General features: G+C 61.8%; 201 protein-coding genes, 1 tRNA gene and 6 pseudogenes (2 of these 208 running past the window's edge). 121 read left to right on the top strand and 87 right to left on the bottom strand.

Annotation, left to right across the window (positions count from 1 at the left end; genetic code table 11):
- Positions 1-393, top strand: the 3' end of a protein-coding gene (gene rodA, locus ACJ2A4_RS04555; protein ID WP_408873789.1) for a rod shape-determining protein RodA. It extends 798 nt beyond the left edge of the window; 393 of the gene's 1,191 nt are visible here — the last part of the coding sequence; the start codon falls outside the window, past its left edge; the stop codon is at positions 391-393.
- Here the strand turns inward: rodA and ACJ2A4_RS04550 are convergent.
- Genes ACJ2A4_RS04550 through ACJ2A4_RS04540 form a run of 3 tightly spaced genes read right to left on the bottom strand, consistent with a single transcriptional unit; the run spans position 390 to position 5,353 of the window.
- A complete protein-coding gene (locus tag ACJ2A4_RS04550) occupies positions 390-2,423 on the bottom strand; it encodes a DUF2075 domain-containing protein (protein WP_408873788.1) in 2,034 nt (677 codons plus the stop codon). The genes rodA and ACJ2A4_RS04550 overlap by 4 nt on opposite strands.
- A 4-nt stretch (positions 2,424-2,427) precedes the next feature.
- Positions 2,428-4,482, bottom strand: a complete 2,055-nt coding sequence (glyS, locus tag ACJ2A4_RS04545) for a glycine--tRNA ligase subunit beta (RefSeq protein WP_408873787.1) — start codon at positions 4,480-4,482, stop codon at positions 2,428-2,430.
- The gene (locus ACJ2A4_RS04540) at positions 4,475-5,353 is read right to left on the bottom strand and encodes a glycine--tRNA ligase subunit alpha (RefSeq protein WP_408873786.1); all 879 of its coding nucleotides are present in this window, start codon (positions 5,351-5,353) and stop codon (positions 4,475-4,477) included. Before ACJ2A4_RS04540 ends, glyS begins: the two co-directional genes overlap by 8 nt.
- 154 nt (positions 5,354-5,507) lie before the next feature.
- Here ACJ2A4_RS04540 and ACJ2A4_RS04535 point away from each other — a divergent pair, with 154 nt between their 5' ends.
- From ACJ2A4_RS04535 to ACJ2A4_RS04515, 5 genes are all read left to right on the top strand, one after another.
- Positions 5,508-6,284 (top strand): DUF2076 domain-containing protein, encoded by a 777-nt coding sequence (locus ACJ2A4_RS04535; RefSeq protein ID WP_408873785.1) that lies wholly within the window; start codon positions 5,508-5,510, stop codon positions 6,282-6,284.
- 143 nt (positions 6,285-6,427) lie between these two features.
- Complete coding sequence (locus ACJ2A4_RS04530) at positions 6,428-7,900, top strand: FAD-dependent oxidoreductase (RefSeq protein WP_408873784.1); 1,473 nt, start codon at positions 6,428-6,430, stop codon at positions 7,898-7,900.
- 191 nt (positions 7,901-8,091) lie between these two features.
- Positions 8,092-9,888 (top strand): aspartate--tRNA ligase, encoded by a 1,797-nt coding sequence (gene aspS, locus ACJ2A4_RS04525; RefSeq protein WP_408873783.1) that lies wholly within the window; start codon positions 8,092-8,094, stop codon positions 9,886-9,888.
- Positions 9,889-10,017: 129 nt separating this feature from the next.
- Positions 10,018-10,581, top strand: a complete 564-nt coding sequence (locus ACJ2A4_RS04520) for a bacterioferritin (protein ID WP_062502168.1) — start codon at positions 10,018-10,020, stop codon at positions 10,579-10,581.
- A gap of 199 nt (positions 10,582-10,780) precedes the next feature.
- Positions 10,781-11,053, top strand: coding sequence for a YXWGXW repeat-containing protein (locus tag ACJ2A4_RS04515; protein WP_062508622.1), 273 nt, complete (start codon positions 10,781-10,783; stop codon positions 11,051-11,053).
- A gap of 40 nt (positions 11,054-11,093) precedes the next feature.
- On the opposite strand, the gene xth is transcribed toward ACJ2A4_RS04515, so the two are convergent.
- Together xth and ACJ2A4_RS04505 are read right to left on the bottom strand one after the other, a co-directional pair.
- The gene (xth, locus tag ACJ2A4_RS04510; RefSeq protein WP_408873782.1) at positions 11,094-11,870 is read right to left on the bottom strand and encodes an exodeoxyribonuclease III; all 777 of its coding nucleotides are present in this window, start codon (positions 11,868-11,870) and stop codon (positions 11,094-11,096) included.
- A 4-nt stretch (positions 11,871-11,874) separates the two neighbouring features.
- A complete protein-coding gene (locus ACJ2A4_RS04505; RefSeq protein ID WP_408873781.1) occupies positions 11,875-12,219 on the bottom strand; it encodes a HesB/IscA family protein in 345 nt (114 codons plus the stop codon).
- Positions 12,220-12,452: 233 nt separating this feature from the next.
- Between ACJ2A4_RS04505 and ACJ2A4_RS04500 the strand changes: the two genes are divergently transcribed.
- From ACJ2A4_RS04500 to ACJ2A4_RS04455, 10 genes are all read left to right on the top strand, one after another.
- Positions 12,453-13,616 (top strand): deoxyguanosinetriphosphate triphosphohydrolase, encoded by a 1,164-nt coding sequence (locus ACJ2A4_RS04500; protein WP_408873780.1) that lies wholly within the window; start codon positions 12,453-12,455, stop codon positions 13,614-13,616.
- Between the two features lie 43 nt (positions 13,617-13,659).
- The gene (gene argS, locus ACJ2A4_RS04495; RefSeq protein WP_408873779.1) at positions 13,660-15,468 is read left to right on the top strand and encodes an arginine--tRNA ligase; all 1,809 of its coding nucleotides are present in this window, start codon (positions 13,660-13,662) and stop codon (positions 15,466-15,468) included.
- A complete protein-coding gene (locus tag ACJ2A4_RS04490; protein ID WP_408873778.1) occupies positions 15,465-16,586 on the top strand; it encodes an SPOR domain-containing protein in 1,122 nt (373 codons plus the stop codon). The genes argS and ACJ2A4_RS04490 overlap by 4 nt, the downstream gene beginning before the upstream one ends.
- Positions 16,587-16,596: 10 nt before the next feature.
- A complete protein-coding gene (locus ACJ2A4_RS04485; RefSeq protein ID WP_408873777.1) occupies positions 16,597-17,358 on the top strand; it encodes a segregation and condensation protein A in 762 nt (253 codons plus the stop codon).
- Positions 17,355-17,945: an SMC-Scp complex subunit ScpB gene (gene scpB, locus ACJ2A4_RS04480; protein WP_408873776.1), complete on the top strand. Its 591-nt coding sequence runs from the start codon at positions 17,355-17,357 to the stop codon at positions 17,943-17,945. The genes ACJ2A4_RS04485 and scpB overlap by 4 nt, the downstream gene beginning before the upstream one ends.
- 9 nt (positions 17,946-17,954) lie before the next feature.
- On the top strand, positions 17,955-18,557 hold the full coding sequence (locus tag ACJ2A4_RS04475) for a twin-arginine translocase TatA/TatE family subunit (protein ID WP_408873775.1): 603 nt from the start codon (positions 17,955-17,957) through the stop codon (positions 18,555-18,557).
- Positions 18,554-19,339, top strand: coding sequence for a twin-arginine translocase subunit TatC (tatC, locus tag ACJ2A4_RS04470; protein ID WP_408873774.1), 786 nt, complete (start codon positions 18,554-18,556; stop codon positions 19,337-19,339). Before ACJ2A4_RS04475 ends, tatC begins: the two co-directional genes overlap by 4 nt.
- Before the next feature lie 27 nt (positions 19,340-19,366).
- A complete protein-coding gene (gene serS / locus ACJ2A4_RS04465) occupies positions 19,367-20,629 on the top strand; it encodes a serine--tRNA ligase (RefSeq protein WP_408873773.1) in 1,263 nt (420 codons plus the stop codon).
- Between the two features lie 12 nt (positions 20,630-20,641).
- Positions 20,642-21,382, top strand: a complete 741-nt coding sequence (locus ACJ2A4_RS04460) for an META domain-containing protein (protein WP_408873772.1) — start codon at positions 20,642-20,644, stop codon at positions 21,380-21,382.
- A gap of 438 nt (positions 21,383-21,820) precedes the next feature.
- Positions 21,821-22,225 carry a helix-turn-helix domain-containing protein gene (locus ACJ2A4_RS04455; RefSeq protein ID WP_408873771.1) on the top strand — a complete coding sequence of 135 codons (405 nt, stop codon included), beginning with the start codon at positions 21,821-21,823 and terminating at the stop codon, positions 22,223-22,225.
- Between the two features lie 36 nt (positions 22,226-22,261).
- On the opposite strand, the gene ACJ2A4_RS04450 is transcribed toward ACJ2A4_RS04455, so the two are convergent.
- Complete coding sequence (locus tag ACJ2A4_RS04450; protein WP_408873770.1) at positions 22,262-24,772, bottom strand: helicase-related protein; 2,511 nt, start codon at positions 24,770-24,772, stop codon at positions 22,262-22,264.
- Positions 24,773-24,906: 134 nt separating this feature from the next.
- Between ACJ2A4_RS04450 and ACJ2A4_RS04445 the strand changes: the two genes are divergently transcribed.
- The 3 genes from ACJ2A4_RS04445 (at position 24,907) to ACJ2A4_RS04435 (ending at position 29,333) form a co-directional block, all read left to right on the top strand.
- On the top strand, positions 24,907-25,794 hold the full coding sequence (locus ACJ2A4_RS04445) for a ferredoxin--NADP reductase (protein WP_408873769.1): 888 nt from the start codon (positions 24,907-24,909) through the stop codon (positions 25,792-25,794).
- A gap of 25 nt (positions 25,795-25,819) precedes the next feature.
- Positions 25,820-27,214, top strand: a complete 1,395-nt coding sequence (gorA, locus tag ACJ2A4_RS04440; protein ID WP_408873768.1) for a glutathione-disulfide reductase — start codon at positions 25,820-25,822, stop codon at positions 27,212-27,214.
- A gap of 79 nt (positions 27,215-27,293) precedes the next feature.
- Positions 27,294-29,333 carry an FUSC family protein gene (locus tag ACJ2A4_RS04435; RefSeq protein ID WP_408873767.1) on the top strand — a complete coding sequence of 680 codons (2,040 nt, stop codon included), beginning with the start codon at positions 27,294-27,296 and terminating at the stop codon, positions 29,331-29,333.
- A 6-nt stretch (positions 29,334-29,339) separates the two neighbouring features.
- Here ACJ2A4_RS04435 and ACJ2A4_RS04430 read toward each other — a convergent pair whose 3' ends face one another.
- Both ACJ2A4_RS04430 and ACJ2A4_RS04425 read right to left on the bottom strand, forming a co-directional pair.
- The gene (locus ACJ2A4_RS04430; RefSeq protein WP_408873766.1) at positions 29,340-30,164 is read right to left on the bottom strand and encodes an alpha/beta fold hydrolase; all 825 of its coding nucleotides are present in this window, start codon (positions 30,162-30,164) and stop codon (positions 29,340-29,342) included.
- A 64-nt stretch (positions 30,165-30,228) separates the two neighbouring features.
- Positions 30,229-30,636, bottom strand: a complete 408-nt coding sequence (locus tag ACJ2A4_RS04425) for a hypothetical protein (RefSeq protein ID WP_408873765.1) — start codon at positions 30,634-30,636, stop codon at positions 30,229-30,231.
- Positions 30,637-30,855: 219 nt separating this feature from the next.
- Between ACJ2A4_RS04425 and alkB the strand changes: the two genes are divergently transcribed.
- From alkB to gltX, 5 genes are all read left to right on the top strand, one after another.
- Entirely contained in the window at positions 30,856-31,509 is a 654-nt protein-coding gene (alkB, locus tag ACJ2A4_RS04420) for a DNA oxidative demethylase AlkB (RefSeq protein ID WP_011253288.1), read from the top strand.
- Positions 31,510-31,556: 47 nt separating this feature from the next.
- Positions 31,557-32,948: a class II 3-deoxy-7-phosphoheptulonate synthase gene (locus ACJ2A4_RS04415; protein WP_408874098.1), complete on the top strand. Its 1,392-nt coding sequence runs from the start codon at positions 31,557-31,559 to the stop codon at positions 32,946-32,948.
- The gene (locus ACJ2A4_RS04410; RefSeq protein WP_011253290.1) at positions 32,945-34,147 is read left to right on the top strand and encodes a nicotinate phosphoribosyltransferase; all 1,203 of its coding nucleotides are present in this window, start codon (positions 32,945-32,947) and stop codon (positions 34,145-34,147) included. The genes ACJ2A4_RS04415 and ACJ2A4_RS04410 overlap by 4 nt, the downstream gene beginning before the upstream one ends.
- Complete coding sequence (locus ACJ2A4_RS04405) at positions 34,144-34,605, top strand: hypothetical protein (protein ID WP_408873764.1); 462 nt, start codon at positions 34,144-34,146, stop codon at positions 34,603-34,605. Before ACJ2A4_RS04410 ends, ACJ2A4_RS04405 begins: the two co-directional genes overlap by 4 nt.
- Before the next feature lie 99 nt (positions 34,606-34,704).
- Positions 34,705-36,039: a glutamate--tRNA ligase gene (gltX, locus tag ACJ2A4_RS04400; RefSeq protein ID WP_408873763.1), complete on the top strand. Its 1,335-nt coding sequence runs from the start codon at positions 34,705-34,707 to the stop codon at positions 36,037-36,039.
- 42 nt (positions 36,040-36,081) lie between these two features.
- Here gltX and ACJ2A4_RS04395 read toward each other — a convergent pair whose 3' ends face one another.
- Genes ACJ2A4_RS04395 through cysS form a run of 4 tightly spaced genes read right to left on the bottom strand, consistent with a single transcriptional unit; the run spans position 36,082 to position 40,102 of the window.
- A complete protein-coding gene (locus ACJ2A4_RS04395) occupies positions 36,082-36,966 on the bottom strand; it encodes an aldose 1-epimerase family protein (RefSeq protein ID WP_408873762.1) in 885 nt (294 codons plus the stop codon).
- Positions 36,959-37,960: an ion channel gene (locus ACJ2A4_RS04390; RefSeq protein ID WP_408873761.1), complete on the bottom strand. Its 1,002-nt coding sequence runs from the start codon at positions 37,958-37,960 to the stop codon at positions 36,959-36,961. Before ACJ2A4_RS04390 ends, ACJ2A4_RS04395 begins: the two co-directional genes overlap by 8 nt.
- A 4-nt stretch (positions 37,961-37,964) precedes the next feature.
- Complete coding sequence (locus tag ACJ2A4_RS04385; RefSeq protein WP_408873760.1) at positions 37,965-38,741, bottom strand: RNA methyltransferase; 777 nt, start codon at positions 38,739-38,741, stop codon at positions 37,965-37,967.
- A 2-nt stretch (positions 38,742-38,743) separates the two neighbouring features.
- Positions 38,744-40,102 (bottom strand): cysteine--tRNA ligase, encoded by a 1,359-nt coding sequence (gene cysS / locus ACJ2A4_RS04380; protein ID WP_408873759.1) that lies wholly within the window; start codon positions 40,100-40,102, stop codon positions 38,744-38,746.
- Between the two features lie 86 nt (positions 40,103-40,188).
- Between cysS and ACJ2A4_RS04375 the strand changes: the two genes are divergently transcribed.
- Positions 40,189-41,583 carry an MATE family efflux transporter gene (locus tag ACJ2A4_RS04375; RefSeq protein ID WP_408873758.1) on the top strand — a complete coding sequence of 465 codons (1,395 nt, stop codon included), beginning with the start codon at positions 40,189-40,191 and terminating at the stop codon, positions 41,581-41,583.
- Here the strand turns inward: ACJ2A4_RS04375 and ACJ2A4_RS04370 are convergent.
- Both ACJ2A4_RS04370 and ACJ2A4_RS04365 read right to left on the bottom strand, forming a co-directional pair.
- Positions 41,537-42,751 (bottom strand): MFS transporter, encoded by a 1,215-nt coding sequence (locus ACJ2A4_RS04370; protein ID WP_408873757.1) that lies wholly within the window; start codon positions 42,749-42,751, stop codon positions 41,537-41,539. The two genes, ACJ2A4_RS04375 and ACJ2A4_RS04370, sit on opposite strands and share 47 nt — an antisense overlap.
- A gap of 102 nt (positions 42,752-42,853) precedes the next feature.
- Positions 42,854-43,324 carry a BON domain-containing protein gene (locus ACJ2A4_RS04365; RefSeq protein WP_062508662.1) on the bottom strand — a complete coding sequence of 157 codons (471 nt, stop codon included), beginning with the start codon at positions 43,322-43,324 and terminating at the stop codon, positions 42,854-42,856.
- A gap of 365 nt (positions 43,325-43,689) precedes the next feature.
- On the opposite strand from ACJ2A4_RS04365, the gene rpsD reads away from it, so the two are divergent.
- Together rpsD and ACJ2A4_RS04355 are read left to right on the top strand one after the other, a co-directional pair.
- Positions 43,690-44,307 carry a 30S ribosomal protein S4 gene (gene rpsD, locus ACJ2A4_RS04360; protein ID WP_062508664.1) on the top strand — a complete coding sequence of 206 codons (618 nt, stop codon included), beginning with the start codon at positions 43,690-43,692 and terminating at the stop codon, positions 44,305-44,307.
- Positions 44,308-44,473: 166 nt separating this feature from the next.
- A complete protein-coding gene (locus tag ACJ2A4_RS04355; RefSeq protein ID WP_408873756.1) occupies positions 44,474-46,021 on the top strand; it encodes a peptide chain release factor 3 in 1,548 nt (515 codons plus the stop codon).
- A gap of 39 nt (positions 46,022-46,060) precedes the next feature.
- Here ACJ2A4_RS04355 and mtnK read toward each other — a convergent pair whose 3' ends face one another.
- The 8 genes from mtnK to aroB all read right to left on the bottom strand — a co-directional run bounded on the left by mtnK (position 46,061) and on the right by aroB (position 56,275).
- On the bottom strand, positions 46,061-47,248 hold the full coding sequence (mtnK, locus tag ACJ2A4_RS04350; RefSeq protein WP_408873755.1) for an S-methyl-5-thioribose kinase: 1,188 nt from the start codon (positions 47,246-47,248) through the stop codon (positions 46,061-46,063).
- The gene (locus tag ACJ2A4_RS04345) at positions 47,245-47,943 is read right to left on the bottom strand and encodes a hypothetical protein (protein ID WP_408873754.1); all 699 of its coding nucleotides are present in this window, start codon (positions 47,941-47,943) and stop codon (positions 47,245-47,247) included. Before ACJ2A4_RS04345 ends, mtnK begins: the two co-directional genes overlap by 4 nt.
- Positions 47,944-48,015: 72 nt before the next feature.
- On the bottom strand, positions 48,016-48,858 hold the full coding sequence (locus tag ACJ2A4_RS04340; protein WP_408873753.1) for an endonuclease/exonuclease/phosphatase family protein: 843 nt from the start codon (positions 48,856-48,858) through the stop codon (positions 48,016-48,018).
- Positions 48,859-48,875: 17 nt separating this feature from the next.
- Entirely contained in the window at positions 48,876-49,559 is a 684-nt protein-coding gene (locus tag ACJ2A4_RS04335) for a carbonic anhydrase (protein WP_062508670.1), read from the bottom strand.
- Between the two features lie 116 nt (positions 49,560-49,675).
- Positions 49,676-52,315, bottom strand: coding sequence for an alanine--tRNA ligase (alaS, locus tag ACJ2A4_RS04330; protein WP_408873752.1), 2,640 nt, complete (start codon positions 52,313-52,315; stop codon positions 49,676-49,678).
- 81 nt (positions 52,316-52,396) lie between these two features.
- Positions 52,397-52,960, bottom strand: a complete 564-nt coding sequence (locus ACJ2A4_RS04325; RefSeq protein WP_408873751.1) for a GtrA family protein — start codon at positions 52,958-52,960, stop codon at positions 52,397-52,399.
- Between the two features lie 167 nt (positions 52,961-53,127).
- Positions 53,128-54,267, bottom strand: a complete 1,140-nt coding sequence (locus ACJ2A4_RS04320) for an OmpA family protein (protein WP_194258539.1) — start codon at positions 54,265-54,267, stop codon at positions 53,128-53,130.
- A gap of 316 nt (positions 54,268-54,583) precedes the next feature.
- Positions 54,584-56,275 carry a 3-dehydroquinate synthase gene (gene aroB, locus ACJ2A4_RS04315; RefSeq protein ID WP_408873750.1) on the bottom strand — a complete coding sequence of 564 codons (1,692 nt, stop codon included), beginning with the start codon at positions 56,273-56,275 and terminating at the stop codon, positions 54,584-54,586.
- Positions 56,276-56,335: 60 nt separating this feature from the next.
- On the opposite strand from aroB, the gene ACJ2A4_RS04310 reads away from it, so the two are divergent.
- The 3 genes from ACJ2A4_RS04310 (at position 56,336) to ACJ2A4_RS04300 (ending at position 58,727) form a co-directional block, all read left to right on the top strand.
- The gene (locus ACJ2A4_RS04310) at positions 56,336-56,743 is read left to right on the top strand and encodes a hypothetical protein (protein ID WP_408873749.1); all 408 of its coding nucleotides are present in this window, start codon (positions 56,336-56,338) and stop codon (positions 56,741-56,743) included.
- Between the two features lie 10 nt (positions 56,744-56,753).
- On the top strand, positions 56,754-57,689 hold the full coding sequence (locus tag ACJ2A4_RS04305; protein ID WP_408873748.1) for a tyrosine recombinase: 936 nt from the start codon (positions 56,754-56,756) through the stop codon (positions 57,687-57,689).
- A 63-nt stretch (positions 57,690-57,752) separates the two neighbouring features.
- Positions 57,753-58,727 carry an acetyl-CoA carboxylase carboxyltransferase subunit alpha gene (locus ACJ2A4_RS04300; RefSeq protein ID WP_408873747.1) on the top strand — a complete coding sequence of 325 codons (975 nt, stop codon included), beginning with the start codon at positions 57,753-57,755 and terminating at the stop codon, positions 58,725-58,727.
- Between the two features lie 45 nt (positions 58,728-58,772).
- On the opposite strand, the gene ACJ2A4_RS04295 is transcribed toward ACJ2A4_RS04300, so the two are convergent.
- Positions 58,773-59,543: a competence/damage-inducible protein A gene (locus tag ACJ2A4_RS04295; protein WP_408873746.1), complete on the bottom strand. Its 771-nt coding sequence runs from the start codon at positions 59,541-59,543 to the stop codon at positions 58,773-58,775.
- Positions 59,544-59,642: 99 nt separating this feature from the next.
- On the opposite strand from ACJ2A4_RS04295, the gene ACJ2A4_RS04290 reads away from it, so the two are divergent.
- The gene (locus tag ACJ2A4_RS04290; RefSeq protein ID WP_408873745.1) at positions 59,643-60,536 is read left to right on the top strand and encodes an SMP-30/gluconolactonase/LRE family protein; all 894 of its coding nucleotides are present in this window, start codon (positions 59,643-59,645) and stop codon (positions 60,534-60,536) included.
- Between the two features lies 1 nt (position 60,537).
- On the opposite strand, the gene ACJ2A4_RS04285 is transcribed toward ACJ2A4_RS04290, so the two are convergent.
- Both ACJ2A4_RS04285 and ACJ2A4_RS04280 read right to left on the bottom strand, forming a co-directional pair.
- Entirely contained in the window at positions 60,538-61,545 is a 1,008-nt protein-coding gene (locus ACJ2A4_RS04285; RefSeq protein WP_408873744.1) for a bifunctional GNAT family N-acetyltransferase/(deoxy)nucleoside triphosphate pyrophosphohydrolase, read from the bottom strand.
- Position 61,546: 1 nt separating this feature from the next.
- Positions 61,547-62,707, bottom strand: coding sequence for a Rieske 2Fe-2S domain-containing protein (locus ACJ2A4_RS04280; RefSeq protein WP_408873743.1), 1,161 nt, complete (start codon positions 62,705-62,707; stop codon positions 61,547-61,549).
- Positions 62,708-62,961: 254 nt separating this feature from the next.
- On the opposite strand from ACJ2A4_RS04280, the gene ACJ2A4_RS04275 reads away from it, so the two are divergent.
- Positions 62,962-65,361, top strand: coding sequence for a TonB-dependent receptor (locus ACJ2A4_RS04275; RefSeq protein ID WP_408873742.1), 2,400 nt, complete (start codon positions 62,962-62,964; stop codon positions 65,359-65,361).
- Between the two features lie 64 nt (positions 65,362-65,425).
- Here the strand turns inward: ACJ2A4_RS04275 and ACJ2A4_RS04270 are convergent, their stop codons facing one another.
- Positions 65,426-66,295: an ATP-binding protein gene (locus ACJ2A4_RS04270; protein WP_408873741.1), complete on the bottom strand. Its 870-nt coding sequence runs from the start codon at positions 66,293-66,295 to the stop codon at positions 65,426-65,428.
- 119 nt (positions 66,296-66,414) lie between these two features.
- Here ACJ2A4_RS04270 and yajC point away from each other — a divergent pair, with 119 nt between their 5' ends.
- Positions 66,415-66,759 (top strand): preprotein translocase subunit YajC, encoded by a 345-nt coding sequence (gene yajC, locus ACJ2A4_RS04265; RefSeq protein ID WP_024716829.1) that lies wholly within the window; start codon positions 66,415-66,417, stop codon positions 66,757-66,759.
- Between the two features lie 89 nt (positions 66,760-66,848).
- Here the strand turns inward: yajC and ACJ2A4_RS04260 are convergent.
- A pseudogene (locus ACJ2A4_RS04260) lies at positions 66,849-67,456 on the bottom strand (superoxide dismutase).
- Positions 67,457-67,524: 68 nt separating this feature from the next.
- On the bottom strand, positions 67,525-68,397 hold the full coding sequence (locus ACJ2A4_RS04255; protein WP_408873740.1) for an NAD(P)-dependent oxidoreductase: 873 nt from the start codon (positions 68,395-68,397) through the stop codon (positions 67,525-67,527).
- Positions 68,398-68,477: 80 nt separating this feature from the next.
- On the opposite strand from ACJ2A4_RS04255, the gene msrP reads away from it, so the two are divergent.
- Positions 68,478-69,416: a protein-methionine-sulfoxide reductase catalytic subunit MsrP gene (msrP, locus tag ACJ2A4_RS04250; RefSeq protein ID WP_408873739.1), complete on the top strand. Its 939-nt coding sequence runs from the start codon at positions 68,478-68,480 to the stop codon at positions 69,414-69,416.
- Complete coding sequence (gene msrQ / locus ACJ2A4_RS04245) at positions 69,416-70,042, top strand: protein-methionine-sulfoxide reductase heme-binding subunit MsrQ (protein ID WP_408873738.1); 627 nt, start codon at positions 69,416-69,418, stop codon at positions 70,040-70,042. Before msrP ends, msrQ begins: the two co-directional genes overlap by 1 nt.
- Positions 70,043-70,066: 24 nt before the next feature.
- Here msrQ and ACJ2A4_RS04240 read toward each other — a convergent pair whose 3' ends face one another.
- Complete coding sequence (locus tag ACJ2A4_RS04240; protein ID WP_408873737.1) at positions 70,067-70,318, bottom strand: hypothetical protein; 252 nt, start codon at positions 70,316-70,318, stop codon at positions 70,067-70,069.
- Between the two features lie 307 nt (positions 70,319-70,625).
- Complete coding sequence (locus tag ACJ2A4_RS04235; protein ID WP_408873736.1) at positions 70,626-71,234, bottom strand: NYN domain-containing protein; 609 nt, start codon at positions 71,232-71,234, stop codon at positions 70,626-70,628.
- Positions 71,235-71,433: 199 nt separating this feature from the next.
- On the opposite strand from ACJ2A4_RS04235, the gene rpoZ reads away from it, so the two are divergent.
- The 19 genes from rpoZ (at position 71,434) to gloA (ending at position 89,865) form a co-directional block, all read left to right on the top strand.
- A complete protein-coding gene (rpoZ, locus tag ACJ2A4_RS04230; protein WP_408873735.1) occupies positions 71,434-71,829 on the top strand; it encodes a DNA-directed RNA polymerase subunit omega in 396 nt (131 codons plus the stop codon).
- Between the two features lie 36 nt (positions 71,830-71,865).
- Positions 71,866-74,163: a bifunctional (p)ppGpp synthetase/guanosine-3',5'-bis(diphosphate) 3'-pyrophosphohydrolase gene (locus ACJ2A4_RS04225; RefSeq protein ID WP_062508702.1), complete on the top strand. Its 2,298-nt coding sequence runs from the start codon at positions 71,866-71,868 to the stop codon at positions 74,161-74,163.
- Positions 74,164-74,167: 4 nt separating this feature from the next.
- Positions 74,168-74,620, top strand: a complete 453-nt coding sequence (acpS, locus tag ACJ2A4_RS04220; protein WP_408873734.1) for a holo-ACP synthase — start codon at positions 74,168-74,170, stop codon at positions 74,618-74,620.
- 30 nt (positions 74,621-74,650) lie between these two features.
- Positions 74,651-75,445, top strand: coding sequence for a signal peptidase I (gene lepB, locus ACJ2A4_RS04215; RefSeq protein ID WP_194258710.1), 795 nt, complete (start codon positions 74,651-74,653; stop codon positions 75,443-75,445).
- Complete coding sequence (gene rnc, locus ACJ2A4_RS04210) at positions 75,442-76,176, top strand: ribonuclease III (RefSeq protein ID WP_408873733.1); 735 nt, start codon at positions 75,442-75,444, stop codon at positions 76,174-76,176. Before lepB ends, rnc begins: the two co-directional genes overlap by 4 nt.
- Positions 76,177-76,201: 25 nt before the next feature.
- Complete coding sequence (gene era, locus ACJ2A4_RS04205) at positions 76,202-77,089, top strand: GTPase Era (protein ID WP_408873732.1); 888 nt, start codon at positions 76,202-76,204, stop codon at positions 77,087-77,089.
- 111 nt (positions 77,090-77,200) lie between these two features.
- The gene (pyrH, locus tag ACJ2A4_RS04200; RefSeq protein WP_408873731.1) at positions 77,201-77,941 is read left to right on the top strand and encodes a UMP kinase; all 741 of its coding nucleotides are present in this window, start codon (positions 77,201-77,203) and stop codon (positions 77,939-77,941) included.
- Positions 77,942-78,009: 68 nt separating this feature from the next.
- Positions 78,010-78,576 carry a ribosome recycling factor gene (gene frr / locus ACJ2A4_RS04195; protein WP_011253333.1) on the top strand — a complete coding sequence of 189 codons (567 nt, stop codon included), beginning with the start codon at positions 78,010-78,012 and terminating at the stop codon, positions 78,574-78,576.
- A gap of 95 nt (positions 78,577-78,671) precedes the next feature.
- Positions 78,672-79,352 (top strand): polyprenyl diphosphate synthase, encoded by a 681-nt coding sequence (gene uppS / locus ACJ2A4_RS04190; protein ID WP_407646336.1) that lies wholly within the window; start codon positions 78,672-78,674, stop codon positions 79,350-79,352.
- Positions 79,349-80,200: a phosphatidate cytidylyltransferase gene (locus ACJ2A4_RS04185; protein WP_408873730.1), complete on the top strand. Its 852-nt coding sequence runs from the start codon at positions 79,349-79,351 to the stop codon at positions 80,198-80,200. Before uppS ends, ACJ2A4_RS04185 begins: the two co-directional genes overlap by 4 nt.
- Complete coding sequence (gene dxr, locus ACJ2A4_RS04180) at positions 80,193-81,410, top strand: 1-deoxy-D-xylulose-5-phosphate reductoisomerase (protein WP_408873729.1); 1,218 nt, start codon at positions 80,193-80,195, stop codon at positions 81,408-81,410. Before ACJ2A4_RS04185 ends, dxr begins: the two co-directional genes overlap by 8 nt.
- The gene (rseP, locus tag ACJ2A4_RS04175) at positions 81,403-82,503 is read left to right on the top strand and encodes an RIP metalloprotease RseP (RefSeq protein WP_408873728.1); all 1,101 of its coding nucleotides are present in this window, start codon (positions 81,403-81,405) and stop codon (positions 82,501-82,503) included. The genes dxr and rseP overlap by 8 nt, the downstream gene beginning before the upstream one ends.
- A 171-nt stretch (positions 82,504-82,674) precedes the next feature.
- Entirely contained in the window at positions 82,675-85,119 is a 2,445-nt protein-coding gene (gene bamA / locus ACJ2A4_RS04170) for an outer membrane protein assembly factor BamA (RefSeq protein WP_408873727.1), read from the top strand.
- Between the two features lie 52 nt (positions 85,120-85,171).
- Positions 85,172-86,074, top strand: coding sequence for an OmpH family outer membrane protein (locus tag ACJ2A4_RS04165; protein WP_408873726.1), 903 nt, complete (start codon positions 85,172-85,174; stop codon positions 86,072-86,074).
- An 11-nt stretch (positions 86,075-86,085) separates the two neighbouring features.
- Positions 86,086-87,144 carry a UDP-3-O-(3-hydroxymyristoyl)glucosamine N-acyltransferase gene (gene lpxD, locus ACJ2A4_RS04160; RefSeq protein WP_408873725.1) on the top strand — a complete coding sequence of 353 codons (1,059 nt, stop codon included), beginning with the start codon at positions 86,086-86,088 and terminating at the stop codon, positions 87,142-87,144.
- Positions 87,145-87,288: 144 nt separating this feature from the next.
- On the top strand, positions 87,289-87,768 hold the full coding sequence (gene fabZ, locus ACJ2A4_RS04155) for a 3-hydroxyacyl-ACP dehydratase FabZ (RefSeq protein ID WP_141306749.1): 480 nt from the start codon (positions 87,289-87,291) through the stop codon (positions 87,766-87,768).
- 5 nt (positions 87,769-87,773) lie between these two features.
- Positions 87,774-88,631: an acyl-ACP--UDP-N-acetylglucosamine O-acyltransferase gene (gene lpxA, locus ACJ2A4_RS04150; RefSeq protein WP_194258711.1), complete on the top strand. Its 858-nt coding sequence runs from the start codon at positions 87,774-87,776 to the stop codon at positions 88,629-88,631.
- Between the two features lie 2 nt (positions 88,632-88,633).
- Positions 88,634-89,476 (top strand): LpxI family protein, encoded by an 843-nt coding sequence (locus ACJ2A4_RS04145; protein WP_408873724.1) that lies wholly within the window; start codon positions 88,634-88,636, stop codon positions 89,474-89,476.
- Complete coding sequence (gene gloA, locus ACJ2A4_RS04140; RefSeq protein ID WP_153431175.1) at positions 89,476-89,865, top strand: lactoylglutathione lyase; 390 nt, start codon at positions 89,476-89,478, stop codon at positions 89,863-89,865. The genes ACJ2A4_RS04145 and gloA overlap by 1 nt, the downstream gene beginning before the upstream one ends.
- Here the strand turns inward: gloA and ACJ2A4_RS04135 are convergent.
- Positions 89,849-90,085, bottom strand: a complete 237-nt coding sequence (locus ACJ2A4_RS04135) for a hypothetical protein (RefSeq protein WP_408873723.1) — start codon at positions 90,083-90,085, stop codon at positions 89,849-89,851. The two genes, gloA and ACJ2A4_RS04135, sit on opposite strands and share 17 nt — an antisense overlap.
- 145 nt (positions 90,086-90,230) lie before the next feature.
- Between ACJ2A4_RS04135 and rpmH the strand changes: the two genes are divergently transcribed.
- The 6 genes from rpmH to argB all read left to right on the top strand — a co-directional run bounded on the left by rpmH (position 90,231) and on the right by argB (position 94,462).
- Positions 90,231-90,365 carry a 50S ribosomal protein L34 gene (gene rpmH / locus ACJ2A4_RS04130; RefSeq protein WP_011253345.1) on the top strand — a complete coding sequence of 45 codons (135 nt, stop codon included), beginning with the start codon at positions 90,231-90,233 and terminating at the stop codon, positions 90,363-90,365.
- Positions 90,366-90,403: 38 nt separating this feature from the next.
- Positions 90,404-90,766, top strand: coding sequence for a ribonuclease P protein component (gene rnpA / locus ACJ2A4_RS04125; protein ID WP_408873722.1), 363 nt, complete (start codon positions 90,404-90,406; stop codon positions 90,764-90,766).
- Positions 90,763-91,014, top strand: a complete 252-nt coding sequence (gene yidD, locus ACJ2A4_RS04120) for a membrane protein insertion efficiency factor YidD (protein WP_408873721.1) — start codon at positions 90,763-90,765, stop codon at positions 91,012-91,014. Before rnpA ends, yidD begins: the two co-directional genes overlap by 4 nt.
- A 90-nt stretch (positions 91,015-91,104) precedes the next feature.
- Positions 91,105-92,832 (top strand): membrane protein insertase YidC, encoded by a 1,728-nt coding sequence (yidC, locus tag ACJ2A4_RS04115; RefSeq protein ID WP_408874097.1) that lies wholly within the window; start codon positions 91,105-91,107, stop codon positions 92,830-92,832.
- A 17-nt stretch (positions 92,833-92,849) separates the two neighbouring features.
- Positions 92,850-93,530, top strand: coding sequence for a ribosome biogenesis GTP-binding protein YihA/YsxC (yihA, locus tag ACJ2A4_RS04110; RefSeq protein WP_024716842.1), 681 nt, complete (start codon positions 92,850-92,852; stop codon positions 93,528-93,530).
- Entirely contained in the window at positions 93,527-94,462 is a 936-nt protein-coding gene (argB, locus tag ACJ2A4_RS04105; RefSeq protein ID WP_062508744.1) for an acetylglutamate kinase, read from the top strand. Before yihA ends, argB begins: the two co-directional genes overlap by 4 nt.
- Positions 94,463-94,492: 30 nt before the next feature.
- On the opposite strand, the gene ACJ2A4_RS04100 is transcribed toward argB, so the two are convergent.
- The gene (locus tag ACJ2A4_RS04100; RefSeq protein ID WP_408874096.1) at positions 94,493-95,860 is read right to left on the bottom strand and encodes a diguanylate cyclase domain-containing protein; all 1,368 of its coding nucleotides are present in this window, start codon (positions 95,858-95,860) and stop codon (positions 94,493-94,495) included.
- 209 nt (positions 95,861-96,069) lie between these two features.
- Between ACJ2A4_RS04100 and dapD the strand changes: the two genes are divergently transcribed.
- Genes dapD through ACJ2A4_RS04085 form a run of 3 tightly spaced genes read left to right on the top strand, consistent with a single transcriptional unit; the run spans position 96,070 to position 98,670 of the window.
- Complete coding sequence (gene dapD / locus ACJ2A4_RS04095; RefSeq protein ID WP_408874095.1) at positions 96,070-96,900, top strand: 2,3,4,5-tetrahydropyridine-2,6-dicarboxylate N-succinyltransferase; 831 nt, start codon at positions 96,070-96,072, stop codon at positions 96,898-96,900.
- 4 nt (positions 96,901-96,904) lie between these two features.
- Positions 96,905-98,050: a succinyl-diaminopimelate desuccinylase gene (gene dapE / locus ACJ2A4_RS04090; protein WP_408873720.1), complete on the top strand. Its 1,146-nt coding sequence runs from the start codon at positions 96,905-96,907 to the stop codon at positions 98,048-98,050.
- A 38-nt stretch (positions 98,051-98,088) separates the two neighbouring features.
- Positions 98,089-98,670 carry a hypothetical protein gene (locus ACJ2A4_RS04085; RefSeq protein ID WP_408873719.1) on the top strand — a complete coding sequence of 194 codons (582 nt, stop codon included), beginning with the start codon at positions 98,089-98,091 and terminating at the stop codon, positions 98,668-98,670.
- Here the strand turns inward: ACJ2A4_RS04085 and truA are convergent.
- The 3 genes from truA to def are packed head-to-tail and all read right to left on the bottom strand — an operon-like array spanning position 98,667 to position 100,962.
- Positions 98,667-99,437, bottom strand: coding sequence for a tRNA pseudouridine(38-40) synthase TruA (gene truA / locus ACJ2A4_RS04080; RefSeq protein WP_408874094.1), 771 nt, complete (start codon positions 99,435-99,437; stop codon positions 98,667-98,669). The two genes, ACJ2A4_RS04085 and truA, sit on opposite strands and share 4 nt — an antisense overlap.
- Positions 99,438-99,486: 49 nt before the next feature.
- Entirely contained in the window at positions 99,487-100,401 is a 915-nt protein-coding gene (gene fmt, locus ACJ2A4_RS04075) for a methionyl-tRNA formyltransferase (protein ID WP_408873718.1), read from the bottom strand.
- Between the two features lie 6 nt (positions 100,402-100,407).
- Positions 100,408-100,962 carry a peptide deformylase gene (gene def, locus ACJ2A4_RS04070; protein WP_194264134.1) on the bottom strand — a complete coding sequence of 185 codons (555 nt, stop codon included), beginning with the start codon at positions 100,960-100,962 and terminating at the stop codon, positions 100,408-100,410.
- A gap of 191 nt (positions 100,963-101,153) precedes the next feature.
- On the opposite strand from def, the gene ACJ2A4_RS04065 reads away from it, so the two are divergent.
- The 3 genes from ACJ2A4_RS04065 to ACJ2A4_RS04055 all read left to right on the top strand — a co-directional run bounded on the left by ACJ2A4_RS04065 (position 101,154) and on the right by ACJ2A4_RS04055 (position 102,396).
- A complete protein-coding gene (locus ACJ2A4_RS04065) occupies positions 101,154-101,666 on the top strand; it encodes an Hsp20 family protein (RefSeq protein ID WP_408873717.1) in 513 nt (170 codons plus the stop codon).
- 92 nt (positions 101,667-101,758) lie between these two features.
- The gene (locus ACJ2A4_RS04060; RefSeq protein ID WP_194688144.1) at positions 101,759-102,010 is read left to right on the top strand and encodes a DUF1150 family protein; all 252 of its coding nucleotides are present in this window, start codon (positions 101,759-101,761) and stop codon (positions 102,008-102,010) included.
- A gap of 23 nt (positions 102,011-102,033) precedes the next feature.
- Positions 102,034-102,396: a RidA family protein gene (locus ACJ2A4_RS04055; RefSeq protein WP_408873716.1), complete on the top strand. Its 363-nt coding sequence runs from the start codon at positions 102,034-102,036 to the stop codon at positions 102,394-102,396.
- 104 nt (positions 102,397-102,500) lie between these two features.
- On the opposite strand, the gene ACJ2A4_RS04050 is transcribed toward ACJ2A4_RS04055, so the two are convergent.
- From ACJ2A4_RS04050 to ACJ2A4_RS04005, 10 genes are all read right to left on the bottom strand, one after another.
- Positions 102,501-103,148: a hypothetical protein gene (locus tag ACJ2A4_RS04050; RefSeq protein ID WP_408873715.1), complete on the bottom strand. Its 648-nt coding sequence runs from the start codon at positions 103,146-103,148 to the stop codon at positions 102,501-102,503.
- Positions 103,149-103,210: 62 nt separating this feature from the next.
- Positions 103,211-103,369: a hypothetical protein gene (locus tag ACJ2A4_RS04045; protein WP_167494560.1), complete on the bottom strand. Its 159-nt coding sequence runs from the start codon at positions 103,367-103,369 to the stop codon at positions 103,211-103,213.
- A 4-nt stretch (positions 103,370-103,373) separates the two neighbouring features.
- Positions 103,374-103,616: a hypothetical protein gene (locus tag ACJ2A4_RS04040; RefSeq protein ID WP_408873714.1), complete on the bottom strand. Its 243-nt coding sequence runs from the start codon at positions 103,614-103,616 to the stop codon at positions 103,374-103,376.
- Positions 103,617-103,782: 166 nt separating this feature from the next.
- Positions 103,783-105,099, bottom strand: coding sequence for an RNA polymerase factor sigma-54 (gene rpoN / locus ACJ2A4_RS04035; RefSeq protein WP_408873713.1), 1,317 nt, complete (start codon positions 105,097-105,099; stop codon positions 103,783-103,785).
- A gap of 9 nt (positions 105,100-105,108) precedes the next feature.
- Complete coding sequence (gene lptB, locus ACJ2A4_RS04030; protein ID WP_062508763.1) at positions 105,109-105,864, bottom strand: LPS export ABC transporter ATP-binding protein; 756 nt, start codon at positions 105,862-105,864, stop codon at positions 105,109-105,111.
- Positions 105,861-106,736, bottom strand: a complete 876-nt coding sequence (locus ACJ2A4_RS04025) for an LptA/OstA family protein (RefSeq protein ID WP_408873712.1) — start codon at positions 106,734-106,736, stop codon at positions 105,861-105,863. Before ACJ2A4_RS04025 ends, lptB begins: the two co-directional genes overlap by 4 nt.
- An 85-nt stretch (positions 106,737-106,821) precedes the next feature.
- Positions 106,822-107,592, bottom strand: coding sequence for an LPS export ABC transporter periplasmic protein LptC (lptC, locus tag ACJ2A4_RS04020; protein ID WP_408873711.1), 771 nt, complete (start codon positions 107,590-107,592; stop codon positions 106,822-106,824).
- Positions 107,589-108,587: an SIS domain-containing protein gene (locus ACJ2A4_RS04015; RefSeq protein WP_408873710.1), complete on the bottom strand. Its 999-nt coding sequence runs from the start codon at positions 108,585-108,587 to the stop codon at positions 107,589-107,591. The genes lptC and ACJ2A4_RS04015 overlap by 4 nt, the downstream gene beginning before the upstream one ends.
- 22 nt (positions 108,588-108,609) lie before the next feature.
- On the bottom strand, positions 108,610-109,254 hold the full coding sequence (locus ACJ2A4_RS04010) for a ribonuclease D (RefSeq protein ID WP_408873709.1): 645 nt from the start codon (positions 109,252-109,254) through the stop codon (positions 108,610-108,612).
- Between the two features lie 63 nt (positions 109,255-109,317).
- Positions 109,318-109,404 (bottom strand) — tRNA-Leu (locus ACJ2A4_RS04005).
- A 109-nt stretch (positions 109,405-109,513) separates the two neighbouring features.
- Between ACJ2A4_RS04005 and ACJ2A4_RS04000 the strand changes: the two genes are divergently transcribed.
- The 3 genes from ACJ2A4_RS04000 (at position 109,514) to gltB (ending at position 117,272) form a co-directional block, all read left to right on the top strand.
- Entirely contained in the window at positions 109,514-110,524 is a 1,011-nt protein-coding gene (locus tag ACJ2A4_RS04000; protein ID WP_408873708.1) for a complex I NDUFA9 subunit family protein, read from the top strand.
- 791 nt (positions 110,525-111,315) lie between these two features.
- Entirely contained in the window at positions 111,316-112,755 is a 1,440-nt protein-coding gene (locus ACJ2A4_RS03995) for an NAD(P)-dependent oxidoreductase (protein WP_408873707.1), read from the top strand.
- Complete coding sequence (gene gltB / locus ACJ2A4_RS03990; RefSeq protein ID WP_408873706.1) at positions 112,752-117,272, top strand: glutamate synthase large subunit; 4,521 nt, start codon at positions 112,752-112,754, stop codon at positions 117,270-117,272. Before ACJ2A4_RS03995 ends, gltB begins: the two co-directional genes overlap by 4 nt.
- Before the next feature lie 6 nt (positions 117,273-117,278).
- Here the strand turns inward: gltB and ACJ2A4_RS03985 are convergent.
- A pseudogene (locus ACJ2A4_RS03985) lies at positions 117,279-118,412 on the bottom strand (acyltransferase family protein).
- Positions 118,413-118,522: 110 nt separating this feature from the next.
- On the opposite strand from ACJ2A4_RS03985, the gene ACJ2A4_RS03980 reads away from it, so the two are divergent.
- The gene (locus ACJ2A4_RS03980) at positions 118,523-120,343 is read left to right on the top strand and encodes a M3 family oligoendopeptidase (RefSeq protein WP_408873705.1); all 1,821 of its coding nucleotides are present in this window, start codon (positions 118,523-118,525) and stop codon (positions 120,341-120,343) included.
- Between the two features lie 8 nt (positions 120,344-120,351).
- Positions 120,352-121,713 (top strand): ABC1 kinase family protein, encoded by a 1,362-nt coding sequence (locus ACJ2A4_RS03975; RefSeq protein WP_408873704.1) that lies wholly within the window; start codon positions 120,352-120,354, stop codon positions 121,711-121,713.
- A 66-nt stretch (positions 121,714-121,779) separates the two neighbouring features.
- Here ACJ2A4_RS03975 and ACJ2A4_RS03970 read toward each other — a convergent pair whose 3' ends face one another.
- The 3 genes from ACJ2A4_RS03970 to ACJ2A4_RS03960 all read right to left on the bottom strand — a co-directional run bounded on the left by ACJ2A4_RS03970 (position 121,780) and on the right by ACJ2A4_RS03960 (position 127,745).
- On the bottom strand, positions 121,780-124,143 hold the full coding sequence (locus ACJ2A4_RS03970) for a glucose/quinate/shikimate family membrane-bound PQQ-dependent dehydrogenase (protein WP_408873703.1): 2,364 nt from the start codon (positions 124,141-124,143) through the stop codon (positions 121,780-121,782).
- A 278-nt stretch (positions 124,144-124,421) separates the two neighbouring features.
- Positions 124,422-126,641, bottom strand: coding sequence for a TonB-dependent receptor domain-containing protein (locus tag ACJ2A4_RS03965; RefSeq protein ID WP_228124094.1), 2,220 nt, complete (start codon positions 126,639-126,641; stop codon positions 124,422-124,424).
- Between the two features lie 690 nt (positions 126,642-127,331).
- Positions 127,332-127,745: a hypothetical protein gene (locus ACJ2A4_RS03960; protein ID WP_408873702.1), complete on the bottom strand. Its 414-nt coding sequence runs from the start codon at positions 127,743-127,745 to the stop codon at positions 127,332-127,334.
- A gap of 169 nt (positions 127,746-127,914) precedes the next feature.
- Between ACJ2A4_RS03960 and uvrB the strand changes: the two genes are divergently transcribed.
- From uvrB to ACJ2A4_RS03925, 7 genes are all read left to right on the top strand, one after another.
- Positions 127,915-130,125, top strand: coding sequence for an excinuclease ABC subunit UvrB (uvrB, locus tag ACJ2A4_RS03955; protein WP_408874093.1), 2,211 nt, complete (start codon positions 127,915-127,917; stop codon positions 130,123-130,125).
- A gap of 109 nt (positions 130,126-130,234) precedes the next feature.
- Positions 130,235-131,152, top strand: a complete 918-nt coding sequence (locus ACJ2A4_RS03950; protein ID WP_408873701.1) for an aldose 1-epimerase — start codon at positions 130,235-130,237, stop codon at positions 131,150-131,152.
- Entirely contained in the window at positions 131,145-131,651 is a 507-nt protein-coding gene (gene greB, locus ACJ2A4_RS03945; RefSeq protein WP_408873700.1) for a transcription elongation factor GreB, read from the top strand. Before ACJ2A4_RS03950 ends, greB begins: the two co-directional genes overlap by 8 nt.
- A 187-nt stretch (positions 131,652-131,838) precedes the next feature.
- Positions 131,839-132,816, top strand: a complete 978-nt coding sequence (gene gshB, locus ACJ2A4_RS03940) for a glutathione synthase (protein WP_408873699.1) — start codon at positions 131,839-131,841, stop codon at positions 132,814-132,816.
- Positions 132,817-133,268: 452 nt separating this feature from the next.
- On the top strand, positions 133,269-133,949 hold the full coding sequence (locus ACJ2A4_RS03935) for a class I SAM-dependent methyltransferase (protein WP_408873698.1): 681 nt from the start codon (positions 133,269-133,271) through the stop codon (positions 133,947-133,949).
- 86 nt (positions 133,950-134,035) lie between these two features.
- Complete coding sequence (locus tag ACJ2A4_RS03930) at positions 134,036-135,202, top strand: hypothetical protein (protein ID WP_408873697.1); 1,167 nt, start codon at positions 134,036-134,038, stop codon at positions 135,200-135,202.
- Entirely contained in the window at positions 135,199-136,149 is a 951-nt protein-coding gene (locus tag ACJ2A4_RS03925) for a heme o synthase (protein ID WP_041112112.1), read from the top strand. The genes ACJ2A4_RS03930 and ACJ2A4_RS03925 overlap by 4 nt, the downstream gene beginning before the upstream one ends.
- 198 nt (positions 136,150-136,347) lie before the next feature.
- On the opposite strand, the gene ACJ2A4_RS03920 is transcribed toward ACJ2A4_RS03925, so the two are convergent.
- The 6 genes from ACJ2A4_RS03920 to ACJ2A4_RS03895 are packed head-to-tail and all read right to left on the bottom strand — an operon-like array spanning position 136,348 to position 142,694.
- A complete protein-coding gene (locus ACJ2A4_RS03920; RefSeq protein ID WP_408873696.1) occupies positions 136,348-137,295 on the bottom strand; it encodes a Tim44 domain-containing protein in 948 nt (315 codons plus the stop codon).
- Positions 137,295-138,629 carry a TldD/PmbA family protein gene (locus tag ACJ2A4_RS03915; RefSeq protein WP_408873695.1) on the bottom strand — a complete coding sequence of 445 codons (1,335 nt, stop codon included), beginning with the start codon at positions 138,627-138,629 and terminating at the stop codon, positions 137,295-137,297. Before ACJ2A4_RS03915 ends, ACJ2A4_RS03920 begins: the two co-directional genes overlap by 1 nt.
- Entirely contained in the window at positions 138,626-139,891 is a 1,266-nt protein-coding gene (locus tag ACJ2A4_RS03910) for a M16 family metallopeptidase (RefSeq protein WP_408873694.1), read from the bottom strand. The genes ACJ2A4_RS03915 and ACJ2A4_RS03910 overlap by 4 nt, the downstream gene beginning before the upstream one ends.
- A 59-nt stretch (positions 139,892-139,950) precedes the next feature.
- Positions 139,951-141,351: a threonine synthase gene (gene thrC, locus ACJ2A4_RS03905; protein WP_408873693.1), complete on the bottom strand. Its 1,401-nt coding sequence runs from the start codon at positions 141,349-141,351 to the stop codon at positions 139,951-139,953.
- A 23-nt stretch (positions 141,352-141,374) separates the two neighbouring features.
- Entirely contained in the window at positions 141,375-142,358 is a 984-nt protein-coding gene (locus ACJ2A4_RS03900) for a hypothetical protein (protein ID WP_408873692.1), read from the bottom strand.
- A gap of 48 nt (positions 142,359-142,406) precedes the next feature.
- Positions 142,407-142,694: a hypothetical protein gene (locus ACJ2A4_RS03895; protein WP_408873691.1), complete on the bottom strand. Its 288-nt coding sequence runs from the start codon at positions 142,692-142,694 to the stop codon at positions 142,407-142,409.
- Between the two features lie 178 nt (positions 142,695-142,872).
- On the opposite strand from ACJ2A4_RS03895, the gene ACJ2A4_RS03890 reads away from it, so the two are divergent.
- Positions 142,873-144,054 carry a tetratricopeptide repeat protein gene (locus tag ACJ2A4_RS03890; RefSeq protein ID WP_408873690.1) on the top strand — a complete coding sequence of 394 codons (1,182 nt, stop codon included), beginning with the start codon at positions 142,873-142,875 and terminating at the stop codon, positions 144,052-144,054.
- Entirely contained in the window at positions 144,051-144,554 is a 504-nt protein-coding gene (locus tag ACJ2A4_RS03885; protein ID WP_408873689.1) for a hypothetical protein, read from the top strand. Before ACJ2A4_RS03890 ends, ACJ2A4_RS03885 begins: the two co-directional genes overlap by 4 nt.
- On the opposite strand, the gene ACJ2A4_RS03880 is transcribed toward ACJ2A4_RS03885, so the two are convergent.
- The 4 genes and pseudogenes from ACJ2A4_RS03880 to ACJ2A4_RS03865 form a co-directional block, all read right to left on the bottom strand.
- Positions 144,535-147,219, bottom strand: coding sequence for a [protein-PII] uridylyltransferase (locus ACJ2A4_RS03880; protein ID WP_408873688.1), 2,685 nt, complete (start codon positions 147,217-147,219; stop codon positions 144,535-144,537). The genes ACJ2A4_RS03885 and ACJ2A4_RS03880 overlap by 20 nt on opposite strands.
- Before the next feature lie 160 nt (positions 147,220-147,379).
- Positions 147,380-150,029, bottom strand: a pseudogene (mutS, locus tag ACJ2A4_RS03875) (DNA mismatch repair protein MutS).
- 95 nt (positions 150,030-150,124) lie between these two features.
- A complete protein-coding gene (gene murJ, locus ACJ2A4_RS03870) occupies positions 150,125-151,681 on the bottom strand; it encodes a murein biosynthesis integral membrane protein MurJ (protein WP_408873687.1) in 1,557 nt (518 codons plus the stop codon).
- A gap of 76 nt (positions 151,682-151,757) precedes the next feature.
- Positions 151,758-152,003 carry a hypothetical protein gene (locus tag ACJ2A4_RS03865; protein WP_408873686.1) on the bottom strand — a complete coding sequence of 82 codons (246 nt, stop codon included), beginning with the start codon at positions 152,001-152,003 and terminating at the stop codon, positions 151,758-151,760.
- A 106-nt stretch (positions 152,004-152,109) separates the two neighbouring features.
- Between ACJ2A4_RS03865 and ACJ2A4_RS03860 the strand changes: the two genes are divergently transcribed.
- Positions 152,110-152,499 carry a DUF4112 domain-containing protein gene (locus ACJ2A4_RS03860; protein ID WP_062507588.1) on the top strand — a complete coding sequence of 130 codons (390 nt, stop codon included), beginning with the start codon at positions 152,110-152,112 and terminating at the stop codon, positions 152,497-152,499.
- Here the strand turns inward: ACJ2A4_RS03860 and ACJ2A4_RS03855 are convergent.
- The gene (locus ACJ2A4_RS03855) at positions 152,493-152,987 is read right to left on the bottom strand and encodes a glutathione peroxidase (protein WP_408873685.1); all 495 of its coding nucleotides are present in this window, start codon (positions 152,985-152,987) and stop codon (positions 152,493-152,495) included. The genes ACJ2A4_RS03860 and ACJ2A4_RS03855 overlap by 7 nt on opposite strands.
- Before the next feature lie 157 nt (positions 152,988-153,144).
- Between ACJ2A4_RS03855 and ACJ2A4_RS03850 the strand changes: the two genes are divergently transcribed.
- Positions 153,145-154,350: a NupC/NupG family nucleoside CNT transporter gene (locus ACJ2A4_RS03850; protein ID WP_408873684.1), complete on the top strand. Its 1,206-nt coding sequence runs from the start codon at positions 153,145-153,147 to the stop codon at positions 154,348-154,350.
- Between the two features lie 116 nt (positions 154,351-154,466).
- Entirely contained in the window at positions 154,467-154,973 is a 507-nt protein-coding gene (gene sodC / locus ACJ2A4_RS03845; protein ID WP_408874092.1) for a superoxide dismutase[Cu-Zn], read from the top strand.
- 15 nt (positions 154,974-154,988) lie between these two features.
- Here the strand turns inward: sodC and ACJ2A4_RS03840 are convergent, their stop codons facing one another.
- The 4 genes from ACJ2A4_RS03840 to tsaD are packed head-to-tail and all read right to left on the bottom strand — an operon-like array spanning position 154,989 to position 158,614.
- The gene (locus ACJ2A4_RS03840) at positions 154,989-155,690 is read right to left on the bottom strand and encodes a TylF/MycF/NovP-related O-methyltransferase (RefSeq protein WP_408873683.1); all 702 of its coding nucleotides are present in this window, start codon (positions 155,688-155,690) and stop codon (positions 154,989-154,991) included.
- Positions 155,691-155,706: 16 nt separating this feature from the next.
- On the bottom strand, positions 155,707-156,678 hold the full coding sequence (locus tag ACJ2A4_RS03835) for an NAD(P)H-dependent glycerol-3-phosphate dehydrogenase (RefSeq protein ID WP_408873682.1): 972 nt from the start codon (positions 156,676-156,678) through the stop codon (positions 155,707-155,709).
- A 2-nt stretch (positions 156,679-156,680) separates the two neighbouring features.
- The gene (locus ACJ2A4_RS03830) at positions 156,681-157,520 is read right to left on the bottom strand and encodes a 23S rRNA (adenine(2030)-N(6))-methyltransferase RlmJ (RefSeq protein ID WP_408873681.1); all 840 of its coding nucleotides are present in this window, start codon (positions 157,518-157,520) and stop codon (positions 156,681-156,683) included.
- A complete protein-coding gene (gene tsaD / locus ACJ2A4_RS03825) occupies positions 157,517-158,614 on the bottom strand; it encodes a tRNA (adenosine(37)-N6)-threonylcarbamoyltransferase complex transferase subunit TsaD (RefSeq protein ID WP_408873680.1) in 1,098 nt (365 codons plus the stop codon). Before tsaD ends, ACJ2A4_RS03830 begins: the two co-directional genes overlap by 4 nt.
- Before the next feature lie 67 nt (positions 158,615-158,681).
- Between tsaD and hemC the strand changes: the two genes are divergently transcribed.
- Both hemC and ACJ2A4_RS03815 read left to right on the top strand, forming a co-directional pair.
- Positions 158,682-159,731 (top strand): hydroxymethylbilane synthase, encoded by a 1,050-nt coding sequence (gene hemC / locus ACJ2A4_RS03820; protein ID WP_408873679.1) that lies wholly within the window; start codon positions 158,682-158,684, stop codon positions 159,729-159,731.
- A 35-nt stretch (positions 159,732-159,766) separates the two neighbouring features.
- A complete protein-coding gene (locus ACJ2A4_RS03815) occupies positions 159,767-160,414 on the top strand; it encodes a uroporphyrinogen-III synthase (RefSeq protein WP_408873678.1) in 648 nt (215 codons plus the stop codon).
- Here ACJ2A4_RS03815 and secB read toward each other — a convergent pair whose 3' ends face one another.
- Positions 160,415-160,936: a protein-export chaperone SecB gene (gene secB, locus ACJ2A4_RS03810; RefSeq protein WP_062507511.1), complete on the bottom strand. Its 522-nt coding sequence runs from the start codon at positions 160,934-160,936 to the stop codon at positions 160,415-160,417. It abuts the gene before it with no gap.
- A 193-nt stretch (positions 160,937-161,129) separates the two neighbouring features.
- Between secB and ACJ2A4_RS03805 the strand changes: the two genes are divergently transcribed.
- The 4 genes from ACJ2A4_RS03805 to ACJ2A4_RS03790 all read left to right on the top strand — a co-directional run bounded on the left by ACJ2A4_RS03805 (position 161,130) and on the right by ACJ2A4_RS03790 (position 165,485).
- Complete coding sequence (locus ACJ2A4_RS03805) at positions 161,130-161,933, top strand: Tim44/TimA family putative adaptor protein (protein ID WP_408873677.1); 804 nt, start codon at positions 161,130-161,132, stop codon at positions 161,931-161,933.
- Positions 161,934-161,970: 37 nt separating this feature from the next.
- Complete coding sequence (locus tag ACJ2A4_RS03800; RefSeq protein WP_408873676.1) at positions 161,971-163,113, top strand: murein transglycosylase A; 1,143 nt, start codon at positions 161,971-161,973, stop codon at positions 163,111-163,113.
- Positions 163,110-163,928 (top strand): DNA-methyltransferase, encoded by an 819-nt coding sequence (locus tag ACJ2A4_RS03795; RefSeq protein WP_408873675.1) that lies wholly within the window; start codon positions 163,110-163,112, stop codon positions 163,926-163,928. The genes ACJ2A4_RS03800 and ACJ2A4_RS03795 overlap by 4 nt, the downstream gene beginning before the upstream one ends.
- Positions 163,929-164,009: 81 nt before the next feature.
- Positions 164,010-165,485, top strand: a complete 1,476-nt coding sequence (locus ACJ2A4_RS03790; RefSeq protein WP_371857371.1) for a cytochrome-c peroxidase — start codon at positions 164,010-164,012, stop codon at positions 165,483-165,485.
- An 81-nt stretch (positions 165,486-165,566) separates the two neighbouring features.
- On the opposite strand, the gene ACJ2A4_RS03785 is transcribed toward ACJ2A4_RS03790, so the two are convergent.
- Both ACJ2A4_RS03785 and ACJ2A4_RS03780 read right to left on the bottom strand, forming a co-directional pair.
- On the bottom strand, positions 165,567-166,757 hold the full coding sequence (locus tag ACJ2A4_RS03785; protein WP_408873674.1) for an alpha/beta hydrolase: 1,191 nt from the start codon (positions 166,755-166,757) through the stop codon (positions 165,567-165,569).
- Between the two features lie 126 nt (positions 166,758-166,883).
- On the bottom strand, positions 166,884-167,093 hold the full coding sequence (locus tag ACJ2A4_RS03780) for a hypothetical protein (protein WP_062507503.1): 210 nt from the start codon (positions 167,091-167,093) through the stop codon (positions 166,884-166,886).
- Positions 167,094-167,257: 164 nt separating this feature from the next.
- Here ACJ2A4_RS03780 and ACJ2A4_RS03775 point away from each other — a divergent pair, with 164 nt between their 5' ends.
- Positions 167,258-167,821 (top strand): Smr/MutS family protein, encoded by a 564-nt coding sequence (locus tag ACJ2A4_RS03775; RefSeq protein WP_408873673.1) that lies wholly within the window; start codon positions 167,258-167,260, stop codon positions 167,819-167,821.
- Between the two features lie 5 nt (positions 167,822-167,826).
- Here ACJ2A4_RS03775 and ACJ2A4_RS03770 read toward each other — a convergent pair whose 3' ends face one another.
- Together ACJ2A4_RS03770 and hemF are read right to left on the bottom strand one after the other, a co-directional pair.
- Positions 167,827-168,909, bottom strand: a complete 1,083-nt coding sequence (locus ACJ2A4_RS03770; protein ID WP_408873672.1) for a hypothetical protein — start codon at positions 168,907-168,909, stop codon at positions 167,827-167,829.
- A pseudogene (gene hemF, locus ACJ2A4_RS03765) lies at positions 168,906-169,822 on the bottom strand (oxygen-dependent coproporphyrinogen oxidase). The gene ACJ2A4_RS03770 and the pseudogene hemF overlap by 4 nt, the downstream one beginning before the upstream one ends.
- 287 nt (positions 169,823-170,109) lie before the next feature.
- Between hemF and ACJ2A4_RS03760 the strand changes: the two are divergent.
- The gene (locus tag ACJ2A4_RS03760; protein ID WP_062501957.1) at positions 170,110-171,000 is read left to right on the top strand and encodes an S-methyl-5'-thioadenosine phosphorylase; all 891 of its coding nucleotides are present in this window, start codon (positions 170,110-170,112) and stop codon (positions 170,998-171,000) included.
- Positions 171,001-171,063: 63 nt separating this feature from the next.
- Here ACJ2A4_RS03760 and ACJ2A4_RS03755 read toward each other — a convergent pair whose 3' ends face one another.
- The 3 genes from ACJ2A4_RS03755 to ACJ2A4_RS03745 are packed head-to-tail and all read right to left on the bottom strand — an operon-like array spanning position 171,064 to position 172,809.
- Positions 171,064-171,327 carry a hypothetical protein gene (locus ACJ2A4_RS03755; protein WP_408873671.1) on the bottom strand — a complete coding sequence of 88 codons (264 nt, stop codon included), beginning with the start codon at positions 171,325-171,327 and terminating at the stop codon, positions 171,064-171,066.
- A 1-nt stretch (position 171,328) separates the two neighbouring features.
- Positions 171,329-172,075, bottom strand: coding sequence for an SDR family oxidoreductase (locus ACJ2A4_RS03750; protein ID WP_408873670.1), 747 nt, complete (start codon positions 172,073-172,075; stop codon positions 171,329-171,331).
- Between the two features lie 8 nt (positions 172,076-172,083).
- Complete coding sequence (locus tag ACJ2A4_RS03745; protein ID WP_408873669.1) at positions 172,084-172,809, bottom strand: dienelactone hydrolase family protein; 726 nt, start codon at positions 172,807-172,809, stop codon at positions 172,084-172,086.
- 42 nt (positions 172,810-172,851) lie between these two features.
- Here ACJ2A4_RS03745 and ACJ2A4_RS03740 point away from each other — a divergent pair, with 42 nt between their 5' ends.
- From ACJ2A4_RS03740 to ACJ2A4_RS03725, 4 genes are all read left to right on the top strand, one after another.
- A complete protein-coding gene (locus tag ACJ2A4_RS03740; RefSeq protein WP_408873668.1) occupies positions 172,852-173,058 on the top strand; it encodes a DUF4169 family protein in 207 nt (68 codons plus the stop codon).
- Between the two features lie 130 nt (positions 173,059-173,188).
- A complete protein-coding gene (gene groES / locus ACJ2A4_RS03735; protein ID WP_024717078.1) occupies positions 173,189-173,479 on the top strand; it encodes a co-chaperone GroES in 291 nt (96 codons plus the stop codon).
- Positions 173,480-173,529: 50 nt separating this feature from the next.
- The gene (groL, locus tag ACJ2A4_RS03730; RefSeq protein WP_408873667.1) at positions 173,530-175,170 is read left to right on the top strand and encodes a chaperonin GroEL; all 1,641 of its coding nucleotides are present in this window, start codon (positions 173,530-173,532) and stop codon (positions 175,168-175,170) included.
- Between the two features lie 277 nt (positions 175,171-175,447).
- A complete protein-coding gene (locus ACJ2A4_RS03725; RefSeq protein WP_408873666.1) occupies positions 175,448-178,429 on the top strand; it encodes a TonB-dependent receptor domain-containing protein in 2,982 nt (993 codons plus the stop codon).
- Positions 178,430-178,558: 129 nt separating this feature from the next.
- Here the strand turns inward: ACJ2A4_RS03725 and ACJ2A4_RS03720 are convergent, their stop codons facing one another.
- Positions 178,559-181,492, bottom strand: a complete 2,934-nt coding sequence (locus ACJ2A4_RS03720; RefSeq protein WP_408873665.1) for an ATP-dependent DNA helicase — start codon at positions 181,490-181,492, stop codon at positions 178,559-178,561.
- Positions 181,493-181,702: 210 nt separating this feature from the next.
- Here ACJ2A4_RS03720 and ACJ2A4_RS03715 point away from each other — a divergent pair, with 210 nt between their 5' ends.
- From ACJ2A4_RS03715 to ACJ2A4_RS03705, 3 genes are all read left to right on the top strand, one after another.
- On the top strand, positions 181,703-183,334 hold the full coding sequence (locus tag ACJ2A4_RS03715; protein ID WP_408873664.1) for a lysine--tRNA ligase: 1,632 nt from the start codon (positions 181,703-181,705) through the stop codon (positions 183,332-183,334).
- 156 nt (positions 183,335-183,490) lie between these two features.
- Positions 183,491-185,482: a lysylphosphatidylglycerol synthase domain-containing protein gene (locus tag ACJ2A4_RS03710; RefSeq protein ID WP_408874091.1), complete on the top strand. Its 1,992-nt coding sequence runs from the start codon at positions 183,491-183,493 to the stop codon at positions 185,480-185,482.
- The gene (locus ACJ2A4_RS03705) at positions 185,479-186,180 is read left to right on the top strand and encodes a MarC family protein (protein ID WP_408873663.1); all 702 of its coding nucleotides are present in this window, start codon (positions 185,479-185,481) and stop codon (positions 186,178-186,180) included. The genes ACJ2A4_RS03710 and ACJ2A4_RS03705 overlap by 4 nt, the downstream gene beginning before the upstream one ends.
- Here ACJ2A4_RS03705 and ACJ2A4_RS03700 read toward each other — a convergent pair whose 3' ends face one another.
- Positions 186,181-186,786, bottom strand: coding sequence for a uracil-DNA glycosylase family protein (locus ACJ2A4_RS03700; RefSeq protein WP_408873662.1), 606 nt, complete (start codon positions 186,784-186,786; stop codon positions 186,181-186,183).
- Complete coding sequence (thpR, locus tag ACJ2A4_RS03695; protein WP_408873661.1) at positions 186,783-187,346, bottom strand: RNA 2',3'-cyclic phosphodiesterase; 564 nt, start codon at positions 187,344-187,346, stop codon at positions 186,783-186,785. The genes ACJ2A4_RS03700 and thpR overlap by 4 nt, the downstream gene beginning before the upstream one ends.
- Positions 187,347-187,497: 151 nt before the next feature.
- Between thpR and ACJ2A4_RS03690 the strand changes: the two are divergent.
- The 5 genes and pseudogenes from ACJ2A4_RS03690 to cyoD all read left to right on the top strand — a co-directional run bounded on the left by ACJ2A4_RS03690 (position 187,498) and on the right by cyoD (position 192,624).
- Positions 187,498-188,269, top strand: a pseudogene (locus tag ACJ2A4_RS03690) (Bax inhibitor-1/YccA family protein).
- 449 nt (positions 188,270-188,718) lie between these two features.
- Positions 188,719-189,657, top strand: coding sequence for a ubiquinol oxidase subunit II (gene cyoA / locus ACJ2A4_RS03685; protein WP_408873660.1), 939 nt, complete (start codon positions 188,719-188,721; stop codon positions 189,655-189,657).
- Positions 189,658-189,664: 7 nt separating this feature from the next.
- Positions 189,665-191,653, top strand: a complete 1,989-nt coding sequence (cyoB, locus tag ACJ2A4_RS03680) for a cytochrome o ubiquinol oxidase subunit I (protein WP_408873659.1) — start codon at positions 189,665-189,667, stop codon at positions 191,651-191,653.
- An 18-nt stretch (positions 191,654-191,671) separates the two neighbouring features.
- On the top strand, positions 191,672-192,289 hold the full coding sequence (gene cyoC / locus ACJ2A4_RS03675; RefSeq protein ID WP_408873658.1) for a cytochrome o ubiquinol oxidase subunit III: 618 nt from the start codon (positions 191,672-191,674) through the stop codon (positions 192,287-192,289).
- Entirely contained in the window at positions 192,289-192,624 is a 336-nt protein-coding gene (cyoD, locus tag ACJ2A4_RS03670) for a cytochrome o ubiquinol oxidase subunit IV (RefSeq protein ID WP_062449178.1), read from the top strand. The genes cyoC and cyoD overlap by 1 nt, the downstream gene beginning before the upstream one ends.
- Before the next feature lie 176 nt (positions 192,625-192,800).
- Here cyoD and fdxA read toward each other — a convergent pair whose 3' ends face one another.
- The 3 genes from fdxA to ACJ2A4_RS03655 form a co-directional block, all read right to left on the bottom strand.
- On the bottom strand, positions 192,801-193,133 hold the full coding sequence (fdxA, locus tag ACJ2A4_RS03665; RefSeq protein ID WP_011253433.1) for a ferredoxin FdxA: 333 nt from the start codon (positions 193,131-193,133) through the stop codon (positions 192,801-192,803).
- Positions 193,134-193,225: 92 nt separating this feature from the next.
- A complete protein-coding gene (locus tag ACJ2A4_RS03660; RefSeq protein WP_408873657.1) occupies positions 193,226-193,504 on the bottom strand; it encodes an RNA-binding S4 domain-containing protein in 279 nt (92 codons plus the stop codon).
- Entirely contained in the window at positions 193,501-196,059 is a 2,559-nt protein-coding gene (locus tag ACJ2A4_RS03655; RefSeq protein ID WP_408874090.1) for a helicase-related protein, read from the bottom strand. The genes ACJ2A4_RS03660 and ACJ2A4_RS03655 overlap by 4 nt, the downstream gene beginning before the upstream one ends.
- A 98-nt stretch (positions 196,060-196,157) precedes the next feature.
- Here ACJ2A4_RS03655 and ACJ2A4_RS03650 point away from each other — a divergent pair, with 98 nt between their 5' ends.
- Entirely contained in the window at positions 196,158-197,549 is a 1,392-nt protein-coding gene (locus tag ACJ2A4_RS03650; protein WP_408873656.1) for a leucyl aminopeptidase family protein, read from the top strand.
- Between the two features lie 302 nt (positions 197,550-197,851).
- The gene (locus ACJ2A4_RS03645) at positions 197,852-198,253 is read left to right on the top strand and encodes a MarR family transcriptional regulator (protein WP_024717011.1); all 402 of its coding nucleotides are present in this window, start codon (positions 197,852-197,854) and stop codon (positions 198,251-198,253) included.
- A 14-nt stretch (positions 198,254-198,267) separates the two neighbouring features.
- Here ACJ2A4_RS03645 and ACJ2A4_RS03640 read toward each other — a convergent pair whose 3' ends face one another.
- Entirely contained in the window at positions 198,268-199,239 is a 972-nt protein-coding gene (locus ACJ2A4_RS03640) for a glycosyltransferase family 4 protein (RefSeq protein ID WP_408873655.1), read from the bottom strand.
- An 87-nt stretch (positions 199,240-199,326) separates the two neighbouring features.
- Between ACJ2A4_RS03640 and ACJ2A4_RS03635 the strand changes: the two are divergent.
- From ACJ2A4_RS03635 to ACJ2A4_RS03625, 3 genes and pseudogenes are all read left to right on the top strand, one after another.
- Positions 199,327-201,286: pseudogene (locus ACJ2A4_RS03635) on the top strand (polysaccharide biosynthesis protein).
- Positions 201,283-202,425 carry a DegT/DnrJ/EryC1/StrS family aminotransferase gene (locus ACJ2A4_RS03630; protein ID WP_408873654.1) on the top strand — a complete coding sequence of 381 codons (1,143 nt, stop codon included), beginning with the start codon at positions 201,283-201,285 and terminating at the stop codon, positions 202,423-202,425. Before ACJ2A4_RS03635 ends, ACJ2A4_RS03630 begins: the two are co-directional and overlap by 4 nt.
- Positions 202,422-202,850 carry a hypothetical protein gene (locus ACJ2A4_RS03625; RefSeq protein ID WP_408873653.1) on the top strand — a complete coding sequence of 143 codons (429 nt, stop codon included), beginning with the start codon at positions 202,422-202,424 and terminating at the stop codon, positions 202,848-202,850. The genes ACJ2A4_RS03630 and ACJ2A4_RS03625 overlap by 4 nt, the downstream gene beginning before the upstream one ends.
- 80 nt (positions 202,851-202,930) lie before the next feature.
- Here ACJ2A4_RS03625 and ACJ2A4_RS03620 read toward each other — a convergent pair whose 3' ends face one another.
- From ACJ2A4_RS03620 to ACJ2A4_RS03610, 3 genes are all read right to left on the bottom strand, one after another.
- Entirely contained in the window at positions 202,931-204,076 is a 1,146-nt protein-coding gene (locus tag ACJ2A4_RS03620) for an AI-2E family transporter (RefSeq protein ID WP_408873652.1), read from the bottom strand.
- Between the two features lie 161 nt (positions 204,077-204,237).
- Complete coding sequence (locus ACJ2A4_RS03615; RefSeq protein WP_408873651.1) at positions 204,238-206,016, bottom strand: Hint domain-containing protein; 1,779 nt, start codon at positions 206,014-206,016, stop codon at positions 204,238-204,240.
- A 240-nt stretch (positions 206,017-206,256) separates the two neighbouring features.
- Positions 206,257-208,164, bottom strand: coding sequence for an ABC-F family ATP-binding cassette domain-containing protein (locus tag ACJ2A4_RS03610; RefSeq protein WP_408873650.1), 1,908 nt, complete (start codon positions 208,162-208,164; stop codon positions 206,257-206,259).
- Between the two features lie 146 nt (positions 208,165-208,310).
- On the opposite strand from ACJ2A4_RS03610, the gene ndk reads away from it, so the two are divergent.
- Complete coding sequence (gene ndk / locus ACJ2A4_RS03605) at positions 208,311-208,733, top strand: nucleoside-diphosphate kinase (protein WP_011253445.1); 423 nt, start codon at positions 208,311-208,313, stop codon at positions 208,731-208,733.
- Positions 208,734-208,883: 150 nt separating this feature from the next.
- Positions 208,884-209,963, top strand: coding sequence for an IS5 family transposase (locus tag ACJ2A4_RS03600; RefSeq protein ID WP_408872988.1), 1,080 nt, complete (start codon positions 208,884-208,886; stop codon positions 209,961-209,963).
- A gap of 344 nt (positions 209,964-210,307) precedes the next feature.
- Here the strand turns inward: ACJ2A4_RS03600 and ACJ2A4_RS03595 are convergent, their stop codons facing one another.
- Positions 210,308-211,354 (bottom strand): phytanoyl-CoA dioxygenase family protein, encoded by a 1,047-nt coding sequence (locus ACJ2A4_RS03595; RefSeq protein ID WP_408873649.1) that lies wholly within the window; start codon positions 211,352-211,354, stop codon positions 210,308-210,310.
- Between the two features lie 397 nt (positions 211,355-211,751).
- On the opposite strand from ACJ2A4_RS03595, the gene ACJ2A4_RS03590 reads away from it, so the two are divergent.
- Entirely contained in the window at positions 211,752-212,423 is a 672-nt protein-coding gene (locus tag ACJ2A4_RS03590) for a glutathione S-transferase (protein ID WP_408873648.1), read from the top strand.
- A 24-nt stretch (positions 212,424-212,447) separates the two neighbouring features.
- Here the strand turns inward: ACJ2A4_RS03590 and purN are convergent, their stop codons facing one another.
- Together purN and purM are read right to left on the bottom strand one after the other, a co-directional pair.
- Positions 212,448-213,080: a phosphoribosylglycinamide formyltransferase gene (gene purN, locus ACJ2A4_RS03585; RefSeq protein WP_408873647.1), complete on the bottom strand. Its 633-nt coding sequence runs from the start codon at positions 213,078-213,080 to the stop codon at positions 212,448-212,450.
- Positions 213,077-214,162, bottom strand: a complete 1,086-nt coding sequence (purM, locus tag ACJ2A4_RS03580) for a phosphoribosylformylglycinamidine cyclo-ligase (RefSeq protein ID WP_408873646.1) — start codon at positions 214,160-214,162, stop codon at positions 213,077-213,079. Before purM ends, purN begins: the two co-directional genes overlap by 4 nt.
- Before the next feature lie 102 nt (positions 214,163-214,264).
- On the opposite strand from purM, the gene ACJ2A4_RS03575 reads away from it, so the two are divergent.
- The 7 genes from ACJ2A4_RS03575 to ACJ2A4_RS03545 all read left to right on the top strand — a co-directional run bounded on the left by ACJ2A4_RS03575 (position 214,265) and on the right by ACJ2A4_RS03545 (position 222,488).
- Positions 214,265-214,978 (top strand): DnaA ATPase domain-containing protein, encoded by a 714-nt coding sequence (locus ACJ2A4_RS03575; protein ID WP_408873645.1) that lies wholly within the window; start codon positions 214,265-214,267, stop codon positions 214,976-214,978.
- A 231-nt stretch (positions 214,979-215,209) separates the two neighbouring features.
- Complete coding sequence (locus ACJ2A4_RS03570) at positions 215,210-217,369, top strand: RNA degradosome polyphosphate kinase (protein WP_408874089.1); 2,160 nt, start codon at positions 215,210-215,212, stop codon at positions 217,367-217,369.
- A gap of 5 nt (positions 217,370-217,374) precedes the next feature.
- A complete protein-coding gene (locus ACJ2A4_RS03565; RefSeq protein ID WP_062509347.1) occupies positions 217,375-218,853 on the top strand; it encodes a Ppx/GppA family phosphatase in 1,479 nt (492 codons plus the stop codon).
- Positions 218,850-219,614 (top strand): CDP-diacylglycerol diphosphatase, encoded by a 765-nt coding sequence (locus tag ACJ2A4_RS03560; protein ID WP_408873644.1) that lies wholly within the window; start codon positions 218,850-218,852, stop codon positions 219,612-219,614. Before ACJ2A4_RS03565 ends, ACJ2A4_RS03560 begins: the two co-directional genes overlap by 4 nt.
- An 81-nt stretch (positions 219,615-219,695) precedes the next feature.
- The gene (locus ACJ2A4_RS03555) at positions 219,696-220,862 is read left to right on the top strand and encodes an MFS transporter (protein ID WP_408873643.1); all 1,167 of its coding nucleotides are present in this window, start codon (positions 219,696-219,698) and stop codon (positions 220,860-220,862) included.
- Positions 220,859-221,545, top strand: a complete 687-nt coding sequence (locus ACJ2A4_RS03550) for an HAD family acid phosphatase (protein ID WP_408873642.1) — start codon at positions 220,859-220,861, stop codon at positions 221,543-221,545. The genes ACJ2A4_RS03555 and ACJ2A4_RS03550 overlap by 4 nt, the downstream gene beginning before the upstream one ends.
- 31 nt (positions 221,546-221,576) lie before the next feature.
- Positions 221,577-222,488, top strand: coding sequence for a hypothetical protein (locus ACJ2A4_RS03545; protein ID WP_408873641.1), 912 nt, complete (start codon positions 221,577-221,579; stop codon positions 222,486-222,488).
- 52 nt (positions 222,489-222,540) lie between these two features.
- Here ACJ2A4_RS03545 and ACJ2A4_RS03540 read toward each other — a convergent pair whose 3' ends face one another.
- Together ACJ2A4_RS03540 and lysA are read right to left on the bottom strand one after the other, a co-directional pair.
- Positions 222,541-225,213 (bottom strand): DUF4175 domain-containing protein, encoded by a 2,673-nt coding sequence (locus ACJ2A4_RS03540; protein WP_408873640.1) that lies wholly within the window; start codon positions 225,211-225,213, stop codon positions 222,541-222,543.
- Positions 225,206-226,558 carry a diaminopimelate decarboxylase gene (lysA, locus tag ACJ2A4_RS03535; protein WP_408873639.1) on the bottom strand — a complete coding sequence of 451 codons (1,353 nt, stop codon included), beginning with the start codon at positions 226,556-226,558 and terminating at the stop codon, positions 225,206-225,208. Before lysA ends, ACJ2A4_RS03540 begins: the two co-directional genes overlap by 8 nt.
- A 68-nt stretch (positions 226,559-226,626) precedes the next feature.
- Here lysA and ACJ2A4_RS03530 point away from each other — a divergent pair, with 68 nt between their 5' ends.
- The 3 genes from ACJ2A4_RS03530 to ACJ2A4_RS03520 all read left to right on the top strand — a co-directional run.
- A complete protein-coding gene (locus ACJ2A4_RS03530; RefSeq protein ID WP_408873638.1) occupies positions 226,627-227,016 on the top strand; it encodes a cytidine deaminase in 390 nt (129 codons plus the stop codon).
- Positions 227,013-227,708: a trypsin-like serine peptidase gene (locus tag ACJ2A4_RS03525; RefSeq protein ID WP_408873637.1), complete on the top strand. Its 696-nt coding sequence runs from the start codon at positions 227,013-227,015 to the stop codon at positions 227,706-227,708. Before ACJ2A4_RS03530 ends, ACJ2A4_RS03525 begins: the two co-directional genes overlap by 4 nt.
- Before the next feature lie 146 nt (positions 227,709-227,854).
- Positions 227,855-228,153: the 5' portion of a response regulator gene (locus tag ACJ2A4_RS03520; RefSeq protein ID WP_408874088.1), read on the top strand. It continues 136 nt past the right edge of the window; 299 of the gene's 435 nt are visible here — the first part of the coding sequence; it begins with the start codon at positions 227,855-227,857; the stop codon falls past the right edge of the window.

The raw sequence follows: 228,153 nt of genomic DNA, 5'->3' as shown, positions 1-228,153 counted from the left end.
CATGGCAGTCAGGGACAACTGAACTTCCTGCCGGAAAAACAGACGGACTTCATCTTCACCATGATCGGCGAAGAATGGGGCTTCGTCGGCGGGATCGCCGTCATCACGCTGCTGGGCACGCTCGTTATGGGCGGTATGCTCATTGCCATCCGCAGCCGCAACCAGTTCGGGCGGCTGCTGGGACTGGGCATTGCGATGGATTTCTTCCTGTACTGCGCTGTGAACCTGTCGATGGTCATGGGCGCCATCCCGGTGGGCGGCGTGCCGCTGCCGCTCATTTCCTACGGCGGTTCGGCCATGCTGACGATGATGTTCGGCTTTGGCCTGCTCATGTCGGCCTGGGTGCATCGCAATGAGCGTGATCCCGGCACGGAAGACGATGACGACGACTAGTCCTGAAGCAGGTCTGCCAGGTCGTTCTGCAAAGTGAAGGGCTGGGCAGCGGCCGCAGGTTCCAGAAGAGGCACGCCGCATGTCATCAGAAAATCCGCAATCCGGTCCAGTGTTTCCGGATCGCGCGTTGGATCATCCGCGCTGCCCTGAGGCACCCAGATCAGCGTCTCGTAACGCGCCCGCGTCAGCAGGACGCGATAGGTGTTCAGCCGCCATAGCGTTGCTTCTGCTGAGCTGACATTGGCCCATTTCGTGCCTGAAAAGCGGCGAGGCTGCCAGCGATCGCCTGATGGTGCACGGATCAGATCGCCGTCCCAGCACAGCCCCACAAAATCCAGTTCCAGTCCCTGAATGGCAAATTCCGTTGCGCAGGTTTCCAGCGCATCGGAGGCCCGGATATCCCGATCTGGAACCCAGCGGTTCAGGAACCATTGGGAGACAGCCTTGTCGTCCATATGTGGAACTTCACAGCCCAGCCCTTCGGCCCGCAGCCGCTTGGCCTTCGAACTTGCCACCAGTCCACAACGATAGGTCAGGCGCGAACGGTGTCGCAGCCCCGCACGCAGATCGTCCAGACTGCGTGTGAGACGGAACGGCAGATCCGTCTGCGCGGCCAGACGCCGGGCCGTCTCGACGTCTCCATTCAGAACGGCATTGACCCAGCGCGGTGCGGTTTCTTCGCGCAGGGAGCGGATGGCCACACCGAGATGCAGAAAACGCTGCCGCCCGGCTTCAAGTGTTGCGGGCAGATGCGTCAGATCCCCGGTTCCGATCACATCCGGAGCGGCTTCAACGCGCCATGCCGGGCGGCTCAGAAGAGCTTCGCCCCAGCAGGCCAGACCGCCTTCACCGTCATTGATTTCCTGCCCATGCCCGATCAGGCACAGAATGGCCGCGAACCCGTCATGCCGTCCCATGATGTCCAGCAGATGCGCAGGCTCGGATTCCGTCAGCTTCACATGCCGCGCCGCACTTTTGCGGACAGCCTGAGCCTGCGTCCAGCATCGCTGGGCTTCATCAATGACCATGACCTGTTCAGGCGGACATTCCGCTGGCCGCCCGACATAGTGATCGCGGAATTTCGTCAGGGACTGGATGGTGGACTCCATCTGCTGCTCCACGAGAGCACGCTTCTGCCCACGACTGACCGTATCGCGCGTCAGAGCTTCCCGCAGCACCGAAACAAGAGTGGGATTCCCAGTCAGGAATGTTGCACCCGTCCCGTCGCCCCCATCCGCAAAAGCCGCCTTCAGGCCACACAACGTCTTGCCCGCGCCGGGAATACCCGAGACGAAGACAATCACCTTGCGCCCTCCCGTCCAGGCTTTTTCCAGAATGCTGGCGATGCAGGCAGAGGTCTGCGTCAGGTTTGTCGCATCCGTACGGGCGGTGTGAATATCGGCAACGCTATGTGTGGCGTAAATCTGCCGAGCCGCTTCCACAATGCTTGGGACCGGATCGTAGGGAGCATGTTCCCATTGCGCAGGAACGAGTAGATTTTCGGTATGAGCCGTCTGCAGCGCCAGCGTGGTCAGGAGCGTTTTCAGCCCGGTTGCATTGACGCGCTGAACTTCTGTGACGCCCAAAGGCAGCAGAAGTGGCGTTGTCTGGGCGCGGGGCGGCGCATCCGTGGCAACCAGAACGGGAATGAGGGGATGAGCTCGGCTGGCGGCATGAAAATCCAGCAGGTCGAGCGCATAACCTTCCGTCTGGGAGAGGGCTGACGCATCGAAACTGGATGCGCCGATCTTGAATTCCAGAACGTAAATCGCGCCAGGCGACACCAGAACCGTGTCGATCCGTCCGCCAAGCCGCGGGATCGGGAACTCGAACAGAACCTGCCAGTCCTGTGCGTTGGGAATTGTAGGAAGGATATCGCGCAGAAGATCAATCTGCGCTTGCCAGGCACGAGCCTGCTGCGGCTCGCCCTGAAAGCGGTTCTGCACCACCTTGTGGGACAGGGCGGCGCAGAGCTGGTCCGGGGGAATGTGAAGGAACGTGGTGACGGATCCGGACCACCACGCTCCCATGGCTTCAGCCCTCGATCTGGCCGAAATCGGCGATCAGAGCCGTTGTCTCGCGGAAGCGGGACAGCAGCTTGAGGCGGTTGGCCCGCACTTCCGGTTCCGGTGCATTGACCGTCACGGCTTCGAAAAACCGGTCCAGTGTCGGGCGCAGGGCTGCAATGGCCTGCATCGCATCGGTGAAGCGCTCTTCCTTCAGGGCCGTCTCGATGGCAGGCACGGCCTGATCCAGACCTGCGGCCAAAGCGCGTTCTTCGTCCTGCGTATAGAGAGCCGGATCGGGCGCACCGGTATGCGGGCCGTCCTTCTTGTCCTCGATGCGCAGGATGTTGGCAGCGCGCTTGGCGGCGGCGAGCAGATTGCGCCCGTCTTCCGTCTGGATCATCTCCGACAGTGCCGAAGTCCGGGCCAGAAGCCGCACCAGATCGCCATCAAGACCACCGGCCAGCGTTGCGGCCAGCACGTCATGCCGCTCACCTTCGCTGCGAAGCTGCACGCGCAGACGTTCTGCAATGAAGTCCGGCAGCTTGGCCAGCTCGCCACCCGTCCGGCCGTTGGCGGCCTGTGCGAACAGTTCTGTCAGGTCCAGACGCAGCCCGTTGTCCCGGATCGTGCGGATGATGCCAAGTGCCGCGCGACGCAGCGCATACGGATCGCCCGAACCGCTCGGCAGTTCGCCAATGGCAAAGAACCCGGCCAGCAGGTCCAGACGGTCCGCAAGGGCAACCGCGACCGAAACCGGTGCCTTCGCGGTGTCGTCGGACTGACCGCGCGGCAGATAATGCTCCGTTACGGCGCGGGAGACGGCCTCCTCCTCGCCATCATGCGCCGCATAATAGCCGCCCATGATGCCTTGGAGTTCCGGGAACTCGCCGACCATCCCGGTCGTCAGATCTGCCTTTGCCAGCAGACCTGCGCGCTCGGCCTGAGTGATCTGTGCGCCATCAAATCCCATGGCCTGCGCCACGGTGCCAGCAAGCTTCGAGATCCGCTCGGCGCGTTCGGCCTGCGTGCCGAGCTTTGCATGGAACGTCACCGCCGCCAGCGCCGGAACGCGGTCGGCCAGTTTCGTCTTGCGGTCCAGATCCCAGAAATGTCGCGCATCGGCAAAACGGGCGCGGAGCACACGCTCATTGCCCGCCGTGGTCAGCTTGCCGCCATCCTTGAACGGCAGATTTCCGACAAATGCGAAATAGGGCGCGGCCTTGCCGTCCGGATTGCGCAGGGCGAAATAGCGCTGGTTGATCCGCATGGAGACCTGCATCACTTCGGCAGGCAGATCCATGAATGCCGCGTCGATCTTACCCAGAAGCGGGACGGGATATTCGACCAGTCCGCAGACTTCATCGACCAGCCCATCATCCTGCACGACCGTAATCCCATGCTGGTCCGCCAGACGCGTCACACCAGTGCGCACCATGTCGCGGCGGCTGTCCATGTCCACGATGACCGAGCGCGTCTCAAGCTCTTCCTGCCACTGTTGCCCGGACAGGATCTCGAACGGACCCGGTGCCAGAAAGCGATGGCCTTCGGAGAGGTTGGACGCCTTCAGTCCATGTGCGTCGTCCCCTTCGCGGGCGAGGGCGAACGGCACGACATGCCCGTCCAGCAGGCAGACAATCCGGCGCAGCGGCCGCACCCAGGTGAAGTTCGAGCCCGCACCCCAGCGCATGGATTTCGGCCAGGGGAACTTCCACAGAAGCTCGGGCAAGGCCTCGGCCACGCGGCTTTCCGCGCTCACCGGATCGAGCGATTTGTTCAGAACCCAGAAACCGTTTTCCAGCGTCAGCTCATCGGGTGTCACACCATGCTTACGCGTAAATCCGGCCAGAGCCTTCTCGGGCGCACCTTCACGCGGGCCACGCTCGGACACGCTGCGGGCCGGGATTTCGGCATCGACGGTCAGGATCGTCGCAATGCGACGGGCACCGAAGAACGTGCGCAGATCACGCGGGTTCAGGCCGTCCAGTGCCTTCGTCAGCAGCGAACCCAGATCATCGGCCGCGCGGGCCTGCATGCCGGAGGGGATTTCCTCGCTGAACAGTTCGATAAAGAGTTCAGCCATGGGACGTCTCCTCCTCACCGGCGAGCCAGGCTTCGCAGGCGGCTTTGGCAAGCGCTCGGACGCGCCCGATATAGGATGCGCGCTCGGACACGGAGATCACGCCCCGCGCATCCAGCAGATTGAACAGATGCGAGGCCTTGAGGCACTGGTCATAGGCGGGCTGGGCCACGCCGGCCTCGGCGAGGCGCATGGACTCACGCTCGGCATCGTTGAAATGGGTCAGCAGCATCTGCGTGTTGGCGAGCTCAAAATTATGGCGCGAATAGTCCCGCTCGGCGCGCAGGAAAACGTCGCCATAGGTCAGGCCCTTGCCGTTGAAATCGAGGTCGTAGACATTCTCGACGCCTTGGACATACATCGCCAGACGCTCGAGCCCGTAGGTCAGCTCCGTGGACGGCATGACGGTCGGAATGCCGCCAACCTGCTGGAAGTAGGTGAACTGCGAAACTTCCATCCCGTCACACCAGACTTCCCAGCCCAGTCCCCAAGCGCCGATGGTCGGGTTTTCCCAGTCATCCTCGACGAATTGGATATCGTGCAGTTCCGGATCGATCCCAATGGCGCGGTAGCTGTCGAGCAGCAACTGCTGGCTGTCTTCCGGCGTTGGCTTGAGCAGCACCTGATACTGGTAATAGTGCTGAAGGCGGTTCGGGTTTTCACCGTAACGGCCATCAGACGGCCGGCGGCAGGGCTGCACATAGGCGGCGGCCCAGGGCTTGGGGCCGAGCGCGCGGAGCGTGGTGTGAGGGGAGAGCGTGCCTGCTCCGAGTTCGGTATCGTAAGGCTGCAGGATGGCGCAGCCCTTCTCGGACCAGAATTGATGAAGGCGCAGGATCAGGTCCTGAAAGCAGAGCGGCCGGGTCGCAGACAATTCGATAGGCTCCGGTTGGCAGAAATCGGGCGCCACCTTACAGGCACAGGCCCTTAACCGGAAGGGAGCGTCATTTCGCCGATCTTGTAGACTGGGCGCGAGTGCATCATATGATTGACGCTCTGCAATTTCTTCATCTGGAAGGATGATGACGATGAACAACGAAGAACGCGATCTGATCGCCCGTTTCGTCGCCCGTGTCGGGGGAGGGCCGCAGGTCACGGGGCCTGGACAGCCACCGGCCGCGCCCCTGCCGCCGATCGACCCTGAAGCGGACCGCTTCATCGCCGAGAACTTCCAGAAATATCCGGAAGCCCGCTATCGCATCACCCAGATGGCCGTAGTGCAGGAAGCCGCGCTCGCGCAGGCGCAGAACCGCATCCGCCAGCTCGAGTTCCAGCTCCAGCAGGCCCAGCAGCAGCTTGCACAGGTGCAGCAGTCGGGCGGCTCCAAGCCGGGACTGTTCGGTGGCCTGTTTGGCGGCGGCAACCGTCCGCAGCAGTCGGCACCGCCGCCGGGCTGGGGTTCGCAGGCCGCTCCCCCGCCGAACTTCATGCCGCAGCAGCAATATGCCTATCCGCCGGGTTATCAGCCGGGCATGTTCCAGCGTGGCGGTTCGGGCTTCCTTGGCTCGGCCCTGACGACGGCCGCAGGTGTGGCTGGTGGTATGATGGCCGCCAATGCGCTTGAGGGCCTGTTCTCCGATCATCACGGTGCTGGTGGTGATGCTGCTGGTGGCTGGGGTGCAGGTGGCGACACCATCATCAACAACTATGGCGGTGATGCCTCGGCTTCCGATCCGTTCGGCGGTGCCGGGACCGATGCCGGCAGCTTCTCCGATTCCGATTTTGGCGGCGGCGGTGATGCCGGCGGCGGCGGAGATTTCGGTGGTGGCGATGGCGGTGGCGGCGGATTCGACGACATGTTCTGATCCCGCCTTCGTCAGACAGGCACTTTTCAAAGCCCGTCCGGACCCTATGTCCGGGCGGGTTTTTTGATGTTTGCCAACCTAGCGGCCTATGCTGCGTTCGCTTTCATGACTGTCCCCATTTCCCAGCCGGGAGGCCATATCCGATGTCCCAATCCGCCCCGACCGCCGATTTCCGCGACCTCTCCGCTTTCGACGCGCTCGAAGATGGGAAGATCACGCCCTTTTCCCTGGATGGGACACCGGTGGTCGTCATCCGGGATGGCGACAGCGTGCATGCCCTTGCCGGCAAATGCCCGCACAAGGAAGCGCCGCTGGAACAGGGAGCGTTCTGCCGGACGGAGAAGGGGAGCGTGTTGGTCTGCCCCTGGCACAAGGCCGTTTTCGATGCGGTGGATGGCAGTCTTGTCGAGCCGCTGGCGCTCGATCCCCTGCCGCAATATCCCGTTCAGGTTGTTGATGGCCGCGTGCTGGTCGGACTCAGGCCGATGCAGCGTGAGACACCGGAAAAGCGACAGGAAAACGAGAGCGTCCTGCTCCTCGGCGCCGGGGCTGCGGCGGTCAGTGCGGCGGTGACGCTCCGGGCGGAAGGATTTGCGGGCACCATTACGATGGTGAGCGAGGAAAAGGATCTTCCTTATGACCGCACGGCTCTGAGCAAGACTGTTCTCGTCAGCGAATCCGAAAAGGCCCATGCGCCGCCGGTGCGGGACGAGGAGTTCTACAGTGAACGCGGCATTACCCGTGTCCGCGGGCATGTGGCGCAGTTCGATCCGCAGACGCGCAAGGCTAAATTACAGGACGGAACGGAGCTGACGGCCGACCATGTCCTGATCGCCACGGGTGCTGTTACCAGAAAGCCGGATATTCCCGGTGTGGACATGAAGGGCGTTTATACGCTGCACCGGGAAGCGGATGCCGAGCGTATTGCCGCCATTCTGGACCCCAACCTGGCCGTCACGATCGTGGGCTCAGGCTTTATAGGGCTTGAAGCGGCCTCCTCCCTGCGCCAGCGCGGGGTCGGGGTAACCATCATTTCCGATACCGAAATCCCGATGGAAAAGCAGTTCGGTCGCGAAATCGGGATCCGTCTGCGCCAGTTGCATGAAGAAAACGGCGTGGCGTTCGTCTCGGATGCGCGGGTCACGAAAATCTATGCCGATGACGGCAAGGACGGAACGGCATCCGGCGTGGAACTGGATGACGGGACGCGCCTGCCTGCCGCGTTCGTGCTTCTGGGCGTGGGTGTCACCCCGGCCACGGATTACGTCTCAGGTCTGGAGCGCGACAAGAGCGGTGCGATTGTCGTGAATTCCCAGATGCGCGTGACCAGAGACGGCGATACGGGCGGTTATCCGGGCGTGTATGCGGCCGGGGATGCTTCGGCCGTTTTCCATGATGGCGCCCCACGGCGAATCGAGCACTGGCGCCATGCCGAGGTGCAGGGACGGATCGCGGCCCTCGCCATGATGGGACATGACACGCCCAATGTGCCGATGCCGTGGTTCTGGACGCAGCAGTTCGGCAAGAAGATCGAGCTTCTGGGCTGGGGGAAAACTTCGATAACGTGGCGCTGGAAGGCGATATCCGCGGTTTCAAGTTCCTTGCCACATACATGAAGGATGGCAGCCCCATCGCACTGGCCGGGGCAGGGCATGCCGCCGATATGGCGCGGGCTGCGGTCGATTTCGATGGTTTCCTGAAGGAAAAGGCCGGAAGCGGGCTCTGAAGTCGCAGAAAACTTGACATGAGAGGGCCGTCCCGGCTTCCTGCGCCCACTTATCCGCACAGGACGTTGAAGAGGCCCGACATGCATCCATACCGCACCCATGACTGTAGCGCCCTGCGCGAGGAAAACGCCGGGCAGATTGTCCGCCTTTCCGGCTGGGTGCACAGCAAGCGCGATCATGGCGGCCTGCTGTTCATCGACCTGCGCGACCATTACGGTGTGACGCAGATCGTCATTCCCGCTGGCACGGACCTGCTGGAAAAGGCCGAGCGTCTGCGCGTCGAGAGCGTCATCACTGTGACCGGCAAGGTCGTGGTCCGTCATGGCTCCCAGCGCAACCCGAACCTGCCGACCGGTGATGTCGAAGTTCTGGCTGACGCTCTTGAGGTCCGCTCCAGCGCCGAAGTCCTGCCGTTCCAGGTGGCGGGCAACGAGAACTATCCCGAAGACCTGCGTCTGAAGTACCGCTACATCGACCTGCGCCGCGACAAGATGCACCAGAACATCATGCTCCGCAGCAAGGTCATCACGAGCCTGCGCCAGCGCATGATCGAGCAGGGCTTCACCGAGTTCCAGACCCCGATCCTGACGGCCTCGTCCCCCGAAGGTGCGCGTGACTTCCTCGTCCCGGCGCGTCTGCATCCGGGCAAGTTCTACGCCCTGCCGCAGGCCCCGCAGCAGTTCAAGCAGCTCGCCATGGTCGCCGGTTTCGACCGCTACTTCCAGATCGCACCCTGCTTCCGTGACGAAGCCTCCCGTGCCGACCGCAGCCCGGGCGAGTTCTATCAGCTCGATTTCGAGATGTCCTTCGTCACGCAGGAAGACGTCTTCACCGTGCTCGAGCCCGTCCTCGCCGGCGTGTTCAACGAGTTCACGCCCGAAGGCTGGAAGATCACGGATGGCGCATTCCCGCGCATTCCCTATGCCGACGCCATGCGCGACTACGGCTCCGACAAGCCGGACCTGCGTAATCCGCTGATCATCAAGGACGTCACGGACGCATTCCGCGATTCCGGTTTCGGCCTGTTCGCCAAGATCGCAGCCTCCGGTGGCCAGATCCGTGCCATCCCGGCTCCGGGTGCGGGTGATCGTCCGCGTGGTTTCTTCGACAAGCTGAACAGCTGGGCCCGTGAAAACGGTGCCGGTGGTCTGGGCTACATCATCTTCGAGGAAGAGGGCGGCAAGGGCCCGATTGCCAAGAACCTCGAAGCCGATCGCGTCGAGAGCATCCGTGAAATCTGCGGCCTCAAGGCCGGGGATGCCGTGTTCTTCGCCGCAGGCAAGGGTGATGAAGTCGCCAAGTTCTCCGGCGTTGTCCGCACCAAGGTCGCAACCGAGCTGGACCTGATCGAGAAGAACGCCTTCCGTTTCTGCTGGGTCGTGGACTTCCCGATGTATGAGCTGAACGAGGAAACCGGGAAGGTCGATTTCTCGCACAACCCGTTCTCCATGCCGCAGGGTGGCCTTGAAGCGCTGAACACGCAGGATCCGCTGACGATCAACGCCTATCAGTACGACATCGTCTGCAATGGCGTGGAGCTGTCCTCGGGCGCCATCCGGAACCATCTGCCGGATGTCATGCTGCGCGCCTTCGAGATCGCAGGCTACGGCCCCGAGGTCGTCGAAGAGCGTTTCGGCGGCATGCTGAATGCCTTCCGTTACGGCGCCCCGCCGCATGGTGGTGCAGCGCCGGGCGTGGACCGTATCGTGATGCTGCTGGCCGATGAGCCAAATATCCGCGAAGTCATTCTCTTCCCGCTCAACCAGAGCGGCGAGGACCTGATGATGGAAGCACCGGCACCGGTCGAACCGGCCCGTCTGAAAGAGCTACATTTGGCTCTGGACCTGCCGAAGCCCAAGCCGACCGCCAGCAAGTAATTCCTTTCATTTCCCTGCCAGACCGGCGTCTTCAATTCCGAAGACGCCGGTTTTTTTTGTCCGGTACTGAAACACTTCGTCATTCCTGCGTTGTGAGGGAAAGTTCTCTAGCAAGCGGGTAGACCCATCATGGCCGAAGATACGAAAAATGCCTTCCTGACAGACGTCCAGACGCTGCGTGAAAACGCAAAGAAGTCTCTGGACGATGGCGCTGTAACCCCCACCTACAAGGGCGACGTCAAGAAGACGATCGACATCTTGCAGGCTGTTGTCGCGACCGAACTGGTCTGCGTCCTGCGCTACACGATGCACGCCATTTCCGTTGAAGGCCTGACCAGCGAAAGCGTTGGCAACGAGTTCAACGAACACGCAGCTTCCGAGCGCAAGCACATGCTGGCCGCGGCAAACCGCATCGACCAGCTCGGCGGCGTGCCGAACTTCAACCCTGAAGGTCTGGCCACGCGTTCCGCGACCGAATACGGCAATGGCGGCAATCTCGTTGAGATGGTGAAGCAGGACCTGATCGCCGAGCGCGTCGTGATCGAGCACTATCAGGAACTGATCCGCTATTTCGGCGACAACGACCCCACGACCCGCATCATGCTCGAAGGCTTCCTGGCCGACGAGGAAGATCACGCCACCGACCTGCATGACCTGCTCGTCGCTCACGAAGGCAAGCCCTTCCTGAACTGATCCGGCTTAATCGGGCATTTTAGAAGGGGCGCTTCCTGCCACTGGAAGCGCCCCTTTTTTGTGCTCACGTCCGAAGCACTAAATCCGGAAACATAAAATCATGCACTGCCCGGATTCCGCCACAGATGCGCCGCAGCTGCGCCAATAGAATTGGGTCATCATCTTTCCGTGACAATGCGTCATGGAAAGGAGAGCATTGATGCTGAAACATCTGTCAGGGATCTTGGCTGTTTCCGCCCTGTTTGCAGGTACGATGGCGATTGCGCCAATGACGGGAACAGCCCATGCACAGTTCGTGCCCTATAGCGGCCCCTACCGCCAGCCACCCCCGCCACCCCATGTCCTGCCCGAGCCCATCCCGCCGCATGGAGGCGACATGCGCTGGGTTCCGGGGCACTGGCGCTGGAGCGGAAACGGCTATCAGTGGCAACCCGGCCATCTGACGCGAAGACCTGGTCTGCGTCACGCCTGACCGGGCGAGGGGCCGGGAAACACTCCCGGCCCCTTTGGTCTCAGACCGTGACGAGAACCGGAACGTGATCGGAGGCCTTTTCCTTGGCCCGCTCGTCCTTGTCGATCTCAAAGGATTTCAGCCGCTCCGTCAGGCGCGGAGAGAGCAGCGCATGGTCGATCCGCAGCCCCGAGTTCCGGTGGAAAGCCGCAGCCTGATAGTCCCAGAACGTGTAATACCGGCCCGTAGGATACAGGGCCCGCAGCGCATCCGTCAGGCCCATCCATTCCAGACGTCGGAAGGCCGCACGGCTTTCGGGACGGATCAGCGCATCATCCGGCGGCAGACTGGTTGACGCCAGATCCTCAGCTGTCGGACAGACATTGAAGTCCCCGATGAACGCGAACGGCTTTTCCGCATCAAGCAGAACCCGCGCCCGCGCCGCCAGCGCGTCGAAGAAGGCGAGCTTGGTCGCGTAACCATCCTCACCGCCGGAATTGCCGTTGGGCAGATAGAGATTGCCGATCGTGACGCCATCAAGTTCCGCCTCGATGTAGCGGGCGGACGGATGATCAAAACCCGGAAGCGTGTGATGCGTGACCGTGAAAGGCCGACGCCCGATCAGGGCTACACCATTATAGGCTTTCTGCCCCGAGGTCGCGACATGCAGCCCGGCTTCAGCGAACACGGCCGGAAACTGGCTGTCCTCGCATTTGATTTCCTGAAGGCACAGCAGGTCACATTCCGGATGGCGCTCCAGCCAGTCCTGAACGTGATGGGCGCGGGCGCGGATGGAATTGATGTTCCAGCTTGCGAAAGTGAAGGGCGTAGCACTCATCGGATCAGGTCAGCGAGAAGCTGGTGCCGCAGCCACAGGACGAGGCGGCGTTGGGGTTCGTGACCGTGAAATGCGCCCCCATCAGCTTGTCCACGAATTCCAGTTCGGCGTTCTCCAGCAGGTCGAGACTGGTCGTATCAACGAACACTTTCGCACCATCGCGCTCAATGACGACATCATCCGCAGCCTGATCCCGCTCCAGCCGGAACTGGTACTGAAACCCGTTGCAGCCACCCGCCAGAACCGCAACGCGCAGTGCAAGCCCATCGGGCTCGGGCTGGGCTGCGATGATCTCGTTGATGCGGGCGGCGGCGCTGGCGGAGATGCTGAAAGGCACGGTGTCGGACATGGGCGTGTGTTCCCGGAATCTGAAAAGGCGGCTGGACCCTGCTGGACCCAGCAAGACGGCTGCGGTCCTGATTATATGGTCAGAGCGGTGTTAAGGGCAAAGGCCGTGTGGTTGCACGCGCGCCGGGCTGGCGTAGAATGAAACCGTGATCCGGCCGGAAACGGCGCTCTACCGGCCATGAGGCTTCGGGGCAGGGGTTACAGCCAGACGGCTCACACACAGGACATGTCTTGATGGTAGCGATCTACGCGGTACAGGACTCCGGCTCCCGGGGACGGCTCTATCCCGAAGTGGAAAGTCCCGTCCGCTCCCCCTGGCAGCGGGACCGTGACCGCGTGCTCCATTCCGCCGGGTTTCGTACTCTGCAATACAAGACGCAGGTCTTCATCAACCACGAAGGCGATTTCTTCCGCACGCGTCTGACGCATTCGCTCGAAGTTGCGCAGATTGCCCGGTCCATTGCCCGTAGTCTGGACTTGAACGAGGACCTGACGGAAACCGTCTCGCTCGCCCATGACCTCGGTCACACTCCGTTCGGGCATGCTGGTGAGGACGCACTTGCGCTTGCCATGAAGGACTGGGGCGGTTTTGACCACAACACCCAGTCCCTGCGTCTCGTGACCGCGCTTGAAGCCCGTTACCATGCCTTCGACGGGCTGAACCTGACCTGGGAAGCGCTGGAAGGGCTGGCCAAGCATAACGGCCCGGTCAAACGTCCGACGCCCTATTTCGTGGAATACGACGCCAAGCACCATCTGGACCTGCAAAGCCATGCCTCGGCCGAAGCGCAGGTCGCCGCCATGTCGGATGATATCGCCTATCACGGCCATGATCTCGATGACGGTCTGCGCGCCGGGCTGCTGTCCTTCGAGGATATCGAAGGCCTGCCGCTGGTTGGCGAAGCCCTGCGCCGCTCCCGCGAGATGGAGCGTCAGATCGGGCGCGAAGCGTCCGATCAGGCCCAGCGCGTGCGTCACGAAACCATCCGCGTCGTCATCAACCAGCTCGCCACCGACCTGACGAACCAGACGCGCCGGAACCTCGAAGCGCTCAACCCGCAATCGGCTGATGACATCCGTCATGCCGGATACCCGGTCGTGGCGTTCAGTCCGGAAATGCGTGAGGCCAACAAGGCCATCCGCAAGTTCCTCTATGCCCGCATGTACCGGCACTGGCGCGTCAACCGCATGGCGCGGAAAGCCAAGATCGCAGTGCGGGAAATCTTCGACATTCTCTCCGAAGATCCCGGCCTTCTGCCCGATCCGCTGCGCGGGCGTGCCAAAGCCGCCGATGACGTGCAGCGCAGGCGTCTGGTGGCCGATTATATTGCCGGAATGACCGATCGTTTCGCGATGGAAGAACATCGACGGTTGACGGACCTCTCCGTGCTGGGCTGATAGAGCCTCTGATCTGACGACGCGTTACAGGAATCGAGCTGAAATGGCCGCTGACACCACGACCCTTACGACTGACTGTCTCTTTGCCCGCACCCGGGTTCAGGTGTGCGACGCTCTGCGATCAGTCGTCCCCGGCCTGCCGGAAGAGGTGGTGCAGCGCGTCGATCTGACCCCTACGCGCGACCCGTCTCACGGTGACATGGCGACGAACGCCGCCATGCTCGCCGCCAAGCCCGCGCGCCGCAAACCCGCCGAAATCGCTGCCGAACTGGTCGAGAAGCTCTCCGTTCTGCCGGAAGTCGCCAAGGCCGAAGCCGCAGGCCCGGGCTTCGTGAACCTGACGCTCAAGCCTGAAGTCCTGCAGGGCGTTGCCGTCTCGATCCTCAAGGCTGGTGACCGCTATGGCCGTTCCACGATGGGGCAGGGGACGCGCGTGAACGTGGAATACGTCTCCGCCAACCCGACCGGCCCGATGCATGTCGGCCATTGCCGCGGTGCCGTGGTCGGTGATGCGCTGGCCAATCTGCTCGAAGCAGCTGGCAACACCGTCACGCGCGAATACTATATCAACGATGCCGGAACACAGGTCGTCGCGCTGACCTGGGCCACATACTGGCGCTATCTTCAGGTCATCGGCACGGAGATTTCCGCCGACGATTTCAGCCCGCTCACTCCGAACGGCCTGCAATATCAGGGCGAGTACCTGATCCCTGTCGCCCAGAGCATCGCTGACAAGCACGGCCGCACACTCGCCAATGCAGAGGGTGGCCCCGCCGATCCGTCCGTCTGGTTCGAGACGGTCCGTCGTGAAGCCCTGACGCAGATGATGGCGGCCATCCGCGAAGATCTGGAAGCGCTGGGCATTTCGCACGAAGTCTTCGCCAGCGAAGCCGAAACGCTGGCCAGTGGTCGCGTGGATGCCGCGATCGCAAAGCTCGACAGCAAGGGCCTGCTTTATGAAGGCGTGCTCGAGCCGCCCAAGGGCAAGATGCCGGAAGACTGGGAAACCCGCCCGCAGACGCTTTTCCGCTCCACCGAGTTCGGAGACGATCAGGACCGCGCGCTCCGCAAGTCCGATGGCACCAACACCTATTTCGCGAACGACATCGGCTATCACGCACAGAAGGCCGAGAATGCCGACGTCCTGATCGACGTTCTTGGTGCCGATCATGGCGGCTACGTCTCTCGCATGCGCGCCGCGATTTCCGCTCTGACGGATGGCAAGACCGGCTTTGAAGTCGTGATGTGCCAGATCGTCCGCGTCGTAAAGAACGGCGAGCCCGTCCGTATGTCCAAGCGCGCCGGCACGTTCGTCACCCTGCGCGATCTGCTGGACGAAGTGGGCCGGGACGCCGTGCGCTTCACGATGCTGACCCGCAAGGCCGACGCGCAGATGGAGTTCGATCTGGACGCTGTCGTCGCCCAGACGCGCGACAATCCGGTATTCTACGTCCAGTACGCCCATGCCCGCTGCCGCTCGGTCCTGCGTTCGGCCGAGACGATGTTCGGCGCGGACGCCGTAACACCGGAACCCCTGTGCAGCGCCGATCTGTCCAACCTGTCTTCGGACGTGGAACTGGCCGTCCTGCGCCGTCTGGCCGCGTTCCCGCGCAGTGTCGAAGCTGCCGCCACGGCCCGTGAGCCGCACCGGATCGCGACCTATTGCATTGATCTGGCGTCCGACTTCCATGCCCTGTGGAACCGGGGCCGCGAAGACACCACCCTGCGCTTCCTGCATGAGAACGACCGCGCCACCAGCCTCGCCAAGCTGGCGCTGGTTTCGGCCATCGCGGGAACGCTGCGCTGTGCCCTCACCATTCTCGGCGTCGTGCCGGTAGAGGAAATGCGATGACCCCGGAAAACGATCAGGATCGCAACCGCCCCGATCCGGGCGATTACGCCCGTACCCCGAAACAGCCTGCGGGTCCGGTTCCGGGAGCGCGTCCGCAGGCGCGTTTCGATCGCGAGCGCCTGAGCAACGATTATGACGACGAACCCCCGCCGCGTCGCCGCCCGGCTGCCGCCGGCGGTGCGTCCGGGGCAGGGCGTCTGACGTCCGTGCTGGGCAATGATCCCGCCACGCGCAAGCTGGTTGGTGGCGCGGTCGGTATCGGCGTCGTGCTTCTGCTGGCAGTTGGCGGCTGGTCCCTCATGGGCAGCCATCACGGCGGTATTCCCATCATTGGTCCGCCGCCTGGCCCCGTGAAGGACCGTCCGGCCGATCCGGGCGGGATGCAGATCATGGGCGGCGATGACGGCGACACCGACATGACCGGCAACGGTGAGGCACATCTCGCCCCGGGTCCGGAGCAGCCGGATACGAAGGCGCTTGCCCGTCAGTATGGCGTCCCGCCCGGAACGCCTGCGCCGGAAACTTCCAAGACCGACGCCCCCAAGGCAGACGGAGCAGCACCGGATAACGCGCCGGCAGCCCAGACGCCTGCGATCCCACCGGAAGCAGCCGCGCCTGCGGATACGGGACAGATGTCTCCGGGCACCGCTCTGCCTGCTACGGTTCCGGAAAAGCCGCAGGATCAGACCGCCGCCCCTGCCGAGGCCCCGAAGGCTGCACCGCCCAAGGAAGCGCCGAAGAAGGAAGAGGCGCCTGTCCATCATGCCGCGCGACCGGCCGAGAAGCCGCTGCCCGCGCCGGTTCCGGAGCCTGAGAATGTTGGACCGCCGAAAGCCGCCGCTCCGGCTGCGGAGAAGGCGGAAACATCCGGGGGAACACATGAAGTCCAGCTCGGCGCGCTCGACAGCGAAGCCGCAGCCCGCAAGGAATGGGACAGCCTGCGCCGTCAGGCGCCGGCCCTGTTCGCAGGTCATACGCCGCTGTTTGAGAAGACCACACATGGTGACCATACCTTCGTGCGTCTGCGGATCGGCGGCTTTGCAGATCTCAAATCTGCGCGCGCTTACTGTGTGAAGCTGCACGCGCAGTCCGTCGCCTGTACGCCGGCCCAGTTCTGAGAGCTGGCGTTTGAGCGAGACACTTCATCTGACGCTTGACGGGTTCGAGGGGCCGCTGGATCTGCTCCTCGATCTGGCCCGCAGGCAGAAGGTGGATCTGGCGAAAATCTCCATCCTGCAACTGGTGGAGCAGTATCTGGCCGTCGTGGACAAGGCTCGTGCGGAAGCGCGGAGCCTGCGGCTGGAACTGGCGGCGGACTGGCTGGTCATGGCTGCCTGGCTCGCCTGGCTGAAATCCAAACTGCTCCTGCCCGCCGAGAATGAAGACCCGGACGCCGAAGACGCGATCGAACTGCTTCAGGAACGCCTGATCGAACTGGAACGGATGCGCGCCGCCGCCCGATGGCTGGCCGAACAGCCCCGCCTGGGCATCGACGTGTTCCGGCGCGGGGAAGGGGAAGACCATACCGAAATCGACCGCTCCGGCCTGCGCGTGGATATGCCCGCGCTGATCACGGCCTATCTTTCCGCACGTCGCCGCACGGGCCGCAGACGCATCTATGCCCCCCGTGCCCGTCGCTACTGGAGCGTGCAGGATGCGCTGTCCCGCCTCAAACGCCTGCTCGGGACAGACAGGGTCGTCGGCTGGCACACCCTGACCTCCCTGCTGCCTGATCCTGAAGAGCTGGATGGCGAAGAGGGGCCTTATGGTCGCAATGCTGCTCTGGCGGGAACGCTGCTTGCGGGGCTCGAAATGGCGAAGGGCGGGGCGCTCGAACTACGCCAGCCTGAAGCATTCGGGGAGATCGAGTGGCGGGCTGCGGCATCATGACGGATCCATCCGCGCTCGACCACGCCTGCCTTCTTGTGGAGGCACTGGTTTTTGCCAGCCCCGAACCCGTCAAACCCAGCGCCATCGCCGAACTTCTGAAAGCGCAGGCGGTCCCTGTTGCCGTTGATGAGGCGCTTGCAGCCGTGCAGACGCGCTATGCTGATCACGCGGTCGAAATGGTGATGGTCGCAGGCGGCTGGCAGTTCCGCACCCGGCCGGAATTCGCGTCCGCCCTGACGAAGGTCGTGGAAAAGCCTCGCCGTCTCAGCCGTGGCGCGATGGAGACGCTGGCCATCATCGCCTATCACCAGCCCTGCACCCGTGCGGAAATCGAAGCGATCCGTGGTGTTTCGCTCGGGCAGGCCATTCTTGACGCCTTGCTGGAAGACAGCCTGATCGCCCCCAAGGGCCGCAAGGAAGTCCCCGGACGTCCGGTTCTGTGGGGCACCACGGCGAATTTTCTGGAAAGTTTCGGCCTGCCAGATCTCGGAGGGTTGCCGCGCAGGGAGGATTTCCTGCTGGATCGCGCCCCCACGGAAGCAGAAGACAATGCATCTGCCGTAGGCGGAACGGAGCAGACAGGCTAGGAATGACGCATGTTTGACTTCAGCTTCTCGGAAATCGCGCTGTTCGTGATGGTGGCGATGGTCTTCATCCGCCCAAAGGACCTGCCGGTTGCCATCCGCACCCTGTCGAACGGGCTGAAGGCGATGCGGCGCATGGCGGCTGAATTCCAGTCCCATGTGGACGAGATGGTCCGTGAAGCCGACCTTTCCGAAGCGCGCGACCAGTTCCGGGATCTGAAAAATTTCAATCTGCGCGACCGTGTCACGAAGGCCATCGACGGCGACAATTCCATCCGCCGCAGTCTGGAACTCGACACGCCCGCAAAAGCGTTCGCTGCCGATCTTCCAAAAGTACCTCCCGCGCCACCGCTTCCTCCGCCGCCCCTGACCAATCTGGAAACGGTGCCCTACAATGCTCGTCCGCAGTTCGAGCCGGCCGTGGATCTGCCTGTCGAACCGGAACCCCAGCCCAACGACGATGTCGTGGACGCTCCGTCCATTCTGCCGCCCAGCACGGCAAGACGGCTTCTGCATGAGCGCTCCCGCTGGCGGGCGCCTGACATCCTGCCGCCTGTCCGTGCCATCCATGCCGGCCGGCGCGTTCCTATTGCGAGCGGAAAGGACGGCGAATGACCGATACCGACAGCATCAACAACACGCCGATGCCGCTCCTCGAGCACCTCGTGGAGCTGCGCAAGCGGCTGATCTGGTCCATCGTGACCTTCGTGATCGCGTTTGCCATCTGCTATCATCATTCGGGCGAGATCTACCGGTTCCTTGCGGCCCCGCTCGGCAACATCATGCGCAAGAACGGCGAGCAGCCGCACCTGATCTATACCGCGCTGTATGAGGCCTTCTTCACCTATATCCGCGTGGCCGTTTTCGGGGCGACCTGCCTGTCCTTTCCCATGATCGCTATCCAGGCCTGGATCTTCATCGCGCCCGGCCTGTATCGCAGCGAGAAACGTGCTTTTGCCCCGTTCCTGATCGCCACCCCGATCATGTTCCTGATCGGCGCAGCACTCGCCTATTACGTGGTCTTTCCGTACGCATGGCAGTTCTTCCTGTCGTTCCAGACGCCGCAGAGCACCAATGGTGGCATGCAGATTGAGCTTCAGGCCAAGGTCTCGGAATATCTGACGCTGGTCACGAAAATGATCCTGGCCTTCGGAGTCTGTTTTGAGCTGCCCGTCGTGCTGACCCTGCTTGTGCGCGTCGGCCTGCTGAGCGTGGCGCAGCTCAAGCGTTTCCGCCGCTATGCCGTTGTTGCGTCCTTCGCCGTGGCCGCCGTAATCGCCCCTCCCGATGCGATTACGATGCTGAGCCTCGCCATTCCCCTCGTCGCCCTGTACGAGGTATCCATCCTCACGGCCCGGTTCGTCGAACCGAAACCCATGGCCGCTGATGAAGACTGATGACCAGACCTGCCGGAGCCCTGAACCATGCATGACCTGAAAGCCCTGCGCGCCGACCCGGCCGCTTTTGACGCTGCTCTCGCACGTCGGGGCCTGTCACCCGTGGGACAGCAGCTTGTCAGTGACGACGAAGAACGCCGCGCTGCACTCGCCGCTCTTCAGGAAGCACAGGGCGCACGTAAGGCACTGGCCAAGGAAATCGGTCTGCTCAAGCGCCAGAAGCTCGATACCGCCGAGATCGAAGCGAAGGCCGTGGCCCTGCGTGACCAGATTGCGGGTCTGGAAGAGCGTGCCAACACGATCCAGACCCGCATCGACGATGTGCTGAAATCCCTGCCTAACCGCCTCAATGCCTCCGTGCCGGACGGAAAGAGCGAAGACGAAAACGTCGTCGTCCATGTCCGCGGCGAAAAGCGCGCATTTGCTTTCGAGGCAAAGCAGCATTTTGAACTCGGTGAAGCTCTGGGTCTGATGGACTTCCCGACCGCCGCCAAGCTGTCCGGCACACGCTTCGTCGTCCTGCGTGGCGCGCTTGCCCGTCTGGAACGTGCGCTGGGCCAGTTCATGCTCGACACCCACACGACCGAGTTCGGCTACAGCGAAACCAGCGTGCCGCTTCTGGTCAACGATGACGCCATGTACGGCACGGACAAGCTCCCCAAGTTTGCCGAGGACTCGTTCCGGACCGAAGATGGCCGCTGGCTGATTCCGACTGCCGAAGTCCCGCTGACGGCCTCCGTCATGGGTGACATTCTCCCGGCCGACGCCCTGCCGATCCGCATGACCGCGCTGTCCCAGTGTTTCCGCTCCGAAGCCGGTTCGGCCGGGCGCGACGTCCGCGGTATGCTGCGTCAGCACCAGTTCACGAAGTGCGAACTGGTCTCCGTCGTAAAGCCCGAGGATAGCGAAGCCGAGCACGAGCGCATGACGCAGGCTGCCGAAACGGTTCTGGAGCGTCTGGGCATCACCTTCCGCCGGATGCTGCTTTGCGCGGGTGATACGGGCTTCGGTGCGGCGAAGACGTTCGATCTAGAAGCCTGGCTTCCGGGGCAGAAGGCCTGGCGCGAAATTTCTTCATGCTCGAATACGCGCGATTTTCAGGCACGCCGCATGAATGCGCGCTATCGTGCCGAGAATGGACCGGCCTTCGTCAACACACTCAATGGTTCCGGTCTCGCTGTCGGTCGGACGATGATCGCTGTTATGGAAACATATCAGAACGAAGACGGCAGCATCGATATCCCCGAGGTTCTGCGTCCTTACATGGGCGGGCTGAACCGCATCGGCTGAGGAATGCAAGGCATGATCACGATCCGCCGTTTCGCCCTGGCCCTGCTGGCCGCAGGCTCCGTTCTCGCTTCATGCCCCGCCGAGGCGGACAGCATGCAGACACTTCACGGTCAGGCCATGTACCGTGAACGCATGGCCCTCCCACCGGGTGCTGTGCTCAGTGTCTGGATTGAGGATACGGGCGCGACGCATGGTGCCCCACTGGTCATGGCCGAACAGCGCGAAGACATTCATCGTGGTGTTCCGATTCCCTATACGCTGACCTATCCGGTGCTGCCGCCGGGCGGCCATTACGTGCTGAATGCGGAAATTACGGTCGAGGGTCGTCGGATCTTTGCGACCCCGGATGGCGGCATGCCTCTCGATCATCCCCAGCTCCTGCTCCGACATGTCGCAGGTACCCCCGTCAGTGCACCTTACGGCGCATGGCGGATCCAGACTGTCGGCGACCTGCGTTTCGACAGCACGGCGGATGCGCCAGGCCTGACGCTGCAACAGGACGGAACCGTTTACGGGACGGATGGCTGCAACCGCCTGATGGGACATTTCAGGCTGGAAGGGCAGACGCTTCGCTTCCTACCCTTCGCCATGACCCGCAAGGCATGCCTGCCGGCCCTCATGGCACAGGAACGGCAGATCGGCGCATTTCTTCCCACCGTGACATCATGGTCACGTGACGGCGAAAACCATCTCGTGCTGCACGCAGGTGCGTCATCTGGCACAATGGTGCTCGTGCCGCAGGACGCCCAGTAGTCACATCAGAGCCAATTTCTAAAAAACTTTTAGTTTTGCACGTCTTTTTTCAAAGGGGCGGGGGGTATCATCCCTCTTTCCCTGAAATGGCAAACAGGACTAAAACGATCCGGCTATCGCTATCTTTTAAATAGAGTGATCAGACAGGACCTCTCCCGCTCCAGAAGGGAGAACTCTGACCGGCAGAGAGTTTTGTTGCATGGCGTGGCGCGCCACTGTTAGCAGGCCGGAGGCTTACTGATGAAAACGACGATCCGGCTCGGGCTGGGACAAAAATGGACTTCCCCGCCAGTCGCGGGAGAGAATTCCGGTGAAGTAAGGGAAATCATTACCCTGGGGGCAGGCAGGGTTGGTTTCAGAAGAGAGGGCCAGTCACTTGCGCCGACGCATGTTTCCGAAGTGGCGTTCATGGCATGGATCAGAGAGACGGAGGCCAGATTGACCAGAAATGCCATTCCCCCCGCGCAACTTTCCCCGGGGCTTGAGCTCGGGCGCCGCATCCGGCTTCTGCGGGAAATGGCAGGGCTGAGCCAGCAGCAACTGGCCGAGAAGGTCGGGATTTCGCGCTCGGCCGTGGCGTTCTGGGAGACGGGTCGCTCGGGCCATGTCGGCAAGCATCTGGGAAGCCTGGCGCAGGTGCTGGGTGTCGAGCCCGAAGTCCTGCTCACCGGGATGGCTTACAAGGCCATTCAGGAAACGCTCACGCCTGACGAAAACACGATGCTCACGCTCTACAGGCAGCTCGATCCGCTCATCAAGCTTCAGGCCCAGAAGTGGATCGAACGGCGTGTCCGTCACAAGGCCGACGAAGCAAAAACACCCGATCAGCCCAAAAGCGCCTGAAATCCGGGCCTGTCTTTTATCAGGCCCGGAACTCCGTCAGGACGGACGCCGACGATTGCTCCCCGGACGCTTTCCGCCCTTTGCAGGGTAGGTCTTGCCTCCGGTTTTTTTTGGTCCCGAAAAAGATGATCTGCCTGCCGATCTGTCCGGCCCGCCGCGACCGGGACGGCCTCCAGGACGACCGCCGATGCGCTGCTGTTTCTGGCTCTCACGCATCCGGCTCTGCGTCCGCAGGACCTGTTCAATCCAGTCATTGAGAATGGACGTGTTGATTTCCGCGTCCTGACGCGCCGGATAGGAATCCGGGAAGCGCAGGGCCAGCCACCGCCAGGCTACCAGCCGCTTGTGCCGCTTCTCAGCCCGCTCCAGCTCCTCGCGCCCCGCCTGTTCCGGATGCGGCAGACGCCCCGTACCCGGCGGCGGCACAGAGCGTCCGGCCGCATGATCAGCCGCCCATTGAACAAGCCGCTGGATGCCATTATCCCGCTCGTCAATCGGGCACATGGCGTAGGTCCAGCGTGTCGAAAGATCGAGGTTTTCCACGCCTTCGAGAGCAGCCGCAATTTCCAGCGCCTGCTCCATATCGGCCAGACGGTAATTCGGATCATCCGCCCGCAGCACGGCGTGTTTGATGCGGGTCAGGACACCGTAGAGACTGTCGCTGTCGATCTCTTCGGCCACAGCCCGGACAATATCCGAATCCGGTTGCACGAGGGGGCGCAGTTCCTTGATTTCTTCGGGCGGGGCGCTGAGCATTTTTCTGACAAAACTCGGGCTGCCAGCGCCAGCCAGCACGCAGACCAGCCCGCTCTCATGCTTGCCGTAACGTCCCGCGCGGCCGCCGATCTGCTTGACTTCCTGCGAGACCAGATCGCGCGTCTGGCGACCGTCGAACTTGCGCAGCGCGCTGAACACGACACGCCGGATGGAGAGGTTCAGCCCCATGCCGATCGCGTCCGTTGCGATCAGGATATCGGCCTCGCCACTATTGAAGCGGGCGGCTTCCGCACGACGGACTTCCGGGCTCAAAGCACCATAAACCACGGCAACCCGACGCCCGCGCGCCATAAGCTCGGCCCGCAGATCCAGCACTTCGCGGCGGGAGAAGGCAATGACGGCATCGCTGGGTTTCAGCTCATCGAGATGCAGCGTCTCACCCGCCTTGAGCGGGCTTTTGCGTTCGAGATGGATCTCGTCCACCGGGTCGTCGCAGAGCTCGGCAATACGCTTGACCAGCGGGATGCAGTCCGGCGCGCCGAGGATGAAGACATGCCGGGCCGGGACACCCATGATGGCAGCCGTCCAGGCAGCGCCCCGGTCCGGATCGGCCAGCATCTGCGCTTCATCAATGATCGCTACATCCACCGGATTGTGGAACGGGCACATCTCGACCGTCGCCGCCAGATGGCGCGCGCCCGGCATTTCGATCCGCTCTTCACCCGTGGACAGCGATGCCGGAACGCCGCGTGAGAGCAGGGACTCGCGGAATTCGTGGGCCAGAAGACGCAGGGGCGCCAGCGCCAGACCGCTCTCGGCATTCGCCAGCGCATTGAGCGCCGTATAGGACTTTCCGGAGTTCGTCGGACCCGTCACCAGCGTGATGCGGCGTTTCAGGGCACGCGCCGTGCGGAAATGGCCGGCAAACCGGTCCAGCGCGGCGACGCGGGCAATGGCGGCATTGCCCGCCTTGTTGCCCAGATCCAGAACTTCCGGCCGGTCCTTGGTTCCGCTGCGCCATTGCGGCAGGAAGGTCCGGAGCCGCTTGAGTTCCGACGGGTCGAAGAAGAACAGCTCGATCCCGTCCGGACGGGTTTCGCGTCGGGCAATGGGAATCCGGTTTTCGGCGATCCAGCGCAGGGCTTCGCGACGCGAACAGTGCAGGACATTCGGCAGCTCGTCGAAGCTGACCAGCCCTTCTTCCCACTGGCGCAGACGCTCAAGCTCACGCGCCCTGCGTTCTTCTGCACGGGCCTGAATATCGGCCTGTTCGCGGGCACGGCGTTCTTCCGCAATCCGCAGATCGTCTTCGAAGCCGAGATCGACGCTGCCGAAGGCTGCCGCGATGCTCTGGGACAGTTTTTCAAGCTGGCCGCTCGACAGGATCACGCCGGTATCCGCGAGATCAGCGCGGATATCTTCCAGCACGGCACGCGGGGAGTCGCCCATTTCCTGCCAGCGCGCCATCAGGACATCGTCGAGCGTCCGGCGCAGGGCTGGCATGTCGGCACGCGGATCATGGATGCGGGCCGCGGCTTCCTGCGTATCCGGCTTTCCGACCCAGACCTCGCCGGCCCTGCGGCACACATTCATGAGCTGGGAGGCCCAGGTCTTGCGACGCACGACGCACAGCGCCTCGATCAGTCCATCATGGGAAAGGGTCGCTTCCGGCCCTTCAAGCCTGCGCGCAACCTGACGCAGCAGGGCAGGGCGCTCGCGCGGCGTAATGTCGAGCGGGGTCCCGAATTCGGCCTCGGCCCGCTGAAGGGCGCGTTCGGCCGGGGAAAAAGAGTCGGAAAGAGTGGCGTCCGGCATGGAGTCGTCTGTCATAAAGTCTTGTGCGTCATTCCGGCATGCGCTTCAACGCGCATGGGTTTCCCGAGCGGCAACGATTGGGCTAAAAGACCCGACCATTATCAGGTCCGTGACCTGTTATCCGTTCCGAACCGGAGACAGAACCAGACATGTCCACCCCGACTTTTGCCGCCCCGACTCCGACCATTGACGAGCCCCTGACCGGCCTGGTGCCGTTTGAAGGCCATCCGAAGCAGTACCGCCTTGCCGAACCGAGCAAGGAATACGCCCATCTGTATCCGGCGAAGGTGCTGACGGTCCATCACTGGACGGACCGCCTGTTCAGCTTCACCACAACGCGTGATCCCGGCCTGCGTTTCGAGAACGGCCAGTTCGCGATGATCGGCATCGAAGTCGAAGGCAAGCCGCTTCTGCGCGCCTATTCGATCGCGTCCGCCAACTATGAAGACCACATGGAGTTCCTCTCCATCGCGGTTCCCGATGGCCCGCTGACCTCGCGTCTGCGCCATGTGAAGGTTGGCGATACGGTTCTGATCGGCCGCAAGCCGGTTGGCACGCTGCTGCTCGACAACCTCAAGCCGGGCCGCAACCTGTATTTCCTGTCCACGGGCACGGGTCTGGCGCCGTTCATGAGCCTCATCAAGGATCCCGAGGCTTACGAGCGTTATGAGAACGTGATCCTCAGCCACACCGTCCGCATCTCGGGGGAGCTGGCCTACGAGAACCACATCCGCCACGAACTGCCGGAGCACGAGTTCCTGGGCGAGTTCGTCAAGGACAAGCTGCGCTACTACCCGGCCGTGACCCGCGAAGACTATGCCGTGACCGATCGCATCACCAAGCTGATCGAGACGGGCAAGATCTTCGAGGATCTGGGCATCGACAAGCTCGATCCCGAGCATGACCGCGTCATGATCTGCGGTTCGCCGGCAATGCTGGCCGACACCGAAGCCCTTCTCGAGCGTATGGGTTTCGTGGAAGGCAATATGAGCCATCAGGGTTCGTATGTCGTTGAAAAGGCCTTTGCCGAGCGCTGAGGTCTCAAAGGCACGAAAGGCCGGGATGATGCAGGATTTTGATCTGTTCGTTATTGGTGCCGGTTCGGGCGGCGTGCGCTGTGCGCGCATTGCCGCCCAGAACGGAGCGCGCGTCGCGATTGCGGAGCGCCGACACTGGGGCGGAACCTGCGTCAATCTCGGTTGCGTGCCCAAGAAACTGATGGTCTATGCGGCCGAATATGGCCGCGAGATCGCCGATGCCCCGTCCTATGGCTGGGACGTCAAACCGGTTGCGCATGACTGGTCCACGCTGGTCAGCGCCAAGGACCGCGAGATCGAGCGCCTGAACCGCATCTATGTCTCGATGCTGGAAAAGGCAGGGGTGACGCTGTTTACGGGCGATGCCAGCTTCGTGGACGCCCATACGGTTGAGATTGGCCCGTCCGAACTGGCGCTGGATGCGTCTGTCCAGCGTGTCCGGGCGAAGAACATCGTCATCGCCACCGGCTCCACGCCTACGCGCCTGAACATTCCCGGCGCCGAACATGCGATCGTTTCGGATGATGCCTTCCATCTGGCTGACCGCCCCGAGCGCGTCGCCGTGATCGGCAGCGGCTATATCGGTATCGAATTTGCCGGGATTTTCGCGGGGCTCGGTTCGAAGGTCGATCTGGTTTTCCGCCAGCAGCTTCCCCTGCGCGGCTTCGATCATGAAATGCGCGCCCATCTGTCCGAACTGCTGCCACTGAACGGCATCAAGGCGCATCCCGGCCGTTCCCCGGAGCGGATTGAGAAGGTTGCGGACGGTTATTGTCTGCATCTTGAAGGCGGTGATGTCATTGAGACGGACTGCGTGTTCATGGCGACGGGCCGTCACCCCAATCTGGCACCGCTCAAACTCGAGAACGCTGGTGTCGCGACATGGAGCGGCCGTATTCCCGCAACGGCGGAAGATGCCAGCACCAATGTTCCGGGCATCTACGCCATCGGTGATGTGACGGACACCTACAATCTTACCCCCACGGCCATTGCCGAAGGGCATCTTCTGGCCGAGCGTCTGTTCGGCGAAACCGGTCGCGACTGGTCGTTCGCCACGACGCCCAAGGCCGTGTTCTTCTCCCAGCCGCTCGCCACGGTCGGCCTGAGCGAAGAAGAGGCTGCCCAGAGCCATGATCTGGACATCTACACATCCAGCTTCACGCCGATGCGCCAGACGCTTTCGGGCCGCAAGGGCAAGACCCTGATGAAGCTGGTTGTGGATGCAAAGAGCAAGGTTGTGCTCGGTGCGCACATGATTGGTCCCGATGCGCCCGAGATCATTCAGGGCCTCGCCATTGCGATCACGGCAAAGCTGACCAAGCGGGATTTCGATCGCACGATCGGCCTGCACCCCACCAGTGCGGAAGAGTTCGTGACCATGCGGAGCCTCACACGTCACGTTCCCCGAAAAGCAGGCTGAACCCTATGGCGGCGCGTAACGGTCTTACGGAGGCTCCGCAGGCGGGCCGCCACATATTTTCTGAAGGGCAATACCGGGCATGAAGTTTGGCTGGCTGTTTGCCCCGTCGATTACCTCCGTCATGTTTGCCCTCCGCACCACGATCGCAGCCCTTCTGGCACTGGCGATTGCGCTGTGGATGGAGCTCGGTGAACCCCAATGGGCCGCCATGACCGTCTGGATCGTCGCCCAGAACTCCCGTGGCGAAAGTATTTCCAAAGGGCGCTGGCGTCTGGTCGGAACGGTTGTCGGCATGGTGGCCGCCATCGCGCTCATGGCGGCGTTTCCGCAATATCCCTGGCTGTTTCTGCCGGCACTTGCCCTCTGGGTCGGGCTGTGCGCTGGCCTTGCGACCCTGACGCACAATTTCCGCGGCTATGCTCTCGTGCTGGCGGGCTATACCTGCACCATTATCGCGCTGGGTGCGGTCAAGGAGCCTGATCACGTCTTCAACGTGGCGATGGCGCGTGGCACCTATATTTTTCTTGGCGTGATCTGCGAAACGGCCATGGGCATGATTGCCCTGCCGAACGTCGCGGGCCGTGCGCGTGAGGAACTGCGCAAGCGCCTTCAGGCCATCCTGACCCGTGCCATTCCAGCCCTGACGGATGTTCTGCGTCAGAAAAGGGGAGCGACGGACGACCTTTCGACTCTTCTGGGCTCGCTTCAGGCCTCCAGCGACCAGATCGAATTCAGCCGCATCGAGATCCGCAGCGAAGGCAACGAGGTCGAGCACGCCTATGTCACGCTCGGTCTGGTCGCGCGCGTCCTGTCGCGCGGACTGGGCCTGCGCACGCGTATGACGGCCGTAACGCATCAACCCGAAGCCCTGCGGCCTTTCCTTGAAGACATGGCCAGTGCTTTGGACGGAATGCCGGAGCGTCTGGTGACTGACCGTCGCGGCATCGCGGCACTGGTTCAGGCCGAGGCCCTTCTGGCCGAGTGCCGGGGCCGGATGCAGACCATCCTGCCGCGTGACGACGAAGACTCCCTGAATGAGGGGATCATCCTGACCGGCGTGGAAGTCATGCTGTCGGATCTGTGCGAAACGCTGCGCTCCTATCGCGCCAGCGTGGATGGCGCACCGGTCTCCGAACGCCATCGCCTGACCCGCAATCCCGACTGGCGCGCCTCCATGCGCAACGGCGTGCGCACGACCGCGGCCCTGCTGTTCGGGGCCTATGTCTGGGAGGTCACGGCCTGGCCACAAGGCAGCGTGTTCCTGACGTTCATCGCCGTGGTCTGCGCGCGTTTCGCGACTTTCGAGAACACCGTCCTGCTGAGTGCCGCGTTCTTTTACGGCGCTGTCTGGGCTGCCGTGGCGAGCGTCATCCCTGTCTTCATCGTCATGCCGGTAACAGCAAATTATCCGTTCTTCTGTCTGGTCGCCGGGTTCTTCATGATGCTGGGCGGCCTGGCGTCCCGCAATCCGTCCACAGCCGTTATGGCCGCGTCTTACGGCACGTTCTTTCCGTTCCTGCTCGGCATGGACAACCAGGGACGCATCAACGAGATCGGCTGGTTCAACACCACGATCGCCCTGCTGCTGGGGCTTGGCGCCGGTGTGATCATCTTCCGCGCCGTCCTGCCATTTACGCCAGCACGTGCCGGCGAGGTTCTGCGTTACCAGCTCAAGCGCAGCCTGCGCCGACTGGCGTTGCCGGGCGTGGTCATGGACGAATATGTCTGGATCAACGAAGGCACGCAGAGCATGGAGCGTGCCGTGCGATTTGCCGGTTCGCTCTCCAGCGAGCGGGCGGAAGCGATGCTGCGCGGCACGCTCTCGGTTCTGACCGTTGGGCGAAACGTGCTGATGCTGCGCAAGCTCGCCCAGCATGGGAGCCTGCCGGACACGGCGGTTGCGGCGGTTGACGGGATGGTGCGGAATCTGCTGCGTCGCAAGCTGCCCCTGACGCACACCTCCGCCACGATCGACCCCACACTAGACGAACTCTACGCTCTGGAGCGCCAGTCACAGGACCCGTCCATTCGTCATGATCTGGTTCTGGCGATCGGGTCCCTGCTGATCGTGCGCACCGAAATGCCGGTCAGCAGGGCCTTTCTCAAGGGCGCGTTCTGATGCGCCTCAGGGTGTAGCGAGGAACCGCAGCAGGTCTTCGTTCACCCGCTCGGCATGGGTCATGAACAGCCCGTGCGGCGCGCCTTCATAGGAAATCCAGGTGGAACCCGGAATGGCTGCCGCGGCTTTCTGGCCCGCAATATCGGCGGGGACGGCAGAATCGCCCGTGCCGTGGATCACCAGCGTCGGAACGGTAAAGGCCTGCAAGTCCGGGCGGAAATCCGTCGTGCCCCAGGCATCCACACAGTCCAGCGTCGCCATCGGGCTTGCCATGCAGGCCAGAACAAACGTCCAGTCCAGCACACCCTGACTGACGGGGTGATGGATCATGCTGACGCCGTAGAAATCGGGAATAAAGTCCTTCAGGAAGCCGAAGCGGTCCTGACGGATCTTCTGCTTGATCCCGTCAAAGATGGAAATATCGACGCCCTTGGGATTGTCGGCTGTCTTGAGCAGGAAGGGGACGACCGACGACAGCAGCACCGTCTTGGAAATACGCGACCGGCCATGACGGCTCAGATAGCGGGCAATTTCACCGCCACCCATGGAGAAGCCGACCAGCGTTGCATCCCACAGATCAAGCTGTTCGAGAATGGCCGCCAGATCATCGGCCAGCGTGTCGTAATCGTAGCAGTTGATCGGATGGCCGGACTGGCCAAACCCGCGGCGGTCATAGGTGATGACGCGGTAACCCGCCTCGACCAGTGCCAGCGTCTGCTTTTCCCACATGTCCCCGGTGAGGGGCCATCCATGGATCAGGACGACGGGCTTTCCGGCCCCCATGTCCTTGACGTGAAGGCTCGTTCCATCAGTAGCGGTGATATACGGCATGGTTCTGATCCTCGAAGGCGTTTACCTGAGGACCAGAACTTGTTGCCGCGACTTTGGTTGCGTCTTACCAGCCGTTTCCGCGCGGTGCGGTCCAGCCATTGCCCGATGCATCGCCGAGCTGTCCGGACTGCGTGTTGTTGCTGCCCTGATAGGACGATCCGAATTTGGAGATGTTCGCACCCGTCACGGAATCGCGCTCCACACCGGCTTCGTGGTCCGGATCGGGGCCATGCTCGAAATCGGTGGACGGCGTGTCGGAATAACCCGGCGGCGGCTTGCGATGGCCGCGGGCACGGAAATGCTCACCGCCAGTCGTGGTCTGGGACTGGGCATCGCTCTGACCTGGCTGCGTCGGAAGCGTCGTACCAGCCGCGTAGGGCTGACCGAAGGATGCGGTCTGGGCCTGTGCCGCCCCTCCCAGCAGAGCGGTCGCCAGCAGGGCGTGGCAGAAGAAACGGGAAGAGGACAACATGTGATCCGGTCCTTGGCCGATCATGACAACAAGGCTGCCTTCCGGAGGAAACGCGACGTCAGGCTCTGACATCCCCGGCAAGGCGGCATATCAGTCTATAATCGGCCCGCTTTCCCCCGTGTTCAAGACTTCTTTTCCTCTGGAACCGTTTCAGAGCCGCCCCATATCAGAAGACATGACGATATCAGTACGGGTTTTTCCGGTTCGGGGCGGTGACTGATGGATGATCTTCTGACGTCCATCCGTCCGCGAACCGTCCTGGCCGAGGGGGCCGTATGGCTGCCCGGCTTTGCCCTGTCCGAAGCACCAGCGCTCCATCAGGCCATTGTGGAGGTCTCTGCACAGGCGCCTTTCCGCCATTTCCGCACCCGGATGGGCCCGATGTCGGCTGCGATGACATCCTGCGGGGCCTGTGGATGGATCGCCGATCCGTCCGGCTACCGCTATTCCCGAACCGATCCGCAGAGTGGCCAGCCCTGGCCTGCCATGCCAGACGCACTTCGTCACCTTGCCGTCCGCGCGGCAGCCGAAGCGGGGTATGCGAGCTTTGACCCTGCGTCCTGCCTCATCAACCGCTACGGGCCCGGAGCGAAAATGGGCCTGCATCAGGACAGGGACGAGGGGATGCCAGAGGCCCCGGTCGTGTCGGTTTCCCTTGGCGTACCCGCCCGTTTTTCGTTCGGTGGTTTGCGCCGGACTGACCCGAAACGCATCATCGAACTGCTCGATGGCGATGTGGTGGTGTGGGGTGGGGTATCGCGCTTTGCGTGGCATGGGGTTTCGCCCATCCGCGAAACATTCCATCAGCAGACAGGTGCCATGCGATACAATCTGACGTTTCGCGCTATCAACGCCGCGCTTTTTCGGCCATAATCAGCGCCCCGCAACTTCTGCATTCACACTCATCCGGAGGGCATTTGATGCACCCCTCGAGCCAGACCCCGACGTCCACCAACACGATGTCCTGGTCTCCTGCAAGCTGGCGTTCCCGTCCCATCATCCAGGCTCCATCCTATGCGGATGAAGCGGCGCTTGCTGCTGTCGAAGCTCGTCTGCATCGATACCCCCCGCTGGTTTTTGCGGGTGAAGCCCGCCGTCTCAAGACGCGCCTGGCCGCCGCATCGCGCGGAGAAGCCTTCGTCCTGCAGGGCGGCGCCTGTGCCGAGAGCTTCGACGAATTCACCGCCGATATCGTGCGTGACACGTTCCGCGTTCTGCTCCAGATGGCCGTGGTCCTGACCTTTGCCGCCAAGGTGCCGGTCGTGAAGATCGGCCGTATGGCCGGCCAGTACGCCAAGCCGCGCTCGTCCAATACCGAGACGATCGATGGCGTGACGCTGCCTTGCTACCGTGGTGACATCATCAACGGTCCCGAGTTCACGCCCGAGGCCCGTATCCCCGATCCCGCCCGCATGGAAACCGGATATTTCCAGTCCGCCGGCGTGATGAACCTGCTGCGCGCCTTTGCGCATGGCGGTTATGCGAATCTGCATCAGGTCCATCGCTGGAACCTCGGATTCGTCGAGCGCTCCCCGCTGGCCGCCCGTTATCAGGATCTGGCTCATCGCATTGACGAGACGCTCTCGTTCCTGCGCGCCTGCGGTTTTGACGGTTCGGCTTCGCAGATCGACGAGACGGAGTTCTACACGTCCCACGAAGCCCTGCTGCTGCCTTATGAGCAGGCCCTGACCCGCGTGGACAGCACGAGCGGCGACTACTACGACTGCTCGGCCCATTTCCTGTGGATTGGTGACCGTACCCGCCAGCCGGACGGTGCGCATGTCGAATTCCTGCGCGGTGTGCAGAATCCGATCGGCATCAAGGTCGGCCCGACAACCACAGTCGCTGACCTCGAAAAGCTGCTCGAAATCCTGAACCCGAAGGACGAGGCCGGCCGCATTACGCTGATTTCGCGCATGGGCAAGGACAAGGTCCGCGATCATCTGCCGCCGCTGCTTGATGCCGTGAACCGCACCGGCCGCACCGTGACCTGGCTGTGCGATCCCATGCACGGCAACACCACGACCACGGCCAGCAAGATCAAGACCCGCTCCTTCGACAACATCCTGGGCGAGGTTCTCGGCTTCTTCGACGTGTTCGAGGCCATTGGCCGCCGTCCGGGCGGCATCCATCTGGAAATGACGGGGCAGGACGTCACGGAATGCATCGGCGGTGCGCAGTGCCTGACCGAGGCCGATCTGGGCGGCCGCTATGAAACATTCTGTGATCCGCGCCTTAATGCGGAACAGTCACTTGAAATGGCCTTCCTTCTTGCTCAGGAATTGACGGGACGAGCAGGAAAGAAAGAATGACCGCTTCCGATCCCCAGAATTCTCCTCAGGCCGCGCTCCGGCGTGCGCTTGGAACACTCGGTCCGCTGGACGAGAAAACCATCGAAGCGCGGACGGATGCCTATTTCGGGCGAACGCGGCACATCGTGGAGCATTTCGGGGATTCCCGCGTCACCTATGCGGTGTTCATCCGCCGCCCGGTGATCGCGGCCTGCGGGCTGGTTGTCCAGTGGCTGAAGAACGTGGCGAAGGCCCAGGGCTTCGCGCTGGACTGCCGGGAAATGTATGCCGAGGGCGAATGGGTCGGCGCGGGCGAGCCGCTGCTGTACCTGACGGGCAGCTTTATCCGTCTGGCCCCGCTGGAAACGCTGGTGCTCCAGCGGATCGGCTCCACCTGCGTGGCCGCCCATAACGCCTATCAGATGGCCATGGCCCTGCCGACCATCCCGTTTCTTGCCATGGATGCCCGGCACTGCGCGGGTTTCGAAATGCAGGAACAGATGGCCTATGCCGCAGGTGTTGGCTCCCGCGCAGCGCAAAAAGAAGGGGCCCGTGGCTTCATTGGCAACGCCAATGACGCCACGGCCGGTTTCTTCGGCCTCGATGCCGGTCTGGGCACGATGCCTCATGCCCTGATCGGCTATGCCGGCTCCACGCTGCGCGCGGCGGAGATGTATGACGAGGTCTATCCGCATGATCCGCTGACGGTTCTGGTGGATTACTTCGGGCAGGAAATCACGGACGCGCTTGCCGTCTGCCGCCGCTTCCCCGAGCGTGCTGCAAAGGGCCATCTGAGCGTCCGTCTCGATACGCATGGCGGTCGCTTCCTTGAAGGACTGGACCCCCAGACCTCATATGGTGTGCTTGAGCGTCATACACCCGGCACCATCCGCCGCTACCGTTCCGATCAGGAACTGCGCGACCTGGTGGGAACGGGTGTGTCGGCCGCAGCCATCTGGCGGATGCGCGAAGCTCTGGATCATGCCGGTTTCCACCATGTGAAAATCGTCGCATCCTCCGGCTTCAACGTCGCCAAATGCTCGACGATGCGGGACGCTCATGCCCCGATCGACGTGATCGGCAGCGGGTCTTTCATTCCCGACCGCTGGTCCGAAACCTATGCAACGGCTGACATCGTGGCCTATGACGGGCAGCCCCGCGTCAAACTCGGACGCGAGTTCCTGCTCCAGAAGGCCCGGGACAGCCAGGAGACATCATGACCGACGATACGATTGACCCTGTCGAAGGCGCACCCGAGACCGGCACACAGCCGGGTTCGTGGAGCGTCCGCATCATCGACCTGTCCGGCGCGTCGGAAGACGAGGACGACACGGTCGAGGTCGTGAAAGACTTCATCGACCTGATGCACGCCAACGCCTATGCCCGTGCCTATGTCCGCGACAGCATCGAGCGCTGCCGCACGCCGGGCGCGAGCAGCAAGGAAGTGCTCGAAAACTGGTTCGCCTTTGGTGAGAACGCCGAAGTCGTGGATGCCGGCGAAGATGGCTGGAAGTCCTCCACGGAACTTGAAGACTTCGCGGCCACGCCCGCCACGCCGATGGAGCGTGACTGGCGCGCCATTGATCCGCGTCGCCTTGTCGATGACGAGGAAATCGCCGGTCCGCCGGATGATGACGACGAGGACGACGAAAACCGTCACGAAGTGATCCGTCACTGAACACCCGGTGCAGGGAAGGGGCATGCTCCCCTTCTTTTGCGCGGCGCTTCATAAAAACCCGCTCTGGCAACGCGGCGCATCATGCGGCATTAAGGCGTCATGAAACTGCGCTTCGCTCCGTCCCCGACCGGTTACCTGCATGTTGGCAATGCGCGCCTTGCCGTCGCCAACTTCCTTTTCGCGCGCCATAACGGCGCCAAGTTCCTGCTGCGGATCGACGATACCGATACCACCCGCGGCAAGCCCGAATATGAAGAAGCCATCGGCAAGGACCTGTCATGGCTGGGGCTGAAATGGGACGAGTATGTGCGCCAGTCCGAGCGCCTCGATCGCTATGCCGAAGTCATCGAAAAGCTGAAGGCATCCGGCCGTCTCTATCCGTGCTTCGAGACGGAATATGAGTTGAACGCCAAGCGCGAAGCCCGTATCCGCGCCGGTAAGGCGCCGATCTATGATCGTGCCATGCTCAAGCTTACGGCCGACCAGCGCGCCCGCGCCGAAGCCAACGGTAAGACGCCGCACTGGCGCTTCCGCCTCAGCGATGGCAGCCGCAAGTGGCAGGATCTCGTCATGGATGAGTGCTCGGTCAAGCTGACGGCTATTTCCGATCCGGTTCTGGTGCGTGGGGATGGGACGATCCTCTACACCCTGGCCTCCGTCATCGACGATCTGGACATGGGCATCACCCATATCGTCCGCGGCGAAGACCATGTGACCAATACCGGCGTGCAGATCGACATCGCCGAAGCCCTTGGCGCCAAGCCCGACCATTTCACCTTCGCGCATCTGCCGCTTCTGCTGGATTCCGATGGGGGCAAGCTGTCCAAGCGGTTTGACTCGCTGGCGCTGAAATCCCTGCGTCAGGACGGACTGGAGCCGATGTCGATCGTCTCCTATCTCGCCCGCGTCGGCTCCTCCGACGATCCGCAGGTCATGACGATGGACGAGGCCATTGCGGCCTATGACATTTCGCATGTGTCCAAGTCGGCCGCCCGCTTCGACATGACGCAGCTTCTCGCCCTGAACCGGCGTGCATTGCACAACCTGCCGTTCGAAGCCGCGAAGATCCATCTTCCGCCCGAAGCAGACGAGACGTTCTGGCACGCAGTGCGGGGCAATGTGGATCTGTCGGCTGAAATCCCGCACTGGTGGGACGTGGTGCATGGCACGATCATTCCGCCGTCACAGCCGGAAGACCGCGCCTTCCTTCAGCAGGCCCTCGACACTCTCCCGGCCGAGCCGTGGGGCGAGGAGACGTGGAAGGACTGGACAAACGCGCTCAAGGAACAGTCCGGCCGCAAGGGCCGCAGCCTGTTCATGCCGCTGCGTCTGGCCCTGACGGGTGAAGATGCAGGACCGGAACTGCATGTTCTGCTCGGCCTGATGGGCCGTGAGCGGACGGTCGCCCGTCTGCGGGACGCCATTCAGGCCTGAAATCATGTCCGTCGTGCCAAGTGCGGCACGACGGACCATTTTTCAGATGGCCTTGACGGACCAGAATGCCGTCCATTTCTCGCCGGGCTTCAGATGAAGCAGGCCCGGCTTGTGTGAAAAATCACCCGTAAAGCCAGTTGGTGTTGTGTAGCCGTACCAGGGCTCGATACACAGGAACTCCGCGCCCGGCTTGGCCCACAGGCCCAGTTCGCGAAATCCGCCCCAGGCCACACGGATGCCGTGCCCGTCCGGTCCGGTCATGTCCAGCGATCGGCTCTCCGGCCGGTCCATGATGATCGCATCTTTCTCGAAAAGCGCATCGCGCAGTTCAAGGACATTCTCCCGGACAGGGGTGCGGAACTTCTCATGCAGAAGCATCCCGTCAGCGTCGATCCGGCGTATGGGCAGCGGCTCGTCATATTCGAAGAGCAGTCTGTAGCTGTCCTTCGCCACACCGTCTTTCAACGGCCAGCGAAAGGCCGGATGGGCCCCGAGCGAGGCATGAAGGGTCGCGGTATCGGACGGATTGTGCAGGTGATACGAGACACGCAGCGTCTCATTCTCGATGAGATAGACGATCCTCAGCCGGAAAGCGGCCGGAAAGGCAGCACGGGTTTCCGCATCGTCCACCAGTTCAAGCGTGCAGCCATCCACGTCCTGCGCAATCCAGCGGAAACTGCGGTTGCGGGCAAATCCATGCCGCCTGAGATGGACGGGCCTGCCATCCAGTGTGGAAGCATCGTCCGGCAGTGTTCCCACGATCGGGAACAGGATCGGGGAGTGCTTCGGCCAGGCCGGTCCGCCTTCCCAGAGCAGCACATCATCACCCCGGCTGAGTGCGACCAGTTCGGCGCCGTGGCTTTTGACCGAAGCCTTCAGCAGGCCGGTGCCGAAATCATGTCTGTCATCCGTCATGTGGTCAGTCATGGGATGTCTCCTGTTCAGGTGCCACGGGCATATCGCCCGGCTCGGTCGTATGGAAGCGACGGAAATCGACCTCCACCCGACCATCCGGACGATTCTGGATCATATCCGAAAAACGGTAGCCGTGTTTGACATGTCCGATCTCATAGGCGTGACGGGCGAAAACGGTCTGGGAAGAAATCTCGTCCGTGCCGTCCATCGTGATGATGATTTCCGCGTTCTGACCGATCAGCGTCTCTGCAGTGAGGCCGTAAAGCGGGCTGTGATCGTCGATCAGATGGGTTGCGTTCAGGCTGATCCGGAAGATCGGCATATGCGACTGCACCAGCGTCAGCCGGTCAAAGCGGCGCACCAGACGTCCGCGCTCATCGGACATCAGCCGCGTCAGGGTCATTTCGATATTGGCCGAAAGGATCAGCGTGCGGCGCTGGTTGGCCAGACGGATCGTCAGTGTCGGGATCACGTCGTCATAGGAGACGACCGCCACATGGCTGAACAGCACCCGTGCGCGGGGACGGGAGAAGCGGGCAAAGACCAGCCCCGTCGCCAGGGCATTGAGCATCATGCCGGCCAGAACTTCGAAAGAGACGATCGTGTTCGTCAGTCGCCCGACGGGGGCCATGGTGCCGTAACCGACGGTCGAAATGGTTTGCACGCTAAAGAAAACATCATCGAGGAAATCGCCGTGCGGAACACCGCTCACACTGTGCGGGATGACGTAATACATCAGCGCAAAGGCGACATTGATGACCAGATACAGACCCATGGATGCCCAGAAGAAGGCAAACCAGCTCATGGTCATCAGGGTATGGTAGAGATCGCCGAAAACCCCGGCATCCAGACCGGTCCGGATGATGTCGCTCCGGCCGTTCTCTTCGAGAACATGGGCGCGGATCTTGTTGGCGGTCTCGACGACCGTTGCATGCGTTTCAGAGTGGACTGGCACTCCAGGATCAGGTCGGGGTTCCATCCGTTTCCTGTGGCGCCAGTGGATCATGGGATCAGCTCCTGTTCCTGCGGGCGTTGCTCAGTTCACTGACCACGCCGTGAAGGGTGCGAAGCTCCTGTTCCGTCACTTCGCCTCGGGTGAAGAAATGACGCAGGTTCCGCACCATGCCGGGGCGTTTCTGCTCATTTCGAAGGAAATTCGTCTCGTCCAGATCGCGGATGAGATGGGACATGAAATTCTCCATCTCGCCCTTCGTCGCCACATGCGTCTCATTGGTCATGAGTTCGCGCGGCGGCGTCATGTCCTCGGTCAGGAACCACTCATAGGCCATGATCAGCACGGCCTGTGCGAGGTTTAGGGACATGAATTTCGGGTTGAGCGGATAGCGGACCAGCGTATCGGCGCGGGCCATGTCCTCGTTATCCAGCCCGGCGCGCTCGGGTCCGAACAGGATACCGGTGCGCAGGCCGCGATTGGACGCAACCCGCAGTTCGGCCGCGGCTCCGCGCGCGGTCATGACCGGCTTGACCACATGGCGCGGGCGCGGGCAGGTTGCGAAAATGCGGTGCAGATCGGCGACCGCATCGTCCACGGTCTCAAACACCTGGGCTGCATCCAGAATCCGGTCCGCGCCCGACGACGCATACCAGGCGCGTTCCTGCGGCCAGCCGTCACGCGGGGCCACGATGCGCAGATGGAACAGGCCGCCGTTTGCCATGGCGCGCGCGGTCGTGCCGATATTCTCGGCAAGTTGCGGGCGCACCAGGATCACGACCGGATCAAAATCACCGATAGGGCCGATATTCGCCCCGCCGTCACGTCCGGTCATGGTTACGCCTTCCGCCATGTTGTGCCACCAGGGCCGTCTTCGAGGGTGATGCCATCGGCTGCAAGCTGCGCACGAATGGCATCGGCACGGGCGAAATCGCGGGCTTTACGGGCTGCAAGGCGTTCTTCAATCAGCTTTTCGATCGCACCTGCGTCCACACCGGACTGGAACCACTCGGCAGGTGTGACATTGAACAGACCCAGCAGCTTTCCTGCTGCCAGCAGGCTGGAGGCCGCGTCCTGATCGCCCTGCATGGCGGCATCCGCCAGCGGGTGCAAGGCGGCAATGGCCAGCGGCGTGTTCAGATCATCGCACAGGGCGTCCATGACCGCAGCGGGGACGGCAGCGCCGGGCTGTGCGTTTCCGCGTTCCAGCGCCCGGTACAGCCGGTCCAGAACCCGGCGCGCTTCCTCAAGCTTCTCCCAGCTGAAATCCAGCGTGGAGCGGTAATGCGCGCCCAGATAGAGCAGGCGCAGCGGTTCGGCCGGCGAGCGGTCCAGCACTTCGCGGATCGTGAAGAAATTGCCGAGCGATTTCGACATTTTCTCGCCGTTCGACAGCAGCATCCCGTTATGGACCCAGTGCGTGGCGAACTTGCCGTGCGGATAGCAGCACATGGACTGCGCGCGTTCGTTCTCATGATGCGGGAACAGCAGATCGTCGCCGCCGCCATGGATGTCGAAGCTCTCGCCCAGATAACGGTGCGACATGGCCGAGCATTCAATATGCCAGCCCGGACGACCTCGCCCATATGGGCTGTCCCAGCCCGGCAGATCCGGCTCGGAGGGCTTCCACAGCACGAAATCGCCCGGATCACGTTTGTAGGGCGCGACTTCAACACGTGCACCCGCGATCATATCATCCAGCGAACGCCCGGAAAGCGCACCATAGGACGGGAAGTTGCGCACCGCGAACAGGACATGCCCTTCGGCTTCATAGGCATGTCCGTTCTCGATCAGGCGCGCGATCATTTTCAGCATATCCTCGATATGATGGGTGGCGCGCGGTTCGATATCGGGCGGCAGGATGAAGAGTGACGCGAGATCTTCATGAAAGGCCTGCGTCGTACGCTCGGTCAGGGCGGAAATGTCTTCTCCGTTTTCCTTTGCGCGCGCGTTGATCTTGTCGTCCACGTCGGTCACGTTGCGGACATAGGTCACGCGCAGATACATCGTGCGCAGCAGGCGGATGAGGACATCCGCGCACATCATGGCGCGCAGATTGCCCAGATGCGCGCGGTCATAGACGGTCGGTCCACAGAAATAGACGCGCACATTCTCAGGATCGAGGGGCGTGAACGGTCGCTTGTCGCGAAGATGGGTATCGTGCAGGCGGAGCACGTTTGCAGCAGGATCGGCCATACGCCGATCAATGCGCCAGCCTTGGTTCAGGTGCAACAGGCTTTGTTACTCTTGTCGGAAGGTTTGGCCCCTGTAATAGGGGGCGCATGAGCAGTGCCCTTTCCAGTCCGCCGACCGATCCGACAACCCCGCGCAGTCATGCGCTGGCCCTGCTGCGCGTTGCCCTGCCGCTGGCCCTGTCGCAGCTTTCCGAAATGGCCATGGGGGTGACGGATACGATCCTGCTCGGTGGCCTTGGTGTAACAGAGGTCGCGATTGGTGGCCTGTCGAGCACGTTCTTCTTCACGACGATGGTGACCTTCCAGGCCATTCTCGGCGGGGCAGGGGTGCTTCTGTCGCATGGCCGGGGTGCGGAAGAACATGGCCGGACGTCCCATGATGGCCGCAGCGTCATGAGTGCGACGCTGATGCTGGCCATTGCGGTCTTCATCCCCTGCGCGCTGCTTCTTGCTTTCTCCAAGACGATCTTCGGTGCGATTGGCGAGCCTGCCGAGGTGGTCACGCATGGCAGCCGTTTCATCGACATCCTGCTGCTGTCGCTGCTGCCTGATCTTGCGGTCATCGGTGTTCTGCGTGTCGCGCTGCCAGCGCTCGGGGCGGAAACGCTGCTGCTCTGGATCATGCCGGCCATGGCGGTCTGTAATGGTCTGACCAATGCTGCTCTCATTCATGGCTGGGCAGGTCTCCCGGCCATGGGGCTTTACGGTTCTGCAACCGCCACGACGCTGACCGGGTGGGTCGTCAGTTTTGCGCTGCTCGGATTGTGCCTGACCCATCCGCGCGTTCGGGCGGTGCTGAAGCCCGCCGCCGTGCAGTGGCCGGTCGTAAAGGAACTGCTGAAGCTTGGCGGTCCGATGATGATGGGAGCGGCCGCCGAGATCCTGATGTTCCAGATCACCAGTCTGCGGGCCGGCGAGCTTGGAACGCATAGTCTGGCCGCGCATCAGGTCGCGCTGAATGTTAGTTCGCTGCTGTTCATGGTGTGTCTGGCGATCGGGCAGGCGACCAATGTCCGGGTAGCCTACTGGCGCGGTGCCGGCCGCATGGAGCAGAGCCGTCGTGCGGCCCTGACCGGTACGGGCATCGTCCTGATGTGGAGCCTCGCCACATCCTCGCTGCTGCTGATCTGGCCGGAAAAGATCCTGCCGCTGTACTTTTCGAATCGCGCACCCGATCCCGAGACCACGGCGCTCGTTGTCATCCTGCTTCGGACCGCCGGGCTCTATCAGATCGTGGATGGGCTGCAATGCGTGTTCAGCGGCGCCCTGCGCGGCTGCGGCGACGCCGTGACACCCATGCTGATCGCCGTGGTGAGCTACGGTGTGATCGGTCTGGTTTTCGGGGGATGGCTGGCCTTCCACCAGCATGTCGGTGTGGAAGGCCTGTGGATCGGCATGGCGCTGGCGCTGGCCACGACCTGCGTGGCCTTCGGGATCAGGCTGCTGCGTGTGATGCGCAAGCCCGTCCCTGCCACATCGTGATGAAATAGATCAGCAGACCCAGAGCCGAGAACACGGCTCCGCCCCAGCCAACCGATCCCAGTCCAAGCCCGGAGCTAACCAGTACGGCGCCGAGCCAGGCGCCAAAGGCATTGGCCAGATTGAAGGCTGAATGATTGAGCGAGGCCGCCAGAGCCCGTGCGTCTCCGGCAACTTCCATCAGCCGTGTCTGAAGGGCCGGGGAGAGCATAATGATCCCGGCCGGGACAAGGAACGTGACCGGCAGCATGGCATAGGGCGAGGGCAGCAGCAGCCAGAACCCCAGCATGAAGATGATGCTTGCCGTCAGCGAGACGATCACTGTCCGGTCAATGCTGCGATCCGCCATGGTTCCCCCAAGCGCATTACCCGCGACCATGCCCAGACCCCACACGACCTGATAGACCGCGACCAGCCAGCCCGACAGATGCGTCACCTGCGTCAGTCCGGTCGTCAGGAAGGTGTAGATCCCGAACAGGCCACCAAACCCGACTGCACTGGTCAGTAGCGTCAGCAGAACCTGCGGTCGCTTGAATGCACCGAGTTCTGACAATGCCGTTGCGCCCGGATGTGGTCTGTCACGCGGTGCGAAGAACCAGATGCCTGCGAAGCATAATACGCCCAGTGCGACGATGCTTCCGTAAGCCACGCGCCAGCCCACATGATTGGCGGCATAGGTGGAAAGCGGCGATCCGATCACAGTCGAAATCATGATGCCGGACAGCACCTGCCCGACGGCCCGTCCGCGCCGGGCCCGCTCGACCATCGATGCACCAATTAGCGCCGAAACACCGAAGAAGGCCCCGTGAGGCAGGCCCGTGATGAAACGCATGAGTTCGATACCGGCAAAGCCCGGCATGAGAATGCTGCCGATATTGCCCGCGATGAACAGGCACAGCAGGCAGAGGAGGAGCGTGCGGCGGGGTAGACGGGCGCCAAGGATCGCAATCAGCGGTGCGCCGATGACAACGCCCATTGCATAGGCAGAGATCGCCCAGCTTGCCTGCGAAATGGTGATGTTCAGGGAATGGGAGAATTCCGGCAGCAGACCCATCATGGCGAATTCGCCGGTTCCGATGGTGAAAGTCGCCAGCATGAGGGACAGCATGGCCGGTCCGACACCGTAGGGTGGGCGCACCCGCTCGACGTCGAGAGGTTCGATGGAGTCCATAAAAAAACTAGATCCGGAAATGGAGGTCAGGACCGTGCTGCCATTGCCGGATAATGAAAAACGGTAACGGCTCCCCGACAGGGAGGAGCCGTTGAGTACAGATCAGTTCTCGGTTGGCAGACGGATGGTCTGACCCGGATAAATGTCATCCTTGGATGTGACAAGCGGTTGATTTGCATCAAGGAGTTCATCGCCCGTGACATCCTGGGGCAGCTTGTCGGCCACTTCGTCCAGCGTTTTGCTGGTCTTGATTTCCAGGAATTCGGGGTCGGGCGTTCCGGCCGGAACGGCGATTTCGGCCTCGACCGCGGAGACACCGGCAACGTTACCGGCGGCCAGGATCATCTGGTCACGTTCCTTGGCACTGTTGGCCTTGCCGCGCAGATAGATCGTGCGGTCGTCGATCACCAGATGGGACATATGCATCTGGGCGAGGCCAAATTTTTTGAAGGCACGCTTGATGACGCTTTCCCCGGGCTTGGGGGGCAGGGGCGCATCAAGGGACTGCACCAGTCCTTCGAGGGAGCCTTCGCCGATACGACCGGCCTTGGGATTGAAGCGATAGATTTTCATACAGGAAACTCGAAAAAGCGTGTTGCTCCCCCCAGGGAAACCTTCGGAAAGGCGAAAGGGGAGTTCCGGACCGTTAGCGCAACCAGACGTGAAGTGGTTGCGCATTTTCCGCGCCCCCACTGCAAGAAAATGACAGGGCTGGCAAGCAGGTTTTGATTGACCCGGCGTGGGGACTCCTGTAGGCGCGACGGCACAGCCGGAAACGTGGACGTACCGGCCGGACCATCAGCGCGGGATTCTGCATCCCGCCGGCCCGGCATCTGGGTGCGCGCCCGTCCTTCCCAATCCGGGGAGGGGCCTACCGGCACAACAAAACGGGCCGCCATGCAGCATGGGGCGGTTCTGATGAGTACAGGGGTCAACCCATGTCAAAGCGTCTTGAGAGCAAGTACAAGATCAATCGCCGCCTCGGCGTCAACCTGTGGGGCCGTGCCAAGTCCCCGGTCAACCGTCGCGAATACGGCCCCGGCCAGCACGGTCAGCGCCGCAAGCAGAAGCCGTCCGACTTCTCCATCCAGCTGATGGCCAAGCAGAAGCTCAAGGGCTACTACGGCAACATCAGCGAGAAGCAGTTCCGCAAGTATTATGACGAAGCCGTCCGTCGCAAGGGCGATACGTCCGAGAACCTGATCGGTCTGCTCGAGCGTCGTCTGGACGCCGTCGTGTACCGCCTGAAGTTCGCGATCACGCCGTTCGCGGCCCGTCAGTTCATCAGCCACGGCCATGTCACGGTCAATGGCAAGAAGGTGAACATCCCGTCCTACCTCGTGAAGGAAGGCGACGTCATCGAGGTTCGTGACTCCTCCAAGCAGCTCGCCATTGTGCTCGACGCTGTCCAGACGGGTGAGCGCGACACGCCGGAATACGTGGACGTCGATCACCGCCAGATGAAGGGCACGTTCCTGCGTACCCCGGTTCTCTCCGACGTGCCGTACCCGGTGCAGATGGAACCGAACCTGGTCGTCGAGTTCTACTCCCGCTAATCCGATCCCGGGCCCTGCGGCCCGGATCAGAAAGCGACCGGAAAGCGCCGGGCGGGTCTCCCGTCCGGCGCTTTCTGTTTTCAGGCTCACCGCCCGGATGCGCGGCCAGTGCCGCTTTGCGGCGTTCTGGCACGGCTCCGGGCATCCCGTTCCTATCGGAGTTCATATGTCCGAAGCCCTCAGCGCGGAAATCACCCGCGAGATCGCTCGCCGGCGTACGTTTGCAATCATTTCCCATCCGGATGCCGGTAAGACGACCCTGACCGAGCGTATCCTGCGTGCCGGTGGTGCCATTCAGATGGCGGGCAATGTCCGTGCCAAGGGCGAGCGTCGCCGCACCAAGTCCGACTGGATGGGGATCGAGCGCGACCGTGGCATTTCTGTCGTGACCTCGGTCATGACCTTTGAATATGGCGACTGCGTCTTCAACCTGCTCGACACGCCGGGCCATGAAGACTTCTCCGAAGACACCTACCGCACCCTGACAGCCGTGGATTGCGCGGTCATGGTTATCGACGCCGCGAAGGGCATCGAGGACCGGACCCGCAAGCTGTTCGAGATCTGCCGTCTGCGCGACATCCCCATCGTCACTTTCATCAACAAGATGGACCGTGAAGCACAGGACTGCTTCGCGCTGCTTGACGAGATCGCCAACACGCTGGCTCTCGATACGTCTCCGGCGACCTGGCCGATCGGGCGTGCCGCAAAGTTCATCGGTACTTACGACCTGCGCACGAAGGAAGTGCACACCAAGGAGCCGGTCGGCGAGGACGATCCCCGCATCATCCAGATGCGCGAAGAAGTCGAACTGGCCGAAGCGGCTCTGCCGGAATTCGATCGTGAGTCCTTCGATGCGGGTCATCTGTCCCCGGTCTTCTTCGGCTCGGCCATGAAGGAAATCGGCGTCACGGATCTGCTCGACGCGCTCGTCGCCTACGGTCCGGCTCCGCGTGCCCAGCAGACCGAGACGCGGGAAGTGAAGGCCAGCGAAGATCAGGTCACGGCTCTGGTCTTCAAAATTCAGGCCAACATGGACCCCAACCATCGTGACCGCATGGCCTTCGCCCGCGTGTGCTCCGGTCGTCTGACCCGCGGGATGCGTCTCAAGCATGTCCGCACTGGCAAGCAGTTTGCCCTGCACACGCCCCAGTTCTTCTTTGCCCGTGACCGTCAGCTTGCCGAAGAAGCATTCGGTGGCGACGTCGTTGGCATCCCGAACCACGGCACCTTGCGGATCGGCGATACGCTGAGCGAGAGCGAAGACCTGCGTTTCACCGGCGTGCCGCACTTCGCGCCCGAAATCCTGCGTCGTGTCCGCCTTGATGATGCGATGAAGGCCAAGAAGCTGCGGCAGGCTCTGGTGGAGCTGGCTGAGGAAGGCGTCGTCCAGCTTTTCCGCCCGCAGGATGGCCTGTCGCCGATCGTGGGCGTGGTCGGAACGCTTCAGCTCGACGTGCTCCAGTCTCGTCTCCAGGGCGAATACGGCGTGGCCATCGGTTTCGAAAGCACGCCTTACACGCTGGCCCGCTGGATCACTGGCGACCGTGCCAAGATCGAAGCCTTCCAGGACCTGAACCGGTCCGCCATGGCGGATGATCTGGATGGAGACCCGGTCTTCCTCGCCACATCATCCTTCATGATGCGCCGGACTATCGAGATGAACCCCGATCTTGCATTCCACGACATCAAACAGATCGGCATGTCAGCCGCCTGAAAAGAAAAAGCCCCGCTCTGCAAGGAGTGGGGCTTTTTCTTACAGTCCCATCAGGGACAGAAGGCTGTCGAAGGATCGCAGCGACGTACCTTCCACGATCAGTGTCCGCCCGATCTGCAACGCCTTCTGTCGCGCCAGCAGACGGTCTTTTTCCGTGCTGCACAGGCTGTAATCCGCAACCTGTGCAAACCCGACGGTGCGACGGATCATCTCCAGTCCGCAGAATCCGGCCGTATCGCGCAGGATGTCTTTGAGGAACGACTCAATGAGGTCCTGCCGCCCGGCAGATCCCGACAGCGCCCACATATCCCCACTTCCATTCTGAAGACCGGACCGAAGCTCTTCGGAGAAAATCTGCCAGAAGGCCACCATTTCCGCTCTGAGTGCCGCTGCCTTCTTTGGAGCCGCGCAGAGATGCAGCGCCAGATTGCCCAGATAAAGCCCGCAATCGAATCCGATCGGCCCCATCGTCGCAAACTCGCCATCGATGACCCGCACATCCGTGCCATCCAGCATGATGGATCCTGTATGCAGATCTCCGTGCAACAGCGCCTGTCGCGCCGTCAGGAACCGGTCCTGAAGCTGCCCCACGGCACGGTGCAGGATCTGGTCAGTCTGGAGCGCTTTTACATCATCCAGCAGACCCGCTTCCGGTTCCGGGTTGCGGTCACAGATGCGGTACGGGTCCGTCAGGATCAGATCGACCGTAATGCGGGTGAGGGCGGTATTGCCGGAAAACTGTTCCAGCAGGCGCGCACCGGTCTCGAACGGCTGGTTCACCCAGCCTGTCGCCTGCACCGTCTTGGCAACATAGGCGCCGATTACGGCGGAAAACCCCGGCTCGGCCCGATCCTCGATCAGTGCCGAACGCAGGACTTCATGCTTCGTGAGGCATTCCATAACGAGCAAGAACAGATCCGCGTCATAAGCAAAAAGCTCCGGCATCAACCCTGTAACGGCCGATGCCACGGCCCGCATATAGCGGGCCTCATACAGCGCCCGCTCCAGCGGCATGGGCCAGTCCGGCGCAACCCGCACATGAGGAAGAGCGTGTTTGCAGCACAGCGCACCGGCAGGACCGTCCACCAGAAACACCGTATTGAGATTACCGTCGCTGACTTCACGGATGGACCAGTCCAAAGCCACACCGCCCAGACGCTTTGACAGTTCCGGCTGTTCTGCAAGCCAGTCCCGCAGCGCGGCATCATCCAGAATACGATAGGTCATTGCTGTTGCTCCAGCATGGCAGACAGTGTGGGGACGAGACGTTCCGGAAGCGTAGTTTCGGGCTGAACCAGCATCAGCGCCCGATATTCCGCATTGCCCAGACGGTGGCAGCGTTCCTGAAGGGTCTTAAAATCCAGCGGAACGGTGATCTCCATCCCGACATCGACGATATGCGTCTGCGAGTGCTCGCAGGCCAGCAGACACCTCCCGACGCCACATTCCGCATCGGTCAGGCCAAGTTCTTCCCGACATTCCGCCATGAGCTGTGCCGCGAGATCAATGTCCGCTTCTCCATCGCGGCTTTCCACATTCCCGGCCGGTGTACCCTGCCAGTACCCCGGCAGGTAAATGGATTTTTCCGACCGCTGGCCGATCACAATCCCATCCGTCGTTCGCAGCAGACCAACCACGGCCAGGGGACGCAGAACATCCGGGCCGTAAAGACCAGGCTCCTGCATCTGGGCCAGCACGCGCCGGTATTCCGACCAGTGCCCGGTGATGATTTCTGATCCGATCGTATCCGCACAAAAAACCCGCCCGTTATAAAGCGCCGGATGTTGTCGCAGCGCTTCATCCCAGTGCCGGGTGACACGGGCTTCGAGCTCCGATGAAAGCTCTGGCATGGAACGTCCGATCCGGACGGCAACCGCAGAAGCCAGAGGTGTCACGGGCCAGTCTGATCGGGAAAAGGACATAGGGCGCTCCAGACAGGGATGGCGGAAAGGCCGTCTTTCATGGACCGGAATAGCCGGACCGGCAACGCACCCTCAGGGCATCTCAAGTCGGACCGAAACCGGACAATGATCCGAAAGCCCGGCAGGTACCGTATCGTTCTTATAGGTCATGACCCGCAGGCTGTCCGGCACGAGCCAGTCCCGCGCGGCATTTCCCAGAAGGATGTGATCGATGAAATATTCGCCGCCCCAGCAGGGACTGGCCTTGCCTGCTGTCGTGAGGGTAACGGGCGTTTCGGCCTCGATCTGCTGCATCAGCGGATCATGTAGCGTCAGCCGCCGGTTGAAATCCCCCAGCACGGCATAGGCCTCGCCCTCATCCTGCCGCTCCAGCATCCAGTCCTGCATGATGCGGACCTGCTGGTACAGGGTCGGGCAGGAATGCTGGCGCTGGTTCAGCGGCTGGTCCCAGCATCCCGTCTTGAGATGCACGACCAGAAGCCGCAGGTTTGCGACACCATCGCTGATGGTGACATCCAGGCCGCCCCGCAACTGATGCTGCGCTTCAGGTCCGGCCACATTGAGAGCCGACAGTTCATCATTGACCGTCACATGCAGATCGCGCCGCACAGCCACGCCAACCCGCTGCACGACAGGATCGGGCGTGAGGATGATCTGATAGGTTTTGGGACTGAAAACACGGGACGCGGCGATCGGGTCGTCTACTTCCTCAAATGCCACGACATCCGGGTTCAGATGCCGGGCATAGGCCGCGAGTTTCGAAAAATCCCGGTGCTCGCCGCCTGGAACATCATCCGGCAAAGCCGGATCTCCGGACGGGCGCAGTGTCAGCCAGTCCATGTTCCAGGTCGAGAGTTTGATCGTATGGGCAGAAACAGGTCCCATGCTGCCGACCAGAAAAAAGCCGGCCAGCATGGAAGCAACGGCCTGCCTCAGGCTGCCTGTCCTTCGGTGGTGCCGATTTCCTCAAGCACACTTTCAACCGTGCGCGTCTTGCGCGTTCCCTCGTCGAGAATGAGGATCTCGCCCTTGGGAATATCGTAGAACCAGCCCTGAAGCTTCAGTTCACCCTGCGCCAGTGCGCGGACAACCGTGGGGTGCGTCCGTAGATGCACGAGCTGAAGCAGCACGTTGTATTCGGCGAGCGAGCGGATATCTTCCGGTCCGGCATCTTCGGCCTTCAGATCGCCCAAGGCCGCGCGGGCTGCTTCGCCATGGCGCATCCAGCTTTTGACCGTCGGCAGACTGTCCAGCTTAGGCGAGTTCAGATCCATCAGCGCGCCCATGGCGCCACAGTTGGAGTGACCGCAGATGATGACGTTCTTCACCTTGAGCGCGCCCACAGCGTATTCGATCGCGGACGACACCCCACCCAGCATCTCGCCATAGGCCGGCACGATGTTGCCGACATTGCGCACGATGAAGAGCTCGCCCGGTTCCGTCTGGGTAATGAGACTGGGGCTGATCCGGCTGTCGGCGCAGGTAATGAACAGGGTGGACGGAGACTGGCTGGAGGCCAGGCTCTCGAACAGTTCCGCATTCTCCGGATAGACGTCCGTCTCGAACTTGCGGACACCGCCCAGCAGTTTCGCCAGAGTATCACGACCACAGGCCATGGTGTTCTCCTTAATCTTGCACTGCCGGGCAGTTAGAAGGCTTTGTCAGGACAGGTAAAGCATGATTCCGGTCAACCCATGCTTTGTTACTGCCCTGACATACCATGACGCGTTTCTTACGCGGCTTCCAGTGTCTTGCGCAGCATTGCAAATACTGCGTCCGAGTCTGCGTTTGGACCACCGGCCTGCGCCATGTCCGGACGGCCACCACCGCCCTTGCCACCCATCAGGGCCGAGGCTTCACGAACCAGCTTCACGGCATCCAGACGGTCCGTCAGGTCTTTGGTTACGGCAATCACGATGCTGCCGCGGCCATCAGCATTGGACATCAGCGCCACAACACCGGACCCGATCTGCTTGGAAATGCTTTCCGCCAGCCCCTTGAGTTCCTTGGGACTGACATCGCCCAGATCACGCGCCGAAAGCGTGATGCCGTTGATGCTTTCCGTGGCACTCGTACCTTCGCCGGTCGCAAGCTTGCGCTGCAGGTCGGAGACCTGCGCCGTCAGGGATTTGCGCTCTTCCAGAAGCGCTGCCACGCGGGACGCGGCATCAGCAACCGGAACCTTGAGCAGGTCTGCAATCTGCTTCAGGCGGTCTTCGGTTTCCAGCGCCATGGCTTCCGCAGCGAGACCGCAGACGGCCTCAATCCGGCGCACGCCAGCCGAGACACCGCTTTCCGAGACGATCCGGAACGGTCCAATCTCACCGACGCGCCCCACATGCGTGCCACCGCACAACTCGATGGAATAGGCGGCGCGATCGTCGTCGCCCTTGCCCATCGAGACCACGCGGACTTCGTCGCCGTACTTCTCGCCAAACAGCGCCATGGCGCCTTCCGCCACGGCTTCGTCCTGCGCCATCAGGCGCGTTTCGACCGGGGCATTCTCGCGGATGCGGGCATTGACCTCGGCCTCGACGGCTGCCAGCTCCTCATCCGTCAGCGGACGCGGCTGACTGATATCGAAGCGCAGACGCTCCGGCGCATTCAGGCTGCCCTTCTGCGTGACATGCGTGCCGATCTGCCGACGCAGGGCCTCATGCAGCAGATGGGTTGCGGAGTGATGGCCACGCACCGCCGTGCGACGCGCATGGTCGATTTCGGCATGAACCGCCATGCCCGGTTTCAGCGTGCCTTCGACGACCTTGCCGTAATGCACGATCAGATCGCCGTTGCGCTTCTGCGTATCGGTGATCTCGACGCGCACGCCCGGAGCTGTCAGCGTTCCGTGATCGCCAACCTGACCGCCGCTTTCGCCATAGAACGGCGTCTGGTTCAGCAGGATCGCAACCGTGTCGTCACCAGCCGGCGCCTCGGCCAGTTCATCATTGCCTCGGAAGATCCCCTGGACTTCGGCATCGGCCTTTTCGGACACATAACCGAGGAACTCGCTCGGACCGTGCTTGTCACGTGCGTCGAACCACACCGTTTCAGCTGCAGCATCTCCCGATCCGACCCAGGCCGCACGCGCACGCTTGCGCTGCTCGGCCATCGCCGTCTCGAAACCGGCCTCATCAACCGTGCGGCCTTTTTCACGCAGCGCATCCTGCGTCAGATCCAGCGGAAATCCGAACGTGTCATAGAGCTTGAACGCCACGTCACCCGGAAGAGCATCCTTGTCGCCCAGACGGTCCAGTTCGTCGGAGAGCAGCGTCAGGCCACGTTCCAGAAGGGCGGTGAAGCGCTCTTCTTCGCCCTTCATTGTCTGCGCAATCAGGGCCTGATGCTGGACGAGTTCCGGATAGGCTGCGCCCATCTGCTGGATCAGCGCCGGAAGCAGGCGATAGAATACCGGCTCCTTCGCGCCCATGATGTGCAGATGGCGCATGGCGCGGCGCATGATGCGACGCAGAACATAGCCGCGGCCTTCCTTGGACGGCAGCACGCCATCGGCGATCAGGAATGCGGTAGAGCGCAGATGATCGGCCACAACGCGATGACTGGCCTTGAACGGACCATCAGCGTCCTGGTGCATGATTTCGGCCGAGGCCTCGATCAGTGCGCGCATCGTGTCGGTGTCGTAGTTGTCGCGCTTGCCCTGCATGATCGCGGCAAAACGCTCCAGACCCATACCCGTGTCGATTGACGGCCGGGGCAGGGCGTCGCGCGAGCCATCCGGCTGGTCGAGGAACTGCATGAACACAAGGTTCCAGATCTCGACGAAGCGGTCGCCGTCCTCATCCGGGCTTCCCGGAGGGCCGCCGAACACGCTGTCGCCGTGGTCGTAGAAGATCTCTGAGCACGGTCCGCACGGTCCCGTGTCACCCATGCGCCAGAAATTGTCAGACGTTCCAATGCGGATGATCCGGTCATCGGACAGGCCGGCGATCTTCTTCCACAGATCGGCCGCATCCTCGTCTTCCGCATAGACAGTAGCGAGCAGCTTGTCTTTCGGAAGACCGAAATCGCGTGTCAGCAGCGTCCAGGCGAATTCGATGGCTTCAGGCTTGAAGTAATCGCCAAAGCTGAAATTGCCCATCATTTCGAAGAACGTATGGTGGCGCGCTGTGTAGCCGACATTGTCGAGATCGTTATGCTTGCCACCTGCACGCACGACCTTCTGCGCCGTGGTGGCGCGGGAGTAGGGGCGTGTTTCCTGGCCGGTGAAGACGTTCTTGAACGGCACCATGCCAGCATTGGTGAACAGCAGTGTCGGGTCGTTCTGCGGCACCAGGGATGCCGATGGAACGATGCGGTGGCCCTGCGAACCGAAGTATTCGAGAAAGGCCGATCTGATATCGTTGGTGCTGGTCATGATGAGGGAGTGTCAGTTCCAGGAAGACAGGGAATAATATGCCTGTCCTAGACTATTGTCGCCGCCTTGGAAATGCAGCCCTCAGTCATTGCGGCCATGCGTCCTGATGCCGTTGTCGGGAAGGGCGGACAGATCCGGTTCAGGTTCGGGTGCCGTCAGACCCGCCGCAGGGATCTCCACAGCCATCTGAACCAGTTCAAGCGGTGTTTCAGGGGTCTGTGCCCGGAAAACAAGACGACGGGAAAGATTGAAGTTCGCAACCATTCCACACAGGGCACCTGCCGCCAGCGCAAGCTCGGGATAATGCACAGTCAGTGGAACCGTCGCGTAAAGCAGGAACACCATGCTGCGATTGAGCAGAAAGCCGAATGAATTGGCCAGCAGGAACCGCAGCCATTGCAGAACCATGTGCTGGTTTTCCGCCGCAGACAGCCGGAATGTCCAGACGCGGTTAAGGCACCAGTTTCCTGTTGCGGCCACAAAATAGGCAATCAATGTGGCTGCGATCAGACCCGCAGGAACGCGCAGCAGGGAGACCGTTCCCCAGTCCACCAGGAAACCGAAGGCACCGACGGTTCCAAAGCGCAGGAACTGATCAATGATTTCCGGTCGGCTGCGCGGATAGAAAATACGGCTGCGTCGCAAGGAACATGTCTCCGGAATATCGGGATGTGCTGGCTCTAGCGTGCCGGGAAAGGCAATCGCAAGCGGAGTTTCGTCCTGAACGTCGCATTCGCCCAAAGAAAAAGGCGCCCCGAAGGACGCCTTTCTCAATACCGAAGTCGAAGACCCGGCGTCAGATCATGTCTGAATTACTTCAGGATGATCTCGACGCGACGGTTCTGCGGCTCGCGGGTGTTCGGGCCGGTCGGCACCAGCGGCTTGGACTCGCCATAACCGTGGATGTCGATGGCAGCAGCCGGGACACCGTCACGGATCAGTTCAGCCTTCACGCTGGAAGCGCGACGGTTGGACAGACCCAGGTTGTAACGCTCGCCGCGCGGACCCGGGTGAGCAGCGGAGTTATCCGTGTAGCCGTTGACTTCGATGCGCGTCGTCTGGACGTGCGTGGAAGCCTGGGCTGCCTGGGCAACGATCTCACGGGCGCGGCCCGTCAGGTCAGACTTGTCCCAGTCGAAGAACACGAGATACGTGCGGGCCGGGGTCGGAGCCGGCGGAACAACAACCGGAGCCGGCGGCGGCGGCGGCGGAGCCGTGTCGAAGGCATAGCGCAGGCCCAGGATGAACTGGTGCGAGAAGCGCTGGTCGAAGTTCACGTTGCCCTTGTGAACGCCGGAAGCGTTGTAGGCCGTGGAACGATACGGACCGTTGACGAAGTCCTGACCGATGAAACGGTATTCGGTCGTGACGGCCAGACCCGGAACGTTCGGGATGTCGTAGGCTGCACCGACGATGCCCTGGTACGCGAAGCTGCCCTGCGTGCCGCCCATGCGGTCAACAGCGCCGTTCACGTAGTTGGTCGTGGTCGGGTTGTAGTGCTGCCACAGGTAGCCAGCGCCAACACCGACGAACGGCGTGACAGGAACATTCAGACCGAAGTTGGCGAGGTCGATGTCATACAGCACGTTGACGAGGCCACCATAAGCCTGGTCGGACCCGTGGGTCATGCCGTTAACAGCCGTCGGACGACGGTGGTTGATCTGGGAGTAGTTGTACAGACCCTCAACCTCAACGCGCAGGCCGTTACCGAAGCCCCAGCCGAATGCACCGAAACCGGTGAAGCCGTCGTGGTGGCGGTAGCGGGAGCTCGAAGCAGCGTTGCTGCTCGTGCCATCAGCCTGCGTCGTCGGCGCGAAAGTGCCGTGCTGCTGCTGAACCAGGTTGTAACCACCGCCGATGTTGACATAGGGGCCGGTGATCGTGCTGGCCATGGCAAGCGACGGTGCGGCGACCATCGACGTCATGGCAAGGAGTGCCGTGCGGAGACGCATGTTTTCGTCCTCTTAGTGACTAACGTTCGAGCCGTTGGAGAATGCTTTCACCAACGGACCCAGCGCGATGCATAAGCGCATATAGAGCGCAGAGTTCCCCGCGACAAAGCCAGTCAGGGTCTTCCAGCTCTACTCGGGGAAGGGGAGTGACATAAAAGCCACAATCCATTTCGCCCGCTTTACGATCTACGCCTCGCGTCTACGTTGCCTTAGCCCAAGGTTTCACGAGAAGCCAGCGCTTCCGGAAGAAAGCAGCTATGCAAAAACAGAGGCAAAACAGATATTTAGCTCACATGTGACGGAATTTTAACATTCCTTACGAGCGACAGCCTTCACTGATCAGAAGATTACGCACTGTTTTTGAGGGGATTTCGCGGGTTGTGAACGCCTTGCCGATCCCGTGCAACAGAACGAACGCAATCTTCCCGTCCTGCATTTTCTTGTCCCGAGTCATGTGGTGCAGAAGCACGTCCGCGGAGAACGACTCCCGGAACCAGTCGAAACTGACAGGCATGTCCAGACTTCGCAGATGACGGTCCAGTCGATGCAGGTCCTCGACCGGGGCGTAACCAAGCTCCACGGAAAGAGCCATGGCCAGGTGAATTCCGATCGAGACAGCCTCGCCGTGAAGCAGACGGCCATCATATCCCAGTTCTGCTTCCAGGGCGTGCCCGAACGTATGCCCCAGATTGAGCAGCGCACGCCCGCCAACAGAAGCCTGCTCCTTCTCGTCAGCCGCAACGACCGCTGCCTTGAAGGCACAGGCCCGCTTCACGGCATCCGCCAGGGCTTCGGGATCACCATCCAGAACATCGCGTCCATGGGTTTCGCACCAGGCGAAGAGTTCCGGATCAGCAATCAGGCCGGATTTGACGATCTCGGCATAGCCCGCAACGCGCTGGCGCCGCGGCAGTGTTGCTAGGGCGGAACTGTCCGCAAGGACCGCAATGGGCTGATGAAAGGCGCCGATCAGGTTCTTTCCGGCTGGAGCGTTGATGCCGGTCTTGCCGCCCACGCTGCTGTCCACCTGTGACAGAAGCGTGGTGGGGATCTGTACGAATGGCAGTCCGCGCAGTGCCGTTGCGGCAACAAACCCGGCCAGATCGCCTACGACTCCGCCTCCCAGCGCCACGATGGTCGTTTTGCGCTCGATTCCGGTGGACAGGAGGCGGTTCATGACGTCCCCGTAGCAGGCAAGGGACTTGCTCTCCTCGCCGCCGGGAACCGCAATCACATCCGCACGGATGCCGGTTTCCTCGAACGAGGCGAGAAGCCGGGGCAGATGCAGTTCGGCAACCGTCTCATCCGTAATGACGACTACGCGCTTCTGGGGCAGGTGAGGCGCGAGCAGGGCGCCTGCGCGCGAAATCAGGTCCGGTCCGATCAGCACATCATAGCTGTGGTGGCTGAGCGAGACATGAACCGATTCCGGCCTGCGATATTCTCCCAGAACTTCCCGTACGCGCTGCACGCCCTGTTCCACCGTGTCATCTCCACAATCGATAATGATGTCTGCCTCGGCGTAGAAGGGGTATCGCTGTCCGACAAGACGCCCCAGAACCTCGTCCGGCCGTCCCTGGGCCAGCAATGGCCGCCCCGTTCGTCCGGCAACCCGCTTTACCAGCACATGCACTGGTGCCCGGAGCCAGATCGAGACTGCATGCCTGCGGACCAGACGACGGGTCTGGGCGTCCATCCAAGCGCCTCCGCCCGTGGCAAGGATGCAGGGTGGTCCATCGAGGAGTCGCTGGATGACGCGGCGTTCACCATCCCGGAACGATGCTTCGCCATGTCGGGCAAAGATTTCGGGAATCGAACAGCCAGCGGCCCGTTCGATCTCGATATCGGCGTCCACGAAAGGGAGTCCGCAGATCTGGGCGAGGCGCCGTCCGATGGTGGTTTTGCCGGCACCCATCATTCCGACGAGTACAACCGTACGCGACGGTGTGCCATCGGAAGAGAAAAAGGGTTGCGGCGTGGCTGAAGGGGGAAAAGGCAGGCGTGACATGCCCTGCTACGTATCATAGGAGAGGGAACACGTCCTGCCCTCACTTCGAGACCCTGTCCCATGGCCATTACCGATCGTTCCTTTTCCCGCCTGCCGCTAATTGGCGGGGCCGTTGCCGTCCTTCTTGTCCTGGGTGTGGGCGGAGCGTTCCTGCGTCTGGGTATGACCGCCACGCCACCGGCACAGACCATGGTTCACAAGGACCTTTCGGGCGGCGCTTTTGCCACGTCCACAGCACCACAGGCCGCCCTCCCGGCCATGCCGCCCGTGCCTGCGGCCCAGCCTGCTCAGGCTCCTGCCGTGACACCGATGCCTGCGCCCGCTCCGGCCCCTGCCGCAGCAGCTCCGGCTGCCCCGGGCGCTGCACCACTGACGCCGTCGACACCGCTGCCGACGATGCCGGTCCCGAAGGCCGCTCCCGCTCAGCCCATGCCTGCTGCACCTGCGGCCCCGGCTCCCGCTCACTGACCGAGCGGCAATGGCGCGTACCAGTGACGACCGGGGAGGCGACAGGCATGTCGAGGCCTTTCTTGAAATGCTCGCCGCAGAGCGTGGCGCGGCACTGAAAACCCGGCAGGCCTACGCCTCGGACCTTGCCGATTTTGCCGCCCACTGCGCACCGGTTCCTCTCGCCGATGCGCAGGGCAGTCAGGTCCAGTCCTATCTCGCGGAACTGTCCCGCGCCGGGCTGGCGGCCCGGACCGCCGCACGACGCCTGTCCTGCCTGCGGCAGTTCTATCAATTCCTGATGCTCGAGTCGGTACGTGAGGACGATCCGACCGAGCGTCAGCAGGCTCCCAAAATCGCATCGTCCCTTCCCAGACCGCTGGATGAGGACGAAATCCGTCGCCTGCTGGAAAGCGGGACGCGCGGTCATGAAAACGAACGCCGGGACATCGTCTCCCGTGCTGCGCTGGAACTCCTCTACACGACCGGCCTGCGCATTTCCGAGCTGCTGGCCCTGCCGGCATCCTGTGTGCATGTCCGTGGTCCGATGCTTCTTGTGCGCGGCAAGGGCGGCCGGGAGCGGCTGGTGCCTTTATCCCAGAGTGCGCGGGATGCTGCGGACCAGCTCGTACATTTCGATCGCGATCTCGGCAGCCCCTGGCTCTTTCCGGGACGCAACCCGCAGAAGCACCTGACGCGGCAGGGATTCGACAAGATCCTGCTCGCCTGTGCCCTGAAAGCTGGACTGGACCCCGACCGTGTCAGCCCGCACGTTCTGAGGCATTCGTTCGCCAGCCATCTTCTGGCGCATGGTGCCGATCTGCGGGCACTTCAGATGCTGCTGGGTCACGCCGATATCGCGACCACCCAGATCTATACACAGGTCATGTCCGAACGCCTGAGACAGGCCGTGGCGGCGCATCATCCGCTGGCACGCAACGGCGCGGCCCCGGGCGACATGGACTGAACAGATCATTCCGCCTGTCGCAGGGACTGTTTCCGGACGCGCAGGCGTGCTATCGGGCTGCCCATGCGCCAATTCCTAGATTTCGAGAAGTCGGTCGCCGAACTCGAGACCAAGATCGACGAACTCCGCCAGATGGGCAGCCAGGGCAAGGACTCCGGCACCAGCGGCATCAATATCGATGACGAGATTGCCCGTCTGTCCGAGAAGGCTGACAAGCAGCTCCGCACGACCTATGCCAAGCTGACACCGCTGCAGAAAGTGCAGGTGGCCCGTCACGCCCAGCGCCCGAAGGGTCTGGATTACGTGCATCAGCTGGTAACGGATTATACGCCGCTGGCCGGTGACCGTGCTTTCGGCGACGACGACGCCATGATCGGCGGTCTGGCCCGTTTCCGTGGAGAGCCGGTCGTTGTCGTCGGGACCGAGCGTGGTCACGACACCGAAACGCGCCTGAAGCACAATTTTGGCATGGCCCGCCCCGAAGGCTATCGCAAGGCGCAGCGTCTGGTCGAAATGGCCGGTCGTTTTGGTCTGCCGATCCTGAGCTTCATCGACACCGCCGGTGCCTGGCCCGGAATTGACGCCGAAGCGCGCGGACAGGCCCAGGCCATCGCAAAATCGATCGATGTCTGCCTCAAGGCCCCCGTACCTCTGATCGTGACCGTGATCGGTGAGGGTGGTTCGGGTGGCGCCATCGCCATTGGTGCGGGCGACCGCATCCTGATGCTCGAACACTCGATCTATTCCGTCATTTCGCCGGAAGCTGCCGCATCCATCCTGTGGCGCGACTCGAAGCTGGCACCGGCCGCAGCCGAGGCGCTGAAGCTTACCGCGCAGGACCTCCAGTCCCTTGGCGTGATCGACCGGATCATCCCCGAGCCGGTCGGTGGTGCACAGCGCGCACCAGACGAGGCCGTCAAGGCCGTCGGCAACGCGATTGCGGAAGAGCTGGCCTCGCTCAAGGATCTTACGGGTCCGGCGCTGATCCAGAAGCGCCGGGACAAGTTCCTGTCCATGACCCGCACGCCTCTGCACTGAGACGTTTTCAAAAGCCGCTGCCCCTCCGCAGCGGCTTTTGTTTTTTCAGGCTGTCTGCTTGTGCGCGGGCTCGCCTGAGAGCGGTTCACGCCCATGCGCCATGATCAGATCATGCAGCGCCAGCGCGGCCTTCCCGACGGTTTCGCTATCATATCCCTTCGCCACCAGCGCTACGCCGCTGGCGCCTTCCGGAAGGTGATAGGGGTAAGACCCCAGATCAATTGTCGGAAAATTTTTCTGCAGCGTCGCCAGATCGGCCGCGAAATCGCCTTCCTTCAGCCCGGCCGCATGCCAGCTTGCGGAAACGAGCGGCGCACCTTTCTCAAACTGCGGCACCAGCCATGCGACCATCGATGCAAAGATGGATGGAACACCGGCCATGACATGCACATTGCCAATGCTGAATCCGGGTGCCACCGAAACCGTATTGAGGATCGGCGTAGATCCTTCAGGCAGATAGGCCATGCGCTGGCGGGCGGCATTGAACCGGTCTGCCCCTAGAGCGGCTTCCAGCAGGCGGAAACTCTCCTCATGCCGGACCAGAGGTGCGTTCATGGCCTTTGCAACGCATTCAGCCGTGATGTCGTCATGCGTCGGCCCGATGCCGCCGGACGTGAAAACGATGTCGAAGTCAGCACTGCAGTCACGAACGGTGCGGATGATGCGCTCTTCGATGTCGGGAATGACCCGGACTTCCATGAGCCGGATGCCCTGTTCATTCAGGGCCTGGGCCAGAACCCGTGTGTTGGCATCCTGTGTGCGTCCCGAGAGGATCTCGTTGCCAATAACAAGAAAACAGGCAGTTTTTTGAAGCATGTGTCCGCTCCTGATAGTCTTCGCCACAGAACGTAACGGGTCGCCCCGCGTTGTCGAGGAGAAACCCGGCCTGAAATTCTGTTTTCGTCAGGAGCACACATGACCAGCACCACGCTTCACCAGCCCGAATGCATCCTTGATCTGCGTGCAACGCTGGGGGAAGGGCCTGTCTGGATTGCTGGCGAGAAATCCCTGTATTTCGTCGATATCCTGGAAGCGAAAATTCACCGCTTCACGCCCTCCAGCCGTGCCCATCAGACATGGTCCGCCCCGGATCGTGTGGCGTTCCTTCTTCCTGTCGCTGACGGCACGTTCCTTGCTGGCATGCCGGACGGTCTGCGCCGTTTTGATCCGCGTACAGGCAGCTTTTCTGATCACACGATCGTGGAGGCCGAAAAGCCCCGGAACCGTCTCAATGACGGCTGTGTCGATCCGCAGGGCCATGTCTGGTTTGGCACCATGGACGATGGCGAAGAGAACCCGTCCGGCTCGATCTACAGGGTCGTGCATGACGAAAGTGGCCTGCATATCACCCATCACGACGAAGGCTATACCGTCTCCAACGGTCCCGCCGTTTCGCCGTGCGGCAAGGTGCTTTATGTCTGTGACAGCCCGGAACAGACGATCTACGCTTTTGACATCAAAGAAGATGGCGATCTCGCCAATGAGCGTGTCTTTGCCCGTCTGGATCACGGCTATCCTGACGGGATCGTGACCGACAGCGAAGGGACTGTCTGGTGTGGAACCTGGGGCGGTGGTCGTGTGGCTCGCTTCAAACCGGATGGTACGGAACTGCCACCGATTCCCATGCCCGTCACGAATGTCACGAAAGTCGCTTTCGGTGGCGATGATCTGAAAACGGTTTTCGTGACGACAGCGCGCAAGGGACTGGAAGCCGAGACGCTCGAAAAGGAACCGCAGGCCGGCTCCCTGTTCGCTTTCCGCACGGATGTTCCCGGCGTTCCGCAGCAGGTCTTCCGCCTGAACGGCTGATCTAGCCCAGAAGCTCCTGCAGAAGCGGGATCAGCGGAAGGTCAGGATCAGGCATGGTGTAGCGGCCCAGATCAGAAGCCGCGACCCATTCCAGAGCCTGGCCTTCCCGCGGGGTTGGCACACCCCGCCAGCGGCGCACCACATATAGCGGCATCAGCAGATGGAATGGCCCGGCGTTTTCGCTGACGAATGTGAACGGCGCCAGACAGGCTCCGGACAGATCAAGTCCGAGTTCCTCATGCATTTCCCGGACCAGCGCCTGTTCGGGTGTTTCGTCCCGTTCGACCTTGCCGCCCGGAAACTCCCACAGCCCTGCAAGACGCTTTCCTTCCGGCCGGCGCGCCAGAAGGATCCGTCCCTGCGCATCCAGAAGAGCCGCTGCCACAACCAGAAGTGTGCGGGGCTTTGTCTGCGGAACCACAGGAGCCGCGACGGCCGGAGCAGGGGCGGGCTCCGCATCCGGACTGTCCTGCACTCCCGCAAGAAACGTGATCCGCGTGAGTCCATACAGATCAACGGGGCATTCCTGCCCGCGGGAGACGAACCGGCGGCTCGATGTTCCGGTTTTCTGAAAGCCGAGTTTCTTCAGAACAGCGGCAGAGGCCGGATTATCCTGCGCTGCCGCCGCCGTGAGTTTTTCCAGTTTGAGGACCGTCAGGCCCCATTCCACCACCCGCTGTCCTGCCAGCGTTGTGATGCCCTGTCCCCACGCCGAGGGCGCCAGCCAGTACCCCAGAGACCCTGCGCGCCGGTCATCAGACAGCACGAGCCCCATGGCCCCGAGCAGGGTACCTTCCCGGGTGATGGCAAAATGATGGGCATTTCCCTGTGCGCTGTCCCTGCGCGTGGACTCGATCCACTCCGCCGCCAGTTCCCGTGGGTAGGGAAAAGGCAGGCTGCTGAGCATCCGCACGACGCTCCAGTCATTGACCAGACGGTGAATGGCTGGTGCGTCTTCCGGCTGCAGGGCGCGGAGAACGAGCGTCCCTGCCTTGAGGTCTGGAGTCATGTCAGGGCGTGGAACCCTGCGGCTTGTCGGACGGCTCCATCGGCACGCCACACCGTGCCAGCAGGCGACGCAGCATGTTGATGACCGGGAAGACTTCCTGGTTGTGGTCGCCGCCGAGTTCGTTCCACGCGGCCTGCTCCAGTTCCACGATGTCCCGGTCTTCCTTGAAGATCCGCTCGGTGAACGCAATCAGGAACGGCCAGGCGATGTCCAGAACCAGCTTCGCCTTCGGACGACGGATCGACAGCAGCCCGAACACGCGGCACGTCTTTTCCTCCAAGTCCTGCGGCACATAGACGATCCACAGATCCATGACCGGCGGCTCATCGCCCGTTGCGATGCGCAGCGTCTGGTACGGATATTCCGTCCGGATCGTCATGACGTCCTTGTGGGCATATTTCTCGCTGGCGTCGCGGCGCTCACCGAAAATGAATGTCTCGCCCCAGGGCTGCTTGCCACTGGTCCGCGCAAAGCTGTAGCGCGCCTCGACCAGCGTGGGCTCGTCCTTGCCACCGAGGAAGCGCGGCTTCATCTGGCCCATCTGCTTCATGTGCATGAACTGATGGTTCATATCCATCAGGTTTTCATGCATGAAACTGTAATGGCAGCCGACCGTCTCGCCAAAGCGGCGCGTCTTGTATTCGGGATTGCCCACCGATCCCAGCTGCGGAAACGGCGTGCTCTCGGCCTTTGCCGGATCGCCCGGGAAGATGAAGATCAGGCCGCCTTCCTCACGGCACGGATAGGTCCGCACACCGTTCGGAAGCTTGCCCTTGCCCAGATAGGGTACATCGATGCAGCGGCCCGACCGGCCATAGGCCCAGCCGTGATAGCAGCACTGGACCGCTTCACCGCTCACCTTGCCGAGGCTGAGCGGAACCTGCCGGTGCGCACAGCGGTCTTCCAGTGCGAAGACCGTTCCGTCCATCGGGCGGACCAGCGCGATCGGCTGCCCGGCATAGCGTGTTCCGATGGTCTTGCCGCGCTTGAGTTCGCGCGACCAGGCGACGGGATACCAGTAATCGGGATTGGAGCGGATGCGCCGCAGATCCCCGGTCTTCCGAACCACCTCTTCTACCGGGGAGAACTCACCGATATTCGGGTCGATGACGTGGTCGGCGCCCTGTGTGGCGTCAGAGGAGGCAGAGACGGTCTGCGACATGAGTATCCTGATCCAAGATGAAACCGCGACATTTTCAAATGCGCACAGAACCTAACAGGCAAAGCCCTAGTTCAGGAAGAGATCATTCGCATCATTCAGATCGCGTCTTTCCCGCAACATGCAGCAGAAAAACCACCCTTTTCGTGTCATTGAAACATCATCTTGCAGGACTGGCGCTTTTCCGGGCGGGCAGGCACGTTTAGGAGACCGCTTCCCACAGATCATAAATCCCCCATTTCGGAGTTTCGGCCACGGTGCGAACCAGATCCCTGCTTCTTTCCTCCATCGCACTGTTTGCAGTCCGTCAGTCGGCTCTGGCTGCCGATCCTCATGTCGTTCACCATCATCCGGCATCAAAGGAGAAGGCTCCCGTCACCGCATCTGCGCCGGCCGCGCAGGGTCGGAAGACTGCCGCACCAGCCTGCCACCGCATGACGGAGCTGGATGCCCATGCGACGGAAAGCGTTGCCGTTACCGGACGTCAGCTGACCGGACGTGACGCCGAGCAGGCTGTCTCGAAAGCCATCATGCGCCAGTATGTTCCGGGAACCAGCGCCTACAAGATGCTGGACCGCACGCCGGGCGTGAGCTTCACCTCCACCGATCCGTTCGGAATCGACAGCTTCGGCGCCAATCTTTACGTCCGCGGCTTCTTCATGAACCAGATGGGCGTCACGGTGGATGGCGTTCCCCTGAACGATCAGACCTACCAGTCCGTCAGTGGCATGAGCCTTGCCTCCGCCATCATTCCCGACGACATCCAATCCATGCGCATGTCGCAGGGCGCGGGTTCGGTCGAACTGCCCTCGACCAACACGCTGGGCGGTACGATCCAGATTGGCTCCTCGGACCCCGAGGACAAGCGCGGTGGCAAGGTCAGCCAGTCCTTTGGCAGCTATGGCTCCTACCGCACCTATGTCCGTCTGGACTCCGGCAAGCTGAATCCGACTGGCACGAAGTTCTACACATCGTATGCCCGCACCGATGAAGGCATGTGGATGGGGGGCGGTGACCAGTTCATGCAGCAGGTCGATGCCAAGCTTGTCCAGCCGATCAACGAACGCAGCCGCATGTCGGCCTTCTTCAACTGGTCCAGCCTGGCCCAGTGGAATTATCCGGACACGTCTATCGGCATTCTGAAGAATCTCGGCTGGCGCACGCCGCATCTCTATCCGAATTACGGTCTGGCCTACGGGATCGCCAACGGGACGAGCGCGCTGCCGGCCGGTTACGGGAATGTGCCGGGCATCGATGGCTCCAACATCGCCATGTATGACGGTGGCCAGTCCGAAACCAACTATATGGGCGGCCTGCATTTTGACCTCGCCCTGACCGATCATCTGACCTGGAACACCACGATCTACGGTCACAGCCAGACCGGCTATTACAGCTATACGGACTCGGACGATCCCTCGCCGAACGGCGCGCCGTTCTCTGAAGAAGTCTGGCAGAACCGTCAGGAGCGTTACGGCCTCGACACCAGCCTGCGCTACAAATGGGGCCGTCACACTTTCGAGGGCGGCGTCTGGTACGAGAACAACAACCAGCAGGCAGGGCTGTTTAATTACCAGCAACCACTTCTGGGACAGGGCGCACCGCTCAAGGCCGTGGGCCCCTATGATGTTTATGGCCCGGCCTTCCTCGAAGGCTACAATTTCCAGTGGACCACGAACGTCATGCAGTTTCACCTGCAGGACAGCATCCAGCTCGCCCAGGGCCTGACGCTGCATGCCGGCTTCAAGTCCATGACTGCCACCACGTCCGGCGGGGCGCAGTACAACAATGCCGACTGGACAGGCGCCGATGCCTTGCCGAACGGTTCCCTGACGGCCTCACAGGCCTTCCTGCCGCACGTCAATCTGGACTGGCACATCAACCGCCACCACGAGATCTATGTGGACGTGGCCGAGAACATGCGCGCCTATGAAGTCTCGGCTTATGGCGTGGCGAACTCGGTCTATTCCGTGCAGGATCAGGCCACGTTTCAGGCCCAGAAGAAGTCTCTCGAGCCGTCCAAGGCCTGGGTCTATCTCGGGGGCTACCGCTATACGTCGAAATACCTTCAGGCGAACGCCACCGTCTATCACGCTAGCTTGATCCATCCGATCCTGGCGGCCGCGGTCGGCTCCCTGACCAATCCAGTCTCGCAGGTCATCGATTTCGGCCACATCTCCATGACGGGTGCCAATGGTGACATCACTATCACCCCGATCGACGGCCTGAGCATCAGCAACAACCTGAGCTACAACAAGGGCACCTACGACCGGAATGTTGATACGGTCGGCGGCTATTACGCGCTGGCGGGCAAGAATATCGTCAACTATCCGGCGTGGATGTACAAAACATCCGTGGCCTATAGCTGGAAGGGCATGACGGCGCATTTCGATGCGAATTACTACAGCCGCCGCTACTACAGCTTCATGAATGACACCTCGATCGGCGGCTACTGGCTCGCCAATGCGGGGGCGCAGTACCGTTTTGGCAAGCTGAGCGTCCTCAAGGACGTCACGGCAAGTTTCAACGTCTATAACTTGTTCAACACCAAATACATCTCCATGATGGGTGAGAACGACAACCCTGCTGTTGGTGACTACCAGTCCATGGAACGCGGTCCCGTCCGCGAATTCTTCGGCACCATCAGCGCCTCGTTCTGAAGGCACACAATAAAAAACGGCGGGGACTGTGCCCCGCCGTTTTTTGATTCAAACCAACTGTTTTTCAGCCCTGCGGGATACCAATTTCGGCGCTCAGATCGCTGATGAACTGCGAGGCCACACGGCCGGACCGGCTGCCGCGCGCCATCGCCCATTGCAGGGCTTTCCGGCGGAGTTCATCGCGCGGAACCGGCAGCCTGTAATAAGCCGCATACGCTTCGACGATCGCCAGATAATCGTCCTGCGTTGCGCCATACAGCCCGATCCACAGACCGAACCGGTCCGAAAGCGAGACTTTTTCTTCAATGGCTTCCGACGGGTTAATCGCGCTGCCTGTTTCATTCTCGATCATGTCCCGCGGCATCAGGTGACGCCGGTTCGATGTCGCATAGATCAGGACGTTCTCGGGACGCCCAGCGATTCCGCCATCAAGCACGGATTTGAGCGACTTGTAGTCCGCATCCTGGCTCTCGAATGACAGGTCATCGCAGAACAGGATGCAGCGACGCTTCGTGGTGCGCAGGACGGCCAGCAGCTTTGGCAGCGAAGACAGCTCGTCACGCTGGATCTCGATCAGCGCGAGCGTACCCCCGCCCTTTGCCCGCTGCTCCTCGTTCACGGCCGCAACGGACGCCTTCACCAGTGAGGATTTGCCCATCCCGCGCGCGCCCCAGAGCATAACATTGTTGGCGCTGAAGCCTTCCGCGAAATGCCGGGTATTGGTCATGACCTGATCCATCTGCCGCTTCACGCCCTGAAGCAGTGACAGCGGTACCCCCGAAACCTTCTCCACCGGGGTCAGAACGCCCAGAGCGGCCTGCCACAGAAAGGCATCGTGCCTGTGCAAGATGTCCGCACTCGGCGGGGGCGGGCTCATCCGCTCCAGACTGTCGGCAATACGTTCGAGAACACTGAGCAGGGCATGGTCGGTCATGGAAAACGGTCCCGGAACGAAAGGGGTTGAGATCAAAAGACATCGGCGCCGTGCTTGACGGGCAGCCCCCGGACGATATGGTCCCCGCCAGCTTCACTCAAGACTGGACCCTTACATCCATGAGCAGTCTGTTCATTTCTTCCGCCCAGGCCGCCGATGGTGGTGGCCTGCTGTCCAATCCGCAGGTGCTTCAGTTCGCCCCGATGATTTTCATCTTCGTGGTGTTCTATTTCCTGCTCATCCGCCCCCAGCAGCAGCGCGCCCGCAAGCTGCGTGACGAGCAGGGCTCCTTGCGTCGCGGTGACCGGATCGTAACGGCAGGCGGTATCGTCGGCGTTGTGCAGGCCACCCGTGATGACAGCGACGAAGTGGATGTTGAGATCGCCCAGGGCGTGCGCGTGAAGATTGTCCGGAGCACGATCACGAACATCATGCCGCGCGACAAGCCCGCCAACGATTCCTGATCCGCTCTTCCAAAAGGCCCGTTCATGCAAAACGCCCCGCCCGGAAACCCGGACGGGGCGTTTTTTTATTCTGATGAACCCGGAAGGGATCAGGCAGACTTCAGCTCGGCTTCTGCGAACTCGTAGTTGGCGAGCTTGTCCAGATAGTTCGTGATGTAGTCCGGACGACGGTTGCGGAAATCGAGGTAATAGGCGTGCTCCCACACGTCGAGGCCCAGCAGCGCCTTGCCCTGACCTTCGGCCAGCGGGTTGGAGCCGTTTGCCGTCTTCGTGACAGCCAGCTTGCCGGACTTGTCCAGCACCAGCCAGGCCCAGCCCGAACCGAACTGCGTCGTAGCAGCCTGCTTGAAGAGCTTCTTGAACTCTTCGACGGAGCCGAAGTCTTCAGCGATCTTCTTTTCCAGACCGGTCGGGATCTGACCACCCTTGGGGGACAGGTTCTTCCAGAACAGGATGTGGTTCCAGTGCTGGCCTGCATTGTTGAAGACCGGAGCGATCTCGGGCTTGCCGTAGGAGAATGCGATGATCTCCTCAAGCGTCTTGCCAGCCAGTTCCGGCTTGCTCTCAACAAAACCGTTCAGCGCCGTGACATAGGCCTGATGGTGCTTGTCGTGATGCAGTTCCAGCGTTTCCTGGCACATGCCGGCACCGGCGAGAGCGTTTTCTGCGTAGGGCAGGGGGGAAGTTCAAAAGCCATGATGTCACTCCTTGGCAGAATAAGACGAGGAGACCGCCCTCAGGGACGGTCGCTCCTGCATATCGTTCTCATTTATGGGGAAGATTGGCAACGCTGTGTTCCATCGCACCGATGAGGGCCGAATAATCCTCATTTGCGTGCTGACGGTTCGAAAGGGCCAGCGCCTGATCGGCCACCGCCATGCCCGGCATGAATGCGCCGACCTTGCGTCCGGCATCGAGCAGCAGGCCCATATCCTTGGACATGAGGCGGGTCGGGAACTGGGACGGGAACTCGCGGTTCTGGCCCATCTTCAGCTTGCGCTTGTGATGCGGACTGACGACGGCGACCTGCTGTAGCGTATCGAACACGACATCGCGATCCAGCCCTGCGGCAAGTCCGTAGGTCACACCTTCCGCGATGATGTTGAGCGTCGCACCCATCACACCGTTCACGACCAGCTTCAGTCTCGCCGCCGAACCGGCAGGACCGGCATGGATCGTCAGTTTTCCGATCACGTCCAGGACCGGCTGGGCGCGCTTGACCACGGCATCATCGCCGCCGACCAGCATGACCAGATCACCCGTCTCGGCTTCAGGCGTGCTACCGGACATGGGAGCGTCTAGCAGTGAAAACCCATGTTCGGCAGCAAGCCTTGCAAAAGCGTCGGCCTGATCGGGGGAGACGGTAGACGTATCAAGGACGAGCTTGTCGGGTGTCAGTCCGGCAAGGGCACCGTTTTCACCATGAAGCGACTGGTTTTCCGCAGCATCGTTCGGCACACAGAAAATGATGACATCCGCAGCTTCCGCGATAGCGCGGGGCGAAGGCAGCATTTCCGTCTCGTCTTTGCCGCCCGACGGGGCGAACGCCACAACCGGATAACCGGCTTTCCGAAGATTGGCCCCCATCCGCTGGGCCATGGCACCGTAACCAATAAAACCGATCTTTGGACTGGACATGGAAACTGGCTCCTTGTGATGCGTTGCAACAGACTCACGCATCATGGGTGCCAGAGTTTCGCAAAATCCGGAAATTGATCATGGTGCTTTTTCACTATCCCCGTCCTCTGCCATCCGAGATCACTCCAAAGGAGATGTATCTCTCCCGGCGCAGTCTCATCGGCGGGGCTGCAGCCCTGGGTGCGCTGACGACTGCGGCGCGTGCCGCCGCGCTTCAGACGCATCCCGGACCCTATTCGGGGAGCCTCACGCCAACGCCTCACGATGACGTGACCCACTACAACAACTTCTATGAATTTGGCATGGACAAGGGCGACCCGGCTGCACATTCGCAGGACTTTCATCCCCTTCCATGGACGCTCGAAATCACCGGGCTGGTCCGAAAGCCTATTCGGCTGGATATCGACCAGCTTTTGCATTCTCCGGCGATTGAAGAACGCATCTACCGCATGCGCTGCGTGGAAGCCTGGTCCATGGTGATCCCCTGGGATGGCATTCCGCTTGCGTCCCTTCTGAAGGACGCGGATCCGGACCCCAAGGCCACACATGTCGCTTTCGAGAGCGTCCTGCGACCATCAGAAATGCCCGGCCAGAACGAAGGTCTTTCAGGCATTCAGTGGCCCTATGTCGAGGGATTGCGGCTGGACGAAGCCATGAACCCGCTGACCCTGCTGGCGCTCGGAATCTATGGGGAAACCCTACCCAATCAGAACGGTGCCCCCATCCGCCTTGTTGTTCCGTGGAAATACGGCTTCAAGGGCATCAAGTCGATCCAGCGCATCCGTCTGCTGGACCATGAGCCACCAACGACGTGGAACAGACTTGCTGCGGATGAATATGGCTTCTACGCCAACGTCAATCCACAGGTCGATCATCCCCGCTGGAGCCAGGCGACGGAGCGCGTTATCGGGTCACACTCCCTGTTCGGTGCCACGCGACAGCCGACCATGATGTTCAATGGTTACGGTGAGCAGGTCGCAGATCTGTATCGCGGCATGGATCTGCGGAAAAACTTCTGATGCCGGCTGACGGAGCGCACGTCATTTCTCTCGCTGGCGCAAAGCTGAAGAAGCACTGGCGTGTGGTTTTTTATCCGCTTGGCATGACGCCGGCGGTCTGGCTTGTCTGGCAGGGTCAGCACGGCGCACTGGGCGCGGATCCGGTCAATGTTTTTGAGCGGTCACTGGGCCTGTGGGCTTTCCGTTTTCTGCTTGTCTGTCTGGCTCTCGCACCACTAAGGCGTTTGACTAGCCTGAACCTGCTCCGTTACCGGCGCCTGACCGGCCTGCTGGCCTTTTTCTATGCCAGCCTGCATCTGCTGGCCTATGCCGGACTGGACCATGGATTTGACTGGGCCGTGCTGTGGACGGATGTCACGCATCGCTATTTCATTATTTTCGGAATGAGCGCGCTCGTCATGCTCATCCCGCTGGCGCTGACATCCAACATGTTCTCCATGCGTCTGCTAAAGCGACGCTGGAAGCTCCTGCACAGTCTGATCTTTCCCGCCGCTGTTCTGGCCGGAATACATTTCTTCCTGTCCTTCAAGACGTTGAACAGCGTCTCAGCACCATATCTCGCCGCCTTGGCTGTCATCCTGCTGAGCCGTTTTCTGCCACGTTTACAGGCAGGAAACAGACCCTAGGCAACAGGTTATTCAGCAAAGAGTTCAGGCTGTTGGACGTAATGCCGCGCGGATCTTGGGGGAGAGTTCCGTCAGCGCCGAACGACGCTGGGCCAGAATGTCGGACGGGAAGGGCTTTGTCGGGAAATGACACCCATCTGCCAGAAGCAGTCCATCGGGCAGGTGGGTGATTTCGCCGGGCCGGAAATCAAGTCGCGAAAGCGGAATTCCACAAGCGCCCAGAACGGCAATATGGGCGCTGATCCCGAGTGTCAGGACCAGCTTGAGTTTGTGCATGTTCTGCAGCTCTTTACAGAGCGCAGTGCTGCAGGTTTCCAGCTCGGAAGGCAGTGCCAGGGGCTGGGGGAGAGCGGCTGCATGACGGTTGTAATCCGCCCGATGATGGAGTCCGGCCCGGCGTTCGCAGCATCAAAAACGATCTGGTTGGCTTTAAGGAAGGACCCCAGGGTGCTCGTGGCTTCTTCCGGATCAAGACAGACGATCAGCAGTTCTGCCGATAGTGGCCCGATGCCCGGCCGTACACCTTCCGGCGCGGCAGGAGGTGGAGGCGGGGCGGTGATCGTTCCGGTAGAAGCCCGAGGTGTCATGAATCGCTGGTCTCGTCACTGTTGATATCGGCCGGATGACGAACAGGCCTCTGCCGCGAGGAACTGCGCGGTTCTGCCTGACGACGTGTGAACGACGGTGCAATATCAGCCAGTTCAACGAACTGGTCTGCCTGACGGCGCAGGTCGTCCCCGATCATCGGGGGCGTCGAGCGCATCGAGGAAATGACCGTAACCCGGACCCCGCGCGCCTGTACCGCTTCCACGGCGCGCCGCAGGTCGGAGTCACCACTCACGATCACGGCGTGATCGAGGCGGCCGGCCTGCTCCAGAAGATCCACTGTCAGTTCGACATCCATGTTCCCCTTGATACGCCGTCTTCCTGAATGATCCGTAAACTCCCGCGCATTTTTCAGCACGAGATGATAGCCGTTATAGGCCAGCCAGTCGGTCAGGGGACGGAGCGGGGAATAATCGTCCGTCTCGGGCATGGCAGCGTAATAAAAGGCACGCTGGAAAAGACATTCGGATTCAAACAGTTTGCGCAGGCTGCGGAAATCGACTTCGAAACCCAGATTGCGGGCTGCGTGGTGGAGGCTGGCGCCGTCGATGAAAAGGGCTGTGCGTTCGTTCTGGCGCAGAAGCATAATGGTAATCCTGGTATGTAAAATGTTTTCCCTGTGCGACAGGGGCAAAAGCTGCCTTCCAGCTGCGAACGAGCTTGGATGCACTCAGGTTCAATTCCGGAGGTGAGGCAGGTGCGGATTGCAATCGCATGAACTGCATGTTATTGCCAGCATTCTCTCTTATTTTATTCCTTAGTCTTACCCGAAGGGGGCCTGTCGCATGGCGCGCGTAACCGTCGAAGATTGCATCGAGAAGGTTCCTAACCGTTTTGAACTGGTTCTGCTCGCTGCCCAGCGTGCACGCGGCCTGTCGCGCGGTGAGGAAATCCGTCTGGATCGTGAAAACGACAAGAACACGGTCGTCGCCCTGCGCGAAATCGCCGAAGACAAGGTGAGCCTGCCCGTCCTTCGCGAAGGTATCATCCGCTCTCTGGCCCGTGCGCCGGAGCCGGAGCCTGTTGACGAAGAAGTGCTGGATATTATCCCGACGGACCAGAATATTTTCGGCCTGCAGGATGTCTCCACTGAAGAAGAACATGCCCATATGGCCGAGAACATGTCCGCTGACGAAGCGGCAGCCATCGAAGCCGAACTGGGTGGCCGGGGTCGCCGCTGATTTCTGCCAGGGTTCATTGAAAGGAGGACATGCTTCATGCCTGATGCATCTCCTCCAAATGCGCTCTCGCCCGTAGCATCCGGCGATTTCAAACCGTCCATTGCCGGACTGCTCCGACGGATCGAAAGCTATGATCCGTCCGCCGATCTGTCCCGGATCGAAGCCGCCTATGATGTTGCGGCCAATGCTCACAATGAGCAGCGTCGCGACAATGGCGATGCCTACATTACCCATCCCATCGCTGTCGCCAATATCCTTGCCGGTTTCCGTATGGATGCGACGTCCATCATGGTGGGTCTGCTTCACGATACCGTTGAAGATACCGGCGTCTCTTGTGACTCCCTGAAAGCCCGTTTTGGCGAGGATGTCGCGGCTCTGGTTGATGGCGTGACGAAGCTCACCCGTCTCGAACTCCAGTCCGATCGTACCAAGCAGGCCGAGAATTTCCGCAAGCTCGTTCTCGCCATGTCGCGGGATATCCGCGTCCTGATCGTCAAGCTAGCCGATCGTCTGCATAATATGCGCACACTGCATTACGTGCAGCGCACGGACCGCCGGCAGCGTATCGCCCGCGAGACAATGGATATCTATGCGCCTCTGGCCGAGCGCATCGGTATGGATCGCGTCAAGACGGAGCTTCAGAACCTTTCTTTCGCCCAGCTAGAGCCCGAAGCCGATGCAACAATCCGTGCACGCCTGAACTTTCTGCGGGGGCAGGGGGCGGACGTTATCGAGCAGGTTCGTCAGGAACTGATGGCCCTGTGTGCCGAAACCGGCATCGACAAGGTCGAAGTGACCGGGCGCGAGAAATCGCCCTATTCGATCTGGGAAAAGATGCAGCGCCGGAACGTGGCATTCGAGCAGCTCTCGGACATCATGGCATTCCGTCTGCTTGTTCCCACACGCGACGCCTGCTACATGGCGCTTGGAGCGATCCACGGCGCCTATCCAATGATCGCCGGGCGCTTCAAGGATTACATTTCCACGCCCAAGGCCAACGGATACCAGAGCCTTCATACCGGCGTGACCCTGCGTCATCCGCGCAACCAGAAGATCGAGGTCCAGATCCGGACCGCCGAAATGCACGATCTGGCTGAAAACGGCGTGGCGTCGCACTGGGCCTACAAGGAACACGCGACACCGAGTGAGCGTGAAGCTGCGGCCCTGTCTTCGGCCTTCGGTGCGCCGACCCGCAAGCTGCGCTGGGTTCAGGATCTGCTGGAAATCCTCGAGGATAGTCAGGCTCCTGACGAGTTTCTGGAAAACACCAAGCTCGAACTCTATCAGGACCAGGTTTTCTGCTTTACCCCCAAGGGGCAACTGATTTCCCTGCCGCGTGGCGCAACGCCCGTCGATTTCGCCTACGCCGTGCACAGTCAGGTCGGCGATACCTGCGTGGGTGCGAAGGTCAATGGCCGCCTGATGCCGCTGCGGCACGAACTGCAAAACGGCGATCAGGTCGAGATCATGACGGCCCGTGGCGGCACGCCGTCACCGTCCTGGGAGAGGTTCGTCGCAACCGGTAAGGCCCGCGCCCGTATCCGGCGTTTCGTGGCGCAGCAGCAGCGTCAGGTTCATCTGGACAATGGCCGCGCCGCCATTGCCAAGGCGTTCCGTCAGGAAGGCGTGGACGGCTCCGAAAAAGTCCTCGACGGGATTCTCAAGGAGTTGCGTCAGGCTTCGGTGGAAGATCTGTACGTCTCGGTGGGAAATGGTCAGCTTGGCCCCAAAGATGTGGTCAATACGGCCTATCCGGAACTGCGCCAGAGCGTTCGCGCGCCGAGAATGGTGCCGGGCCTGTCTCCGCGTTTCGGTCAGTCCCTTATGCTCGGCGCAGGGCATGCCGGCTCCAAGAATACGGCGGCCCATTCTGGAAGCACGATCAAGGGAATCGGTTCGGGCATCGCCGTCAGCTTTGCGGGATGCTGCCGTCCGCTGCCGGGTGATCCGATCGTCGGGATCATCGCGCAGGGCAAGGGCGTGACCATCCATCGCCGCGGATGCCAGAACCTGTCCAGTTTTGCCGATACGCCCGAACGCTTTCTGGAAGTGGACTGGGATTACGAAGCCCTTGGCCGCCGTCAGGGTGCCGAGCCCTACACGGCCCGCCTGTCCGTCGTAGCCGCCAACGAGCCTGAAGTCCTTGCGACGCTGACCAATGTTGCGGCCAAGCACAATGGCAGCGTCATCAACCTCAAGATCGTGAACCGCCAGCTCGATTTCATGGAAATCCTCGTCGATCTTGAAGTGAAGGATCTGCGTCATCTGTCGTCTCTGATCGCAGCGTTCCGCACGGCTGTGGGGGTCATGCAGGTGGAGCGCGCCAAGGGATGAGCACGTGATCCTCGGCATGGGAACGGACCTGTGCATGATCTCGCGTATTGAACAGAGCGTCGAACGTTTTGGTGACCGCTTCCTCAAACGTGTTTTCACCGAGGCTGAGCGGACCCACGCTGATCGCCTTTCGGGCGCTGCGCGGATGGGCAGCTATGCCAAGCGCTGGGCTGCAAAGGAAGCCTGTGCAAAAGCGCTGGGAACCGGTTTCGCAGATGGCGTTCAGCTTCAGGACATCGGGATCTGCAATGGTCCGAGCGGCGCCCCGGAACTGCGCCTTTCGGGAGGTGCGCAGGAGGTTCTTCAGCGACTGACGCCAGCAGGGCAGGACGCACAGCTTCTTGTCAGCCTGACCGACGATCCTCCCTTCGCTCTTGCGCAGGTCATCATCCAATCCGTTCCTCCGGGATCGACTGTACCGATTGAAGCGCTCGCCAACGCCGTCAAGCTGCGTTAAGAGCGTCTCATGATCAAGGAGAACAGGCCCGTGCAGGGTTCAGAAAGTGCTGGCGACAAGCCCGCACGCCGCGAAGAGACGCTGGGTGAGAGCATCCGCTATTTCTGCGTGCTGCTTCTGGCTGTCTTTGCCGTCCGTTCCCTCGTGGTGGAGCCTTTCAATATCCCGTCCGGCTCGATGATCCCAACGCTTCAGATCGGCGATTTCGTGCTGGTTTCGAAGTTCAGCTACGGCTATTCGCGCTTTTCGTTCCCGTTCTCCCCAAATGTCTTCAGCGGCCGGATTCTGGGTTCCGAGCCTCATCGCGGTGATGTTGCGGTCTTCCGTTTTACGCGTGATACGTCCGTGGATTACATCAAGCGCATCATCGGCCTGCCTGGCGATCATATTCAGGTCACGGGCGGCAAGCTGATCCTCAATGGTATTGAAGTCCCCCGCACGTCGCTGGGTCACTACGAAGTTCTGGACGAGAACAACCGTCTTCTCAGCGGCGACCGCTACCGCGAAAGCCTTCCCGGAAGCGCCGGACGTCCGACCGTCGAGCATGATATCCTCAAGCTGACGGATGAGGGCTTTGCCAATGACACGCCTGAATATGTCGTGCCGGAGGGCTCCTTCTTCGCCATGGGCGATGACCGTGACGACAGTGCCGACAGTCGTTTCCAGGGCGATGGTCCGGAAGATCTGGGTTTTGTCCCCATGCAGAATCTCGTTGGTCGCGCGCCTATCGTCCTGTTTTCCATGGATATGCGGCATCCCGCCTGGCAGTTCTGGTACTGGCCGACCGAGATCCGCTGGAACCGTTTTCTGCACTCCGTCACATGAAACTCACCTCCTCAGAAGCCCTCGTCTCCATGCAGACGGCGCTTGGGCATAAGTTCTCAAAACCCGAACTGCTGCACGAAGCCCTCACGCATCGTTCTGCCGTTTCCGGGCGTGATCCCCGTCGCTCGCGTCGGAACCAGCGGCCCAAGGGCAGCGGCTCAAACGAGCGTCTTGAATTCATCGGGGACCGGGTTCTCGGTCTGCTGATGGCCGAATGGCTGCTGGAACGCTATCCCGATGAACAGGAGGGGGCTCTCGGTCCCCGTCACGCCCATCTGGTATCGCGGACCGTGCTGGCTGAAATTGCGGACCAGGTTGGTCTCTCGGCTTCGCTCCAGATTTCCCCGCATGAGGAAGATGCCGGCATCCGGCGCCTATCCAGCATCCGTGCGGATGCGATGGAAGCCCTTCTTGGCGCGCTCTATCTGGATGGTGGTCTGGAGCCGGCCCGCCATGTAGTGCGTCAGTACTGGCAGTCCCGAATTGACAGTGCCGACCGGCCTCACAAGGAACCCAAGACCCTGCTGCAGGAATATATGCTCTCGCAGGGTCTGCCACTTCCGAACTACGAACTTCTGTCTTCGGAAGGCCCATCCCATGCGCCGGTATTCCGTGTCAGCGTCACGACGATGGGGCATACGGGGACGGGAGAGGCCGGCAGCAAAAGACTGGCGGAAAGTGCTGCGGCGACTGCGCTATTGAAACTCCTCGGTCAGAATGTGGCATCCTGAAATGTCATCAACAAAGGATCAGAACATGACCACGCGCTGCGGTTTCGTGGCTCTCGTCGGCGCCCCGAATGCGGGGAAGTCCACCCTGCTCAACCGGATTGCCGGAGCCAAGCTGTCCATCGTCAGCCCCAAGGCCCAGACGACCCGTTTCAGGACGCTTGGCATCGTCATGCAGGACAATGCCCAGATCATCCTCGTGGACCTGCCAGGCATTTTCAAGCCGCGCCGTCGCCTCGACCGCGCCATGGTCAACGCGGCCTGGTCGGGTTCGCAGGATGCGGATCTGACCCTGCTGCTGGTGGATGCAAAATCCGGTCTGCGCGAAGATGTCCGCGAGATCATCGCCAAGCTGTCTGAAAGCAAGGGTCGCATCTGGCTTGTGCTGAACAAGACGGATCTGGTGGAACGTGGTGAACTGCTGCCCCTGACACAGGAAATCAGCGGCCTCATCAAGGTCGAGCATGTCTTTATGCTGAGTGCCCGTTCGGGTGAGGGCGTCAGCGACCTGATGGGGCGTCTGGCGACCGAGTTGCCTGAAGGTCCGTTCCTTTACCCTGAAGATGATCTGACGGATCTGCCGGACCGTTTGCTCGCTGCCGAGCTGGTCCGTGAGCAGATCTTCATGCAGACGCATGAGGAAATCCCCTATCAGGCTACGGTCGAGACCGAGAGCTTCAAGGAGCGTCCGGATGGTTCGGTCCGGATCGAGGTGACGATTTACGTCTCCCGTCCCGGCCACAAGGCGATCCTGATCGGCGAGGGCGGCCACAAGATCAAGTCCCTCGGCGCCCGTGCCCGCATGGAGCTTCAGGAGCTTCTGGACCGCAAGTGCCACCTGTTCCTGAACGTCAAGGAACGGGCAGGCTGGGACGAGGAAAAGGCCCGTCTGCGCGCCATCGGCCTCGACGACTGAAAAAGACAGGTGCCGGAGCGTTCGAAATCCGGCATCCTGACATCGCTTGTTCCAATCCCGCCACGTCTGTATGACAGGCGCACGTCAAGACACATCCAGCCAGAGACGGGCATGATGACCGAAAATCGAGAACAGAGCCCCTCCTACAAACGCGTCCTGCTCAAGGTGTCCGGTGAGGCACTTATGGGCGACGGACCGTCAGGGGTAGACCCCGTAATGGTGGACATGGTTGCCGCCGACATCGCCGAAGTGGTGGCTTCCGGAGTGGAAGTCTGCCTCGTCGTCGGTGGTGGCAACATCTTCCGCGGCCTTGCAGCCGCAGCTAAGGGTATGGACCGTGCGCAGGGCGATTATGCCGGCATGCTGGCGACCGTCATCAACGCACTGATGCTGCAGAACGCGCTTGAGCGTCGCGGCATGGAGACGCGCGTGATGACGGCCATCCAGATGGCCGCCATCGCGGAGCCCTATATCCGCCGCCGTGCCGTGCGCCACATGGAAAAGGGCCGCGTCGTCATTTTCGCAGCAGGCACCGGCAATCCGTTCTTCACGACGGATACGGCCGCCGCCCTGCGCGCCAACGAGATGGAGTGCGATGCGCTCTTCAAGGGCACGCAGGTGGACGGCGTCTATTCCGCCGACCCGCGCCGCAACCCGGGCGCCGAGCGCTATGACCAGCTGACCTATCTCGAAGTCCTGGCTCGCGACCTGAACGTCATGGATGCCGCGGCCATCAGCCTGGCGCGTGAAAACAAATTGCCCATCGTGGTCTTCAACATGCATGCTCCCGGCTCCTTTGGGGCCGTGATGCGTGGGGAAGGGCTCTTCACCAAGATCATCGAAGCGGACTGATCTCCGCATTTTCAACGAAATCTTCAGGCTCTCTCCTGAAAACCACGTCGAACTGAAAGGAACAGCTCATGTCCGCTGCCCTGAATGACCTTCTCGCCGATCTGACCCGCCGTATGGACGGTGCGATCGAAAGCCTGCGTCGGGACCTTTCCGGTCTGCGTTCGGGCCGGGCCAGCCCGAACCTTCTGGAGCCGGTGCGCGTCGAAGCCTATGGCTCGGAAGTTCCGCTGTCGCAGGTCGGGTCCATCGCCGTTCCCGAAGCCCGTATGCTGACGGTGTCCGTCTGGGACCGTACGGTTGTCGGTGCCGTCGAGCGTGCCATCCGGGACAGCGGCCTTGGCCTCAATCCGTCCACGGACGGTCAGACGGTCCGTGTTCCCATTCCGGCCCTGACCGAAGAGCGCCGCAACGAACTGGCCCGCGCTGCCAGCCGTTATGCCGAGAATGGCAAGATTTCCGTGCGTGGCGTGCGTCGTGACGGCATGGAGCAGACCAAGGCCCTGGAAAAGAAGAGCGAGATCAGCCAGGACGATATGAAGACCTGGACCGACGCCATCCAGAAGCTGACGGACCAGTACATCAAGAAGGTCGACGATATTTTCGCGGACAAAGAACGCGAGATCAAACAGGTCTGATTGCGCATTTGTCTGCAGGATCTCTTCCCCGTCACGACCGTGTCGTCTCCTCTTCATCCGGGGGCGGCGTGAGCGTCGTTCCCGTCCATATCGCCATGATCATGGACGGGAACGGCCGCTGGGCCCGCGCGCGCAAACTCCCTGTGGCCGCAGGGCACCGTCAGGGTGCGGAATCCGTACAGCAATGCGTCCGCACGGCCATCCGGCAGGGCGTGCGATACCTGACGCTCTATGCGTTCTCTTCGGAAAACTGGCGTCGTTCGGCCGAGGAAGTCGGGGATCTCACATCCCTGCTGCGGTTCTATCTGCGGCACAAAATCAACGAACTGCATGCCCAGGGCGTACGGCTGCGGATCATTGGTGAGCCGGAGCGGTTTGAAAGCTCCCTGCGCGAGGAACTGCGTCGCGCCGAAGCCCTGACCCTGCACAACACGACCCTGACACTGACGCTTGCCCTGTCTTATGGCGGGCGTGCGGACATCGTTCAGGCCGCCCGCCGTCTGGCTGAAGACGCCGTTGCCGGAAAGATCACGGCCGACAGTATCAGTGAGACCATGCTCGACGACGCTCTCCAGACCGGTGACATGCCCGATCCGGATCTTGTCATCCGCACCAGCGGCGAGTGCCGTCTTTCCAATTTCCTGCTCTGGCAGAGCGCCTATGCCGAACTGGTCTTCATGGACGTGCTCTGGCCCGATTTTGGCGAAGCCGAATTTCTTGACGCCCTTGCGCGCTTTGCAAGCCGTCAGCGCCGGTTCGGCGGACGTCCGGCATGAGCGCCGCCTCCGCCAGATGGTCGGACCTGCGTCTGCGTCTGCTCTCCGCCGCGGTGCTGATCCCGGTCGCAGCCTTCTGCATCTGGAAAGGCGGCCCGGTCTATGATGGCCTGATCCTGCTGGCGATGTTCGGTCTGGTCTGGGAAGGTGAAACCCTTATCCGCCAGCCGCTGAAAACATGGCGCGGCATCCTTCTGCTGGCCTGGCCTGTCATCGCCGGCCTTGCTGCCCTGAAAGGGGAGTGGAGCGCTGCATTCTGGATGATCTGGCCCACACTGATCTTCGGTTTCCCGGCCAGCGTTCCTGTCGTTATTGCCATTATCGGTGGCCTGTCGCTCCTGTGGCTGCGTCACCTGCCGTTCGGAATGGCCTCTGTCCTTTTCGTCCTGTCTGTCGTCATCGCGAGTGACAGCTTCGCCTATCTGACGGGACGCATTTTCGGTGGGCCCAAACTGGCTCCCTCCATCTCTCCCGGGAAAACGCGCTCCGGTGCGATTGGCGGTCTTTTTGGGGCGGCGCTGGCTGGTGGGCTGGTCGCCTGGCTGACTGCACCCGGGACCCAGTGGGGCGGCCTGATCTGCGGTGCCGTCCTTGGTATTTTCTCCCAAAGCGGCGACCTGCTGGAAAGTGCCGCCAAACGGCGCCTTGGCGTCAAGGATTCCGGGCGTCTTATTCCCGGGCATGGCGGTCTTCTGGACCGTTTTGATGGCCTTCTCGCCGCGGCGCCTGCCGCAGCCCTGCTGTCGCTTCTGGTGGCGGCACAACCTTTCTGGTCCATTCTTCCTGCAGATCTGACTGGCGGCTCTGCACATCCATCCATTTCTCAGGGGAGCTTTTCTCATGACTGACGGTTCTGCACGTCGTCGCATCACGGTGCTCGGCAGCACCGGCAGCATTGGAACGTCCACGGTCGATCTGCTCGCCCGTATTCCGGACCAGATTGAGGTGCGCGCGCTGGTTGGTGGCTGTAACGCTGCGCTGCTTGCCGAACAGGCCAGGCGTCTGAATGCCGAAGTGGCTGTCATTCATGATGAACGCCGCCATGAAGAGCTGAAATCCTGCCTCGCCGGCACTGGTATCCGGACCGCCGCAGGCCGTCAGGCCGTCATTGAGGCCGGCGCCATGGAAGCCGACTGGACCATGGCGGCCATTACCGGTGCCGCAGGTCTGGAGCCAACGCTCGCTGCTGCCCGCAACGGTCATGCCGTGGCTCTCGCCAACAAGGAGGCCCTTGTCTGCGCCGGTGACGTCATGCTGCGCGCCGTCGCCGAAGCCGGTGCCACGCTTCTGCCGGTCGATTCGGAGCACAACGCCATCGCCCAGTCCCTTGGTGGCTGTGACATGGACAGCGTCGAGAAGATCATCCTGACGGCTTCAGGCGGCCCGTTCCGCAAATCCTCCATCGAGGAAATGCGCGCCGCCACGCCAGAAAAGGCCCTGAAGCATCCGACCTGGTCGATGGGTGCCAAGATCACGATCGACTCTGCCTCCATGGCGAACAAGGGACTTGAAGTCATCGAAGCAGCCCGTCTCTTTGGCCTGACCGAGGATCGGATCGACGTTCTGGTCCATCCCCAGTCCGTCGTGCATGGTCTGGTGCAGTTCCGCGATGGCAGCCTCGTCTCCCAGATGGGTTCGGCGGACATGCGCATCCCCATCGCTCACACCCTTGCCTGGCCAAAGCGCATGGCCACGCCCTGCGACCGTCTCGATCTGGCCGCTTATGGCCGTCTGGAGTTCGAGGCGCCTGATGAGGTCCGCTTTGCCCCTCTGCGTCTTGCGCGTCAGGTGCTCAGGGCAGGGGGCGCTGCACCGGCTGTCTTCTCGGCTGCAAACGAAGTCGCGGTGGACGCCTTCCTGAACCGCCGTATCGGTTTCCTCGGTATTGGTGAGACCATCGATGCAGCCCTTCAGGCCATGGACGAAAATCCCGAGCTCACCACCCTTGATGAGGTGCTACATTGGGACGCGAAGGGCCGGGCTCTTGCGGAAGCACATATCCTTTGGGCGAGCGGTCACCTGCGAAACGATGTGAGCGAGACCGCCCTGAATGCATGATCTTTTACGCACCATTCTGGCCTACGTCCTGATTCTGGGCATTCTCGTTTTCATTCATGAACTCGGGCATTATCTTGCTGCGCGCTGGCGTGGCGTGAAGGTTGAAACCTTCTCCATCGGCTTTGGTCCGGCCATCCATCGCTGGCACGACAAATCCGGTACCGAATGGCGGATCAGTGCCATTCCGCTTGGAGGGTTCGTCAAGCCGCACGGCTTTGAGGGTCCCGAAGATGCGACCGATGAACAGAAGGCCGCCTGGATTCCGGGCCGAACGTTCCATGACAAGCCGGTTGGCTCGCGGGCACTCGTCATCGTCATGGGGCCGGTCTTCAATTTCATTTTCGCGATCCTGGCTTTCACCGTGCTGTTCGCGGTCGTCGGCAAACCGGAAATCCATGGTGACATTTCCCAGGTCACTGCTGGAAGTCCGGCGGAACATGCAGGCGTAAAGCCCGGCGACGTCATCACCAGTATCGGCAACACGCATATTTTTGGCGCCGAAGACGTCATGTCCACCGTTGCAGCCCATCCCGGCCAGCATACGACCCTTGGTATCCACCGGGGCGCCGAGGATCTGACCCTGCCGGTGACGCTGGATACCCTGAAGAACAACGGTCACGAGATGGGAAGCCTGGGCGTTGCTTTCGCGATTTCGCGTGGCCGACCTGTCTCACTGCCTTCCGCTTTCATCATGGGAATGCAGGAAACCTGGGACAAATCGGTCATGACGCTTGAAGGCGTGTGGCAGATCATCAGCGGTCAGCGAAGCGCGAAGGAACTGGGCGGTACGATTCGCATCGCGCAGCTCTCCGGACAGGTCGCAAGCTATGGTCTGGCGAGCATCATTTCCTTCATGGCGCTGCTTTCCATCAATCTTGGCCTGATCAATCTTTTCCCAATTCCCGTGCTCGATGGTGGCCGTCTCGTGTTCTATGTCTGCGAGGCGATCCGCGGCCGACCGGTCTCCCGGCGGGTTCAGGAAGTGAGCATGCAGGTCGGAATGGCCCTGATCGGCGCCCTTTTCCTCTTTTCAACGGTCAATGATCTGACCAACATCGGACTGTTTCACTGGCTCTTTCACGCGGTACGCTAAATATTCTGAAAAGACTTGTGATACAGTTGAACACGTCAGGGCATCTTGCGCGGGGTGGGGGTTATCGGATACCTCCGCCAATGGCATGACGTGTCAGTCGCCTGCAAAAAATATGTTACAAGGAAAGCCGGTTTGTCAGGATCACGGTCAAGAGGTTCCCGGTCTTCGAACATGCGCCTGATGCTTCTTGCATCAGCCTGTCTGCTGCCGACGGCCCTCGGAGTAGCCGAGGCGCGCTCCGTTCGTCATCAGGCGCCGACAGGGGCCTCTGCTCCGGGTGGAAACATCATTCAGGCCATCTCGGTAAAGGGTAACACCCGTATCGAGACGAGCACGGTGCTGTCCTACATGGTCGCCCAGCCGGGTGATACGTTCAATCAGGACGATCTCGACCGCTCGCTGAAGACACTTTACGCCACCGGCCTTTTCAAGGACGTGACGCTGCACCGCGACGGCAACACGCTTCTCGTGGACCTCGTCGAAAACCCGATCGTCAACCGTATCGTGTTCGAGGGGAACCATGCGCTGAAGGACGAGGATCTCCGTAAGGAAATCAGCCTGCGTCCCCGCGCCGTGTTCTCATCCCAGACGACAGCCGCTGACCGTCAGAAGATCCTGAACCAGTATGCCGGCAAGGCCCGCTTCGGCGCGACCGTTACGCCCCAGATCGTCAAGCTGTCCCATAACCGCGTGGACGTGGTTTTCAACATCAACGAAGCCCAGCAGACGCTCATCAAGAAGATCGTCTTCGTCGGCAACCATGCCTTCAGCGAAGCACGTCTCGCGCAGGTCATCTCCTCCAAGGAGACGATCTGGTACCGCTTCTTCTCGTCCTCGGATGAATATAACCCGGAGCGCGTGAAATACGACGCCGAACTGTTGCGTCGCTTCTATCTGCATAACGGCTTCGTCGACTTCCACATGGTCGATGCGACCGGCGAACTCGCGCCGGATCATAAATCCTTCTATGTGACCTTCACGCTTCATGAGGGCGACCGCTACCGTCTGGGCAAGATGGATGTGCGCTCCAGCGTCCGTCATGTGACGCCGGAAATGCTTCGTCCGCATGTCGAGCTTTTCCCGCACCAGTGGTATGATGGTACGGCGATCCAGAACAACACCAAGAACATGCAGGAATGGCTGCAGGCCACGGGACACCCATTCGCCATGGTGCGTTCGGAAATTGCCCGTAACCCTGAAAAGCACCTCGTCAACCTGCTGTTCGACGTGACCGAGGGGCCGCATGTCTATGTCGAGCGTATCGACATCAACGGCAACACCATCACCCATGATGACGTGATCCGCCGGAACCTGCCGATGGCGGAAGGGGACCCGTACACCCCGTTCGACCGGAAATATTCCAAGCTTGGTCTGCAGGATCTCGGATATTTCAGTTCCGTCTCCGTGGATCAGACACAGGGCTCCGCTCCTGACCGTGTCAATGTTTCCGCAAACGTGGTCGAGAAGCCGACAGGCGAATTCTCCCTTGGTGGCGGTTACTCGACGGACGTTGGTATTCTCGGTAATGCCGCGATCAAGCAGCACAACCTGCTCGGAACGGGCGTGGATGCCGGTATTTCCGGGACGGTCGCCTATTATGAAAAGCAGGCTGACATCTCGATTACTGACCCGTACTTCCTGAACCGGAATCTCGTGGCCGGTGCGGATTTCTACTTCATCCAGAACAACTACCAGACATATCAGAGCTATAAGGAATCCCAGTACGGCATGAGCCTGCGTCTGGGTTATGCCTATAACCGCTATCTGTCGCAGTCTTGGAACTACACCCTCGTTGATCGTCAGGTCGGCAACTTCTATGACGCTGCCGCTGTGGCGCAGGATCCCAGCCTGATCCAGTGGGTTCCGTCGATCTATGTGCAGCAGTCGGCCGGCTGGTCATTGCTGTCCCAGCTTAGCACCTCCATCACCTATGACCGCCGCGATCGCCGCATGAACCCCCATACCGGTTACATGTTCAAGATCGGCGGTGACTTTGCCGGCATTGGCGGAAACTCCAAATACGGCCGTGTAAAAGCAGATGGTGCCTACTATCTTCCGCTTGACGATCTGACCGGCAACCATGACTGGACGTTCCAGTTCAAGGGTGGCGTCGGTTACATGGGTGACTGGAGTTCCAGCGGTAACCGTAACATCATCGATAACTTCTATCTCGGTGGTGAAAACCTGCGTGGCTTCCTCCAGGGTGGTGTCGGTCCGCGGTCGGGTCACATCAAGATCAACGGCCAGTATGTTCCAACTCAGGGACAGGAAGATCTTCTGGGTGGCCGTTTCATGTATACGGCGTCTGCACAGCTCAACTTCCCGCTGCCTATGGGTGATGATCTGGGTATTTCGGGACGTGGCTTCATTGATGCCGGTAGTCTTGCCGGTATCCGTGTCAAGCATAATTACCGGGATTTCGCCCGTTACGGCCAGCCGAATTACTACTTCACCCCGATTACCGGCGATGACCTGGTGCCGCGTGTGTCGGGTGGTCTCGGCGTGTCATGGAAGAGCCCGTTCGGTCTCGTCAACATTGATGGCGCTGTGCCGATCCGCAAGGAACATGGTGACCGTCTGTATCCGCTGCGTTTCGGTTTTGGCCAGCAGTTCTGAACTGTTCGAGACCTTGCCGTCCTGTTCTTCAACCCCTTCCCAAGAGGTGGTCATGACCCTTACTTCCCTGATGCGCACGGCCTCGGCCGGCGCGCTTCTGGCTGCGACAATTCTTGTCTCCACATCGGGCGCCCATGCCCAGGCCGCTGGTGGCAATGGCGGCTGGTTTGTTCCCAAGGCCGCCCATCCCGATGCTCCGGCGCCGCGCCCCGTGCAGCGCCGTGTTCCTGTTTCGGTTCCTGAGGAAGAAAACGACTCTGCTCCGGTTGAGCAGCAGCAGGCGCCTCCGGTCCTTCCGCTGCCTCCGATCCCGGCACCTCCGACCATTGCCAAGGCCTCGCCTCCGCCGGCTGCCGTCATCGGTGTGATCAATGTTCAGGCCGTCATGCAGATTTCCAGCGCCTGGCAGGAAATCCAGCAGGTTCTGGGTGCGCGTCGTGACCGTCTGGCACAGGCTGTCCAGCGTGAGGAAGCCGCATGGCGTGGCGAGCAGCAGAAACTGCAGGCACAGGCCCGTACCCTGACATCGGATCAGATCCAGCTGCGCGAGCGTCATCTTCAGGAGCGCCGCGCCAAGGATCAGCATGATTTCGGCAATCAGGCCCGCCTTATCCAGGAAGCTGCCCAGGTTGCCATGCATCAGATCGAGCGTGAACTGGAAGAGCCCAACGGCATCATCGCCGCGGTTGCTGCTGCCCACAACATGAACCTGATCCTGCATGCAGAGCAGGTCGTGCTGCATGTCGGTGGTCAGGACATCACGGAGGAAGTTGGCACGCAGCTTAACAAGACGCTGCCGCATGTCTTCATTCCCGATGATGGCGTTGATCCCGAGCAGCTTGCCCGTTCCGGCAAGATGCCCACCACAGCCGATGAACAGCGACAGGCCCAGGGGCCCCAGCAGGAACCTCCGGCCGCCGCGCCGAACGAGTCCGTTCTTCGCCAGCATCACTGAGGCGACAGGTCGTGTCTGATATTTCAGCGAAGGAAAGCCGCCCGGGTGACAGCCGTTTCTTCCAGCGCTCCGGGCCCTTCGGTCTGGAGCGTCTGGCAGAGGTGTCGGGCAGCACGATCGTTCCGGCAGCATCAGGGAAGGGGCTCTCCGAGTTCCGTGGCGTAGCGCCCCTGCATGTTGCTGGCCCGGATGAGGTCAGCTTTCTCGACAACCGCCGCTATCTGCCGCTTCTGGCCGAAACAAAAGCCGGGGCTGTCATCCTGTCACCGGCTTTTTCCGACAAACTTCCGCCTGATACGGCTGGGCTGGTCTGCAAGGCGCCCTATCTTGCCTGGGCCCGCATTGCCACGCTGTTTCATCCGGCGCCCTCATCCACGGGCGTCCGTCATCCGACGGCCTGGATTGCAGAAGACGCCGAGATCGGCGAAAATGTCGAGATCGGTCCTTTCGCGGTTATCGGCAGCGGTGTCCGCATTGGTCGTGACAGTATCGTCGCAAGCCATGCCAGCATCGGCCAGAGCGTTGAAATCGGTACCCGGTGCCGCATCGGTGCTCACACCGCCATTTCCCATGCCCGGATTGGTGATCGCGTAACGCTCTATCCTGGCGTTCGTATCGGTCAGGATGGCTTTGGTTTTGCAGTCGGTCCCGAAGGGTTCGAGACTGTTCCGCAGCTTGGTCTGGTCGTGCTGGAGGATGGCGTGGAAGTCGGCGCCAATTCGACCATCGACCGTGGCTCCATGCGTGATACCCTGATCGGGGCTGGCACCCGCATCAATAATCTCGTGCAGATTGGCCACAATGCGCGCCTGGGACGCTGCTGCATTGTCGTTTCTCAGGCCGGGATTTCCGGCTCCACGGAACTGGGTGATTTCGTCACCATCGCAGCGCAGGCTGGCCTGATCGGACATATCAAGATCGGCTCGAAAGCCCGGATTGGCGCCCAGTGCGGTGTCATGTCGGATGTTGATGCCGGAGCTGATGTCATCGGCAGCCCCGCGATGCCGTTCCGCGAGTTTTTCCGGAATGTCGCTACACTGCGCAAACTTTCCCGCAAAAGCGGCGACTAGCCCTTCTGCGGCGCGGATGGTAACTCCCCCCCAGGTTTGCTAAGGGAAGCCATTCGCGCTGCCACAAGGCTGCTACTGACACAGACAACACCGCTTGAAGGGCATGGTGAAACGATGGACCGAGTGGACGCTCCAGCTGAACAGATGACTCCCGCGACAGACGCCGCTGCAGAAGGCCATCAGCTTCCCGAGAGCATCGACATCCTGCAGATCATGCAGTCGATCCCGCATCGTTATCCGTTCCTGCTGATCGACAAGATGGTCGAGATCCATGCCGGGCAGTCTGCGATCGGCATCAAGAACGTCACGGTAAACGAGCCGTTCTTTCAGGGACATTTCCCCTCTCACCCTGTCATGCCGGGTGTGCTGATCGTGGAAGCCATGGCCCAGACCGCAGCCACGCTGGTGGTCATGACGCTGGGCAAGGCCTTTGAAGGCAAGCTGGTCTATTTCATGACGATCGAAAACGCCAAGTTCCGTCGCCCCGTTGGCCCCGGTGACCAGCTCCGGATCCATGTGGACAAGGAACGGTCCCGCGCAAATGTCTGGAAGTTCAAGGGCGTGGCCCGTGTTGACGGGGTAGCCGTGGCCGAAGCGACCTTCAGTGCGATGATTATGGGTTGAGCCTGATGCAGATGGCAGGGAAACGTCCCGAAACCGCCGAAATCCATGCGACCGCAATCGTCGATCCGCGTGCGCGGATCGGCGAAAACGTGCGCATCGGGCCATGGTGCCTGGTGGGACCCAACGTCACGATCGGTGACGGTGTGTGCCTCCACGCTTCTGTTCTTGTGGATGGATACACGACCCTGCGTGAAGATGTGGAGGTTTATCCGTTCGTGACGATCGGTCTGGCCCCGCAGGATCTCAAATATGCCGGCGAACCCACGCTGTGCGAAATCGGCGCCAATACGGTCATCCGGGAAAACGTCACGATCCACCGTGGGACCGCGCAGGGACATGCGCTGACGCGCATCGGTGCGAACTGCCTGATCATGGCCAATGCGCATGTCGCCCATGACTGCGTGATCGGTGACCGCGTCATCATCGTGAACAATGTCGTCATGGGCGGCCATGTCGAAATTGACGATGATGCGAAGATCATGGGCTCGGCTGCGCTGCACCAGTTTGTCCGGATCGGACGCGGAGCCGTGGTCGGTGGCGTCTGTGGCGTGGAAATGGACGTTATTCCTTACGGAAGCGTTCTGGGAAACCGCGCGCGTCTGGTCGGACTGAACTGGATCGGGCTCAAGCGTTCCGGCGTTGGTCCGGAAGAAATGCAGGCCATGCGCCGTGCTTTCCGCACGCTGTATCCCCGTCACGGTGCCAGCGATTCCGTTCTGGAGAGTCGTATCGCCGAAGTCCGCAGAGAATATGGTCATCTTCCCCGCATCGCTGAAATGCTGGACTTCATGGAGGCTCCAAGCCGTCGTGGCCTGACCCGCGTTGCGCGTCAGGAAGGGCAATCCGAAACCGAAGGCGCCTGATCGTGGGCGATCGTGGCTGCATCGGCATTCTGGCAGGCTCGGGGCCGCTCCCCGCGCAGGTCGCTGCCGCAGCCATCGCCAAAGGCCGAAAGATCTTTATCGTCGGGTTCCGCGATTTCGCTGACCGTGCGCTTCTCGAACCCTACCCGCATGAAATCATTCGCCTTGCCGCTGCCGGTGACATTCTCGGGGCTCTCAAACGGCACAACTGTCGCGAACTGGTCCTGATCGGTCCAGTGCGGCGTCCCGCCTGGCGCGATCTCCGCCCGGATGCAGAAGGCGCGCGCATCCTCGCACGTCTGGGCCGCGCCATTTTCTCCGGCGATGACGGACTGCTCGGCGCTGTCGTCCGTGTCCTCGGTGAGGAAGGCTTCCATGTCCGGGGCGCTCACGAATTCCTCGAACATGCCACCGGCCGCTCCGGAACCCTAGGTCGTGTCCTTCCCGACGCCCAGGCCAAACAGGATATCGCCCGCGGGGTCGAGGTCCTGAAGGTGATGGCAACCCTAGATATCGGTCAGGGTTGCGTTGTCCAGAACGGTCTCGTGCTGGCGGTCGAGGCTCTGGAGGGGACGGACGCCATGCTGGGGCGCTGCGGGCGGCTCATGCAGGCCGGAAGTGGCGGCGTTCTGGTGAAGATGCCCAAGACGGGGCAGGACCTGCGGGCGGACATGCCGACGATCGGGCCGGAGACGCTGGAGAATGCAGCCCGGAACGGATTGCGGGGCGTTGCGTTCCAGCCCGGAGTGACTCTCATGACGGACCCTGCAGGCTGTGTGAAGCTGGCAGATCGTTATGGGCTGTTCCTGTATGGGCTGACGCCGGAAGATCTGAAGGACAAGTGATGAGTACGTTTCTGCATACGATGGTGAGAATCCGGGACATCGACCGGAGTCTGGCATTCTACAAGCTGCTCGGAATGAAGGAACTTCGCCGCAAGGAAGTGCGCGAGGGACGTTATACGCTGGTTTTCATCGGATTCGATGATAATGAACATGGGCAGGCCGAGATCGAACTGACCTATAACTGGGACCAGGAAACCGACTACGAAGTCGGCACCGGTTTCGGGCATTTTGCGATCGGCGTGCCGGATGTGGCGGCACTCGTGGAGACCGTCCGCACGGGTGGTGGCAAGGTGACGCGCGAAGCCGGTCCGCTGAAGTTCGGGACGATCATCATCGCGTTTGTAGAAGACCCGGACGGCTACAAGATCGAGCTTATCGAGAAGAAGTAGAGTTCTTCAGCAGTTTCAGGGCGTTTTCCAGCGCGTCGATAATGGTCTGGGCGTTCTGCTGAACGGCTTCGTCACTGTGAGTGCTGAGAATATCGGCGCAGAGCAGGGCCGGGGCCAGGGCGTTTCGCAGGTCGTGGCGGAAGTTGCCGTTGTCCTGGGGGCGTCTGCGGGCGGGAGCTGTGGCTGAAACTGCTGTGGGGCTGTTGCTGGACTCGGGCATGGGCTGAAGTTCCTTTAGGTCTGGCATTGACATGCAGGGCCTGCGTGCTTACAAGCCCGGGTCTCAATCACCGGGCGTTTCGTGCGCCCGATCGACGCGGATGTCCACAGTTGAGGCGTCCGCCTGGTTTTTAAGGATCAACGTCATGAAGCGCACGTATCAACCCTCCAAGCTGGTTCGCAAGCGTCGTCACGGTTTCCGTACGCGTAGCGAGACTGTCGGCGGCCGCCGCGTACTGGCCAACCGTCGCTCCAAGGGGCGCAAGAAGCTCTCCGCCTGAGCACGACCCAGATCGGTACGACCCATACACCGAGCCGTTTGAAAAAGCGGCCGCAGTTTCTGCGTGTAGCCGGGAAGGGGCGCAAGGTCGCCACTCCCGGTATGGTTGTGCAGATCCTGCCGGATGACAAAGCGGCCGAAACCCGCGTTGGTTTCACGGTCACGAAAAAAGTCGGTAATTCTGTCATCCGTAACCGCACCCGCCGTCGCCTTCGCGAGGCTCTGCGCCTTGTTGCGCGGGAAGACGGTCTGCCTTCCGGCGATTTCGTCCTTATCGGACGGGACAGGACCCGGGGGCGCGATTTTTCCCTTCTCAAGGATGATCTGCGTCAGGCCCTTCGCAAGGGACTGGACAGCAATTACAGGGAAAATCCCGGCAGAGGCCGGGAGCGGGCGAAATGATCGCGTCCATGCTCAGGAAAGCCGTTACGGCCCTGATGCTGTCGCTTATTGACGCCTACAAGCTTTTTATCAGCCCATTCATCGGCAAGAACTGCCGGTTCGATCCGACATGCAGCACCTATGCGCTGACGGTCATTCGTGAGCACGGGCCTGTGCGTGGGGGATGGCTTGCGCTGCGCAGGATCGGGCGCTGTCATCCCTGGTCAGAAGGGGGCGTAGACCTGCCTCCGAAGCCACACCGGCATTAAAAAAGCCCTCCGCCTATTGTTTTGAATGCGGTTTTCGGCCACTTGAGGCGCAAGCCCTATTCAGTGAGACGAAAGACCGGCATCCGCCCGATGGACACCAAACGCATTATTGCGGCCACACTTCTCTCGGCCCTTATCCTGATCGGTTTCGACTATTTCATGCCGAAGCCCCATCAGGACGATCCCCATCCCGTCACACATGCGCCTGCAGCACAGATTCAGAACAGCGCGCCGACACCGTCTGCGCCGGCTGTCGAGGCTGCTGCTGAGACGCAGGCGACTGCGCGACGCATTCCGGTGACGGGACCGGACGTGCAGGGTTCTCTCAACCTGAAGGGCGCGGTGCTGGATGATCTGATCCTCACGAAATATCGCGAAACCCTGGCCAAGGACAGCCCGCTGGTGCGGCTGCTGGACAAGACGGGAAGCGCGCATCCCACGTTCGTCGTGATCGGCTGGACGAATGCTCCGGGCTCCAATGCCCGCGTGCCCGATCTGAATACGGTCTGGGAAAGCTCCGACGAGACGCTGACGCCCGATCATCCGGTGACGCTGCACTGGGATAACGGGCAGGGGCTGGTATTCTCCATCCAGATCAGCCTGGACGAGCACTACATGTTCGCCGTGAGCCAGACGGTCGAGAACCATTCGGGTCAGCCGGTGGCTCTGGTGCCGTTTGAGCGCGTGCAGCGTGACTATGATGCGCCGGAAGGGGCTTTCACGGCGCATGAGGGGCCGATCGCCGTTATCGGTGGCCGCATGCAGGACGAAAGCTACAAGAACCTGCGCAAAGGGGCTGACCATCCGGATCACGTGTCCTGGTCGTCCACGGGTACGAATGGCTGGGACGGCATCAGCGACAAGTTCTGGCTGACGGCCGTGGCCCCTGCAGATGGCACGCCGGTTTCAGCGAGCTTTGCTTACGTGCCGGGAACGCCGGGATCGTACCAGGTAGGCATGTCCACCCAGAACGCCCAGCAGATCATGCCGAACGGCTCCATCACCGAAAAGAGCCATGTCTTTGCGGGTGCGAAGGTCGTCAGCCTGCTGCAAGGCTATAGCAAACAGCTTGGTATTCCCGACCTGGACAAGGCGATCGACTTCGGCTGGTTTAGCTTCCTCACCCGTCCGCTGCTGACGCTGCTGCACTGGCTGTATCTGCATCTGGGCAATTTCGGTCTGGCGCTGATGGCACTGACGCTGATTGTCAAGATTGTTCTCTTCCCGCTGGCTTCCAAGGCTGCCCAGTCTTCGGCGCGGATGCGTCTGCTGGCACCGAAGGTCAAGGAGATCCGGGAGAAGAACAAGGACGATCCGATGGCCATGAACCAGAAGGTCATGGCGCTGTATCGTGAAGAGAAGGTGAGCCCGGCAAGCGGCTGTCTGCCGATGCTGATCCAGGCGCCGATCTTCTTCTGCCTGTACAAGATCCTGAACATCAGCATTGATGCGCGTCATGCACCATTCTTCGGGTGGATCCACGATCTGTCGATGCCGGACCCGACGAACGTGTTCAACCTGTTCGGGCTGCTGCCGTTCGATCCGACGCATTACTCGTCGTTCCTGCATGTCAGCATCTGGGGCACGGCGCTTGGCCTGACGTTCTGGCTGCTGCAGCGCCAGACCAGCTCGACGGCGAGCCTTGATCCGGCACAGGCGCGGATGATGCAGTTCATGCCGCTGGTTTATGTATTCTTCATGTCCGGCTTCCCGGCCAGTCTTCTGGTCTATTACACCTGGAACAACCTGCTGACGGTCGCGCAGCAGATGTTCATCCAGCGCCGGACGGGTCTGCCCGTTCCGGTATCGCGGACCTGAGGCCAGGCAGAGGCATGATGAAAGAAATCCCGGGGCCGCCGACCGAGGCGCAGATCGAGGACGGGCGGCTTCTGTTCGCGGGAGAATGTGAGTTCTTCTTCGGCTCGCAGAAGATCGACCAACTCCCGCCCGTCGGCCGGCCGGAAGTGGCGTTTGCCGGCCGGTCCAATGTCGGCAAGTCGAGCATCATCAATGCACTGACGGGGCGTCGTGCGCTGGCACGGGCCTCGTCCGAGCCAGGCCGGACCAAGCAGCTCAACTTCTTCAATCTGGCTGACCGGCTGTCTCTGGTGGACATGCCGGGTTACGGCTTTGCCAAAGCGGCGAAGTCGGTCAAGGAAGACTGGCAGGACATGATGTTCGCCTATCTTCGCGGCCGGACGACGCTGGAGCGGGTCATCCTGCTTCTGGACGCACGGATCGAACTCAAGGCGTCGGACAAGGATGTCATGGAGCTTCTGGACCGCGCGGCCGTGGTGTTCCAGATCGTGCTGACCAAATGCGACCAGGTGAAGCCGAAAGCGCTGGCGGCGAAAATTGCGGAAGTCGAGGCGCTTGCGCTCAAGCATGCCGCAGCCTATCCGCGCATTATTGCCACCAGCAGCGAGACCGGGTTCGGGATCGAGGATCTGCGGGCAGAAATTGCCCGCTTCGCCGTGCCACTCCAGACGTCAGGGGAAGGACAGTCCGGATCATGACCAGTAAGACACACAGTGACAAGCTGCCTGAAGTCCCGCCCTCCGTTGACATGGAAGAGGCACAGCAGCAGGCGGCCATTCTCTCCAGCGCGCTGCCGTTTCTGCGCCGCTATGCCGGCGATACGATCGTCGTCAAATATGGCGGTCATGCGATGGGTGAGGGCAGGCTAGCGCATGCGTTCGGCTATGACATTTCCCTGCTCAAGCTGGTCGGGATCAATCCGATTGTGGTGCATGGTGGCGGGCCGCAGATCAGCGCCATGCTGGACCGGCTGAAGATCCGTTCGGAGTTCATCGACGGGTTGCGTGTGACCGACAAGTCGATGGTCGATGTGATCGAGATGGTCCTGTCGGGCAGCGTCAACAAGCAGGTTGCCGAACTGATCAACCGGGCCGGAGCACTTGCTGTCGGCATTTCTGGCAAGGATGGCGGGCTGATCCAGGCACGCAAGCTGACCCGGACGAAGCGCGATCCGGGAAGTGAGATCGAGAAAGTCATCGATCTCGGTTTTGTCGGGCAGCCCGAAAAGATTGATCCGCGCGTGCTGTATGCGCTGCTTGGTGCCGGGCTGATCCCCGTGATTGCACCGGTTGGTGTGGGTGCGGAAGGCGAGACCTATAACATCAACGCGGATACGGCGGCTGGCGCGATTGCGGGTGCGGTGCATGCATCCCGTCTGCTGATGCTGACGGATGTTCCGGGTGTGCTGGATGAGAACGGCAAGCTCATTGAAGAGCTGAGCGCGGACGAAGCCCGACGTCGTATTGCGGACGGGTCGATTTCGGGCGGGATGATTCCCAAGGTCGAGACCTGTCTTGAAGCGGTGCAGAAGGGTGCGAAAGCCGCAGTCATTCTGGATGGCCGTGTGCCGCATAGCTGTCTGCTGGAACTGTTCACGCGGGCCGGACCGGGAACACTCATCAAGGCGTAAGCAGCCAACATAGAAGAACTGGACTGAGGATTATGGCGCTTCGTGTGAGAAGCGCCATTTTCTGTTTTCAGCCACGCCTTCCTGAAGGGCTTGCATGCCGCGTTCGAGCAGGCTCTCGGGCGTTTCATCAGCATTGGCTTCACGGGAGACCAGTCCCAGTTGCAGCGGCAGGTGAACCGGCGGATCGATCAGGATGGGGACGCCATGCGCCGTCATCCGTTCGGCGCGTTCTGCGGCGGCGAAACGGTCGCCGCCATCCATCCAGAGTGCAAATGTGTTATTTCTGATGCGCGCGATGGCGTCAGTCGGACGTACGGCAGTGCGCAACAGCGCGACGCACTGTCTCAGCGCTTCTTCGCCAGCTTCGAAGCCGCGTGTTCTGGAAAGTTCGGTCAGGCCGGGAACGCGGGCGATGATCAGGGTAGCCGCGAGGGACTGCTGATCCAGCCGGCGCGCGCGGCGTTCAATTTCCGCTTTCAGGCCGTTCCAGTTCAGCAGGTTCGACGAAATATCGTAGTCGGAATCGGTCAGGATACGGCGATGGATGCTGTCGAGTTCCCAGAAACCGGCCAGCAGGGAGCAGACTGTCTGACAGAGCTGCTGGTCCTGCGGCGACCAGGGTTCAGGACGCCAGAGAACCAGACAGAGCTGTTTGAGACTGCGGATGTTTTCCCGGCAGATCATGACATGACAGGTGCCGGCCCTGAAGGTCGTGGTTCCGGTCTGACCGGGCTGCGTGGCCAAAAGAGGTTCGATGTCCTCGGGCGGGGGAGATGAATTGAACAGGAGGCTCTTCGGGGCAGCCGTATCCAGCAGGGCACCTTCCGCGCACAGGGGAGTCAGCAGGGCCTCCATTGCGGCGGCGGAGGCCAGTCTCGGGACGATGGCCTTGCGCAGGGCTATGGTGACGGCGGCGAGAATTGCGACCCCGTCGTTTTCGGGCAGGGGACTGGGGGTGGTTTCTGACGGTGCGGCAGGAGCAGGGATTGCGCTGGAAAGGTCCGGAGAGACGGCCTTAAGGGTGCCGCGTGTTCCGGTGATTCGGCCTTCATTATCAGTGAATGGGCAGGATGACAGGATGACTGTCAGCGGTGTGCCCTGCGGGGTCGTGATCTGAACGGGAGTGCCGGTATGGGGCCTGAGAACGTCCACGGTGCCGCACAGGGCGCTGAAAGGGCGTCCGATCAGGGAGGTGGTGGGTTGGCCCAGCCATGTTTCGGGAGAGATCAGGATGATCCGCCCACGACTGTCGGTCTCGAAGACCAGGTCCACGGCCTGATAGAGCAGAGAGCGCCAGCGTTCCCGGCTTTCCAGCGTTGACGCCAGCATGTTCCGCAGTTCCTGCGGAGTTCTGTCAGGCGAGGGTCCATTCATGAACTGGGACAGCAAGGCACGCATATCAGGCAAGGGTGACACATCCCGCAGAAAGCTCTTGATCGGGCTATTTGGTCAAAGCCCCATGCGTTTCATAAGCGTGGCGGGTTAAGAAGTCATTAACAATGAGCGGATGTGTACAGGCCGTGGTCTGAGGTAAAGATCCGTTGACATGAAACGCCCTGAACCGCATGGTCCGGCGGATTTCTGCTTCTTCTTACCGGACCGACATGATGCCGAATGCACCTCTTCGTAATGCCATCGAAGCTCTGTGGGAGCGCCGCACGACTCTCAGCGCCCGTACGGAAGGCGAAGACCGCGACGTCGTGGAAAAGGCCCTTGCCGGGCTTGATTCCGGCACGCTGCGTGTGGCCGAACCTTCCGAAAACGGCTGGATCGTTCATGAATGGCTGAAAAAGGCTGTTCTGCTCTCCTTCCGTCTGAAGGACAGCCGGGTCATGGAGCGCGGCTGCGGCGGTGAGCCGGCCTTTGACAAGGTTCCGCTGAAGTTCGATGGCTGGGACCAGTTCCGTTTCGCCGAGGCTGGTTTCCGTGCTGTGCCAGGTGCGATCGTGCGCCGTTCCGCATTCATTGCGCCGAATGTGGTGCTGATGCCGAGCTTCGTGAATGTCGGCGCGCGCGTCGACAGTGGCACGATGATCGATACCTGGGCGACGGTCGGGTCCTGTGCACAGATCGGCAAGAATTGCCATATCAGCGGTGGCGCGGGCATTGGCGGCGTTCTGGAGCCGCTACAGGCTGCGCCGGTCATTATCGAAGACGACTGCTTCATCGGTGCACGTTCGGAAGTGGCCGAGGGCGTGGTTGTCGAGAAGGGTTCCGTCCTGTCGATGGGCGTGTTCCTGGGTGCATCCACGAAGATCGTGGACCGTGCGACGGGCGAGGTCTTCATGGGCCGGGTTCCGGCCTATTCCGTGGTCGTGCCGGGCACATTGCCGCCGAAGGAGCCGGGCATGCCTTCTCTGGCCTGTGCAGTGATCGTCAAGCGGGTGGACGAGCGGACGCGGTCCAAGACCTCCATCAACGACCTGCTGCGCGACTGATCCGATGTCGGGCCCGTCCTTTCCTGTCGATCCGGTGGCACTGGCGCGGGATCTGCTGCGCTGTCCATCCGTGACGCCTGCCGATGGTGGCGCTCAGGCACTGCTGGCGGACGTGCTGGAGGGGGTGGGGTTCGAGGTATTCCATCTTCCTTTCGGGCCTTCGGATGCGCAGACGCCCAATCTTTATGCACGGCTAGGTGAGGGGCATCCTTCGCTCTGTTTTGCGGGACATACGGATGTCGTGCCGCCAGGCGAAGGCTGGGCGCATGATCCGTTTGCGGCTGTGGTTCAGGACGGCCGGCTTTATGGACGCGGGATCGCGGACATGAAGGGCGGGGTGGCCTGTTTCGTAGCCGCCGTAGCGCGGCGTCTGGAACAGGGACCGCTGAAGGGTTCCGTCTCGCTGCTGATTACGGGAGATGAGGAAGGTCCGGCGCATTTCGGGACGAAGCCGGTCATTGAATGGCTGGCGGGGCGCGGCGAACTGCCGGATTTCTGTCTGCTGGGTGAGCCGACGAACCCCGAGGCTCTGGGTGATGTCATCAAGATCGGCCGTCGGGGCAGCATGAATGCTGTCGTAACCGTACATGGCACGCAGGGACATGTGGCCTATCCGCATCTGGCGGATAATCCGGTTCATCGTCTTCTGGCGGCATTTTCCGAACTGACAGCGCGGGAGCTGGATACGGGAAGCGAATGGTTTGCACCATCTTCCCTGCAGGTCACGAGTATTGATGTCGGAAATGATGCAACCAATGTCATTCCGGCTCAGGCGGTCGGACGGCTGAATATCCGGTTCAATGATCTGCATACCGGGGCCGCTCTGACGGCGTGGATCAAGGACGTGGTGCGGCGTCATGCACCTTCAGCGGATGTGAAGGTGTCGATCAGTGGCGAGGCGTTCCTGACGCAGCCGGGAGATGCGGTGACGGGTTTGTCGGAGGCCGTGCGCAGTGTCACAGGGCGGACGCCCCGGCTCGATACGGGTGGGGGAACGTCAGATGCGCGGTTCATCTCGCAGTACTGCCCGGTAGCCGAATTCGGACTGGTGGGCGCAACCATGCACAAGCGTGACGAACATGTGGAGCTAGGAACGCTGGAAGACCTGACGCGGATCTATCTGGCGTTCATGGAAGGATACGGATTGTGAATTCCGGACGGCCGGGTCCGTTTCCTCCTACCGGAAACATGGCCATTCCGCTGGGCGTGTGGCTTCTGGGGCGGGGACGGTCCGAAGGAATCAACTGTTTCGCACCGGGAGCAGGAGCGCTGTTCGCGGCTCTGGCGCCAACGATTGCGCTGGCAGTCATCGGGGTATGGATGGCGTTCATGCTGCCGCCCGCCGAACGGCTCATGGGGCTGGTGCGGGCTGTGGTGCCGCTGGTCTGCACGCTGTTACAGCTTGTGGTGTCGGAACTTTATGCATGCGCTCTGAGCCGCAAGGGACTGTGGACGCGTTTTGCCACGGCGTCGCTGTGGTGCGGGTGGCTGCCGCTGGTCATGCTGATCATGGCGCAGGGCGTGCTACATCTCGTGCTGCCGGGGGCTGCGGCGTCCAGCCAGGCGTTGGGCGGCCTCGCGTTCGGGGCACAGCTCTATACGCTGTGGCTGACCTGGTATGTGACGAAGGTCGGGCTTGTGACGACCGGCTGGCAGGCTTTTGTCATGACCGTTCTGCAGACCCTGCCGGTGGGGGGGCTGCTCTGGGTCCTGTGGCTGCTGCCGCCGCATTACAATGCGGTTGTCGATCTGCTCGGGCTGTCGTCCTAGGAGCAGTTGAAGGGATCGTCGGGATAGCCGACATCCATCAGGCAGAGCCCCTCGGGCGGGGCGGTCTGCCCGGCCGCGCAGCGGTCTTTTGCTTCCAGAATTTCAATGATCTTTTCGACCGGCCACTGACGTGAGCCGATCATCATCAGGGTGCCGGCCATGTTGCGGACCTGATGGTGCAGGAAGGAGCGCGCCTTCGTGTCGATCATGACCAGTTCGCCATCGCGATGGATGTTCAGGACGTCCAGAGTGCGGATGGCGCTTTTGGCCTGACAGGCGACGGCGCGGAAGGATGTGAAGTCATGCGGGCCGAGGAGATGGTTCGCGGCCTGCTGCATGAGGTCCACGTCCAGCGGGCGCTTGATATGCCAGACGCGGTTTTCCATCAGCCCCGGACGGGCAGGGCGGTTGAGGATGGTGTAGCGGTAGCTGCGCCAGGTCGCGGAGAAACGTGCGTTCCATTCCGGGCCGACTTTCGCCGTTTCCAGCACAACGACGCGATGCGGTTTGAGATGATAGCCCATGCCGTCGCGGATCTGCCGGGCGTCGATCGGGGCCTCATCCGGGAAATCAAGATGGATGACCATACCTGCCGCATGCACGCCGGCATCCGTGCGGCCAGCGGTGATGCTGGGAACGGGGCGGTTGCGAACCAGTTTCGAAGCGGCGGCTTCGATCAGGCCCTGAATGGAGGTGCCGTCGTTCTGCTTCTGCCAGCCGAGATAGCCGGTGCCATCATACTCGATGCGCAGGGCCCAGCGGTTCAGACCCGTGGGCTCGGCGGCGGGTTCAGCGAGAGGCTCTGTAGCCTGCGTGTCAGACAAGGCGGGTGCCTTTCGGCACGGGCTGGCCGCGCAGGAAGTCGGAGGCGGACATCATGCTGCGGCCGGGTTTCTGCAGACGGTCGATGCGCAGGGCACCGGTGCCGCAGGCGATGGTGAGGCTGTCATTGAGCGTGGTGCCGGGGGCAGCGCTATGGCTCTCTGCAGGGAGCGGGGTGGCTGCACCGATCTTGAGGAGCACATCGTCGAGCGTGGTGAACGCGCCGGGCCAGGGCGTCAGGCCACGGATCTGCCGGTCGATCTCGGCGGCGCTGCGCGTCCAGTCGATACGGCCGTGATCGCGGGTCAGGCGTTCGGCGTAGGTGACGCCGTCTTCGGGCTGCGGAACAGGTTTCGGCTGTTCGGCGAGCGCACGGACGACCAGACGGCCGCCGATTTCGGACAGGCGGTCATGCAGCGTGCTGGCAGTATCGGTCGGGCTGATGGGGGTGGCTTCCTCCAGCAGAACCGCGCCGGTGTCGAGGCCTTCATCCATCTGCATGATGGAAACACCGCTCTGGCTGTCGCCTGCGACGATGGCGGACTGGATGGGCGACGCGCCACGCCAGCGGGGCAGGAGGCTCGCATGGATGTTCAGGCAGCCCAGACGCGGGGCGTCCAGCATTGCTTTTGGCAGAATGAGACCATAGGCGGCGACCACGGCGGCATCGGCCTTCAGGGCGGCGAAGGCTTCGTGTTCGGCCGTGTCGCGGCGGACGCGCGCAGGAGTGCGGACCTCGATCCCGGCAGCTTCGGCAGCTTCATGGACCGGCGAGCGGCGCAGTGCCTTGCCGCGTCCTGCCGGGCGGGGCGGCTGCGTGTAGACCGCGACCACCTCGTGACCGGCGTCGAGCAGGGCGTGCAGCGCCGGGACCGAAAAGTCCGGCGTTCCCATGAAGATCAGCCGCATCGGGGATCAGTGCCTTCTGAGTTTCTGCTCTTTGGCCAGGCGGCGCATGATCATGTTGCGCTTGAGCGTCGAGAGGTGATCGACGAACAGGATGCCGTCGAGATGGTCCATTTCGTGCTGGATGCAGGTGGCGAGCAGGCCGGATGCATCGCGCTCGATCGTCTCGCCCGCAAGGTTGCGATAGCGCACGCGGATCGATTCGGGGCGGACGACTTCGGCATACTGGTTTGGCAGGGAAAGGCAGCCTTCCTCACGCGCGGCAAGCTGATCGGAATCAGAAATGATTTCCGGGTTGATCAGCAGCATGGGCTCACGCGGGGCATCTTCCTCGGCCACGTCCACCAAGGCGAAGCGCATTCCCAGGCCCACCTGAGGGGCAGCCAGGCCGATGCCCGGGGCCTTGTACATGGCGGAAAACATGCCCGGAAGCTGATCGCGGATGAAGGCGATGTCCTCGGGGCGCACGTCGCGGGTGACCTCCCGCAGCACAGGCTGGGGGGCGATCAGGATCGGGGTGGGCGGCACATCGTCGATGCCGGACAGGAAATCGAATTCGCTCATGTCCTGCGATGTAGCGAGCGAAGGCGCCGAATGCCAGTCCAAGATGGAGTTTGCATGCAGGTTTTGCGTCGCGTCCTGCAAGGGGAGAGCTTGCATCTGTATGCTGTGACACCATATCGTAGGGTCAGTCGGTTGCCGCAGGATGGGACCGGCCCTGTCTACGTCTCGCTCATGGAGGAGGCATAAGCCCTATGTCCGGTCGCCTGTTCACGTCCCCGATGTTCCTCGGTTTCGATCACCTCGAGCAGATGCTTGAGCGTGCTGCAAAATCGACGTCCGATGGTTATCCCCCTTACAATATCGAGCAGCTCAGCTCCACGGCCCTGCGCATTACGCTGGCGGTGGCGGGCTTCGTCATGGACGATCTTCAGATCACGCAGGAAGACAATCAGCTCGTGATCCGCGGACGTCAAGCAGACGACAGTCAGGGACGCATCTTCCTGCATCGTGGGATTGCAGCGCGGCAGTTCCACAAGGCGTTTGTGCTGGCGGAAGGAATTGAAATTGGTGGCGCCTGGCTTGATAATGGCCTGCTGCATATCGATCTTCTACGTCCGGAGCCGGAAGTGCGGGTCAAGCGGATTGCCATCTCGCAGGGCCGTCGCAACCCGTCGCCGGGCCCTACGGTCCATCACGAAGTGGTCCCCCCTGTCGTAAAGACGCGGCGCACGACGCGACCGGCGCGCGATATCGACGACGAATAAGGGCCTCTGTTGCGCCCTGCGTTTTCTGTACCTTTTCTACTGAACCCAGAGCCGGGCTGCGTTTGCCGCGCCGGCTTCAGAAGGAACCTGACTTGAACAATCCCTTCGAAAACGGTGATCGTTCGGACGACAAACTCCCCGCGGATCTGCGGCGCATCACGGGGCCGCAGCTCCTGACGCTGGGCATGTCCCACCTCGCCTATGTCAAATCCGTCATGCATGACGGGGAACTGGTCGTGGCCATCCATGCCGCCGACGGCACGCCCATGGCGGTCGCGGACGACGAGGAGAGCGCGCTTGATGCGATCCTCGAGCATGAGATGATTCCGACTCTGCTTCAGTAATTCTAGCCAGAAGGTCCATGCCCGTGAGCAAAAACGTCGATATTACTCGTCACCTCGAAGAAGAGCGCCTTGCGGGCGTGGTGGTCCATAACGGACTGGCCTATCTGGCCGGACAGGTCGCGGATGATGCCAGCCTCGATACGGAAGGGCAGACGGTCGACATCCTGCGCCAGATCGATGCGCTTCTGGCCTCTCTGGGGACGGACAAGAGCCGGATCCTGTCGGTTCAGGTTTTCCTGACGGATATCGAAGAAATCGGTGCGATGAACCGGGCTTGGGACGCTTGGCTGGATATGGCGAACAAGCCAGCGCGTGCTACGGTTGAGGCCAAACTTGCTGTACCGGAATGGCGTGTTGAGATGAAGGCGATTGCCGCGCTGAACTAGGATTTAATTTTAAATTTTGTGAATGAAAAAGCCGCCTTTCCGGTTAAGAGAGGCGGTTTTTTACACTATTTCTGCAAAAAATCAGTCAGACAAACAGAAAGCTATCAGAATATAGCACTATCTGTTAGTGCAGATTGCGATAGAAATTCATTTATAACTGGGTGCCAATAATCTGCATTTTGTTTGAAACGCTTCCATGAACTTGGATGGCAAAGAGAAAGACAATTGACGGCAAAACATAATTCGTCAGATTCGTAGTAATGGCTTTCGGCCTCTTTGTCGTCGGGGCATAGGATCGGACTATTCTTTCTGTCGCGAGAGACAGTAGGAATATTTTTTGTGTATTCGCTCCAACATTTTCTGGAGAATAAAAGTATTTTTCGCGGCTTAAGCAGAGAGATAATCGTGGGAAAAGCCTGCTCACCCGATCTGTACATTTGTGTGGTTGCATTTGTCAAAGGAGATCCTTCCTTTCGAATAACCGCGCCTTGGCAGAAATTGGCAAATGCGTACTGGCTCCAGAATTCTTCTGACGATGTCTCATTAGAAGAATTGCCGAGAACAGCATCTTTGATGTCATTGAAAAATGCAGACGGTAGCGTCCCGTTACAAGCGTCCAGAACGGTACGAATGGTTAGATCAAGGGAGAACTCGTCGGCAGGATCACAATGATGGCTTTCACCCATAATGAGTACACGAGTGTTTTCATATTCTGATCCGACCCATGGAAGGCGTATGGGATGGTCATTCATTGTAACCTCTGCCACAAGTTGTGTCTCTCGGCTTCAGGAAAATAATTCAGCAATAGTAACAGTTAGTCCTGAAGCTCGGACTGGATTTTCTTGATTTCGGCTTTCAGGGCGTGGATGCGCTCCGGGTCGGATTTCTCAGCGCGGGCGAGGTCGCGTTCAACTTCCTTCAGGCGGTGTTCGAGTTTCTGCTGGGAAGGAAGTTCGTGGGAATGGCCGGTCATGTTCTTACTTTCTGGTTAGGATCTGGGTGGCGAGGGCGGTGATGTCGGAGCTTTCGACGCCTTCGGGGTTATGCAGGGCGCGTTTGGCGATTTCTTTCTGTTCCTCGGTCGCGCCTTCGGCACCCTTGAGGACGAAATTGGCCAGTTCCTCGACTTCGCTTTTCGTCAGCAATTTGGGCTGGCGATGCGCTTTTTCAGCGAGGTGGTGCAGGCTGGAAGATTTATGAGGGGCATGGTCGCTGGACATTGGAAAACTTTCTGCAGTTTTGAGCGCTGCTGGAGAACGCTGTCAGTCTGTTAAACATGGTTTGACACATTTGGTTTTCAAGTGAATTCGGGAAAATTGAGATCTTCTGTTCCCTGAGAGGCAGAAGACCTTCCGTATTCCTATAGAGCGGGACTGGTCGGCCGTTTTACGAGGTGCGGCGAAGTCTTTTGCACTGACTGGATTTCGCAATGCCAAGACCTTCGCGATATTTGGCAACGGTACGACGCTGGATGGAAAAGCCTTCCTTTTGCAGAAGTGCTGTCAGGACGTCGTCAGAGAGGACGTTGTCGCCTTCAGCTGCGACCAGGGCTTGGAGGCGGTGCTGGATGGCGTGAGCGCTCTGAGAGGTCCCGTCTTCGGAGGTGAGCGCTGTCGAAAAGAACAGTTTGAGTGGAACGGTGCCCTGCGGGGTATCGATATATTTGCTGCTGACGATGCGGCTGATGGTGCTTTCGTGCAATTCCGTGCGTTCGGCGATTTCGCGCATGGTCAAGGGGCGCAGGGCGGTTGCGCCGTCGCACAGGAAAGCAGCCTGGTGCTGGACGATGGTGCGGCCAACAGTCAGGAGCGACTGTTTGCGGCTTTGCAGCGCACGGATCAGGGCCGTGGCTTCGGTAGCGTAGGCGAGAAGGGCTTTTCCGGCCTCTGTGTGGCTGTCGAGTTGCGCACACATCGTGTCGTCGAGAGGGAGTTTTGGTAGCAGGCGCGTGTTAAGGGTCAGGCGGAAGCCGGCGCCGTTGGGCCGGACGATCAGGTCCGCTTCGATGGGTGGGGCAACTGGTGGCAGGCTAAGGCCAGGGCGAGGATCAAGGGCCTGAATTTCGGCGAGCATATCCAACAGGTCGTCCTGCTCAAGAGCGCATTTCTGGCGGAGTTTGCGCCAGTCCCGCCGGGCGAGCAGATCCAGATTATCGAGCAGAATTTGCATCGCGGGATCAAGGCGATTGCGAACCCGAAGCTGGGCGGCCAGACACTCTTCAAGTGAGCGCGCGAAAAGACCAACGGGTTCGAGATGCATGAGGCTCTGGCGGATCGCTTCGAGATGAGATGCGTCCATGCCTAGCTCGGCGGCGAGGTCCGTGACGGAAACGGGCAGGCGGCCGGTTGCGTCGAGGCTATCCAGCAGGTGAAAGGCTGCGTTCTGGTCGGCCTGCGGAATGGAGAGACGGATCTGGAAGATCAGTTCGTCACGATCAGACGAGGGAGGGGCGGCGGCTTCCGGACGGTTGGGGGCGGTGGTGAAGCGGTCCGGGTCGTCGTCGTGGAAGTCGTCGGACGCTGGTGTGGCTTCAGAGACTGTGTCGCCGGGCTCCAGAATAAGGAGCGGGTTGGTTTCGCAGACCTGCCGGAGATGCTGGGCAAGATCGGTCTGCGTATATTGCAGCAGCGCAATCGCCTGACGCAGCTGGGGCGTCATGACGAGAGACTGCGACTGACGCTGGATCAGGCCCGGGACAAGCATCCCGGCATGTTACAGCGAGAAATTCTCACCGAGATAGACCCGGCGAACGTCTTCGTTCGCAACGATGGCTTCGGGAGTGCCTTCCATCAGGACCTGACCGCCATGCATGATATAGGCGCGGTCGATGACTTCGAGCGTTTCGCGGACGTTATGGTCCGTAATCAGCACGCCGATGCCACGATCCTTCAGATGCGAGACGAGATCGCGGATTTCCCCGACAGCGATCGGGTCAATGCCGGCAAGGGGTTCATCGAGCAGAATGTAGTTCGGCTGGCTGGCGAGAGCGCGGGCAATTTCCAGACGGCGGCGTTCACCACCGGACAGCGCAAGGGAAGGCGAGCGGCGCAGATGGGTGATACCGAACTCGGCCAGCAGACCGTTGAGCATCAGGTCGCGCTTTTCCGGATCGGGCTCGACGACTTCGAGGGCCGCCATGATGTTCTGCTCGACGTTCAGCCCGCGGAAGATGCTGGCTTCCTGCGGTAGGTAGCCGACGCCGAGGCGGGCGCGACGATACATCGGAAGCTGGGTGATGTCGGCGCCGTCCAGCGTGATGGTGCCGGTGTCAGGCTGCACGAGGCCCACGATCATGTAGAAGCTGGTCGTCTTGCCCGCACCGTTCGGACCGAGCAGGCCGACGGCTTCGCCGCGCTGGACCTGAAGCGAGACGTTTTTGACGACCGCGCGCTTCTTGTAGGTCTTGCCAATGCCGCTTGCGACCAGACCGGTCGAGGGAGGCGGAGGAGGAGTGTAGCTGTCTGTCACTTGGGTGCCTGGCTGCTGTTGGCCTCGTTCGGCACGACGAGCCCCTGAATGGGGGATTCCGTGCCCGGCAGCATGGTTGCGATGCCGGTCTTCATGTTCACGATGGCCTGCGAACCGTTATTCTGGTTCTGGCCCTGCGTGACATGCACATGTCCTATCAGGCGGGCGATCTGCGTATCGAAAACATAGACGCCACGATCGCCAGTGCCGGTCTGGGTCTGGGTGCGCAGGACGACATGGCCCCAGCCATAAGCACGGTCGAGCTTTGACGAACCACCGCCCAGCGGGTTGTCTCCGCCGCCTGCAGGTCTGGTCTGGGATGCGGCCTGTGGTGTGCCGGATGCCGGTGCGTCGTTGGGTTTGCTGAAAGAAACCAGCACGTCCGCCTTGACCTGCTTGCCGTCATTGGTGGTGACGGTAGCATCGCCACGGCCAACCGACATGCGCGTTTTGGAGTGATATTCCATCACATCGCGCGCGGTCAGGACGTCCTGCGGGGTTGTCAGCTTCAGATGCTTGCCGGTCATGACCATGACGGCCTGATCCATGTCGTACAGGGCATGATCGCCCCAGCCCTGATCGGTCTGGTTATAGATATGGACGTTGCCACGTGCCTCAATCCTGTACAGTTCAAGAGAGCCGCCCATCGGGTCACCATTGTTGTTACCCTTGGCGTCGGTCGGCTGTGGCGGAGGTGCGGGCTGTCCGGGTGCGGGAGCTTTCTTGCGCAGATAGCCGATCAGCGTGTCCGCATCGACCGTCACATCGCCGCGCACGGCGCGGGCACCACCCGTGAGCGTGACGGTCTGGGCGTTGCGGTCGTAAATCTCTTCTTTTTTCCAGAAGAGCTGGACGGCTTCGCCGTGGGACATGTCCAGTCCGTCCGCATGCGCCGGGGCGGGGGGAGGGTGAGTGGCAGGGCGATGAGGAGGGGGAGGAGGGCTGCGGGGCGGGGCGTCATTTTTCGGTCTTCAGTCCTTGCAGGTGCAGGCGGGCCGCCGCACTCGGAGGGCCGTTGTCATCGTTGCGGACCGTCAGGCCCGGTCCCGTAAACTGCATGATACCTGCATGCTGGTCCAGAAAATAGCCTTGGGCGTCCTGCTTGCCGAAAGGCCCTTCCGCATGGACCCAGTCGCGCGAGGCGATGACGTCGGCCTTGAGGTCCATGTCGGCGGAGGGGCCGTTCATGAGGAGGCCGTCATCGCGGTAGAGCACGACATTGTCGTCGAGGGTCAGGGTCTGTTCGTGCTGCATGTAGACGCCGCGGTCGGAGCGGATATGCGCCCAGGAATTGCCGGAAAGCTGGATGTCGGCCACGGGATCGACGAGATCCACGCGGTCGGGGCCCTGCTGGTGCGTGGTGCGGGCGGTGATCATGTAGAGATGGTCATGGGCGTCCAGGCCGCGATAGGTGGCCTGTTCCATGTTGCCGCTTTCCACACGCAGGCGGGCCATTTCCTTCAGGGCCGCGCGGTTCTGGTTCATGAGATGGGAAATCTCGGGCCAGGCGGCGATGGAGCTGAGGAGGACGAGGGCCAGACCCGGCAGCGCCCATTTGGCGAAACCCAGCAGGGAGCGGCGGCGGGCAAGCTGTTCGGCGTCCGGGGCCTGACGGATGCGCTGGAAGGCCGCGCGGCGCAGGCTGTCCAGCCGGGCGAGGCTTTCGGTGCGGTTGGAATCGAAATCCTCGCGCCGGACGCGCTGGTCACCGTTATCGGGTGTGCTCATGACAGACCGCTTCGCAGGAGGTCATGGACGTGGACGATTCCCGTGGGGCGACGGGCCTCGTCCACGATGAAGAGGCTCGTGATGGGGCGCTCGCGCTGGTTCATGAGTTCCAGCACGTCCTGCGCCAGCGTCTGGGGGGTCGCGGTGACGGGGGCGGGGTTCATGACGTCCTCCGCTCTGGTCGTATCGAGGTCACCGGCCATGGCACGGCGCAGGTCGGCGTCCGTGATGAGGCCCTGAAGTACACCTTTGTCATCAATGACACCCATGCACCCGAATGACTTGTGTGTCATCTCGAGAATGACGGAGCGCAGTGGGAGGCTGCCCTGTCCGAGAGGCAGGGCCTTGCCGGTATGCATGAGATCGCTGATGGGACGCAGGCGCGCACCGAGCAATCCGCCGGGGTGGAACGCGCCGAAATCGCGGGCGGTGAAACCGCGTTTTTCCAGCAGGGCGATGGCGAGCGCATCGCCGAGCGCAAGTTGCAGCAGGGTGCTGGTCGTGGGGGCGAGGCCCATCGGGCAGGCCTCGGTGCTGGTGGGGAGCACAAGCGGGATCTGGGCGGCGCGGGCCAGTGCGGAGGTGGCGACCGAGGTGATGGCGATCACGCAGTGTTTCTGGCGGGTGGCATAGGTCAGAACGGCCGCAAGTTCGGTCGTCTCGCCGGAATTGGAGAAGGCGAGGATGACGTCGCCCGGTGCGATCATGCCGAGATCGCCATGGGCGGCTTCGGCGGGATGCAGGAACAGCGAGGGGGTGCCGGTCGAGGCGAGGGTGGCCTGGATCTTGCGGGCGATATGGCCGGATTTGCCGATTCCGGTGACGACCAGACGGCTGCGGCTTCCGGCAATGCGGTTCACGGCCTGAACGAAGGTCTCGCCGAGTGGGCCGGAGAAAGCCTGTTCGAGGGCCTGAAGGCCCTGGCGCTCAATGGCAAGGGTGTGGATAGCCGAGTTGAGCGGGGCGCGTGCGGAAGAGGGCGACGGGCGATGCATGAAATGTCAGCCGGGCCGGAAATTACGCGCGGTGCGAGAAAATATCGGGCTCGTCATAGCCCAGAAGGTCAAGCTTGCAGCGGGCCGGAAGGAAATCGTAGCAGGCCTGTGCGAGGTCACGGCGGTTTTCACGGATCAGCATGGCTTCGAGCTTATCCCACAGAGCGTGCAGATGCAGCACGTCCGAGGCGGCATAACGGAGCTGTTCCGGGGTGAGGGTGGGCGCGCCCCAGTCCGAACTCTGCTGGTGCTTGGAGATTTCGACGCCGAGAAGGTCGCGGCACAGATAGGCCAGACCGTGACGGTCGGTGAAAGTATAGACCAGCCGGGCGGCGATTTTGGTGCAGATGACTGACGGGATCGTGATGTTAAAGGCGTTCTGCAGGACTGCGACGTCAAAGCGTGCGAAATGCATCAGCTTGGTGACGGAATTGTCTGTCAGGAGGGCCTTGAGGTTCGGGCAGTCATAGCCGCGGCCGCCCATGGAGACCGGATTGATCTGCACGAGATGGGCTTCACCATCGCCGGCTGAAAGCTGGACGAGGCAGAGGCGATCACGATGGGGATTGAGACCCATGGTCTCGGTATCAATGGCAACAAGGGGGCCAAGATCGAAGTCGTCTGGCAGATCGCCGTCATAAAGATGGATGGCGTTCTGCTGGCTCATTTTATTGTCACCAAGTTTTTTTTATCACCAGAAGATCAAGGCGCTATGTCGCCTGATCGTCTGTGGTGCCCAGAAGAAGACTCGAACTTCCACGTCCTTTCGGACACAGGTACCTGAAACCTGCGCGTCTACCAATTCCGCCATCTGGGCTCAGAAAGCACCGGGTTTTTTCAGTTTCCTGAGGCATCCCGGCTCGGTGAAGAGGCGTTTACCCCTGCACGTATGGGGCGTCAACAGCCAAACTGAAAGAAAAGCAAAAATGCGTACGAATTTTTCTGTGGACGGGACCGGTGGTGGCACGGGCAACGGGGGCGGAACCGGCAGTGGACCGCGCTCTGTCGGGCGGACAGTGGCCGTTCTGGGCGGGGGAGGCTTTGTTGGCCGTGAACTGGTCGGGCGTCTGGTGGCGCTGGGGCATGTGGTGCGGGTCGGCAGCCGGAATCCCGACAGCGATCAGGCGCTGGCCCGGTTTCCGGGTGACGGGCGCGTGGAATTCCTCAAGGCATCGGTGAATGATGCGGAATTGCTGGAGCGGCTTTTTAACGGGGCGGATGCGGGGATCAATCTTGTCTCGATCATGTCTCCGGATGTGAAGGCGATGCATCGGGTCAATGTGGAAGGGGCGCGGCTTGCGGCGCTGGTGGCCCGGCAGGAGGGCGTGGAGCAGTATATGCACATGTCCGCCATCGGGGCGTCCTTGCAGTCGCCGGGGAATTACGGGCGGAGCAAGGGGTTGGCGGAGCAGGCGGTCCGGGCGGTGTTCCCGGAAGCGTCGCTGCTGCGGCCTTCGGTGATTTTCGGGCCGGAGGACAGTTTCTTCAACATGTTCGCGCTGATGGCGAAGCTCTCGCCGGTCCTGCCGGTCTTTGCGCCGAACACGCATTTCCAGCCAGTTTATGTGGGGGATGTGGCGAAAGCCGCGATTGCGCTGGTGGAGCCGGGGCATGAAGGCATGACGGTCGAGGCTGGCGGGCCGGATGTGCTGACCATGAAAGAGTTGATGGAGTTCGTGCTGAAGGCGTCCGGGCGGCATCGTCTGCTGGTTCCGGTGCCGGATTGTGTGGCGCGGATGGAGGCGGAGATCCTTGAACCGCTGCCGGGGCATCTGCTGACGCGCGATCAGGTTGTGATGATGGGGCTGGATAATGTGGTGCAGCCGGGGCCGGACAATCTCCAATCGCTCGGGATTACGCCAACCGCAATGCGCAGTGTGGTGCCTGATTATCTGAAGGGCAGTATCTGTGAGAGCTGGCGGCGGTTCCGTAAATAACGGGCTGTCGCCCTGACTTGTCCTGCGAGGGATGGGGCGAAGATTTTCCACTTGAGTTGGGGGCGTCCGCCGGGAAAAACTTTCGGCGGACTGAACGGCAACGTAGTGTCTTGTTGCTGCCTGTTTCAGGCAGGAGTTCAGCCCTGAACCGGGTGGAGCAAAATGGTGCGGAAAATTTCTTTAGCCATTCTATGGTGTTCACTGTTGACTGCAGGATGTGCGCAGAAGCCGGTCCCGGTGATGATTGGCAATAAATATTACCTTGCTGGCGATAATCTTTGTGTGAAGTACAAGATTTTGCCAGACAATTCGATCTCATGTCTGAGTAAATGGGATAAGATCACTGGTCCCAGATATGCCATGACGGATCAGCAGGTGAGCGATTACATCAAAAAAAAGACAGATCATGACCAGGAATGTCAAAAACAGACTGCATATGTCGGATTTTGAGTTGCAGATCTACGATCAGCAGCCGTGGCCGCAATGGCAATAGAAAATGTATTGCCGGGATGTCCCTATGAGGGAACGGGTGAGGCGTAGCGGTTGCAGGACAGGACCAATGTGTCCTCGATTGACGGATTGACGCGGACATTGAGCGCGATTGGTCCGAATTGGTCCTAATAAATTGAATGAAAAATCCTGTTCCTGAGGCTGAGATGGGATAATCTTCCTGAAAGGTCAGTGTCACTGACTGTTATTGGATAAAGTGACGGAATAGCTGCATTCGGATAGGTCTGATGTGCGTCCGGGGTTTGTGGTCGGGCGGGCATGTTTTGCAGGAGACACGACGCATGGCCGAACGCATGTTGCAGTTCGTCACCCACCCTCAGGTGCTTCCCGAGAAGCGCGATGCGGCTGAACGCCGTCAGGATTTCGGGGAGATTTACCGTGGGTTCGCGCGCAGCCGTGCGGAAGAGCAGGCGTCGCGTTGCTCGCAGTGCGGGATTCCGTTCTGCTCCGTGCATTGTCCGCTGGGGAACAACATTCCCGACTGGCTGAAGCTGACGGCTGAGGACCGGCTGGAGGAAGCGTATGAGATGTCGTCCGCGACGAATACGTTTCCGGAGATCTGCGGGCGGATCTGTCCGCAGGACCGGCTGTGCGAAGGCAATTGCGTCATCAACAAGGGCTTTGAGAGCGTCACGATCGGGGCTGTCGAGCGGTTTATTACCGAAAATGCGTTCGAGCAGGGCTGGGTAAAGCCTGCGCTTCCGGATCGGGATCTGGGGCGGAGTGTCGGGATCGTGGGGTCCGGGCCGGCGGGTCTGGCCTGTGCGGAGCGGCTGCGGGCGCAGGGTTATGAGGTTCATGTCTATGAGCGTCAGGACCGTGTGGGCGGGCTGCTGACTTACGGGATTCCGAGCTTCAAGCTGGAGAAGCATGTGGTGGCGCGGCGTCATGCGCTGCTGGAAGAGCAGGGGATCGTGTTCCATCTCTCCACGCCTGTTGGTTCGGGCGAAGGGGAGACGTCGCTTGAGGATCTGCGGGCGCGGCATGATGCGGTGTTTCTGGCGACGGGTGTGTATCGCTCGCGCAATGTGAAGGTGCCGGGGGCCGGGCTTGAGGGTGTTGTCGATGCGATTGACTTCCTGACGGCGTCGAACCGTCGTGGCTATGACGAAGATCCGGGCGAGGACGCGGCGCTTCATGCGAAGGGGCGTCGGGTTGTGGTCATTGGTGGTGGTGACACGGCCATGGACTGCGTGCGCACGTCGATCCGTCAGGGTGCCGAGCGGGTAACCTGTGTTTACCGTCGGGACCGGGCGAACATGCCGGGGTCGCGGCAGGAAGTTTACAATGCCGAGGAAGAGGGCGCGCATTTCGAATGGCTGGGCTCGCCGGAAGCATTTCTGGGCGATGGCAGCGTGTCGGGCGTGCGGGTGCTGAAGATGCGGCTGGGGGCTCCGGATGCGTCGGGGCGCCGGTCTATCGAGGGCACGGGGCAGCATGACGTGATCGAGGGCGATCTGGTCATCAAGGCTTTGGGTTTTGATCCCGAGGATCTGCCGGGGCAGTTCAATGAGCCTGAACTGGCTGTGACGCGCTGGGGCACGCTGACGGTGCCGCCGGGGGGCTTTGAGACGAGCCTGCCGGGTGTGTTTGCCGGGGGCGATATCGTGCGCGGTGCGAGCCTTGTTGTGTGGGCGATCAAGGATGGCCGGGATGCGGCCGATGCGATCCATCATCATCTGACTGAAACAACGACCGGTGCTCTGGAGGCCGCGGAATGACACAGAATAATGATTTCATCCGCGAGTATGCCGAGAACGTCGAACGGCTGAAGGGGCTGTATGACCCGTCGCAGGAGCGCGATTCCTGTGGTGTGGGTCTGGTCGCCTCGCTCGATGGCAAGCCGTCGCGCAGTGTGGTTCAGGCGGGTATCGAGGCGCTGGGCAATATCTGGCATCGCGGTGCGGTCGATGCGGATGGCAAGACCGGCGATGGCGCGGGCATTCATGTGGAAATCCCGCAGGATTTCTTTGCCGAGGCGATCCATAACGGCTCCAGCGACGATACGATCGACGGGCGCATTGCGGTGGGCATGGTGTTCCTGCCCAAGACCGATCTGGGGTCGCAGGAGCGGGGCCGTCAGATCATCGAGACGGAGATCCTGAACTTCGGTTACGGGATTTATGGCTGGCGTCAGGTGCCGATTGATACGGCCTGCATTGGCGAGAAGGCCAACCAGACGCGGCCGGAGATCGAGCAGATCATGATCCGCAACCGGCTTGGCCGGTCCGAGGACGAGTTCGAGCGTGACCTGTATGTGCTGCGCCGGCGGATCGAGAAGCAGGCGACGGCGCAGCAGGTTGATCTGTATGTGTGTTCGATGTCCTGCCGCTCGGTGATCTACAAGGGCATGTTCCTGGCGGAGAACCTGACGGACTTCTATCCGGATCTGCTGGATGAGCGGTTTGTCTCGCGGTTTGCGATCTATCACCAGCGGTATTCGACCAACACGTTCCCGACCTGGAAGCTGGCCCAGCCGTTCCGCAAGGTGGCGCATAACGGCGAGATCAACACGATTTCGGGCAATACGAACTGGATGCGTTCGCATGAGACGCGGCTCGCGCATCCGGAGCTGGATCCGTACATGGCGGATCTCAAGCCGGTCGTGCAGGCGGCGGGTTCGGATACGGCGGCGCTGGATAATGTGTTCGAGCTGCTGACGTTTGCCGGGCGGGATGCGCCGATGGCGAAGACGATGCTGGTGCCGGCGTCGGGCGGTGCGAACTCCGCGATGTCGGATGCGGCGCGGGCGCTGTTCCGGTACTGCAATGCGGTGATCGAGCCCTGGGATGGTCCGGCAGCTTTGTGTGCGACGGATGGGCGCTGGGTTGTGGCGGGGCTGGACCGGGCGGGTCTGCGTCCGCTGCGGTACAGCATCACGCAGGATGGTCTGCTCATTGTGGGGTCCGAGACCGGGATGGTGCGGGTGCCGGATGCGCGGGTCAAAAGCCGCGGGCGGCTTGGCCCGGGGCAGACGCTGGCGCTCGATCTGAAGGAGGGGCGGCTTTACCAGTCCGAGGAGCTTCTGGAGATGCTGGCGTCGCGTCAGGATTTCCGGGGCTGGGTGAAGCGGATCCGCGATATCGAGCCGATTGTGCGGGATGTGGTTGAGCCCGAGGCGCTGGATCCGGATCTGCTGCGGCGGCATCAGGTGGCGGTCAGTCTGACGCATGAGGAACTGGAGACCATTCTGCACCCGATGGTGGAGAATGCGGCCGAGGCTCTGGGCTCGATGGGCGATGATACGCCGCTTCAGGTGTTGTCGACGATCTATCGCGGGCTGGCGCATTATTTCCGTCAGGGGTTCAGCCAGGTGACGAACCCGCCGATTGATTCGCTGCGTGAGACGCGGGTGATGAGCCTGGTCACGCGGCTGGGCAATCTGGGGAATATTCTCGATCAGGCGCCGGAGCAGTGCGATCTGCTGCAGCTGCCGAGCCCCGTTCTCACGATCGGTGAGTTTGATGAACTGCTGAAGGTCTGTGGCGAGAATGCGGGTGTGATCGATTGCACCTTCCCTGCCGAAGAGGGCGAGGAAGGTCTGCGGGCGGCGATTGCGTCCATCCGGGCGCAGGCTGAGGATCATGTCCGTGGCGGGTGCACGCATCTGTTCCTGACGGATGACAATACGGATGCGACGCGGGTTGCGATTCCGATGATCCTCGCCACTGCGGCCGTGCATATCCATCTGGTGCGCAATTCGCTGCGGACGTTTACGTCGCTGAACGTGCGGACGTCCGGGGCGATCGACGTTCATGCGATTGCTGTCACGATTGGTGTGGGTGCGACGACGGTAAATCCGGCGCTGGCGCAGTATTGCGTGGCGGACCGGCTGCGGCGCGGGCTGTTTGGCAAGATGTCGCTGCGTGAGGCGATGGAGCGGTATCGCAAGGCCGTGGACAAGGGTCTGCTCAAGATCATGTCCAAGTCGGGCATCTCGATCATCTCCGCCTATCGTGGCGGGTATAATTTCGAGGCGATCGGACTGTCCCGTGCGCTGGTGGCGGAGTTCTTCCCGGGCATGCCGTCGCGGATTTCGGGGATTGGTCTGCCGGGGATTGCGCGCAATATCCTGGGTGCGCATGCGGCGGCGTGGAACCGGAAGGTTGAGGCGCTGCCTGTCGGTGGGCGTTACAAGCTGCGTCGTCAGGGTGAGACGCATGCGTTCTCCGGGCAGCTTGTGCATATGCTCCAGAGTGCGGTGACGGCGAACAGCTTTACGCTGTACCGGCGTTATGCGGATGCGGTGCGTCAGATGCCGCCCGTGGCGCTGCGCGATCTGCTGGATTTCAAGCCGCTTCATGCGCCGGTTCCGGTGGACGAAGTGGAGAGCATCACGCAGATCCGCCGTCGTCTGGTGGCGCCGGGGATTTCGCTGGGCGCGCTGAGCCCCGAGGCGCATGAGACGCTGGCGATTGCCATGAACCGGATCGGCGCGAAGTCCGATTCCGGTGAGGGTGGCGAGGATGCCGAGCGGTCCAAGCCGCGTCCGAACGGGGATAATGCGTCTTCGGCGATCAAGCAGGTGGCGTCCGGGCGTTTTGGCGTGACCGCGCAATATCTGAATGACTGCCGCGAGATCGAGATCAAGATGGCGCAGGGTGCGAAGCCCGGCGAGGGCGGGCAGCTTCCGGGCTTCAAGGTGACGGAGCTGATCGGGCGTCTGCGTCATGCGACGCCGGGGGTGACGCTGATTTCGCCGCCGCCGCATCATGATATCTATTCGATCGAGGATCTGGCGCAGCTCATTTACGATCTCAAGCAGATCAATCCGACGGCGACCGTGACGGTCAAGCTCGTGGCGCGGACGGGCATTGGCACGATCGCGGCTGGTGTGGCGAAGGCCAAGGCGGATGCGATCCTGATTTCCGGCCATTCGGGCGGGACGGGTGCGAGCCCGCAGTCTTCGATCCATTATGCGGGTCTGCCGTGGGAGATGGGGCTGTCGGAGGCGCATCAGGTGCTGATGCTGAACCGGCTGCGTCATCGTCTGGTGCTGCGCACCGATGGGGGCATCAAGACGGGTCGTGACGTTGTCATGGCGGCGATGCTGGGGGCGGAAGAGTTCGGCATTGGTACGGCCGCGCTCGTGGCGATGGGCTGCATCATGGTGCGTCAGTGCCATTCCAACACCTGCCCGGTGGGTGTGTGTGTGCAGGATGAGAAGCTGCGGGAGAAGTTCGGGGGATCGCCTGAGAAGGTTATCAAACTGTTCACGCTGATTGCGGAAGACATCCGGCATATTCTGGCGGATCTGGGTGTGCGGTCGCTTGAAGAGGTGATCGGGCGGACGGATATGCTGCGTCAGGTGTCGCGCGGTGCGGATTATCTGGATGATCTGGATCTGAACTCGCTGCTGGTTCAGGCGGATCCGGGTGGTCATGCGCGGTTCTGCACCCGTGAGGGGCGCAACGAGGTTCCCGAGACGCTGGACGGGCAGATCATCCCGGATGCGACGGCGCTGTTCGAGCGTCGGGAGAAGCTGCATCTGCATTACACGGTGCAGAACACGCATCGTGCGATCGGGACGCGGGTTTCGGGGCTGATTACGCGCAAATTCGGCATGAAGGAGCTGCCGGAGGGGCAGCTTACGCTGTCGCTGCGGGGGTCTGCCGGGCAGTCTCTGGGGGCGTTCGGTGTGCAGGGGCTCAAGATCGAGGTCGAGGGCGATGCCAATGACTATGTCGGCAAGGGACTTTCGGGAGCGACGATTGTTGTCCGCAAGTCACCGGCCGCGCAATGGGCGTCCGAGCAGAGCGCGATCATCGGCAATACGGTCCTGTACGGGGCGACGGCGGGGGCGCTGTTTGCGGCCGGGCAGGCGGGTGAGCGCTTTGCGGTGCGCAACTCGGGCGCGACGGCTGTGGTCGAGGGCTGTGGCTCGAATGGCTGCGAATACATGACCGGCGGAACGGTCGTGATCCTTGGGGAGACGGGCGACAATTTCGGCGCCGGTTTCACGGGGGGCATGGCTTATGTGCTGGACGTGAAGGGGCGGTTTGAGGCGCAGATCAACCCCGATACGGTGATCTGGAACCGTGTGCAGGCCGGCAGCCGCTGGGATCAGGAGCTTCGGGCGCTTGTGGAGCGGCATGTGGCGGAAACGGGCAGCACCTATGCCGCGGATCTGCTGCATTGCTGGGAGCGGACACTGGAAGGCTTCTGGCATATTGTTCCGCGCGATTATGCGCGGATCATCGGCTATGTTCAGGAAGACCTGTCGCAGCTTTCGGCCTGAGGCGCGTTACCCCTGCCTGGGACGGAGTTTCAGGCAGGGGCGTTCCACGAGGCGCCATGAGAGAATGGCGCAGCCGATTGTGGTCAGGATTGTGAAGATCACGGCGTGTCTGCGGCCGAGGCCGTAGCGGACCTGAAGGTCGCCGGCCATCATCACCAGCGGGAAATGGCACAGATAGACCGCATAGCTGTGTGTGCTGATGCTGCGGATTGCCGGGGCGATCAGGGGCGGGAGGGTTCGCACCTGCATCATGGCGGGCATGCAGAGCGCATAGCCCAGTCCCACAATGTCGAATGAAGCCATCGCACCGAAGCGGGAGGACCATGGCGCGGGGCCTCCCGTGCTGCTCCACCAGACTGTCAGGATGATTGCGGTGCCGAGGGCGGCGAGGATCGTGCTGTAGCGGGTCAGGGCTGGTCTGCACCGGTAAAGCCAGGCTGCGGCGATGCCCCAGGCAATGGAGTCGAAGCGGCAGGGGACGATTTTGCTGGTGACTTCGTTCTAGTTGGCGTCCGCAGGCAGGGACAGGCGCCAGCAGAGCGGGACGATGAAGAACGCTGCGAGGGTGGCTCCCAGAGCTGTCGCGGGTTTCAGGCGGCAGGCGAGAAGTGTGAGCAGCAGGGCGGGGAAGGCGATGTAGAACCATTCCTCCACGCAGAGCGACCATGTGACGCCGTACCAGCCGGAGACCATGGGCCAGCCGAGATTCTGGGTCAGGGTCAGGTACCAGGGCAGGACGTGGCGGGCTTCATCCCACGGTACGCCATAGGGGCCGAAATAGGCGAGCGGGATCAGCAACGCGAACAGCCAGAAATAATAGGCGGGAAGGGTGCGCAGCCAGCGGCGGATCAGGAAGATGCCCCAGCCTTTGAGGGACGTTCCGCGCTCCAGCAGGTCCAGCATGATCGTGCCGATCAGAAAGCCGCTGAGGACGAAAAACAGCATCACGCCGTGGAAGCCGAGAACCGCCAGATGCGCGGGCACGGTCCGGTGCCACCATGAGCAGAACAGGCTTCCTTCATGATAGATCAGGACGTCGAGGAGGGCGACGGTGCGGACCAGATCGGGGCCTGCGATCCGCTTTCGCAGGTTTTCAAAGGATGTCAGGTGCGCTGATGCCTGGGAGGGGTATGGCTGCATGAAGCGGGGGAAGATCCGGGTTGGGGCTTTGTCGTGGTTTTACACTACGGATTTGTCATCAACATCCCGTTTGACGGGGGGGATTGTGGGTTTAAGGTCAGGATATGACCATGCTCTTTTCTGCCGCTGACGGCACGCCGTATTCGTCCTCGCATTCATCCTCCGGGAAGCAGACGCCTCCACGCTGGGATCTTTCCGATCTTTATGCCTCGCCGGAAGATCCGGTTCTGGCTTCCGATTTCGATCGCTGGGCCGGGGCGGCGCGCAGTTTCTGCGAAACGTATAAGGGGCGTCTGGAGACTCTGAGCGGCGCAGAGCTTGCGAAGGCGTTTGCGGAGTATGAGGCGATTGAGGAGGGCCTGGGGAAGATCGGGTCTTTCTCCAGTCTTGGCTTTGCGGCGCATACGACCGATCCGGTCTGGGGGCGGTTTGCGCAGGGCGTGCAGGAGCGGATGACGGAGGTGGCCTCCGATCTAATGTTCTTCACGCTGGAGCTGAACCGGATTCCGGACGAGGTTCTGGCGCGGATCTGCGAGGCGCAGGAAATGCGCAAATGGGATCCGTATCTGAGGGATCTGCGGATGTACCGGCCGTATCAGCTCTCCGACGAGGTCGAGCAGGTGTTGATGGACAAGTCGGTGACGGGGCGGAATGCCTGGAACCGGCTGTTCGACGAGACGATGGCGACGCTGAGTGTCACGATCGACGGTGAGGAAAAGCCGCTGGGTGAGGCATTCAATCTGCTGACGAATGCGGATCGTGAGAAGCGCGAGGGTGCGGCGCAGCAGATCAGTGCGGTTCTGGGTGAGAACTCGCGTCTGCTGACGATGATGACCAACACGCTCGCCAAGGACAAGGCGATCGGGGACAAGCTGCGGGGTTATCCGCGTCCGACGAGCTCGCGCAATCTGGCGAATATGGTCGAGGACGAGGTCGTTGATGCGCTGGTGGGCGCGGTGGACGAGGCCTATCCGCGGCTGGCGCACCGGTATTATGCGCTCAAGGCGAAGTGGCTCGGGCTGGAAAAGCTGGAGCACTGGGACCGCAATGCGCCGCTTCCGGGTGTTGAAGCGCGGAAGATCGACTGGGAGCAGGGCAAGGAGATCGTGCGGACCGCCTATGCCGGGTTTGATCCGGGTCTGGGCGAGATCGTGAACCGGTTCCTGACGCATCCCTGGATTGATGCGGCACCTGTGGCGGGGAAGTCCTCGGGGGCGTTCTCCCATTTCTGCGTGCCGTCGGTGCATCCGTATATCCTGATGAACTATCGCGGGCAGCCGCGTGACGTGATGACGCTGGCGCATGAGCTGGGGCATGGCGTGCATCAGACGCTGGCGGGGCAGAAGCAGGGTTATCTGAATGCCGATACGCCGCTGACGCTGGCGGAGACGGCATCGGTGTTTGGCGAGATGCTGACGTTCCAGTCGCTGCTGGATGCGGAGAGCGATCCGAAGCGCCGTCGTCACATGCTGGCGGCGAAGGTCGAGGACATGCTGAATACGGTGGTCCGGCAGATCGCGTTCTACCAGTTTGAAGTGAAAGTGCATGACGAGCGGGCGAAGGGTGAGCTTTCGCCGGAGCGTCTGGGCGAAATCTGGCGTGAGGTTCAGGTCCGGAGTCTGGGGCCGGCCTTCCATTTCACGCCGGATTATGACCTCTACTGGTCGTATATTCCGCATTTCGTGCATTCGCCGTTCTATGTTTATGCATATGCTTTCGGGGACTGTCTGGTGAATGCGCTTTATGGCGTTTATCAGGAAAAGCCTGAGGGTTTTGCTGCGAAATACCGCACCATGCTCGAAGCGGGCGGGACGCTGCGTCACAAGGAACTGCTCGCTCCTTTCGGACTTGATGCGACAGATCCGGGTTTCTGGCGTAAAGGACTGGATGTGATCTCGGGGCTGATTGATCAGCTCGAGCAGGAGGACTGAGGAGCATCATGGCGAGGGATCTCGACAACACCGGTCTCATGGGGGAGCTGCGTCGCATGGCGCGGACCTCCGGCGCGGTCGGCGGCATTGCGGCGCGGATGGCGGGCAGTCGTCTGGGCTTCAAGACGGATAAGGGCGTTCATGCAGAGGGCCTGAAATCCGCGTTGGGAAATCTCAAGGGGCCACTGATGAAGGCGGCCCAGCTTCTCTCGACCATTCCCGGCGCACTGCCCGAAGAATATGCCGACGAGCTGGCGCATCTGCAGTCCAACGCGCCGCCGATGGGCTGGAGCTTTGTGCGCCGGCGTATGCAGGCCGAGCTTGGGGCGGGCTGGGAAAAGCATTTCCGCTCCTTCAGTCATGAGGCCGTGGCGGCAGCGTCGCTCGGGCAGGTGCATCGGGCGCGGCTGGTCGATGGGCGCGAAGTCGCGTGCAAGCTGCAATATCCGGACATGCAGGCGGCCGTGGATTCGGATCTGCGGCAGTTCCGGGCGGCGCTGGGCATTTACCGGCAGTTCGAGACCGCGATCCGTCAGGACGAGGTTTATACCGAGCTGGCGGACCGGCTGCGCGAGGAGCTGGATTACCGGCGTGAGGCAAGCCATCTGCGCCTGTACCGGGACATGCTTGCGGATACGCCCGAAGTGACGGTGCCGGCTCCGGTCGAGGCGCTCTCCACCGGGCGGTTGCTGACGATGGACTGGGTGAGCGGGCGCAGCATGCGGGCCGTTCTGGACCAGAACCTGCCGCAGGAAGATCGCAATGCGATGGCGACGGCACTGTTCAAGGCCTGGTACACGCCGGTCTATCGCTATGGCGTCATTCACGGTGACCCGCATATGGGCAATTTCACCGTGCGGGACGATTATGGGCTGAATCTGCTGGATTTCGGGGCTGTTCGGATTTTCTCGCCGCGCTTTGTGGAAGGGGTCATCGACCTGTTCACGGCGCTGCGGGAGAACAACGAGGAACTGGCGTTCCATGCGTACAGCAAATGGGGCTTTCAGGGCATTTCGCGCGAGACGGCGAATATCCTGAATGAGTGGGCGAAGTTCTTCTACCGGCCACTGATGACGGACAAGGTGTGCTCCATGCAGGAGAGCAATGATCCGGCCGAAGCGCGTCAGGTTCTGGAAAAGGTCTATGACGGGCTGAAGCGCACGGGCGGTGTGAAGCTGCCGCGTGAGTTCGTGCTGATGGACCGTTCGGCGATCGGGCTTGGAAGCGCGTTCCTGCGTCTGGAAGCGCGGCTGAACTGGCATCGGATGTTCGAGGAGCTGATCGAGGGCTTCGACGTGAATGTGCTGGCGCAGCGTCAGAAGGAGGCTCTGGCGAAGGCGAAGGTGCCGCCGGCGCTGTCTTCGCTCTGAGGGTTTTCCGGTCATGAAAAGGGGCGCTTCCTTTGCGGGAAGCGCCCCTTTTTTGCGTCTGCGCTCTTATTCGGAGGGCAGGGCGTAGGCGATGACGTAGTCGCCGCGGTTCTTGTCGACGCCGGAGCGGGTCAGGCCGCCTGCGGTGACGACGATGTACTGTTTGCCGGTCTTGTCGGATAGGTAGCTCATGGGAGCGGCCTGTGAGGCGACGGGGAGACGGGCTTTCCAGACGACTTCACCGGTATCGGTGTTGAGCGCGCGGACGTAGTTGTCGAGCGTGCCGGAGAAGAACACCAGGCCGGTATGGGTGGCCAGCGGGCCGCTCATGGTCGGCATTCCGAGCGGGATGGAGAGGCCAGGGACCATGCCGTGGATAGGCATGTCCTGGATCGAGCCGAGTGGCATGCTCCATTTGACCTTGCCGCTGCGCAGGTCGATGGCGTTCATCGTGCCATAGGGTGGCTTCACGCAGGGGAGACCGGCGGGGGAGAAGAACATCGAGCGGACGACGCCCCAGGGGGTGCCCTTCTGTTCGGAATATTCGCCTTCCGAGCTGGGTTTGAAGCCGCTGCGGCGGGCTTCTTCCTGCTTCATGAATTTGCCCCACTGCGCCATGCGGATGTCGTTGACGAGCAGCGTTCCGGTGCTTTCATCCACGGCGCCGCCGCCCCAGTTGATGCCGCCGTAATAGCCCGGATAGATGATCGCGGCCTGCTTCTCGTTGACGGGGGTGAACTCGCCTTCATAGCGGTAGGAGGCGAACTGGATACGGCACAGGAGCTGGTCGAAGATCGTACCACCCCACATGTCGCTGGCCTTCAGGCGCTCTGCTCCGACTGAGAGGGCGGAATAGGGCTGGACGGGCGAGAGGTACTGGTGTTCCGGTGCGCCGTCCTGCGGGACTTTGCGCATTTCCACGGGCACGATCGGGGTGCCGTCGCGACGGTCTAGCACGAAGATCTGGCCGCGCTTGGTCATGGCGATGACCGCCGGGCGGGTGCCGCCATGGCCATCCGGGATGTCGTACAGGATGGGCTGGGCAGTGGCGTCGTAGTCCACGAGATCGTGGTTGGCGGTGCGGAAGTGCCAGCGTTCGTCGCCGGTCTTGGCGTCCACGGCTACGAAGGCGTCGTTATATTCATCCGAGGCCTTGCTGCGATCGCCGCCCCAGAAATCGGGGGTCTGGTTGCCGAGCGGGAAGAAGACGAGGTTGAGCTTCGGGTCGTAGCTGGCGGTGCCCCACATGTTGGGGGTTTCGGCGGGGTAGATCTCGCCATCGGCCAGCGGTGTGGTGCCGCGATGCGGGTTGGTGGCGTCCCAGGCCCAGATTTGTGCGCCGGTGCGGACGTCATAGCCGCGGACAACGCCGGAGGGCTCACCGGTACGCTCGTTATCGGCGATGCGGCCGCCGACAACCACGATGTCACCCGCCACGAGGGGGGCGGCGGTCGGGTAGTAGGAGCCGGGGGCTGTCGGGCCGAGGCCGGTCAGGAGATTGACGTTGCCGTTCGTTCCGAAGTCCGTGCAGGCCTGGCCGGTGCGGGCGTCGATGGTGATGAGGCGGGCGTCGATCGTGGTGAGGACGATGCGCGAGGCGCAGGGCGCGTTGGCGTCCGTGGCTGTGCTGTCATGCCAGTAGCCGACGCCGCGGCAGCGCTGCCAGACTTTCGTCTGGGCGTGGGGGGCGAACTTCCACTTTTCCGTGCCGGTGTCGGGGTCGAGGGCCGAGACGATGTTGTGCGGCGAGCAGATATAGACCGTGTCGCCGATCTTGATGGGGGTGCCCTGGAACTCGGCGCCGTTCAGCGCCATGTCGCCAGTGCGATAGGTCCAGGCGACGCGGAGCTTGCTGACATTGTCGCGGTTGATCTGCGTAAAGCTGGCGTAGCGCGTGCCGGACGCCGTGCGGCCATAGGCGGGCCAGTCATGGCCTGGCTGGTCGGAGTCGGCGGTGGACGCGGTTTCCTGCGGGTGGGTGGTGTCCTGCGGGGCGATGCTCGGGTGGACCCGGAACATGCCGGCGAGGAAGGCTACGATGATGGCGCCGAGGGCGCTGGATGTGATGCCCATGACGGGGCGGGTGAAATAGCGCCGGCCGGGGCCGCTGAGCCAGGGTGTCATGAGGGTCGCGATCAGGGCGACGCACAGGAACACAATCAGACGGGAAAAGCTGGGCCAGAAGCTGATGCCAACCTCCCCGAGCGACCACAGGATCGTTGCGATTAGGAGGCCGAGGGCGATCCATGTCGAGAGGATGCTGCGACGGATCATGTAGACGCTGCTGGCGGCGAGCGCGATGCCGGCGAGGGCATAGAACCATGAGCCGCCGAGGACGATAAGGCGTACACCTTCGATGATCAGGAAGGCGGCCATGAGGGCGCCAAGAAGTCCGATGATCATCGGAAGGATGCGGGGTGCGCTGTTCATTGGAGGGTGTCTCCACTGGTGGGAGACGCCAGACAGCTGCAGAAAGAAAGGCGAGGTGATCGGGTGTCCATCGTACTGGGATCCTTGGACCAGGATTGATCAGTGCGATGAATGGCATGTCTGCGCTTATGTGAAATATAACATTGATATGAGCGTAGATAACAGAACGGTAAACATAATGTCACAAGATGTATGTGATATGTTTTGTCGTTATGTGAGGGGCTGACCGGGTGGCCGGATCCGGCGCCTGTGAGAGGCACCGGATCGCGGAGGTCGGATCAGAACTGGGCTGCGATCGTTCCGAAGAACTCGCGCGGGGCGGCGACGAACAGGTTGGCGTTGTCGTCACCGGCGACCGAGGCTGCGCCATAGACGCCGCCGATATAGTTCTGGTTGTAGAGGTTGGAGATTCCGAAAGAGGTCTTGAGGCTCTGGGCGAAGCCGACCTTGCCGAAATCGTAGGCAACGTTGAGGTTTGACGTCCAGTAGGCCGGAATTTGCTCATCGTTGGTGTAGGTCATCTGACGTGCGCTTGTGTACGTCGTGTTGAAGTTGAAGGTTGCGTGGTGCCAGGTGTAGCTCACGTCAGCCTTGTACATGAACTTCGGGTAGTAGACCTGACGCTTGCCCTTGATGCTCACGTAACCGCCGTTATAGGGCAGGTGCGAGTCTTCATAGGTGGCATCGTTCCAGCTGAAGCTGTTGGTGATGGCCAGACCGGGCAGGGGGCGGAGCGTGCCGGCGACGTCTGCACCGTTCATGGTCTCACGGCCCACATTCATGAACGAGCTGTAGGTGTTGCCCGTTGAGCCGCTCGTGATAGCTGCAAGGCGGTTGTAATAGTCGGTGTGGTAGAAATCCGCGCTTCCGGAGAAGAAGTGGGAGTTGAAGCGGTAGCCGACGACGTAGTTCCAGGTCCGCTCGGGGCGCAGGGACTTTTTGTTCTCGTCAAAGACGGTCTGTGCGGGGTTGGAGGCGCTTCCGAGACCTGACCACGGGGAGCCGCTGGAGCTCTGGGCCGAGTAGTCATAGGCGCGCATGTTTTCAGCAATGTCGAAATAGACTTCGTGCTGGTTGAGGAAGTGGTAGTCGAAGTTGAAATGCGGGAGGAAGGCGTTCGCGGCCGTCAGGTTCCCGGAGGCGGGGTGGCTGTAATACACGCCCCATTCGGACAGCGAGCTCGTGTTGTCGACGCTGGTGCCGCCGTGGGTGGTCTGCAGCAGGGACCGGAAGCCGGCTTCAACCGTCATACCCGGAATGATCTGGTAGGTGTCCTGCAGGTAGAACTGGAACGTATTGGTGTTGAAGGAGTCAGACCACCAGGTGGTGCCGTTCTTGAAGTCGGCGATGGAGGAATGCGGCGTGTTGACGCCGTCCTCATACATCATCATCGGGTAGTTGAAGCGGTCGTTCTCGTACCAGATGCCGGTCTTGATATCGTTGTTGTGGCCGGCATGGATGTCGAAGTTCTGGACGAAGCCCAGACGGCGCACGTCGGGATGGCCGGTTTCCATGGCCATCGGGACCTGTGAGCTCGGCGAGATCAGGAACGGATTGGTCGCGCTGTAATCGCCGTTCGAGACATGCGCGTAGGCGATTGTCTTGGACGTGACGTTCGGGAAGAGCTGGAATTCACCCGTGATGGCCGAGAGGTAGTTTCTCTGGGTCTGGGTGCCGTCATAGGCGTAATCGCCGATTTCGTCATTGGAGAGCACGCCTTCGAGCCCGGCGGGGACGCCACCGTTCTGGGCGTAATAGGCGTACTGCTTGGCGAGTTCGTAATTGGGTTTCAGATAGGTCGTGTTGCGTCCCATCTTCTGCCACATGTTCTTGGTCAGGCCGAGATAGTTGTACTGCGCGAAGTTCGAGTAGTCGAAGACGGCCGTGATCTTGCCGCGGTCACCGACGGGCTGGACCAGTTTGAAATTGGCCTGCTGTTCCTGCTGGTCGCCATAGCCCTTCCACAGATCCTGAGCGGTGCGGGCATAGGCGGCGTAGAACTTCGTGCCGCTGGAGTTCAGCTTGCCGCTGTCCACCCGGCCATAGGTGCGGAAGCCGTTATAGCTGCCGAAGAGCTGGCTGATCTGGCCGCCGGCCTTGTCGGACGGGTCCGAAGACGTGAAGGTGATGGCGCCGCCGAGGGTCTGGGCCGAGGGGGTTTCCAGTGCGCCTGCGCCCTGGGACATGGTCAGGCTGGTGATGTTTTCCTGGATTTCCATCTGGTCGACGCCGAGGCCGTTCCAGTTGTGGAAGCCCTGGCCGCCCATCGGGATGCCGTCGAGCGAGACACCGAGCTGGGTTTGGTTGAAGCCGCGGACGTAAAGGGTGTTGGCGACCGTATCGAGACCGAAAGCGTCATCGGAGGCGAAGTTTGCGCCCGGTGTTGTCAGGGCGAGAATCTGCATCGGGCTGGTGCCGGCGACGAAGTGGTCCATCGTTTCGCGCGACACGACTTCCACCGCACTGTGAGAGCCTCTGCGGCGCACATGGACGGTCATGGATTCGGAGCCGGATTTGACTTCCGTGTGCTTGCGGGGGGCAGGCGCGCGATGCGTCGGAGCCGTAGTGCGGGCGTGATTTGCGTGAGTCGCACGATGCGGATGCGTTTTATGCTCGGCGTGGTCGGTGGTTTCGGCATGCAGAGCTGATCAGAAGGCCGATCAACGCAACGCCGGATAACAGATTTCGCCCCAGATCTGACTGCACGGGGTGGTCCTAATTTTCGTCGATGTAAATCCTGTGAGTCACGCTAGGTCATGAAAATGAAACAAAACAACATTTTTATTGGCGAATTTATGTATTTTTGTCGTTCTGTTTCATTAATACATCACTTCTTCGCAGCGACATTCGAATAATAAAGAGAATGTTTTTTCATATAATTACTAATAGACAATCCGTATTCATACGGAATGATTTTTATTTACGGAATTGTCAGTTTCTTTTTCGTGAAATAATTTTAACATATCTCGTGAAACCGGAAGTAATCCGGCACTGAGATCGTTATATTTTCGTATATGATTTCTTGTGGGGTCTTCGGAAAGCCGGATCGGGGCGCAGCGATTTTTTTCAGGTGAGATCCGGGACCGGAAGAAGACTTGGCCCGGCGGAAAGCCGGGTCAGAAAAGGGTGGCGGGCGTTTTACCGGGGAGGGGTACCGATAGCTGTCAGGGTCGAAACATCCTGAAAAATCAGAAGATTTCCTTGATGAGGTCGTTGCCGATGCTGAAGCCGGCACCGGCTTCGACGGAGCGGGCGAAACCGGAATTGAGGATGTTCGAGACGAAGTTGTTGTCCGGGACGGACTGGACCGGCTGGACGGGGACCTGCTGCGTGGGCTGCTGATAGGTCGGTTGTGAGCCGTAGTCCTGCTGGGCGTTGGCGAGGGCGGCGTGGAGCTGTTGCAGGAGGTTCGTGACCTGCTGCTGTTCGGCCTGGAAGGCGAGGGCGAGTTCGCGCAGGTCGAGGGACCATTCGCGGGCCTGCATGTCGCCGGTCTGGGCGGCAGTCTGCATTTTGGAGCCGAGAGCCTGAAGGGCCTGTGCAGTCTGCTGGGCCTGCTGCTGGAGCTGGTTATAGGTCTGCTCGATCGTCTGGACGTCCATGACCGTTCTTCCTTCAAAGATACGCCGGTCTTGATACCCCCGGGATGCGAGTCTCTCCATCCCTTTCAGCAATAAAATGTCATAAAGATACGCAGGTGGAATGCTGTGTTTGTGAAAGAGGGCGGGGGAGGCTCTTGCTGTCCGTAATGCGCTTTCCCATCTTGGCATGATGGCCAGAAAAGAATCCTCGTCCGTCCGTAATGCGACCGCAATGCCGATGACCCAGTTCCTGCCGGAGCGGCAGCCTGCGAAGGCGAAGACGCGCAAATTCGTTGTCAAATCGGATTACGATCCGGCGGGGGATCAGCCGACGGCGATTTCCGAGCTGGTCCAGGGCGTCGAGGGCGGGGAGCGGGATCAGGTCCTGCTGGGCGTTACGGGCTCGGGCAAGACGTTCAGCATGGCGAAGGTCATCGAGGCGACGCAGAAGCCGACGCTTATTCTGGCGCCGAACAAGACGCTGGCGGCGCAGCTTTACGGGGAGATGAAGCAGTTCTTCCCGGATAATGCGGTCGAGTATTTCGTGTCCTACTACGATTACTACCAGCCGGAGGCGTATGTGCCGCGGTCGGACACGTATATCGAGAAGGACAGCCAGATTAACGAGCAGATCGACCGGATGCGCCATGCGGCCACGCAGGCTCTGCTGGAGCGCAATGACGTCATCATCGTGGCGTCCGTGTCGTGCATTTACGGTATCGGGTCGGTCGAGACGTATTCGAAGATGGTGGTGCGGCTTGAGGTTGGTGGGTCCATTGACCGGGACCGGCTGATCAAGGCGCTGGTGGAATTGCAGTACCGGCGCAACGATGCGGGTTTCGAGCGCGGGACGTTCCGGGTGCGGGGCGAGCAGATCGATATTTTCCCGGTGCAGAACGAGGACCGGGCCTGGCGGGTGTCGCTGTTTGGTGACGAGATCGACCAGATCGTGGAGTTCGACCCGCTGACGGGGAACAAGACGGCGGATCTGGCGGAAATCAGCGTCTATGCGAACTCGCATTACGTGACGCCGCGGCCGACGCTCAATCAGGCGATGATCGGGATCAAGAACGAGCTTCGGCAGCGTCTGGCGCAGTTTACCGAAGAGGGGAAGCTGCTGGAGGCGGAGCGTCTGTCGCAGCGGACCACGTTCGATCTGGAAATGATCGAGACGACCGGCGCGTGCAAGGGGATCGAGAACTACTCGCGCTATCTGTCCGGGCGTGGTCCCGGCGATCCGCCGCCGACGCTGTTCGAATATCTGCCGGAAGATGCGCTGCTGATCGTGGATGAAAGCCATGTTACGGTGCCGCAGATTGGCGGGATGGAGCGTGGGGACAGGGCGCGCAAAAGTGTGCTGTCAGATTACGGTTTCCGTCTGCCGTCCTGCATCGACAACCGTCCGCTGGCTTTCGGGGAATGGAATGCATTCCGGCCGCAGTCGATCTTTGTGTCCGCGACGCCGGGCCCCTGGGAAATGGAGCAGACGGGCGGTGTGTTTGCCGAGCAGATCATCCGTCCGACGGGGCTGATTGATCCGGTGACGGATGTGCGGCCGGTCGAAGGGCAGGTCGATGATCTGCTGCATGAATGTCATCAGGCGATTGGCAAGGGCGGGCGTGTGCTGGTCACGACGCTGACCAAGCGGATGGCCGAGGATCTGACGGACTATCTGGGCGAGGCGGGCATCAAGGTCCGTTATCTGCATTCAGATGTGGATACGCTGGAGCGGATCGAGATCATCCGGGATCTGCGGCTTGGGGCGTTTGATGTGCTGGTGGGGATCAACCTGCTGCGTGAGGGGCTGGATATTCCGGAATGTTCTCTGGTGGCAATTCTGGACGCGGACAAGGAGGGGTTCCTGCGCTCGCGGACATCGCTGATCCAGACGATCGGGCGTGCGGCGCGTAACGTTGAGGGACGGGTGCTGCTCTATGCCGACAAGGAAACGGACAGCCTGAAATACGCGATCGAGGAGACGGCGCGGCGTCGGGCGAAGCAGATGGAGTGGAACGCGGCCAATGGCATTACGCCGATGACGGTTCGCTCCCGCATTGGCGATGCGCTGTCCTCCGTGTTCGAGCAGGATTACGTGACGGTGGCGCCCGATGGGGCCGGGGATACCGAACAGTTCGTTGGCAAGTCCCTGCCGGCCACGATCCAGGATCTGGAGAAGCGGATGCGCGAGGCGGCCGCCAATCTGGACTTCGAGCAGGCGGCGCGGCTGCGTGACGAGGTCAAGCGGCTGGAGGCGATCGATATGGGGCTGGAGCCGCCGCCGATCGGGTCTTCGACTGCCGGGCGTCCGGGAGCACGGAAAGCCCCGAAGACGCCTGTGCCGCTTGGGCCGGGTGGAGGCGGGTATGACCCGGCGAAGAAGAAGCGTGGCCGGGGACGCTGATCCGGGGCATAAGCCCGGTTTTTCTGCTGCGCCCAATTTTTTCAGGACGGGTTTTTCATGATGTTTTCTTCGGGTGGTGTGCCCGAGATGGTGTTCGGGAGCTGCGCCCGTGACTGATGTTTCGCATGATGTGTCCGGGAGCATCACGCTTGTCGCGGGGGAACAGCGGGTTGTTGTTCTGCCGAAGATCGGTGGGGCGCTTGGGAGTTGGCAGTATCGCGGACAGGACGTGTTTCTGCCTGTGGCCAATCCGGCGCTGATGGCGCAGCATGGCGTGGCCGTGGCGGCTTATCCGCTGGTTCCGTACTCTAACCGGATTGCGCAGGGGCGTTTTGTCTTTGAGGGCAGGGAGTACCGGCTTGCTTCCAACATGGCCGGCGAGAGCAGCGCTATTCATGGCAATGGCTGGGAGCGGGAATGGACGGTGGCGCATCGGACGGACAGTGATGTCGTGCTGGTGCTGGATCATGGGCCTCAGGCTGATGATGTGCAGTGGCCGTTCGCCTATCGTGCCGAGCTGTCTTACGGGTTGCGGGCGGACGGGCTTGAAGTGCGGCTTGTGGTGGAGAACCGGGACGCGGGAAGGCAGCCAATTGGGCTGGGGTTCCATCCGTTCCTGGCTGCACAGGGAGCCGCGACGCTGGCTTTTGATGCGAGGGATGTCTGGCTGACGACGCCGGATTCCCTGCCACTCAGGCGGGTGCCGTGTGAGGGCGAATGGGCGTTCGGACGGCCTGTGGATGCGCATGCGAGGGCAATCGACAACTGTTTCTCCGGGTTTGGCGGCCGGGCCGTGCTGGTGAACGGGGAGACGGGGCTGTCAGTGACTGTCGAGGCGGATCGGCTGTTCGGGCATGTCGTGGTGTTCACGGCGCCGGACAGTCCGTTTGTGGCGGTAGAGCCTGTGACGAATATGACCGATGCAATCAATCATCCTGAAATCGCGGACCGGGGGCTGCATGTGCTGGAGCCGGGGGCGCGGGTCGAAGGGTCCATGATGTTTCGGGTAGGGAAGACCGATGGCTGAGAAAACGCCGCTTTCACATTATCTGTCGCCGAAAGGGGCTGCGGTCATGCGGGCCGAACTTCGGGAGCTGGCGCAGAAGGAGCGGCCGCGGATTGTGGAGATCGTGTCCTGGGCGGCGAGCAATGGCGACCGGTCGGAGAATGCGGATTACCAGTATGGCAAGCGCCGGTTGCGGGAGATTGACCGGCGGATGCGGTTTCTGGGCAAGCGGCTGGAGAATGCGGTGATCGTGGATCCTGCGGCCCAGACGACGCGGGACCGTGTGTTTTTCGGGGCGATCGTGACGTATGTGGACGAAGATGACGTCGAGCATACGGTGACGATCCTGGGTGTGGACGAGTCTGATCTGGCGCGGGGGGAAGTCAGTCTGGTGTCGCCTGTGGCGCGGGCGTTGACGCGGACGCGCGTCGGGGATGTGGCGATGTTGCAGACGCCGCGTGGGCCGGTTGAGATCGAGATCCTGAAGATTGTTTATCCCTTGGCGGTGGTGGCGGACTGAGCGTTTACGGAAGCGGTGTGCCGGTGTGTAGGCATCCGGCTGCTTCCCACGGGGGCGGGCAGTAGGAGTCCCATGGCAGATGCTGGCGGGCGTGACAGGGAACTCCGTAGCGAGGGATTTTGAAAAACCGGGTCATGCGGTTACAGAGGACTGGACCACTCCTCTTTCTCCCTGCCGGAGTTTTCCGATGTCCCGTTCTCTTCGCGTTGCTGTCCAGATGGATCCTCTGGAGTACGTCAATATTGATGGTGACTCCACGTTTGCGATGATGCTTGAGGCGCAGGCGCGCGGCTATGAGCTGTGGGTCTATCCGGTGACGACGCTGAGCCTTGTTGAGGGGCAGGGTAAGGGCGGGCGTGTGCAGGCCCGGGCGCGGCGTGTCGAGGTGCGGCGCGAGCGGGGCAATCATGCGACGTTCGGTGAGGAACAGGTGCTGGATCTGGGGCAGACGGATGTAATCCTGATGCGTCAGGACCCGCCGTTCGACATGGGGTACATCACGGCCACGCATATGCTTGAGCATGTGCATGGCGTGGGAGAGGGGCGTTCGCTGGTGGTGAATGATCCGGTGGCTGTGCGCAATGCGCCGGAGAAGCTGCTGGTGACGCATTTCCCGCATCTGATGCCGCCGACGCTCGTGACATGGGATACGCGCGAGATTCTGGCGTTCCGTGAAAAGTATCAGGACATCATCGTCAAGCCGCTTTACGGCAATGGCGGTTCAGGGATTTTCCGGATCAAGCCGGATGATGAAAATCTGGGCGCGTTACTTGAGATGCATTTCGCACGTTCGCGTGAGCCGCTCATGATCCAGCGTTATGAGCCGGCCGTGCGTCAGGGCGACAAGCGCATCATTCTGGTGGATGGCGAGGCGATCGGCGCGATCAACCGCGTTCCGGCGACGGGTGAGGCGCGGTCGAACATGCATGTTGGCGGTCGGGCCATGAGTGTGGAGTTGACGCCGCGGGATCGGGAAATCTGTGAGTTGATCGGGCCTTATCTGCGCGACCACGGGCTGATTTTCACGGGGATTGATGTGATTGGGGACTGGCTGACGGAAATCAACGTCACGTCGCCGACTGGCTTGCAGGAACTGGATCGTTTCGACGGCATCAATAGCGCCGGACTGATCTGGGATGCGATCGAGCGGCGGGTTCTGGTCTGAGTTTGGATCTGTGAAAGAACGACGTTTGATTAAACGCTTACCCTCTTGATCAACATTGCTGGACGGGCCGGGGAAAGCTGTACAGACCGGCTGCTTCAGAATTACTTGTCTTTGGGACGAATGGAATAATTTAAAGGCTCTACAGGTCCGGTTGAGGCGGTGTCTGAAACAGGTGGTTTGTCTTTTCCAAAACGGTTGGCAAACCATGCTGTGAGCTGTTCGCGAAAAAAGAGACAGTAAAGTATTACCCAGATAGCAAGGGTGAACGAAGCTATCAAATAGATCAGCACGGCTGTCCTCCTTGGCTGTTTCCAGACATGGTCTTGAAACGTCATGCGCATGGTGTCTCTTGCCAGATGCATATCCGGGAGGGCAAGAAGGTGCCAATTGAACATGTTCCGGACAGCTCTGACCCATGAGGGCCAGGCGGACAAAGAAGGTCGCATATCATCATGTCCTCAACCCTTTCCCCGCGTTCGGCACTGGACGCGGAAGCCGTCAAGACGGCTTATCGTCGCTGGGCCCGCGTTTATGATACTGTTTTTGGCGGTATTTCGGGATACGGACGCAAGAGAGCAGTGGCTGCAGTCAATGCCCTGTCGGGAGAGAGGGTCTTGGAAGTCGGTGTCGGAACGGGCCTCGCCCTGCCGTCCTACAACCATGACAAGCGCATTACGGGAATCGATCTGTCCGAGGACATGCTTGAGCGTGCACGGATGCGGGTGCTTCAGGAACATCTGACGAATGTGGACGATCTGCTGGAAATGGATGCGGAAGCCACGACGTTTGAAGATGACAGCTTCGATATTGCTGTTGCGATGTTCGTTGCGTCCGTCGTGCCGCATCCGGACCGGCTGCTGGCCGAGCTCAAGCGTGTTGTGAAGCCAGGCGGGCATATCCTGTTCGTCAACCACTTCCTGGCGACGGGTGGTCTGCGTCTTTCGGTCGAGCGGGGCATGGCTCGCGCATCGCGTTCGCTGGGCTGGCATCCGGATTTTGCCATTGAGTCGCTTCTGCCGCCGGAAGACCTGCGTCGCGCCACACTGACGCCTGTTCCGCCCGCGGGGCTGTTTACACTCGTGACATTGCCGCAATGCGAGAGTAAAAGCGACGCAGCAGCCCTGGTCGCCTGATCGGCGTTTGGTTCCGGACACGTGTCGGCGCCGAGTATTCCGACGCTCGCTGCGGTATTCCTAGTTCAGGGACCGACTACGCGATCATGACTTATCAGGCCGTCGATACTGCCCCAGCCCGTTCCAGCCGCCGAGTCGGAACGTCTTTTATTCTGCTGGCACTGTTTGCCGGCTTGCTGGGCGGGTCGCTGGCTCTGCCATTTCTTCAGACACATCCCACAAGCGGGCAGGCCTTCTGCCACGGTATTCTCATGACGTTTTTCGTCATGTGCCCTGCTGCGCTTGGTGGCTTTGGCCAGTGGCTTCTGCCGTCTGCGTTGGGGACGGACCGGACAGTCCTGCGCGGGCTGACGATGGCCGGGTTCGGATTCCTGTCGGCTGGTGTGGTGCTGCTTCCGGTTCTGCCGTTTGTGGCGCTGCTGCTGTGGTCGGTTGGTATTCTGGCGGTTGCGATCGATGTGATTACGACCTGCCTTGAGGGCCGTGTCTGCCGTTTCCGCGACATGTCTCCGCTGGCCTGGTCACTTCTAGCGACGGCGAGCAGCGTTGTTCTGGTGGCGCCGGTTTTGGCGGCTGTTGTGACGCGCGGCATGCTGGACGGGATCACGACGGACGCGCTGATCGAAACGCTGCATCTTCCGGAAATGGCACTGATGCTGACCCCGGCTCTGGGGCTGGTGGCGTCTGCGCTGCTGTCGCGTTCTGCTGTTGCGGGGGCGTCCTGGACGGTGGCGCCTTACGTGTTCGGGGTGATGGGCATTGGCGGGCCGCTTCTGTGGATGGATGGGCTTTACGGGGCGTTGCCGTCTGGCATGACGTCGAGCCTTGTTCTCGTGACGCAGATTGTGCCGTCGGTTGTGCTGATCGGGGCGCTATGCCGGGACGTCTGGCAGCAGAAGCGGGATCTGGACGGGGCTGCGCTCTGGGCGATTGGCAGCATTCTACTGTTTACGGCCGGATGGCTGTCTGACTGGCTTCCGGGGCATTCGGGTGATCATACGGCTGTGGCGTTTGGTGGTATCATGGCGCTGTGCGGCGGGTTTTATGCCTGGGTCGAGATGCTTCTCCCCGGACGGATCCCCGCGATGATGAGCCGCGGACATGCCTGCCTGATGCTGGCAGGGGCGTTCTGCTCCGTGGTGCCGGGCGTCATGATCTATGGTGAAATTCTTATGGGGATCAGCCTGTTGGCCTTTGGTCTGCTGGGGCTGTTCCTGTTGAGGGAGACCGGGCGTGCCCGGGTCTCGGCATGAGCGATACGGCGACACCTTTAGCCCCTTCGGGGGTTTTTTCCGTTCCGGGCAAGGATGGTGATCCGTCCCTGCGGGAATGGCTGGCGCTTCTCAAGCCGCGTGTGATTTCGCTGGTGGTGTTTACGGGCGCTGCGGGCATGGCCGTGGCGCCGCGCTGGCCGTCCATTCCCATCGGGCTGATTACGATCCTGTGCATCTGCATCGGGGCCGGGGCCGCTGGTGCGATCAACATGTGGTATGACCGCGACATTGACGCGATCATGAAGCGGACGGTCGTGCGGCCCATTCCGGACGGGCGGATGCCGGAGCAGGCGGCTCTGGTTTATGGCGTTGTGCTCTCGGTTCTGTCGGTGGTGGTGCTGTGGCTGGCGACGAATGCGCTGGCCGCGGGGATCCTGGCGTTCTCGATCTTTTTCTACAGCGTGATTTACACGATGTGGCTCAAGCGGAGCACGCCGCAGAACATCGTGATCGGTGGGGCTGCGGGCGCGTTTCCGCCGATGATCGGCTGGGCTGCGACCATGAACTCCATGGCTGTGCTGCCGGTGGCGATGTTTGCGATCGTATTCCTGTGGACGCCGCCGCATTTCTGGTCGCTGTCGCTTTATGCGTGCAAGGATTACGGCAAGGCGGGCATTCCGATGCTGCCGGTCGTAAAGGGAGCGCGGCATACGCGGTGGCAGATCCTGATCTACACATTCATCCTTACGGCCGTGTCGCTGGTGCCGAGCTTCGTGCATGAAGTCGGGCTGACCTATACGGTTGTGACCAGTCTGCTGGATCTGGGGTTCATTCTCTGTGCATTCCGGGTGCTGATGGACAAGCAGGATGCGGAAGGGGTGAGCCTGACGAAGGACAAGCCGGCGCGGTTCGCGTTCCGGTATTCGCTGGCCTATCTGTTCCTGCTGTTCTGTGGACTGCTGGTTGACCGGGTTCTGATCGGATGAACATGACCACTGATATTGATCTCGCCCGCAAGCGGCGTCTGAGCCGGATTACCGGGATTGTTGGTGGTGTGGTGCTGCTGGCTGTGATCTTTTACGTGATTACGCTGACGCGGCTGTAACGGCCGGGGTTCAGCGTCTCATTCAGGCAATAAAAAAGGCCCGGGGATTTCCCGGGCCTTTTTCTGTTTGTGGGGCTTTTCAGCCGGCCTGCTGGATGGCGGAGAGGATCCAGTTGCCGCGGCCGTCGGCGCGGACGAAGGTCCAGAGTTCGGTCACGGTGACGGGTTCGGTGGAGCTGCCATCAATGACGTTGCCCATGGAGTCCGTAGTGACGTCCGTCATGGAGTAGCGCATGGCGACCGTGGCGTAGGTCAGGTTGCCTTCGCGCCAGGCTTCGGAGAGGTCGCCGCGCTGGAACTGGACGTTGGAGACGATGTTCCGGGCGCCACGGCTCGCTAAATCGGAAAGCTGGGCGTTGAAATAGCCCGTCATTTCCGGCGTGGCCATGCTGGCGAGGGCGCGCATGTTTTGTGCGCTCCAGGCCGCCTGGATGTCGAGCAGGAGCCGCTGGAAGCTCATGTAGTCGTCATTGGTCAGCGTCACGGGCGCGTTGCCGCCTGCGTTGCCGAACGGGGGTGCGCCCGTGGAAGAGGGGATGCCCGTCGGGCTCCGCTGGCCACGGTTACCGAACATGCGCAGGACGAAGGCGATCAGGCCGCCGATAATCAGGACCTGCAGCAGGAAGCCGAAGAACGACGTGCCGCCGGTCATGCCGCCCATGAAGCCGTGACCGCTTAGCAGACCGAACAGACCTGCGCCCAGGAAGCCGCCTGCGAAGCCGCTCATGAACGGATGGCGGACCGGGTAGGACGGTCTGTAAGCCGGGGCGCCGAAGCCGGGCATCGGGCGCGGGCTGCCATAGCCCGGCGAGCCGTAACCGGGCGGCGTGCGCGGTGTGGCGGACTGGTCCATCGGGCGGGCCCAGCCGGGCGTGATGGAGGTGCGTGGCGGGGCGCTCCAGGTGTGGGAGCCGCGGCTTCCGATGGAGCTGCCGCCGCCCGGGCGTGCGTCTGCTGTTCCCAGCGCGCCGAGGCTGACAGCGCAGAGGAGAGCGAGGGCGGTCGTAGAAAGTCGGAATTTACGCATCAAAGTCCTGCAATGTTCATGCCGTCGATCCGGATACTCGGCGCATTAACGCTCTGCCGGAACATTAGATCACTGCCCGGAATCATGCGGGCAAACATGTCCTTGAGATTGCCGGCCACCGTGAGTTCGGCGACGGGTTCGGCAATCTCGCCGTTGCGGATCATGAAACCCGAAGCGCCACGGCTGTAATCGCCGGTCAGCATGTTGACCGAAGAGCCCATGAGTTCAGTGATCAGGATCCCTTCACTGATATCGGAACCCAGGGCTTCGGCGGAAAGGGGGCCGGGGGCGAGATGAAGGTTTGTCACACTTGGCGAGGGCGGGGAGGCGATGCCACGGCTGGCGCGGCCGTTAGTGGGCAGACCAAGCTGGCGGCCGCTGCGAGAGTCGAGCAGCCAGGTCTGGAGCACGCCATCCGCGATCAGGTCCAGCGGCAGGGCGGCGCAACCTTCGGCGTCGAAGGGACGGGAGGCTGCTCCCCGGATGCGGCGCGGATCGTCATGGACGGTCAGGCCAGCGGAGAGGATCTGCTTGCCGAGGCTGTCCTTGAGGAAGGACGTCCCGCGCGCGATGGCGGCACCGTTGATGGCGCCGACCAGATGGCCGAGCAGGGTGGCAGAGACGCGCGGATCGTAAATGACGCTGTACGTGCCGGTGCGGGGGCGGCCGGGATTGATGCGGGCGAGGACGCGCTCGGCGGCTTCACGACCGATGACGGTCGGGCTTTCGAGGTCTTCAAGATGCACGGCGCTGCGATAGGCGTAGTCGCGCTGCATCGTGGCGCCTTCGCCGGCGAGGACGCTGGCGCTGGTGGAATGTCCGGTGCGGCTGTAGGCGCCGAAGAAGCCTGCGGAGGTGCCGAGCATCACGGAGGTGCGGCCGTGACCGGCGGAGGCGCCGTTGGTGTTGGTGATGCCTTCAAAGGACAGGGCGGTGTCCTCGGCTTCGCGGGCGCGGGCGAGGAGGTCGTCCATGCTCGGGGCGGAGCTGCATTCGAGGTCCAGTCCGGCGGCGTCGAAACGGCCCTGAAGGGCGGCTTCGGCGAGGCCGGCATACTGGTCTTCGGGGACCACGAGGGCCATGGCGCAGGCCTGTTCGGCCAGACGGTCGAATTCGGCCTCGTTCAGAACGCTTGTCGAAACCGTGGCCGCCCGCTTGCCTCGGAAGACGCGCAGGCCGAGGGCGACGCTCTCGGAACGCTCGATGCCTTCGGGGACGCCCTTGCGGATCAGTGCGGATTCGGATTCGTCGCGGACGAGAATGGCGTCCGCATGGTCTGCGCCGTGGCGGCGGGCGGCGGCGAGGAGGGCTTCGACGGGCGTTGTGGTGGTCATGCGGCGAGCCTTGCTGTGATGTCCTCGAGCGAGGGCATGTTGCCGACGGGGCCGATGGCGGTGAAGGTCGGCGTGCCGGAGAAAATGGTACGGGCGACGCGGAGGATGTCGGCTTCCGTCACGGCGTCGATCTTGCCAACTGTCTCGGCCGTGGGGACGGGACGGTTATGGACCTGGATCTGGCGGGCGAGCTGTTCGCAGCGGCTGCCGGTGCTTTCCAGCGACATCAGGAGCGAGGATTTGAGCTGGGCGCGGGCGCGGGACAGCTCTTCCGCGCTCAGGCCGTCCTGCAGGCGCTTGAGTTCGTCGATCATGACGGGGACGAGTTCGGCGGTCTGTTCTTCGCCCGTGCCGGCATAGAGGCCGAAGAGGCCGCTGTCGCTGAAGGGGGAGGCGAACGAATAGACGCTGTAGACCAGACCGCGGCGCTCGCGGATTTCCTGGAACAGGCGCGAGGACATGCCGCCGCCGAGCAGGGTCGAGAGGATCATGACCGCGTAATGGTCGGGATGCATGTAGCTGACCGAGGGGAAGCCCATGACAAGGTGGGCCTGATCCAGTTCGCGGGTCGTACGGAGTTCTCCGCCCTCATAGGATGCGGCGCGGGGACGGGGCGTCTGATGGCTGGGGAGGTCGCGGAAGTGCTCCTTCACCAGATCGACGACCTGCTGGTGGTGCAGGTTTCCGGCGGCGGCGATGGTGATGTTGTGGGTCGTGTAGTGCTCGCGCATGTAGGACATGAGCGTGTCGCGCGTCATGTTCGAGACAAGTTCTTCCGAGCCCAGCGTGGGGCGGCCCATGGGCTGTTCGGGGAAGGCGCGTTCCTGGAACTGGTCGAAGATGATGTCGTCTGGGGTATCGTTGGCCTGACCGATTTCCTGAAGGATCACGCCGCGTTCGCGCTCGATTTCGGCGTCCAGGAACGTGCTGTGGGTCAGGATGTCGCCGATGATGTCCACGCCGAGGGCGAGATCGTTCTTCAGCAGTTTGACGTAATAGGCTGTGGTTTCGCGGGCGGTGTAGGCGTTGATATAGCCGCCGACATTCTCGATCTCCTCGGCGATGCGGGAGGCGGAGCGGCGCTCGGTGCCCTTGAAGGCCATGTGTTCGAGGAAGTGGGAGACGCCATTATTGTGGGCGGTCTCGTCGCGCGTGCCGATGGAGACATAGGCTCCGAAGGAGACGGTTTCGACGCGGTCCATCCGTTCGGTGATGATGGTCAGGCCGTTATCGAGTTTGGTGACTTCAATCGTATCGGGCATGAGGTTCCGTATTGTCGAAGGAAGGCAGGCTCCCCGGCCGGGGAGCCTGTGTTGGACGATCAGCCGCGCTTGATATGGGCGCGGACGGCGTCCTGAAGGCCGGCAATCTGGCTGTCCATGCACTCGTAGCGCTCGGTGCGCTCGAACAGGTCGGACAGGTGCGGCGGGAGTTTGGGGTGGATGCCCGTGGCGGCGATCACGGCGTCCGGGAACTTGGCCGGGTGGGCCGTGGCGGCCGCGACCATGGGGATGCCGGGTTCCTGGAAACGCTTGCCGACAGCGAGGCCGATCGCGCTGTGCGGGTCTGCGAGATAAAGGCTCTCGTTATAGAACAGGCGCATGGCTTCGCTGGTCTGTTCGTCGGTGAGGGTCATGCCCTCGAACACCTCTTTCATGCGGGTCCAGGCGTCATGCGGGACGGCCATGCGGCCGGTCTCGCGGAACTCGCGCATGATGGCGGCGCAGCGGGTGGAGTTGCGGTCCAGCAGTTCGAACAGCAGGCGCTCGAAGTTGGACGAGACCTGAATGTCCATCGACGGCGACAGGCTGGGCTCGACCGTACGCACGCTCATGTTGTTGTCGATGACGAAACGGGTGAGGATGTCGTTGCGGTTGGAGCCGATGCAGAGCTTTTTGATGGGCAGGCCCATCTGCTTTGCAGCCCATGCGGCAAGGACGTTGCCGAAATTGCCGGTCGGGACCGAGAAGGAGACTTCGCGGTCCGGAGCGCCGAGGGCGAGGGCGGCGCGTACGTAATACGGGATCTGGGCGGCGATGCGGGCCCAGTTGATCGAATTGACGGCCGAGAGCGAGACCTCGTCACGGAAGGTGTGGTCGGCGAACATCGCCTTGACCAGATCCTGACAGGTGTCGAAATCGCCTTCGACGGCGATGTTGAGGATGTTGTCGTCCTGAACGGTCGTCATCTGGCGACGCTGGACGTCAGACGTACGACCCTTCGGGTGCAGGATGACGACAGAGAGGCGTTCGCGGCCGCGGCAGGCCTCGATGGCAGCCGAGCCGGTATCGCCGGAGGTTGCCCCGACGATCGTGACGTGGCGGTTGCGCTGGGTCAGGACGTGATCGAACAGGCGGCCGAGCATCTGCATCGCCATGTCCTTGAAGGCGAGCGTCGGGCCGTGGAACAGTTCGAGGGAGTACAGATCCTGCTCGACTTCGACCAGCGGGACGATGGCGGCGTGATCGAAATCCGCATAGGCGTCACGCGTCATGTCGCGCAGGGTATCGACGTCGATCGCGCCTTCGGTGAAGAGGGCGATGACTTCGGCGGCGAGGTCCGGATAGGAGAGCGTGCGCCACTCGCGCAGGGTCTGCGGGCTGATCTTGGGCCAGCTCTCCGGCATGTAGAGACCGCCATCTCCCGCAAGGCCAGCGAGAAGGATGTCAGAGAAGTTCGGGGCGTCGGCGGTCAGCTCGCCGCGGGTCGATCGGTAGCGCATGGGAAAATTTATATCACGTCCTGTCAGGGCAAGGCGATGCGGAGAATGTGGGTTGTACCATCTTCCGTGACCAGAACGGCCATCTGATGGCCGTCGGGAATGGAAGGGGCGCCCGCATGAAAGAGGCGCGGGTCCTTGAGGATCCGTAGCGGGATGCGGTCGCTGCCGAATTTCAGGATGCTGCCGACGGTAATGTCGGACAGGTAGAATGTGTCATCCGGGGTCAGGGTCGCGCCGCCGAGGCTCGGGGTCGTGCGCCATTCCGTAATGCCGTCGAGCTGTTCGACCGGGGTGAAGTCCGTGTCGGTCAGCAGGGCAGTATCAATGCGGGACATGGGGCCGCAGGCGGGCTGGTAGAAGAGCCACTGGCCTTTGGCGTCCAGCAGAAGGAAGCGGACATTGCCGCCGGCCATTGGGCGTCCGTCCGGGCCCATCTGGGGTTGTCCGGCGCGCAGGAGCGGGTGGCGGCCGGTCAGGGACGGATCGAAGGGAAGGAAGCGGGTGGCCTTGCCGGTCTGAAGATTGGCAACGACGAGAGCGGGTTTGCCTTCGTCAGCCAGATAGGCGTGGGTATCGTGGACCTGAAGGGCGATCAGATTGCTGCCGGGAATGGCGGCACCGCTGAGTGGTGTGCGGGATTGGACTGAGCCGTCCTGTGACATACGGATCAGGGCAGGCTGATCGCCAGCCGTGAGGCCCCATAATGTGTCTCCCGAGAGCGTCAGGACGACAAGGCGCTCGGTCGGAAGGTTGGGGCCAGGCAGAGAGGCTGTCGTGTTGGCGGAGGTGATACGGACAGGATGGCCTTCAGTATCGAGGGCCAGATAGGTTCCGTTCGCACCAGTCAGCAGTGTTGAGGGCTGAAGACCCCGGAGTGCTGCATCGGCTGTGATGGAGGCGGGAGCAGGAGCGTCCTGCCAGGGATGATCCGCTCTGGCGGGGGTGGCTGTGAAGGCCAGTGTCGCCAGTCCTGTGGCAGCGGCGACGTGCAGAAGACGGGTTTTCATGCCTCTGACATTGCCCTGCCAGCCGTGTTTGGCAAGTCAGAAGTGAGGTCAGGAGTCCACTTCGGTTTTGGATAGAACACTCATTGGGAGTTCCTGGCCGTCAGCAATCGGGCTTTTGATGGGGCCTGGAATGTGATCGACGGCAAGCGGTGCGGGTCGTGGATTTGAGAGCCAGGGGGAGAGTTCGTGCTCTACCGGGAAAAGGACGGCGGCATGCATCAGAAGGGCGGCTTCGATGGTCAGGCATTCGATTGACCAGCGATTATCGGGCATGCGGGAAATATAGTGACCGGAAGCAGTCCGCCGGACTTCGATGGGGAATGTACGGGTCGTCATTCCCTGTCGGACCGTCGCGTACACCAGCCCTGGAACCGGGCCGGTTCTCTGTTCAAGATGCATCGTCTCAAAACCTCTGACACTGACTTGGATTTGTCATTTTGACCAAAGAACTGTGAAAACTTCGTTAACGCATGTCTAGGTGGATTTTCCAGGAATTTCGGAGCACGAAGAGTTGATGAGACCTCTGTTTTCATATGACCCCACCGAGCCCGCCTTTGCCTGCTTCAGTGTCGGGGATCTTGCAGGGGCGGAGGCCAGGTTCCGGGCTATTCTGGCCGGGCAGCCGGGACAGCCGGATGCGCTGCATGGGATGGCTTGTCTGGCGCGGGCCCGTGGACAGGATGCCACGGCCATCGCACTGGTCGGGCGCGCCTTGCAGAAAAGCGGCATTTCTCCTGATCGCAAGGCCCGGATGCACATCACGCTGGGGCTTGCGCTTCTGGCGCAGGGCCATGCTGAAGCGGCGCGGGCGGCCCTGAATGTTGCCGTGATTTTGCAGCCCTCGGACCCGCGTGCCCATGCCGCTCTGGGAGATGCTTTTATGGTGCTGGGACGGCGGGACGAGGCGCGTGAGGCTCTGCGGAAAACGGCGGATCTGTTGGCGGATGACAGTTTTGTGAGGACGCGGCTCGGATCGCTTTTTCTGGATGACGGGCTGTGGGAGCAGGCTGTCGGGCAGTTCCGGCAGGTCGTGAATCGCAGACCACAGGATGGGGCGGCGCTGGCCAATCTGGGGGCCGCGCTTTTTGCCGGCAATGCGTTCGGGGAGGCACGGGAAGTGCTTCTGCGGGCCTGTGAGCTTGGGGCTCGGACGGCGGAGACACTCAACAGTCTGGGGCTCGTGGAAATGGCGCTGGGCAAGCTTGATGCAGCCTGCGCAACATTGCAGGAGGCGCTGGAGCTTCGACCTCTGGACGGGCGGATTGCCAACAGTCTGGGTACGGTTCTGATGGAAGTCGGACGGCTGGAGGAGGCAGAGGCGCTTTTTCAGGCGATCATGATTCGTGAGACATGCGAGGAAGCTGCGCGGGCGCGGTTCAACCGGGCGACCATTCTGCTGGGGCAGGGGCGGTTTGCGGAAGGGTGGCGGGATTTTGAGAGCCGCCGGGTGTTGCTGGGGATCACGTCCGCAGTTCCACAATGGGATGGATCGGCGGGAACGGAGCCGGTGGCTGTTGTCGGGGAGCAGGGGTTGGGGGACGAGGTCCAGTTTTTGCGCTTCCTGACAGAAGCGGCGAGGCGGCGGCCGTTGCGGCTCCGGTTTCGGACGGCGGCGCTGGCGGGGTTGATGCCGGAACTGGATCAGGGGCGGATTTGCCTGCAGATGGGCCGGTTGCGGCGGAGGTCAGTCTGTTGAGTTTGCCGCGGGTGCTGGGGATGGAGGATGTGCCGTCTGTTCGACCTTATCTGACGGTGCCGGAGCGGGTGGAGGTGGGGCGGATCGGGATCTGCTGGTCGGGGAATCCGTCCTATCGGTTTGATCGCAGGCGGTCGGTTCCGGTGGAGTGTCTGGACGTGCTGCGGCAGGTGAACGGTGTGCGGTTTGTGGCGCTTCAGCGCGGCGAGGTGCCGGACTGGATGGAGCGGGTTTCGCTTGAGACGCCTGTGGATCTGGCGCGGGAAGTGGGGCGATGTGCGCTTGTGATCAGCGTGGATACGCTGGTGACGCATATGGCGGGTGCGCTGGGGCGGCCTTTATGGCTGCTCAATCGTGAGGGTGGCGACTGGCGCTGGAAGGATGTGGACTGGTACGGGGATGTCCGGCAGTTCCGGCCGCCCTCCGGTGCGGCGGTTGCCGCGGGATGGGAGGCCGTGCTGCGGGATGTTGCGGAGGCGCTCAGCTCGCGGGTGTGGTGACCGGAGAGCTTGTGAGAGAGGCGAGCAGGGTTTCGCGCAGGCGGGCGAGGCGGACCGGATCGGTGATTTTCATGCCAAGCAGATCCCGCACATAGAAAACGTCCACGGCGCGCATGCCGTAGGTCGTGATATGGGCTGAGGAAATCTGGAGTGACGCGCTGCTGAGGGCGGAGGTGACGTCGTGCAGCAGGCCGGGGCGGTCGCGGCCATTGACTTCGATGACGGTGTGACGGTCCGAGGCGGTGTTGTCGATGACGACGCGGGGCGGGACGTGGATCGCGCGCATCCGGCGCGAGGTGCTGTGGTGGCTGGCGTCCTCGATGCCCTTGCGGATGTCGAGGCGTCCCGAAAGGGCCTGTTCCACGAGGTGGTTCAGGCGGCCAAGCTGGTGCGTTTCCTCGAAGGAGCAGCCTTCGCCGTCCTGCACCCAGAACGTGTCGAGCGCCATGCCGTCACTGAGCGTGTGGATGCGGGCATCCACGATGGAGGCGCCTGCCACGGCTAGGGCGCCTGCGATCTGGGAGAACAGGCCAGGATGGTCGGCGCAGAGCACGGTGAGTTCGGTGACGCCGCGTTCGGGGATGGGGTAGGCCTCGACCGTGACCGGGGAGCGGTAGCGGTCTGAGTCGTGGACCATGCGGGCGTGGCGCATCTGGGTGTCGGTATCGAAGCCGAGCCAGTAGCTCGGATAGCCGAGGTCCAGAAAGCGGTCGATGCTGCTTTCGGGCAGGGTGCCGGCGAGGCCGTCGCGGGCGAGTTCGCGGGCGTGGTTGACGCGGCTGTCGCGTTCGGTAGCGGCCAGTCCGCCTTCCAGCACCTCGGCGACGCGGGAGAAGAGTTCGCGCAGGAGGGTGGCTTTCCAGGCGTTCCAGACCTTCGGACTGACGGCGCGCATGTCGGCGATGGTCAGGAGAAGGAGGAGGCGCAGGCGTTCGGGGGACTGGATGGTGTCGGCGAGGTCGAGGATCGTGCGGGGGTCGTCGATGTCGCGGGTGAAGGCGGTCTGGGACAGCAGCAGATGGTGCAGGACCAGCCAGGAGACGGTGTCGGTTTCCTCGGGGTCGAGGCCGAGCTGCGGGCAGATGGTGAGCGCGAGGTCGGCGCCGATTTCGGAATGCTCGCCGCCGCGTCCCTTGCCGATGTCGTGCAGCAGGACGGCGACGTAGAGCGCGCGTCGGGAGCGCAGATCGCTGGCCAGCGTGTAGGCCAGGGGGATCTCGTCCGCCATGCGTCCGGCTTCGATCTGGCCCATCATGCGGACGGCTTCGACGATGTGCTCATCGACCGTATAGATATGATAGCTGTCGAACTGCATCTGCCCGACGACGCGGGACCAGTCCGGCAGGAGGCGGCCGAGGAGGCCGGTTTCGTTGAGGATCGGGAGCCAGAAGGGGACGGCTTTGGTGTCGTCCGCGCTGGGCTCACAGAGCAGGTCCAAGAAAATTTTTGCGGTTTCGGGATCGTCGCGCAGGGTAACGGCGTGGCGTTCGTTGCGGATGATCTGCTGCATCGCGATGGGATGCAGGGGCAGATCGTGACGGCGGCCGCAGTCGAGCAGGCGGAACATTTCGCGGGGCTGGGCCGCAAAGGTCACGGGCTCGATGGGGCAGATGCGGCCGGCGATGGTCTGGAACTCTTCGGGGCCGGGGACGACCTTGGGTGGCTCGCCGGTGGTCTGGTCCTGAAGATGCATCAGCACGACGGGTTGCAGCACGCTGGTGAGGCGCATGACGTCGCGCGCGGTGAGGAAATAGTGCCGCATGAAGCGCTCGACGCCGCGCTGGCGGCCATGCGTGGCGTAGCCCATGCGGCCGCCGATGACGGGCTGGACGTCGAAGGTCAGGCGTTCTTCTGCGCGGCCGGTGATGTAGTGCAGGTGCAGGCGGACCGTCCACAGGAAGTCCCATGAGCGCCGGGCGCGGTGGGATTCGCGGTCTGTCAGCAGGCCGAAGGACGCGAAGGACGGTGTTTCGGGTGCTTCGCCGGGGGCGCCGTTGCGGTCGGGGGTCGAGACCGCGCAGCCGAGGGCGGCGCGTCCCATCCAGTTCAGGGTCTGGAGATCGCGCAGGCCGCCGCGGCCTTCCTTGATGTTGGGCTCGACCATGTAGGGGTTGTCGCCGAAGCGGCGATGGCGCTGTTCGCGCTCGCCGATCTTGCCCATGACGAACTCGCAGAGCCGGTCGTTCTGCAGATCGGCGCCGAGCGCGCAGCGCAGGTCGCGGGCGAGGTCGCGCTCGCCGTGGAGGAAGCGCAGGTCCAGCAGGGCGGTGCGGATGGTCAGGTCGGTGTCGGCGTCGCGGATGCAGTCGGCGATGGAGCGCGTGGCGTGGCCGACGCGCAGGCCGAGATCCCACAGGGCGTAGAGGATGAACTCGATCCGGGTGGTCATGGCCGGGGTCGGATCGCCGGGGATCAGGAAGAGGATGTCGATGTCGCTGAAGGGGGCGAGGAGGCCTGCACCGTAGCCGCCGGTGGCGCAGAGGCAGAGGGACTCGCCGGGGGCTTCGTGTTTCTGTGCGGCAAGATCGGCCAAAGCGCAGACCATGTCGTCGGCCTGATGGGCCAGGGCACGGGCGGCATCGACTCCCGAGATCCTGCGCTTTTCGAACCGTTCGCGGACCGTGGCGTGCCCACTGCCGAGATGGCGGCGCAGGATGGAGAGCACGTTCTCGCGGCTGGTCAGCCCCTGTGCCGCGGCGGTCTCGAGGGCAGCCTTGAGCGGTGAGGCCGGGTCGCGCGGGGGGAAGCGGTTCGGTCAGACAGGGGCTTATCCGTATCGTCAGCGAAGGGAAGAGGAGAAGTTTCGCCCCAGAAAGAGTTTTCTTTCAAGTGCCGTTTCCGGCGGCGAGGCGTTTCAGATTGTATAACGCATCCAATGCGTCGCGGGGAGAGAGATCATCGGGGTTCAGAGCCCCGATTGCGTCTTCCAGCGGGGATGGGGCGGGTGGCGTTTCAGGTGTGTGAGGCGGCGGGGGTTCCGGCTCCGCGACGGCTTCGAAAAGGGGCAGCGAGGAGCGGGCTTCGGCCTGTTCGCGCTCGAACTGGGACAGGAGACGGCTGGCGCGATTGACCACGGAAGCTGGGATTCCCGCCAGTTTTGCGACATGCAGGCCCCAGCTCTTGCGGGCGGACCCTGGGCGAACCTCGTGCTGGAAGATGACCTCGCCGCGCCACTCTTTCACGGCCATCGTGTAGGGGGCGAGGCGGGGGAGGAATTCGGTCAGGGCGCCGAGTTCATGGAAATGTGTTGCAAAGATTGTCCGGGAGCCGAGCTGGGTGTGTAGGGCCTCGAGCGTTGCCCATGCGATGGACAATCCGTCGAGAGTTGCAGTGCCGCGCCCGATCTCGTCCACGACGACGAGGGACTTGGGGCCGGCCTGATTGAGAATCGCGGCGGTCTCGGTCATTTCGACCATGAAGGTGGAGCGGCCGCGGGCGAGGTCATCCGCACCGCCGACGCGGGAGAACAGGCGGTCCACGACGCCGATATGAGCTTTTTTTGCCGGAACGGGGAGGCCGGCCTGCGCAAGAATTACCGCGAGGGCGGTCTGGCGCAGGAAGGTGGATTTGCCCGCCATGTTAGGACCCGTCAGCAGCATGGCGCGGTGTTCGGGCGGCAGGGCGCAGTCATTTGGGATGAACCGGGCATCCGCGCTTCCCGACTCGGCCAGTGCGGCTTCGACGACCGGGTGTCGGCAGGCGACGAGACTGAACTCGGTGCCATCCGTGACGGTGGGGCGGCACCATGAGCCGCCTTCCGCGAGCAGACCGCAGGAGCGCAGGACGTCGGCTAGCTCCAGAAACTCCGCGACTTCATCGAGGGCCGGGGTTTGCAGGATGCGGGCGCAGAGTTCGGCGAAGATGCGGCGTTCGAGCGCAGACGCCTTGTCGGCGGCTTCGAGAATGGCGCGGTCCAGGCCGGCGAGTTCTTCCGTGGAGAAGCGGGCGAGGCTGGCCGTGCCCTGACGAAAGGACAGTTCGGGGTTGTCGCGCAGTTTCGTGCCGGTAGCGGACGGGACTTCGATCACGTAGCCGAGCTGCGCGTGGTGTTTGATCTTGAGGTTTGAGACGCCGAATTTTTCGGAAAGCTCGCCCTGCATGGCGGCGATGATGCGGCGGCTTTCGTCGCGCAGGCCGCGATAGCGGTCCAGCTCCGTGTTGTAGCCGGGGGCGATGAAGCCGCCGTCTTCGATGCGGGCAGGAAGGGTTTCGGCGACGGCGGCCTGAAGCTGTTCCAGCAGGGTATCGGCGCGGCCGTAGAGGCCTGCGGTGAGAGTGCGGATCAGCGTGGGGGTGTTCTGGTCGCAGGCGGGCTGGAACAGGGCGGTGATGTCGTTGGCGGCGATCAGCGTGTCGCGGATGGCGGCGAGATCGCGCGGCTGGCCACGTCCGGCGGAGATGCGGCCCAGTGCGCGGGCGGGGTCTGGCGTGCGGCGCAGGATGTCGCCGAGGGCGTTGGACAGGCCGGGGATGGATTGCAGCCAGAGCCAGCCGTTCTGGCGGTCCGTGATCGCGGTGGCGTCGGTCAGGGGGAGGCGAGCCACTGGGCGAGGAGGCGGGAGCCTGCGGCTGTGGCGGTGCGGGTGACGGCGCCGAGAAGGCTGTGTTTCGTCTCGCCATCGCGGGTGCGCAGGATGTCGAGGCTGGCGCGGGTGGCGGGGTCGATGCCGAGGACGCCGTCCGTGCCCTGCGGGATGGGGCGGGAGAGGCGTGGGAGCGCTCCGGCCTGACTGCGCTGGACGTAGTTCAGGGCCATGGCACAGGCGATGGCCTGTTCGGGGGGAAGTCTCCGAAGGCGTCGATCTGTGCGACGCCATAGGCGCGGGCGACCAGGGTGCGGGCGCTGTCGAGCGTGGGTGGGACGGCGACGGGGGCCAGTCGGGAGGCGTAATCGGGCTGGATCAGGTCGGGTTCGGACAGGATCTCGGCGGCGTCGAGCCGGGCTATCAGTTCGGGCAGGGCGCTTTCAGGCACCGAGGCGGTTTCGAAGGCGCCCGTGGAGATGTCGATCCAAGCTGCACCAACCGCCTTTGCACGCTTTTCCGGGCTGCGGGCGATGGCGAGGAGCAGGTTGGCGCGTCCGGCTTCGAGCAGTTCGTCTTCGGTCAGGGTGCCGGGGGTGACGACGCGGACGATGGCACGGGCGAGCGGGCCTTTCTGGGGCTTTTCGCCTTTTTTCGGCGGGGCCTGTGTCTGTTCGGCGACGGCGACGCGGAAGCCTCGGCGGATCAGGCGCGACAGATAGGCCGGGGCTGCTGCGACGGGGACGCCGCACATGGGGATCGGTTCGCCCTGATGGCTGCCGCGGGCGGTGAGTGCGATGTCGAGCGCCATGGCGGCGGCCTGCGCATCGGAGAAGAACAGCTCGTAGAAATCGCCCATGCGGAAGAACAGGAGGGCGTCGGGTTCCTGGTGTTTGAGGTCGAACCACTGGGCCATCGCAGGGCTGGCGTTTTCGGCGGTAGGCAGGGGCATAAAGGTGCCGATGGGTCCGGTCTCCGGGCTGTCACTTCGGGAAGGGGGTGGGAAAATAACGTCTCTCCGCCGGTGTGTGAACCGGCGGGATGGGGTCAGCGGGCGCGTCGGCGGTTCAGGCGTGACTGGAAAGCCACGACTGCGTCACGCAGGCGCACGACCTTGAGGGCGTCAAGCATGATGGCATAGGCGAGGATGCCGAAGACGATCAGCGCCGTGAGCATGCCCAGACGCCAGACGCCATGCCAGTAGGGCAGGCCGGGGGCTACGAGTTTTTCGGCGGCAGCGACCCACAGGGCCATCATGATGGCGGCGCCCGTAATACGCAGGGCGCGGCCTTTCAGGAGCGGGTCGGCGATGAAGAGGCCGCGGCGGTGCAGGATGACGGCGAGCAGCGTGCAGTTGACGAAGGCGGCGATCGTGCTGGCCAGCGGCGGGCCGATATGGCCGAGCGGACGGTAGAGCAGAAGGTTGAGGACGAGGTTCAGCGCCAAAGTGAAGAAGCCGATGCGGACGGGGGTGACGGTGTCGCCTTCGGCGAAAAAGGCCGGGGAGAGGACCTTGATGAGAACGAAGGCGGGCAGGCCGAGCGCGTAGGCCTGAAGGCATTGGCCGGAGAGGATGGCATCGCTGACGGTGAAATGGCCGTAGCCGAACAGGGCGGCCATGATGGGCGAGGCCAGAACGATCATGCCGATCATGGCAGGCAGCGTCAGGAGCAGCGTGTAGTCGATGGCGCGGTTGAGGCTCGAATGGACGGCGGCGCGGTCGTTATTGGCGATATGGCGCGTCAGGAGCGGCAGCAGCGCCGTGCCGGCTGCCGAGCCCAGCACGCCGAGCGGGAGCTGGTTAATGCGGTCGGCGAAATACAGGATCGAGGGTGTGCCGACGGGCAGGTGCGTGGCGATGATGGTGTCGACGGTGAGATTGATCTGGGTGACGCCGGAGCCGACGAGGCCCGGGCCCATGCGGCGCAGGAGAGCGCGCATATCGGGCGACAGGCTGGGCCATGTCAGGTGTGGGGCCATGCCGGCGCGTCGGGCGGCCCAGTACAGGGCACCAAGCTGGACGACGCCGGAGAGCGTCACGCCCCAGGCGCTGACGACGGCGGTGTTGTGCCAGACCAGTGCGCCGAGAAGGATGGCGGCGATGCCGATGATGTTGAAGGTGACATAGGCGGCTGCGGCTGCGGTGAACTTGCCGAGGCCGTTCAGCACGCCGGAGACGAGCGCTGCGCCGCAGATCAGCAGCATGTAGGGGAACGTGATTCGCGACAGATGCACCGCGGTTTCAAAGCGGGTCCCGGTGAGGCCCGAACCGATGAAACTCACGACCAGCGGCATGAAGATTTCAGCCAGAATGGTCAGCAGGGCGAGCCAGAGCATCAGTCCGGACAGCGCCTGACCCGCAAAGCGCAGGGCGGACTGGTGGCCCTTTGTTTCGTAGCGCTCGGTGAACATCGGCACGAAGGCGGCGTTGAACGCGCCTTCGCCGAAGAGGCGCCGGAACATGTTGGGCAGCCGAAGCGCGATCAGGTAGGCGTCCTGAACGGGGCCGGCACCAAGGAACGCGGCGAGAAGCTGGTCACGAACGAGGCCGAGGACACGCGAAAGCATGGTCCAGCTGCCGACTGTCAGGAAATTGCGAAGCATTTCCTGATCCTAGCCGATCATTCAGCGCCGCAACATATGCTCCCGGGCAGGAAAAACGCAGTGTGGCGGATCAGTGTCAGCGCAGAACCGTTTCGCGGTTGTGCAGGGTCGTCTCGGCTCTGGCGGGCTGCTGGATCGTGGGGCGGATTGCGGCGACACCGATGCAGAGAAGTGTCACTTCCAGCATCAGCATGGCGCTGGCCCAGAAAATGCCGGACAGGCCAAGGAAGGTCGTGACGTGATGGGCCACGGCCGGGGTCAGGGCGCCGAGGGCGGCCACGACCAGAAGGGGCAGGATGGGGCGGAGCAATGAGTCCTTCATAAATGTCTCCGGTCACATTTCTGACTTGAACTCTGGCGGGTTTCGATACGGATGTTCAAGGAAAAAAGACGAACTTCCGGTTCGCTGTTGCGTGATAGCCGGTGCCATGACTGATTTTTCCACGATTTCTCCGCCCGCCAGTGTTGCCGAACTCCGCCGGAGGCTGGAACGGATCCGCCGTCTGGCCTGGCTGCTGAACTCGGCCACGCGGATTCCCGGCCTGCGGCTGCGGGCGGGGCTGGATACGCTGCTGGGACTTCTGCCGGGCGGCGGTGCGCTGATCGGGACGGCGCTGTCGCTTTATATTGTCTGGGAAGGGCGCCGGATGGGCGTGGACCGCCAGACCGTGCAGCGGATGCTGGGAAATGTCGCGATCGAGGCCGTGGTGGGCCTCGTACCGCTTGCGGGGGATCTGTTTGATACGGTCTTCAAGGCCGATCTGCGGAATATCGCGCTGATCGAGGCCGCACTGGCCGGACGGCTTGGCGTTCAGTGATCCAGCAGGACCTTGCGGATGGCTTCCTCGACGCGGTTTGAGGCGGGTTTGGCCAGTGGCGTGAACCAGTTGACGAGTTTGCCGTCGCGGTCGGTCAGGTATTTGTAGAAGTTCCAGCGTGGGCGGGCGAGGAAGCCGCCCTGTTTGTCCAGCCAGCGGAACAGCGGTGTGGTTTCCGGGCCGCGCACGTGCTGGCGCGCGGTCATGGGGAAGCTCACGCCGTAATTGCGATGGCAGAAATTCTTGATGTCTGCCGACGAGCCGGGTTCCTGCTGGCCGAAATCGTTTGACGGCACGCCGATGATCATCAGGCCTTCGGGGTAGTCGCGGCCGTAGCGGGACCAGAGGTGCTGGAGGTCCTCATACTGCGGGGTAAAGCCACATTTCGACGCTGTGTTGACGATCAGCAGCGGTCGACCACGCCAGGCGGAGAAGTCGATCGTCTCACCGGACAGGCCAGGCAGACTGAAATCATAGGCACAGGTCATGGGGGTTCTCCCTATCAATCTGCTGCATCCTAGCGGTTTGAGACCGTTCAGGCGAGAGAGGAGGGGTGGACAGGACGTAACATGACAGACAGGTTCAGGTCGTTTCGGGTCCAGTACTGGCTGTGATGTTCTGTTTTTGGGTGAGGAGTTTGCCTGCGTGATCCTGCGCGTCCTTGTCGGCATGGCCGGCCTTCTGATTCTGGGTGCGCTGCTGTCGACCAACCGCCGGGCCATTGACTGGCCGTTCGTAGGACGGGCGCTGCTGTTGCAGGTGCTGATTGCGGCGGTCGTGCTGTGGGTGCCCGCGGGTGCGCATGGGCTGCATGTGGTGTCGGATGCGGTGACGAAGGTCCTGTCCTACGGAGATGTGGGGAGTGCGTTCCTGTTCGGTGGGCTTGTGGGGCCAAAGATGAACGGGCTGTTTGGTAATGACAGTTTCGTCTTTGCGCTGAAAGTCCTGCCAGAGATTGTTTATGTCGCAGCCCTTCTGGGGCTTTTGCAGCATTGGGGCGTGTTGCAGTTCCTCTCGAAGCTGATTGGCGGGGCGCTGTCGCGGGTGCTGGGGACGACGGGGCTCGAATCGTTCTCGGCAGTGCTGACGATTTTTCTGGGGCAGAGCGAGATGCCGATCGCGCTTCAGACCTGTCTGGCGGAAATGTCGGAAGGGGAGCTGGCGACGGTCCTGTGTAGTGGGACGTCCTCTATCGCGGGGTCCGTGCTGGCGGGATATGCGTCGCTTGGTGTGCCGATGGAGAACCTGCTGGCGGCGTCTTTCATGGCGATTCCGGGGGGACTGCTGTTCTCGCGCATTCTGTTTCCGGGGCCGCGCCGGTCCGATGCACAGATTGCCGGGGCGGATCACGGGCATCACAGCATGTTCGAAGCCATTGCGGATGGGGCGATGAATGGCGCGAAGATCGCGGTGGCGGTGGGGGCTGTGCTGATTGCGTTTGTGGGGCTGATTGCGCTGGCGAACGGGATTCTGGGTGCGGTGGGGCTGTCTCTGGCGCAGATTCTGGGGACGGTGTTTGCGCCGTTTGCCTGGCTGCTCGGAGTGCCCTGGAGCGAGTGTGTAACGGCGGGCGGGCTGCTGGGGCAGAAGATCGCGTTCAACGAATTCGTGGCCTATGTGAACCTGTCGCCGCTGATCCATGCGCATGCCCTGTCGCAGCGGACGATTACGATCCTGTCCTTTGCGCTGTGCGGGTTTGCGAACATCTCCACGATCGGGATTCTGATCGGGGCATTCGGGAGTGCGGAGCCGCGTCGGCGAACGGATGTGGCGTCGCTGGCTGTTCGGGCTGTGGCAGCCGGCACGCTGTCCAACGCAATGAGTGCGGTGATTGCAGGGCTGTTCGTGTGATTACGGGGCGGCTCACGAATCTCTGATCCGAAAATGTGTCAGGCCCGGGGTAAGGTGAGAATAGTTATCATCTTTCCTGCTGGACTGTGAGTTTCTCCACGCGTCGTTCCGGATTTCTGACCTTTCTTCTGGCCTCTGCGATGGCCGTTCCTTCCCTGGCCTGTGCTGCCGACAGTGTGACGGGGGAGCTGAAGGGGACGGATGGTTCTTCGCATGGGATCGTGAACGTGACCGAGGCGCCAAAAGGCGTTTTGCTGCGGCTTCAGGTGCAGGGGCTGACGCCGGGCTGGCACGGGATTCATTTCCATGAAAAGGGGCGCTGTGCGGCTCCGAAATTCACCAGTGCGGGCGCGCATGTTCATGCGGCAACGCCGGTTGTGCATGGTCTGCTGAATGCGGATGCGAATGATGCCGGGGATCTGCCCAATTTGTATGTCGCAGCGGATGGGACAGCGACGGTGGAGCTTTATTCCACGCTCGTTTCACTGAAGGGACAGGGGGAGCGTCCGGCGCTGATGGATGCGGATGGGGCGTCCGTGGTCATTCATGCGAAACCCGATGACTATCAGAGTCAGCCGATTGGTGGTTCAGGGGATCGCGTGGCCTGCGCGGTTCTGCACTGAGGCAGGCCCGGCTGTTCAGGCCGGGTGACGGATGATCATGGCCTGTGTCGTCGGGAACTCGATGATGCGTTCGGGGCGGTCTGCGAAAAAGGTGCGGAACGCCTGGGCGACGCCGGGGATGATTGAAAAGTCATGAGTGAGAATGATGCCGCCGGGGACCAGACGGGGATAGAAATAGTCCAGTCCGGCCAGGGTGGCGTCATGAAGGTCCACGTCCAGATGGACGAATGAGAAGCGCAGGTCTTCGAGGCCGGATGTGCTGCCGGGGAACAGGCCGGGGTGGAACCGGACCTTCCGGTAGCCGGCCAGCTTGCGTTTTACGTGCGGCAGGGTGCCGATGAACTGGCCTTTGTGGAAGACGCCGCTTTCGCCACTGCGAACACTTTCGGGAAGGCCCTCGAACGTGTCGAACAGGTGCAGGGTGCGGTCGTTTTTCACGGCACAGAGCAGGGCCGCTGAGGCGCCTTCATAGACGCCGAATTCGGCGAAATCGCCGGGCAGGGTGGTCTGGGCTGCGGCGATTTCATGCAGGATGAAGGCTTCATCCGCGCTGAGGAGCGATCGTGTGCCGCGGATGGCATGCCGGAGGCTGGAGAGGGTCCGCGGGTCCTTGTGGCCGAAGAGCAGTCGCATCTGCAGGGCGTTCTGCAACCCGAAGGTCAGTGCCCGGGCGATGCGGCTGCATCCGATGATGCGGCGCAACCTCTCGTTTCTCATCCACATGTCATCATGGTTACTCCCGTGTGGGAGGGCGGTCCAGCAGAAGGTGTCGGGCTTCCTCAATCGTGAAGCCTTCGCCCAAAATGCGGGTGACGGTTTCGATGATGGGCGCGCGGACATGGTGTTTGCGGGCGAGGTCGCGCATGGCCGGGGCGGTCAGGACGCCTTCGGCGACCGTGGTGCGGGACGCCAGAATGTCTTCAAGGGAACGGCCTTCGCCGAGTTCGAGTCCGACGCTGTAATTGCGTGAGCCGCGTCCGGTGCAGGTCAGGATGAGATCGCCCATGCCTGCGAGGCCTGCGAGCGTGCTGGCGCGGCCGCCTGTAGCTTCGGCGAGGCGGCCGATTTCGGCAACGGCGCGGGTGATGAGGGCGGCACGGGCGTTCTCGCCCAGGCCCGCGCCGATCGTGATGCCGGCGCCGATGGCAATGACGTTCTTGGCAGCGCCCGCGAGCTGGACGCCGGCTGCGTCATCGCTGGCATAGAGGCGGAAGGCGGAGGTGTTGAGGAGGGCCGTGAGTTTCTGCGCGAGAGCGAGGTCTGCGCAGGCCAGCGTTGCGGCGGCGGGGAGGCCTTTTGCGACTTCGATGGCGAAGTTGGGGCCGGAGAGAACGCCGGTCGGGCGGCCGGGCATGGTTTCGGCCAGGACGTCGAGTAGCAGGAGGGATGTGGCCTGTTCCAGTCCCTTGCAGCAGGTCACGACGGGAACTGCGGGGTCGAGCACGGTCTGAAGGCGCGTCGAGACGTCGCGGGCGGTCTGGACCGGGGTGACGAGCAGGACGACGTCTGCGCTGCGAGGAAAATTGCCGGTGATGGTGACGTTGTCGGGCAGGGTGATGTCGGGCAGGCGCGGGAGGGTGCGGGTTCCGCGTGGGACCGGGTTGCGCATCCAGAGTGTGACGTCCGCGCCGGTCGCTGCCGTGGCGCAGGCCAGCGCCGTGCCCCAGGCTCCGGCGCCGATGATCGCAATATGGGGTCTGGTCATGGTTATTCCTCTGCCAGCCGTTCGATGTTGATCTGGATGTCTTCGGCGTCAGGGGAACGCAGGCCGGTGGCGAGGGCTTGCAGGATTTTGCGGGCCTCGTCTTCGAAGCCGAAAGGCGCGTTGACGACCAGCAGGCCGCAGCCATTCAGGCGGGAGGGATCGACGGGTGGGCGAAGCAGGAACTCGCAGGCGAGCATGTCCCGGATGCCAGCGTCCTGAAGGGCCGTGTAGAACGCGCGGACGGGTGTGCGGTGTTTGATCGGGTACCAGACGGCGACGATCCCGGCGCGGAAGCGGGTGCGGATCAGCGCGATGGCATCGGCGCAGCGGGCGAAATCGTCTGGCTTTTCAAACGGCGGGTCAATGAGGACGAGGCCGCGCTTGAGATCCTTCGGTGGAAGCAGGGCACGGAGGGCTTCGTAACCGTCACGATGATGGATTGCGGCCTGCGGGTCGGCGTGGAAGATGCGGCGCAGGGGGCGGACGTCTTCGGGGTGCAGTTCGCAGGCGATGAGTTGGTCCTGCGGGCGGAGTTCGGCGCGGGCGAAGGCGGGGGAGCCGGGGTAGCGGTGCCGGTCCTGCACGTTGGGGCGGACGGCGTCGAGATAGTCTTTCAGCGGTTCGGCGGCTGGCCGTTCCAGAAGCTGGCCGATGCCTGCGCGCCATTCACCGGTTTTTTCGGCCTCCTCGGAGGTCAGGTCGTAGCGACCGCATCCGGCATGGGTGTCGAGGACGACGAAGCCTGCGGGTTTGCGCTTCAGGGCCTTGATGAGTGCGAGAAGCAGGGCGTGCTTCATGCAGTCGGCGAAGTTTCCGGCGTGGTAGATGTGACGGTAGTTCAAGAGGCGTGTTCCGGGGTGGCGGGAGTGCGTTCAGACAGGGGCCAGCGGGGGCGGGCGGCGGTGTCGATTTCGTTGGGGTTTTCGCCCGCGTGGAGGCGTTCGAGGGCGGCCCAGGCGACCATGACCGCGTTGTCCGTGCACAGGCGCAGGGGCGGGGCGAAGAAGGGGATGCCGTGGTTGGCGGCGACCTGTTCGAGGGCGTGGCGCAGGGTTTTGTTGGCGGCGACACCGCCTGCGACGACCAGGGCCGTAGCGTTCGGGCTGAGGGCCAGGGCGTGTTCGGCGCGGTCGGCCATGACATCCGCAACCGCACGCTGGAAGGAGGCGGCGACGTCTGCGGCGAACTGTCGGGGCAGGGCGTCGCGGCTGCCGGTCGGGTCCTGTGTGTCGATCAGGCGGCTGACGGCGGTTTTGAGGCCCGAGAACGAGAAATCGCAGCCTTCGCGGCCCTTGAGGGGGCGGGGCAGCGGATAGGCGTCGTCCCGGCCTTCGGTGGCGAGTTTTTCAAGGGCCGGGCCGCCGGGCCAGCCGAGGCCGAGCATTTTGGCGACCTTGTCGAAGGCTTCTCCGGCGGCATCGTCGATCGTGCCGCCGAGGCGGACATAGCGGCCGGTTTCCTCGACCGAGACGCACTGGCAATGGCCGCCCGAGACCAGCATTGTCAGGTAAGGGAAGTGCAAATTCGCGCCGAGGCTGGGAAGACGGGGGGTGAGGATGTGGGCCTCGATATGGTTCACGGCCACGAAGGGGCGGTGCAGTGCCATGGCCAGTCCCTTGGCGTAGGAACTGCCGACAATCAGGCCGCCGATCAGGCCGGGGCCGGTTGTGCCGGCAAAAGTGTCGATATCAGCCAGCGTCAGGGAAGCTTTTTTCAGGACTTCCGCCACCAGTGTGGGCAGGGCGTCCAGATGGGCGCGGGCCGCGATTTCCGGGACGACGCCGCCGAGAATGGCGTGGTTGGTCTGGGACAGGACGCCTTCGGCCAGGATCGTGCCGTCATAGGCGAGGATGGCGCAGGCCGTGTCGTCGCAGGAGGTTTCGATGGCCAGAAGGGGGCGCGTGGGTGCGGATGGAGAAGTGGCGGGGGCTGACATGGCTCTTATTATGGCCGAGTCTGTCATATCATGACAGTCCCGTGTGAATGGGCTAAAGCTGCCGTTCATGAATGCTCCCGTCCTGCCTTCCGAGGCGCTCCAGAGAGTCGCCGCGGAAGCCGTCCGCCGCTCCCATGCCGCTGAGCCGCCTACCGGCCGCAAGCTCCCTCTTCGTGTCGGGTCGCGGGCGTCTCCGCTGGCGCTGGTCCAGACGCGGAACTTTCTCACGCGCCTGACGCGGTTCTGCCCCGTTCTGCGCGATATGGGGGCGTTTCAGGAATACCAGATCAGCACCGAGGGCGATCGCAATCTGGTGCAGCGTCTGGCGGAAATCGGCGGCAAGGGTCTCTTTGCCAAGGAAATCCATGAGGCGCTGGCGGCCGGTCGGATTGATTTCGCGGTGCACAGCCTCAAGGATCTGGAAACCAACCTGCCGCCGGGCCTGGTGCTGGCGTGTACGCTCAAGCGTGAAGATGCGCGGGATGCGCTGATCCTGCGGGACCGGGATGTAAAGGTTGATCCGCAGCGTCCGTATGACTGCCTGCCGGAAGGGGCGTTGGTCGGCTGTGCGTCGGTGCGGCGTCAGGCTCAGATGCTGCATGTACGGCCCGATCTGCGGTTCTGTCTGCTGCGCGGGAATGTGCAGACGCGGCTGGACAAGCTGCGGGCCGGAGCGTGCGATGCGACGCTTCTGGCGCTGGCGGGCCTGCGGCGTCTGGGCATGGAAGACCGTGTGGATGTCGTGCTGGAGCCGGACCAGATGCTGCCGGCTTCGGGGCAGGGCATTGTGGGCGTGACGGTTCGTGAGAGCGATCTGGAACTGCGCGAACTGCTCTCTGCGATCGAGGATCCGGAGGCACGGGCGGTTTCGACGGCCGAGCGTGCGCTTCTGGCGAAACTGGACGGGTCGTGCCGGACGCCGATTGGCGGCTATGCCCGGATCGAGAACGGCGTGCTGAAGCTGAGCGGCATGATTGCGAGCGAAGACGGGACGTTCCTGCTGCGTCGCGAGATCGAGGGCGCGCCGCTTGAGGCGGCCCGTCTGGGTACCGAGCTTGCGGACGAGCTTCGCCGCGACACGCCGGCCCATATCTTTGATGAAATGAGGCGTCCCTGACGCTTACCCGTCCTGAACCGGGACGTGTTGTTCTGGTGACCCGGCCAGAGCCCGGACTGTCCGCGACAATGGCGGATGTCCGGGCGCTTGGCTGGGAGGCTGTGGCGTGCCCGATGCTGGACATCACGACATTTGAGCCCGTTGCGCCGGGCGCATTCCGGGCCGTGCTGGTGACGAGTGCGAATGCGCTGCCTGCGCTGCGGGACTGGCCTCGGGACCGGCTTGTTGTGGCAGTCGGTGCGCGGACGGCGGCGCGGGCGCGCAAGGTCGGGTTCGTGAATGTCGAGGCGGCGGACGGGGATGCGCAGGCTCTGGCAGCGTTCTGCCGGGCGCGCGGCATTATGGGCGCGGATGTGCTGCTGGCCAGTGGTGAGGGCTATGGCGTGGAACTGGCGCGGGATCTGGGTGTGCAGCGCGTCGAGGTCTATGCGGCGGCCATGTGTGAGTCTCTGCCGGAGACGGCGCGGGATGCGCTTCGGAGCGGGCGCGTTGAGGCGGTGTTGCTGTATTCGGGGAAGTCGGCCGAGGCGTTCAGGGGAGCGCTCGGGGCCGAAGACGTGACGGCGCTGTCGGCCGTGCGGGCGCTCTGTCTGTCAGAGGCCATTGCCGCGCGCCTGAACCCGGAGGAATGGCGCGCGGTGATGTGGCCCGATCCGCTGGAGCAGCTCGGGCCAGCAGTCTGATCAGGCTTCGCCGGCGGGTTCCGGGAACTGCTGGGCGCGCTTGGCCTGCCACAGGGCAACGAAGTCGATCGGCTGCAGCACGACGGGCGGGAAGCCGCCGTCACGCGTGACATCGCTGACGATGGAGCGGACATACGGGAAAATCAGGCGCGGCACTTCGACCAGCAGGATCGGCTCGATCAGCTCTTCCGGCGGGTTGTTCAGCGTCACGACGGCGGCGTAGGTCAGCTCGGCGATGAACACCGTGCGGCCAGCCTGTCCACCTTCCTGTGCCGGCGGCTCTGCGGCCTCGGCGCGGACGGCCAGGGCGACTTCATAGACGGCCTGGTCTTCTTCCAGACGATTGGCCTGGACGTCGATGTTGACGGAAATCTGCGGGGCGGAGCGCAGCGTGGTGAAGATGGCAGCGCCAGCCGGAACCTCGAAGGACAGGTCCTTCGTGTACTGCAGGTTGATGGCCAGCGGCATGGCCGGCACGTTTTCCTGGCCCAGGGCGGCGTTGTCGGTGGTGTTCTCTGACATACAGTCTCCGGATCCGCAGGGGCGCACCCCAGGGCGGACATCGATTGGAACGATTGCGATCCCTTGGCGGTAGCATGATGTCCGTTGCGCGCCAAGACACGGTTCTGGCGGACAGATGGTTGAGATCGGAGGGATTGCACCCTATCTCTAGGGCAACAGATCTTTCACCGAACACTGCGAAACACAGGACGTCATGTCTTCCAGCGACATCCACTTCCCCGCCGGTCTCATGGATCACGCGGGTCATCATTTTCCCTGGGACCTTGTGATCCTGTTCGTGCTCGCCGTGGCGCTGGGGGTGAGGCTTTACCGCGTTCTTGGCCGCCGTGTCGGGATGCAGGGGGTTCGGCAGGAGCGTCCGGGCGCCGGGCGTTTCGGTCCGGGCGCGAAGAATGGTGCGGCGCCGGATGCGTCCCGTCCGAGTGCTCCGCCGCCGCTGCCGGGTAAGGCATCGGGCGGACAGGGTGATGCGAACGGGGCGCTCAATGCGGCTGCGGCACCGGAAGTGGATTATGAAATTCCTGCACCTGCAACGCGGGTTGGAACGGTGCTCGGTGAAATCGCGTCCGTTTTCCCGGGATTTTCGCCATCGGGTTTCCTGAAGGATGCCGAGGACACGTTCCGCCAGGTGGTGCCGGCGTTTGCGGTTGGTGACCGTGCGGTGCTGGACAAGCTGCTGACCCCGGTCTCCATGGAGTCCTTTTCCGCTGCGATCGATACGCGGGAACAGGCGGGTGAGACGCAGCGCAGTGATCTGCGGGGTGTCGAGAGCCTGTCCATTCTCGATGCGATGCTTGTATTGGCAGAGGATGGCGCGCGGACGGGCCGAATTGAGGTGAAGATTGTTTCGCGTCAGGTGAATATCCTGACGGACCGTGCGGGCGAGCCCGTGGTCGGGACTGAGGCCGTAACCGAGTTCCATGATCTGTGGCTTTTCGAGCGTGTTGTCGGGCAGTCCGATGCGCGGTGGCGGCTGGCGGCGTCCCGTCCGGCCTGATCCTTTCGTTTTCTGCTTCGAGTTTTTTACCGATCCGATGAAAAAACTGCTGACCCTGGTGACGCTCGGCGTGCTTTGTGGGTGCACCCCGCAAAATGCGCCGTCTTCGTTTTCGCTCTCTCCTGTTGGTTATGACTCCCTTGCCGGGTGGGGGCAGGAGGATTTTGCCTCCCTGATGCCGCTGCTGCGGAATGAGTGCCATCGCCTGTCGCAGTTGCCGCCCGAGACGGTGCTCGGCGGGAGTGAGGACATCACGTATGGCCGTCATGCTGGCGAATGGGCCAATGCCTGTGCGGGTCTGGCGACGGCGACGGATGCGCGGACGTATCTTCAGACATGGTTCCAGCCTTACGAGGCCGGGACTGAGGCGTTCTTTACCGGCTATTTTGAGCCGCAGATCCCGGCATCACTGACGCGGGGCGGGGCCTATCAGACGCCGGTTTATGGCCGTCCGCGTGATCTGGTGCGGGCGAAGGCGACCAATGGCCAGATGGTCAGCGGGCGCTGGGTCAACGGGCAGTTCGCGCCGTATTACGACCGTGCCGCGATTGATGGCGGGGCGCTGGCGGGACAGGGGCTGGAGATTGCCTGGCTGAAAAGCCCGGTCGATCTGTTCTTCCTGCAGATCCAGGGTTCGGGGCGGCTGATCCTGCCGGATGGCAGGCAGGTGCGTGTCAGTTATGACGGGCGCAACGGGCAGGCTTATGTGCCGCTCGGACGTGTTCTGGTGCAGGACGGCGAGCTGCCTGCGGATGGGGTCAGCATGGACAGCATCCGGAACTGGCTGGAGGCGCATCCGGACCGGATGATGTCCGTCATGGAGCGCAATCCGAATTATGTGTTCTTCCGTCGTGATGACGGTAATCTGGCGCAGGGTCCGAAGGGCGCGTTCGGGATGCCGCTGACGGCCGGGCGGTCCGTGGCGGTGGACCGGACCATGGTGCCGTTTGCCATGCCGCTCTGGGTTGAGACGACGCTGCCTTATGGTGTCGGGCAGCAGGTGAACTGGGATCATCTGGTGTTCGCGCAGGATATCGGGACGGATATCAAAGATGCCGGGCGGGCCGATCTGTTCACGGGCTGGGGGGCTGCGGCGCAGGCCGTGGCCGGGAACCTGCATGCGCATGGGCGGATGGTGCTGTTCCTGCCGCGTCCTTCTGCGGAACCTGCCGCACAATGATCCGCAGTCGCCGGGAGAAGCTCGGTGTCCATACGCTGATCCGGGGGGACTGCACGACGGTCCTCAAGCGGATGCCGTCGCAGAGCGTGGACGTGGTGGTGACGTCGCCGCCCTACAATCTGGGGGTACCGTACCGGACCTATCAGGACCGGCTGCCCGAGGATGCGTATCTGGACTGGATGGAGGATGTCTGCACCAGTCTGTCCCGTGTCATGAAGGATGATGGATCGTTCTTCCTGAACATCGCGGGGTCGTCCTCACAGCCCTGGCTGCCATTCGAATTGATGACGCGTCTGCGCAGGCTGTTCGTGCTGCAGAACCACATCACCTGGATCAAGTCGATTTCGGTGGGTGAGATCACCTACGGGCATTTCAAGCCGCTCAATTCCGCGCGTTTCGTCAATCGCAACCATGAGCATGTGTTCCATCTGACCAAGACGGGAAATGTGCCAGTGTCGCGGCTGGATGCGGGGGTACCGTTTACGGACAAGAGCAATATCGTGCGGCGTCAGCACATCACGGACCGCCGCTGCCGGGGCGATACGTGGTTTATTCCCTACGAGACCGTGCGTAGCCGCAAGGAGAAGTTCAGCCATCCGGGGACGTTCCCGGTGGCGCTTCCCGAGGCGTGTATCCGGCTGCATGGGTTGCGGCCGGGCGGTGTGCTGCTCGATCCGTTCATGGGGTCGGGCACGACGCTTGTGGCGGCGGAGCGGATGGGCTGTGTGGGGATCGGGATTGATACCGATACGTCTTATGTAAACGTGGCGCGCAAGCGGGTGCGGGCGGCGATCGATCATGAGGACGAGGATTAATCGACAACACCTGTTTTCCTGACAGGTTCAATCACTTTGACTTTGTGTATCACTTTTCCGCATTATCACGACACTGTGAGTATGAGGAGAAAAGTGGTGCGTTCCAGCACGATTACAAAAGGAATTGCCGGTCTGGTGGCGCTGGGCGTTGTCGCCTGGGGCGGGACCGTCACTTATCTTGAGCATTTTGATCATGCTGGAGCACCGCAGCTGCCCGCCAGCAGCCCGACGCGTCAGGACCCGACGGCCATGGCGGCGTTCGCGGCTCTTCGGGAAGTGCGCTGCGATTACTGCCATACCCAGAATGTTGAACTGCCGTTCTATTTCAAGTTGCCGCTGGCCAATCAGATCATGAAGCGTGATCTGGTGCAGGGGCAGCGTCATTTCGAATATGCGCCGGTTCTGACGGCCCTGCAGGACGGCAAGCCGCCTTCGGTCGAGCAGCTTTCACGTATCGAGGAAGTCATCACGCAGAACCGGATGCCGCCGGCAGCCTATCTGCTGATGCATCCGCATGCGCATCTGGACGAGAAGCAGCGTGCGGACATTCTGAAATGGGTGCGTGAGCAGCGCGAGCGTTACTATGCGACGCCGGGTGTGGCGGCGCAGTTCCGTGGCGAGCCGATCCAGCCGATCCCCGAGAGCGTGGATGTAAACTGGAAGAAGGCCGAACTGGGCCGGGCGCTGTTCTTCGACAAGGGGCTGTCGGGTGATGGCACGCTCAACTGTGCAAGCTGCCATGGCCTGAACAAAGGTGGCGTAGACAACCTGACGACCGCGACGGGTATTGGCGGCCAGAAGGGGCCGATCAATGTGCCGACCGTCTATAACTCTGTGTTCAGCATGGCGCAGTTCTGGAATGGTCGTGCGAAGGATCTTGCGGAGCAGGCGGCAGGTCCGGTCATGAACCCGCTGGAAATGGGCTCGCATGACTGGAACACGGTGTCCGATCATGTGCGCAGCACGCCGGGTTATGCCGAGCAGTTCAATGCGGCTTTCGGTTCTGATCAGATCGACAAGGACACGATCACCGGGGCGATTGCGGAATATGAAAAGACGCTGATCACGCCGGACAGCCGCTTTGACCTGTATCTGAAGGGCGATGCAAAGGCGATTACGGCGCAGGAAAAGCGCGGGTATGAGCGCTTCAAGGAAATCGGCTGCTCGGGGTGCCATAGCGGCATTGCCGTGGGTGGTGACGCCTACGAAATCCTAGGGCTGGAAGGGCCGTATTTCGAGAACCGTCACACGAAGCTGACGGCTGCGGATGAAGGTCGTATGGCCGTGACGCATCAGGAAGGCGACAGGGAGCGGTTCAAGGTTCCGAACCTGCGCAATGTCGAGCTGACGGGTCCGTGGCTGCATGACGGTTCGGCCACCACGCTGGAGCAGGTCGTGCGGGAGATGGCGCGTTACGAGACGCCGGATCATGACATTGCCGATCAGGATGTCACGGATATTGTGGCGTTCCTTAAGACGCTGACGGGCAAGTATGAAGGCATTCCGCTCAAGGATGTCTCGGCTGATCAGCCGCTGCGGGCTCCGGCTTCGAACTGAAGTCTGCGCAAGCTGCATGAATGAAAAACGGCCCCGGGGTGATCCGGGGCCGTTTTTTTTATGGGTTGCGTCTGCGGGTGTTTATTGGGGAACGGGATTGCACTGCGGAGTGACGGGCTGGCCGGTCATGACGGCTGTCGTGAAAGTGGCGGAGTCCGGCAGGGAGCCGTTTACAACCTGGCTGTGATCCAGTCCCTTGTAGAGATGGGCCTGGACCGTGGAGCCTGCCGCGCAGGCGGCTTTGACCAGACCGAGCTGAAGGGCGGGGGGCACGTCGCGGTCGTCCGTTCCGGTGCCGGTGAAGAGCGGCTGGGCCAGTTTGAGCGTCGGGAACGCCATGGCTTTCAGGGCCGGGCTCATGGCCTTGAGGAAACTCGGCTGGAGGCTGTTCTGCAGGGTCAGACCGGCTTCCTGCGTCTGATGAGACAGGGAAGTCAGGCATTCATGGGCGGCGTTGCGATAAACGGGCAGCGCTTTGGGTGTGAAGGCCTGTTCGGGACGGAAATGGGGATCGCGCCCTTCCAGTCCGGCAGCGAGGTAGAAGACGTAATTGATCAGCGGGCTGTAGCCGACGCCGGGCTGTGACGCGGCTTTGAGCAGGCCGCCGAGCAGTTCGGGCGTCACGTACGGCGCACCGGTGGCCACGGTGCCGCGGATGTCCAGTTCGGGCGCGTAGGTTGGTGCGTAGGACGCTATGGCGACGGCCGCGCCGCCTCCCTGCGACTGACCGACGATCATGATCCGGTTTTTCAGTTCCGGGACATTGGCGAGCGCGGCGCGGACGCTGTCGAGGACGCTGTAGGCTTCGACGCGGGTGTCCAGATAGGGATGGGTGCCGGGTGTGCCGAGGCCCTGATAATCCGTGGCGACGATGGCGAAACCGCGCTTCATCCAGGCGGACAGATAGGTGCGGTTGCGGTCGCTGTACGGGTTGAGAGAGGGCGCGCAGCTGTCATCCACGCCGACGGTGCCATGGGCCCAGGCGACGATCGGCCAGCCACCCTGCGGAGCCGGACCCGCGGGCAGGATGATCTCGGCCGTGACGGGAACGAGGCCCTTGCCGGTGATGCCGTTGGTCGAAAGATAGGTGATGCGCAGGGCGCGTCCGGCGTCCGGAAGGCCGAGAGCGTCGGCAAGTGGGGCCGAGGCTGTGATGGTTCCGGGCTTCTGGACACCGGACGGGGCCGCGTGTGCCATAGTGGTGAGCGAAGCGGCGCAGAGGGTCGTGCCTGCAAGCAGGGGAATGAGTTTACGCAGGGGAGACAGGGGCATGGGAAATCCTTGGTCAGTCTTGCTTTGCAGGCCGGGCATTCTCATGCCCGGTGCTGGCGAGACTGACGCCATGACCCTTAAGGTCAAGTGAATTTCCAATGGTACCTGTGGTCTGATCGTTCCGGTTCAGTCGTCCTGCGCGAGGCGTCGGTCGGCGGCCTTGTCGATCCGGTCGCGTTCTTCGGCGGTGAGGAGGCCGCGCTCGTATTCCTGTGTGGCGCGGGCCTTGGCGTTGCTGGCGCGGGCGCGGGTGTCGATTGGATAGGCGCGCTTTTCAGGGAGGCCGAAAGCGCTGTCGGGAAGTTTGTCGCGTTCTTCCTGGGAGAGATGGCTCATGGTTCTGTTCTTTCTGAAATGGAACCCGGACTGTGAACGTATCAGGGCAGCGAAAGTCCCGAAATCCCGAAAGAACATTGTTCAACGCTGCCGGAAGCCGTTACATGCTCGGGGCCTGAATCCCGTTTTTCGGGAGGGGTGGCCAGACAGGAAGTGAGGGCGGCGTGACGAAGCGGGATCTGAGGGAGGACGAGGCAACCCTGTGGCGGATGGTGGTCCGCGACATCAAGCCGCTGCGCTCTCCGCGGGCTCCGAAACGCATGATGCCTGTGGTCAAGGCCGAGCCGCCTGCGCCCATGCCGGATATTGCGCGGTCTGCGCCTTTGCCGGCGCGGCGGTCTTTTGTTCCGGCCCAGCCGAAAAAGCCCGTGTCCCGGCCGGCAGAGCTTGCCGTTGGGGTGCGGGCGCCGGGGCTGGATGATACGAGCTGGAAGCGTCTGTCACGCGGGCAGATGAAGGTCGATGCGCGGCTCGATCTGCATGGTTATGTTGTGCAGGAGGCGTTTGAGCGGCTGTATGACTTCATGCAGCGGGCACGGGTACGGAACTGGCGCTGTGTCGAGGTCGTGACAGGACTGGGGAGCGGGCAGACCAGCGGACTGATCCGGCGTGAACTGCCGATGTGGCTTCAGCGGGGGGATCTGCGGTCCATGGTGCTGGCCGTGGTGCATCCCCATGCCGCCAATCATGGGTCCGTCCGCATTCTGCTGAAGACCCGCCGCCGCTGATCCTGTCAGATGTGGCGGGTTTCCTGCCCTTCGCGCCAGCGGGGTGTGTTAACGGCGAGCCAGCGGCGCAGGGCGAGTGTGGCGCCGAGATCGGGGACCGTCCGGGATAGGAACGGCGCGGCATTTTCACCCGTCGCCAGTTTGAAATGATGCATGTCAGCCCAGCGGCGTACGCCGGAGTCTGCGGCGGCGGCCGAGCAGGCATGGCTCCATCGGGTGACGACGTCGGATGATGTCAGCATCGGCAGGGCGATGGCCATGGCGGTGTCGGCTGCGGCGGAGACGGCCTGCCAGGCATGATAGAACGGGCCTTCGGGCGGGCGGTGCCGGGCCTGCTGGTAGGCTTCCATGAAAATGGGAATGGTCGTCGAATGCGTGTCGGTCAGATCGCCGGTGGAATAGATGGCGCTTGTAACTTCAGGGAGGTTGGCGAGGACGTCATCCAGCGGGCGGTCCAGCGTGTAGGGCGAGACCTGAACGGCATCGACTGTTCCGGCATGGAGCGCAGCCAGGGCCGTTGAGGAATTGACGTAGCCGGGCATGGGAACGGGGCGCAGACCGAGCAGGGAGAGGCCCATCAGGGCATTCAGTTCCGGGCCGCCGATCCGCGAGACTGCGAGGCGGACGGGATGGTCGTGGAAGAAGCCCGTCAGGCGGCTGCGCAGGGTTTTGTGCAGTTCGGTACGCGCGATGACGACGGTTGTCGTGGAGGCCACGAGAACGGGAGTCCAGCGGCCGAAATCATAATGGACGCGGGAATCGCCGGTCAGCGATGCCAGAAGCGTGGCAGCGGGCAGGACCAGGGCCGTGCTGCCATCAGGCGCGCTGTTGGCGTCGAACAAATTGGCAGCGCGGACGCCGTCCTGTCCGATATCGGGCGTCAGTTCGAGGGGCGTGTCCAGATCCAGCGCATGGGACAGGGCGCCGTTTGCGAGTTCCGCGAACTGGCCGGGGATGGAGGCGAGCGTGCCGCCCAGAAGGAGCTGGACATCCGTCAGGGTGCCAGCGCGGGCCGGGTTTTTCAGGAGGGGAGCGGCTCCGGTCAGAGCCGCCAGCCCCTTCAGGGCTGCACGTCGGGTCAGTCTCACGGCCAGCGGACTTCCGGCGGCATGCTCATCAGGATGGCTTCGGTGTTGCCGCCCGTTTTCAGGCCGAACAGCGTGCCGCGGTCGTGCAGCAGGTTGAACTCGACGTAGCGGCCGCGGCGGATGAGCTGGGCGTCGCGGTCGGCTTCAGTCCAGGGGGTGAACATGCGACGGCGGACGACGGCCGGGTAGGCGTCGTGGAAGGCCATGCCGACGTCTCTGGTGAAGGCGAAGTCCAGATCGACGTCACCGGTATAGAACTGGTCGTAGAAAATGCCGCCCAGACCACGCGGTTCGTTGCGGTGGTGCAGGTGAAAGTAGCGGTCACACCATTCCTTGAAGCGGGGATAGTGCTCCGGGTCGTGGCGGTTGCAGGCGTCTTCGAAGGATTTGTGGAAATAGGCGGCGTCCGACTGGGCTTCCGCACTTTCGGGGAACATCGGGGTGATGTCGCCGCCGCCACCGAACCAGCCTTTTGTCGTGACGATCATGCGCGTGTTGAAATGCGCGGCGCTCACATGCGGGTTGCACGGATGGGCGACGAGGGAGACGCCGGTGGCGAAGAAGCGCGGGTCTTCGTCGGCGCCGGGAATGTTCTTGCGGAATTCGGGGAGAACTCGCCCCAGACGGTCGAGACGTTGACGCCGACTTTCTCGAAGACCCTGCCGCGCATGACGGACATGACACCGGCACCACCTTCGGGGCGCTCCCAGGCGGTGCGTTCGAAACGGCCGGGGGCCGTGCGGTCACGCAGAACCTGCGAGCCACCTTCGGCTGCTTCGTCTTCGAGTTTTTCGTAGGACGCACAGATGCGGTCGCGGAGGGTTTCGAACCAGGCTTTGGCGTCCTGCTTGAGGGCGTCGTGAGGCACGTCTGGACGAACGGTTTCGGCGAAACCGGGGCTGATCTGGTCCATGTTTTCTTCCCCCGTCTATACAGGACAAAACTTCGTTACGCGCAGTGTCCTAGCAAATCGTGCCGTCGTCGAACAGTTGGCGGATGCATGTCTGACGTTCATTCGTTGCGGGCATCCGTGGCGGGACGATGGCGCAAAGACGTTTTCATTTCGTAAAAACGGCCATGTTTTGTGAAAAAGTTTCTCTGAATGCTGCAACGCGCGGCCTGCGGGCTGCAAGGCTTGCGTGTCGGGCCGTCTCGTGGTCCAGAACGGGCGAGCGGATCAACCAGAAATCAGGAACAGACATGTCTTCGGAACAGGAAATCCAGCCCGTCATCGGTGTGATCGGTGGCTCGGGGCTGTATGACATTGACGGACTCGAGAACAAGGAATGGCGCCGGGTGGAAACGCCTTGGGGCGAGCCGTCGGACGAACTGCTGTTCGGCACGTTTGAGGGCGTGCAGTGCGTGTTCCTGCCGCGTCACGGGCGGGGGCATCCCATTCCGCCGTCGCGTCTGAACTTCCGCGCCAATATCGACGCGCTCAAGCGGGCCGGGGTGACGGATATCCTGTCGCTTTCGGCTGTGGGTTCGCTCAAGGAAGAGCTGCCGCCGGGGCATTTCGTGCTGGTGGACCAGTTTATCGACCGCAGCTTTGCGCGTGAGAAGAGCTTCTTCGACACGGGCTGTGTGGCGCATGTCGGTATGGCGGATCCGGTTTCGGCGCGTGTGCTGGATGTGGTGCAGGGTGAGGCTGCAACGCTTGGGATTCCGTTCACGCGGGGCGGGACGTATCTGGTGATGGAAGGTCCGCAGTTCTCAACCCGCGCCGAGAGCGAGTTGTACCGGTCCTGGGGCTGTTCGGTTGTGGGTATGACCAACATGCCGGAAGCCAAGCTCGCACGTGAAGCGGAGATGAATTACGCGACCGTTGCGATGGTCACGGATTTCGACTGCTGGCACTCCGACCATGATAGCGTGACGGTCGAGGCTGTCGTGAAGGTCATGAAGGGGAATGCGGATAATGCGCGTCGCCTGGTGAAGGCGGTCATTCCGGTGCTGGGGAAGAAGCGTCCGGTGGATGCGAGTGCCGAGCGGGCTCTGGATCATGCGATCATTACGGCGCCTGCTGCCCGTGATCCGAAACTGGTGGCCAAGCTCGATGCCGTTGCAGGGCGTGTTCTGAAGCAGGGTTGAGGCTCTGCGGGTGCCGCGCCTGCATGATGCGGGCGCGGCTGGAACCGTGATCGGCTGACGGGATCAGTCGAAATTGTGGTTCGGGTCTGCGTTCAGGTCGATGCCTGCGCGGGCATCGTCAATTTCCACGCCGTCGAGTTCCGGCGGCGGCAGATCCTTGACTGGCGTGCCTTCGGGAACGCCCTTGATGGCGATCAGGTCGGTGGCCTTTTCGATATAGCCTTCGGGGCCACAGGCCGGCTTGCCATCGGCTTCCCACAGGAGGTGCGCTTCGTGGCGGATTGCGGCGTCGCGCTTGGGGTCGGCTTCGAGCGGATTGCTGCTCATCTTAAAACTCCTGTCTGGTCGGGCGCAGGACGATCTCGTTGATGTCCACGTCGTCAGGCTGTGAAATAGCGAAGGCAATGGCACGGGCCACTGAGTCCGCCGGGATCGCCATCTTATAGAACTCTTCCACGGTTTTGCGACTGTCTGTGTCACCGCTTCCGGACTTGAGTTCGCTCTGGACCGCGCCGGGCTCGATGGAGGTGACGCGGAAGGTGTTGCCGGCTTCCTGTCGCAGGCCTTCGCTGATGGCGCGGACGGCGAATTTCGTGCCGGAATAGACGGTCCCGCCCGGAGCAAAGACCTTCAGGCCAGCGACGGAGGACAGGTTGATGACGTGTCCGGATTTCTGCTTTTCGAACACCGGCAGGGCGGCGGCGACGCCGTAGAGCACGCCCTTGATGTTGATGTCGATCATCCGGTCCCACTCATCGACCATCAGCTTCTGGATGGGGGCGATGGCCATGAGGCCGGCATTGTTCACCAGAACGTCCAGACGGCCGAAATCGCGGGTGACGGCGGCGACGGTCTCTTCCACCTTGGAGCGTTTCGTGACGTCGAGCGTATAGGCGCGGGCGGTCTGGCCCTGTGCCGTGAGTTCGGAGACGATCTCGTCCAGCCGGTCCCGGCGGCGGGCGGCGATGGCCACTTTTGCGCCTTGAGCGGCAAGATGACGGGCTGTGGCCTCGCCCAGTCCGGAACTGCCGCCCGTGATGAGGACGACCTTTCCGGCGATATTGTCCGTGGTCATGGTGGGGCTCACTTCTGTTCGAGATGAGACTTCAGGAAATCGACGCTGCGGGACCAGGCAAGGTCACGGGCATCGCGGTTGAAGCTCGGGCGCTCAGGGCAGCCGAAGCCGTGGCCGGCGTCGTCATAGACGTATTCCTCGACTTCCGGGCGGGCGTCGCGGATCTTTTGGATTTCGGTGTGGGGGATGGAGGAGTCCTCGCCGCCGAAATGCAGCTCAACCGGGCAATGCGGTGCGGTTTCGACGTGGTTGCCGATGCTGCCGCCATACCAGCTCACGGCTGCATCCACGTCATGCGTGCGGGTCGCGGTGAGCCAGGCGAGGAGACCGCCCCAGCAGAAGCCGATGATGCCGACTTTCTTATGGCCGGCGTCGCGCAGGGCCTTTGCGCAGGCAGCGATGTCGGCAAGCGTCTTTTCGGACGGGATCTTGCTGCGGAGTTCCAGACCTTCGGTCACGCCGGCCTGCGTGTATTCCAGAATGACGTCGGGTTTGACGCGGTCGAAAACGGCCGGGGCCAGGACGTGGAAGCCTTCGGCTGCGAAGTCGTTGCAGACATTGCGGATATGGGTGGTGAGGCCGAAAATTTCCTGCACGACGATGACGGCGAGAGGCGACTCCGCGGAGCCGGCTTCCCAGGCCTTGAAGCTGTGGCCATCGGATGCGGTCAGGCTGGTCATGTGACCGTCAGCGCTGAAAGCAGGGGTTTTGTTGTCCGAGGGGCTGTGTTTCATGTCTGTGTATCCAGTCTTGTAATGCCCGGAAGGCCATGAGCCATGAGCGACGTCATCAATCTCCGTCGGGAACGCAAACGCCGCAAGAGCGTAGAGGATGCGAAGGTCGCCGATGCGAACCGCCGTCTGCACGGCCGGACCAAGAGGCAGAAACTGGCTGAAACGCTTGAAAAACAGCGGATGCAGGCGCTTCTGGACGGGCGGAAACTTTCTTCCGGAGCACCCTCGGAGGAAAGCGAGAATCCTTGACGCAGAAGGTGGGTGCGACTATGTCTTTGGCACTCTCCATGTGAGAGTGCCAAAATGCACTGCAGTTATTGAGTGCAGCAACCCGGTCACGCTGCTTTGTACAAGGGTGTGGCCATAAATGGAGCGATCCATGACGAAGTTTCGTCCCCTTCATGACCGCGTGGTGGTCCGTCGCCTGACGGGCGAAGAGAAGACCGCCGGCGGCATCATCATTCCTGACACCGCCAAGGACAAGCCGACCGAAGGCGAAGTCGTTTCTGTCGGCCCGGGTGCCCGTAACGAGCAGGGCCAGGTTGTGGCTCTGGACGTCAAGGCTGGTGACAAGGTGCTGTTCGGCAAGTGGTCCGGCACCGAGGTTAAGATCGACGGCGAAGAGCTGCTGATCATGAAAGAGAGCGACATCATGGGTGTGATCGGCTGATCAGCCGTCCCCGTTTCCTCTCGTAAGACCCTCATTCAGGAGTAAGAATTATGGCTGCCAAGGACGTAAAGTTCGGCGCTGATGCCCGCGAGCGTATGCTGCGTGGCGTTGATATCCTCGCAAATGCCGTCAAGGTAACGCTCGGCCCGAAGGGTCGTAACGTTGTTCTCGACAAGAGCTTTGGCGCACCGCGCATCACCAAGGACGGTGTGTCGGTTGCCAAGGAAATCGAACTGGCTGACAAGTTCGAGAACATGGGCGCCCAGATGGTCCGCGAAGTCGCGTCCAAGACGAACGACATCGCAGGTGACGGCACCACGACCGCAACCGTGCTGGCCCAGGCCATCATCCGTGAGGGCGCCAAGGCTGTTGCCGCTGGCATGAACCCGATGGATCTCAAGCGCGGCATCGACAAGGCTGTTGGCGTTGTCGTTGACGAGCTGAAGAACAACACGAAGAAGATCACGTCTCCGGAAGAAATCGCCCAGGTCGGCACGATTTCCGCCAATGGCGAGACCGAGATCGGCCAGATGATCGCTTCTGCCATGCAGAAGGTCGGTTCCGAAGGCGTCATCACGGTGGAAGAAGCCAAGGGCCTGCACACGGAACTCGACGTTGTCGAGGGCATGCAGTTCGACCGTGGCTACATCTCCCCGTACTTCGTGACGAACCCGGAGAAGATGACGGCTGACCTCGACAACCCGTACATCCTGATCCACGAGAAGAAGCTCTCCTCGCTTCAGCCGATGCTGCCGCTTCTCGAAAGCGTTGTTCAGTCCGGCCGTCCGCTGGTGATCATCGCCGAAGACGTCGATGGTGAAGCACTGGCCACGCTGGTTGTGAACAAGCTGCGTGGTGGCCTGAAGATCGCTGCCGTCAAGGCTCCGGGCTTCGGTGACCGTCGCAAGGCCATGCTGGAAGACATCGCCATCCTGACGGGCGGTCAGGTGATCTCCGAAGACATCGGGATCAAGCTGGAATCCGTCACGCTCGAAATGCTGGGTCGCGCCAAGAAGATCCACATCGAGAAGGAAAACACCACGATCGTTGAAGGCGCTGGCAACAGCGACGACATCAAGGGCCGTTGCAACCAGATCCGTGCGCAGATCGAGGAAACGACGTCCGACTACGACCGTGAGAAGCTCCAGGAGCGTCTGGCCAAGCTGGCTGGTGGCGTTGCCGTCATCCGCGTCGGTGGCAGCACCGAGGTCGAGGTGAAGGAGCGCAAGGATCGCGTTGACGATGCCCTGCACGCAACCCGCGCTGCCGTTGAAGAAGGCATCGTTCCGGGTGGTGGCACGGCTCTGGCCCGCGCATCCTCCGCTCTGAAGGGTCTGACCTTCGACAACGACGACCAGCGCGTCGGTGGCGAAATCGTCCGCAAGGCCCTGCAGGCTCCGCTGCGCCAGATCGCGTTCAACGCCGGTGAAGACGGTGCGGTCATCGCAGGCAAGGTGCTTGAGAACGACGGCTATGTCTTCGGCTTCGACGCCCAGAAGGGTGAGTACAAGGATCTTGTGTCGGCCGGTATCATCGACCCGACCAAGGTTGTGCGTACGGCCCTGCAGGACGCCGCTTCGGTTGGCGGTCTGCTGATCACGACGGAAGCCATGGTTGCCGAGCGCCCCGAGAAGAAGGCTCCGGCCGCTGCTCCGGGTGGCATGGGCGGCATGGGTGACATGGACTTCTGATCCAAGTCCGGTCTCTTTCCTGTCCCTTCTCCGGAAGGGGCGGGGAAGGCCCCCAGATGTTGCAAAAAAGCCTCTGGTCTGCGGGTCAGGGGCTTTTTCTTTGGTTTCTTAGTTACTGAAATGCAACGATAAAACCGGGCCGGGGTATTGTGTTGCGATTTTCACACATGTTGCATCTAAGTGAGCGTTTAGAGCATGGCTGATATGTATTTTTCGTGACAGTCACGCTTCGAGATCTTTAGAGAGACGTCATCATTCTTCTGAAGGATTTTGTTCTTTGCTGAACACGTCTCGTCGTCACCTGTTGCTGTGTGCATCAATTCTCGGAGTTGGAACCCTGTCGGGGACGGCATTCGCCGCATCCACGACGCAGTCCGAGCAGAGTGCCCACAAGGCTGTGCATCACAAGACGACTGCTTCCAAAGCTGCCAAGGGTTCCACGTCCACCGCTGCTGCGCCTGCCACGGCTTCCGCTGTTGCCGTGCCGGTCACCACAACCTCATCTGGTGCAAGGCGACGCAGCCGTGCAGCTGCTCTGGAAACCCCGAGCGTTTCGGGCGGCACCGAGCGTATGGTTGTCACGGGATCGGCGCTGGCCTCCTCTAACAACCAGAACGCCAACCCCGTCCAGATCGTGACGGCAAAGCAGATCCAGCAGACGGGCGCGACAACTCTCAGCGACTTCTTTGCACGTATTCCGTCCATCGGCGGAACGGGATCGAACAACGCGGAAACCAATGGCACGGGTGGTGCGGCCTGTACCGATATCCGTAACCTCGGCTCCAACCGCGTGCTCGTCCTGATCGACGGCAAGCGCGCCACGCTGAACGGTCAGTCGAACTGTATCGATCTGAACGCGCTGCCGGTCCAGCAGATTGCCAGCGTCGAAATCCTGAAAGACGGCGGTTCCGAGCTTTATGGGGCGGATGCCGTGTCCGGCGTCATCAACATCAAGATGCGCCATGATCTCTCGGACGGAAACATCACGATCCGTGGTGGCATCACCGGCCATGGCGACAACGATACGGGCATGATCTCCGCCTACAAGGGCTGGAACTTCGATCATGACAAGGGCAACCTGACGCTGTTCGGTCAGTACATGACGCAGGGCGGTGTCCTGCAGCGTGACCGTGGCTGGGCCAACCCGGTGCAGCTGTCGGATAACCCTGTTGGTACCTTGCCGGAAACCTTCGGTTCAGGGTACTCGAACTACACGCATGCCCAGAACGGTACGACGGGTCTGAGTGCTGCTGTTGCGCCGGATGGCAAGACGGTCAGCGACTGGGGCACGAACAACCGTTATGATTACGGCCGTCATCAGAGCCTGCTCAACCAGCTTCAGAATGCCAGCCTTTCCGGTGACTTCCACTACGAGTTCAACCGGCACGCCAACCTGTATTCCAATGTGATGTACTCGCATCGGACCAGCTCCACCTACATGGCGGCCGAGGCGTTCGACGGGTCCGTGCCTCCCAGCACCCTGCCGTCCGTTCTGACGGTGCCGGCGAATGATCCGAACAATCCGTTCGGTCAGGACGTGGACGTCACGAAGCGTCTGACGGAGCTTGGGGATCGCCGTGACGAGAACGCCACTGACACGGTCACTGCCAAGGTGGGCGTGAATGGCGAGATCGCGTATGGCTGGAATTACGACGTGTCGTATACCTATGGTTCCAACATGTCGACGGACCATACGGAGAATGTCGGGTCCTATACGAACCTGCTGAACGCCTATGGTCTGCAGCAGACCGACCCATCCAACGCGTCGAGTGCGCTTGTCTATAATCCGTCGGTCTGCCCGTCTTTCGGGTGCAGCAATCCGTTCGGGACGATGGGCAGCCAGGCTGCGTCCTACGTCAACTACAACACGAACACGCATTCGCATTACCAGCTTCGTGACTGGAACCTGCGCATCAACAACAACCATGTGACGACGATGCCCTGGAAGGGCGGCGGCGATCTGGGTATTGCGCTGGGCTTCGAACATCGTGGCGAGCAGCTGACCAACACGCCTGACGAACTGATCAGCAGCGGGCAGAGCCTGACCAACACGGTTCTGCCGACCAGCGGTGGCTTCGACGTGACGGAAGGTTATGCGGAAGCCAAGGCAACGCTGCTGAAGAATGTCTTCCTGGCGAAGGATCTGACGGTCGACGTGCAGGGGCGTGCGTCGGGCTACAGCACGACGTCGGATACGGCGAAGAACTGGAAGGCGTCCATCAACTGGGCTCCGACACGGGACATCCGTTTCCGCGGTACGATCGGCACGTCCTATCGCCAGCCGAACGTCTATGAGCTGTATGGCGGCCAGTCGCTCAGCTACAACCTTGCCAACGATCCGTGCGATGCGGGCCAGGTCGGTACGTATGGTGCTGCTTCGGCGGCGGTTGCGGCAACCTGTGCGAAGCAGGGGATCAACACGTTCACGTTCCATCAGTCCGGTACGGGTCAGGTTCCGACGCTGGGTGGCGGCAATGCGCATCTGGCACCTGAAATCGGACGGACCTACACGTTCGGTACGATCATCACGCCCCGCTGGATCCCGAACCTCTCCATCTCCGGTGAGTTCTGGCACTACTCAGTCAACCACACGATCAGCGCGCTTCCGACACAGTATATTCTGGACGGATGCTACACGGGCACCAGCCCTTCGTCGTGCAATACGATCAACCGTCTGTCGAATGGCCAGATCAACACGGTTTCGGCAATAAACCAGAACACGGGTGCGCTGCATGAGAGCGGTGTGGACTTCGATTTCGACTACCGCATCCGTGTGGCACGTCACGATGTCCTGTCGGTATCCAACAACTTCCAGTACCTGCTGAACTACACGCAGCAGATGGTGCCGGGTGGATCGTTCACCAATTATACCGGTGCGCTGCTGTATGCGGGCGGTCCGAACAATCCCAGTGCGTCCTATGGCATTCCGCGCGTTCGTGATTATGCGACGTTTGGCTGGACCCATGGTGCGTTCACGGCCACCTACATGGTGCAGTTCATCGGTGGCATGCGCTGGAACAACCAGTCCGAGTTCCTGAACTCCACGACGGCTGGCCGTTACAAGACGCCGATGATGATCGAACAGGATCTGACGCTGGCCTATCGCTGGAAGAAGTGGAACTTCGAGAGCGGCATCAACAACATCACCAACAAGAGGCCCCCGTTCGTGGCCAGTGGCGTGGATAACAGCGCCGGTGCGACCTATGGCAGCTTCTATCAGGGACGTTATTTCTTCCTGCAGGCAGGTCTGAACTTCTGATCCTGTCAGCCTGAATGACGGTCCGGACCTTTCGGGGTCCTGAAGAGCCCCCGGCCCGTGCGGTCGGGGGCTTTTTTTGTGCGGTCTTTTCAGAAGCGGGTGTATGCGCAGTCTGGCGCAGCAATCGGTTCAGCCCTGAAGGAGGGGCGGTCCGTTTTCCTGTTCCTCGGGGCGCAGGAAGCGGGCGATGTCTTCCAGTGCGTCGGCCAGTGGCATGCGGCGGACGTCCACGCCGTCCGGAAACGCCGAGAGCAGGCGTGAGGGCATGCGGCGGTCCAGCATGACGAACACGCCGCGATCGGTGCCCTGTCGGATCAGGCGGCCGAAAGCCTGTCGCAGGCGCATGCGGGTGATGCGGTCGTCGTAATCGCCGGGCCGGCCTTCGGAGAGCAGGCGGCGACGTTCGCGGTGCAGGATGTCGGGGCGGGGCCAGGGCGTTTTTTCGAACACGACCATGCGCAGGGCTTCGCCGGGGACGTCTACGCCGTCACGCATCGCGTCCGTGCCCAGCAGGCAGCTATGGGTTTCGGTGCGGAAGACGTCCACAAGGGTCGCGTTGTCCATGGCATCGACATGCTGTGCGTAGAGCGGGAATCCCTGCGTTTCCAGCGGTTCGTGGATGCGGCGATGGACTTCGCGTAAGCGGCGGATGGCCGTGAACAGGCCAAGCGCGCCGCCGCCTGCGGTTTCGAACAGGGCGCGGAAGGCGTGGGCCAGTGACGGGATTTCGCCCGAGACGTCCGTGATGACATAGGCGCGGGTCTGCGTGGCGTAGTCGAACGGGCTCATGACCGAGGCGCGGATCGGCGGTTTCAGGAAATGCGTGGCGCCCAGACGCAGTTCGGCGGCATGCCAACTGGCCTCGTTCTGTGTATCGCCATGGCCTGTCTGGTCGCGCAGGGTGGCGGACGTCATGAGCAGGCCGTGCGCCGGTGTCTGGATTGTCGAGACGAAAGGAATGGTCGGGTCCAGCCAGTGCCGGTACAGGCCAATGTCGTGGTCGCCCTGTGTAGCGCGGGTGCGGGGGAGGCGCTCGGTGCGGATGAAGTCCACGAAGGTGGGGGTGACGTCGGGTTCGGGGGGCGTCTGAAGCGCGTCCAGCATGCCGATCCAGCCGGAGAGGCGGCTGATAGCGCGGCGGTGCAGGGTGCGGATCATGGCCTCGATGCGCTGGCGGGTCGGGGCGTCCATTTCCGCATCATCCTCGACCTGTGCGGCGAGGCGGTCGGCCAGCATCCTGATGGGATCGCGCAGGCGGGTGAGGGCGCGGCTGAGGGTTTCGGCGGCACTGGCGACATCCTCATTGACGGGATGCAGGTCGCATTCTGCCGAGATGTAGCCGTCGCGGCTGTCCTTGGTCTGCCGGGCGCGGAGCTGGTGGTCCAGGGCGCGGAGGAAGGCTTCGGACGGGTTTTCCGGGGCAGGGTCTTCCGGAATCAGCAAGGGTTTTTCGCCGGGCAGCGGGGGAAGGTCCGGGTCCTGTTCGGTCTCGGCCTGCGGGCGCAGGCGCGTGCTCCAGCCGGGGGCGGGCAGGGCGCGGGCGGCCTGAAGTGCGGCCTGCAGCGGCGTGTCGATCATGGGAAGGCGTTCGACCAGATCGTCCAGACGGCGTTGCAGGCCACGGGCGCGGGAGCGGCTGCCTTCGGCGCCGAGCAGCCAGCGGCGCAGTTCGGCGGCTTCGAGGCCGGACAGGGCGGTGGCGAAGGCGCTGTCGGCGGCGTCGGGGATGTGGTGGCCTTCGTCGAAAACATAGCGCGTGGGTGTGGTGTCTTCGTCGGGCAGGCCGGGCGGGGCGAGGGCGGCCCAGGCGGCCTGCGAGAGGACGAGGGCGTGATTGGCGACGACCAGATCGGCCTGACGGGCGCGGCGGATGCCGTGTTCGACGAAGCAGGTCTGGTAATGCGGGCAGGCGGCGTGGATGCACTCGCCGCGCCGGTCGGCGACGCCAAACAGAGTCCCGTGGCCGAAGAGTTCGCCGAACCAGCCGGGAAGGTCTCCGCCCATGAGGTCGCCGTCGCGGCTGGCTTCGGCCCAGCGGGCGAGCAGGGCCATGGGGAGCAGGGCAGCGTAACCGTCAGGGCCGCGGGACGTAGCGACGTTGAGCAGGTCTTCCATGTTCAGCAGACACAGATAGTTCTCGCGGCCTTTGCGGACGACGACCTTGTCCCGCAGGGTGGTTTCGTCCGGGTAAAGGCGGCGGAGTTCCTGCTCGATCTGGCGCTGGAGGTGGCGGGTGTAGGTGCTGACCCAGACGGCGCCGTCATTCTGTTCGGCCCAGAGGCTGGCGGGGGCGATGTAGCCCAGCGTCTTGCCGGTACCTGTTCCGGCTTCGGCAAGGACGACATTGGGGGAGCCGATGCTTTCACGCGGCTCGAAGGCGGCGGTCGCGACGGATGCGAAATCGGCCTGACCGGGACGGATTTCGGCGTTTTCGCCAAGGATATCGCGCAGGCGCTGGCGGGCGGCGTTCGGGGAGACGGGCTGGCTTCCGGGCGCGGGGCGGGGAGCGGTTTCTTCCCAGCGGGGCAGGCGTTTCCAGATGCGGATGGCTTCGTAGGGATGGGCGCCTGTTGTGTCTCGTGGAGTGCCGAGAACGTTCGTGACTTCGCCGCTCCAGGCCCAGCCGGCGCGGGTCAGGGGGACCATCAGGGCGCGCAGACGGGTGCCTTCAGGTGTTTCGGCCTTGTGTCGCAGTTCGTCGAGCAGGGTTTCGCACAGGACGGGCAGAAGGTCCGCGCCGATGGTCTCGGGCGGTTCGATGCCGAGGGCGAGGGCCAGTCCGCGCGGGGTGGGGGCGACGGTCGTGGCGGGGCGGACGAACAGGAAGAGGTCCAGCAGGTCGAACCAGGGAACGGGCTGGGACAGCGGGGAGAGATCCAGCGCGCGCAGGGCGGCAGGACCGTGGACCAGAAGGGGTGGGGGGAGCTGGGTGAGGCGCTCGCGCGTTTCTTCTGCCGTGAGGTCCAGCAGTTCGCCATCCGGGGTGAGGAGCGAGGACAGGCCGCGACGGGCGACGAGGGCCGGAGCGTCGAATGGCGAGAGAAAGGTGGGGGCGCGGGGCATTGTCGCCAGTGTAGCGGGTAGGGGAAAATCCGGCGAGGATGTTTTGCGGGTTTTGCGAACGGAACGTGAAAACTGGCTGTCTGCAAGGGCTTGGGAAGTGCGGAAAAGTCCCTGAAATATTTCGTAACCACATGGATGTGTCTGGTTGAAACCGCAATGTGTCGTATTGCTTGACCGGGGAGAAGTGTCTCCCTACCTTTTCCGGCAATCATGCAGAAAACCAAGACACCTATCGCCCCGTCCCTCTCTCCTGACGCGCCGCTTCCGAAAGCATGGCCGTTCGAAGAGGCACGAAAAATCACCGCGCGCATGGACGCGCGCGCATCTAATGCTTCGGAGCAGGCTCCGGCCCTTCTGGAAACGGGCTATGGTCCGTCGGGTCTGCCGCATATCGGTACGTTCGGCGAAGTGGCGCGGACGACCTGGGTGCGTCAGGCCTATGAAGCGCTGACGGGCCGTCCGACGCGTCTGCTTGCGTTCTCCGATGACATGGACGCGCTGCGCAAGGTGCCGACCAATGTGCCGGAGCAGGAGATGCTCGCGAAGCATCTGGGCCTGCCGCTGACGCGGGTGCCTGATCCGTTTGGCGAATATGACAGCTTTGCCGCGCATAATAACGCGCGCCTTCGCCAGTTCCTCGACAGTTTCGGGTTCGACTACGAATTCGCCTCCGCCACGGAATATTATACGAACGGCACGTTCGATGCGGCGCTGCGCCGTATGCTTGAAGTCCATGATGAAGTCGTGGCGACCATTATTCCGACGCTTGGTCCGGAGCGCCGTGCCACCTATTCGCCGGTTCTGCCGATCCATCCCGAGACCGGGCAGGTCATGCAGGTTCCGATCATCAAGGTCGATCCGGATGCCGGGACCGTTGTCTGGAAGGACGAGACCGGCAAGACGTTTGAGACATCCGTTCTCGGCGGTCATGCCAAGATGCAGTGGAAGGCCGACTGGGCCATGCGCTGGTATGCGCTGGGCGTGGATTATGAAATGTCCGGCAAGGATCTGATTGACAGTGTGAAGCTGTCCTCGAAGATCTGCCGTATTCTGGGCAAGGAACCGCCTGCGGGTCTGACCTATGAACTGTTCCTTGATGCGCAGGGGCAGAAGATCAGCAAGTCCAAGGGCAATGGCCTGTCGGTCGAAGAATGGCTGCGTTACGGCACGCCGGAAAGTCTGGCGCAGTACATGTTCCAGCAGCCGACGCGGGCCAAGCGTCTGTTCTTTGACGTTATTCCGCGTGCGACGGATGACTACCTGACGCTTGTGCAGAAGGCCGAGACACAGGAAGGCCCGGAGCTGATGGCCAATCCGGTGTGGTTCATCCATGGCGGAACGATCCGTCCGGAAGATACCAGCCCGGTGTCCTATACGGCGCTGCTGAACCTTGCGAACGTGGCCAATGCCGACAAGCCGGAGACGCTGTGGAAGTTCCTGCGGCGCTATGATCCGACGCTCTCGCCCGAGACGCATCCATATGTGGACCGGCTCGTGCAGTGTGCGCTGACCTATTTCAAGGAGCAGGTTTACCCCAACAAGACATATCGTGCGCCGACTGAGACGGAGCGCAAGGGGCTTGAGGATCTGGCGGACGAGCTGGCGAAGCTCGCGCCGGATACGGCACCAGGCGATGTGCAGGATGTCGTGTTCGAGGTTGGCAAGCGCTATTTCGCGAAGTCGGAACTGCGGTCCTGGTTCGGGTGCCTGTATGAGGTGCTGCTGGGCCAGACCGAAGGGCCGCGTTTCGGGATTTTTGCGTCATTGTTCGGGCTGCCGGAGACGGTCGGCCTGATCCGGGATGCTCTCGCGCGGCCTGTTGAAGAGCCTGTGCAGGACTGAGCCGTGGGCATGCCCAGGGATAACAGACCGGACGCGGGACCACAGGAAGTTCAGGTTTCTTCCGTCGTGGAGGAGACGCAGGCATCCGTGGTCACGGGGCCGGCAGATGCAGTGCGTCCTGAAGCCGGGCACCCGAAGCGGCGCTGGCAGGTTCTGATGTCCCGTGCGCCGGCTCTGGTGGGGCTGGTTCTGCTGGTCGCGGCGGTGGTCGTGATCTGGCGGGAGCTGCGGCATCTGTCGCTGCATGACATCACCGCCAGTCTGAGCGCCATTCCGGACTTTGCATTGCTCGCGGGTGGGGCTGCGACGCTCCTGTCCTATTTCATTCTGTCTTTCTATGACCGTCTGGCCTGTCTGCATGTGCGGGCGGACGTATCCTACAAGCGATCGGCCTTTGCGGCGTTCTGCTCCTATGTGCTGTCCCATAATCTGGGATGTGCGGCGATTTCGGGCGCGGCGGTGCGTTTTCGGCTCTACCGGAGCTGGGGCGTAGCACCGGGGGCGATTGCGCAGATTATTGCGTTCTGCTCGGCGACCTATCTGCTGGGGACGATGGCGCTGATCGGGGGCATCCTGATCATCGAGCCGCATGCCGTGCCGGTGCTGTCCCATCTGCCGGAGTTTCTGCTCCGTCTGGCAGGGCTGGCGCTGTGGGGCGTGCTGCTGGCCTATGTGCTGGTGGCGCGTGTCCGGCGGCATGTGCGGATCTGGAAATACGAGATCGAACTGCCGGGGCCCGGCATTGCGATCGCGCAGATTGCCGTCAGCGCAGCGGATATGGCAGCGACGGCACTGATTGCCTATTGCGTTCTGCCTCCGCTGCCGCCTGAGGCGCATTTCGGGTTTGGGACGTTCCTTGCGATCTATCTGGCGTCCTATACGGCGGGTCTTGTGGCCAGTGTGCCTGGGGGGCTGGGCGTTTTTGACGGGGCCATGCTGCTGGCGTTGCAGGCCTATCTGCCGGCATCGCAGATTATGGGCGCCATTCTTGTTTTCCGGCTGTTCTACTACATCATTCCGCTGCTTCTGGCGGGGCTGATGTTTGCCGGACATGAGCTTTTCCTGCGGGGTGAGCAGGCTCTGGCATCGGCCGGGCAGGCGCCGCGTCGGGTGCGGCCCAGTCAGGTTATCCGGGAGTTGGAAGCCGATTTTTCCGTGGCCGTGGCGACGAGCGTTCAGGCCGTCGTGGGTATTCTGCTGGTGCTTTATGCGCTGGTTGCAAATTTGCCTCCTCTTGAATTGGCTCTTGGCGCGGCGGTGTCGCAGATCGCCGATCTTCTGCTGACGGTCGCGGGTGTCGGGCTGGTGGCGCTGTCCTGGAGACTGTCTCAGCGTGTGGCACTGGCCTGGAAGTTCTCGCTCGGGATGCTGGGTTCGGCGGCTCTGCTGCTGCTGCTGCGTCACGCGCCTTGGGAAGGGGTGGTGGTCATCATTCTCGTGATGCTGCTGCTGCTGCCATTCCGGAACTGCTATTATCGCCGGGCGCATCTTCTGGTGGCGCCATTGACGCCATCCATGCTGGCACCGCTCTCGCTATGGGGACTGGGACTGCTGGGTGTTGGCTGGGTGGCTGTGCAGCGTCATCTGGGGCCGATCTGGTGGCGGTCCATGATCTATGACGCGCATACGGCCGTGGGGCGCTGGTTTCTGGGATTTTCGGCCCTGTGCGGGTTCTATGTCCTGTGGCGCGGAATGCGTCGGACGCGGATCCGTTTCGAAGCCTGGACGGCAGAAAATGCACGTCGCTATCATAGTCTGGCCCACGCGTTGCCGCAGCTTGGAACGCGACGTCCGACCGGTCTTCTGCTGGATGAAGCGGGGCGTGCGGCCATTCCGTTCCTGCGCACAGGACAGTTCATCATCGGCCTGGGCGATCCGGCCGGGGCCGAGCGGAACTGTGTGGCGGCGATCTGGCGGCTGCGGGATCTGGCGTTGCAGGAAGGGTGCAAGCTCGCTTTCATACAGGTTGGCCAGTCCCTGATGGCGGTCTATAACGATCTGGGACTGACGGTCTGTCCGGACAGGACGGCCGGGACGGTGTGCTGTTTTTCCGAGGATTATCGGATGCTGCGGGCTTTTCTGAAGGGTGAGGAACGTCTGGCACGCAAGCGCCAGCCACAGGCTGCGTCAGGTCTGACAGGCTCATGAGCCTGGCACCCGGGCTGGGGAATACGCTCAGCAGCTGGTTGATTGCCTTTCCGGCGCTCTTCTCGATCATCAATCCTCTCGGGGCATCGCTGATTTTTGCCCAGGCGACGGAAGGGCGCGACCGCCGTGAGGTTGTCGAACTGGCCCGTCAGGTCGCGCTGAATTCGCTGGGCATCATGCTGGTGTCCATCTGGTTTGGAAGCTGGATCCTCGGGTTCTTCGGGATTTCGATCAATGCGCTGCGGATTACGGGCGGGCTGGTTGTGGCGTCGCGTGCCTGGCTGATGCTGCTGCAGCCCGAGACCTCCGAGGCGCGCAAGGAAAAGCAGGCGCTTCAGGGCGGTCGGACCGTGACGACGCCAGATCTGCGGGAGACGGCGTTCTTTCCGCTGGCCATGCCATTTACGGTGGGGCCGGGAAGCATTCCCGTGGCCATTGCGCTCAGTTCGTCCACGCCGCCGAATATGCCGACAGCTGACTATTATGCTGGCGTGTCGGCTGCAGCGACCACGATGGCGGTCGTGGTGGCGGTCGTTTACGCCTATGCCGAGCGCGTTGTTGCGATGCTGGGTGTGACGGGGACGCGGATTGTCAGCCGTCTTGCAGCACTCATCCTGCTGGCGATCGGTGTGCAGATCATGGCATCGGGCGCGGAAGGGTTTCTGGTCGAGGCACTGAAACAGGCCAAGGCGGCCTGATCAGCGATCAGCCAGTATCGCGTGAACGCGTTCGCGCAGGGCCGGGATGACCTCTTCCTGAAACCAGGGCGCTTTCTTTTCCCAGACACCGGTGCGCCATGATGGGTGGGGCAGGGGGAAGTACTCCGGCAGATAATCCCGGAAATTCCTGACGCGCTCGGTGACCGAGCCGCGCCCCAGAACGTGGTTCTGCGAATAGCTTCCGACCAGCAATGTCAGGCGGATATCGGGCATGAGCGAGAGGACACGGCGGCGCCAGATCGGTGCGCATTCCGGGCGGGGTGGGTTGTCGCCTCCCTGCGGCAGGCGTCCGGGATAGCAGAGGCCCATCGGGAAAATGGCGACATGGCGCGTGTCGTAAAAGACGTCTTCGGAGATGCCGAGCCAGCTGCGCAGGCGGTTGCCGGACGGATCATAGAAGGATTTGCCGGCAATATGGGCCTTGGTCCCGGGGGCCTGGCTGGCGATCAGGATTCTGGATGTTGCCGAAACATGGATCAGAGGCCGGGCGCCGAGGGGAAGATGGGCCTCGCAGACCCGGCAGGCCCGGACTTCCCGAACGAGCGCCTCAAGACGCTCCTGGGTCTGGGGGGAGTGTGATGTCATTCTTCCTCGGGGATCAGCGGCATGTCCGGCTGCCAGGCATATTCGGCCCGCGGAACGTAGACATGTTCGCCAAGGCTGCGCAGGCTCTCGAACAATGTAACGTGTTCCACCGGCATCGGTTTGCTGCGGAACAGGTTGTGCCGCTGGACCCACTGGATGGCATCGGCTCTCTGGCTCGAGGAAAAATGCCCCAGAGTGACTGCGGGCTGAAAACGCCGTTTCGCGGGGAAGCATCCTGCGCGACGAAGGGCGCTTTCGACTTGGGACTGGAGTGCGTCCAGTTGCGGCGTGCGCTCGACGCCGATCAGGAGGCTGTCCGCATTGAGGCCTTCACGGATGTCGGCATGCGCGAGGGACAGCTCGAAGGGTTTCCAGGCAAGGCGGGAGAGGGCGAGGTCAATCTCCTCCATCCGGTGCCTGTCGGTGACCTCCCCGATGAAACGGAGGGTGATGTGATGGTTCTCGGCTGGAACCCATTGCACGCCGGGCATGGAACCGCGCATCAGCGCAAGCGTTTCCCGGACATCGGCAGGAAGGTCGAGTGCGACAAAAAGTCTCAAGAGGCGCGTTTCCCATGAAAAAGAAGTAAGGGGCGGCGGAGTATTCTTGACCCTTCCGGCAAAAACCCCACATTCAGTCCGAGTGTACGGACGGCCCTCCCGGGTTCGTCAAGCGCCCTTTTCAGAAGGGCATCTCATTGGAAAAGGTGTCATGGCTTTCAATACCAACTTCAGCAGAGCCGGTGTGCAGACCGGAGCCGGCAGTCTCGATGCCGGGCTTCGTGCTTATATGTGCCGGGTCTTCAACTGGATGGCGCTTGGTCTGGTGATCACGGGACTGGTCGCCTATGGCGTGGCGCAGACATCCCTGCGCGCTCTCTTCTTCCATCTGGCAGAGATGCCGAACGGTGCCATCGTCCTGCGTCCGACCCTGCTGGGTGGGATCAGCATCTTTGCGCCGCTTGTGTTCGTGATGGTCCTGTCCTTCGGGGTCAACCGTCTGTCCCGGCCGGCCGTGCAGGGGATTTTCCTGCTGTTCAGTGCGGCGATGGGGGCGAGCATGGCCAGCCTTCTGCTGAGCTATACCGGCGTTTCCGTGGCCCGCACCTTCTTCGTGACGGCCATTACATTCGCCGGAATGTCGCTGTGGGGATACACGACCGGCGCCAATCTCGCTCGAACTCGGTTCCTTCCTGTTCATGGGGCTGATCGGGATCATTCTGGCGTCCGTGGTGAACATTTTCCTCCACAGTTCGCCGCTTGCCATGCTGGTTTCCATAATAGGTGTGGGGCTTTTCACCCTACTGGCAGCGTATGACACGCAGCGCATCAAGATCACGTACCAGCAGTACATGGCTTATGCTGGTCCAGAAGAGGTTGCGAAGCTGAGTGTCTATGATGCGCTGACGATGTATCTCAATTTCGTGAACCTGTTTCAGTTCCTGATCCAGTTCATGGGGGTTCGCTCAGGTAACAAGGACTGAGATTACTATCTGCGCGATATTGGAGATCCTGAAAGGGGCGGCAGTTGATGCCGCCCCTTTTTTTGCTTTTTGGACCAAAAAAGTCTTGAATTATTTCCGCGAATTCTAAACGAGTTTACATTAAAAATCGGTAATGTTCAGGCTTAATGAAAGTCGTAATTAGATCAAATGTGGCGAAAAACAGCCATTTCACTCTGACGTCCATTTTGGGGGAGTGCTCACGAAATCCGTGATAAGCCTTGTCTTTGAGGCGATTCAGGCGGAAAAAACCTGAGGAACCGGGACAGCCGTGTCCCATGCTGAATGAATTTCAGGGTCGGATCTTTGATCCGGTTCCTGACGTCAGGATACGAACGAGAAAGGTAGCAGACTATGGCAGCGTTCGGCGGCACTGATGCGGACCTTATCGTGTCAAACCGTTTCCCGGCGACTACTGCAAGCCGGAACGGATGATGAAAGCAGGACCGATGAAAAAACTCTGGCGATATCTCCCAGCGTTGCCGGCGCTGATGCTATCGGGTTGTACGGTTGATCTGCTTCAGCCGCGCGGCCCGGTCGCAGAAATGAACCGCGATGTCATGGTGGCGGAATTCGTCATCATGATGCTGATCGTGGTTCCCACCTGCGCCGCGACGCTTTATTTTGCGTGGAAGTATCGTGCTTCCAACAAAGAGGCCGAATACCTCCCGACCTGGGATCATTCGACCGCTATTGAATATGTCATCTGGGGCGTTCCCGCTCTGCTGATCGCCATCCTTGGTGCCATCAGCTGGTGGAGCACGCATGCCTATGACCCGTACCGCCCGCTTCAGACGGCTGACAACGTCAAGCCCCTGAATGTCCAGGTGGTCTCTCTCGACTGGAAGTGGATGTTCATCTATCCGGACCTGGGGATCGCAACGATCAACCAGCTGGATGTGCCGACGAACACGCCGCTGAACTTCCAGATCACGTCTGACACCGTCATGACGTCGTTCTTCATCCCCCGTCTGGGCTCGATGATCTACGCCATGCCGGGTGAACAGACCCAGCTGCATCTGCTTGCAAGTGAATCCGGGGATTACCTGGGTGAGGCTTCACAGTTCAGCGGCCGTGGTTTCTCGGACATGAAGTTCCGCACTCTTGCCATGGATCCGGCTCAGTTCAACGACTGGGTTGAGAAGGTGAAGAGCGGAAGCGAAAATCTCGACGACACCACATACCCGAAATATGCTGCACCGCAGGAAGCTGCACCGGTACAGTATTTCGCGCATGTCCAGCCGGATCTCTTCGACGGCATCGTTGCCAAGTACAACAACGGCATGATGGTGGACAAGAAGACGGGCAAGGTCATGCACATGCAGTCTGCTTCCAACGCTGCACCGTCCGACACTGGCATGAAGGAATAACCGACAGATGCTCGGAAAACTCTCCTTATCAGCCATACCGTTGGATGTGCCAATTCTTGTCGGTACATTCCTTGGTGTTGCTGTCATCGGTCTCGCCGTACTGGGTGCTGTCACCTATTACGGAAAATGGGGCTATCTCTGGCGCAACTGGTTGACGACCGTCGACCACAAGCGTCTTGCCGTAATGTACATCATCCTGGCGATCGTCATGCTGTTCCGCGGTTTTGCGGATGCCATCATGATGCGTACCCAGCTTGCGCTGGCATATAAGGGTAATCCCGGTTACCTGCCGCCGCATCACTACGACCAGATCTTCTCCGCTCACGGCACCATCATGATCTTCTTCATGGCAATGGCGTTCATGACGGGTCTGATGAACCTGGTTGTTCCCCTTCAGATCGGTGCCCGCGACGTTGCGTTCCCGTTCCTGAACTCGCTCAGCTTCTATATGACGCTGGTCGGTGCCCTGCTGATCAACATCTCGCTGTTCATCGGTGAGTTTGCCCAGTGCGGCTGGCTGGTTTACCCGCCTCTGTCCGAAATGCAGTTCAGCCCCGGTGTCGGCGTTGACTACTATATCTGGGCCGTTCAGATCTCTGGTGTCGGTACGCTGCTGACGGGCGTGAACTTCTTCACGACCATCGTCAAGATGCGTGCGCCTGGCATGGGCTGGATGCAGATGCCGGTCTTCACCTGGACCGCGTTTTGCACGACCGTTCTGATCATGGCGTCCTTCCCGGTTCTGACGGTGACGCTGGCTCTGCTCAGCCTTGACCGTTACCTCGGCATGCACTTCTTCACGAACGATGCCGGCGGCAACGTCATGCTTTACCTCAGCATGATCTGGACCTGGGGCCATCCGGAAGTTTACATCCTTGTCATTCCGGCATTCGGTGTTTTCTCCGAGGTCACTGCAACGTTCTCCCAGAAGCCGCTCTTCGGCTACAAGACGATGGTGTACGCCACGTGCTCCATCATGGTGCTTTCCTTCGTCGTGTGGGTGCATCACTTCTTCACCATGGGTGCCGGTGCCAACGTCAATACCTTCTTCGGTATCATGACGATGATCATCGCCGTCCCGACGGGTGTGAAGATCTTCAACTGGCTGTTCACGATGTATAAGGGCCGCGTGGAATTCACGGCTCCGATGCACTGGACGCTCGGCTTCATGATCACCTTCTCCATCGGTGGTATGACCGGTGTCATGTTGGCCATGCCGGCCGCTGACTGGATCCTGCATAACTCCCTGTTCCTGATCGCCCACTTCCACAACGTCATCATCGGCGGTGTGTACTTCGGCTACATTGCAGGCATGGGTTTCTGGTTCCCGAAGGCTTTCGGCTTCAAGCTGAACGAAGCCTGGGGCAAGCGCGCTTTCTGGTGCTGGTTCGTCGGTTTCTACCTGGCCTTCATTCCGCTTTATGTCCTCGGCCTCGAAGGCATGACGCGTCGTATGAACCACTACGACAACCCCGACTGGTATCCGTGGATGCTCGTTGCTGAAGTTGGTGCAATCGTTATCGCTCTCGGTATCGTCTGCCAGCTCACGCAGCTCTACGTTTCCATCCGTGACCGTAACCTGCCCGAGAACCTTGATCTGACGGGTGATCCGTGGAACGGCCGTACGCTGGAGTGGTCCATTTCCTCTCCGCCGCCGGCTTATAACTTCGCGGTCATTCCTGACATTCATGGTCTCGACACGTTCCACACCGAGAAGCAGCTGGGTCGTCAGGCTCACGGCAAGCCGCTGGCTCCGATCCACATGCCGAAGAACACATCTGCTGGTGTCTTCATCGGTCTGTTCAGCTTCATCCTCGGTTTCGCTTCGATCTGGTACATCTGGTGGCTCGCTGCCATCGGCCTGATCGGTATCGTTGCAACCATGATCCTGCGCAGCGCTGACCGCGACGTCGACTACTATGTCCCGGTAAGCGAAATCGAGCACAACGAGGAAGTCTATTCCCGTCGTATCGCTGCTGCACAGGCAGCAGAGTAATAGGGGCGCATAAGACTTATGGCTCACGAAGCAACCATGTCGCCTCTGGCACACGCTGACGACCACCACGGGGAACACCACGAGTTCCCCAACGTGTTCGGGTTCTGGCTCTACCTGATGACGGACTGTGTCCTGTTCGGGTCGATCTTCGCTGCCTTCGCGGTCCTCCGGAACCAGTATGCCGGTGGCCCGTCGGGCAAGGAACTGTTCGACCTGACGAACGTGGGGATCGAGACGGCTATCCTGCTGTTCTCGTCCATCACGTACGGCTTCGCCTCGCTGAACGCGCTGGCGAAGAACAAGAAGATGGTCCTGCTGTGGCTGGCCGTTACGTTCGTGCTGGGTCTTTCCTTCGTCGGTCTGGAGCTGAACGAGTTCAGCTCCATGATCGCGGAAGGCAACGGCCCTGACCGTTCCGCTTTCCTCTCCGCGTTCTTCACGCTGGTTGGAACGCACGGTCTGCACGTTACCTGCGGTCTGATCTGGATGGCAGTGCTGATGGTGCAGATGATGGGTCCGCAGGATCTGTCCGAGCGGATGATGAACAAGCTGGCCTGCCTCAGCCTGTTCTGGCACTTCCTCGACATCGTCTGGATCTGTGTCTTCTCCTTCGTCTATCTCGCAGGTGTGATGTAATGACCCAGGCTCCTACCACCACGATGACGGGTGACAGCCACGGCTCTTACCCGTCCTATCTGATCGGCTTTGTTCTGGCCGTGATCCTGACGGTGGCATCCTTTGCCGCTGTCATGTCCCACGCCCTGTCTCCGGGGATGGCGCTCGCAGCACTGACGGTTCTTGCCGTTGTGCAGATCGTCGTCCACCTGGTGTTCTTCCTCCACATGAACACCAGCACCGAGCAGAGCTGGAACCTGATGTGCTTCATCTTTGCTGCGGCAACGGTGTTCGTCATCATCGGCGGTACGATCTTCATCATGCATGACACTGCGATCAACATGATGTCCCGCTAAGGTTTCTTCTGAAATCTGAAGAAAGGGCTGACAGGAGAAATCTTGTCAGCCTTTTTTTGTGCCTGGCTTTCCGGCCGGGACGGTCCCTGAACCGGAGGCTTCTATGGAAAACCGGGCACAAAAAAACCCGGTCTCCTGGGAGACCGGGTGAAAGATGCCGCCAAAGAAAAGCGGAGTCAGTCCTTATGAGGCGCCTCAGACAGCATGGCAGCCTTGCCGGGCTTGTCTTTCCATTCTTCCGCGTCCGGCATGGCGTCGATCTTGCGGGTCATGTTCGGCCACTGCGTCGAATATTTCGCGTTGATCTCAATCCACGGCGCGGCGCGATTGTCGCTGTCGGGGAAGATGGCCTCAGCCGGGCATTCCGGCTCACATACGCCGCAGTCGATGCATTCGTCAGGATTGATGACGAGGAAATTCTCACCGGCGTAGAAGCAGTCTACGGGGCAGACTTCCACGCAATCCGTGAACTTGCAGCGAATGCAGTTTTCGGTGACCACATAGGTCATTGACGTCTCCGATCGTCTTGCTGGTCCGGCATCCGGCCGGTTTCATCCGAGCGGGATGATATGCGAAGGTTTGGCTTCAGACGCAAGCATCGTCAGCCTTCTTCTGTGATGGCTTCATAAAGAAGTGCGGCTTCTTTTGCCGGACCGCGGCGTTCACCAAGATCCAAGACGCGCCACACGCGCACTTCTCCGCCAGAAACGGCCGGAAAAGTCAATATGTCGCCAACGTGAAGTTTGGCATGGGGCTTGCTGGTGGGCTGTCTGTTGATGCGGATACGGCCCTTGCTGATGATGGCGGCGCAGAGGGGGCGTGTCTTGGCGACGCGGGCGTAATACAGCCACTGATCCAGCCGCTGGTAGTCTTCACTCATGGACGGACTTTTTCTCTGAGAGCTGCGAGGGCTGCAAACGGACTGTCAGTCCGGGGCGGAGCCGGGCGTCTGGCCTGAGCCTGATGGGAGTGGGTCTTGCGCCGACGGGAGGCGCGTGTCCGGCGGTCCTTCAGGATCATCAGGGGTGAGGGTGGACCGGCATGAGCTGTCGGGAGTGTTCCGGCGGGGCGGTGGGCGATGCCCAGGCCTTTCAGCACGGATGGGAGGATGTCGGCTTTGACGCCCAGTCTGGACGCCAGACCGGGGGGCGCTGCGTGATCATGGCGGAGTGCGAGCTGGTGCATCTCCGCGATGCAGCGTTCCGCGATGTCGAGGCGCAGGCCTGTATCGCTTGCACGGATCCAGCCGAACTGGCCCTGAATATCGCTCCAGGGAAGGGAGACACGGCCGGGTGCGGTAGCCTTTAATGCGGTTCCGTTATGCAGGGCATGGAGGAGGCCCAGCAGCGCCAGCGGGCGTGTCCGGAAAAGGGCCGGGCAGTAGATCGAGAAACGTCCGATCTCCACGCCGCTTTTGCGCAGTCTGTTTCGTAGGCCGGGCGTCAGGGCGTGGTCTTCGGGCAGGGCGTCTGTGATGCCGCCATCTTCCATGAGGCGGTGCAGGACGGCCCGGAGCTGGGGCTCGCGCTCTGCCATGGTATGGGCACGGTAGAGGGGCTTGAGGTCTTTCTGAATGAGCTGTGCCACGAAGGCCAGAAGGCGGGTTTCGACATGCGTTTTCTGAACGGCATCCGTGAATTCGGCCGGGAAGAGCTGGATTGCTGGACGGAGCAGGGAAGGACCGGGCGTGAGGCGGCCGAGACGGATGTCTTCCCAGAAGAGTTCGCCGTTCGTGGTGTCCAGTCGGAGGGCGGTGTCAGGCGCGTCCTGAAGCATGCGGATGCGGCGCGGGATTTCGTGCAACAGGGCCTTGCGGCCAGCGCGCAGGATGATCTGGCGGTCGGGGCCTGAGGCGACGTTCGTTTCCAGTGTGAAGCCATGGATGCGGCCGATGCTGTGGCCTTCGACGAGGACTTCTCCGTCGGGTTTGACGGCGGAGAGCAGGGTGCGGTCGGTGTCACTGTCGAGGCGGCGCAGCAGGGACGTCGCGCGGCGGTCCACGAAGCGGGCGGTGAGGCGTTCGTGCAGGGCGTCTGAGAGCAGGTCTTCGACTTCACGGGCGCGTTCCTGCCACAGGGCGGAATGGCGGCTCCATTCAGTGCGGGCGGCGACGTAGGAGCAGACGCGGACGCCGGTGAGGCGGTGCATCAGCGTGTCGATATCGCCTTCGGTGCGGGCAAAGCCACGGATATGGCCTTCCATCCAGCTTGGGGGGATCGTGCCTTCCTTGACCAGATGGGTGTACAGGCGGGCGCAGAGGCGGGTGTGGCTGTCATCGCCGAGTTTGCGGAAATCGGGGATCTGGCAGACGTCCCAGAGCAGGGCAGTGGCGCGTTTTCCGCGTGCGATCTCGCGGATGTCCGGATCCAGCATCAGGGATTCGAGTGTGGTGACGTCCGAGGCCACGCGACCTGCGGTCAGGCCACGCAGCGGTGGCGGTCGGGTCAGGCTTTTGAGCAGGTTGGCAGGGTTGGTGAAGTCCAGTTCGTGGTTGCGCCAGTAGAGGCGCTGGATGGGATCGAAGCGGTGCTGCTCGACGGCTTCAACGAGGGCGCTGGACATGGGCGGGCAGTCGGCCGTGGTGCCGAAGGTGCCGTCTTTCATGCCGCGTCCGGCGCGCCCGGCAATCTGGGCAATTTCCTGCGGGAACAGGGGGCGGGGGACCGTGCCGTCAAACTTGCTGAGCTGGGCCAGGGCGACGTGATCGACATCCATGTTCAGGCCCATGCCGATGGCGTCGGTTGCGACGAGATAATCGACTTCGCGGTTCTGGTAGAGCTCGACCTGGGCGTTGCGGGTGCGAGGGCTGAGCTGGCCCATGATGACGGCACAGCCGCCGCGACGTCTGCGGATGACTTCGGCCAGTGCATAGACCTCGCTCATGGAGAAGGCGACGATGGCAGAGCGGGGCGGCAGGCGGGAGAGCTTGGTGTGTCCCGTGCTGGCGAGGCTGGAGAGGCGGGTGCGGATGTCGATCTCGATGCCGGGGACGAGTTTCTGCAGCAGCGGACGGATGGTCTCGGCGCCGAGAAAGAGCGTTTCGACGGTGCCGCGCGCGTGGAGCAGGCGGTCCGTGAAGATGTGGCCACGGTCCGGATCCGAGGCGAGCTGGATCTCGTCGATGGCGACGAACTCCGCCTTGCGGTCCAGCGGCATGGCTTCGACGGTGCAGGAGAACCAGCGTGCTCCGGGTGGGACGATCTTTTCCTCGCCCGTGATGAGAGCGACGCTGCGCTCGCCCTTGATTTTCACGAGGCGCTCGTAGTTTTCCCGGGCCAGCAGGCGCAGGGGGAAGCCGATGCTGCCGGACGCATGGGCCATCATGCGCGTTAAGGCATAATGGGTCTTGCCGGTATTGGTGGGGCCGAGGGCAGCACGGATGCTGGCTGGCATGGTATGATAGCTGGACGAGGTTCCGTGGAATGCACCCTTCATGTCTGAATGGTCGGGTGCCTGCGGGGCAAAAGCAAGCATCTGAAGCCCATCCGGGTGATCTTTATCGGGTCGGGCCGGTCTTTGAGGAAGAAAGTCATATGAATTCGCATCCCCAGCTTCCATTCGTGACCTCTGCCGAAGCGCCGTCGGCCCGTCTGGTGCATCTTGTGGCCTGTGAGGACAGCGCTGCGATTTCCGGGCTTCTGGGCGATCACGCGGCTTTTCTTGAAGGGCAGGGGTTTTCCGCGAAAGACGGTGCCTTCACGCTGCTGCCGGGTGAGGACGGCGTTGGTGCTGCGATTCTGTGTGTGGCCTCCGCGCGGGTGAACGATCCGGCCGCTTTTGGAACGCTTGGAACCGCTTTGCCGGCTGGGGACTGGGCGGCTGTGCTGCACGGGCTCGGGGAGGCGGCGCTGGAAAGTGCGCTGCTCGGGTTCTGCATGGGGGCGTACCGGTTCAGCCTTGGTGAGGCCAAGCCTCTGACGACACGGATGGTCGTGCCGGATGATGCGAAGCGGCTGGTGGCGCTGTCGAAGGCGGTCTGGTTCGGGCGTGATCTTATCAACATGCCCGCCAACCTGCTGGGACCGCGTGAACTGGCGGATATGGCCGGGGCGGCGCTGGTGCATCGCGGGGCCACTGTCAGCATTGTCGAAGGTGATGATCTGCGGAGTGCGTATCCGTGTCTGGCCGATGTGGGTGAGGGGTCGGAGCGCAAGCCGGCTGTGGTCGTAGCGCGGTGGAAGGCCCGGGAAGGTGCGCCGCGGGTGTCGCTGGTCGGCAAGGGCGTGTGTTTCGATACGGGCGGGTACGATCTCAAGGGCGCTGCTGGCATGTTGCGCATGAAGAAGGACATGGGCGGGGCGGCGCTAATGCTGGCCGTCATGTGTGCTGCGATTGACCTTGGGCTGGATGTGGATCTGGAACTGCGTTTGGGCTGTGTCGAGAACAGTGTCTCGGGTCATGCCATGCGGCCCGGCGACGTGCTGCGGACGCGGAGTGGCAAAACGGTCGAAATCGGCAATACGGATGCGGAAGGGCGTCTGGTATTGTGTGATCTGATAACGGAAGCGTCTGAAAGCCGTCCGGATGCCATTCTGGATGCTGCAACTTTGACGGGGGCTGCGCGCGTTGCACTCGGTCCGGATGTGCCTGCGTTGTTCAGCAATGACGATGAACTGGCCTCACTCATTATCGAATTGGGAAAAGCGACAGCCGATGTAATGTGGAGAATGCCACTCTGGCATGGCTATGATGCATGGCTGGATAGTAAAGTGGCTGATTTCGGAAACGTGACGTCCAAACCCATGGCTGGCGCGATTACAGCCGCACTTTATCTTCAGAAATTCGTCCCGAACGGCCAGAAATGGGCGCATATCGACACTTATGCGTGGAATGATGGTGCGCGGCCGGGTCGACCAGAGGGCGGAGAAGTACTGGGTCTTCGGGCAATTCTGGAAACATTGTCACGGGTTCATAATAATTCCTGATCTTCCACAAAGCGTTTCATTCTGCGAACAGTCTGGCCGAGCGACAGAGTGCTGAAAGATTGGGGTGTCAAAAGCCTTCGGATGAGGCATACGCCCCTTATCGTTTCGATGCTGAGTCATCGTTTACTGGATTGTTTTGGAACCCATATGCTTGCGTATGCGTTTCGAATCACCATCTGAGTGCCACTACGGTCTCTCCCGCAGCGGAGAGGCAGAGACAATTTCACGTCGCCCCCGGTCCTGCCGGGTCCTGTTATGGGATCGGACAACAGACAGGGGACGGACTGCTTAGGAGAGAGATCATGCCCCAGGCTACCAATGATCAGATGCTCAACCTTCTGTGCGACACCATCGTTTCCATGGTCCGTCGTGACGGACCCGACCTTTCCGCCCGTCAGCTCGCCGTCTTCCTGACCTGCTATCTGCGGGACGGGGCTCATACGGTCCGTGGCCTGGCACTGGAACTCAAGGTCTCCAAGCCGGCCATTACCCGCGCGCTCGATCGTCTGGGCGAGCTGGATCTGGCACGCCGGAAGGTCGATCCGCTGGATCGCCGTTCCGTGCTGGTGCAGCGTACGCTGAAGGGTTCCACCTTCCTGCGTGAAATGCGTGCCGTCATGGCGGAAGCTTCCGGCACGCGCTCCACGCGCACGGAACGCGCTTCGGCTTCGGTCGAGCGTCTGAGCAGCCGTCGCGCTGGCTGATTTAAGCCGCTGGGTTACCAGCGGTCCTGCACGCGGGTTCTGGCCCGCGTGCAGACATATCCTGTCCACACAAGCTGTGGCAGGAGGATCATCAGAATGGTTGTGATGATCTGACCTGTGGCGAAGGCCGCAGCGCCCCAGAGGGCAAATCCCCAATAGATGAATGTGACGAGCGGGACGGGCAGTCCTGAGCGGATGGCCAGTTGATAGAGATGGCCGCGATGGGCCTGTGCGAGCCTGTCACCAGCGCGTGCGCGACGCAGGAGCGTGAAGCACACGTCCCACAGCACGCCTGAGAGCAGGGCGATGACGAGTACGCCGCCTCCGGTGTTGAAGCCGGTCATGGCGCCCCAGGCCATCGCGAGCCCGATGGGCTGGCTGCCGACGTCGCCCATGAAAATCCGGGCTTTCGGAAAATTATAGGGCAGGAAGGTCAGCAGGCAGACAGCGAGCAGCACGAAGGTTGCGGGCATGATGCCCGCGCTGGCCAGAATGAGCGCGGAAATGGCCATTGTGCCGGAAGCGAGGCCGTTGATGCCGTCGATGAAATTCAGGGCATTTGTGATGAAAACAGCAGCCAGGACGAACGGGACCAGTTCGTAAAACGGGGCACCTGTTCCAATTGCAGCGGCGATGGCGGCGACGAACTGCGCGGCGAGTTTGTAGCGCGCGGCGAAGGGGCGGACATCATCGAGCCATGAGACCGCGCCGAGCAGGATCATGCCCAGAAGCAGGCCGGTGACGGGCGCTATCACCTGTGCGGAAGCGTGGGCCGCATGAAGTGCGGGGGGCAGGCAGAGGACGAAGGCGCCTACGATGCCGATGCCGCCCCCCTTCGGGGTGGGGCGTGTATGCGAACTGCGGGCGACGGGATGGTCCAGAACACCCGCGCGGATCATGAGCAGAATCAGGAGATTGCACAGGACAACGGCGGCGATACAGGCGAGCGAGAGGCCGTTGGTAAGGTTCTGGAAAGAAAAGGGCATGGGACGACTTTATGGGAGGGCGGCTTTTGGCGCTATAAGGGGCGCGTGACATCTGTTCATTCTACAGGGCCCGCGTCTCCGGCCTCAATGCCCCCTTCCGGCCCGTCGTCGCGTCCGTCGATGCAGGCCCGTCGCATCGCGCTCAATGTTGCGCTCGACGGAGTCGTGTCTGCGGCGGCGGCACCCGTGGCGCGCTGGCTGGCGGATCCGGCGGGCGGGTGGCTGCATCCGCTGTGGTTCATTGCCGGGGGCGGGATCACGCTGCTGGTTGGTGGGCTGCCGTTCCGGATTCCGCAGCAGTACTGGCGGTTTTCGGGTGTGGCGGACCTGTTCAACATCGCCTGTGCGTCTGTCCTGAGCGCGCTGCTGTTTGCGGGGTTGCTGCATGTGGCGGGCTATCCGCTGCCGACGCCGACCTTCCCCATCATTCATGCGCTGGTCCTGCTCGTCTTCCTGGGTGCGATCCGGATGATGTGGCGGCTGGCGGCGCGGCGCAAAAGCGTGGCGCTCAATGGGGAGCGTATCCTGCTGCTTGGGGCGGATCATGAGGCCGATCTGTTTATCCGGGCCATGGAGCGGGACAGCGAGAACAATCGGCGTGTGGTGGGGCTGCTGACCGGTGGGTCGCAGCAGGCCGGACGGCGGATTTATGACTGTCCGATCCTGGGGACAATCAGTGAGACGCCGGCGATCCTGGAGCGGCTGTTTGCTTCGGGAAAGCTGCCGGATGCGCTGGTTATTACGGCCGGGGAGATCAAGGGCAAGGAACTGTCCCGCATTCTCGAAGCGGCCCGGGCCTATGATATTGATGTGCAGCGCACGCCATCGCTGACGGCGTTGCAGCCGGCTGACCGGGTGGAGCTTCGTCCCATCGCGATCGAGGATCTGCTGAACCGGCCACCGGTGGCGCTCGAACTCGCAGGGTATGGCGCGGCTGATCTGTGGGCGCGTTATTGCCGTAACCGGGGCCGGGGGCAGTATCGGTTCCGAACTGGCGCGGCAGATTGCGTCTTTCCAGCCGGCCATGCTTCTGCTGATCGAGAGCAGTGAATATGCGCTGTGGCAGATCAATCTGGATCTTTCAGAACGCTTTGGCGATGTGAAACGCCATCAGATCATTGCGGATGTGCGTGACCGGCGGCGGATGGCTGAAGTGTTCGGGGCATACCGGCCGCAGATCGTCTTTCATGCGGCGGCGCTCAAGCATGTGCCGATCGTGGAGGACAATCCGGTCGAGGGTGTGCTGACCAATGTGATCGGAACACGGATCGTCGCGGACGAGGCCGAGCGGGCCGGGGCGCAGGCGATGGTCATGATTTCCACGGACAAGGCGGTTAATCCGTCCAGTCTGATGGGGGCGAGCAAGCGTTGTGCCGAAGTGTACGGACAGGCGCTCGATATGCGGGCGCGGGCCGGGCAGGGCGGCATGCGTTGCGTGACCGTGCGGTTTGGCAATGTGCTGGGGTCTACGGGATCGGTTGTGCCGCTGTTCCGCAGGCAGCTTGAGCATGGCGGGCCGCTGACGGTTACGCATCCGGACATGACGCGCTATTTCATGACGGTGCCCGAGGCCGTGGGGCTGGTGTTGCAGGCGGCGGTGCGGGGCACGCATGAGCGCGCGCAGAACGATGCGACGGACCAGCGGCTCAGGCAGGGCGGTATTTTCGTGCTCGATATGGGTGATCCGGTGCGGATTATGGATCTGGCGTTCCAGATGATCCGTCTGGCCGGTCTGCGGCCCGAGAGCGATATCGAGATCCGCTTTACCGGACTGCGGCCCGGCGAAAAGCTGTTTGAAGAGCTGTTCCATGGACGTGAGGCGCCGGTTCCGACCGATGCGCCCGGTCTGCGGATGGCCTCTCCCCGTACTGTCGATTTTGCTGTCGCCACCGCTGCGATGGATGAGCTGGAGGCCGCCTGTCACGCGAGTGATCTGGGCGCGGTCATGGCCATCCTGTATCGGCTGGTGCCGGAATTTCTTCATAACCGTGACGGCAATACGCCGCTTGCGATGTCCCATCCCGATCCGGAGATGATAGCGCCATGACAAGGCAGATTGCTTTTCTCGACCTTCCCGCCCAGCAGGCGCGGCTGAAGGGCAGTATCCAGAAACGTGTGGACGCCGTCATGGCGCATTGCCGTTTCGTGCTGGGTCCTGAAGTGCAGGAACTGGAGCAGCGTCTGGCAGAGTTCGGCGGTGCGAAACATGCGATCGGTGTGTCGTCCGGGACGGATGCGCTGCTGATGGTGCTGATGGGTGAGGAGATCGGGCCGGGAGATGCGGTGTTCCTGCCGGCCTTTACCTATACGGCGACGGCGGAAGTCGTTCTGCTACTGGGCGGCACACCGGTTTTTGTGGATGTGGATCCGCAGACCTTCCAGATCAGTCTTGAGTCTCTGAAGGAGCGGCTTGAGGCCGTGCGTCAGGCCGGGGAGCTGGAGCCCCGGGTCGTGATCGGCGTGGACCTGTTTGGTCAGCCCGCGCCCTGGGACGAACTGAAGGCCTGGACGGCGCAGGAAGGTCTGACGCTGGTGGCTGATTGCGCGCAGTCCTTTGGGGCGACGTATCATGGCCGCCGTCTGGGGCATGAGGCGAAGGCGACGACGCTGTCCTTCTTCCCGTCCAAGCCGCTGGGCGGCTATGGGGATGGCGGTGCGATCCTGACGGATAATGACGATCTCGCGGCGCTGTATCATTCCCTGCGCACGCATGGGGAAGGCCGCACGCGCTACGAAGTCGAGCGGATTGGCATCAACGGGCGTCTGGATACGCTTCAGGCTGCAGTGCTTCTGGCGAAACTCGATGTGTTCGGGGAGGAACTGAAGCGTCGGGATGCGATTGCTTCGGCCTATGATGCTGCCATGCCGGAAGGCATTGTGCCGCCGGTGCGCGTTGCTAACAGCGAAAGTGCCTGGGCGATCTATACAGTTCTGTTGCCGGATGCGGGCAGACGGGACTCGCTTCAGGCGTTTCTGAAAAACGCGGGCATTCCGACAGCCATTTACTATCCCAAGCCGCTCCATCAGCAGCCGGCTTATGCGCCGCATCATGATGGGGCCTCGCTGCCGGTGGCCGAAGGGCTCGGTGCGCGGGTTCTGGCCCTTCCCATTCATCCCGAACTGACGGACGATGACGTCAGTTACATCATTGCAGCCCTTAACCGCTGGGCAGGAGAACAGGCGTGAGACGTGAACAGAAACTTCTGCTGGTGTTTGCGGCCCTTGTTCTGATCCCGGTGGGCATCATCTGGTTCGTGACCTGGCCGCTGCTGCATGCCTGGAAGCTGCCGGAAGTCACAGCCGGGCAGATCAGCGCGCCGGTCAGCCGTGATCTGACGGCGGATGAAGTCCAGAAGGTCAATCTATGGCTTCAGTCGCATGAAACGGCCTGGGGGCCGTCGGGCGAGCGTCCGCCTGCACCGGGTCAGGTCATTCTGGAAATGACCACGGCGCAGGGGCAGCCGGTCATTGTGTCCATCTGGAAGCACAAGAAGCAGGACGACATTATCGGCGTTCAGCTTGAAAAGAACGGCCCGTACCGGATGAATGCCTTTCCGGACGCACAGGTCATGGCGCTTCAGCCTGAGGGCGCGCAGCAGCCTGCGAAGTAAGGAGCCGGTGACGGTTTGGATATGAAAAAGACCGGCCTCCTTCGGGAGCGCCGGTCTTTTTTTGTCCTTGTGAAGAGGACTTACTTCTTCTGTTTTTCTTCCTGTTCCGTGACTTCGCCGACGGCGCGGCGGGTCTGGTTTTCGTCCTCGAGCGGGGCGGTGGCCTTGTCGCCCATGGCCAGCAGGGCAGCCGTGATGGGGGAAGCCAGGATCAGGCCTGGCGCGCCGAGGATCGAGCCGAAGACCGTCTGCGAAAGAATGGCCAGTGCCGGCGGCATGTGAACGGCGCGGCGCTGGATCAGCGGGGCGAGGACGTTGCCTTCGAAGAACTGGATCACGCAGTACAGGATGCCGACGAACAGGGCTTCGTGCGTCCCGAGCGAAAGCCCCAATAGTACGGCTGGAACTGCGCCGAGGATGGCGCCGATATAGGGAATGAAGTTGCACAACCCGGCCACGACGCCGAGGGCCAGTGCGAGCGGCACGCCGATCAGGGACAGGCCGATCCCCGACAGCATGCCGACGACCAGCATGTCCAGCGCCTGCCCGGCGGTCCAGGCCCAGAGAGTCGCGCCGGCTGTGAGCATCAGTTCACGGGCGGCAGGACGGTGCTGGGGCGGCACGAGGCGGAGCATGCCGTCGATATAGATCGCCGGGGTGAGTGCGAAATACAGGCCTGCGATCAGGACGACCAGAAGCGTTCCGAGAATACCGAAGACGCTGCTGAGCAGGCCGGTGACCGATCCGGCGAGGCCTGATCCCAGTGACCCGAGATTGGCTGTTCCAGCGGCATTGCCACCCAGCGAAGACGGCAGGTGATCGAGCACCATCTGGCCGACCGTGGAGCCGGAGAGATGGGACCGGAGTTCACCGGACTGGGTGATCAGGGCCTGTTTAAGGCGGATGAACTGGTCGCTGATGGCGGGACCGCTGTTCCAGCCCAGACCAATCATGGCAATCAGGATCACACCTGTCACGAGGGCAACCGCGCCCTGATAGGGAATGACGGGAACGTGACGCCGGAGCATGCGGGCAAGACCGTGCAGAACGATCGCCACGAGAGCCGAGGCAAAGATTACGGCAAGGACGTCGCCGATCAGCCAGATGGCCAGCAGCATCAGGGTCAGGGCCAGCGTGATGCGCATGAGCCCGGCAATTCTGGACAGTTCCCGCGCGCGAGGTTCCGTCTCGCTGCGTTCTGCCGGATCGGAAAAGGATATGGGCATGGAAGGGGTCTGTCCTTGGTCAGTCATTGCGGACTGGCTTATGGGCAGCGGGAAAGGGGGTCAATGGGGTCCCCATCTTCAGAGTCGGTCCATGCGGACGACATCTGTGGACCCGGATGAAATCCGGGCTCCGGACGGGATGTCCGAAGCCCGGTTGTGGCTCAGGCGCGCAGGGCGACCGGCGCGACGTCGTCTTCGAGGCTGTAGGGGCCTGCAGCGACGATCTGCAGGGTCAGGACTGCTGCCGTCATGGTGTTGAGGCTGAGGTCGGCGTTGCCCGCTGTCCAGCGCATGGCTGCGGGTTCACGGCCATGCCAGCCAGCGGCGTCCGTCGTGAGATGGCTCGTGACCTGGCGGGTGGAGGCGCTTTCGAACAGCGTCACGTCACCGACCAGAACACCGAGGTCGCGGCGGTCGTCGAGGAACGGACCGACTACGTCACAGGGGCGGCTGGTGCGGGAAACGATGCGGACATCGCTGACACCGTCCGGCAGGCTGAACACGGCGCGGTCACCTGCAATACGGCGCGGCGCGAGCAGCGTTCCGCAGGGCAGTTCCAGATGCAGGCCAGCATCCGTGGTCGTGGCGACACTGTCAGCGGCGACGCCGGCGCGAGCAGCGATGGCTGTCCAGATCGGCTCGACGCGGGCGCGGTCCGTCACGAGTTCGGCAGCGGCGTCATGTTCCCAGCTGGCCGGAGCACCACCGAAAGCGACGACGCGGCCGCTCTGCGTGAAGCTGCGACGGTTGCCAGTGTCGAGATAGGATTCCGTCGTCAGGCCGTTGGCGAGAATGACGGAATGGCCATCCGTTTCGACATGCAGGTAGTCATAGGACGTGATGCTGTGATCCCAGGCGATGGATGCGCCGTTGACCAGCATGCGGGCCGGGATGAAGCCGCCATCGAGGAACAGGCAGTGTTCACCGGTGACCAGCAGGTCCGAATGCGGCACGCCATCGGCGATGGCATTGGCGCGGATACGGACCGGATAGCCGGCCTGATCGTCGGGGAAGCCGGCGCGGATGCGGGCATGGGCGCGGCCGACCCAGGTGACGGTGCGGGTTTCGCCTTCGGGAGTGACGACGCTGTCACCGATCTCGAACGTCTCAACCTTACGCTCGCCATCGGGCGTTGCGATCAGCGTGCCGGGCAGGAAGCAGACTTCCTGAAGGTGGACGAGCGTGCTGCCGTCGCTGTCACGGGACAGGGTCACGGTCTGGTTCGCGTAGCCGTTGTAGTTGTCGGCCAGCTTGAAGGAGATCTTTCCGTGATTGCTGCTGATGACCAGATAGTCGTTGCTGATCGTAGCCGTCGTGCCGCTGTTGTAGCGCAGGAAGTTCACGTCCAGCGTGCTGCCCGTATAGAGCTTGGTGTTCTGCACAACGGAACCGAAGTTCACGACCAGCTTGCCGCCGTTATAGACGGAGGCGTTGCTGATGGCGCCCCAGCTGGAAACGGCAACCGTGCCACCGTTATTGATGCTCGTGCCGTTGGCCAGACCCGTCAGGACATACTGCGTGCTGCCCTTGTTGACCGTGGTGTTGCTGGCCGTTCCGCCGAACACGACCTGATCGCCGCCGTTCAGGACAGTCTTGGCCGTGCGTCCGCCGGCATAGATGACTTCGAGGCCACCGTTCTGGACGGTCGTGCCGGAGGAGGTGCCGCCATAGATGACGGCCTGAAGGCCGTTATTACCGATCGTGGCATCAGTTGATGACCCGCCATATCCGACAATGACGGTTCCGCCATTCAGGACGGATGTCTTTGTGACGGAATCGCCATCAAGGACATACAGGGTCCGGCCACAGCCACTGACGGTCAGGCCGGAAGCCGACTGGGCGTGATGCGGCTTGTAGGAACAGCCATGCGCGCCGTAGGAGGGAGAATTGGAGGGACGGCCATAATAGCAGTCGGATGAGGAATAATAGTCGCGGGCCATGTTCTGAATCCTCTGGAAAACGGGGTTTTCTGGAGCCGGAGCGTTTTTCCATTCCGAGACCCACATGTCGGACTGGAAATGCCACCTGCTCGGGTCATCCGGGGCAGAGCCGCCTTGAGGCTGGTACCGGAGAGATCAGTACAAGGCGTTAACCCACTGGAGATCTTGCATTTCTCACAGTGGTTAACAAATAACAAATTATTTTTGTTAAAAGTTTCCTGTCAAGGAAATGTCAGGACGTCAGCCTGTGGCGTCCTCAAGCTCGGCCTGGGCCTCGAGCCAGCTTTCCTCGACGGTTTCGAGGCTGGCGTTGAGTGCGGCGAGATGGACGTTCAGGGACGTCACTTCCGCGGCATCGCCGGACTGATAGAGGGCCGGATCGGCGAGTCTGGCTTCGATTTTCGTCTTTTCGCCGGTGAGCTGGGCCATTTTGGTCTCCGCGTCGCGGATTTTGCGGCGCAGGGGGGCGAGGGCGCGGGTCTGTTCCTTGCGGTCGATCCGCTTTTGGGCGGATGAGGAGCCGCCATCGGCTGATGTCGTAGCGGCCTTGTTGCGCTCTGCCATTTCGGCGCGGGCCTTGCGGGCGCGTTCGATAAGCCACGCGCGGTATTCGGCCATGTCGCCTTCGAAGGGGGCGATCGTGCCGTCTTCAACGAGCCAGAAGCGGTCGGCGACCGACTCTACGAGATGGCTGTCATGGCTGATGAGGACGACTGCGCCCTCGAACTCTGACAGGGCGCGGATCAGGGCGTCACGGGCATCGAGATCAAGGTGGTTGGTCGGCTCATCGAGGATCAGCAGGTGCGGGGCTTCGCGGGTGGACAGGGCGAGAAGCAGACGGGCCTTTTCGCCGCCCGAAAGCTCTCCGACCTTGGTTTCTGCACGGTTTTCATCGAGGCCGAAGCGGGCGAGCTGGGCGCGGACGGCGGCGGGGAGCGCGTCCGGCATGGCGCGGCTCATATGGTCGATGGGCGTGTCGGTCAGGACGAGTTCGTCGCTCTGGTGCTGGGCGAAATAGCCGATCTTCAGCTTGGGGGAATGGGTATAGGTGCCCGACATGGGCTCCAGTCGTCCGGCCAGCAGTTTGGCGAAGGTGGATTTGCCGCGGCCGTTCTGGCCGAGCAGGGCAATCCGGTCTTCCATGTCCAGACGCTGGTTCAGGCCCTTGAGAACAACGCGACCGTCATAGCCGAGGCTGACATTGTTCAGGCTCAGCATCGGCGGGGGCAGGGGCTGCGGTTCGGGAAAGGAGAAGCGGGTGGGGGTGTCTTCTACGACGCTGTCGATCTGGGGGAGGCGTTCGAGGGCTTTCAGGCGCGCCTGCGCCTGTTTGGCTTTGGTGGCCTTGGCGCGGAAGCGATCCACGAAAGATTGCATATGGGCGCGCTGGGCGGCGATGCGTTCGGCGGCGCGGTTCTGCTGGAGCGCCTGTTCCGTGCGGATGCGGACGAAATTGTCGTAGCCGCCAGGTGTGACGCTGATTTTCTGGTGATCGAGATGGGCGATGGCATCGACGGTGTTGTCGAGCAGGGAGCGGTCATGACTGACGATGATCGCGGCACCCGAGAACTTCGCGAGCCAGGATTCCAGCCAGAGCGTGGCTTCGATATCGAGATGGTTGGTCGGTTCGTCGAGCAGCAGCAGATCAGGGTTCAGGAACAGCGCCGTGGCGAGGGACACGCGCATCCGCCAGCCGCCGGAGAAGTCCGAGACGGCGCGGTTCTGGGCGTCCTGATCGAAGCCGAGGCCGGAGAGGATGGCGCCGGCGCGGGCAGGGGCCGTGTAGGCGTCGATGGCGATGAGGCGTTCGTGCACGTCGGCGATGCGGACCGGGTCGGTCGCGGTTTCGGCTTCCGCGAGGAGGCGCGTGCGTTCGAGATCGCCTTCGAGGACCGTATCGAGGATGGAGGTGCTGCCTGAGGGTGTTTCCTGTTTGACGCGGCCCATCGTGGCGCGGGCGGCGAGGGTGATGGTGCCGCCATCGGGAGCGAAATCACCGGCGATTGCGGCCAAAAGAGTGGATTTTCCGGCGCCGTTCTTGCCGATCAGACCGATCTTGCGCCCCGGGTCCACGCTAAGGGACGCATTGTCCAGCAGGGTGCGGCCCGCGATGCGGAGGGTCAGGTCGGTGATGGTGAGCAGGCTCACGGGCGTCTCGATCAGTCGGAAGAAAAGAAACAGGGGACGTTAAAATACTGCGACAGACCTATCAGGAACGATGAATTTGCTCTAGTGGAACGGCGGTATTTACCCGCTGGTCCCGGAAGGGGCCGGTCCTAACCAGGAGAAGAAAGATGGCTCTCGAGCGCACGCTTTCCATCATCAAGCCCGACGCAACAAAGCGTAACCTGACCGGCAAGATCAATGCCGTGTTCGAAGGCGCTGGCCTGCGTATCGTTGCCCAGAAGCGCATCCAGCTGACCGAGAAGCAGGCTGGCGCTTTCTATGCCGTTCACAAGGAGCGTCCGTTCTACGGCAGCCTCGTGTCCTCCATGATTGCCGAGCCGGTTGTCGTTCAGGTTCTGCAGGGCGAGAACGCCGTTGCCAAGAACCGCGAAGTCATGGGTGCGACGAACCCGGCCGACGCTGCTGAAGGCACCGTTCGCAAGCTGTTCGCCGAGAGCATCGAAGCCAACTCCGTGCATGGTTCGGACAGCCTCGAGAACGCGAAGAACGAGATCTCCTTCTTCTTTGCCGAGACCGAAATCCTGCCGTAATCTGCGGTTGGGACTTTCTGTCCTGAAAAAGGCGCGGACTTCGGTCCGCGCCTTTTTTTGTACTGGGAAGGTGGAGGGTTCGAAAAACCCTTGGCTCTGAGCTGTTCTGTGTGATTCCATTTCTTCGGCGTTGATTGGGGATGGTGGAAGATGAAGCAGCCTGGTTTCTTTGATGTTGAAGAGCGGCTTGCTCGGCTGAGCGGGCTTGGCGATCAGCTGGAGGCCTTTTCCCGGACTGTGGATTTTGAGGTGTTCCGCCCTGATCTGGAGCTGGCTCTGGCCTATTCAGACGGAAGTAAAGGCGGACGTCCGCCGTTTGATCCGGTGCTGATGTTCAAAATTCTGGTCATCCAGACGTTGAACAATTTGTCTGATGAACGGACAGAGTATCTGATCAACGACCGCCTCTCCTTTATGCGTTTCCTTGGTCTGGGACTTTCGGATCGGGTGCCGGATGCCAAAACGGTCTGGCTGTTCCGCGAGCGTCTGACCCAGGCGGGTGCGATCGAAGGGCTGTTCAACCGCTTTGATGCGACCCTGCGCAACGCCGGGTATTTACCGATGTCAGGCCAGATCCTGGATGCCACACTGGTGGCTGCTCCAAAGCAGCGCAATACGAAGGCTGAGAAAGCGGATCTCCGGGCAGGACGTATTCCCGAAGACTGGCAGGACAAGCCCGCAAAGATGTCGCATAAGGATCGTCATGCACGATGGACACTTAAGTTCACGAAGGCGAAGCGGCAGGACGATGGAACCATACCGTCGAGCGATCTCGCCATCCCGTTCTTTGGCTACAAATCCCACGTGTCCATCGACCGGAAGTTTCGGTTCATCCGAAAATGGAAGACGACGGATGCCGCCGCCAGTGATGGTGCGCGATTGAGAGAGGGGCTGTTAGATAAAACCAATACGGCCTCAAGCGTTTGGGCTGATACAGCTTATCGCTCGAAAGCGAATGAGGACTTCATGGACAAAGAGGGTTTTGTCTCAAAGGTTCACAGAAAAAAGCCGCATCTCAAGCCTATGCCCCGACATATCCAGAAATCGAATGCTGGAAAGTCCGTGATCCGATCGCGCGTCGAGCACGTCTTTGCCGACCAGAAATCACAGACGGGATTGTTCATCCGAACTGTCGGTATCACCCGGGCCACCATGAGGATCGGGCTGGCCAATATCGTCTACAACATGCGCCGCTTCCTCTTCCTCGAAAGATTGAACGCGAGCGCATAGTCATCCAGCGGGAGAGCAGTCCCCGATCTGCTCAAAACGCAGATCAAAAGCTCCCCCAAAAACCGTCAATCAAATCGCCAAAAGCCTGAAATCACGAGCCAGGCGCATCAACCAACGGTTCTTCGATCCCTCCAGGTGTTAAAATTGCCTGTCTGTTTCCGTCGCCTTTGCGGCGTGGCTATGAGTTGATCTCCGGTCAGATCCTGGGTGCATTCCGAAACACAGCCATGCCAGCGCAGGAAATCAACCCATAGCCTCTTCTTTCCTTAGAAATGCGAGAGGAAAGAATATAAAAATGATGACTTCTTGAGAGAGATTAACTGGTGTGAGTTATGAGACTCATTTCACCACTTTCGTCCCTCTTTTATGCCATGCATCAGGTAATGCTTGATCGGGTTGATCCCGGCTTTCTGCACGTCCGGATTTTTGCTCAGGTAGTCATTGCCATTGAAATCGGACGGAAGAATTCTTTCCATTTGCTTTTCTCTGGATATAACGTCTTTTGATACGAAATGTTCTGAATACTTGTTTTCTTTCACTTCGCCTGTGACGATATCCATGGGTTCCCGGTAATGAACTGAGCCGAAAATCGGATCGGATAGCATAGGGGTATAGTAGACGCATTCATCGAAAAAATAATGTGTAACCTGACTCCATCTCGTTCTGTTAGGATCTTTGTGTAAGGTCCCACCGTGTATCAGGTTAGACGCCCAGATAAGAGCCTGGCCTTTTTTTATTGTCAGGATTTCTCTTTTAATATTGAGCTTGTCCATCAGGATTTTCCACAAGGACTCGTAATTCTTGTAGTGCTCAATTGGAGAGTTGTTTGTGATAGACAATTCTCCAAGATGCTCATTGATATAGGAGGGGATTTTATGGCTCTTGGGCCAGTATTCCAGAGTTCCGTTATCTTCATCAACATCTTCCAGAGCGACCCAGACACCGCACATGAACCGCTCGGGAACGGAAGAGAAATGGGCATGGTCGGAATGCATGTGCTGCTGGGTTCCAACCGGAAAATTCAGGCTCTGGAAAGGAAAGGCTTTTTTCCCATAAACCCTTGAAAGAATGTCTATGATCGTCTGATTTGCCGCTATGGATTTTACGTCTTCATTTGAAACCCAGGCGTCCTGAATTCGCAGACCCTGATTATTTTTCCACAGGTTTTCGCGCCAGTATCCGAAATCGAAATTTGAAGACAGATCATTTCTGATTCTGTCAGCTTTTTGCGCAAAATCCGGGTCAGGAAAATCGATGATGGCATAGCCGTTTTCCCTTAATGAGGAGGCGATTTCCCTGGTTGGTGCATCGAAATCCTTTTCAACAGTAATTTCATCAAAAAATGGTGAATCAATATAGGGCACTCCCGGAAGAATATCCGCATAGTTCATTGTATGCTTGTCCTTGATCATAATAAAAATTTCTGGACCAATATCTGCTTATTCAGGAAAAATATGCAAGTGATTTAACTGTGGAATCAGGCGAGTATATGTATTCTCTGGCAGGTCTTGAAGGTATCAGTCGGATCGGCTGGTACCCAAATTGTCCCGACAGACAACTCTAACATGAGATCGCAAAGTTATGATACTCAGTTAGTAAGCAGTATGGCCGGTTGGTCGGATTATTGCTCTAATCTGGAAGCACCAGGTTGCTTATATTGCTACTTCGTAAAAGTGTTGCAGATCATTTCGGAACGTCTGTATAGAAGAGCGTATCCTGCTCCAGCGAGCGGCAACAGGCAACCTCATGCTGTTTGCAACCGTTAGCTCCCGATCAAGGGAGAGCCCGATGCTTGTCGTCCATCATCTGAACAATTCCCGGTCCCAGCGTATTCTGTGGCTGCTCGAAGAGCTCGAGCTGCCTTATGAAATCCGGTTTTATAAACGCGATCCGAAAACGATGCTTGCGCCTTCTGAGCTCAAGCGAGTGCATCCGCTGGGGAAGGCGCCTGTTCTGGTGGACGGGGATGTGGTGCTGCCGGAATCGGGAGCCATCATCGAATATATTCTCAAACGGTATGGTAACGGGCGTCTGATGCCGGCGGAAGAGACGTCTGACTGGGTGCGGTTCGTGTTCTGGCTGCATTATGCGGAAGGTTCTGCCATGCCGCCGCTTCTGCTGAAGCTGATTTTCCAGATGTTGCCGGAGAAGGTGCCGTTCCTGTTGCGGCCTCTGGTTAAGAAAATTGCGTCAGAGACCCAGAAGGGATTTGTGGACCCGCAACTGCTGCTGAACATGGATTTCTGGGAGAACGAGCTTGCGAAAACCGGCTGGTTCGCAGGAACGGATCTGAGCGGAGCGGATATCCAGATGAGTTTTCCGCTTGAGGCAGCCGCTTCACGGGCCGGGGCGCTGCTCGGGCGGCCGAATGTGCGGGTGTTTCTGGAGCGGATCCATGCCCGTCCGGCCTATCGTCGGGCGATTGAAAAGGGTGGCCCTTACGCTTATGCGAAGCCGTAAAGGGCCACTGTTTCCGAAGCTGCTCTATTTCGCGAAGACGTCGCAGATCATTTCCAGCACATCCGGGTAAAGCAGGTGTTCCTGCTCCAGAACGCGGGCGGCGAGGGTTTCGGGGGTGTCGGTTTCCAGAACGGGAACGCTGGCTTGTCCGAGGATGGGGCCTTCGTCCACGCCGGATGTGACGAGATGGACCGTGCAGCCATGTTCTTTCACACCGGCCTTGATGGCGGCTTCATGGGTGTGCAAGCCGGGGAAGGCGGGCAGAAGGCTCGGGTGGATGTTGAGCATCCTGTCTTCCCAGGCTTTGACCAGCCAGGGCGTCAGCACGCGCATATAGCCTGCAAGGACGACCAGCATGGCACCGGAAGCCTGCAGGGCGGCATCGATTTCGCGCTCGTGGGCCTCGCGGTCCTTGCCGAAGGGTTTGTGGTCGATGACGAGGGTTTTCAGGCCCGCTTCTTCGGCGACTTCAAGGCCCGGGGCATCCGGGCGGTTGCTGAGGACCAGCACGATTTCGGCCGGATAGTCCGGACGGGCGCAGGCCTCGATCAGGGCGCGCATGTTGCTGCCGCGGCCGCTGATGAGGATCGCGATGGGAACCTTCTCGGTCTTTTTGGCCGGAGCTTTCGCTCTGGTTCTGGTGTGCGGCTTCTTCATGCGAAGGAGACCGGCGCGGTCAGGGTATAGGCGTTGTCGGAGCGGACGATCTGGCCCATGAGGAAGCCGGTTTCGCCGCGCGCATCCAGTTCGGCCATGACCTTCTCGGGCTCGGAGGTGACGAGCACCATGCCGATGCCGCAGTTGAAGACGCGGAGCATTTCATCGGCGGCGACATTGCCGGTTTCGGCCAGCCAGCGGAACACGGGTGGGACGATCCATGCGGAGCCGTCGATGCGCACACCGAGACCTTCGGGCAGGACGCGGGGCAGGTTGCCGGGCAGACCGCCGCCGGTGATGTGGGCGCAGCCGTACAATAGACCCTTGGCGTGCAGATCCAGAACCGTGCGGACATAGAGTTTCGTGGGCGTCAGCAGAGCTTCGGCGAGGGTATGGCCTTCGGCGAAGGGTGCCGGGTCGTTCCAGCCGAGGCCGGAGCGGCGCACGACTTCGCGGACCAGCGAGAAGCCGTTGGAATGGACGCCGGACGATGGCAGGCCGATCAGTGTATCGCCTTCGCCAATGTTGGCGGGGAGCAGGTTGTTCCGCTCGGCCGCGCCCACGCTGAAACCTGCGAGATCGTAATGGCCCGGGGCGTACATGCCGGGCATTTCGGCCGTTTCACCGCCGACGAGGGCACAGCCGGACTCGGCGCAACCCTTGGCGATGCCCTTTACGACAGTTGCAGCGGCCTCGACAGAGAGCTTTCCGGTGGCGAGATAGTCCAGGAAAAACAGCGGGGTCGCGCCCTGCACGACGAGGTCGTTGACGCACATGGCGACGAGGTCGATCCCAACGTCATCATGCTTGCCGGCCTCGATGGCGACCATCAGCTTGGTGCCGACGCCATCAGTGCAGCTGACGAGGACGGGATCGGTGAAGCCTGCGGCCTTGAGATCGAACAGGGCGCCGAAGCCGCCGAGGCCGCCCATGGTGCCGGGACGGTTCGTGGCCTTGGCTGCGGGCTTGATCGCGTCGACCAGCGCATCTCCTGCGGCGATGTCCACGCCGGCCTGTGCGTAGCTTGCGCCGCCGGTCGTGCTGTGGCTCGTGCCGGGGGAGGTGTCAGGCTGATCGGTCATGGTCAAAGGTTCCCGCTGGTTGACGTGACGCCGTTCTAGAGCATCCTGCGCGCTGGCGGAACGCCCGTTTGAAGGCGTAACGGCATGAAAAAGGGGCCTGGGATGACAAAACGGGATGCGGGCGGGGCCGCGAGGGGACATGCGTCCGCGCAGATGGCGTTTCCGCTGCGTCGTGTGACGGCCATGACGTCCGAGCGTTTCATCAACGGTCCGTCCAACGCCGCCGCGCGGGCCTGGCTGGCGCGGAGCCAGTGGCCCGACGGGCGGCTCTGGCTCTGGGGGCCATCGGGGACGGGGAAGACGCATCTTCTGACGGCCTGGGCGCATGAGCATGACGCGACAGTGCTGGATGCGCGTCTCTTTTCGAAGTCGTCTGCGGGTGGGCGGATCCGGGTGCAGGGCAATCTTGCGATCGACAATGCCGATTCGCCTGGCGATGAGGCGACCATGCTGCATCTGCTGAACGATGCATTTGCGCAGGGGGACCGGGTTCTGATGGCGGGGCAGCTTCCGCCGTCGCGCAGTCATTTCATGCTGCCTGATCTGGCGAGCCGTCTGAGGGCGACCGCGACTACCGCCACCGGGGAGCCCGAGGATGATCTTCGGGCGACGCTGCTTCTGTCGCTTCTGGCGGACCGGCAGCTTGTGGTGTCGCAGTCGGTGACGGAGTGGCTGTGGCGGCATCTGCCCCGGACGGGCAATGCGCTGGTCTCAGCGGTCGAGCGGCTGGATGAGGCGGCTCTGGCGCGCAAGCAGCCAATCACACGGGCGCTGGCGATGGAAATGCTGCCAGATCTGCTGACGCCTGAGGGGTAAGCGTCATGGGAGTGACACAAAAACTCCGTTTGACATGCCTATCTCGCGGCATGACCTTTTGTGCGACCCGTATTTCTGTGTGTTCCGGAAGACCCCATCGTGACGACTGAAGATTCCCGGCCCGCTCCGCGCCGCCGTTCTCCCCGCAAGCCCCGCAGTGCAGTAACGCCGGCTCAGAACCGGAGCCGACGTCGTCAGACGGCTGCTGCCAAGGCCGAAGATTACGCGCATATGCCGACCTCGCCAGAGCGGTTTCTGAACCGGGAGCTGTCATGGCTGGACTTTAACCAGCGCGTCATTGATGAGGCTGAGAACACCCGCAATCCGCTTCTGGAGCGGGTGCGGTTTCTGTCCATCAGTTCCAGCAATCTCGACGAGTTCTATTCCGTGCGCGTGGCGGGGCTTGTGGGGCAGGTGCGCGAGGGCATGGTGGTCCGCAGTCCGGACGGGCTGACGCCGGCCCAGCAGCTTGCACAGGTGCGGCAGAAGGCGCGGCATCTTCTGGCCGAGCAGCAGCGTGTCTGGCATGTGCTGGAAGGTGAGCTGAAGGATGCGGGCATTGTCGTCCTGACGACCGACTCCCTGGATGCGACCGATCTGGCGCAGCTCTCCACGCTGTTCGATGAGCGGGTGTTCCCGGTTCTGACGCCGATGGCCGTTGATCCGTCTCATCCGCTGCCATTCATTCCCAATATGGGGCTGGCGCTGCTGATGCGGCTCAAGGACCCGGCATCCTCCATGCATGTCATGGATGGTCTGATCCTGCTGCCGGCGCAGGTGCCCCGGTTCCTGCGACTGCCGGCGCGTCTGAAGGAAGGGCAGGAAACGCCGGACCAGATCCGCTTCGTGCTGCTTGAAGACCTGATCACGCTGTTTGCCGGGCGTCTGTTCCCGGGACTGGCAATCGGAGCGGCCGGTGTGCTGCGCGTGATCCGCGATACGGATGTGGAGTTCGAGGACGAGGCCGAGGATCTGGTGCGGTCCTACGAGACGGCGCTGAAGCAGCGTCGTCGCGGCGTGTGCATCCATCTTGCGCTGGACCGCAAGCTGCCTGAGGCGCTGGGCCGCGAGATGGGGGAAGAGCTTGGCGTGGGCGAAGAGGACGTGGTCGTCCTGCCGTGTTTCGTGGGTGTCACGGATCTCAAGCAGCTGATCGTGGATGACCGCCCGGATCTGGTGTTCCCGCCCTATACGCCGCGCTTTCCCGAGCGTGTTCTGGATTATGACGGCGACTGTTTTGCGGCGATCCGGGCCAAGGACATGCTGGTCCATCATCCGTTCGAGAGCTTCAACGTTGTGGTGCAGTTTCTGCGTCAGGCGGCGCTGGACCCGAATGTGCTGGCGATCAAGCAGACGCTGTACCGGACGTCCCGCGACAGTCCGATCGTGCATGCGCTGATCGAGGCGGCGGAAGCTGGCAAGTCGGTGACGGCGATGGTCGAACTGCGGGCACGGTTTGATGAAGAAGCCAATATCCGCCTGTCGCGTGCGCTGGAGGCGGCGGGTGTGCAGGTGGTGTTCGGTTTTGCGCATCTCAAGACGCATGCCAAGCTGAGCCTTGTCGTCCGTCGTGAGAATGGGTCGCTCCGATCCTATGCGCATTTCGGGACGGGGAATTACCATCCGATTACGGCACGGATCTATACGGATCTGTCGTTCTTTACCTGTGATCCGAAGCTGTCATCGGATTCGGCGCGTCTGTTCAACTACATGACGGGCTATGCCATTCCGGAAAAGATGGATGCGCTGGCGTTTTCGCCTATCACGATCCGCTCGACACTCGAACAGCTGATCCATGATGAAATCGACCATGCGAAGGCGGGGCGGCCAGGGCGCATCTGGCTGAAAATGAACAGTCTCGTGGACGCCGAACTGATCGACAAACTGTACGAAGCCTCGCAGGCCGGGGTGAAGATCATCGGAATCATTCGCGGAATCTGCTGTCTGCGGCCGGGTGTGCCGGGGCTTTCGGATAATATCGAGATCAAGTCGATTGTCGGGCGTTTTCTGGAACATGCGCGGGTTTTTGCCTTCGGAAACGGGCATCGGATGCCGTCTCACAAGGCAAAAGTTTTCATTTCTTCCGCAGACTGGATGGTGCGGAACATGGACTGGAGGGTAGAAGCCATGGTGCCCATCACGAACCCGACGGTCCATGCGCAGATTCTTGGCCAGATCATGACGATGAACATCAAGGACAACCTTCAGAGCTGGACGCTCACGAGGGACGGTTACTGGCATCGGGTTTCGCCGGGCGCACATCCGTTCTCCGCCCACGAATACTTCATGAACAATCCGTCCCTGTCCGGCCGAGGCTCGGCTGCGCGGGAGAAGGTCCTTCCGGAGGCACATCGCCCCCGTGAGCGGCCCGACAGGATTCTGGAAGACTGATCTTCATGTCCTCATCTGCACAGCGTTCCGCCATTGTCGATCTTGGATCCAACTCGGTCCGGCTGGTCGTTTTTGAAGGGGTGACACGCAACCCCCTTCCGATCTTCAACGAAAAGGTCACGCTCAAGCTTGGGCGTGGGCTGGATACGACAGGGCGCCTCAATGAAGAGGGCGTGGCGCTGGCGATGGACGTGCTGGGACGGTTCCATACCGTTGCCCGCGCGATGGGGGCGGAGCCGTTTCAGGTTCTTGCAACCGCTGCTGTCCGGGACGCCACCAACGGGCCGGACTTCGTGGATGCGATCCGTGCGCGGATGCCGGGCGTGCCGATCCGGGTTCTCGAAGGGACGGAGGAAGCCGATTATGCGGCGCGTGGTGTTCTCTGTGGGCTGCCGGAAGCGAACGGGCTGGTGGCCGATATCGGGGGCGGATCGCTGGAGCTGATCCATGTTGCTGACGGTCAGTATTTCGAGGCCGTGACGACCAAGCTGGGAGTGATCCGGCTGCATGACCGCGCCAAGGGCAGCATCGAGCGTGCGGCCGAAATTGCGAACGAGCTTCTGGCCGCCGTGAACTGGCTGCCGGGCATGACGGGACGGCCGCTCTATCTGGTGGGTGGTGCCTTCCGGGCTCTGGCCCGTCTGCAGATCGCCCGGACGCAGTATCCACTGAACCTCGTGCATCTGTTCAGCCTCTCCGAAGGGGAAGCGCGCGAGATGGCGGACTGGGTTATCAGCGCGCCCAAGCGCACGCTTGAAAAGCTTCCCGGCGCGCCGCGCAAGCGTCTGGCGGATGCGCCGTTTGCGGCCGTTGTGCTGCGCTGCCTGATGGAGCGGGTCCGTCCGTCCAAGGTCGTGTTCAGCGTCGATGGGCTGCGTGAAGGCTGGTACATGCGCCATGTGGCGTCTTCGGTGGCGGATCTGGATCCCATGACGGATCTGGCGACGGAAATGGCCAACCGGCTGGCGCGCAGTGCGTCACTGGCCGAGCCTCTCGTGAAATGGACAGCACCGCTGTTCCGCGAGGAGACGCGCACGCAGAAGCGTCTGCGCGAACTGGCCTGCATGCTGTCCGATATCGGGTCCTACGATCACCCCGAATACCGCGCCGAACAGACCTATCGCCGTGTGATGCATGGTCATGGCGTGGGCTTCGACCACAGCGCGCGGGCCTTTATCGGGCTGACGCTGGCCGTGCGTTATGAAGTCTCGATGGACTCTCCCCTGATCGAACCTTCCCGTCAGCTTCTGTCGCGTTCGGAAATCGACCGTGCGGTACAGTTGGGTCTGGCGCTCCGGCTGGCCTATACACTCTGTGCAGGGACGAAAGTCCTTCTGGATGAGTGCAGGCTGCTTGTGGAAGACGGCACGCTCGTGCTGATCCTGGGCGCGCGCAGCGTCCGGGCGGCAGGCAGTGCGGTCCGTCGTCGTTTCGAGAGACTGGCGGCTGCGATGCAGCTTCAATGTCAGGTTAGGGAAGAATGAGTTTGCGGAATTACGGGACGGCAGCCAGGGTTGGTTTTCTGGCGGCAGCTGTGGTGTTCGGGCTGTCGGGGTGTGGCAAGTCCCATGATCGGGGGGCGCTGTGGAAAGTCGTGCACGGACGGTGTGCGCCGGATGCCGCGCACAAGCCCTGCACGGTCTATGATGAGAAAGACGGCTATGCCCTGCTCAAGGACAAGACCGGGCGTGGGCAGTATCTTGTCATCCCGACGCAGAGGGTCCCGGGGGTGGAAGACCCGGTTCTGCTGAAGCCCGAGACGCCGAACTATTTCGCGGAAGCCTGGGGCGAGCGTGCGCATGTGGCGCAGGCCTACGGGTTCGAAATCCCGGACGCCCATCTGTCGATGGCCATCAATTCGCGTCCCGGCCGGACACAGGACCAGTTGCATATCCATCTGGACTGCCTGACGGCCTATGCCCGCGCCGAACTCGACAAGAACATGATCACTGAGAACTGGTCTCTGGTCTCGTTGTATGGTCATCCGTACCGGGCGCGGATCGTGGCGTCGCTGGATCCGTCGCCGTTCCGGGTGATCGCGGCGGATGACATGTCCATCCACACGCTCGTTATCACGCCGGCCAAGCATGGCGGGTTCATTCTGCTCGATGATATGGCGCATGTGTTCGACCATGGATCGGGTGAGGAGCTTCAGGATCACGCCTGTCATCTGGATGATCCGCATCACAAATCCATGATTATGGACGGCATGGATATGGGGGAGCATCCCAACGGCATGATGTGACATTGCTGCGGCTTGTCCGGTAATTTCGGGTGTGACAGGGTTCGATCAATCTCGAACAATCTGCACTTCCGGAGACCGGTCTTGAAACTGGCAGCGAAATCGCCACCAAACTGGCCCCTGCTGTCGCTTGCCGTTGGCGCCTTTGCCATTGGCACGACAGAGTTCACTCCGATGGGCCTTCTACCCGTCATCGCCCATGGTCTTCAGGTCAGTGTGCCCAAGGCCGGTGGTCTGGTGACGGCCTATGCGATGGGTGTGATGATCGGTGCGCCTATCATCACGCTTCTCATGGCGCGTTTCCGGCGCAAGCTGGCCCTGATCCTGCTGATGGGGCTCTATGTGGCGGGAAACCTGCTTTCCGCCGTTTCCTATAGTTATGAACTGCTGTTTGCGGCCCGTGTCCTGACCAGTCTGGCGCATGGGGCGTTTTTTGGTCTCGGCGCAGTCGAAGCCTCGCTGTCCGTGGCACCGTCGCGGCGGGCGAGTGCGGTGGCGTCAATGTTCATGGGGCTGACGATCGCCAATATCATTGGCGTTCCGGCGGCAACCTGGCTTGGGCTGAATTTTGGCTGGCACAGCGCTTTTGGCGTGACGGCGCTGCTGGGGCTTGTGACCATGCTGGCCGTGCAGTTTGCGCTGCCGGCCCGCGAGATCGGTCCGGCGCCGGAAGTCGGGCGGGAACTGCGGGTTCTCGTGAAGGGCAATGTGCTCCTGGCGCTGCTGACGACCGCGATCGGGGCAGGGGCGATGTTCGTGCTCTATACCTATATTGCGCCGATCCTTGAACATATTACCCATGCGAGCCCGACGGTCATTACGATCGCGCTCATGCTGACGGGCGTCGGCTTTTCGATCGGCAATGCCATTGGTGGGCGCAGTGCAGATCGATCGCTGGACGGAAGTCTGCTGGTCTTCTTCCCCATTCTCGGCATCATCATGCTGATTTTCCCCTGGATGGCACAAACGGTGCCGGGCGCGCTGTTTGCATCGCTGGTCTGGGGCGCGTCCACGTTCTCTCTGATGCCCGCGCTTCAGATGCGGGTCATGCAGGCCGCACATGATGCGCCGGCTTTGGCGTCGTCCATGAATATCGGTGCGTTCAATCTTGGAAATGCCATCGGCGCGGCTCTGGGAGGGATCGCGCTGTCCATGGGGTTGGGTTACAGCGGTGTTTCCGTTATCGGAACGGCTCTGGCCCTGGTCGGGGTCGGTCTTGTTCTTCTGTCACGAAAGGTGGCTCCTCTATGATCCGTTCCCTCCTGCTCGCCACCAGCCTGTTTGTCGGTGGCGCCATGGTGCCCCTGGCTGCCATGGCCGCACAGCCTGCGAATGTGGGCGATGCCATTCTGGCCGCCAGCGCCTATCACGACAGTGGCGACTATCAGCACGATTTTGATGTCGTCGTTGCACAGGCCCGTCAGTGGGTTGATGAGACTGCGCCGAAAACGCGACGCCCGGCGATCGTGCTCGATATTGATGAGACGACGCTGTCGAACTGGGATGCGATCCGGGCGGATGGTTTTGGTTATATTCCCTCGGGTCCGTGCGATGCGCTTCCTAAGGGGCCTTGCGGAGCGGATTCCTGGGAAAAGAGTGGTCGTGCACCGGCGTTTGCCTCCACGCGGGGACTGATCGAGGATGCGCAGGCCCATCATGTGGCGGTGTTTTTCGTGACGGGGCGGCATGAGGACGAGCGTGATGCGACGGAACGGAACCTGCATCTGGCGGGAATCCAGCATTGGGACGGGCTGTATCTGCGGCCGATGACGTCTCATGGCTACGCGGCGCGATACAAGACCCCGACGCGGGAGCGGATCGAGCGCAAGGGCTACACGATCATCGCAAGCCTCGGTGATCAGCCGTCCGATCTGGCAGGGGGACATGCGAAAAGGGGTTTCCTTCTGCCCAATCCGTTCTATCGTATTCCGTAACATTATGTAATTTTCAGAAACGGAATCCGGTATGCGCGCGCACTCAGTTCTTGCACTTCTTCTTGTCGGGATCTGGGGCGGGGCGGCGTCTGCCGGTTCCATGCCTGTTGGGAAGGCCCGGGTTCTGTGGTCCGGGCCTGAAGAGCGTGTAGAGGCGCGGGCCTGTCAGGTTCGGAGTGCAGAGCCGCAGTCCTTCTGTCTTGTCTGGACGGGCAAGGGCGCCCCGGTTTCTGAAAATATTGATGGGGCACCCGGATCTGTCGCGACGCTCTGGCAGCGGACGGGGCTGAAACCGGAACCGGGGGAGGCGCCGGACCTCCTGTTTTACGCTGGCGCCGGCGGGGCAGAACGATGCGGCGACTATGTCGCGCTGCGTTTTGCACAACTGCCGCATTTCCAGAAAATCGGCGACTGCCGCCAGCCTGAATATCCGCCTCAGGCTGCGCCTGCGACCGGGCCGTTCGGTTTCTGGTTGTCGATCCCCGTGCTGAGGCCATTCGGTGCATCCGATTCTGACAGCGCGTCGACACCGGTCCCGGTGATCTGGCGCAATGGAACATTCGCGCTGGATGCGGCCCGGTTGAAGCAGAATGCCCTGTCCTTTGTCTCCCTGGGCTTCGACGGAGCATCCATCGGCAATGAAACCGGGGCATTCATGTGGGAAACCCGGCATAATCGCCCGGGGCAGGGCCTGCCTACAACGACGCAGATCATGCTTGACCTGATCTTAAAGGGTCATGCCGATCAGGCGCTGTCACTGCTTCATAGCAGTACCAATTCACATTTCGACAGTTCGCTCTATTGGAGCGATCTGTGCGCGATCCTGGTCGCTGATCCCAACTGGAAGATCCTCATGCACGGCGTTTTGCCCGGCGCGGCTCAGATTGAGGAGGCGGCTAGGACGGGGCAGCGGGGTCGTGAAAGAACCGCTTATGTCCATTAAGGACTGGATCTGAAAAAGCCCGGTGCCATGACGGCGCCGGGCTTTTTTTATGTCAGAACGATTTGAGGAGCCGTTCCAGATAATCCAGTTCGCTTTGCGGACGGGTGCGGTCCGAGGCGCGGCGGCGGAGTTCGCGCTCGATGTCGCGGGCGCGGTCCCGGGCGCTCTTGTCCGGGATATGGGCATCGGAATCCTTGCCCTTGTCGCCTTCGCCCAGTTTGCGGCCCAGCGGATCCTGATCCTTCTGATCGTCGTCATCTCCGTCTTCGTCACCAGCCTGGGGCTGGTCGCCGTCATCGCCCTGCTGGCCTTTCGCGCCATGCTGGGGTTTGCCGGAACCACCTGCGCCGCCGGACGGGATGAAGCTCAGGCTGCCGCCCTGACCCTTGCCCGATCCGCCGGATTTCTGGTTCTGGCGCATCTGCTTTCCGGCTTCGGACAGATCGGCGAGGACTTTCTGCTCGGCAGTTTGGGCTTCGGCGTCCTTGCGGTCCGCGAGAGCTTCACGCGCGGTCTGCATGTCCGTCTTCGCCTTGTCGAAGGCTGTGGCGGGTTTGCCGGTCAGGTCCTTCACGCGGCGGCTCAGGATATCGTTCACGCGCTGCAGCGCGCGTTGCAGGGCATGGTCCGCGCGGCGTCCGTCGGACTGTGCGGCGACCGTGGCCGGATCGACCGGAGCGGGCGGTTTGGCGTCCGTGGGCTGATCCATGCCCGGCGGGGGCTGCATGCCGAGCTGACGGAGCAGGTCGGCCGTGGACATCTGGCTGACATCCGGGCGGCTGCCGTCATCGGGCGGAGCTGCAGCCTTCTGCGCCGCCGAGAGACGGGATTGCGTATGGTCGAGCAGGGTGGTCTCGCGGTGGACGAGATCATGCAGGGCCGCGCGCTGGGCACGGGCCTCGGCCTGTGCCTTCATCTGTTCGGCAAGAGCCTTGAGATCCTCGGGGCTGGCCTGACGCATGCGCTCGGCCATGTCTTCCATCTGCTGGAGGCGCTTGAGGGCTTCGTCGCCATGGCCCTGATTGGCTTCGGACTGGAGACGGCGCATTTCGTCCGAGAATGGATCGGCCGAGCTTGTGCCGGACTGCGGCATGACGATGCCGCTCTGGGCTGCGCGCGAGAACAGGAGCTGCATCCGGCGGTTCAGGGCATCCTTGAGAGCCTGTGTCCGACGCTGGAGTTCTTCCTGTTCGGGGAGCGTGTGGCCCTTGTCGCCGAGGTCGCGCATGTGGTCGAGCTGCTGCTGCACGCCCTGCTGGGCGGCGCGGACTTCGGCTGCGGCATCAGCAATGTCGGGACCGTCGCGGCGCAGATCGTCCAGATAAAGCGCCAGTGCCCAGAGTTCGCCGGGTACACGGTCCGCCGAGCCATCAGGGGCGTCTTTCTGGAGGGAGGCGATCTCAAGGCCGAGGGCTGCGAGGATGGCGCGTTCGTCGGTCGTCTGCGTCAGGAGGTTCAGTTCGGCTGCGGCCTGCGAGGCGCGCTGCTGGCCGAGCATGAGGCGGCGGCGCAGGGCGACGAGGGCGCGGGCCAGCGGATCATTGAACTTGCGGGCGGCGATCTGGAATTTGACGATATCGCTGCGGCTTTCGCGGCCTGAAGCGCTTTTGGCGTGCAGGCGGCCTTCGACTTCCATTCCGGCGAACGGATCGGAGGAAAGATCCGGCGTGGCGACGCCTTTCGCATCCTTGGGCTGTCCGTCGAGCGGGATGGGAACGCGCAGGATGCGGCCTCGGGTCAGGCCGGGAAGGTTGATCTCGGCTTCAAGCGAGGCGACGCCATAGGTCTGGTGGACATGCCAGGGCAGGCCGGTGCGCCAGTCGTCTTTCTGTGGGCCGGGTTTGCCGTCCCAGGTGACGGTGGGCGGCAGGTCGGGTTCAACTTTAACGCGCCATGAGCCGAGCGTGCGGCCTCGGACCACGATACTGATGGTGCCGGACTGTTGCAGCGTGCCGTGGCTGTTCCAGCTTTCAGCGTCGAGGCGGTTCTGTTCAGGCGAGGTGATGCCGTGCAGGGCGGGTTTTCCGTGCGCGCCGGTGATGGTGGCGTTCAGAATGGCGCCCTGTGGAACGTCAAGCGTATTGCGGCCCGTGGCGGAGAGGAAAATCGGCGCACCGGGTGCGTAGGACGGACGGTCGATCCAGGCCTGAAGGGTGGGGAGCGGAATGCTGTCATCATCCACGCCGGGGATCATCCCTGCATGAAGACGCGAGGGTGTGTGCGTACCGCCGAGAACTGCCGCGACCACAATGGCCAGCGGGACGGCAATGAGCGCGAGCCGTTCGTGCAGGCTGGTTTCGGGGTGGGGGAGGCCAACGCGGAGCGTGCCGAGCGAAGCGGTAACGCGTTCGACATGGCGGGACCAGATGGCGGACTGCTCGCCGTTGCCTGCAAAAGCCGGCCGGTCGGTCAGGCTGAGGAGAGGCTGGTAGGCGAGCTTGGAATCATGCTCGATCCGGCGGTCGGCCACGGGAATGCTGACGGGGGGTACGCGGCGCAGGCCGGTGATGGTCAGCCACAGGGCCGTGCCGAGAACGCCGGCTTCCAGCAGGGTATGCAGCCAGTCCGGCAGGGACTGGGGAATACGCGCAAGGCAGGCCAGAACGTAGAACGCGACCAGCAGCAGCGGCCAGCGCAGGGGCTCCCACGCGCGTTCCCACCACAGGACACGCTGGGCTTTCCGGCGCAGGGCTTTGAGGTGGAGGGCCGGGTTTGGCTCAGCCATGGTCGTCCTTAGCTGTCAGCCATTCCGGAACGGTTTCGGAAGCGATCATTTCCGCAACGCTCTGGCGCTGGCGGATGATCTCCCATTTTCCGTTGTCGATCAGGACCTGCGCCGCAAGCGGGCGGGTATTGTAGGTCGAGCTCATGACCGAGCCATAGGCGCCCGTATCGAGAAGGGCGATCAGGTCGCCGCGCTTCGTGTCTACAGGCAGGGCGCGGTCTCGGGCGAAAATGTCGCTGCTTTCACAGACCGGACCGACGATGTCCCAGAGTTTCGTGGGACTGGTCAGGCCACTCGGGGCGACGGGCATGATGCCGTGCCACGATTCATAAAGGGACGGGCGGGCGAGATCGTTCATGGCGGCGTCGAGCACGACGAAATCGGGATTGCCGGCCTTGGTTTCGATCACGCGGGTCAGCAGGATGCCGGTGGGGGCGGAGAGCCAGCGGCCGGGTTCGATGCTGAGGCGGACGTCGAGATCGCCCAGTGTCTCGGCGATGACGCCTGCGAGCATGTCGGGCGAGGGTGCGATTTCGTCCCGGTAGCGGATGCCGAGGCCCCCGCCGCAGTCCACGGCTTCGACGGTGTGACCGGCCGCGCGGATTTCGCGGATCATGTCGGCCAGCCGGACATAGCCTTCGCGGAAGGGGCCTGCGGTGAGCATCTGGCTGCCCAGATGAACGGCCAGACCCACGAGGCGGACGTTTTTCAGGCTGGCGGCTTCACCATAGAGGGCGACGGCGCGGCGGTGTTCGATGCCGAACTTGTCTCCGGCGCGGCCGGTGGAAATCTTGTCATGGGTGTCGGCGTCCACGTCCGGATTGACGCGCAGGGCGGCGCGCGCGACGCGGCCACAGTCGCGGGCGATGTCGTCCAGACGGTAGAGTTCCTCGACGCTCTCGACATTGATCTGTGCGATGTCGTGCTCGACGGCGGCGCGCAGTTCGGCATCGGATTTGCCGACGCCGGAGAACACGATGCCCGAGGGCTGGATTCCGGCATGGAGCGCCCGCTGCATCTCGCCACCGCTGACGATGTCCACGCCGTAGCCGCACTGGCGCAGGATGGTCAGGGTGGCCTGATGGTCCTGCGACTTCATGGCGAAATGCATGTTGACCGGCAGGTTCCGGGCTTCGAACGCGGCGCGCAGGGCCTTGGCCCGACGACGTAGCGTTTCAGCGCCCGTGATCCAGCACGGTGTGCCGACGGCGGCTGCGATGACGTGCAGGGGCACGCCTTCGAACAGCAGGCCGTCCCGTGCGTCCATCTTCAGCGAGGGACGAGTTTCCAGCATGTCGGAGAAAGACGGATCGGTGGCGGGATCGGAGGGAAGCGGTGCATTCATGATGATGCTACCGTATCGCTCTTGGAAGCATGTTCCAAGCTGAACCCGCAGGGGATAATATCGCCGGCATGATACAGGAACTGATCAGAGAGGCCCTTGAGGCCCGTTCGCGTGCTTACGCACCCTATTCGCGCTTTCAGGTTGGGGCGGCGCTGCGGTGTGAGGGCATTGTCCATTCCGGCTGTAATGTCGAGAACGCGGCCTATCCGCTTGGAACCTGTGCCGAGGCCGGGGCGATTGCCGCCATGGTGCGGGGCGGCGGACGTCGTATCGAGGAAATCGTGATCGTGGGTGAGGATGCGCCGTGCACGCCATGTGGGGGGTGTCGGCAGAAGCTGCGGGAGTTCGGGCTTCCGGATCTGCGGATTCATATGATCTCGCCCAAAGGAGACATGCTTATGACCCGGACGCTGTCCGAGCTTCTGCCCGACGCGTTCGGGCCGGATCATCTGGGATGAGACGCGCCGCCGCGTTGCTGATGGTCTGTCTGTCAGGGGGAGGGGCGATGGCCGCTCCGGCTGTGGCATTGCCGGGACTGGGTCCGGACAGTCATCGCAGCGTGGTGGACGTGAACGTGGCGCCCTGGCGGATTCTTGGTCGCGTCCAGACGGCGCTGGGCGGACGCTGTACGGGGTTTGCCGTGGCACCAACCGTGATGGTCACGGCGGCGCACTGTCTGTGGCTGCCAGCGACGAGGCATTATATCCAGCCCGGGGATGTTCATGTCCTGATGGGCTATGTGATGGGCCAGTACCGGCTACATGCGCAGGTGACACACTTTGTTATTGCCCCCGGATATGATCCTGACAACGAAGGGGGAACGGCATCCGAGGATCGGGCTACGCTGGTTCTGGATCGGCCTGTCATAGCATTGGAAGATCTCGTGCCTTATGGCGAAGCCCGGATGGGCGCTCCGGCCATGCTGGTCGGATATCCGCAGGATCGGGCAGAGGTGTCGTATGGCGATACTGCGTGTCAGATCAATGGGTTGGCTGTTAACCAACTGATCCATCATGACTGTTCGGCAACGCGTGGAGACAGCGGTGGACCACTGCTGGTCCAGCAGCCGGACGGGCAGTGGGGGATTGTCGGGGTCGACGTGCTTGCAACTTCTGGTCGTGGCGGGTTTGCAGCGCCATTACCGCACTGAGATTTTCGAAAATGGTCCGGGTTGCCATGCAGGAACTGCACGTCAGAAAAAATTCACACATGCAAACATCAGGCTGGTCGTGACGTTGCAGACGGCAGAACCCCGAAAGGGTGTTACAGGTTTTTCAAACCCCAAAGGTGATTGCCATGTATGCCATGCCCATGAAGGCGACAGCGTCCCGGTTAACTCCGAAAGGAGGATCACGCGGGGAGCATAAAAAGGTCAACCGCAAGCATGTCCTCGTTGTCGAGGATCAGGCGCTGCTGCGTTTTCTTGCTGCGGACATGCTCGAGGAAGCCGGCTATGAGGCGTCCCTTGCCGGGGATGCCAGCGAGGCTCTGGAAATGCTCGAACGACATCCGGATATCGGCACGATTTTCTCAGACGTGAATATGCCCGGCGATATGGATGGTGTGGACCTTGCCCGCGTCATTCATGAAAAGCG

The organism is Gluconobacter roseus, assembly GCF_046058915.1.
GTDB lineage: Bacteria > Pseudomonadota > Alphaproteobacteria > Acetobacterales > Acetobacteraceae > Gluconobacter > Gluconobacter roseus_A.
Note: the sequence above shows the minus strand (reverse complement) of the source record. Positions and strands in the feature narration are given on the sequence as shown.

Excerpts from the sequence above, each read along its gene's own strand:
- ACJ2A4_RS03780 (WP_062507503.1), bottom strand. The coding sequence starts at position 167,093 with ATGAGCCATCTCTCCCAGGAAGAACGCGACAAACTTCCCGACAGCGCT.
- ACJ2A4_RS04225 (WP_062508702.1), top strand. The coding sequence starts at position 71,866 with ATGCCTGATGCATCTCCTCCAAATGCGCTCTCGCCCGTAGCATCCGGC.
- ACJ2A4_RS04135 (WP_408873723.1), bottom strand. The coding sequence starts at position 90,085 with ATGCCCGAGTCCAGCAACAGCCCCACAGCAGTTTCAGCCACAGCTCCC.
- ACJ2A4_RS03790 (WP_371857371.1), top strand. The coding sequence starts at position 164,010 with ATGAGGAGAAAAGTGGTGCGTTCCAGCACGATTACAAAAGGAATTGCC.
- ACJ2A4_RS04045 (WP_167494560.1), bottom strand. The coding sequence starts at position 103,369 with ATGACCGGCCATTCCCACGAACTTCCTTCCCAGCAGAAACTCGAACAC.
- ACJ2A4_RS04405 (WP_408873764.1), top strand. The coding sequence starts at position 34,144 with ATGACCGACGATACGATTGACCCTGTCGAAGGCGCACCCGAGACCGGC.
- ACJ2A4_RS04340 (WP_408873753.1), bottom strand. The coding sequence starts at position 48,858 with ATGCTGGCCGGCTTTTTTCTGGTCGGCAGCATGGGACCTGTTTCTGCC.
- tsaD (WP_408873680.1), bottom strand. The coding sequence starts at position 158,614 with ATGTCAGCCCCCGCCACTTCTCCATCCGCACCCACGCGCCCCCTTCTG.
- msrP (WP_408873739.1), top strand. The coding sequence starts at position 68,478 with ATGGTGCTTTTTCACTATCCCCGTCCTCTGCCATCCGAGATCACTCCA.
- fdxA (WP_011253433.1), bottom strand. The coding sequence starts at position 193,133 with ATGACCTATGTGGTCACCGAAAACTGCATTCGCTGCAAGTTCACGGAT.
- ACJ2A4_RS03930 (WP_408873697.1), top strand. The coding sequence starts at position 134,036 with ATGACTTATCAGGCCGTCGATACTGCCCCAGCCCGTTCCAGCCGCCGA.
- ACJ2A4_RS03975 (WP_408873704.1), top strand. The coding sequence starts at position 120,352 with ATGGCGAGGGATCTCGACAACACCGGTCTCATGGGGGAGCTGCGTCGC.
- ACJ2A4_RS03755 (WP_408873671.1), bottom strand. The coding sequence starts at position 171,327 with ATGAGCAGCAATCCGCTCGAAGCCGACCCCAAGCGCGACGCCGCAATC.
- ACJ2A4_RS03545 (WP_408873641.1), top strand. The coding sequence starts at position 221,577 with ATGCGCGCGCACTCAGTTCTTGCACTTCTTCTTGTCGGGATCTGGGGC.
- ACJ2A4_RS04430 (WP_408873766.1), bottom strand. The coding sequence starts at position 30,164 with ATGCCGTATATCACCGCTACTGATGGAACGAGCCTTCACGTCAAGGAC.
- ACJ2A4_RS03615 (WP_408873651.1), bottom strand. The coding sequence starts at position 206,016 with ATGGCCCGCGACTATTATTCCTCATCCGACTGCTATTATGGCCGTCCC.
- frr (WP_011253333.1), top strand. The coding sequence starts at position 78,010 with ATGTCCGCTGCCCTGAATGACCTTCTCGCCGATCTGACCCGCCGTATG.
- ACJ2A4_RS03865 (WP_408873686.1), bottom strand. The coding sequence starts at position 152,003 with ATGAAGGACTCATTGCTCCGCCCCATCCTGCCCCTTCTGGTCGTGGCC.
- ACJ2A4_RS03715 (WP_408873664.1), top strand. The coding sequence starts at position 181,703 with ATGCAGAAAACCAAGACACCTATCGCCCCGTCCCTCTCTCCTGACGCG.
- ACJ2A4_RS04490 (WP_408873778.1), top strand. The coding sequence starts at position 15,465 with ATGACCCCGGAAAACGATCAGGATCGCAACCGCCCCGATCCGGGCGAT.
- ACJ2A4_RS04355 (WP_408873756.1), top strand. The coding sequence starts at position 44,474 with ATGTCCGAAGCCCTCAGCGCGGAAATCACCCGCGAGATCGCTCGCCGG.
- ACJ2A4_RS03745 (WP_408873669.1), bottom strand. The coding sequence starts at position 172,809 with ATGAAACACAGCCCCTCGGACAACAAAACCCCTGCTTTCAGCGCTGAC.
- ACJ2A4_RS03935 (WP_408873698.1), top strand. The coding sequence starts at position 133,269 with ATGTCCTCAACCCTTTCCCCGCGTTCGGCACTGGACGCGGAAGCCGTC.
- groES (WP_024717078.1), top strand. The coding sequence starts at position 173,189 with ATGACGAAGTTTCGTCCCCTTCATGACCGCGTGGTGGTCCGTCGCCTG.
- greB (WP_408873700.1), top strand. The coding sequence starts at position 131,145 with ATGGCTGAGAAAACGCCGCTTTCACATTATCTGTCGCCGAAAGGGGCT.
- ACJ2A4_RS03890 (WP_408873690.1), top strand. The coding sequence starts at position 142,873 with ATGAGACCTCTGTTTTCATATGACCCCACCGAGCCCGCCTTTGCCTGC.
- gltB (WP_408873706.1), top strand. The coding sequence starts at position 112,752 with ATGACACAGAATAATGATTTCATCCGCGAGTATGCCGAGAACGTCGAA.
- ACJ2A4_RS03750 (WP_408873670.1), bottom strand. The coding sequence starts at position 172,075 with ATGACCACGGACAATATCGCCGGAAAGGTCGTCCTCATCACGGGCGGC.
- ACJ2A4_RS03710 (WP_408874091.1), top strand. The coding sequence starts at position 183,491 with ATGTCCCGTGCGCCGGCTCTGGTGGGGCTGGTTCTGCTGGTCGCGGCG.
- ACJ2A4_RS03800 (WP_408873676.1), top strand. The coding sequence starts at position 161,971 with ATGAAAAAACTGCTGACCCTGGTGACGCTCGGCGTGCTTTGTGGGTGC.
- ACJ2A4_RS03980 (WP_408873705.1), top strand. The coding sequence starts at position 118,523 with ATGCTCTTTTCTGCCGCTGACGGCACGCCGTATTCGTCCTCGCATTCA.
- lpxA (WP_194258711.1), top strand. The coding sequence starts at position 87,774 with ATGCAGATGGCAGGGAAACGTCCCGAAACCGCCGAAATCCATGCGACC.
- rnc (WP_408873733.1), top strand. The coding sequence starts at position 75,442 with ATGAAACTCACCTCCTCAGAAGCCCTCGTCTCCATGCAGACGGCGCTT.
- ACJ2A4_RS04505 (WP_408873781.1), bottom strand. The coding sequence starts at position 12,219 with ATGTCCGACACCGTGCCTTTCAGCATCTCCGCCAGCGCCGCCGCCCGC.
- ACJ2A4_RS04240 (WP_408873737.1), bottom strand. The coding sequence starts at position 70,318 with ATGCACAAACTCAAGCTGGTCCTGACACTCGGGATCAGCGCCCATATT.
- ACJ2A4_RS03540 (WP_408873640.1), bottom strand. The coding sequence starts at position 225,213 with ATGGCTGAGCCAAACCCGGCCCTCCACCTCAAAGCCCTGCGCCGGAAA.
- ACJ2A4_RS03760 (WP_062501957.1), top strand. The coding sequence starts at position 170,110 with ATGTCTTCGGAACAGGAAATCCAGCCCGTCATCGGTGTGATCGGTGGC.
- serS (WP_408873773.1), top strand. The coding sequence starts at position 19,367 with ATGCATGACCTGAAAGCCCTGCGCGCCGACCCGGCCGCTTTTGACGCT.
- ACJ2A4_RS04025 (WP_408873712.1), bottom strand. The coding sequence starts at position 106,736 with ATGTCCCACGGCGAAGCCGTCCAGCTCTTCTGGAAAAAAGAAGAGATT.
- yajC (WP_024716829.1), top strand. The coding sequence starts at position 66,415 with ATGAGCAGTCTGTTCATTTCTTCCGCCCAGGCCGCCGATGGTGGTGGC.
- ACJ2A4_RS03600 (WP_408872988.1), top strand. The coding sequence starts at position 208,884 with ATGAAGCAGCCTGGTTTCTTTGATGTTGAAGAGCGGCTTGCTCGGCTG.
- murJ (WP_408873687.1), bottom strand. The coding sequence starts at position 151,681 with ATGCTTCGCAATTTCCTGACAGTCGGCAGCTGGACCATGCTTTCGCGT.
- ACJ2A4_RS04410 (WP_011253290.1), top strand. The coding sequence starts at position 32,945 with ATGACCGCTTCCGATCCCCAGAATTCTCCTCAGGCCGCGCTCCGGCGT.
- ACJ2A4_RS03785 (WP_408873674.1), bottom strand. The coding sequence starts at position 166,757 with ATGCCCCTGTCTCCCCTGCGTAAACTCATTCCCCTGCTTGCAGGCACG.
- ACJ2A4_RS04015 (WP_408873710.1), bottom strand. The coding sequence starts at position 108,587 with ATGCATCGCCCGTCGCCCTCTTCCGCACGCGCCCCGCTCAACTCGGCT.
- yidD (WP_408873721.1), top strand. The coding sequence starts at position 90,763 with ATGATCGCGTCCATGCTCAGGAAAGCCGTTACGGCCCTGATGCTGTCG.
- ACJ2A4_RS03550 (WP_408873642.1), top strand. The coding sequence starts at position 220,859 with ATGATCCGTTCCCTCCTGCTCGCCACCAGCCTGTTTGTCGGTGGCGCC.
- ACJ2A4_RS03575 (WP_408873645.1), top strand. The coding sequence starts at position 214,265 with ATGACAAAACGGGATGCGGGCGGGGCCGCGAGGGGACATGCGTCCGCG.
- groL (WP_408873667.1), top strand. The coding sequence starts at position 173,530 with ATGGCTGCCAAGGACGTAAAGTTCGGCGCTGATGCCCGCGAGCGTATG.
- yihA (WP_024716842.1), top strand. The coding sequence starts at position 92,850 with ATGAAAGAAATCCCGGGGCCGCCGACCGAGGCGCAGATCGAGGACGGG.
- gorA (WP_408873768.1), top strand. The coding sequence starts at position 25,820 with ATGATGCAGGATTTTGATCTGTTCGTTATTGGTGCCGGTTCGGGCGGC.
- rseP (WP_408873728.1), top strand. The coding sequence starts at position 81,403 with ATGCATGATCTTTTACGCACCATTCTGGCCTACGTCCTGATTCTGGGC.
- fmt (WP_408873718.1), bottom strand. The coding sequence starts at position 100,401 with ATGCGGCTGATCTTCATGGGAACGCCGGACTTTTCGGTCCCGGCGCTG.
- yidC (WP_408874097.1), top strand. The coding sequence starts at position 91,105 with ATGGACACCAAACGCATTATTGCGGCCACACTTCTCTCGGCCCTTATC.
- ACJ2A4_RS03840 (WP_408873683.1), bottom strand. The coding sequence starts at position 155,690 with ATGAGAAACGAGAGGTTGCGCCGCATCATCGGATGCAGCCGCATCGCC.
- era (WP_408873732.1), top strand. The coding sequence starts at position 76,202 with ATGACCACGCGCTGCGGTTTCGTGGCTCTCGTCGGCGCCCCGAATGCG.
- ACJ2A4_RS04100 (WP_408874096.1), bottom strand. The coding sequence starts at position 95,860 with ATGCGTGCCTTGCTGTCCCAGTTCATGAATGGACCCTCGCCTGACAGA.
- ACJ2A4_RS04530 (WP_408873784.1), top strand. The coding sequence starts at position 6,428 with ATGTCCCAATCCGCCCCGACCGCCGATTTCCGCGACCTCTCCGCTTTC.
- cyoD (WP_062449178.1), top strand. The coding sequence starts at position 192,289 with ATGACCCAGGCTCCTACCACCACGATGACGGGTGACAGCCACGGCTCT.
- aspS (WP_408873783.1), top strand. The coding sequence starts at position 8,092 with ATGCATCCATACCGCACCCATGACTGTAGCGCCCTGCGCGAGGAAAAC.
- alkB (WP_011253288.1), top strand. The coding sequence starts at position 30,856 with ATGGATGATCTTCTGACGTCCATCCGTCCGCGAACCGTCCTGGCCGAG.
- ACJ2A4_RS04395 (WP_408873762.1), bottom strand. The coding sequence starts at position 36,966 with ATGACTGACCACATGACGGATGACAGACATGATTTCGGCACCGGCCTG.
- lysA (WP_408873639.1), bottom strand. The coding sequence starts at position 226,558 with ATGAATGCACCGCTTCCCTCCGATCCCGCCACCGATCCGTCTTTCTCC.
- ndk (WP_011253445.1), top strand. The coding sequence starts at position 208,311 with ATGGCTCTCGAGCGCACGCTTTCCATCATCAAGCCCGACGCAACAAAG.
- ACJ2A4_RS04255 (WP_408873740.1), bottom strand. The coding sequence starts at position 68,397 with ATGTCCAGTCCAAAGATCGGTTTTATTGGTTACGGTGCCATGGCCCAG.
- ACJ2A4_RS04235 (WP_408873736.1), bottom strand. The coding sequence starts at position 71,234 with ATGCTTCTGCGCCAGAACGAACGCACAGCCCTTTTCATCGACGGCGCC.
- gshB (WP_408873699.1), top strand. The coding sequence starts at position 131,839 with ATGTCCCGTTCTCTTCGCGTTGCTGTCCAGATGGATCCTCTGGAGTAC.
- ACJ2A4_RS04520 (WP_062502168.1), top strand. The coding sequence starts at position 10,018 with ATGGCCGAAGATACGAAAAATGCCTTCCTGACAGACGTCCAGACGCTG.
- ACJ2A4_RS03925 (WP_041112112.1), top strand. The coding sequence starts at position 135,199 with ATGAGCGATACGGCGACACCTTTAGCCCCTTCGGGGGTTTTTTCCGTT.
- cyoB (WP_408873659.1), top strand. The coding sequence starts at position 189,665 with ATGCTCGGAAAACTCTCCTTATCAGCCATACCGTTGGATGTGCCAATT.
- ACJ2A4_RS04085 (WP_408873719.1), top strand. The coding sequence starts at position 98,089 with ATGGCCATTCCGCTGGGCGTGTGGCTTCTGGGGCGGGGACGGTCCGAA.
- ACJ2A4_RS03915 (WP_408873695.1), bottom strand. The coding sequence starts at position 138,629 with ATGACCACCACAACGCCCGTCGAAGCCCTCCTCGCCGCCGCCCGCCGC.
- ACJ2A4_RS03705 (WP_408873663.1), top strand. The coding sequence starts at position 185,479 with ATGAGCCTGGCACCCGGGCTGGGGAATACGCTCAGCAGCTGGTTGATT.
- ACJ2A4_RS03660 (WP_408873657.1), bottom strand. The coding sequence starts at position 193,504 with ATGAGTGAAGACTACCAGCGGCTGGATCAGTGGCTGTATTACGCCCGC.
- ACJ2A4_RS03525 (WP_408873637.1), top strand. The coding sequence starts at position 227,013 with ATGAGACGCGCCGCCGCGTTGCTGATGGTCTGTCTGTCAGGGGGAGGG.
- ACJ2A4_RS03965 (WP_228124094.1), bottom strand. The coding sequence starts at position 126,641 with ATGACCGTCCATGTGCGCCGCAGAGGCTCTCACAGTGCGGTGGAAGTC.
- ACJ2A4_RS03650 (WP_408873656.1), top strand. The coding sequence starts at position 196,158 with ATGAATTCGCATCCCCAGCTTCCATTCGTGACCTCTGCCGAAGCGCCG.
- ACJ2A4_RS04185 (WP_408873730.1), top strand. The coding sequence starts at position 79,349 with ATGAGCGCCGCCTCCGCCAGATGGTCGGACCTGCGTCTGCGTCTGCTC.
- ACJ2A4_RS04310 (WP_408873749.1), top strand. The coding sequence starts at position 56,336 with ATGGCCATTACCGATCGTTCCTTTTCCCGCCTGCCGCTAATTGGCGGG.
- ACJ2A4_RS03740 (WP_408873668.1), top strand. The coding sequence starts at position 172,852 with ATGAGCGACGTCATCAATCTCCGTCGGGAACGCAAACGCCGCAAGAGC.
- xth (WP_408873782.1), bottom strand. The coding sequence starts at position 11,870 with ATGAGTGCTACGCCCTTCACTTTCGCAAGCTGGAACATCAATTCCATC.
- ACJ2A4_RS04165 (WP_408873726.1), top strand. The coding sequence starts at position 85,172 with ATGACCCTTACTTCCCTGATGCGCACGGCCTCGGCCGGCGCGCTTCTG.
- ACJ2A4_RS04475 (WP_408873775.1), top strand. The coding sequence starts at position 17,955 with ATGTTTGACTTCAGCTTCTCGGAAATCGCGCTGTTCGTGATGGTGGCG.
- ACJ2A4_RS04300 (WP_408873747.1), top strand. The coding sequence starts at position 57,753 with ATGCGCCAATTCCTAGATTTCGAGAAGTCGGTCGCCGAACTCGAGACC.
- ACJ2A4_RS04335 (WP_062508670.1), bottom strand. The coding sequence starts at position 49,559 with ATGGCCTGTGGTCGTGATACTCTGGCGAAACTGCTGGGCGGTGTCCGC.
- ACJ2A4_RS03860 (WP_062507588.1), top strand. The coding sequence starts at position 152,110 with ATGACTGATTTTTCCACGATTTCTCCGCCCGCCAGTGTTGCCGAACTC.
- gltX (WP_408873763.1), top strand. The coding sequence starts at position 34,705 with ATGAAACTGCGCTTCGCTCCGTCCCCGACCGGTTACCTGCATGTTGGC.
- ACJ2A4_RS03565 (WP_062509347.1), top strand. The coding sequence starts at position 217,375 with ATGTCCTCATCTGCACAGCGTTCCGCCATTGTCGATCTTGGATCCAAC.
- ACJ2A4_RS04065 (WP_408873717.1), top strand. The coding sequence starts at position 101,154 with ATGTCCGGTCGCCTGTTCACGTCCCCGATGTTCCTCGGTTTCGATCAC.
- glyS (WP_408873787.1), bottom strand. The coding sequence starts at position 4,482 with ATGGCTGAACTCTTTATCGAACTGTTCAGCGAGGAAATCCCCTCCGGC.
- ACJ2A4_RS03895 (WP_408873691.1), bottom strand. The coding sequence starts at position 142,694 with ATGACGACCCGTACATTCCCCATCGAAGTCCGGCGGACTGCTTCCGGT.
- ACJ2A4_RS03960 (WP_408873702.1), bottom strand. The coding sequence starts at position 127,745 with ATGGACGTCCAGACGATCGAGCAGACCTATAACCAGCTCCAGCAGCAG.
- ACJ2A4_RS03560 (WP_408873644.1), top strand. The coding sequence starts at position 218,850 with ATGAGTTTGCGGAATTACGGGACGGCAGCCAGGGTTGGTTTTCTGGCG.
- ACJ2A4_RS03630 (WP_408873654.1), top strand. The coding sequence starts at position 201,283 with ATGACAAGGCAGATTGCTTTTCTCGACCTTCCCGCCCAGCAGGCGCGG.
- ACJ2A4_RS03590 (WP_408873648.1), top strand. The coding sequence starts at position 211,752 with ATGCTTGTCGTCCATCATCTGAACAATTCCCGGTCCCAGCGTATTCTG.
- pyrH (WP_408873731.1), top strand. The coding sequence starts at position 77,201 with ATGATGACCGAAAATCGAGAACAGAGCCCCTCCTACAAACGCGTCCTG.
- ACJ2A4_RS03645 (WP_024717011.1), top strand. The coding sequence starts at position 197,852 with ATGCCCCAGGCTACCAATGATCAGATGCTCAACCTTCTGTGCGACACC.
- ACJ2A4_RS04500 (WP_408873780.1), top strand. The coding sequence starts at position 12,453 with ATGGTAGCGATCTACGCGGTACAGGACTCCGGCTCCCGGGGACGGCTC.
- ACJ2A4_RS03920 (WP_408873696.1), bottom strand. The coding sequence starts at position 137,295 with ATGCGTAAATTCCGACTTTCTACGACCGCCCTCGCTCTCCTCTGCGCT.
- dapE (WP_408873720.1), top strand. The coding sequence starts at position 96,905 with ATGTCGGGCCCGTCCTTTCCTGTCGATCCGGTGGCACTGGCGCGGGAT.
- ACJ2A4_RS03995 (WP_408873707.1), top strand. The coding sequence starts at position 111,316 with ATGGCCGAACGCATGTTGCAGTTCGTCACCCACCCTCAGGTGCTTCCC.
- ACJ2A4_RS04290 (WP_408873745.1), top strand. The coding sequence starts at position 59,643 with ATGACCAGCACCACGCTTCACCAGCCCGAATGCATCCTTGATCTGCGT.
- msrQ (WP_408873738.1), top strand. The coding sequence starts at position 69,416 with ATGCCGGCTGACGGAGCGCACGTCATTTCTCTCGCTGGCGCAAAGCTG.
- cyoC (WP_408873658.1), top strand. The coding sequence starts at position 191,672 with ATGGCTCACGAAGCAACCATGTCGCCTCTGGCACACGCTGACGACCAC.
- ACJ2A4_RS04385 (WP_408873760.1), bottom strand. The coding sequence starts at position 38,741 with ATGACCGGACGTGACGGCGGGGCGAATATCGGCCCTATCGGTGATTTT.
- bamA (WP_408873727.1), top strand. The coding sequence starts at position 82,675 with ATGCGCCTGATGCTTCTTGCATCAGCCTGTCTGCTGCCGACGGCCCTC.
- ACJ2A4_RS04425 (WP_408873765.1), bottom strand. The coding sequence starts at position 30,636 with ATGTTGTCCTCTTCCCGTTTCTTCTGCCACGCCCTGCTGGCGACCGCT.
- cysS (WP_408873759.1), bottom strand. The coding sequence starts at position 40,102 with ATGGCCGATCCTGCTGCAAACGTGCTCCGCCTGCACGATACCCATCTT.
- ACJ2A4_RS03910 (WP_408873694.1), bottom strand. The coding sequence starts at position 139,891 with ATGCCCGATACGATTGAAGTCACCAAACTCGATAACGGCCTGACCATC.
- ACJ2A4_RS04305 (WP_408873748.1), top strand. The coding sequence starts at position 56,754 with ATGGCGCGTACCAGTGACGACCGGGGAGGCGACAGGCATGTCGAGGCC.
- ACJ2A4_RS04460 (WP_408873772.1), top strand. The coding sequence starts at position 20,642 with ATGATCACGATCCGCCGTTTCGCCCTGGCCCTGCTGGCCGCAGGCTCC.
- ACJ2A4_RS04390 (WP_408873761.1), bottom strand. The coding sequence starts at position 37,960 with ATGATCCACTGGCGCCACAGGAAACGGATGGAACCCCGACCTGATCCT.
- argB (WP_062508744.1), top strand. The coding sequence starts at position 93,527 with ATGACCAGTAAGACACACAGTGACAAGCTGCCTGAAGTCCCGCCCTCC.
- ACJ2A4_RS04550 (WP_408873788.1), bottom strand. The coding sequence starts at position 2,423 with ATGGGAGCGTGGTGGTCCGGATCCGTCACCACGTTCCTTCACATTCCC.
- ACJ2A4_RS03570 (WP_408874089.1), top strand. The coding sequence starts at position 215,210 with ATGCCGACCTCGCCAGAGCGGTTTCTGAACCGGGAGCTGTCATGGCTG.
- ACJ2A4_RS04270 (WP_408873741.1), bottom strand. The coding sequence starts at position 66,295 with ATGACCGACCATGCCCTGCTCAGTGTTCTCGAACGTATTGCCGACAGT.
- ACJ2A4_RS04010 (WP_408873709.1), bottom strand. The coding sequence starts at position 109,254 with ATGAGCCAGCAGAACGCCATCCATCTTTATGACGGCGATCTGCCAGAC.
- ACJ2A4_RS03530 (WP_408873638.1), top strand. The coding sequence starts at position 226,627 with ATGATACAGGAACTGATCAGAGAGGCCCTTGAGGCCCGTTCGCGTGCT.
- secB (WP_062507511.1), bottom strand. The coding sequence starts at position 160,936 with ATGTCAGAGAACACCACCGACAACGCCGCCCTGGGCCAGGAAAACGTG.
- rpmH (WP_011253345.1), top strand. The coding sequence starts at position 90,231 with ATGAAGCGCACGTATCAACCCTCCAAGCTGGTTCGCAAGCGTCGTCAC.
- ACJ2A4_RS03805 (WP_408873677.1), top strand. The coding sequence starts at position 161,130 with ATGTCTTCCAGCGACATCCACTTCCCCGCCGGTCTCATGGATCACGCG.
- ACJ2A4_RS03655 (WP_408874090.1), bottom strand. The coding sequence starts at position 196,059 with ATGAAGGGTGCATTCCACGGAACCTCGTCCAGCTATCATACCATGCCA.
- ACJ2A4_RS03835 (WP_408873682.1), bottom strand. The coding sequence starts at position 156,678 with ATGACCAGACCCCATATTGCGATCATCGGCGCCGGAGCCTGGGGCACG.
- argS (WP_408873779.1), top strand. The coding sequence starts at position 13,660 with ATGGCCGCTGACACCACGACCCTTACGACTGACTGTCTCTTTGCCCGC.
- tatC (WP_408873774.1), top strand. The coding sequence starts at position 18,554 with ATGACCGATACCGACAGCATCAACAACACGCCGATGCCGCTCCTCGAG.
- ACJ2A4_RS03795 (WP_408873675.1), top strand. The coding sequence starts at position 163,110 with ATGATCCGCAGTCGCCGGGAGAAGCTCGGTGTCCATACGCTGATCCGG.
- scpB (WP_408873776.1), top strand. The coding sequence starts at position 17,355 with ATGACGGATCCATCCGCGCTCGACCACGCCTGCCTTCTTGTGGAGGCA.
- fabZ (WP_141306749.1), top strand. The coding sequence starts at position 87,289 with ATGACTCCCGCGACAGACGCCGCTGCAGAAGGCCATCAGCTTCCCGAG.
- def (WP_194264134.1), bottom strand. The coding sequence starts at position 100,962 with ATGAGCGAATTCGATTTCCTGTCCGGCATCGACGATGTGCCGCCCACC.
- rpoZ (WP_408873735.1), top strand. The coding sequence starts at position 71,434 with ATGGCGCGCGTAACCGTCGAAGATTGCATCGAGAAGGTTCCTAACCGT.
- ACJ2A4_RS04415 (WP_408874098.1), top strand. The coding sequence starts at position 31,557 with ATGCACCCCTCGAGCCAGACCCCGACGTCCACCAACACGATGTCCTGG.
- dxr (WP_408873729.1), top strand. The coding sequence starts at position 80,193 with ATGACTGACGGTTCTGCACGTCGTCGCATCACGGTGCTCGGCAGCACC.
- ACJ2A4_RS04535 (WP_408873785.1), top strand. The coding sequence starts at position 5,508 with ATGAACAACGAAGAACGCGATCTGATCGCCCGTTTCGTCGCCCGTGTC.
- ACJ2A4_RS03640 (WP_408873655.1), bottom strand. The coding sequence starts at position 199,239 with ATGCCCTTTTCTTTCCAGAACCTTACCAACGGCCTCTCGCTCGCCTGT.
- ACJ2A4_RS04280 (WP_408873743.1), bottom strand. The coding sequence starts at position 62,707 with ATGTCGCAGACCGTCTCTGCCTCCTCTGACGCCACACAGGGCGCCGAC.
- ACJ2A4_RS04345 (WP_408873754.1), bottom strand. The coding sequence starts at position 47,943 with ATGTCCTTTTCCCGATCAGACTGGCCCGTGACACCTCTGGCTTCTGCG.
- ACJ2A4_RS04050 (WP_408873715.1), bottom strand. The coding sequence starts at position 103,148 with ATGAATGACCATCCCATACGCCTTCCATGGGTCGGATCAGAATATGAA.
- ACJ2A4_RS03620 (WP_408873652.1), bottom strand. The coding sequence starts at position 204,076 with ATGCCCATATCCTTTTCCGATCCGGCAGAACGCAGCGAGACGGAACCT.
- cyoA (WP_408873660.1), top strand. The coding sequence starts at position 188,719 with ATGATGAAAGCAGGACCGATGAAAAAACTCTGGCGATATCTCCCAGCG.
- ACJ2A4_RS04000 (WP_408873708.1), top strand. The coding sequence starts at position 109,514 with ATGCGTACGAATTTTTCTGTGGACGGGACCGGTGGTGGCACGGGCAAC.
- mtnK (WP_408873755.1), bottom strand. The coding sequence starts at position 47,248 with ATGACCTATCGTATTCTGGATGATGCCGCGCTGCGGGACTGGCTTGCA.
- ACJ2A4_RS03720 (WP_408873665.1), bottom strand. The coding sequence starts at position 181,492 with ATGCCCCGCGCCCCCACCTTTCTCTCGCCATTCGACGCTCCGGCCCTC.
- rpsD (WP_062508664.1), top strand. The coding sequence starts at position 43,690 with ATGTCAAAGCGTCTTGAGAGCAAGTACAAGATCAATCGCCGCCTCGGC.
- lptC (WP_408873711.1), bottom strand. The coding sequence starts at position 107,592 with ATGAGCACACCCGATAACGGTGACCAGCGCGTCCGGCGCGAGGATTTC.
- uppS (WP_407646336.1), top strand. The coding sequence starts at position 78,672 with ATGATCATGGACGGGAACGGCCGCTGGGCCCGCGCGCGCAAACTCCCT.
- ACJ2A4_RS04365 (WP_062508662.1), bottom strand. The coding sequence starts at position 43,324 with ATGAAAATCTATCGCTTCAATCCCAAGGCCGGTCGTATCGGCGAAGGC.
- rpoN (WP_408873713.1), bottom strand. The coding sequence starts at position 105,099 with ATGCTTGTCCCGGGCCTGATCCAGCGTCAGTCGCAGTCTCTCGTCATG.
- ACJ2A4_RS03900 (WP_408873692.1), bottom strand. The coding sequence starts at position 142,358 with ATGAAAACCCGTCTTCTGCACGTCGCCGCTGCCACAGGACTGGCGACA.
- gloA (WP_153431175.1), top strand. The coding sequence starts at position 89,476 with ATGAGTACGTTTCTGCATACGATGGTGAGAATCCGGGACATCGACCGG.
- ACJ2A4_RS04435 (WP_408873767.1), top strand. The coding sequence starts at position 27,294 with ATGAAGTTTGGCTGGCTGTTTGCCCCGTCGATTACCTCCGTCATGTTT.
- ACJ2A4_RS04445 (WP_408873769.1), top strand. The coding sequence starts at position 24,907 with ATGTCCACCCCGACTTTTGCCGCCCCGACTCCGACCATTGACGAGCCC.
- hemC (WP_408873679.1), top strand. The coding sequence starts at position 158,682 with ATGAATGCTCCCGTCCTGCCTTCCGAGGCGCTCCAGAGAGTCGCCGCG.
- purM (WP_408873646.1), bottom strand. The coding sequence starts at position 214,162 with ATGACCGATCAGCCTGACACCTCCCCCGGCACGAGCCACAGCACGACC.
- ACJ2A4_RS04285 (WP_408873744.1), bottom strand. The coding sequence starts at position 61,545 with ATGACTCCAGACCTCAAGGCAGGGACGCTCGTTCTCCGCGCCCTGCAG.
- dapD (WP_408874095.1), top strand. The coding sequence starts at position 96,070 with ATGCCGAATGCACCTCTTCGTAATGCCATCGAAGCTCTGTGGGAGCGC.
- ACJ2A4_RS04450 (WP_408873770.1), bottom strand. The coding sequence starts at position 24,772 with ATGACAGACGACTCCATGCCGGACGCCACTCTTTCCGACTCTTTTTCC.
- aroB (WP_408873750.1), bottom strand. The coding sequence starts at position 56,275 with ATGTCACGCCTGCCTTTTCCCCCTTCAGCCACGCCGCAACCCTTTTTC.
- ACJ2A4_RS04515 (WP_062508622.1), top strand. The coding sequence starts at position 10,781 with ATGCTGAAACATCTGTCAGGGATCTTGGCTGTTTCCGCCCTGTTTGCA.
- ACJ2A4_RS04040 (WP_408873714.1), bottom strand. The coding sequence starts at position 103,616 with ATGTCCAGCGACCATGCCCCTCATAAATCTTCCAGCCTGCACCACCTC.
- purN (WP_408873647.1), bottom strand. The coding sequence starts at position 213,080 with ATGAAGAAGCCGCACACCAGAACCAGAGCGAAAGCTCCGGCCAAAAAG.
- uvrB (WP_408874093.1), top strand. The coding sequence starts at position 127,915 with ATGGCCAGAAAAGAATCCTCGTCCGTCCGTAATGCGACCGCAATGCCG.
- ACJ2A4_RS03700 (WP_408873662.1), bottom strand. The coding sequence starts at position 186,786 with ATGACATCACACTCCCCCCAGACCCAGGAGCGTCTTGAGGCGCTCGTT.
- alaS (WP_408873752.1), bottom strand. The coding sequence starts at position 52,315 with ATGACCAGCACCAACGATATCAGATCGGCCTTTCTCGAATACTTCGGT.
- ACJ2A4_RS03970 (WP_408873703.1), bottom strand. The coding sequence starts at position 124,143 with ATGAACAGCGCACCCCGCATCCTTCCGATGATCATCGGACTTCTTGGC.
- ACJ2A4_RS04375 (WP_408873758.1), top strand. The coding sequence starts at position 40,189 with ATGAGCAGTGCCCTTTCCAGTCCGCCGACCGATCCGACAACCCCGCGC.
- ACJ2A4_RS03595 (WP_408873649.1), bottom strand. The coding sequence starts at position 211,354 with ATGAACTATGCGGATATTCTTCCGGGAGTGCCCTATATTGATTCACCA.
- ACJ2A4_RS04370 (WP_408873757.1), bottom strand. The coding sequence starts at position 42,751 with ATGGACTCCATCGAACCTCTCGACGTCGAGCGGGTGCGCCCACCCTAC.
- ACJ2A4_RS04320 (WP_194258539.1), bottom strand. The coding sequence starts at position 54,267 with ATGCGTCTCCGCACGGCACTCCTTGCCATGACGTCGATGGTCGCCGCA.
- thrC (WP_408873693.1), bottom strand. The coding sequence starts at position 141,351 with ATGCGCTACCGATCGACCCGCGGCGAGCTGACCGCCGACGCCCCGAAC.
- ACJ2A4_RS03855 (WP_408873685.1), bottom strand. The coding sequence starts at position 152,987 with ATGACCTGTGCCTATGATTTCAGTCTGCCTGGCCTGTCCGGTGAGACG.
- ACJ2A4_RS04295 (WP_408873746.1), bottom strand. The coding sequence starts at position 59,543 with ATGCTTCAAAAAACTGCCTGTTTTCTTGTTATTGGCAACGAGATCCTC.